Source organism: Streptococcus cuniculi (assembly GCF_001921845.1).
GTDB lineage: Bacteria > Bacillota > Bacilli > Lactobacillales > Streptococcaceae > Streptococcus > Streptococcus cuniculi.
Genome location: NZ_MSJM01000001.1, coordinates 115,344 through 340,436, shown reverse-complemented (window position 1 = coordinate 340,436; position 225,093 = coordinate 115,344). Strand labels below are relative to the sequence as shown.

Sequence of the window (225,093 nt, the reverse complement as noted above, 5' to 3'; positions counted from 1 at the left end):
ACTCAACATAGTTAAGTGACGATAGCCTAGGAGATACACCTGTACCCATGCCGAACACAGCAGTTAAGCCCTAGAACGCCGGAAGTAGTTGGGGGTTGCCCCCTGTGAGATATGGTAGTCGCTTAGCGAGAGAGGAGCTTCGTCTCCTCACCTATTGGGAGTTTAGCTCAGCTAAGGAGAACGTAAGTTCGCCTTTGTCGCAGATGACGTAGTCATTGCACGACAGGGGAATCCAGTGAGCTGAACTTCCGCCAAAGGGAGTTTAGCTCAGCTGGGAGAGCATCTGCCTTACAAGCAGAGGGTCAGCGGTTCGATCCCGTTAACTCCCATATAAGCGGGTGTAGTTTAGTGGTAAAACTACAGCCTTCCAAGCTGTTGTCGCGAGTTCGATTCTCGTCACCCGCTTTTGGATAGTATCCAAAAACCAAACACATGTTTGGGCGCGTAGCTCAGATGGTTAGAGCGCACGCCTGATAAGCGTGAGGTCGGTGGTTCGATTCCACTCGTGCCCATTATATCAATATGGTCCGTTGGTCAAGGGGTTAAGACACCGCCTTTTCACGGCGGTAACACGGGTTCGAATCCCGTACGGACTATGATAATAGGAGAGCAATAGCTCTTTTTTTGTGTCTGCAAACTAGGCTTTCATACTAACTGGCCTTATAAAGAGGTTTAGTTTTGACGAGCGCTATGTACATGCCTTTAAAAGTAGATTAAAGAGATTGAACAAAAGTCAATTTTTTGAAAGCTTTTATTCAATCTCTTTTTTGTTATTAAAAATGCAATTCATCGGGCAAAACAATAGTTTCCTGCCCTTTTTTATCAATGACAAGTAGCTTGCGGGGATACAGGGGATCAAAGGGAATCTGTAAATCTACGGAAAGAGCGTTTAGATAATGCTCTTGTGAAAAGATGACTGTGATGTTCCCTTCATTGTTCGTGAGCTGAAATCGGATAATGGATTTCAAGGGGATAACGTGTTTGAGGTAATTGTCAATGATATACCAGATGCTATCAATCACATTCCCAGGAAGGGAAGTGACGGTACTGAAGCTGGCATAGCGCCCAGTTGTATTTGTAAATGCCATAATGTTTTCCTTTTATTCGTAAGAAAAAAGCCTGAAAATCAGGTTTTTCTGTATGCAACTTTAACGATTTCGTAGTTCTAAATATCGTTTGTACCAAATGTTAACGTAGGCTTGAGAGAAGGGACCGCGTTTGTTGTTGATCCAGTCCACGAGGATTTTGACATTTTCTTTGAGAATAAAGTCAATATCTGTTGGATAATTCATCTGTTTACGGTGGCGTTCATATTCATCAACATCTAACAAGCGTTTTTCTCCATCCACAAAGACCTTCACATCAAGGTCATAGTCGATGTACTTGAGCGCTTCGTTGTCAAGAACGAAGGGGCTTGCTAGGTTACAATAATAGGAAACACCATTTTCACGAATCATAGCAATGATATTAAACCAATATTTCTTATGAAAATAGACAATTGCGGGTTCTCTGGTGACCCAACGTCTGCCGTCATTTTCGGTGACCAAGGTATGATTGTTGACACCGATGATGGCATTTTCTGTTGTTTTTAGTACCATGGTATCGCGCCAGGTGCGGTGCAATAGGCCATCATGTTTATAACTCTGAATTGTAATAAAGTCGCCTTCTTTTGGTAATTTCACTTGGTTACCAACTTTCTACAATTTAAGTTTAATCCTCCCTATTATACCATAACTTTTAAAGAATAGGAAAAATTTTTACTGTCTAGACTTTTTTGTTCGGAAATAGAAAGTTAGAGGTAGTCGCGTAGGCTGTTTTTTATTTGCTGATAATCATAGCCTTTACGCATGAGGGCTTGCGTTAGGCGTTGCTGCAATTCATAGCCGTCGTATTTTCGGCTATATTTGCGGTACTGTTTTTCCAGTTCTTTTTGCATGAGCTGGTCTTCTAACTCTGTATCTGCTTCTAGCTCGAGACCTTGGACAGCTGTCTGTGCTTGGCTATAAGTAAATCCCTTGTTGAGTAAGGACTGAAACAGTTTATCCTGCAAGGCATGATGCGGCAATTTGTGGGCATATGTTTTGGCAAGTTTTTGGGCAACACGCTCTGCAATTGGGGAAAAATCAATCTCTTGAAGTCCTTCTTCGATGAGTGAAAGAGGGATGCCTTTTTGAGAGAGTTTTTGTTTGAGGATTTGTGGCCCCTTGTCTCCAGATAATTGGTTTTGATAAAGGTAGGTTTCGACGTATTTTTGATCGTCAATCCACTTGTCAGCTTCAAGATTGTCAAGGATTTGGGGAATAATGTTTGCTTCAATCTCATATTTTTCAAGGTAGAGTTGAACTTCCTTGCGGGTCCGTTGTTTGAACGATAGGTGGTAGAGAGCGAGGTCTTTACCGTAAGATAGTTGGGCAAAGGTTTGGATTTCGGTCAATTCTTCGGGAGTAATTGTCTTGTCTTTGCTGAGCATGAAGCGGACAAGGGTATCCTCTGTGATATAGAGTTGTGTATCATGATCGAGTTCTAGGAGATAGAGGCGTTTTTTCTTTTCGAGTTTTGTGATTTTCATTCTTTCATTATACACGAAATTTCGGTAAAATAGTATTATGAGTATACAAGTAAAACAACGGATTGCCTTAAAAATTAAGCGAATGGGCATCAATGGTGAAGGGATTGGCTTTTATCAGAAGACCTTGGTCTTTGTACCTGGAGCGCTAAAGGGTGAAGAAGTCTATTGTCAGGTGACGGCTGTTAAGCGGAATTTTGTGGAGGCACGTTTGCTCAAGGTAAATCGCGCGTCCAAGTTTCGGGTGGTACCAGCTTGTGCTTTATATGAGGCATGTGGCGGTTGTCAAATCATGCACTTACGCTATGACCAGCAGTTGGATTTCAAGACCGACCTGCTCCGTCAGGCCTTGAAAAAATTTCAGCCAGCAGGTTTTGAAGACTATGAGATTCGCCCGACCATTGGAATGAAAGAGCCGAGATATTATCGTGCAAAATTGCAGTTTCAGACGCGACTCATCAAAGGGAAGGTTCAGGCGGGGCTTTATGCCGAGCATTCTCATCGCTTGATTGCCATTCAGGACTGTTTAGTACAAGATAAAATGACGCAGGCGGTCATCAATCAGGTCGCAGCCTTGCTCACGAAACACCGGATTCCGATTTATGATGAGCGCAGGAGTAGCGGTATTCGGACGGTCATGGTGCGACGGGCTCGGGAGACTGGGCAGATTCAGTTGATTTTTGTGACGTCTAGTCAGGTTAATCTGACTCGCTTAGTAGAAGAGCTAGTCGGGACATTTCCAGAGATTGTGACGGTAGCAGTCAATTGGCATAGCAAAAAGTCGAGTGAGATTTACGGGGAGAAGACGGAAATCATCTGGGGACAAGAGGCGATTGAGGAGTCTGTGTTGGGCTATGAGTTTGCCTTGTCACCGCGTGCATTTTACCAGTTGAATCCAGAGCAGACAGAAGTCTTATATGGTGAAGCCGTTAAGGCGCTAGATATTCGAGGGCATGAACAGCTGATTGATGCCTATTGTGGCGTGGGGACTATCGGCTTTGCCTTTGCAAAGAAAGTGAAATCGCTACGTGGTATGGATATTATTCCAGAAGCCATTGAGGATGCGAAACGAAACGCTAAGCGTATGGGCTTGACCAATACCCATTATGAGGCGGGATTGGCAGAAGAGATTATCCCGCGTTGGTACAAGGAAGGCTACATGGCAGATGCTGTGATTGTCGATCCGCCACGGACGGGGCTTGATGAGCAGCTGCTGGCAACCATTGTCCGCTACCAGCCTGAAAAGATGGTCTATGTGTCTTGTAATGTGTCGACCTTGGCTCGTGATTTGGTCCAACTGGCCAAAGTGTATCAAGTGGACTATATTCAGTCGGTGGATATGTTCCCCCATACTGCAAGGACAGAGTGTGTGGTGAAATTATCCAAACGGCAGGTTAACGAATTATTATAACAGATGAAACAGGGCTATCAGTGCTCTGTTTTTTTCAGTCTATCAACGAATGTTTCAAAGGATGCAAGGGGGGTGGAACATACAAACGTTTTCTTTTGCAAATGACTTACACGAAATGTTCATGGGCATGTCTTTTTATAGAGTGGTTGTTAGTCAGGTGCCATTTAGTCCTGCGACTTACGGACTTGCTTGGCTGGGCAATGCGGTTATAGCGCTGCTTTTAAATTTCTTTGTTGCAGGACCATTGGCTCGATTTTTCTTTGGTAAGTTATAGGACTGTAGCTGCTGTTAATACGTTACTCTGGCTATAGTTGCGGTATTCCATCAAAACGGAAAGATGATGTAAAAAACATTAGGTGGGGTATTTTTAAACTTGCATTTCGGCCGAAAATAGCCTATACTTATAGTGGTTATAACCGATAAAGGAGTAGATATTATGGCCGATATATCTAGCACAAAGCCTCTTTATCTACAATTAGTGGAGACGCTTGAAACAGAGATTCGAGAGAAAATGGAGGCAAATGAGAAATTACTCTCCGAAAGAGAATTGACCCAGGTGTATGGCGTCAGTCGGATTACTGTCCGTTTAGCCTTACAGGAATTAGAAAAAAGAGGACTAGTCTATAAGGTTCATGGTAAGGGGACCTTTGTATCAGAAGTTGGTCAACAGGCTGTTGATTTGTCCATGACCTATAGCTTTACCGAGCAAATGCGTCGGGTCGGTCGGGTACCGAAAACAGAGATTTTGTCCTTTGAGCGCATTCAGGCGACGGATTTTCTGGCGCAACGCTTGCAGGTTGCCATCGGTGAGCCTATCTTTGAATTGGAGCGCCTGCGCTTGGCCGATGGGATTCCCATGATGCTGGAGCGGACCTATGTACCAGCGCTGATATTTGATTCCTTATCTGAAACAGAGTTGCAGGTGCGGCCGCTTTATGAAATTTTTGCTGAGGACTACGATCAAGTCATTCGCCTAGCAGAAGAGGAATTTTATGCCAGCATCGCTCTTGAAAATGAAGCGAAGCTACTAGATATTCATAATGGGGATGCGGTTCTACACCTGATTCGTAAGACCTATAATGATAAGAATCGCATGATTGAGTACACCTTTAGTATTGCGCGTGCCGATCAATTTCGGTACAAGATTAGCCATACACGGGGAGAATAAGTCAGAATACATAAACGAGGTTGGGACAGATGTACCCAACCTCGTTTATTTTTGTAGTTCTAATCATTTTAATGTTTATTCGCAACGATTTCAAATTTGAAGAATTTCCAATGTTTGTAGGTTTCAATGTATTCCAACACTTCTTCACTACCTGTTCGCTTAGTGGTGCGAATTTGCAGGATACTTGGCTCATCTTTTGCCATCTGGAGATGTGTCGCCACTTCTGTTGGAGTAGGAAAGACCACTTCATTGGTCTCAGAATAGAGCTCCTCGGACATATGGAGGTTAAAATCCAGTTTAAAACGTTGGTAGATGGATTGGAAATGGGAGAGGGGAGCCTCAGGGTTTTTGATGTAGCGAGCAGGAATATAGGACTGCTGATAAATATAAGGAGCATCCTTTGCATAGCGCACGCGGATAATTTTATAGTAGTAGGACGTCTTATCCAGAGAAAGTTCTTCAAGGATACGGGGGTCATTACCCTTTTCGCAGGTCAAGACTTTGACACTTTCTTCTTCAAGTGAAAAGACTTCAATATCCGAAAATTCAACCAGTTTGCCCTTGCGAGAGCGGGAGACAAAGGTTCCTTTTCCTTGTTGGCGGACAAGGTAGCCGTCCTTCACTAATTCATTGACGGCGCGGATGACGGTGATCGAGCTGACATTGTAGAGTTTGGTCAATTCAGCTTCGGTATAAAATTTATCCCCATTTTCAAATTTTCCAGAAATGATTTGGTGCCGTAAGTCATTTTGTACTTGTTGGTATTTTGGTATTTTCATGGTGTTCCCTTTCTAACATTACGAATTTTCATACATCTTATGATACTTATTATACTAAATCTTGATAAAAAAAGAAAATTTTTTTAAAAACAACTGGACATAACCAGTAGTTTATGTTAATATATTGATAAAGAATAGAAAACGGTTACAAGGAGGACGTGGTGAATACTTTTCAGATTCGAGATGATTTTTATCTCAATGATCAGCCATTCAAAATCCTATCAGGGGCGATTCACTATTTTCGAGTGCATCCGGATGACTGGTATCATTCCTTGTATAATTTGAAGGCTCTGGGCTTTAATACCGTTGAAACCTATGTTCCTTGGAATTTACATGAGCCTCAAAAAGGGGTATTCACAACAGAAGGCATCTTAGACGTTGAGCGCTTTTTGACGATGGCGCAGGAACTTGGCTTGTATGCCATTGTTCGGCCGTCTCCCTATATCTGCGCAGAGTGGGAGTGGGGTGGTCTTCCGGCCTGGCTCTTGACCGAGCAGGTGCGCGTGCGTTCACGAGAGGAAGCCTATCTCCAACATGTGGAGGATTATTACGCCTTTCTCTTGCCTAAGCTAGCCAAGCATCAGTTGGCCCAAGGGGGCAATATCCTGATGTTCCAAGTAGAAAACGAGTACGGCTCTTACGGTGAAGATAAGGAATACTTGCGAGCAGTTGCAGCTTTGATGAGAAAATACGGGCTAAACGCCCCCCTATTTACATCAGATGGTTCATGGAGAGCCACCTTGCGGGCTGGAACCTTACTGGATGAGGATATCCTTGCTACCGCAAACTTCGGCTCCAACGCCAAAGGAAATTTCGAGCAGTTACAGGCCTTCTTTGATGAACACGATAAAAAATGGCCACTCATGTGTATGGAATTTTGGGATGGCTGGTTCAACCGCTGGGGAGAAGAGGTCATTCGCAGAGATCCAGACGAACTGGCTCAGGCTGTCATGGAAACCATTGAGCTAGGAAGTATCAATCTCTACATGTTCCACGGTGGAACAAATTTCGGCTTCATGAATGGCTGTTCAGCGCGGGGACAGATTGATTTACCGCAGATTACCTCCTATGACTATGATGCAATTTTAGATGAGGCGGGCAATCCAACCAAGAAATTCTATGCCCTACAAGCCTTGATGAAAGAACGCTATCCGCAGCTTGACTATGCGGAGCCCTTGGTCAAAGAAGCAGTAGCTTATCCGACCGTATCCTTGAATGATAAGGTGAGCTTATTTGCAACATTGAAAAATGTAAGCGATTGCCAGAAAGCCTTTTATCCGAAATCAATGGAAGAACTCGGTCAGACTGTCGGCTATACTTGTTACCAGACACGAATCGAACGGGATGCACAAGATGGTGAGCGCTTGCGTATCATCGATGCTAGAGATCGCCTTCAGGTATTTCTAGATGGTCAAAAACTAGCGACCCAGTACCAAGAAGAAATCGGTGAAGAAATACACTTCCAGCAAGCCAATCAAGAAGCAGAATTAACGATTTTAGTGGAAAATATGGGCCGTGTGAATTACGGTCATAAGTTAACGGCTCCGACCCAAGCCAAGGGGCTCGGTCGAGGAGTGATGGCAGACTTGCACTTTATCGGCCAGTGGGACATGTATCCGCTACCGCTTGATCGGCTAGATGGGCTTGCATTTACAAACGAATGGGAAGAAGACCAACCAGCTTTTTATCGTTACCATGTCACGATTGAGCATTGTCAAGACACCTATCTTGATATGACAGGATTTGGCAAGGGGGTTGTCTTTATCAACCAAGAAAATATAGGTCGTTTCTGGGAAAAAGGTCCGATCCTTTCCCTCTATATACCAAAAGGATACTTAAAGAAAGGAGAAAATGAGATTATTGTCTTTGAAACAGAAGGCAAATATAGAGAGAATCTTCGTTTTTCACAGGAACATGTCTATAAAGATTTATAAATAGTAAAAGGAGAATACTATGGCAATTATAGGAGTTCGGATCGATGGACGTTTGATCCATGGACAGGTGGCAAATCTTTGGACCACAAAATTAAACATTTCACGGATTATGGTCGTGGATAACGATGTCGTGAACAATGACATTGAAAAATCAGGCTTGAAACTAGCTTGCCCAGCAGGGGTGAAATTGTCTGTCTTACCAGTTGATAAGGCTGCAGCAAATATCTTAGCAGGAAAATATGATTCCCAACGCCTCTTTATCGTTGCGAAAAAACCAGCTCCACTCTTGGGCTTGGTAGAGCAAGGCGTATCTATTCCAGAATTGAATGTCGGCAATATGTCCCAATCACCTGAAACTCGCTCTGTGACCCGTTCTGTAAACGTGGTGGACGAGGATATCAAGGTCTTTGATGAATTGAATGCTAAAGGCGTGAAATTGATTCATCAAATGGTGCCAGGTGATACTGCAAAAGACTTCTTACCATTACTTGATAAGGTAAGATAAACACAATTTGGTTATCCTTGTCTGCCACTCATCGAGAGGAAGACATGAAACAATTATAAAAAATTTTTAGGAGGTTACATCATGATTCAATGGTGGCAAATTCTTTTACTTACCTTGTATTCAGCTTATCAAATCTGTGATGAGTTGACCATCGTATCATCTGCCGGGTCACCTGTATTTGCAGGATTCATTACTGGTCTTGTTATGGGAGATTTGAAGACTGGTTTGTTTATAGGTGGTTCTCTTCAATTGGTAGTGCTTGGTGTTGGTACCTTCGGTGGTGCATCTCGTATTGATGCGACATCTGGTGCGGTCTTGGCAACTGCTTTCTCAGTAGCAAAAGGGCTTGACCCTGAGCTAGCAATTTCTACAATTGCGGTACCAGTAGCAGGTCTCTTGACTTATGCGGATATCCTCGGTCGTTTCACAACTACTTACTTTGCTCACCGTGTGGACGCAGCAGTGGAACGCTTTGACTACAAAGGAATTGAGCGCAACTATCTTCTAGGTGCGATTCCTTGGGCAGCTTCTCGTGCAGTTCCAGTTCTTCTTGCCCTTGCCTTTGGTGGCGGTCTTGTTGAAACTATGGTTACAACTATTGAATTGCCACAATACAAATGGATTGCAGCAGGTTTGACCCTTGCAGCTCGTATGCTTCCAGGTCTTGGATTTGCAATCTTGCTTCACTATCTTCCACTTAAACGCAACCTCCACTACCTTGGTATGGGATTTGCGATTACTGCAATGATGACAATTGTATTTGGTGGTCTTTCAACTCTTAGTGGTGCTGTTGGCACACTTGCAGGTGCCTATGATGAATCAGCAGAAGCAGCAATCGGCTTCTCATCATCAGCATTCGATAAAGGTTTACCAATGGTTGCAATCGCCGTAATCGGTATCGGTCTTGCAGTTCTTCATTACAAGAATGGCCAAAATGTGACTGTCGTTGCAGCTCCGACTAATGCAGAAAGTGGGGAAATTGAAGATGATGAAATCTAATTACAAACTGACTAAAGAAGATTTTAATCAAATTAACAAACGTAGCATGTTCACCTACCAACTTGGTTGGAACTATGAACGGATGCAGGGTTCTGGTTATCTCTATATGCTCTTGCCACAGCTTCGTAAAATGTACGGAGATGGCACTCCTGAGCTGAAAGAAATGATGCAATTGCATACCCAATTTTTCAATACATCACCATTCTTCCATACGATCATTGCAGGGATTGACCTTGCCTTGGAAGAAAATGAAGGTGTTGCATCTAAAGATGCGGTGAATGGTGTGAAAACTGGTTTGATGGGGCCATTTGCACCTATTGGAGATTCCATCTTTGGTTCACTTGTGCCAGCGATTATGGGATCTATCGCAGCAACTCAAGCGAAAGCTGGCTCTGCCATCGGTATTGCGATGTGGGTTGCCGTAGCAGTTGTGTACGATATTTTCCGTTGGAAACAGTTGGAATTTGCTTATAAAGAAGGAACAACTCTCGTTACAACAATGCGTAGCAAATTGACTGCCCTTGTAGATGCAGCTTCTGTTCTTGGGGTCTTCATGCTCGGTGCGATGATTGCAACTATGATTAACGTTGAAGTGACTTGGACACCGCATATCGGTGACAAGGCAATCATGATTCAAGACATGATTAACCAAATCTTCCCACGCTTGGTACCAGCTGTGATTACAGGTGCAATCTTCTGGTTGCTTGGCCGTAAAGGTATGACGTCTACAAAAGCAATCTTGCTTATCATTATAGCAGCCGTTGCTCTATCAGCCCTAGGTCACTTCGCATTTGGAATGATGTAAGGTATCCTCTATGAGTAAACATTTAGTATTAGTAAGCCATGGACAATTCTGTGAGGGCTTGAAGCAAAGTACAGAGATGATTATGGGTCCACAAGACAATATTCATACAGTTGCCTTGCTTCCAGCAGAAGGTCCAGAAGAATTTCAGGCAAAATTTTTAGATACGATTGAAGGATTAGACGATTTCGTTGTCTTTGCGGATTTGCTAGGTGGTACACCTTGTAACGTTGTCAGCAAATTGATTCTGGAAGGGCGTGCGATTGAGCTCTATGCAGGAATGAATATGCCGATGGTGATTCGTTTTATCAATGATGCTCTTCTTGGAACAAGCTCGTATTACCATGAAAGCACATCAGAATACGTCCAATATGTCAACGATGTGTTGAACAGCATGTCGGACGATGAAGATGAATAGGCTTTAAGTATCCTCAGGAGTTGACAAATGTCAGCTCCTGTTTGTTGATGTTTAAAGAAATTCAGCTGTATCTGCGGGAATAGGAACCATAGAAAATAGTGTATAATGAAGATAAGATTATCAGTTGAAAAGGAGAAAATATGATAGAAGTTCGTCCATTTGGAAGTGAAAAAGCAAAACAATACTGTCTGGTCAACGAAGCTGGTATGCAGCTGACCTTGACCAATTTTGGGGCACGAATTGTAGAAATCTTGGTGCCTGTGGAGGAAAATGGTGGACTGCGCAATCTGACCATGTCTGCGTCCTCAGACGAGGAATATCAGGCAAAGGATGCTTATCCCGGTGCGACCATTGTACCAGTTGCAGGGCGCATCTCAGGTGCGCAGGCTGAGATTAAGGGGCAAACCTATCGCTTTACCGAAAATGAGCCAGGGCGCACCTTGCATGGCGGTGTAAACACAGCCAATGAACAATACTGGGATGTGGAGCTTGATGAGGCAACAAATAGCCTTACATTCTCCATCCAACTGGCAGATGGCTTTAATGGATTTCCAGGAAATGTGCGCGTGACCGCGCGCTATCGCTTGACACCAGACAATGCTGTAGAGATTACCTATACTGCTCAATCGGACAAGGATACGATTTTCAATCCGACCAACCATGTCTATTTCAATCTGACAGGAGATGTCACACAGGATGTGGCCGACCACCGTGTGCGAATTGCAGCCCAGACCTATGTTCCACTCGGTGAGGATAATTTGCCGCTTGGCATCTTGGAAGCCGTTGACGGTACACCTTTTGACTTCCGCACAGGGGCTACCTTTGCCCAAGGATTTAGCTTGGAACACCCGCAGAATGCCTTGGTCAAGGGCTATGATCATCCTTGGATCTTGGATCAGGTGGCTGAACCCGTCGAGGTCATTAGCCCAGACCAGAAGGTTCGATTGACAGTTGCGACCAACCAGCCAGCGGTGGTCATCTATACCTACAATTTTCCAAGCGAGGAGATGGCAACCTATCACGGAGCCTTTAGTCTAGAATGCCAAGGCCTCCCCAATGCCTGCAATGTCCCTGATTTTGGCTCCATTTTACTGGAGAAAGGGCAGATATTTGAACATAAAACACGTTATCAGTTTGCATGGTAAACGTTTAATGAAAAACACAGGAAAAAATCCTGTGTTTCAGATTGAAGAAATTATTTTGAAATCCTTTTCTGAGGTGGTGCGGACGGTAGCGACTTCCTGCGGAGTAAAATAATCCAGTGGATTATTTTAGCCCGAGCCCAGAAACAAAGGAGCGAGGATAATCGATTTCTACGAAATCACGATTGAGTCCCACTCCCTACTTTTACCACAGCGAAAAGGATTTGATGAGGCTCGCTCCGCTCGCGAAAATCGAAAAATCGAATGTTATGTTAGCAGAGCTTGTTGACTTGTCTAAATAGATTTTGGGTTGGTCTATGTCTGAAGAGGCTGGGATAAAAAGATTTTGATTTTTGAAATTCTTTCTCATCCATTCTTCAAGTTGATAAATAAGATATAAAAAGCGAACAAGACAGAATTCTGAGTGTCAGAAAACTAGTTTTGTTCGCTTTTTATATTTAGTGTTGGATTTTTGACCCAGCCTCTTTATAGTGGATTGAGAATGGATTAGGACAAGGCAAGGAATTGCAGATAGAACTGGCATTCATCAAAGCGACTGAACGATGTCCTAACCTTTATTATACTTTCTAAACTTATACTGACTATACCCGCCAAAGAGGATAATCCAGATGGTTGAACCGATGGCTCCCCAGAGGGTTGCTTCTTGGAGGAACAAGGTGGCAAAGACGAAGAGGAAAAAGCCGATGGTCAGCGGATTTAAGATACGGTAGGCGGGCATCAGGTAGCCGTCTGCCATGAAATCTGTTGATGTGCGGTAGTTGAGGTGGGCCAGCATGACCAAGACATAGATGGCGATATAGACTCCTGAAGAGGAGGCTGTAATCAGGGTAAAGGCATCGGATACCCCAGGTAAGACGCTGATGGCTGCAGCTAGCGCAATGACCACCGCAGAAGTGAGAATCGCATTTTGTGGAACATTTTGACGCGATAGGGTATCGACTTTAAATTTCTTCAGAAAGGCGTTTGGCGAATCGTGGGCAATCTGATAGAGGTGGCGTCCGGTAGAATAGAGGGTCGAATTGAGGGCTGATGCAGCAGAGGTTAAGACGACAAAGTTGATCAAGCCAGCAGCCCATTTGATACCTGCTAATTCAAAGACCGTTACAAAGGGAGAGCCAGCCGTTGCCAAATTCTTCCAAGGAATGATGGCCATAATGGCTAGCAAAGCACCCCCGTAGAAAAAGACGATACGGACAGGGATTTCCTTGATTGCTTTTGGAAGAACCTTGCGGGGATTTTCTGTTTCAGCGGTGGTTACACCGATAAATTCCATCATGAGATAGGCAAAAAAGACCATCTGAAAGGCAACGATGAAGTTTAGTGGACCATTTGGAAAGAGGCTAAATCCGTCGCTGATATTGGTGATACTTGCGATGCCAGTCGGTGTTTCAAATCCTGTCAAGACCATGAAAATGGCTGTGGCAATCAAGGCTAGAATGGCGATAATCTTAATCATGGCAAACCAAAATTCGACTTCGCCGAAGATACGAACAGCAATCAAGTTGACCAGACCTAATATCACTAAAACGACCAATTGAATGATCCAAGACGGCCAGGTTGGAAACCAGAATTGAACGTATTCTGCGACAGCGGTGAGTTCGGCCATTCCGATAAAGACGACCGATAGCCAGTAGGACCAGCCAGCAAAGTAACCCCAGCCCTTGCCCATGTAATAGGTGATAAAATTGATAAAGGTATGCTGGTCAGGATCGCGGTAGAGCATTTCGCCAATCGCCCGCATCATGAGGTACATGAAGCCGCCTGTCAGCATGTAAATAAAGATGATAGACGGCCCAGTCAGGCTAATCGAGCGTCCTGCACCCAGAAATAATCCTGTTCCGATGGTTCCAGCGATGGCCATGATTTGCACATGGCGATTTTGAAGGCTCCTTTCCATTTTATTCCTTGAATGATGCTGTTTCTCACTCATTGTATTTTTCTCCTTCAAGTAACTGTATGAATTTTCTAATTTTATCATAATTTGCGTCATTTGTAATCTTTTGAGCACTAAAAAATATAGTTTAATGCTGAAAAGACATTCATATCCAATCAACTGATGATGAGGAAAAGGCAGGCCTAATTGGAAGAGATGGGGTGAAAGAAAGCGTTTTTTACTTGAAAACTTCCCTTTTTTCTCTCCCCTTTCCTCCTAGAATATGCTATAATGGTGGAAAATAAAGGTAAAAGGTAGTAACATGAATACGATTGATCTTTCCATTCCCGTGGCACAGGTCATTGAAGAACATCCAGAAGTCTTGGATATCTTGGTCGAGCTTGGTTTTACGCCGCTTGCCAATCCCTTGATGCGACAGACGTTGGGAAAAACGGTCTCGCTCAAGCAAGGAGCTAAGATGAAGGGCATTGATGTGGGACGCATTCAGTCGACCTTGGAGTGGAATGGCTATGATGTCATTGGAGGAGAAAGATGACAGACCAACGCATTCAAATCTTAAAGGATATTTTATTGGATTTACACCGCGGTGCAAGTCCAGAAAGCGTACAGGAGCGGTTCAATCAGACCTTTGCAGGGGTATCGGCGATTGAGATTTCCCTCATGGAGCATGAACTGATGAATTCGGATTCGGGAGTGACCTTTGAAGATGTCATGGCTCTTTGCGATGTTCATGCGAATTTGTTTAAGCAGGCGGTTCAAAATGTGGAAGTGGCAGATGCGGATCAAGCAGGCCACCCTGTGCGGGTCTTTAAGGATGAGAATTTAGCCCTGCGGGCTGCTCTTATTCGGATTCGGCGTTTGCTGGAGAGTTATGAACAGGCCACAGAGGATACGGTTCAGACGGAATTGACCAAGGGTCTAGAGCGCCAGCTGGCCTTGCTCGGGCAGTTTGACAACCACTATCGCCGTAAGGAAGAACTCTTCTTTCCGCTCATGGAAAAATACGGTCATGATGCGCCGCCCAAGGTCATGTGGGGTGTGGATGATCAGATTCGGGACTTGTTTGCGATAGTCCAAAAGGATTGTCAGCAACTAGAACAGCAAGGGATTGCAGCTTTACAAGAGAGCTTTGAAGCATTTGCGGTCGAATTTGAAAGCATGATTTTTAAAGAAGAATCGATTTTGCTGATGATTCTGTTGGAATCCTTCACCCAAGATGATTGGCTGCAAATTGCAGGAGAAAGTGACACGTTTGGCTATGCCATTATCCGCCCGAGTGACATCTGGCAGCCCGAACGAAAAGACTTTACGCCAGCAACAAGCATCACAGAAGTAGCTGAACAGGAGCCTGCAAGTGCAGGCGAGGTCATTCATCACAGGATTGACACGCCAGAAGGAGAGCTGACCATTTCCTTTAAACCCAAACAGGCCTCACAGCAGGAAAGTCAAGTCTTTGGGAATGGCTACTTGTCTGTGGAGCAGGCCAACTTGATTTTGAATCACCTCCCGATGGAAATCACCTTCGTCAACAAAGACGATATTTTCCAGTATTATAATGATGCGGTGCCGAGCGAGGAAATGATTTTTAAACGAACTCCGAGCCAGATTGGTCGGCATGTAGAATTGTGCCACCCGCCGAAATTATTGCCTAAGGTCCGAGCGATTTTCACAGCTTTGCGTGAGGGGCGTAAGGACAAATTTGAAATGTGGTTCAAATCAGAATCGCGCGGTCAATTTGTCCATGTGACCTATAAGGCTGTCCGCGATGCGAATGGGGAATTCCAAGGGGTCTTGGAGTATGTCCAAGATATTGCCCCCTATCGGGCGATTGAGACAGATGTGTACAGGGGGATTGACGAATGACATATGAACAGGAATTTTTAAAAGAGTTTGAGGCTTGGGTCAATACCCAAGTGATGATCAATGAAATGGCGATGGAAGAAAGCCGTCGTGTCTTAGAAGAAGACAAGGACGAGCGGGCAGCAGATGCCTACATTCGCTATGAGAGCAAGGTAGATGCCTATCGCTTTATTCAGGGAAAGTTTGCCAACTACGCTGCTGGCAAGGGATTCCATGATTTACCAGATGAACTATTTGGCCAAAGACAGTATTAAAAATGAATCAAAAGGAGATATGAAAAATGGCAAAGAAAAAAGTAAACCGTAAAAAAGCATTGAAACGTGAATGGGCAAGGTTGAAAAAAGCAGGCCGTGAGCGCTTGGAGCAAGTCGTAGATGTAGCTGAAACAGTCGTTGATAAGGCGGTTGAGCAAGTCAAGGAAGTGGTCGCAGACCTCAAAGGTCAGGCAGCTGCAAGTCTAGAAGAGTTCCAAGCTCTACCAGAACTAGAGGGGATTCCAGCTAGCCGTCTGGAAACCTTCTACCAAGCAGGCATTAAGAGCGTTACTGACTTTGCGGCATGGACAGAAAAAGACTTGCTTGCCTTGAAAGGAATCGGAGCTGCGACCTTGAAACAATTGAAAGAAAAAGGCATTGCTTTGAAGGACTAAAAGCTGTTTAAGCGATAGTGAATTAAATAAAGGTTAGGACATCGTTCAGTCGCTTTGATGAAGACCAGTTTTATCTGTCGCTCTTTGCCTTGTCCTATTCCTTGCTCAATCTAGTATATAAAAACGAGGTGGACGATGAGTTTGATTGGAGAGTTGATTCTGGGGGTACTATTGGAGCTAGAAGCAGAGACATTCCGTTCTCGGAAGGGCTTGCTCATCTACGCTGTTTGCCGCAATCTTGTGGGGCTTGTCCTCATTGCTCTGTTTGCGACTATGGTATGGTGGAATCTTTACAAAGGTGGTCTAGTGCTTTATCTCTTCGCTCTTGTTTGTGGAGGCTTACTGGTGTTTCAGCTGGTATCCTTGTATTCTTGGAACCGTCAGGCTATCAAGCATTTTAGGAACTTGAACTCAGTTGATGCACCATAAGTGACATTTTGCTACTGAAGTTGATATAGAAGGAATGAGGAAAATCGATTTCTAGGAAATGATGATAGGCTCATTCTTTTTTCTTGAGCAGATTTTGCTTTTCTGCTGGTTTTATACTATAATGATGGGGAAGTATTATTGTGTGGTAGGGAGTAGCGATGGCCAAAAAACAGATTTCATTTCCGAGATACCAGCAGATAGCCGTTGAAATTGCAGAACGAATTGTCAGTGGCAAATATCCTGTTGGTTCAAAATTGCAGGCGAGATCGACCCTGGCCAGCAATTTTAGCGTGTCTTCTGAAACTGCTCGGAAGGCGATCAATGTCTTGGTCGATTTAGAGATTATGGAAGTTCGCCATGGCAGCGGAGCTTTTGTGGCATCGCCTGCGAAAGCCAAGGAATTTTTAGCCAATTATCAGGATGTTGCCTCGCTTCAGGATATGAAAAAAGAGCTCTTTCAAAGTATCGAAGCACAAAAAAAAGAATTTGACCACTTGACCTCTTTGATGGATCGCTTTTTGAACCGAACCAGACATGTCCAACAACAACTTCCCTTTGTACCGATGGAACTGACCCTGTCTGCTCCTTCTGAAAATTATGGCAAGTCCATCAGTGAGTTAAATATCTGGCATTCGACAGGGGCGACGATTGTCGCGATTAGCCATGAGGACCAGCTATTGGTCTCGCCAGGTCCCTATACCAAGGTTGAGCGCCATGATACCTTGTATTTTGTAGGAGATGAACTGTCCGAAAGTCGGATGAGAAATCTGTTTTCCTAACAGGCTTTTAGGATGGAATAAGGAATGATTGAACGTGCAATCCAGTAACAAACTACGTGTTTGTAGCTGGGTTGTTTTTTGTTTGGTGCCAATGAGTTGACAAAGTGACAACTTGATGTTATGATTAGATGGTCACAAAGTGACAATCTTTATTTTTAAATAAGTTGTCACATGGTGTTTTAGAAGAGGAGGAATAGGGATGAATACAAAGTTAGAAGTCAAAGGATTGACCAAAATATTTGGAAAACGGCAGAAGCAGGCCTTGGAGATGGTGAAGGCTGGACAATCAAAGCAAGCGATTTTGAAAGAAACAGGGGCAACTGTCGGTGTCTATGATGCTCATTTTTCGGTTAAAGCAGGAGAAATCTTTGTCATCATGGGCTTGTCCGGTTCTGGGAAGTCGACCCTTGTGCGCATGCTGAACCGCTTGATTGAGCCAACATCAGGAGAGATTTGGATTGATGGAGAAAATATTTCAGTGATGAATGAAGAAGCTCTCCGCCAAGTCCGCCGCGAAAAAATCAACATGGTTTTCCAAAGTTTTGGGCTTTTTCCCCACCGGACGATTTTAGAGAATACAGAGTTTGGCTTGGAAGTGCGCGGAATTCCGAAGGAAGAGCGGACTGCTCGAGCGGAACAGGCCTTGAAAAATTCGTCCTTATATGACTTTCGCCACCAATATCCTGATCAATTATCAGGAGGAATGCAGCAACGGGTTGGGCTGGCTAGAGCGCTGGCTAATAACCCTGATATCCTGCTCATGGACGAGGCTTTTTCAGCCCTTGACCCCTTGATTCGTCGAGAAATGCAGGATGAGCTCTTGGATTTACAATCAGAGCAAGAACGGACCATTATTTTTATCACCCATGATTTAAATGAGGCCTTACGGATTGGAGATCGAATTGCCATTATGGCAGATGGAAAAATCATGCAGATTGGGACAGGGGAAGAAATATTGACCCAGCCTGCTAACGATTTTGTCCGAGAATTTGTAGAGGATGTCGATCGCTCAAAAGTCTTGACAGCTCAAAATATTATGACCACGCCCTTTACAACCAATATTGACATTGACGGTCCTAACGTGGCTTTGAATCGCATGCGAAAAGAAGAAACATCTATGCTTTTAGCAGTAGATAAACGCAGGCGCTTGAAGGGATCAATCACAGCTGAAGCAGCGCGTGATGCGCGACAAGCTGGCCTTCCCTTATCCAGTGTTCTCGATCAGAATGTCAAGCGGGTGCATCCGGATACCTTGATTACAGATATTTTTGACTTGATTCATGATTCGCCTACTCCGCTTGCGGTAGTCGATGATAAGGAACGTCTGGTCGGTGTGATTATTCGTGGACGGGTGATTGAAGCACTGGCTTCCAGCAAGTAGAGCAGAAAGGAGATTATTGTGAATTTGAATGTTCAATTACCAGTTGCAGAGTGGGTTCAATCGTTTACAGATTGGCTGACGCAAACTTTTTCAGGTTTTTTCAGCCTGATTCAACATATCGGAAATGATCTGATGGGAGGAGTGACCGATACGCTCTTATTTATTCCACCGATGTTGATGATTGCCTTGCTGACCTTGGTCGCTTATCTAGCTAGTCAGAAAAAATGGCAACTGCCAGTTCTGACAGCACTCGGCTTGCTCTTTATTTGGAACCAAGGATTATGGGAGCATTTGATGAGTACGATTACCCTCGTCATTGTGTCAAGCGCCATTTCAATCGTGATTGGGGTTCCACTAGGAATCTGGATGGCAAAAAGTAGGAAAGTAGCAGCGGTGACAGGTCCGATATTGGACTTTATGCAGACCATGCCTTCCTTTGTCTATCTGATTCCAGCTGTCGCCTTCTTTGGAATTGGAATGGTTCCAGGGGTATTAGCCTCTGTTATCTTTGCCCTGCCCCCAACGGTGCGGATGACCCACCACGGGATTCGCCAGATTCCAAGCGAATTGATTGAGGCGTCAGATTCGTTTGGTGGCACAGCCCGTCAAAAATTAGTCAAGGTTGAATTGCCGCTTGCCAAACCGACCATTTTCACAGGGATTACCCAAACCATTATGTTGGCCCTTTCTATGGTGGTAACAGCTTCTATGATTGGAGCACCAGGTCTTGGTCGAGATGTCCTATCAGCCCTCCAGCATGCAGATATTGGTACAGGATTTGTCGCAGGTCTGTCTCTGGTTATCTTAGCCATGATGATAGACCGCATGACCCAGGCCCTCAATCAGCCAGTCTCTCGGAAAAGAGTTAAAACGGCAAAAGAGAAAAAGCGCCAGCGTTTGGCCTGGTGTGCAGCACTAGCAGGGCTTGTCCTCTTGATTGGGGCACGCATTGTGACTTCTTTTTCAACGGAAAAGAAAGAAACCATCACTCTAGGCTATGTTCAGTGGGACTCTGAGATTGCCTCCACCTATGTGATGGCTGCTGTTTTAGAGGATATGGGTTACCAAGTGGATAGGATTCCGCTTGACAATGCGGTGTTATGGCAGTCTGTTGCAAATGGCGAAGTGGACGCTTCCACTTCTGCTTGGTTGCCAACAACCCATGGGGCTTTGTATGAACAATACAAGGACAAAGTCACAGACCTTGGTCCCAATATGACGGGGGTCAAGACAGGCTTGGTCGTGCCAAGTTATATGTCAGTCGATTCGATTGCAGACTTAAGCAATCAAGCTGGTCAAAAAATCACAGGAATCGAGCCAGGAGCAGGTATCATGACTTCGACCGAAGAGACCTTGCAGGCGTATCGTAACTTATCAGACTGGGAGTTGGTGTCTGCCTCAACTGGAGCGATGACGACCGAATTAGAGCGGGCAATCAAGAACAAGGAAGAGATTGTCCTAACAGGCTGGTCGCCTCATTGGATGTTCTCAAAATATGATCTGAAATACTTAGAAGATCCAAAAGGCAGTATGGGACAGGAAGAAGAAATCCATACCCTTACTCGAAAAGATTTAGAGCAGGACATGAAAGAAGCCGTGCAAGTCTTGGACCGCTTTGCCTGGTCGCAAGAGGATATGGAGAGCGTTATGCTCGACATCAACCAAGGAATGGATGCTGAAGCAGCCGCTCAAAAATGGATCAAAGACCATGCCGACAAGGTCAAGGATTGGCAAGGGAAATCGTCGTAAGACAAGCCTAGGGTCTTTAATAGTATAAGCAGTTGCAATTTCCTAGAAAATCTGCTACAATAAAGCCAATCAGAGGGATAGTGAGTTTGTCTGTTACAGAAAGCGGTGGTGTTGAGAAATCCGCACAGATGTCAGTATTTGTTGCTGAGGATTGAGAATAGAAATAAGAACAAGAGCGGATTTCGGTCCGAATCTGGGTGGTACCGCGGAAATTAGTCTTAACTTTCGTCCCTGTCATACGGCAGGGGCGATTTTTTGTTGGAAAGAGGAAAGAATCTCTAGAAAGTGAGGAAACGATGCTGAACCTTTTAGAAGAGTATGATGGGAAATGCTTGCCCAAAGTGGAGACCGAGCGCTTGATATTGCGTCAGCGGACGGTAGAGGATGTCAAAGACCTGTTTGCCTATGCCAGCTTGCCTGAGGTGTGTCATCCCGCTGGTTTTCCACCGATAGCTACTCTTGAGGAAGAACGGGAGTATGTTGAGCACAAGTATTTCGAAAACCTCGCAAAAGAGAACTTACCATCTGGTTATGGAATTACTGTCAAAGGAAGCAATCGGATCATAGGTTCTTGTGATTTTAACCATCGCCGTTCGGATGATGTTTTTGAGATGGGCTACCTTCTTCATCCAGACTTTTGGGGCAAGGGCTATATGCCAGAAGCAGTTGCAGCGCTGATTGAAGTCGGCTTTACTGTGCTTCATCTTCATAAGGTCGAAATTAGATGTTACAGCTCCAACCAGCAGAGTAAGCGTGTCGCAGAAAAGCTAGGCTTCACCTTAGAAGCAAGGATTCGTGGCTACAAGGATTTTGAAGGAAATCATTGTGATGAGTTGGCTTATGGCTTGCTGCGGACAGAATGGGAGGCACAACATGAAAAAGGTCTTTGAAACGCAAAAACTTTATTATGGATTTCCTATATTTTTTCTAGGCTATAAGGATGAGAAGTGGGGCTACAATCTCACGACCTCCAGTTCTTCTTATACCTTGGGAGATATGCTGGTCATTGGTCTGTTTTCAGGTGGCAATGCTTGTCGGCAAATTCAGAAATATGGCAGTTTTAGTCTCAACCTTCCCTTAGAAACTCACATGCTTGAAATTGAGCAGGCAGGTTTCCATAGTGGTCGCGATAAATTTGGCTTGACAAATTTGACCTATCAAGAGGGCTTGACATTAGATGTCCCTTTGATAGATGACTGTCCGCTCGTTTTAGAATGTCAGGTGGAGGAAGTGGCTGAATTTGGAAACTATACGAATTTCATCGCCCGCATCATTCACCGCCATGTAGATGAAAAGCTGGTAGCAGACGGAAAGTTCCAAAGCAAGGCTTTCAATCCAATTCTCTATATGGGCGACGGTAAAGAACGGATTTATCGCTACTTAGAAGAAGAGCGCAGTGATAAAATGGGGTCTGTTCTTAAAGCAGCAAGAAAAAATCAGCGAAAGTCGAGAAAGTAGCATGCTCCACCATATCGAAATCAATGTGTCGAATCTCGCAAATAGTCGCCTCTTTTATGACAAGCTCTTTGCGGAATTGGGCTACGAATTGTATCAAGAGTGGGAAGAGGGCTTTTGTTACCGCTATCGGGCTACCTATCTCGTCTTTGTCCAGACCGAGGAGGACTACAGCGAACCGAGCTATCACAGAAAGCAAACAGGTCTCAATCACCTCGCCTTTTGCCTCCCAAGCAAGGCGCAGGTTGATGCTTTGCGTGAGCGCCTGCGCTCTGATGGCGTAACCCTACTTTATGATGACCGCTACCCACATGCCGGAGGCCCAGACCACTACGCCGTCTTTTTTGAAGACCCAGATCGGGTGAAGTTGGAAGTGGTGTGGGAGGAGAATGAATATGCGACCTTCTCTTAGAGAAATAGTAGTGCTTGTCCTTAAACATAAGATAACCATAAAATTACACTTTTCTCATCAAATTATTTCTAAGTCGTTTCCTCGAACAAAGGAAAAACTCCCTAGGATACTCTCTTATGTCTATCGCTATGTACCGGAATGTCGCTCTGGACTAATGATTATCGTAAACTCTGAGAAAGAAAAACTGTATATTCAATCTTTCTCAGAGTTTGAAGAATGTTTAACGAATCTCTATAAAAAGAAAGGACAAATCATGTCAAAAGAATTATCACCAAAATACAATCCAGCCGAGGTTGAGGCTGGTCGTTATGCGAAATGGCTAGAGGCAGATGTCTTTAAGCCATCTGAAGATGAGACGGCTAAGCCCTACTCAATCGTGATTCCACCGCCAAATGTGACGGGGAAATTGCACCTTGGTCACGCTTGGGACACGACGCTTCAAGACATTATCATCCGTCAAAAACGCATGCAGGGCTTTGATACCTTGTGGCTGCCAGGGATGGACCACGCAGGGATTGCCACTCAAGCCAAGGTTGAAGAGCGTCTCCGCGAGCAAGGTATTACTCGCTATGACTTGGGGCGTGAGAAATTCTTAGAGAAAGTCTGGGAATGGAAAGACGAATATGCAGCGACCATCAAGGAGCAGTGGGGCAAAATGGGCCTATCGCTTGATTACTCGCGCGAGCGTTTCACCCTTGATGAGGGCTTGTCAAAGGCCGTTCGTAAGGTCTTTGTTGATTTGTATAAAAAAGGCTGGATTTACCGTGGAGAATTTATCATCAACTGGGATCCAGCAGCTCGCACAGCGCTTTCGGATATCGAGGTGATTCACAAAGATGTCGAAGGTGCTTTCTACCACATGAACTACATGTTAGAAGACGGTTCGCGTGCGTTGCAAGTGGCGACAACACGACCAGAAACCATGTTCGGAGACGTTGCTGTTGCTGTAAACCCAGAAGATTCTCGGTACAAGGACTTGATTGGCCAAAACGTTATCTTGCCGATTGTCAATAAAGCTATTCCAATCGTGGCCGATGAACATGCAGATCCAGAATTTGGAACAGGGGTGGTAAAAATCACACCTGCCCACGATCCAAATGACTTCCTTGTTGGCCAACGCCACAATCTTCCGCAAGTCAATGTCATGAACGATGATGGGACTATGAATGACTTGGCGGGTGAATTTTCAGGAATGGATCGCTTTGAAGCTCGTAAGGCAGTCGTAGCTAAATTGGAAGAATTGGGTGCCCTTGTGGAAATCGAAAAACGCGTGCATTCTGTCGGACACTCTGAGCGTAGCGGTGCCGTTGTGGAACCACGTTTGTCCACGCAGTGGTTTGTAAAAATGGATCAATTGGCTAAGAATGCCATTGCTAACCAAGCCACAGAGGACAAGGTTGAGTTTTACCCACCACGTTTCAACGATACTTATCTGCAATGGATGGAAAATATTCACGACTGGGTTATCTCACGTCAGCTCTGGTGGGGTCACCAAATCCCTGCCTGGTACAACGAAGCAGGTGAGATTTACGTGGGCGAAGAGGCACCAGAAGGGGATGGCTGGACCCAGGACTCAGATGTGCTTGATACTTGGTTCAGCTCTGCCCTTTGGCCGTTTTCTACCATGGGCTGGCCAGATGAAGATAGCGCTGACTTCAAACGCTACTATCCAAATTCAACACTTGTAACTGGTTATGATATTATTCCTTTCTGGGTATCACGCATGATTTTCCAAGGAATTGAATTTACAGGAAAGAGTCCATTTAGAAATGCTCTTATCCATGGTCTGATTCGTGATGAAGAAGGACGTAAGATGTCTAAATCTCTTGGAAATGGTATTGATCCAATGGATGTTATTGAGAAATATGGTACCGACAGTCTTCGCTGGTTCCTGTCAAATGGTTCTGCGCCAGGACAAGACGTTCGTTTCTCATACGAAAAGATGGACGCATCGTGGAATTTCATTAACAAAATCTGGAATATTTCTCGCTACATTCTCATGAATAATGAGGGCTTGAACCTTGATGAGGCGCGTGAAAATGTCGCAAAAGTGGCTACAAGCGAAGCCGGAAATGTTACCGACCGTTGGATTCTCCACAACCTTAATGAAACCATTGCCAAGGTGACAGAAAACTTTGATAAGTTTGAGTTTGGCGTGGCAGGACATATTCTCTACAATTTCATCTGGGACGAATTTGCGGACTGGTATGTGGAGTTGACCAAGGAAGTGCTTTATAGCGATGATGAGGCAGAAAAAGTCATGACCCGTTCGGTTCTTCTCTATACCTTGGATCAAATCTTGCGCCTGCTTCACCCAATCATGCCATTTGTAACCGAGGAAATCTTTGGTCAGATTTCAACAGGCAGCATTGTGACTGCAAGCTACCCAGTGGTTCGTCCTGAGTTTGAAAATGAGGCAGCGGCAAATGGCGTAGAAGCGTTGAAAGATGTGATTCGTGCCGTGCGAAATGCTCGAAGCGAAGTCAACGTTGCCCCAAGTAAGCCGATTACGCTCTTGATTAAGCCAACGGATAGCCAGTTAGAAGATTTCTTTAAGGCAAATGTCAACTACATCAAACGCTTCACCAATCCAGAACATTTGGAAATTGATGCAAGCCTAACCGCACCAGAACTTGCCATGTCAAGCGTCATCACAGGAGCAGAAATCTATCTACCTCTTGCAGATCTGCTCAATGTCGAAGAAGAATTGGCTCGTCTTGAAAAAGAACTTGCCAAATGGCAGAAAGAACTCGACATGGTTGGCAAAAAACTCGCCAACGAAAAATTCGTTGCCAACGCCAAACCAGAAGTCGTTGAAAAAGAACGCACCAAACAAGCCGACTACCAAACCAAATACGACGCCACCGTCGCACGGATTGAAGAGATGAAGAAGTTGGTGGGATAGCTCCATAAATATGAAAACCCGGCCTAAAAAGGTTGGGGGTTGTAATATATTTAGAATGGAGAAAACAGTAGATGCTAAAAGTTATTAAGGATATTAATTTGAACAAATTAGCGGATAAATTAAAGAATTTAGGTAAGATCTTAGTAGTTATCATACCAATAATTTTTTCTTATGTTACATTTTTTTATACAAGAAATCAAAATACTCTTTTGACAGAGTTAGACAAATTAGACAAATTTTATGAGTCGGCCATAGCCTTTCCAAGTGAAATAGAGGACTATCCAATTTTATTAACGGCCAATCTGTATAATACAAAAGATGAGAATCATCAATTAGAAATAGAAACGCATAACAAGATAATAAAAGATAAAACAGTTATAGAAATAAATATAAACAAGAAAAATAATTATTATGATAGTTTTTATGAACAACTTGAAAAATACTGTTCTAAATCAGATATCATAGAAAAATATTCTGGAAGCAATTTAAGATACCTAGTTGAATTAGAAATGAATCAAGAAGTTGCGGGGCATACTTTTAACAAATCAGAAAATTTTTTTAATTTAGAAAAAGAAAGGTATAAATTGGAGAAAGAATTTAATGAAATAAAGCCCATACTGAAGATTATTACAGTTTTCTAAATAGGTACTATAATTGGGAAAAAGAGAATTTAAGAAATAAATATAGTAAATTATGGTGGTTTTCCTAAATTAGCCTAGTGATAAGAAAAGGCAATATTTGACTTTAGTGTTAATCTTGTATTCCGAGTTATTTATGCTGACGATGGAATAATTTGATGAGCTTCTCATTTTATAGTTATTCGTTTAACTTTCCTTAGATTAATAGAAATGAGATAAAATAGCCAGCCTAAAAAATTGCACTTATCAAAAATTAAGATAGGTGCAATTTTTCATGCGTTTGTCGTGGTCTTTCAGTGGATTCATCTGGAAAGGTGTTTTTTTGTGGTATAATGAAAGTAGTATAAGAATTACGAGGACGAGAATGAAATATATAGATTTATTTGCAGGATCAGGAGGTCTGTCGTTGGGATTGCATAATGCAGGTCTCAAAGGAGTCTTTGCAGTAGAGAAAAATCATCATGCTTTTGAGACGTTAAAATACAATTTGATTGATAAAAAGAATCATTTTGATTGGCCTAAATGGTTAGAGATGAAAAATTGGGATATAAATGAATTACTGAGTAAACATCATCAAGAACTAGCTTTGCTAAGAGGAAAAATAGATTTAGTTGTTGGTGGACCTCCTTGCCAAGGTTTTTCAATGGCAGGCAAAAGAGAAAATAGTGATGCACGAAATCAATTGATGCATTCTTACATCGAAATGATTCAATTGATTCAGCCTAGAATGTTGTTTTTTGAAAATGTTCAAGGTTTTACAGTAGACTTCAAAGTAAATGGAAAGAATCAAAATTATTCTACTATCTTGATTGAGATTCTTGAAAAATTAGATTATTTTGTTATTTATAAATTAGTATTAATGTCAGATTTTGGAGTACCTCAAAATAGAAAGAGATTTATCCTGTTTGCTTCAAAAGATGAAAATATTACAGAAGAATTTTTTGATAATTTGTATAATCATATTCCCGATTTTTTACACAGAAAGGACCTGGAGTTGCCTATCACTGTATCTCAAGCTATTGGAGATTTAACACAAGTTCAAGGACAAATTGATAGTATGGATACTAAGAATTTCAAAAATGGCTTATATGGTAAAATTGGTAGTAACTATCAGCGACTAATGAGAAAAAATTTAAAAGATGATATCCCAGATAGTCATCGTTTTGCAAAACATAAGGAATCTACAGTCCAACTTTTTGAACAATTAATGAATGTATCAGATAAGGCTATACGAATTACACCTTCGATGAATCTTGTTGAAGGCTTAAAAAAAAGAGGGGTGACTCCATTAAAATCAAATTCGGTATGCAATACAATAACGTCTATTCCAGATGATTACATTCATTATTCTGAGCCAAGAATAATGACTGTTAGAGAACACGCAAGAATTCAAAGTTTTCCAGATGACTATGAGTTCAAGGGACCGTATACGACAGGTGGAGAGCGTCGAAAAAAAGATGTACCTAGATATACTCAAGTTGCTAATGCGATTCCACCATTGTTTGCTGAGCAAGTAGGAATTACAATAGATAGTTTTAATAGGAGCTAATTATGGGAGAGTTTACTTTTAGGACGAATTCAAAATTAAAAACTCTAGTTGGTCAAGAATTAATTACAAATAATAATGTTGCAATATTTGAATTAATTAAAAATTCGTATGATGCTGGAGCTACAAGAGTCAATATTGAATTTCATAATTTCGAAGTTTCAAATAAGGGTTGGATTTCGTCTGATAATTCTATTATAAAGATAGTTGATAATGGAGTCGGTATGACAACAGAACAGATTGATAGATACTGGATGGAATTAGGGAGATCGTCAAAGGAGAATAATAAATTATTAAGAATAGATTCTCAGAAGATGAGTAAATTAATTAAGCGCTTTGCAAATGGTGAGAAAGGGATTGGTAGATTTGGAGTTGATAAGATAGGTAGTGGTCTTATTTTGGAATCAATCGGGATAGATTCGTCTCGAAAAACGATAGTTAACTTTGACTGGAATAAATATGACGATAGAAGTAAATTATTACAGGAAATAAAAAATGAATATACCGTTGAAAATATTTCCTCGGATTCACAAACCGGTCTCTCTCTAACGATAACTCATTTGAGAGATGAGTGGACACAAGTCGAAATTGATAGGTTAAAAAAAGATATCAGTAAATTTTTATCTCCAAATCCTGTAGAGAGCGGTGAATTTAAAATTTTTATTTCTTTTTATCAAGATCAGAAATTAATTGATAAAGAAGAGATAAAAAATGATTCATTCAATTATTTAAGGTGTAAGATTGAGACACAATTATATTCTGATGGTTACTGTTCTTTGAAAATATTTTCTGATGGTGAGCCAGAATATGGAGAAAGCTTTCGTATGTTTGATGGAGATTCTCCTATTGGAAAGTTATCTCTTGAAATATATTATTTAGACAGAGGAGATAAGAATTTATTCACGAGGAGGGTAGGGATTCGTCCACATGAGTATGGTAATATTAAGGTTTTTAGAGATAACTTTAGAATAGTACCATATGGAGAACCACATAACGATTGGTTAGAAATAGACAAAAAACATGCTCAAGGAATATTTAGAACTTTTGGTACTCGTGATCTTGTAGGGAATATTTTTCTTGATGGACAATCTTTATTAGAGCTTGGTGCTTTAAAAGAAGCTACCGATAGGGTTGGATTTATTGAAGATGCGGCGGAGTTTAAAATTTTAAAAGATTTCATTTGGAAAAATATCACAGTTTTGGAGAACTATGTATTCAATCAAATAAAAAAGGAAGCAAAAGAAGCATCGGAAGTTGTAAAAGAAGAAGCAAGAGAATTTAGAACTGAACTAAGTAACTCTTTAACCGGTTTTAAAGAGATAATTGAAAAATCTGATATTCTAAATTATCAAAAAGATGTTTTGCTTCAGCAATTTGAAGAGACGAGTAGCCAACTTACTGAACGGGCAGATGCTATTGATAGGGCGACAGTAGAAGTTGATAAAAAAATAAAAATTTATGCTCAATTAAGTAATAAAGAAGGGATTCTTTATGAAATGTTGCACTCTATTAAGAATAAGTTGGTTACAATTAACAATGAAATTGATTTACAAGTAGAGTTAGCTAAAAGACAAGGATTTGATCTTGATTTAACAGTATTAAAATCATCATATATGGATATTGAGAAATTAGTGAATGGATCTTTAGATAAAGTTAATTCAAGTAAATTAAGGAAATCAAATCATCAGTTAATTGATATGTTGAGTGATTTTAAAATTCAAAACGAAGCTACATTTAAAAAAGAAAAAATAGAATTTATTGAAAACTATCAAGATGGCATTGCAGATTTAAAAGTATTTTGTTCGGAACAAACAATGAAAACTATCTTTGATAACTTGTTAAATAATTCTGTAAAAGCATTAGATCGTTTTGATAATAAGTTAATTGAATTAAAGATTGAATATACTTCTACAGATATTCGAATTTATTTTTCGGACAATGGTTGTGGAATACCTAAGGAAAAGTCAAGTAGTATTTTTACTTTATGGAGTTCGAGTACTAATGGAACAGGGATTGGTCTAGCGTCTGTTAAAGAAAACCTGATAGATATTGGAGGGGAGATTCATTTGATTGATTTAGGAGATAAGCGATTATCTACAACATTTATGATTAATTTACCAAGGAGATAAAATTATGCCTAAGTATAGAGTTTTAGTTATTGATGACCATAGAGACATTGAAAGGAGTTTTCAATTGTATGCGTTGAGGTTAGAAGATAAAGGGTTTTTAGTGACTTTTGAAATTGCTTCAACTATCACGGAGTTTGTTCAAAAGAAAAATGAGAGATACGATATCTTGATGGTTGATTATAATCTTAGAAATGGATTTTTTGATGAGGACAGTAAGTCTTTGGGAACAGATTTTATTAGTGATTTTAGAAAAAATAATATGATTAGCAAAATTATTTTTTATTCCACAGAGTTCAGATATAATGTATCGGCTCAACCAAAAGATATACAGCTAAACATTTCTCCTAAAGAGTATTATGAGCTTATAAATAATTATAAAATAGATGCTATTGTACCTAAAAATAATACCCCTATGTTAGTTGATAGAATTGAAGATTGCATCAAAAATTTAGATCCTATATCAAAATTTTTGAGGAGTACAATGGATAAATTTTCAGAAGATGCGGACTTGCTGTATTATGAAGTTGATGGTCATGACTATACTATTACTCAAGTACTAGAAGAATATCAAAAAGCTACTGAGATTGGTAAAAAATTTGGAGAGAATTTTTTAGAAACTATAGCAACGGTGCTATTAGATTATAGGTATTGATATGGCTGTTGTATTTTTTAGAAATCAATTAGATGCAAACATGAAACGGTTTGGTAAGTTTTCCAAAAATATTGTACAGAGACTTTCTACGAGTCATAACGTTAGAATGGTATATAGCTCTAGGAAAATAGACTATATTTCTAGTCTTAATCCTAGAGATACTTTTGTAATAATTTCTCATGGTTCGTCAAAAGAAATTTATCATCGTTTTAAAAAATCTGGTGTTAGTCACCAAAATCTATTAGATACTGTAATTCCACCTCGAAGTGCTGGTAAAATTATTGCAGTTTCATGTGGAACAGCTCGGGATCTTGGGCCTAAATATGTTCAGAACGGTCTATGTAAAGCGTATTTAGGTTTTTCTACTAAATTGCATTTTGATAAAAAACAATCACAGTATAAATTTGTATCACCATATTATTCAAGGGAATTAAAAGAAATTTATAAATCAGTCTTTGAGAAAGTATTAACACAAGCTATTTTAAATAAGTGGACATTTGAAAAGACTGCTAGGGTTATGAAGTTTGAGTTGAGGAAATTAGCTATGCAAAGGCTTCAAAAAATTAAGCGAGAATATCCTCATTATTACCAAGTCAAGGAAATTAGTCAAATTCTAGTTGCAGTGGCAAGTGTTGCAAATGGAATAAAAGTACTAGGTAACTCAAATGAAACAGTTAGTTAATGTGCTTAACAAGTATTTTAGAAAGCAGGTGCTTACATGACAAATTTTGTAAGTTCTCCAACCAAAAGGAAGCACACGATTGGAGCATTCTTTTCTGGCGTGGGGGAATTGAGTTAGGTTTTGAACAGACTAACGATATGCCAATGAGTTTGATAAGTATGCTAGAATGACTTATCAGTTGAATTATCCAGACATTCATCTATATGGGTAGGTTGTTTACTTTGTTTCTTCTGCGGCAATCATCTCTGAATTTCCTTTTAATCATTCGAGAGTTAGATAATAAAAAAACAAGGAGAGCGTTTATGCAACCAACGTACAGTATTGATAATCCTAATTTACCTTACCAAACGAAGCTAGATCTTTGGGAGACTGGGTTTGGTTTGCAAAAAGTTGATGGTCTTGAACCCTCGGCCCACATGGTAGAATTGGCTCAAAGGCAGGCTAAGGGAGATTTGACCTATCAAGATGTTCATGAGGAGATTAGCCGCTATCATGCGGAAGTGAGTACCGAGACACAAGAAGCCGATTTGGTGGCTTTGAGAATAACAGAGCTTCTATCACGCAGGGGGTTTAGTTTTAGTCCAGGGGCGCTCCTGTCCATTCATAAGGAGCTTTTTCAAGACATTTTTCCTGATGAAATTCCAGTTGGTGCTTTTCGCAGGACTAATATTTCGAAAAAAGAATCTGTTTTAGATGGCGAGAGTGTAGTTTATGCAGACTATACGATGATTGAAGCGACTCTGGATTACGATTTTACTCAAGAGAAAAAATTTGCTTATCAAGGATTGAGCAAGGAGGAAATAGTAGCTCATATTCAGCAGTTTATCTCTGGGATTTGGCAGATCCACCCTTTCCGAGAAGGAAATACACGAACTATTACGGTTTTTTTGATTCAATATTTACGAGAATTTGGCTTTGATGTAGATAATGAACCTTTTCAAAAGCATGCCCGTTTCTTTCGAGATGCTTTGGTTTTAGACAACGCCAAAATGTTGCAAAAGGATAGTCAGCCTCTGACACAATTTTTTGAAAATCTGTTATTAAATGGTCAAAACAACTTGACTCTTAAATAGATGTTTGTAAATATACTAACATTGATAAACTAAACATGAAAATCAAGCTACTTTAAGCTTGGTTTCTTGGTATAATAAAGATAGTAAACAACAAAGTTGAAGAGGATGATGGGCTAGAAAGGAATCCCTATGAAAATTGTTAGATTGTTTGAAGATGAGATGTTGGCCTATGAGCAGGAGGTCATTCGGGAATTGGGGCTTGATGTGACGATTGAGGTCAGGGTGAGTCAGACGGAAGACGAGATTATTGCAAATGCCAAGGACGCAGATGTGGTGATTGCGGTTTATGAGCCCTTGACGCAACGGGTATTGGAAAGTCTGCCGAATCTGAAATTAGTCCTTTACCGTTCCATCGGCTTTAATAGTATCGATTTAGGCTACGCCACGAAGAAGAATTTGCCAGTGTCCCATCTGGCAAGCTACTGTACAGATGAGGTTGCCAACTATGTTCTGGCTGCGATTTTGATGCACAATCGTCGCCTGCATGATTTCAACCGCTCGATTAAGGTTGATCATAAATGGGATTACGAACTCTTTCCAGATATGCGGCGCCTGTCTTCTCTCACGGTCGGTCTCATCGGTTTTGGGAATATTCCAAGGCTGATTGCCCAGCGCTTGCAGGCTTTTGGCTGTCAGGTGATGGCCTACGATCCATTTGTAGCAGAAGAAGTATTTGCCCAAGCAGGAGTAGAGGCCGTAGCGCTTGAGACGATTTTTGCAGAAAGCGATTATATCTCAAGTCACCTACCGTTAAATGAACAGACCAAAGAATTGCTTGATAGGTCCTTGTTTGATCTCGCTCAAAAAGCTCCCGTGTTTATCAATTCTTCCCGCGGGGGTGTGGTAAAAGAGGCGGATTTGGTAGCGGCCTTAGAAGATGGAACGATTTCGTATGCCATTTTAGATGTCGTATCGAGTGAGGATCCTGATTTGACCACCTTACCGTTTATGTCTATGGATAATGTCCTCTTGACACCGCATATTGCCTTTTATTCTCAAGAAGCCTTTCTGCACGGTGTTCGAGAAAATATGGAACATATCCAAGCCTTTCTAGAAAAGGACTATGCCCATGCAGGGATCGTCAATCTGAAAGGGCTTGATTTGGACAAGTGAGAAATGAGAAGGCTTTCAAAATGTGAACGGTTGAGTTTCCCTGAAAACTCTGTTATACTGAAGATAAATAAATCGAAAAAAGTGCTGTTCAGTGCTTTTTTCTTGTTATGAGAAGGAGGAGAAATGAACTATATCTGGTCTTATTTGAAAAAATATCCCAAATGGTTGGTCTTGGACTTTATCGGTGCCATTTTTTTCGTGGTTGTTAACCTTGGTCTACCAACTGTTTTAGCCCGAATGATTGATGAGGGGGTCAATAGCCGAGATACGGAGCGTCTGTATTTCTGGGCGATGATGATGTTGGTCGTTATTGTCCTTGGGACCATGGGGCGGATTGTGCTATCGTATGCGGCGAGTAAATTGACCACTAGTATGGTGCGGGATATGCGTAATGACCTCTATGCCAAGTTGCAGGAGTATTCGCATCATGAATACGAGCAAATCGGTGTTTCATCCTTGGTGACACGGATGACCAGTGATGCCTTTGTCTTAATGCAGTTTGCGGAGCAGGTCTTGAAATTGGGTGTTATTACCCCCTTGATGATGGTCTCCAGCGTGATGATGATTTTCCTAACCAGCCCGTCAATGGCTTGGATTGTGGCTTTTGCCATGCCGTTTTTAGCAATAGTGGTCTGGTATGTAGCGGTGAAGACCCGTCCGCTGTCTGAGAAACAACAGAAAACCTTGGATAAAATCAATCAATACGCACGGGAAAACCTAACAGGTCTGCGAGTGATTCGCGCCTTTGCCCGAGAGGAATTTCAGGAAGAACGTTTTGCAGAGCAAAATGACATCTATGCGCAAAATTCCAATCGCTTGTTCAAGTTAACAGGCTTGACCGAGCCTTTGTTTGTGCAGATTATTATCGCGATGATTGTAGCCATTGTCTGGTTTGCCCTAGCGCCTCTTGGTCGTGGGGAGTTGCAGATTGGGGACTTGGTAGCCTTTATCGAGTATAGTTTCCATGCCCTCTTATCCTTCCTTCTCTTGTCCAATCTCTTTACCATGTATCCGCGGACGGCGGTGTCAAGCGAGCGTTTGAAGGAAGTCATGGACATGCCGATTTCCATCAATCCAAACGAGGATGGGGTTACAGAGACGGAGACCAAAGGCTATCTGGAATTTGATAACGTAACCTTTGCCTATCCAGGAGAGACTGAAAGTCCAGTCTTGCATAATATTTCCTTTAAGGCTAAGCCAGGAGAAACCATTGCCTTTATCGGCTCAACAGGTTCTGGGAAGTCTTCCTTGGTGCAGTTGATTCCGCGTTTTTACGATGTCACCTTGGGGAAAATCTTGGTCGATGGTGTGGATGTGCGTTCTTACAATCTTAAGGCCCTGCGCCAGAAGATTGGCTTTATTCCGCAAAAGGCGCTTCTCTTTACGGGAACGATTGCAGAAAATCTGCGTTATGGAAAAGAAGATGCCAGTCATGCAGAATTGCATCAGGCGGCCGATGTTGCGCAGGCGCGTGAATTCATTGAAAGCAAGGAAGAACAGTTTGAAACGCACTTGGCAGAAGGGGGAAGCAACCTTTCTGGCGGGCAAAAACAACGCCTGTCGATTGCTCGTGCGGTAGTCAAAGAGCCAGATATTTATATCTTTGATGATTCTTTTTCTGCCTTGGACTATAAGACAGATGCGATTTTACGCCGCCGATTGAAAGAAGTGACCCAAAATGCGACGGTTCTAATCGTGGCGCAGCGTGTAGGAACGATTATGGATGCGGATCAGATTATCGTTTTGGATAAGGGTGAGATCATCGGACGCGGTACGCATGAGGAGCTCATGGAAAGTAATGACATCTACCGCGAGATTGCCAATTCTCAGCTGAACAGCCAATCATTGACAGAAGAATAGGAGGAAGCATGAAAACATCATCTAGTTTTGCTCGTTTATGGAGCTATTTGAAAGTGTACAAACTGGCGCTTTTCGCCGCCGTTTTCCTCAAGATTTTGAGTGTCGTGATGAGTGTCTTGGAACCTTTTGTACTAGGACTTGCCATTACCGAATTGACCAAAAATCTCATGGATATGGCAAGAGGAGTGGCAGGTGCAGGGATTAACGCGACCTATATTTTCTGGATTTTACTGCTATATTTTGTCCGCGCCCTCTTTTATGAAATCGGAGCCTATTATTCCAATTATTTCATGACCAATGCGGTTCAGCAGACGGTGGCGGATTTGCGCAATGATTTGAGCCGAAAAATCAATCGCATTTCGGTATCGTATTTTGACAAGCAGCAGTTTGGAGATATCTTGGGGCGTTTCACGAGTGATGTGGAGACGGTGTCAAATGCCCTCCAGCAAAGTGTGCTTCAGTTGGTCAACGCTATCTTTACCATTACCCTCGTCGTTGCCATGATGCTCTTTTTAAATCTCAAATTGGCGCTGATTGTTATGGTCAGCATTCCTCTGACCTACTTCGGAGCGCAGCTTATTCTCAAGAAATCGCAGCCCTATTTCAAGGAGCAGGCCGCTATTTTGGGACGGCTCAATGGCTTTGTGCAGGAGAATTTATCAGGCTTTAATGTTCTGAAACTCTACGGTCGTGAGGAAGCGTCCACAGAGGATTTTCAAGACATTACAGCGATCTTGCAACAGGCTGGTTTTAAGGCGAGTTTTATCTCTGGACTAATGATGCCGATTCTTCATGCGGTGTCTGACCTGACCTATCTAATTGTTGCGGTGGTCGGTGGTTTGCAGGTCATTGCAGGGCGTTTGACAATCGGGAATATGCAAGCCTTTGTTCAATACGTTTGGCAGGTCAGCCAGCCTATTCAGACCCTGACCCAGTTGGCGGGTCCCTTGCAGAGTGCTAAATCATCGCTCGAACGGATTTTCCAAGTCTTGGATGAAGCCGATGAGCCGATGGATGTGACCGAGCATTTAGAGCATGATTTGACAGGTCAAGTCAGCTTCCAGCATGTCGATTTCCAATATGTGGAAAACAAGCCCTTGATTCGTGATTTTAACCTAGAAGTCGAGCCTGGCGAAATGGTCGCCATTGTCGGACCAACAGGGGCTGGAAAGACAACTCTCATCAATCTTCTGATGCGGTTCTATGATGTGACCAGCGGCTCGATTACAGTCGATGGGCATGATATTCGCCATCTTTCGCGTCAGGAATACCGCCAGCAGTTTGGGATGGTCTTGCAAGATGCTTGGCTTTATGAGGGGACAATCAAGGAAAATCTTCGCTTTGGGAACTTGCAGGCGACAGATGAGGAGATTATAGCTGCAGCCAAGGCTGCAAATGTTGATCACTTTATCCGAACCCTGCCAGGTGGTTACAACATGGAGATGAATCAGGAATCGAGCAATATTTCGCTCGGTCAAAAGCAGCTCTTGACCATTGCACGGGCGCTTCTAGCGGATCCAAAAATTCTGATTTTGGATGAGGCGACGAGTTCCGTTGATACACGCTTGGAACTCTTGATTCAAAAAGCCATGAAAAACTTGATGAAAGGTCGGACCAGCTTTGTCATCGCCCACCGTTTATCAACCATTCAAGAAGCTGATAAGATTTTGGTGCTAAAAGATGGACAAATCATCGAGCAAGGAAATCATCAGAGTCTTCTAGCTGATAGAGGCTTCTATTATGATCTCTATACTAGTCAATTCGCAAAAAAAGAAGAAAGTGCATAAAAAGAGTCAAAATTGGCTCTTTTTATCTATGTTTTATCTATGTTTCTGAAAATTGATGTTGAAAACGAAATGAAACTTTGCTAAAATAAGCTCTATAATAGAACAAGTAGCTGAAACCAAGCGTTTTCGCCACTTGCCATGAATGGATTTCCGATATGCAAGGAACTGGGCGAAGGTCCAGTCTCTTGCTTTTTCTATTTATTGAAAAGATGAGAAAGAAAGGGGAGGAATGAGTTCTCATAAAACATTTGGTCAAATTGTCAGAACCCTGCGTGAGGAAAAGGGGTTAAGCCGTGAAATGCTCTGTGGTGATGAGAAAGAATTGTCTGTCCGTCAGCTGGTTCGTCTGGAAAAAGGAGAATCAAAGCCAACCTTGACCAAAATCGAATATTTAGCAGATCGTTTAGCCGTGCCTATCTATCAACTGATGGAAGATTATGTAGAGTTGCCCAAACGCTACCTCGACTTAAAATACTTGGTGATGAGGACAGGCTTGTTTGGTCAATCGACACTTGTCGCCCAAAAAGAAGCCTATCTCCTTGAGATGTATGAGGAGTTTTACGATGATTTGCCAGAGGATGAACAGGTGGCGGTTGATGTCTTGCAATCATGGGTGGATGTTTTTGTAACCGGTCAGCCAACCTTTGGCAACCGCATGTTGGAGGAATATTTTGAGCAGGTCAAGCAAAGGTCTGTCTATCAGGTCAATGATCTGCTACTGTTAGAGTTGTATTTTTATTGTGTTTATTTGGACAATAGTCTGTTTAATCGCAGGTTGTATCGGCACTTTGTGAACGGTTTGTTGGCCCAAGACCAACATTTGCCTGTTGAGCAGCTCTTCCTCTTATCTACGGTTTATGTGACCTGTGTGGCAGTAGGGTTGAATAATGGCTATTGTGACGGGATTGGTCAGCTGGTGAAGCAGAGTAAGGAAATCATGAAGCAGATACAAGATTTTCAAAATCTACCGATTGTTCACTTGCAGGAATGCCAGATTTTATTTCTGAAAAACCGTCAGCTAGCAGAGAAAAAGGTAGAGGAGCTACTGAACTCAATTTCTACGATTGGCTATGAGGGAGCCTTGCGAAAGTTTGACGAGTGGAAAGAGCATTATTTGGAGCAGGGTTTGCCTACAGCATGACATTTTTGTCCTGTTTTTCTTCGGCGTGTTTATTTATAATAAATACATCTTGAAGGAAAGGAGGAGCCGTGTTGAAAGAATTTTGGTATCTATTATCGCAATTAAAATGGTGGACCTGCTGTTGATGCAGTGTCTACTATAGGAAAATAGGCCAAGGGAACAGAGCCTTCCCGCCTTTTTCTGTTGATAAATAGGTGTTGTTGGAGATGGAAAAGGAAAAGATGACTTTCGGAGAGTTTATTCGAACTTTACGCTTAGAACGGAGATGGACCAAGGAAGACTTATGTGGAGATGAGGCCTGCCTATCTGTCAGACAGTTAACGCGACTAGAATCTGGTCACTCAAAGCCGACCTTGGCCAAAATCGAATTTATTGCTTCGCGTTTAGCGATTCCAACCTATCAATTGATGAAATACTATGTTGCGCTGCCACAAGACTATCTGGATTTGAAATACCTTGCCCTACGTTTGTCTGCTTTTGGGCAGGAGGAAAAGTTGGATGAGATGGCGGCCTGTGTGGAGGAAATGGCAGAACGGTTCTATGACCAACTACCAGAAGACGAGCGCGTCATTATCTGGATTTTGCGCTGTCGCATACGGATGTGTCGAGGGATAAAGCCTGCCACACGAACGCAGATTTTTGATGATTACCTAGAGCAGGTTCAGCGCCGTAAAGTTTATGGTATCAACGATTTGCTGCTCATCCATGTTTATTTTTTAGCCTGTCAGTTAATAGAGGATTTACTTGAAGAACCCTTTTATAGGCAGATGGTTGATTGTCTGTTGGAACAGGACCAGCACTTAAAAATTGAAGAATGGTTTATCTTGCGTGATGTCTTGATTGCCTGTCTGACGGCAGGTTTACAATATGGACTTGCCTATAAACACAGGGAGATGCTTGCCTTACTAGAGCAGATGATGGAGCTGACACAGGATTATCAGAAAAAAGCCGTTGTCTATCTTTTAGAATGGAAATGCGCCATGATGTTCCGCCAAGATGTTGCTTTGGCACGAAAGTCCTATCAACAGGCTTTGGCATTTTCACATGTCCTGCGTGATACCTACCTTCGTCAACAACTGATGTCAGAGTGGGAGTCTGATTGGCAGGAGTATGGGAAATAGTAAGATGCGAGCATAGAAAAAGAGCCGGCTGGCTCTTTTTTCTCTGTGTTCATTTTGATTTTCATTGACTATGAGTACGGCAAGTCGAAAGTGACGATGTATCAAAGTTCATTCAAAAGACTATAGCATTTAAATATTAGAAAAAGAATGAACTAATCCAAGATAAAATGTTGAGTCCGATGATGACTGCATGCCACTTCCAGTACATGACAACAAGACCAACGCTTTCACGAATCCAAGCGCTCGGCAGGTAGTAAAGGGCCGTTTTCGAGCCGACACTACGGCCTTTGAGACCCAGTTTTCGCATGTAAATCCCTGCTCGCAAGGAGTGAAAACTATTGGTCACGACTAGAAAGCGAGGTGTCGTTTCTTGTTTTTCACCAATCAATTTCTGTGAAAAGGTCAGGTTTTCAAGGGTGGTGGTGGACTGCTGCTCGAGCAGAAGTTTGTTGGCAGGAAGCCCCTTATCTAGCAGATAGCGGGACATGGCCTTGGCTTCGGAGATGTTTTCATCACTGCCTTGACCGCCAGAAACGATGATGGTCGGCTGTTTGCCAAATTTTTCATAGTAGAAGAGTCCCTTGTCTAGACGCTGTGCAAGTAGGGGCGGAACCTTGTCACCTATTAGCCCAGAACCGAGGACAATGATGTAGTCAGGCTGGTAGGTGAGAGGAAAGAGATTGTAAAAAAGTCCGTAGATGACATAGGATAGGTAGAGAAAACTCCCATAGACGAGAAGATTATCGAGTAGCGCTGCCAATTTTGCAATGATAAAATAGTGAGATAGGAAGTGGAGAGCCAGAGTGAGGAGGATGCCTAGACCGTAAAAAAGCGAGAGGAGATTGGCCAGTCTACGTCCTTCAAAGGTCATCATCTGTTTTCCGTTAAAGAGGAGATAGACGGTTGATAGAACTACACTTAGTGGAATGAGCAGAAGCCCACCAATCAAGATGATAATAGCCGTTTGCCTATCCCAGAGACTTAGTTGTACGACAAAGAAGCCCGCGACAATGGCCGCAAAGAGAATGAGGGTAATGAAAAAAAGATAGGCATTGATCAGGCGCCTAGGTTCGATGAGAAAGAGGACGATAAATAAGAGGGCAGGGAGTAGCCAAATGAGGTGAAGAATCATAGATGTCAGCCTTTCCTTCCAATGAATATATTTAGCTAGTATACCATAAATCCTAGGAGTAGAAAAGGTTGAAAAATAGTGTTCTAAGAAATCGTTCTCATGAGAACGTTCTTCTTGACATCTGATAAGAAAGTGCTAAAATGGTTCTCATGATAACGAATTAGAGAGGAATAGAATATGACAACGGATCCACTTCAAGAATTTAAAAGATTAGCCCATAAAATGGGCTCTGTCGTCCACTCGGTGGCAAAAAATGCGGATATGGACTTGCTCGGAGGACCGCAGGGGCATGTGTTGCACTATTTAGCCCTTCATCAGGATAAAGAAATCTTTATTAAAGATATTGAGCACCATTTAAAGATTTCTAAATCCGTTGCGAGCAACCTCATCAAGCGGATGGAAAAAAATGGCTTTATCGTGGTAGAGCCGTCCAAGGTTGATAAACGCAAGAAAATTGTCCGTCTATCGGATAGCGCCAAGGAAAAAAGCAAAAAAATGAGTGACTTTTGGGGCGATTTGCGCCAGCAATTGGTGGCGGGTATTGCGCCAGAAGATTTAGCTGTCTTTTCAAAAGTCATCCAAGAACTTCATCAGAATCTAGAAAAAATTGAGCAGAAGGAGAAAGAATGAGTAAACTATTGAACCGTTTAAATGGCAAAGAGCGGTTGATGATTCTAGCCAGCATTGCCTTTGTCTGTTTGACTGTTTGGCTGGAATTAGAAGTGCCGACCTATATGTCCGAAATCACCAAGCTCTTGCAATTGCCAGACACGACTGCATCAGACCTTTGGTCGCCTGGCTTGAAAATGCTAGGCTTGTCTCTTGCTAGTTTTGTATCTTCTGTCATGGTTGGCTTTATGGCCTCGCGCTTGGCTGCGAGCTTTACGACCCGTTTGCGTAAGGATATTTTTCACCGTGTCCTTGATTATTCGGATGCGGAAATCAAACGTTTTAGCATTCCTAGTTTGTTGACACGGACGACCAATGATTTGACCCAGATTCAGCTTTTGTTTACCATGGGTTTGCAGGTAGCAACTCGTGGGCCGATTATGGCGATGTGGGCTTTGAGCAAAATCGTTGGAAAATCAGACCATTGGCTCTGGGCAGTTGTCGTTGCAGTCTTGATTAACCTGGTCATGATGACCATTTTGGTCACTTTGGCTTTTCCAAAGCAGACCATTGTCCAAAAATTGACCGACCGTCTCAACAGCGTGACCAGAGAAGGTCTATCTGGTATTCGTGTCGTTCGGGCCTACAATGCTGAAGACTATCAGGACGGCAAATTTGCACAGGCCAATGAGGAATTAACAGCTTTAAACCTCTTTGTCAGTCGCTTGATGGCCATTATGAATCCTGTCATGATGACGATTTCGAGCGGTTTGAGCCTAGCGATTTACTGGATTGGGGCTTACTTGATTAACGAGGCGGAGCTCACCGATAAATTACCGATTTTCAGCGATATGGTGGTCTTCATGTCCTATGCCATGCAGGTCGTGATGGGCTTTATGATGATGAGCGCCTTGTTTATCATTTTACCGCGCGTTTTGGTCTCAACCAAGCGGATTAACGAAGTCTTGGATTTGACCTCTTCGATCAAGTCGCCTGAAGCGTCTCAAACTGGAGCAGCAGGTGCTAATCAGATTGTCTTTGAGGATGTGACTTTCCGCTATTCTGATACATCTGAACCTGTGATTGAACAGATCAATTTTGCCGCAAAGGCAGGAGATACGGTGGCCTTTATCGGCTCGACTGGCTCTGGAAAATCCACTCTGGTCAACTTGATTCCGCGTTTTTACGATGTGAGTGAAGGGCGGATTTTGCTGGATGGTGTAGATGTGAGAGACTATAGCGCGGCTGATTTGCATGCCAAAGTCGGCTACATTCCGCAAAAAGCGGTGCTATTTTCAGGTGATATTCGCAGCAATATTGATTTTGGAGAAAGCAGGCAAAGCCCACTTACGGATGAAGCCATTTGGGAGGCCTTGGAGTTGGCGCAGGCGAGAGGCTTTGTTGAGGAAAAAGAAGACGGTTTGTCTTCCCATGTGGCCCAGTCTGGTAGTAACTTCTCTGGCGGTCAGCGCCAGCGCTTGGCGATTGCGCGTGCCCTTGCTCGTAAGCCAGAAATTCTGATTTTTGATGATTCATTCTCTGCGTTGGATTATCGGACAGACCGCACCTTGCGAGAGGAGCTTGCCACACAGACCGCAGGAATGACCAAGTTGATTGTTGCCCAGCGAATTTCAACTATCATGGATGCCGACCAAATTTTGGTGCTGGATAAGGGAAAAGTCGTTGGTCAAGGGACTCACAAGGAGTTACTAGCCAGCAACGAGGTCTATCAAGAAATTGCCTACTCACAATTATCGAAGGAGGAATTGGAAAATGGAAAATAAGAAAAACTCTTTATTTAGCCAGATGAAGCCTTATATCAAAGGTTTCCAAGTTCCCTTTGTCCTTGCGATGATAGGAGCCATTATCTCTAGCATCATCACGGTGATTGGGCCAGATAAGTTAAGTGAAATCACGGACTTGATTACCGAGGGCTTGATGACGGGTATTGATACGGGGCAGATATCTGAGATTGCCATGACTCTAGCCATTCTTTATGGAATTGGTGCGGTGGTCAACTATGGCCAAGCCTTTACCATTTCAACCATCGTACAGCATTTCTCAAAACGCTTGCGCACAGCCATTGCTGAAAAAATCAACAAACTACCCTTGGGCTATTTTGATAGCCATTCACAAGGTGATACTCTGTCGCGCGTGACCAATGACGTGGATACTGCCAGCCAGTCGCTCAACCAAAGTTTGGGAACGGTCCTGTCTGCTAGCATTCTCTTAGTCGCGGCCCTTATCATGATGTTTACGACCAATGTGACCTTGTCTTTTGTGACGATTGGCTCAGTCTTGTTTGGTTTTGTCTTTGTCGGCATCATCATGGGGCGTGCGAGAGGCTTTTTCAAGAGCCAGCAAGCCAATCTTGCCAAGGTCAATGGCTATGTCGAAGAAATGTACTCTGGCCACCAAGTTGTGACCAGCTATCATGCAGGTCGTGAGGTCAAAAAGCAGTTTGAAACGCTCAACCAAGCCCTTTATGGCAGCATGTGGAAGTCCCAATTCATTTCTGGGATTATGATGCCTATGATGATGTTTATTGGAAATTTTGGCTATGTCATGGTTGTAGTCACAGGTGCTACGCTTACCCTCAAGTGTCATGCGACCATGGGGACGATTGTCGCCTTTATGGTCTATGTCCGTATCTTCTCCCAACCCCTTTCACAGATTGCGCAGGGCTTAACAGTCTTACAATCGGCTAGTGCAGCGATGGGGCGTGTCTTTGAGTTTTTAGCGGAGCCTGAAATGGAAGATGAGCAGGATAAGCCGCAGCAGTTACAAGCTATTAAAGGGGATGTGACCTTTGAACATGTATCTTTTGGCTATTCGCCAGATAAGACCATTATCCATGATTTTTCTGCAACAGCTAAGGCTGGGCAGAAGATTGCCATTGTCGGGCCAACAGGTGCTGGAAAGACGACCATTGTCAATCTCTTGATGAAATTCTATGAGATCAACCAAGGACGGATTTTGATTGACGGGGTGGACACCAAAACCATGAAGCGCTCCGAGGTCCACGATGCCTTTAGTATGGTCTTGCAAGACACCTGGCTCTTTGAGGGAACGATTAAGGAAAATCTCATCTATAATCAACCTAATATTTCAGATGAGGCAGTCGTTCAGGCTGCCAAAGCGGTTGGAGTACATCACTTTATCATGACCTTGCCAAAAGGTTATGATACTATGTTGGATGACACCGTGACCTTGTCTGTAGGGCAAAAGCAATTACTCACCATTGCCCGTGCGCTTCTGAAGGACGCACCGCTCCTTATCCTTGATGAGGCAACCAGCTCTGTCGATACGCGGACAGAAGAGCTCATCCAAAAAGCCATGGACAAACTCATGGAAGGACGCACCTCCTTTGTCATTGCCCACCGCCTATCTACGATTCGCAATGCCGATCTCATCCTCGTCATGAAAGACGGCAATATCATCGAACAAGGCAACCACGACGCCCTCATGAACCAAAATGGCTTCTATGCGAATCTATACAACAGCCAGTTCAGCGATGAGTAGTAAAATGCTTCGGGGAAGCATTTTAGCCTTGCGCCTAGAAATAGGAAAGCGTAAGTAACTTGGTGGGGTGTTTTAGCCTCGAGCCTGAAAACAAGAGAGCGAGGGAGGTTCGGGGAAGCATTTTAGCTTCATATATAAAGTGCGCTTAGATAAAAGGCTTGAGTCGAGCAGTCTAACTGTTGGTCTCAAGCCTTTTATTTAGTGGTGTCGGATAGCTTTTTCGTGGTATAATAGAGAAAAAAGGAGGAAGTACCATGTACGAATTTCAAAATCCAACAGATGAGCAAGTGAAGAGCTATCTAGCCAATAGTAAGACCATTGCAGTAGTCGGCTTGTCAGACAAGGATGATGCAGTCAGCAAGCGCGTTTCTAAGTTTATGCAGGACAGGGGGTATCAGATTATTCCTGTCAATCCTCGCTTGGCTGGCGGTGAGATTTTAGGCGAGAAAGTCTATGCCAGCCTCTCTGATATTCCACTTGCGATTGATATCGTGAATGTCTATCGTAAGAGCGAGTTTTTAGCAGATGTGGCGCGTGAATTTGTGACCGTTGATGCGCAAGTCTTTTGGGCACAATTGGACCTTCAAAGTGAGGAAGCTGCTGCGATTTTAGAAGCTGCTGGTCGCACAGATGTCGTCATGAATCGCTGTATCAAGCGTGAATACGTGCGTCTTATGGAGGGGGGTGCAAGCTAATGGCTACTCTTGTGATTATCCGAGGAAATTCCGGATCGGGTAAGACCAGCTTGGCGCAGGCGCTACAAAATCACTATGGTCGCAAGACCTTGGTCATTTCCCAAGACAATGTCAGGAGGACTATGCTCAAAGAAAAGGTGGAGCCAGGTAATCTTTCGATTTCCTTGACCGAGACCATTGCGCGCTTTGGGTATGCGGAGGATTTGCTGGTCATTGTCGAAGGCTTTTACGAGACGGAGATTTACGGAGAGATGTTGGCAGATTTGCGCACACTCTTTGCGCCTCGGGTCTTTGCCTATTATTACGATTTGCCGTTTGAAGAGACGGTCAAGCGGCACGCCACTCGGGCGAAACAGGCTGACTTTACAGCCGCTGATATGAAGCGTTGGTGGATAGAAAAGGATTATCTCGGTTGGGAAGAAGAGGAATACTTCACAGTTGAGGTAAGTCTGGCAGAGGCTGTTCAGATGATTTGTCAAAAGATAGAGAGGACTTGATTGCCTCTCTTTTGATAAGCAGAAGGCTCTCAACTGACTCCCCATAAAAAGAGCCATTCTTTCCGTTGCCTCTAAATATTAAGAGTGTCTATATGATGTCATCGGTCAAAGTCGAAAACATAAAAGGCAGTTTAAGGTATAAACTTGTTACAGTAGATGAAATCGTTCGAACAATACATTATGAGGATTTGAGTAAAATTTATTTGAATATCAAGTTGGTTCAATAGGAGGTAGTTATGTTATTAAAATTTTCTACAATTTCATCTATGCCTAGTGATGTAATTGATAAATATTGTAATCGTATTCCGAGTGAATTATTGCAATTGTGGAAAAATCAAGGGTTAGGATATCTACTTAATGGTTATTTAAAAGTGATTAATCCTGATGATTATTTGGAGTTTGTTCGAAGGACATATTTCAGAGGTGAGCTGGCCATTCCAATTTTTATAACTGCTTTTGGTGATATTATTACTTTAGAAGAGCAGAAGTATTTGAGAATAGTGAGATATAAAGATGGTGACTTTATATCTGTTTTGGAGAATATGCACTATTTCTTAGAAGATTTGGAAGACGAAGAACTCTTAGAAGAGTACTTTGAAATTAAGCTATATGAAGAAGCTGTTCGCCACTTAGGCCCTTTAAGTTATGAACAGTGCTTTGGATTTGTTCCACTCTTAGCACTGGGAGGTCAGAAGAATGTATCCAATATTGATAAAGTTAGGACTCTAGAACATTTAAGTTTGATTACCCAAATAACAGGCGGAGTTGGATTCGACTAAATACAAGAAATCATCTAGAATTTTCTAGGTGATTTCGCAGTTTATACGATTGTAGATGTGGTATAGGGTGGTAAAGTTACTCTCGGTAGCATTATGATCAGTCTTGCGATTAATGCGGTATCTGAAGGAGTTTGAGCCCGCGGAGCTTAAGAGCGCAGCCTCTCATGCGGTTAATTGGGTCAGCAATAAGGTAAGCCAAGCAGCTAACTGGGTTGGTACTCAGGTTAACAAGGCTAGGAACTGGGCAGCTCAGCAGTGGAATAACTATCAACAACGAAGAGTAAGTTATCAAGCATCGGGACCACAAGCCTATTATCCAAGCGCTTCTTTCTATGCCTCCCAACAACAAGCGCAGGCTCAAGCTCAAGCAGTTCAGCGCCGTCAACAACATATTCGAGATGAATATACCCAAGCTACAGGTCTCAAGACAACACCTAAGACCCGCGAAGGGGGCAACCTCTTCCGTAATTGGGGGAAAGCACTCCAGAAGATGTACAAACATGTTTGTACGACTGCAAAGCGGATAGGTAAGCAGACAGCTAACTTCTTGAAGAAGGTAGATTGGAAGAAAGTATTGGTGACTGCAGGAGGGATTGGCGCTTCAGGCGCTATCCTCTCGGGCTATGATGCGTATAGTTCTGGAAAAGGCGGTTGGGCTTTAGCAGGAGCAATTGAAAGAGATATTATGAACAAAAAAAAAACAATTTATGCGATAACTTTATTAATATTGCTTACCGTGTTGCTGCCAGTCACTTTGCTTGCTTTGAGACCGAGGTATAGCAATATCTTTGAAGAAATTTATCATGATGAGTACCATCATGCGACAACTGCTTTTTTACGGACGAATTCTACTCTGGATAATTTACCAGATATAGAAGATAAGAAGACGGGAGGGCTACTTTATGGAGTGATAAGTGAGAAGTACAAAAAGGAAACGCTTCCTGAACATATAGTAAGTATAGTATATAATTTTTTATATCCTAATGATCAGTTGAAAAATGGAAATATTTCTATAATAATAAACTATAGACTTGAATCTTCAGATATTCTTCAAATGAGCTATTTGTATGAACATGATTCAAATTTATTGAAAAGAGAATTTCGTGTATTTTCAGAGTCATTTCAACAAGAATATGCCCTAAAGCAATATTTCCGAGAGAATAACTTAAATTGTAAGGATTATTTTGAAATAGGAGATAACTTGATAAAAGAAAGACTGATTCCAGACTGGCTCCGTGTCTATCCAAGTCGTTTTACAAAAGATAATTGGGGGCATGTCGTTCTGGTTGGTGAGGAAAGCATTCATCCGTAAGTCCAACCAAGGTCTTTTCGAGGGACTAGTTTTTAAAGTGTTTGTTGGTTGTTAAAAGAGGGGTTCCCTCTTTTTGTTTGTATTCAAAATTTACACAAAACATATATTTTTAAAATGTTTGGGAAATAGCTTCTTTCGTGTAAATAACTACAAATAATGTTCGGATAATATGAATAGTATCGGTTTTCTTTCTATTCTTTTTGAAAATATCTATGAAAGTGCTCTTGCTTGAATTTCATCTTGTTTATTTTCGGGGGTAGGCAATGTGAGAACGGTTGCAAAAATGCTAGTCTGGGGGTATAATGTATATAAGTGTTAGGAAAAAATAGAGAAGCTAGTTTTGTGTACATTCGTATGAAATCTAGCTTTTATCGCGTAAATAAGATGATGCGGAAATAGGTGGAGAAAGGGGACTGTATTTTATTAGTTAGAATACAACAGAAATCAGATAAGGGTGGGCATTGTCGTTTCGCTGACTAGAGTGAGGCGAGGATGTAGAATAACTACTTCACTTCATGTCAGATACAAGAAGTGAACAAGACTAGCTAGTACACTTTTCTCTCGGAATAGAAAGTGTAAAAAATAATATATAAGGATTGTGAACAAGATGAAAAAAATGTTGAAAAAGTTCCTATACCTTGGTGCAGCGCTAGGTTTGCTAGCCAGTACGATTACTAGTATGGGACAGGTAGTTGCAGTAGATACGGATGGTGGACAAAACCTCCCTCGTAAAGGTATTCAAATTGAAAAAGTAGATAGCAAAAATGAGAACCAAAAACTAGCAGGGGCGATTTTTAAGGTTTCCGATGCAAATGGCACAGAAGTAGCAACTGTTATCACGGATAGTAAGGGTATAGCGTCTGTTGCTCCATTACCTCTAGGGGTCTATAGAATTGAAGAAATAACGCCTCCTTCCGGTTATAAGTTACCTGAAAATCCTGTAGGAACCATTGATTTGACTCAGGGAAATGAGCCAACTGTTCATTACAAGGTAAAAAATAAGAAGAGGGTCACAGGGGTCATTGATTTTCGGAAACTGTCAGATGTTCCATGTCCTCCTGGGTTCAATCCGAGCGTAGTGATTCAAGTACCTAGCAATAATGGTGGCGTTGTTGTTAAGTCTGCTGGAGCAAGTGACGCGCCACAAGGTTGTTATGTCTCTTCTACAATTATCTATCAGCAACCACCTTCTAGGGGCGGTGTGGTCGTTAAGTCTCGGGCGGCAAATGAAAAGAGTTCTTCCACAGTATATGCTTTAGCAGGTGTCGTCTTTGCTTTAAGACAGGGAAATCAGGAACTATATACAGCAACGTCGGATGGGCATGGGATTGTACGGTTTGAGGATATTCCAGAAGGGACTTATACCCTTGTTGAAAAATCGACTGTGGATGGCTATGCCATTAATTTTGAACCAAGAGAAGTAACGATTGATGAAGACCATCAGTACATCTCCTTAGGCAACATTGAGAACAAGCAAATCAAGGGGAGTGTCAAGGTCACGAAAGTTGATGCGGACGACAAGTCTAAATTGTTGCCAGGCGTTGTCTTTGCCTTGAAACAAGGTGACAAGGAAATTGCCAGAGCAACAACAGATGCAAATGGTGTCGCTCTTTTTGAAGGCCTTACTAAGGGAACCTATACCTTAACTGAAGTTTCAACGGTTGATGGCTATGTCTTGAGTCAGGAAAGCCGCGAAATCGTGATTTCAGAATTGGATCAGGTAGTTGAAGTAGCCGATTTTGAAAATCGGCCAATTAAGGGGAGCGTTAAAGTAACCAAAGTTGATGCGGATGATAAAGCGAAAGTCTTGCCAGGCGTTGTCTTTGTCCTGAAACAGGGAGACAAGATTATTGCAGAAGCAAAGACAGACTCAAACGGAATTGCAACCTTTAAGGATATTGTTCATGGAACCTACACGCTTGCTGAAAAATCAACCATCGATGGCTATGCTTTGAGCAATGAGACTCGTGAAGTGACCATTTCAGAAGATGGTGCAGTAGTGGAGCTTGGTACATTTACCAACAAGAAAAAACCAACACCAACTCCGCCACCATCCTCAAGCACTCCAAGCACAAGCTCCTCTACGGAGCCAAGTAGTTCAACAAGCACAAGTTCCTCTACAGAACCAAGCAGCTCCACAAGCACCAGTAGCACATCGCTTCCACCAAGCTCAGGGTCAACCCCGCCACCAGTTGCTAAAGTACCGGGCAAACGACGCATGCTTCTTCCACGTACAGGTACAACTACTTCTATCTGGATGGGTGTCCTAGGATTTGCCTTACTTGTTCTAGCAGGATTTGTATACCGCACCAGAAAAGATTAATTTCGTCTAGCAGACGATAAAAGGGAGTGGAGGTTGGGATAAATATTTCCTGACTACTCAAAAACCCAGAAGTTCTATTGACGGAACTTCTGGGTTTTAGTTTTATGCTCTTCTTAGGTTATATTTGTCTCACTCCCCACCTCTTTTTTGAATGCCGCCTATTCTTCTTTAGTTGAGATTTTCGGCTTTTTCGTATGGATAGATGTCAATTCCTGTGCGAGTACACACAGGATAATCGTTGATTAGTATCATTCTAATCAACATTAAAATTGTCAGATAATTGCTTGAAAATGAGAGAAACTGTGCTATAATGGAGGTAGGTTTTTAAGAAAGGGAACGATAATGAAAAAACTTGGGATTATCCTACTATCATCTGCGGTTTTATTAACGGCCTGTGCGACAACAGCGCCGAAAACGGAGACAACACAAGAAAGCACGACCATGCAAGTCGATCAAACAGCATTGGACAAGGCGACATCTGATTACAAGACCTTTGTCGAAGAGCAAATCGGTCAGTTATTGACAGACACAGAAAACTTTGCCCAATTGCTCAAAGACGGCAAATTAGAAGAAGCCAAAGCAGTCTATCCTGTCATCCGCATGGCCTATGAGCGTTCAGAGCCGATTGCAGAAAGTTTTGGTGAGTCAGACGTGAAAATCGACTTCCGTCTAGTGGACTACATGGAAGAAAACAAGACCGAAGACGGTTGGTCAGGTTTCCACCGCATTGAAAAAATCCTCTGGGAGGACAATACGACAGCTGGAACGGAAGCATACGCCGACCAGTTGGTCAATGACATCAAGGAATTGAAGGCCAAGATTGCGACTGTTGAAGTCACACCAGACATCATGTTGACAGGGGCGGTTGATTTGCTCAACGAAGTAGCAACTAGCAAGATTACAGGGGAAGAAGAAGTCTATTCTCATACGGACTTGTATGACTTTAGAGCCAATATCGAAGGAGCAGAGAAGATTTTTGAGCTCTTCAAGCCAATGCTCGAAGCAAAAGACGCGAATCTGGTCAGCACCCTTGAAAAAGAATTCCAGAATGTCAATGGTCTGCTTGACAAGTACATGACAGATGATACACACTATAAACTCTACACAGATTTGAGTGCGGAAGACACCAAAACCTTGGCAGAAGCTGTGACCAAGCTAGGTGAGCCGCTGTCTCAAATGGGGATTATCTTGGACGGGAAGTAAACAATGACAAAAGACGAAAAATGGTTTGATAAGAAAATGGATCGTCGTGAATTTCTCAAAAAAGCAGGTATAGGAGGGGCTGGGCTTGCGCTCGGTGCCTCTGGTGCATCTGCTTTTTTCGCTAAAAAAGTGATGGGAGAAAGCGCGAAAGCTGACGGTGGAGAAGAGCTTGCCTTTTATGGTGAGCACCAGGCAGGGATCGTGACGCCGATGCAAAAAAATGTCTATTTTGTGGTGCTGGACTTGCATTCAACAGACAAGGCTGAAGTCATCCAGATGTTTAAGGACTGGACAGATTATAGCGAGAAATTGGTGAGCGGGCAGTTGGTCAAAGAAGACGGGGCTAATAGCTATCTTCCGCCATTTGATACAGGAGAAACCGTTGGTCTCAATCCGCATCGCCTGACCCTGACGTTTGGCATTTCACCTGCCTTTTTGACCAAGTTGGGCTTGGATAGTAAAAAGCCAAAAGAATTTCGGGATTTACCTGTATTTCCGCGCGATCAACTCAAGGAAACATATACAGGGGGAGACATCGTCATTCAGGCCTGTGCAGATGATGAGCAGGTAGCCTTTCATGCGGTCAGAAATCTGGTGAGAAAGGCCCGCCATGCGGTGACCATGAAGTGGAGTCAGGCAGGATTTGCGGCGCTCGGCAATCGCAAGGAAACCCCGAGAAACCTCTTTGGCTTTAAGGACGGAACGGCTAATGGCAAGACGGAAGAAGAGTTCAAGGAAGTCATCTGGTGTGATGGGGCCGATTGGATGCGGGGTGGTACCTATATGGCGGTGCGCAGGATTCAGATGTTCTTAGAAACGTGGGATAGGACTAGCCTGAAAGAGCAAGAAAATACCTTCGGTCGTTACAAGGAAAGTGGCGCAGCCTTTGGGCAAAAAGATGAGTTTGATGAAGTGGATCTCGATTTGAAAGACGATAAGGGCGAGCCAGTTGTGCCGGTGGATTCCCATGTCCGCCTTGCTAAGGAGACGGGTGTTGAAATCTATCGCAGGGCCTATTCTTATTCTGATGGGATTGATGAAAAAACAGGACAATTCGATTCAGGTTTGCTCTTTATTTCATTCCAAAAAGATCCAGAACAGTTTATCACCATTCAAAATAATCTCGGAAATGTAGACAAGTTAAATGAATACATCACGCATGTTGGAAGTGGCTTATTTGCCTGTTTTGCTGGGGTGAAAAAAGGAGAGTACATTGGTCAAGCCTTATTTGAATAGACTGGTGCTGGTTGCGGTATTGGTTCTTGCTTTATTTACCAGCCCGGTATTTGCAAAAGAGTCCTATAGTCATCTCTTTATCACGATTACAGATGCGACTACAGCCTTGAACAAAGGGGATAAGGAAAGAGCAGAGCAGCTGATTGCTCAACTGCAGGCAGATTTCACGCAGGTTGATAACCATGATTCTAAGGCGGGTCAGCGGGTAGAAAAACGCCTTGTGGAATTAGAAAAGACACCGTCAGAAGAAAATTTGGTTGCTGTTTCAAAAGCTCTCTTGGACTTTGATGCCGAGCAACACCCAGTTGATGTTGAAGCTGAAAAAGAGAAGTTGATGAATAAACTCGTACCTTATTACGAGCAGTTGCAGGTTGCTATTGACAGCAAGGACATCGTAGCAATCAAGGAGCAGTACAAAAAGTTAAATAGCACTTGGACGGTCAATGAGGGGATTGTCCGCGATACCAGTACAGGTCATTATGGAAAGATTGAGACGGCTATTTCGTTCTTGCGCAGTAGCATTGAGACAGAACCTGTGGACTATAGCAGTATTCAGGCCTCTTTTGACGACTTGCAAACTGCTATTCAAGAGTTTATTGATGGCAAGGAAGTGGTGACAGCTGCGACCAATTTGACCTTAAAAGACGGGCTTGACCTCTTAGTGCAGGCAAAGACCGCCTTTGAAGCTGATGACAAGACCAAGGGTGCTTCTCTGATGAAGGAATTTATCACCATTTGGCCGACCATTGAGGGCGATGTCAGCACGCGAAATCCTAGCCTGTATACCCGGGTGGAGAGTGAGTCGCCTGTTATCATGGTGCGAGGGGAAGAGCCTGCTTATCAGGAAAGATTAGCCCAGCTGATTGCGGATTTGTCTAGCATTGACACCTCGGCCAGCTACAATGTTTTTGATGCCATGTTGATTTTGTTGCGTGAGGGGGTTGAGGCCCTTCTCATCGTCATGGTCTTAGTCTCCACCTTAAAAGCTAGCAGGCAGAAAAAAGGTTTGACATGGGTCTATGGTGGGGCACTTGCGGGTCTGTTAGCTAGTGCCCTCCTGGCGCTTGCTTTGCAGCAATTTTTCCCTAGGCTCTCATCAGGTGCGAATCGTGAAATCATCGAAGGGGCAGTCGGGATTGTGGCGGTCATCATGATGATTGTGATTGGTATCTGGCTCCACAGTAAGTCTTCGGTCAAGAAGTGGAATGCTTATATGGAACAACAGATGCGCGTGGTCACCGCAAGCGGTAGTTTTGTTTCCATGTTTGCTCTTAGTTTTCTAGCGGTCTTTCGTGAGGGGGCAGAAACCATTCTCTTTTATGCAGGGATTCTGCCCAAAATCACCTTGCAGGATTTCCTACTGGGTATCGCTTTGGCCTTCCTAGTCTTGGTCATCCTAGCATTTGTCATGCTGAAAACGACGAGTAAAATCAAACCGCACAAGGTCTTTTTCTACCTAACATGGCTGATTTATGGTCTCGCCTTTAAGATGCTGGGAGTGAGCCTGCACGCCCTTCAATTGACCAATATATTGCCTAGTCATGTGGTCAAGGGTATTCCGACTCTTGATGTCATCGGTCTTTATCCAAGTATCGAAATTCTGCTACCACAAGCCCTGCTCCTAGGCTTGATTGGCTGGCTAACCTGGAAGAATCGAGAGCCGCATGAAGACTAAGCAAGAATTGACCATTGTGGAGCACTTGACTGAATTTCGGAGCCGATTTATCTGGACTGTTTCCTTTTTCTTCCTCAGTTTTTTGGTCAGTCTCTATTTTTCAAGTAGCATCTATCAGTTTTTAACGCAGGGATTTTCCCAAAAATTGATTGTCTTGGGGCCAAATGACATTCTGTGGATTTATATCAATTTGGCGAGCCTTGTGGCCTTTACCTTGACCCTGCCTTTTTTGACCTATCAAGTCTGGGCTTTTGTTGTACCAGCCCTTGAAAAGGCAGAAGCAAGAAGCGTATTTTGGTATATTCCCGCGGTTTTTCTCTGCTTTGTAGCGGGGCTGCTGTTTGGCTTTTATCTGGTCAGTCCAGCCCTTTTACAGGTGCTCTTGTCCTTTGGCGAAGGGCTCTTTGATACCCAGTTAACCGCGCAAAATTATCTGGCTTTCTTGCTGCATACGACCATCCCGATGGCTGTTGTCTTTGAAATTCCTGTCTTGGTTGCTTTTTTGACCTCCATCGGTATCCTTAGCCCGCGATTTTTGGTACAATATAGAAGACATGCCTACTTTAGTTTGCTGGTGATGGCCGTGGTCATTACTCCAGCTGATTTTACCAGTGATTTAGCCATGACGGTGCCGCTCATTCTCATCTATGAAGTGAGTGTGGCGCTTAGCAAGTGGCTCTACCGAAGAAAAGAAAAAAGGAGAACCTGATATGGGAATCTTACGCGATATTGGAGCACCAGGAATGATTATCTTAGTCTTGGGTGCCCTCTTGATTTTTGGACCAAAACGCCTGCCAGAGTTGGGCGAATCCATCGGCAAAATGATTTCATCTTTTAAAAAAGCCATGGATCAAGGAGAGCAAAAAGACAAGGATGACGTAGCGAACTAGTGCGGATTTAGAGAGAAATGAAAAGAGTGGGGAAGGTCGATGAATCGATTTCCACACTTTTTTTTAAACAGGGTAAAGGAGGAAGCAATGTTGTTTGAAGACTCGTTTTTCAAGGATAAAATCTGGCAGAAAGACCGCCTCTTGGCCTATGGTTTTGAGGAAGAAAATGGGGTTTGGCGCTTTTGTCAGCCCTTTATGGATGGCCATTTTGAAGCGCGGATTCGGGTAGAATTGCCAAATCAGGCCTCTGCCCAAATCTGGGACTTGGATATGGATGAAGAATACCATGCCTTTCGCATTCAGCGTGCGGTCGGGGCCTTTGTAGGAGAAGTACGAGAGCGTTATGCGGAGATTCTGCACCACTTGGTGCAGCATTGTACCGAAGAAGAAACCTTTCAATCCGCCCAAGGCAACCGCTTGGTTCGCTATGTAAAGGAACAGTTTCAAGAAGTTCCTGATTATCCCTTTACCAAGGCGCCAGACATCGCCACCCTGCGCCATGCTACCAATCAAAAATGGTACGGCTTGGTGACCCAAGTGCCGTGGACAGCCTTGGGAGTGGCAGACAAAGCAGGAATAGTCGAAATTATCAATGTCAAAGTAGAAGCTGGGCAGATGAAGAATTTGCTTTCAACAGCAGGCATTTATCCTGCCTACCACATGTCTAAGAAAACTTGGGTTTCGATTAGCCTGGACGGCAGTTTAGCAGATGAGGTCTTGTTTGCCCTCGTCAGTAAGAGCCGCGATTTGGTCGCTCCGAAAGCGACGCAACTTTCATCTGGTCCTTGTTGCTGGCTTATCCCAGCCAATCCCAAACTCTATGATATTGATACCGAATTACGGAGCAAGGGCGAGATTCTCTGGAGCCAAAAGCCCAAAATCAAGGCAGGCGATATGGTCTGTATTTATATGACCGCACCGATTCAGGCCATTCGCTATCTCTGTCGCGTGACCAAGGCTAATATTGCTGAAAGCGATAGACAATACATGCAGCTGGAGGTCTTGAAAGAGTTGGCAGATAGCGATTTTCCCCTGTCGCAGATGAAGCGTTTAGGAGTGAAAGCAGTGCGTGGTCCTCGGCTTGCCACACCAGAATGCCGCCAGGCTCTTGAAACCTTGCTGTAAGGCTAATGGCCTAGGAGTATAAAATTATCAGAAAATTTAATATTTCACTTTACATATCCACTAAAAAGGCTATAATAGGAATATAGTTTTGGAGGTTATGGAGTATGAAGAAGAGTTTTATCCACCAACAAGAAGAGATTTCCTTTGTCAAAAACACCTTTACCCAATATCTAAAGGACAAGTTGGAAATTGTCGAAGTACAGGGCCCGATTTTGAGCCGTGTCGGTGACGGGATGCAGGACAACCTATCAGGGGTTGAAAATGCGGTAACCGTCAATGTCAAATTGATTCCAGATGCGACCTATGAAGTCGTTCATTCCTTGGCCAAATGGAAGCGCCATACCTTGGCTCGCTTTGGCTTTAATGAAGGGGAAGGTCTATTTGTCCACATGAAGGCTCTTCGGCCAGATGAAGACTCGCTTGATCCCATTCACTCGGTCTACGTAGACCAGTGGGACTGGGAGAAAGTCATTCCAGACGGCAGACGCAACCTCGCTTATTTGAAAGAGACGGTGGAGTTGATTTATAAGGCCATTCGGCTGACAGAATTAGCTGTGGAAGCTCGCTATGATATTGACGCAGTCTTGCCTAAGCAAATTACCTTTATCCATTCGGAAGAATTGGCAGAGCGCTATCCAGGCTTGACACCAAAAGAGCGGGAAAATGCCATTGCAAAAGAATACGGAGCTGTTTTCCTGATTGGAATTGGTGGAGAGTTGCCAGATGGCAAACCACATGACGGCAGAGCACCTGACTACGATGACTGGACGACACCATCTGAAAATGGCTACAAGGGGCTAAATGGAGACATTCTGGTTTGGAATGAGCAGTTGCAATCTGCTTTTGAACTATCTTCTATGGGCATTCGGGTGGATGAAGAAGCGCTGAAGCGCCAAGTTGCGATTACAGGCGACGAAGACAGACTGGAATTTGAATGGCATAAAGCATTATTAAATGGTCTCTTTCCCCTCACTATCGGTGGCGGTATCGGGCAATCGCGTCTTGCCATGTTCTTGCTCCGCAAAAAACACATCGGCGAGGTCCAATCCAGCGTCTGGCCACAAGATGTCCGCGATACGTTTGAGAATATATTGTAAGACTAGTATAAAAGAGGTAGGGATGAAACAATCCTTTCCTCTTATTTTTTGTATAAGCTAAACAGTTTAGGTGTTGATATTCAGAGGAGTGCTTGTTGATTTCTGAAGGCAGAAACTGGTTTAGTTTTTGAAGAGAAAAACAAGAAAACCACCAGTTTATACTGATGGCTGTTAAGGTTTCTAGTCTTCCTTTATTTCAGATTATTTTGCTCAACCATTAATCTCACTCGCAGGCAACACCGTCTCCGTCTCGATCTAGATGGGGTCCATAACCGGGTTGACCTCTATAAATAGGTGCTTTGCCAGCGGCTCTGACTGCTGCACAATTTGGATAGTGAGACGCGTTTGCCCCTGTTCCTGCACTTGGTCGTTTTGGCGTTGGTGCTGGTGTAGCATATTGAGTTTGGATTGGTGCTCCTAAGGAATTGGCGTAGAACTTAACGCCTTCTTGTTGCCAGCCATGTCTCGGGAGGATAGAATACTCATTCGCATCAGTTGTCCAATGGTGTAGGCCTCTTAATTTAAAGTTGTAGACCCGGTAGATTGGCACAGAACCACCAGAGTAAAAGACGGGCTGACCATTATTATCAGCAGTCCAACCATGCTTACGGATTAGGGTCTGTACTTCATTGACATCTGAAGTATAGAGATGGTTTTGTAAACCAGCGTTGTAAAGGCGATAAACAGGAGTTCCAGCATCAGGAGCATTCCAGGCAATGCCTTCATATCCCCAACCATGTTGTTTAAATAAGACATCTTTCTCATTTGCAGATGTCGTATAGAGATGCTCCCCATTCGTACGGTTATAAAGACGATAGATAGGAGTATCTGCTTTTACATGAGTAAAACCAAAGAGTGCAAGGGTACTACAGGCTGCAACGAGCAATAAAGACAGTTTCTTTTTCATCAGGTTCTCCTCTTTTCTTTATTGATTTATGAGATTAGTATAGCATAAAAACAAACCGAATAAAAGCGTTTTCCAAACCGCGAAAGAAGACAGGAATGGATGTAATATTTTCAAATCCCTATCTGAAAACATTTACAATCAGCTTATCGGTGCTTTTTGTGGAGATATGTGATATACTTTTTTAGTTAAACTAAACAAAGTAGAGGCAGATATGACAAATTTAAGAAATGATATTCGTAATGTCGCGATCATCGCTCACGTTGACCACGGGAAAACAACCTTGGTCGACGAGTTGTTAAAACAATCTCAAACGCTTGATGAGCGTACACAGTTGGATGAGCGCGCGATGGATTCAAACGATATTGAAAAAGAGCGTGGAATTACCATTCTTGCAAAAAATACAGCAGTTGCTTATAACGGCACTCGGATTAACATCATGGATACGCCAGGGCACGCGGACTTCGGTGGAGAAGTCGAGCGGATTATGAAAATGGTTGATGGGGTTGTCCTTGTTGTCGACGCCTATGAAGGGACCATGCCGCAGACGCGCTTTGTATTGAAAAAAGCGCTGGAGCAAAACTTGACCCCAATCGTTGTGGTTAACAAAATCGACAAACCATCTGCTCGACCAGCAGAAGTGGTGGACGAGGTCTTGGAACTCTTTATCGAGTTAGGTGCAGATGATGACCAGTTAGAATTCCCAGTAGTCTACGCATCAGCCATTAACGGAACTTCTTCTCTTTCTGACAATCCAGCAGACCAAGAAGAAACCATGGCACCAATCTTTGACACCATTATCGAGCATATCCCGGCTCCAGTGGACAATTCAGACGAGCCCTTGCAATTCCAAGTGTCACTTTTAGACTACAATGATTTCGTCGGCCGTATCGGTATCGGACGCGTATTCCGTGGAACGGTGAAAGTTGGTGACCAAGTAACCCTTTCAAAATTAGACGGCACAACGAAAAACTTCCGCGTGACAAAACTCTTTGGTTTCTTTGGTCTTGAACGCAAGGAAATCCAAGAAGCAAAAGCAGGAGACTTGATCGCCGTTTCTGGTATGGAAGACATCTTCGTTGGAGAAACCGTTACGCCTACAGATGCGATTGAGCCACTACCAGTACTTCGTATTGACGAGCCAACCCTTCAAATGACCTTCCTTGTGAATAACTCACCATTTGCAGGTCGTGAAGGAAAATGGATTACCTCTCGTAAGGTCGAAGAGCGTCTTTTAGCAGAGTTGCAAACAGACGTATCGCTTCGGGTTGACGCAACAGACTCACCAGATAAATGGACGGTATCAGGCCGCGGTGAGTTGCACTTGTCTATCTTGATTGAAACCATGCGTCGTGAAGGCTATGAGCTTCAAGTATCACGTCCAGAAGTTATCATCAAGGAAGTGGACGGCGTGAAAATGGAGCCGTTTGAGCGCGTGCAAATCGACACTCCTGAAGAGTACCAAGGATCTGTTATCCAAAGTCTTTCTGAACGCAAGGGTGAAATGCTTGATATGCAGGCGACAGGAAATGGTCAAACTCGTTTGGTCTTCCTTGTGCCAGCTCGTGGTTTGATTGGCTATTCAACAGAGTTCCTTTCAATGACCCGCGGATATGGAATCATGAACCATACCTTTGACCAATACCTTCCAGTCGTTCCAGGTGAAATTGGTGGCCGTCACCGCGGTGCCTTGGTTTCGATTGATGCAGGAAAAGCAACGACTTACTCCATTATGCGGATTGAAGAACGTGGTACGATTTTTGTTAACCCAGGTACAGAAGTCTACGAAGGAATGATTATCGGGGAAAATTCTCGTGAAAATGACTTGACAGTTAATATCACGACAGCAAAAGCCATGACCAATGTCCGCTCGGCGACCAAGGACCAAACAGCTGTTATCAAAACACCGCGTATCTTGACCTTGGAAGAATCACTTGAATTCTTGAACGACGATGAGTACATGGAAGTCACACCAGAATCTATCCGTCTACGTAAACAAATTTTAAATAAAGCGGAACGTGACAAAGCCGCTAAGAAGAAAAAATTAGCAGCCGAAGAGGGCTAAGCCTATGTTTTATCTGATTGTTGCCATTATGTTGGTACTATTCTACATTTTCGCCGCACCGAGCAATATCAAGGGCACCATGAATGTGGTGGCGGCCGTCTTTATTGTGGTTGGGCTCTTGATTGCCTTGCTGCTGGGCCTTTTGAAAGTGTTGCAATCTCCGCCAGAGATGTGGCTCGTTATCGGAATGGTCGTGGTTGGACTATGGGCTATGCGCGATATCTATTTCTTGGATAAACCGAGAAAAACACTGCGTCCAAAGAGAAGACCCTATCGTTATCGGTGAATACATAATAGAGTAGAATCCATTTTGGTTCTACTCTATTTCTTTTCCGCTTTCGCTTGAAAAAGGAGCGCATTCAAGGTAAAATAGATAGGCTAGGAATAGAAAGTATGGTACCAAGATGAATCAGGTAAAACAATTTGAAAATACAAAAGTATTGGTTCTAGGGCTTGCCAAATCTGGTGAGGCTGCAGCGCGTCTGTTGGACAAATTAGGTGCAATTGTCACAGTCAATGACGGGAAACCGTTTGACGAAAATCCAACAGCCCAATCTCTCTTAGAAGCAGGAATTCGTGTGATATGCGGTAGTCATCCCTTGGAATTATTAGATGAAGACTTTGCCCTTCTAGTGAAAAATCCAGGAATTCGCTATGACAATCCTATGGTCGAAAAAGCACTTCAAAGAGGCATTCCTGTCTGGACAGAGGTGGAGTTGGCTTATCTTGTTTCTGAAGCGCCGATTATCGGGATTACGGGATCAAATGGGAAAACAACCACCACAACCATGATTGCAGAAGTCCTCAATCAAGGTCAAAAATCAGCTAAACTCTGTGGCAATATCGGTTTTCCTGCCTCATCTGTTGCCCAAGAAGCGACTAAAGAGGACGTCCTCGTCATGGAATTGTCCTCTTTCCAACTCATGGGAACAAAAGAGTTTCGTCCTCATATCGCAGTCATCACCAATCTGATGCCGACCCACATCGACTACCATGGCTCTTTTGAGGAATACGTGGCAGCCAAGTGGCGGATTCAAGAGCAGATGACAGCAGACGACATGGTTATTCTTAATATGAACCAGGAAATTGCAGCCTCATTGGCTAGCAAGACCAAGGCCCAAGTGATACCTGTTTCGACACAAGAAATAGTTGACGGAGCCTATCTTTTAGACGGTCAGCTCTACTTTAAGGGAGAGCGCATCATGGCAGCAAGCGACATCGGTGTACCAGGTAGCCACAATATTGAAAATGCGCTTGCGACGATTGCCGTTGCAAAGGTGATGGGCGTTGATAATCAAGCTATCCATGAAGCCCTGTCAACCTTTGGCGGAGTTAAGCACCGTCTGCAACATGCAGGACAAATCAATGGCGTGACCTTCTACAATGACAGCAAGTCAACCAATATCTTGGCGACCCAAAAAGCCCTGTCTGGTTTTGATAATAGCAAGGTCATCTTGATTGCAGGTGGACTTGATCGTGGCAATGAATTTGATGAGTTAGTGCCAGATTTAGTAGGCTTAAAACACATGGTTATTCTGGGCGAGTCTGCTCCTCGTGTGAAACGTGCAGCGGATAAGGCTGGAGTATCGTATACAGATGCCCAAGATGTAGCTGATGCAACGAAAAAAGCGTATCAATTAGCAGAGACAGGGGATACGGTCCTTCTCAGCCCTGCCAATGCCAGCTGGGATATGTATGTCAACTTTGAGGTACGCGGCGATAGCTTTCTCAAGACTATCGAGGAATTGAAGGGAAATAAGTAGTATATGAAAAAAATAGTCTTTACAGGGGGTGGGACAGTCGGTCATGTAACGCTGAACCTCCTGTTGATTCCACGATTTCTCAAGGACGGCTGGGAAGTGCACTATATCGGGGACCGCAAGGGAATTGAATACCAGCAACTCGTCCAGTCAGGGCTAGATGTTCAGTTTCACGGGATTGCAACGGGGAAATTGCGCCGTTATTTTTCCTGGCAAAATCTCCTAGATGTTTTTAAGGTAGTTTGGGGCATTGTCCAATCGATTGCTATTTTATTGTCTATCCGCCCACAAGCCCTCTTTTCAAAGGGTGGTTTTGTGTCAGTGCCACCTGTTATTGCCTCACGTGTATTGGGCATTCCTGTTTTTATCCATGAGTCAGACTTGTCCATGGGCTTGGCCAATAAAATCGCCTACAAATTTGCGACCACCATGTACAGCACCTTTGAGCAAAGTAGTGAGTTAGCAAAAGTCAAGCATGTGGGTGCCGTGACAAAAGTCGCAACAGCAAAAAATGTCACTCCGATTCAGCTACCAGAAATCATGAGCCAGTTGGATGAGCATCTGCCAACCCTGCTCTTTGTGGGTGGATCAGGTGGGGCTAAGGTCTTTAATGACCTGATTAGTCAGCATCAAACAGCATTGACGGAGCGGTTTAATATCATCAATCTAACAGGTGATAGTAGTCTCAATCACTTATCGCCGAGACTATACCGAGTAGATTACGTGACAGACTTGTATCAACCCTTGATGAATGAGGCCGATGTAGTCATCACTCGCGGTGGCTCCAATACAATTTTTGAGCTGGTCGCTATGCAAAAACTGCACCTGATTGTTCCTCTAGGTCGCAAGGCCAGCCGTGGCGATCAGTTGGAAAATGCCCGCTATTTTGAAGAAAAGGGCTATGCCAAGCAGTTAGATGAAGACGAGCTCACCTTTGATACTTTAGTGGCAACAGTAGAGCAGTTATTGGCAGAAAAAGAAGGCTATATCGAGAACATGGCGCATTCGACAGAGATTCAAACACTGGATCATTTTTATCAATTGCTGAAAGAAGATATAGAAAGAAAGGCGTAGAATGACGGAAAAGGACTCCTTGGAAGAAGTCACACAGGACCCGCAAGACCTACAAGAAGAAGCGGAAAGCCAAGTAGAAGAACAAGCACCTGAGACCGAGACGGAACCAGAAGCAGAAAGCGATTTTCTTGCTCAATGGAAGGAACGGCATCAGGCTTATTTGGCGAGCCAACAAGAGACAGAATCAGAACAAGAGGAAGCAAAGTCAGAAGAAAAAAAACCGGCTCGTTCCCCTAAGTTGAGTCAGAAAGTGAAAACCAAGAAGGTGAAGGATGCAAACAGCATCCAGTCTTCACAGGAGCTAGAAGTAAAGCCAGTAGTGACGCGCGCTCCGATTCCCCGCAAGGCCCTCTTACAAGCCAGTCCAATTATTGCAGTAGCCATCATGGGAATCTTGCTGGCGGTCTATTTCATCAGCCCTTTGAGTAAAGAAAAGAAAATTGAGGTTGTTGGAAATCAGCGTATCGATACGGAAACTGTCCTTCGTTACAGCAGAATTTCGAGCAAAGACTACGCCTTGACAACTTTACTTGAGACCAAAACTATTGAAGACAACATCAAAAACAGCAGCAACGTTGTCAAATCAGATAAGATGACCTTCCAATTTCCTAACCGTTTCACGATTCATGTCGAAGAATTCACGGAAGTTGGCTATCTAAAAGATAAGGATGGATACCGCTTGGTACTATCGAGTGGAAATATTTCTGAAACAGCCATGCCGCTAGAGGGATTGCCAGCGCAACACACCCTAATTAACTTAGCAAATAAAGATTTGGTTAAGGAACTTGCGCTACAATTAGCAACGATTGATGCCGGAATAGTCAGTAACATAGAGAGTATCGATTTGACCCCAAGCAAGGTAACCACGGACTTACTGACGATGACCATGCGCGATGGGAACGCCCTGCTCATCCCCCTCAGTGAAATTGACACAAAACTCCCCTACTACCCTAATATAGCCAAGCAGCTTTCTGTCCCTAGTGTCGTTGACATGGAGGTCGGTGCATTTAGCTATGCAAAATAGAAAAAAATAACAGAAAAAAGCTTTTCTATCACCATTTTTGAATATTGTATGGTATAATGAAGAGTGAATAATTATATTTAAAACATTGAACTAAAAATTCTTAAAAAGTTTGAGAAGTAAGAGAGGACTGATAGGATGGCTAGAAATGGCTTTTTTACGGGATTAGATATCGGTACAAGCTCCGTTAAAGTCTTGGTTGCAGAGTATGTAGAAGGCGAAATGAATGTGATTGGCGTGAGCAATGTCAAAAGCTCAGGCGTGAAAGATGGAATTATTGTCAATATTGACGTTGCAGCAAAAGCGATTAAAACAGCGATTGGACAAGCCGAAGAAAAAGCAGGTATTCGGATTGATAAGGTAAATGTTGGCTTGCCAGCAAACCTCCTTCAAATCGAGCCTACCCAAGGGATGATTCCAGTAACAACAGATTCACAAGAAATTACAGACGTAGATGTGCAAAATGTTGTGAAATCAGCTCTAACAAAGAGCATGACTCCAGAACGTGAAGTGATTTCCTTTATACCAGAAGAGTTTGTGGTAGATGGGTTCCAAGGCATCAAAGACCCTCGTGGTATGATGGGGATTCGTTTAGAGATGCGTGGCATGCTCTATACTGGTCCGCGTACAATCTTGCACAACTTGCGTAAGACCGTTGAACGCGCAGGCGTTCAAGTAGAAAACGTTGTGATTTCTCCGCTTTCATTGGCTCGTTCAGTTCTCAACGAAGGTGAAAAAGAATTTGGTGCCATTGTCATTGACCTTGGTGGTGGACAGACAACTGTTGCGGTAATGCGTGGTCAAGAATTGCAATATACCAACATCTATCAAGAAGGTGGCGATTACATCACCAAAGATATTTCCAAGGTATTGACAACTTCTCAAAGCATTGCTGAAAACTTGAAATTCAATTACGGAATTGCTTACCCACAAGAAGCTAGTGAAAAAGAAAAATTCATGGTCGAAGTGATTGGAGAATCAGCTCCAGTCGAAGTGACAGAGCGCTACTTGTCAGAAGTGATTTCTGCCCGTCTTCGTCAAATCTTCACCCGTGTGAAACAAGACTTAGAACGGACACGTGCCTTGGACTTGCCAGGTGGCATCGTCTTGGTCGGTGGTGTAGCAGTATTGCCTGGTATTACAGAACTTGCTCAAGAAATTTTTGGAGTGAATACCAAACTATACGTACCAAATCAGATTGGTATCCGAAACCCAGCCTTTGCCCATGTCATCAGCTTAGTGGAATACGTTGGCAGCCTAGATGAAGTTGAAATGATTGCGCAAGCAGCTGTGAACGGCGAAGCAACACTTCGACAAAAACCAATCGACATTCCATTGAGTGCACCGAAAGTTCGTCCAGCTATTCAGCCAGTTCAACCAGAAGCACCAACAGAAGTTGCTCCTGAACCTGTTGAAGAACGGCCTTATGTTCCTTACTCAGAGCCAGAAGAGGACGAGTCAAAAGTGAAAATCACAGATCGCATTCGTGGTTTGTTTGGAAGCATGTTTGAATAAGAAAAGAAAAAAGGTGATAAAACTATGACATTTTCATTTGAAGCAGCAGCAGCTCATGGCGCTGTCATTAAAGTTATTGGTGTTGGTGGTGGCGGCGGAAACGCTATTAACCGCATGATTGAAGAAGGCGTTTCTGGTGTTGAATTTATCGCAGCGAACACGGATGTTCAAGCGCTTAGCAGCTCAAAAGCGGAAACCGTTATTCAATTAGGTCCAAAATTGACACGTGGACTCGGTGCTGGAGGTCAACCTGAAGTTGGTCGTAAGGCAGCTGAAGAAAGCGAAGAAGCTCTTACCAATGTATTGACAGGCGCAGATATGGTCTTCATTACAGCTGGTATGGGTGGTGGATCTGGTACAGGTGCTGCACCAGTCATCGCACGTATCGCAAAAGGCTTGGGTGCCTTGACAGTTGCCGTTGTTACCCGTCCATTTGGATTTGAAGGAAACAAACGTGGTAACTTTGCGATTGAAGGAATCGAAGGTCTTCGTGAGCAGGTTGATACCTTGTTGATTATCTCAAACAACAACCTTCTTGAAATCGTCGATAAGAAAACTCCGCTCCTAGAAGCACTTAGCGAGGCAGACAACGTCCTTCGCCAAGGTGTTCAAGGGATTACAGACTTGATTACCAACCCTGGTTTGATTAACTTAGACTTCGCAGATGTGAAGACTGTTATGGAAAATAAAGGTAATGCCCTCATGGGAATCGGTATTGGGTCTGGTGAGGAGCGTGTCGTAGAAGCAGCTCGCAAGGCTATCTACTCACCCCTTCTTGAAACAACAATCGATGGTGCAAATGATGTCATTGTCAACGTAACAGGTGGTTACGACATGACCTTGACGGAAGCAGAAGAAGCATCTGAAATCGTTCATCAAGCAGCTGGTCAAGGTGTCAACATTTGGCTCGGAACTTCCATTGATGAAACGATGAAAGACGAAATCCGTGTGACTGTTGTCGCAACAGGTGTTCGTCAAGAAACAGGTGAAAAACCAGTACGTCAACGTGTAGACTATGCACCAATCGGTCGCCCTGTTTCACAAGCTGTAGCGCCAGCAGAAGCTCCAGCTTCAAAGGCGTCAGCCTTTGGTGAATGGGACTTGCGTCGCGAAAATATTCTTCGTCCGACTGAAAACACAAACCATTCAACTGTTTCAGTTGAGAAATTTGCGATGGATGAAGAAGAGGATGAATTAGATACTCCACCATTCTTTAGAAATCGTTAAGATGAATTTACAACAGAATAAAGATGCTGTATTTGCTGCTCTTGAGCAGGCGAAGAAAAATGCACATCGATCTCAAGATTTAGTCAATGTAATAGCTGTCACCAAGTATGTTGACAGCTCTATTACTAAAGATTTGGTTGCTACTGGAATTCAGCATATCGGTGAAAACCGGGTAGACAAATTTTTAGAGAAATACCAAGCCTTGTCAGACCAAGGACTCACCTGGCACTTAATTGGTAGTTTGCAAAGAAGAAAAGTAAAAGATGTCATCAACTATGTCGATTATTTTCACGCTTTGGATTCGGTCAAATTGGCACAGGAAATCCAAAAACGTGCTGACAAAACCGTGAGATGCTTCCTGCAAGTCAACATTTCTAAGGAAGAAAGCAAACATGGCTTTCTGGTTGATGAGTTAGACGAGGCTTTAGAACAGTTGTCGCTCCTTGATAAGGTTGAAGTTGTCGGCCTGATGACCATGGCACCTTTTGAAGCTAGTCATGCAGAACTCATGGCTATTTTCTCAGAAGCAAAGGCAATACAAGAGCAATTACAGGCCAGAAAACTACCCCATATGCCCTTTACTGAACTCAGTATGGGAATGAGTGGTGATTTTGCGGAGGCCATTTCTTGCGGAGCAACCTTTATCCGTATCGGGACAGCATTTTTTAAATAAGGAAGAAAAACGTGGCTTTTAAAGATACATTTAAAAATATAATTAATTACTTTGAAATAGACGACGACAGAGAGCAAGAAGCGTACGCATTAGAAAACGAGGGACCTAAGATGAGAGTAGCTCCTACGCCAACACATGAGGTGGCAACACCTGCGGAACCAGCTAAGTTTACGCGTTCTCAAGCAAGTGCAAGACCAGTTACCAGACAGCCAGAAGAACAATCCATTGTGAAGACGGCTACTGGCAACTCAACGATTGATATTAAGTACCCTAAAAAGTACGAAGACGCACCAGAAATTGTCCAATTGTTAATCGATGATGCTAGCATCTTAATCGACTTCCAGCACATGTCTGAAACGCAAGCTCGTCGCTGTCTCGATTATCTCGATGGAGCCCGTTCTGTCCTTTCAGGGAATTTGAAAAAGGTGTCAAATACTATGTGGCTCTTGACTCCAGCAAAAGTCACAGTCAATATGGAAGAGCTTCGCTCAAGTGCTCCTCATTATGCATCAGAGACAGCTTTTGACTTTGATATGAAACGGTAGGACTTATGACACTTGTTATTTTAATCCTATTGAAAGTATTAGAGATTTATTCCTATATCTTGGTTGCCTATGCCTTTCTTTCATGGGTTCCAAATGCTTATGACAGTTTCATAGGGCGCTTGATTACCAGCTTGGTGAGACCTATTTTAGCTCCTTTCCAACGATTTAAATTACAGTTTCTAGGCTTGGATTGGACCATCGTCCTCGTCTTGTTTTTGATTCATCTCTTATCGAGATTACTTGTTTATCTCTTGTATATCTAAGCTATGGATCAAGCATATCAACAATTAGTGCAACATTTTCCGAAAGAGGAGAAAGCCTTTATTGAGAAAGTCATTGACCTCTGTCAGCAGGTGGAGATGACCTACTCCTATCGTCTCACTTCTTTTTTGAATCCAAAGCAAGATGAAATGGCACAGTCGATTGCAGCCCATTTCCAGTTGAGCTATTGGAGCAGTCATAGTCTCGTTGCAACAGAATTTTCTCGTGGAATCATTGCGCCAGATTATTATCAGCTGGAGGAAGCTGACTTTGATATAGCAGTGGTTGAAGTGATTTATCCACGAAAATATCATCACTTGAGCCATTCACAGATTTTGGGAACTCTAGTCAATCGTCTGGGAGTGCAACGGCAGTATATTGGCGACATTCTGATAGAAGAAGAGCATACTTATGTCTTATTAGATAAGCGCTTTGTTCCTCTTCTGATGAACGAGGTTCAAAAGATTGGTCGCACGCCTGTCACGTGGAAAGAGTGTGATATACAAGCAATCACAGTTCATACATCCTCGGGCTATACAAGTGAACAGATTTTAGTATCGAGCTTACGGCTCGATAAAGTCGTCTCGGCAGTCTTTCGGATGGGGCGCTCGAAGGCCAGTCAATTGATTGAAGCAAAACAAATCAAGGTCGATTATTCTCCTGTCACACAAGTCGGAAAAAGCCTCAAAGCAGGACAATTAGTCAGTGTCAGAGGTTTTGGTAGAGTTCGTGTCAAAGAGATCGTCGGATACACCAAACACAGTAAAATAAAATTAGAAATAGAAGTTATTAGAAAGTAGGGAATTATGGTACTTACATCATTGGAGCTAAAAGATAAAACCTTTGGCACTAAATTTAGAGGGTATGATCCAGAAGAAGTAGATGAATTTTTGGACATTGTAACCGATGATTATGAAGAACTCGTTCGGAAAAATCATGAGCAAGAGATGGAAATCAAATCTTTGAGAGATCGTCTTGCTTACTTTGACGAATTGAAAGAATCACTCAGTCAGTCTGTTATTTTGGCACAAGATACAGCTGAAAAAGTGAAGGTTGCTGCGAAAGAACAAGCTGCTAACATTATCAAGCAGGCAGAATACGACAGCCAATCCTTGCTCAATGTGTCGAAAGACAAGGCCAATGAAATTCTACGTACTGCAACGGATAATGCCAAAAAAGTGGCCGTTGAGACAGAAGAGTTGAAGAACAAGACACGTGTCTTCCACCAGCGTCTCAAATCAACCATTGAGAGCCAGTTGGCCTTGGTTGATTCGCCTGAATGGGAAGAGATTTTACGTCCAACAGCTTCCTACTTGCAAACGAGTGATGAAGCTTTCCGTGAAGTTCTAGAGGAAGCCTTGGCTGAATCAGTTGATACACCTGAAGATGATTTGGATGTAACACGTCAAATGTCAGAAGAAGAAATGGCTGAATTAGCAAGACAGGCAGAAGCTCTTGAGCAAGAAGCAGCACAAGTTGAAGCTTATGAAGCAGGAACAACAGAAGAATAAAACAGATAATAGAAACACGAAAAGATAACGATATTTTCAGCGAGTAGGTGACGGTGGAAGACCTACATTCCCTAGCTATCTAATCATCATTCTATTTGATTTTTCCTGAAACCAGTAAGGAAAAACGGTTTGCTTTCCGTTAACGAGCAATTGAGGGATAGGCAAAGTCTGCCTGTCTGAACTAAGGTGGTACCACGAACTTTCGTCCTTTCTGACGGAGGTTTTTTATTGTTGTACTCTATAAAAATCAAAGTCTGATTAGGCAACGAAGTCGCAGGTAGAACTGACGTTCAGCAAGGCAAGTTAACGACATCAGAGTTTGATTTTTGACGAGTATTAGAGTGATATGATAAAACTACAACTAGTAGATGAGACAACATTTGATGCGGTCATTGGGCTGTCTGTCGCCCAAAAAGACGAGCGCCGTCTAGCTTCCAATCTCTACTCGCTCGCACAAGCCTGGCTCTATCGTGAAAAGGACGAACTTGAGCCCTTGGCGATTCTGGCAGGAGAGCAGGTAGTGGGCTTTCTGCTCTTGATGAAACAGCAAGAGGAGGAAAGTTATCTGATTTGGCGCTTGATGATTGACCAAACCTATCAAAATCGTGGTTATGGTACAGAAGCCCTGAAGTGGGTCCTTCGCTATGCCAAGAATGATCCTACTTGCAAGCGTCTAGTCACCAGCTATGTGGTCGGAAATCACAAGATGCGTGGGATTTTAGACAGTCTGGGCTTCCAGTCGACAGGCCTAGCCACCAATGAAATCGTAATGACATTAGAACTTTAAAAAGGAGAAGTTATGAAACTAAAAGAAACTCTTAATCTTGGAAAAACAGCCTTTCCAATGCGCGCTGGCTTGCCAACCAAAGAACCTGTTTGGCAAAAGGAATGGGAAGAGGCGAATCTCTACCAAAAACGTCAGGAATTAAACGAGGGCAAACCGCATTTTGTTTTGCATGATGGCCCTCCATACGCAAACGGGAATATCCACGTTGGACATGCCATGAACAAGATTTCAAAAGACATCATTGTCCGTTCAAAATCCATGTCTGGCTTTTATGCACCCTACGTTCCAGGTTGGGATACACACGGGCTACCAATCGAGCAAGTTCTAGCCAAACAAGGTGTCAAACGCAAGGAAATGGACTTGGTGGAATACCTCAAGATGTGTCGTGACTATGCTCTTAGCCAAGTGGACAAACAACGTGAGGACTTCAAACGCCTCGGTGTGTCTGGAGATTGGGAACATCCTTATGTGACCTTGACACCAGACTATGAAGCAGCGCAAATCCGTGTCTTTGGTGAAATGGCGAAAAAAGGCTACATCTATCGTGGTGCCAAGCCAGTCTATTGGTCATGGTCATCAGAGTCAGCGCTTGCAGAAGCAGAAATCGAATACCATGACTTAGTCTCAACCTCTCTTTACTATGCCAACCGTGTTAAAGACGGTAAAGGAATCTTAGATACCAATACCTATATCGTAGTTTGGACGACAACACCATTTACCATTACAGCTTCTCGTGGCTTGACCATGGGACCTGACTTTGAGTATGTGGTTGTGAAACCTGAAAATGACGAGCGTCAATTTGTCGTGGCAAGTGAGTTGTTGAACAGCCTCGCAGAGCGTTTCGGCTGGGAGAATCCACAGGTGGTTGCTAGCTATAAAGGTCAAGAATTGGACCGTATCGTGACTGCCCATCCATGGGATGCAGAGCAGGATGAATTGGTCATGAATGGTGACCACGTTACCCTTGACTCTGGTACAGGAATCGTCCATACCGCACCTGGATTTGGTGAGGACGACTACAATGTCGGTGTCAAATATGGCTTGGAAGTAGCCGTTACTGTCAACGAACGCGGTATCATGACAGAAAATGCAGGACCTGATTTTGAAGGGCAATTCTATGAAAAAGTAGTCCCAACGGTTATCGAAAAATTAGGCGACCTTCTCCTTGCCCAAGAAGAAATCTCTCACTCCTACCCATTTGACTGGCGGACCAAAAAGCCAATCATTTGGCGTGCTGTGCCACAATGGTTTGCATCGGTCTCAAAATTCCGTCAGGATATCCTCGATGAAATTGAAAAAGTCAAATTCCATACTGAATGGGGGAAAGTTCGTCTTTACAACATGATTCGTGACCGTGGTGACTGGGTCATCTCTCGTCAGCGTGCGTGGGGTGTGCCACTTCCAATCTTCTATGCCGAAGACGGAACACCAATCATGACGGAAGAAACGATTGAGCATGTCGCAGAACTCTTTGCAGAGCACGGCTCCATCATCTGGTGGGAACGAGATGCCAAGGATCTCTTGCCAGCAGGTTTTACCCATCCAGGATCTCCAAATGGTGCATTTACCAAGGAAACAGACATCATGGACGTATGGTTTGACTCAGGTTCATCATGGAACGGGGTTTTAAATACCCGCCCAGAATTGAGCTATCCAGCGGACCTCTACTTGGAGGGTTCAGACCAGTACCGCGGTTGGTTCAACTCTTCTCTTATCACCTCTGTTGCCTCAAACGGAGTGGCTCCTTACAAGCAAATTCTTTCGCAAGGCTTTACCTTGGACGGAAAAGGGGAGAAGATGTCCAAGTCTCTTGGAAATACCATCTTGCCAAGCGATGTTGAAAAGCAGTTCGGTGCAGAAATCTTGCGTCTCTGGGTAACCAGCGTTGATTCAAGTAATGACGTGCGGATTTCGATGGATATTTTGAGCCAAGTGTCTGAAACCTATCGGAAAATTAGAAATACTCTTCGTTTCTTGATTGCCAATACCTCTGACTTTGTCCCAGCAGCAGATAGCGTAGCCTATGAGGACTTGCGTCCTGTGGACCAGTACATGACCATCCGTTTCAATCAAGTGGTAGCAAGCATTCGTGAGGCCTATGCGGACTTCAAGTTCTTGGATATCTACAAGACCATTGTCAACTTTGTAACGGTTGATTTATCAGCCTTTTACTTGGATTTTGCCAAAGACGTTGTCTATATCGAAGGGGCGAAATCGCTTGAGCGCCGTCAAATGCAGACTGTCTTCTATGACATGTTGGTTAAATTGACCAAGCTCTTGACCCCAATCTTGCCACATACAGCAGAGGAAATCTGGTCTTACTTGGAGCATGAAGCAGAGGAATTTGTTCAATTAGCGGAATTGCCAGAGGCAGAAACCTTTGCTAACCAAGAAGAAACCTTGGGTACTTGGGCAGCCTTCATGGACTTCCGTGCCAAAGCGCAAAAAGCCTTGGAAGAAGCACGGGCAGAAAAAGTCATCGGAAAATCCCTTGAAGCCCATTTGACCGTCTATCCAGGTGAGGAGACAAGAGCCTTGCTAGATGCTGTCAAGAGTGATGTTGCTCAACTCCTCATCGTGTCACACTTGACCATCGCAGACGGAGAAGCACCAGAGGGTAGTGTTGTCTTTGAAGATGTAGCCTTCACCGTTGAGCGGGCAGCAGGAGAGGTCTGCGAGCGTTGCCGTCGCCTTGATACAAGTGTCGGCACCAACAGCAATCCGCATCTTGCAACTGTCTGTGACCACTGTGCAGCGGTTCTTGAAGCCAACTTCCCAGAAGCAGTCGCTGAAGGATTTGAAGAAAAATAGAGAATCAATGTGTTTACCTTTTCTAGGTCGTGTCCGACTAACGGAAAACGAAAAACGAGAAAGCAAAAAACCGAGATTTCTCGGTTTTTTGCTTTCTCGTTTCTAATTCTGCTAGTTTTTCATTGAGACTAATCTCCCTAGGTTCTAATTCTGCCATTTTGCATTGAAAATTTGCTTCCTAATTTTTAAGTTTGCCATTTTTTGAAGGACGTTACGAATAGATAAAGCGAACCATAAAAAAATATAAAGGAGAGTTTTATGATCTATACGTATGGTATTAAACATTTGGCAGTAAGAGGGTTAGATAGTGCTAGCTTTCTTCAATTGATGACAGAGAGTAGAGATGCGATTTCAAGATTTATCAAAGAGCATAAGGTAGAAGCTGTTTATTCGAAAAAGCTAGAGGAATTTTCGACTGCACTTGACGCCTTTCAAGAAGTGTTCCTCACCAATAGTAGCAGTAAAACGATTCAGTCTTTGGAGGGGGCAGATAGGGCACGAGATGCTGCAGTCTTAACCCTGTCGAACTTGGTTCGGGCCTTTTCTCGCGTCACAGAACCCGCAACCAAGGCTGCATATGACACCTTATCTACTATCTTCAAAGAGCACAAGGTGAGCGTTACAGATAGCTATGAAAAAGAAAGTGCCAAGATTAACCAACTGCTCGGGGCTTTAGCCCATGATGACTGTCAACAAGCCTTAGCAAGCCTCTATTTAACCACTTATCTGGACCAGTTGGTTGCGGCACAAGCGACATTTGACCATATCTATAAACTGCGTTTGGAAGAACAAAAAGGGCAAGTCCCTAGTCAGGCTAAGATATTGCGGGCGCAACTATTTGAGCTCTACAACTTCTTTGTCGACTTTACAGCGGTCATGACTTCTGCCTATCCCGATAGGCGAGAGCTCAACAACCTCCTCAAGCAACTCAATGTCATCCGCCAACGTTACAAAAAATGCAAGTCTCTAAAGGTGGATGAGGAGGAAAAAGTCCCCGCACTAGATGCCTAGTCGATAACAAGAAAAAGCCGAGATGTCTCGGCTTTTTCTTATTTGCAAAACGTTGATAAATCAACATTCTATCAAAAGAAGCTAGCGAAGGTTTCTTCGCTAGCCCTGTTTTCAACCTTTCACAATTGGAATGGACATCTCAATCAAACGGTCAGTATGAATGGTTTGGATGGCTGCTTGATTGATGATGGTCGTGTCAATTTTACGCTTGAGGAAGAAATCACGAATCTGCTCAAGTTCTGATAGTTGAACAGCACGGTATTTGTTGCTGATCAAGAGTTCATAGTGAAGCGGTGCTTGGGTAAAAATTACATCAGTATTTCCAGCCGAATAGGTCTCCACCAGAAAAGCGTCTGTATTGGCTAATTGATTCTGCACGAGCTGTGCTTGACTGTTTGTCGTGTTGATAATCTTCATACTTGACCTCCAATCATCCTTTGCATTTATTATAGCACTCTTGGGGGGATTTGACTAGCTTTTATTTTCTTTTTGAGCTAATTTCCATTGTTCAATGCCCCACTTGTGGCTGCCACGCTTGAGCTTGTCAATAGCAGTATCAATATCAAACCAAGCCAAGTTGTTAAAATCTTCTAGCGGTTGCCCCATTTCTTGATAGCTAATCACTTCATAGATGTAGGCAGGATTGTAGTAGTGGGTATCACGGTGGCGAGAGTAGAAGTATTCATCAGCCTGACCGTAATATTCACCAATTTCTGCTGTAAAGCCCAGTTCTTCTATCAATTCACGCTTGAGAGCAGTCAAATGATTTTCCCCAGCTTCAATTTCTCCTCCTGGGAGAAACCAAGCGCCGTTCGGGGCTTGCACGAGAATAATCTGCTCTTTTTTCGCATCGGGAATGACAGCGTAGACGCCGTAGCGATTCTGATAGGTTACCCCTGCTTCTTTTTTGCCAAATGTTGCCTGTGTCATTGGTCTTCCTCAACTATGATTTTTTTCAATTATAGCATAAATATAGGAAAAAGAAAGCCTATTTTGCTTTGATGGCAATTGCCCCCTTGCTGGTCAAGACGGCGCGAAGGTTCTTTTCTTCTGGGTGTTCTAAATAGAAGTCGGTCAATGGGTCTTCGATGTATTCTTGAATGGTTCTGCGAAGCGGACGAGCGCCCATTTTCGGATCATAGCCTACATCGACCAATTTTTCCTTGACCTTGTCGGTCACATGGAGAGTAAGTCCTGTTGTTTCCAAGCGTTTGTTAACATCAAGGAGCATAAGATCCACGATGTGAAGGAGATTTTCCTTGTTGAGGGCGTGGAATTCGATAATCCCGTCAAAGCGGTTCATAAATTCTGGGCTGAAGAAGTTGCTGAGCTGACCGAGGACAGAATGGGTCCGTCCTTCCAAGGCTGCACCGAAGCCGACACTAGCTTCCACTTTACCTGTTCCAGCATTGGAGGTCATAATGATAATGGTGTCTTTGAAGCTGACGGTCCGTCCTTGTCCGTCTGTCAAGCGACCGTCATCCAGAACTTGGAGGAACATATGCATGACATCTGGGTGGGCTTTTTCAATCTCATCGAGCAGGATAAGAGAGTATGGGTTGCGGCGGACTTTTTCTGTTAATTGTCCCGCCTCCTCGTAGCCCACATAACCTGGAGGTGCTCCGACCAATTTTGCGACCGCGTGTTTTTCCATGTATTCGGACATATCAAAGCGAATCATGCTGTCCGCGGAGCCAAAGAGCTCGATGGCTAGTTGTTTTGAAAGCTCGGTTTTTCCGACCCCTGTTGGTCCAACGAAGAGGAAACTTCCGATTGGACGGTTCGGTGCTCCGAGACCAACCCGATTGCGGCGAATGGCCTTGGCAATCTTATCAACGGCATCATCTTGGCCGATGACATGGGCTTTGAGGTCACTTGCCAGATTGATGAGTTGGGATTGCTCTTTTTCCTTCAAATCACCGACAGGAATATTGGTTTTTTGCTCGATAATGGCTTCAATTTCTTTTTCCGTAATGACGGGGATATCTTCTTCGCTAATCGTTGCTTTTTGCATTTCCTTGTATTTAGCGATTTGGTCGCGGTAGTAGGCTGCTTTTTCAAAGTCCTCATCACGAGTGGCTTGGGCCTTACGATTTTCAGCGTCAATCAAGCGTTGGTCAATCTCTTTTGGATCGACAAAGTTCAAGGTCAAGTTCATCTTAGAACCCGCTTCGTCCAGCAAATCAATGGCCTTGTCTGGCAAGAAGCGGTCTTGAATGTAGCGGTTGGATAAAATCGCAGCCGCTTCGATGGCCTCATCGGTGTATTTGACATGGTGGTAGTCTTGGTACTTGCTTTGGATGCCTTTGAGAATGGTAATGGTTTCATCGACACTTGGCTCATCGACCTTGACAGGCTGCATGCGGCGCTCCAATGCGGCATCTTTTTCAATAATGCGGTATTCGTTGAGCGTAGTAGCACCGACCAGCTGCATTTCACCCCGAGCAAGGGCAGGTTTCAAAATATTTCCTGCATCCATATTGCCGTCACCAGCAGAGCCAGCGCCCACAATCTCATGAATTTCATCAATAAAGAGAATGATTTCCTTGCGATTGCGGATTTCTTCCATGAGTTTTTGCATGCGCTCTTCAAATTGGCCACGGATACCAGTACCTTGAACGAGGCTGACCACATCAAGGCGGATGACTTCACGTCCTTGGAGTTTTTGAGGGACGTCCCCATCGACAATTTTTTGGGCTAGGCCTTCGACAACGGCTGTTTTTCCGACCCCAGGCTCTCCGATAAGGACAGGGTTGTTCTTGGTTCTGCGGTTGAGGATTTCGATGACACGCTTGATTTCCTCATCGCGTCCGATGACAGGGTCGATGTCCCCACGACGGGCAATTTCTGTCACGTTGATGCCAAATTCATCTAGCAAGCCTTTTGGTTGTTGTGGTGGAGGAGTTTGTCCTCCGTTGTTGCCACGGTTGCCTCCTCCTGCTTGGGTTGGGGGAGTTTGGTTGCGCGGTTTTCCGGCAGGAGTGTGCCCTGGAATGCCTCCGATATTATTGAAGAACTCGCTGAATGGATCCATATTATTTGGATTGGCAAGGTCTCCTAATCCTTTTAAAATAGCATTGTTTGGGTCTGTCTTCATGATTTGGTAGCAGTTGTGGCAGAGGTCCACTTGTTGCTGTTTTCCATTAAGATTGGTATAGAGATGAATGGTTGCATCATTGATATTACAGTTATGACAAAGCATGGGCAATCCCTCTTTTCTATAGAATGGCTCACCTTTTGATCAAATAGTCAATAAAGGTCAGATATAAGTTTATTATAACAAGATTTAGCTAAATTGCAAGAATCTGCTACCTAAATTGACCTGAATTTACAGGAAAGTGGGGAGAACAATAGGTAAAGCAAGACTTTTTACTGGAAATATGGTAAAATACTCCTGTAATTAAGATACTTAGAAATAGGAGAAGTGATATGGAATCACATTTAGTGCGAATTATTAACCGTTTGGAAGCGATGGCGACTGACGGTGGAACCTTAAAACGTAATTTTGAGCGTGACGGTGTTGTCGTTGCAGAAGTGGCTTACAGCTTTGATGAGGAAAATGGTGCAGTATTTACGCTTCGCGATGTTCAAGCGCGTGAAACCTATACATTTGACAGCATTGACTTGATTGCAATGGAAATTTATGAATTATTGTACTAATTCGGTTGAAGAATGAAAAAGCACCTCGGTGCTTTTTTATGAAATGAATATTTAATCAAAATTATTGTATTTTTATTCAACAAATGATATAATACTGAACATACAGTTTGGAAAGAGGTAAACAAATGGATTTTTCATTTCTCCCGAAATATTGGGATTATTTTAACTATGGAGCGATTGTAACCCTGATGATTGCAGCCTTGGTGGTCTTCTTTGGTAGTATTCTGGGGCTCATTTTGGCTTTTGCCCAACGCAGCAAGTTCCGTCCCTTGGCTTGGTTGGCCAATCTCTATGTCTGGATTTTCCGCGGAACACCGATGGTAGTGCAAATCATGATTGCTTTTGCGGTGATGCACATCACGGCACCGACCTTTGAGTTAGGGATTTTAACGGTTGATTTGTCGCGCTTGCTGCCAGGGATTATTGTGATTTCGATGAATAGTGGTGCCTATGTGTCAGAGACAGTGCGGGCTGGAATTAACGCTGTACCAAAAGGACAGCTAGAAGCAGCATATTCTCTCGGGATTCGTCCTTTTGAAGCCATGAAATCCGTCATCATGCCACAGGCTGTGAAAAATATCTTGCCAGCCTTGGGAAATGAGTTTGTGACCATTTTGAAAGATAGTTCACTCTTATCTACCATTGGTGTCATTGAGCTTTGGAACAGTGCAACGACCGTTGCGTCAACGACTTACTTGACCTTGACGCCTCTCTTGTTTGCAGCGGCTTACTATTTGGTCATGACTAGTGTCTTGACCCTCGCCATTCAGGCATTTGAGAAACGGTTGAACAAAGGAGGACAGACACATGCATGAGGCAATTATTTCGATTAAAAATCTTCATAAATCATTCGGTAAAAATGAGGTCCTAAAAGGAATTGATCTCGAGATTGAAAAGGGGCAGGTGGTTGTGATTATCGGACCGTCTGGTAGCGGAAAGTCAACCTTCTTGCGCACCATGAACTTGCTTGAAGTGCCGACCAAGGGTACGGTGACCTTTGAGGGTGTCGATATTACCGACAAGTCAAATGATATTTTCAAAATGCGGGAAAAAATGGGCATGGTCTTTCAGCAATTCAATCTTTTCCCCAACATGTCGGTCTTAGACAATATCACCTTGTCACCGATTAAAACTAAGGGATTGGCAAAGAGTGAGGCAGAGAAAATCGCCTATGACCTGCTTGAGAAAGTGGGCTTGCCAGACAAGGCACATGCTTATCCGCAGAGCTTATCAGGTGGGCAGCAGCAACGGATTGCCATTGCACGTGGTCTTGCCATGGATCCAGATGTATTGCTCTTTGATGAGCCGACCTCTGCCCTTGACCCAGAAATGGTTGGTGAGGTGCTAGGAGTCATGCAAGATTTGGCTAAGTCTGGAATGACCATGGTCATTGTGACACATGAAATGGGCTTTGCGCGGGAGGTAGCTGACCGCGTCATCTTTATGGACGGCGGCGTTGTCGTAGAAGATGGCACACCGCAGCAGGTCTTTGAAGAGACCCAAGAAGAACGGACCAAGAATTTCTTGTCGAAGGTATTATAAGAATAACCGCTGGATTTGTTCAGCGGTTTTGTTGTTTATAATAACGAACGATTGGAGTCGGAAAGAAAAAATTTCTAGGAGCAGGGCTGAGATTTTGGTATAATGGAAAAAACGTAAAGGAGATAAGCATGACACGAATGGATGGAAAAGCCTTGGCAGAAAAAATGCAGGGACAGTTGGCGGAAAAAACAGCAGTCCTAAAAGAAAAGACCGGTGTGGAGCCGGGGCTTGTGGTGATTTTAGTTGGGGATAATCCTGCTAGTCAGGTCTATGTCCGCAACAAGGAGCGTTCAGCTCTAGCCGCAGGTTTTCGCAGTGAAGTGATTCGCTTGCCTGAAACAACAACGCAAGAAGAGCTGCTCGCGGTGATTGAGCGCTACAATCAGGATATGGCTTGGCACGGCATTTTAGTTCAGCTTCCCTTACCCGTGCATATCGATGAAGAAGCAATCCTACTTGCAATCGATCCTGATAAGGATGTAGATGGCTTTCATCCTATGAATATGGGGAAATTCTGGAGTGGACATCCTGTCATGATTCCTTCGACCCCAGCAGGAATTATGGAGCTTTTACGTGAATATGATATCAATCCAGAAGGTAAAAAAGCTGTTGTGATTGGTCGTAGTAATATTGTTGGAAAGCCCATGGCTCAATTGTTGCTGGATGCCAATGCGACGGTGACCATTGCTCATTCGCGGACAGAGAACCTACCAGCTCTTGCTCGAGAAGCGGATATTTTAGTGGTGGCTATCGGGCGTGGACATTTTGTGACCAAGGAGTTTGTCAAAGAAGGTGCTGTAGTCATAGATGTTGGCATGAACCGAGATGAGAATGGTAAGTTGATTGGCGATGTGGCCTTTGATGAAGTAAACGAAATCGCCAGCCATATCACACCTGTTCCCGGAGGTGTAGGCCCAATGACCATTACCATGCTCATGGAGCAAACCTATCACGCCTGCAAAAGATTTCTTGGTACGCAAGCAAATCAGCCCTAAGACCGATGTCGGAAAGCTAAGAATAGGATATACTATTATCAATCCTAAATATTTTTCATAATCTCCAAAAACCCAACCAGCTTTTCCAAAAGCTGGTTGGGTTTTTCTATGATGAGTGAAATAGCACAACTCTAAAACAGAAAGCTCAGCATCATACCTTGAACGACGTTTTGGAACCAGTTGAAACAGCACAGCTCTAAAACTGGTAAACTGTAACATGCTAGAAACCGTAGGTTTTGGAACCAGTTGAAACAGCACAGCTCTAAAACAATACATTTAAAATACCAAATCTGTTAAAAGTTTTGGAATCAGTTGAAACAGCACAGCTCTAAAACTATTCTTTTAAGGTAACAATAGCGTCCTTTGTTTTGGAATCAGTTGAAACAGCACAGCTCTAAAACTGCTTGGCTTGATGGTTATGAGGTTGAGCAGTTTTGGAATCAGTTGAAACAGCACAGCTCTAAAACTTTCTGTTCGGATTCGGTATCTCAACCGTGGTTTTGGAATCAGTTGAAACAGCACAGCTCTAAAACGCCCATTGTGTATTGGTTAAGATAGTCTGAGTTTTGGAATCAGTTGAAACAGCACAGCTCTAAAACCTCGCAGGATTTTTTCTACAAGATTTCGTAATCGCGCCATTCGTCTCAGCTAGACTCTCGCTCCAACTGATTCCTTTTTTTCTTAACTTATTATATCATATTTTAGTAGTGAAGAAACAATGTATGTGGGAAAATTGTATCATTTTCGAGGTTCTAAAATACAGTTCTTCTAGGAGTGTACTTTCTATAGATATTGGAAATAGTTCAGTATAAGTCTTTCGAACCTTTTGTAGATATGGTATACTGAAAGCGGAAACAAAAAAAGCACCGAATCGGTGCCACCTCTTGCGAAGTTGAATACGGACAAAGCCTTATTTTAACACGCTGTGCTGTTTCAGCTAATTCCAATGACTATAGTATACAAGATTTTCTCAATTTTTGCAAGCGTTTTATCGTAGAATTGTTAAAAATTTCCTATTTTAAACCATCACAGCTCTAAAACTTATTGAAAGTCTTAGAGAAGCGTTTGCCGGTTTTGGAATCAGTTGAAACAGCACAGCTCTAAAACACAACACAATCTACCTATCATTCTATCAAATTTGTAAAAAAATATCACTCTTTTTATATTTCTATATTCATCAAGCGATATGTATGATATAATATATATAAAACAATTGTGTTGTAGGTGTCTTATAAATAGAATATGAGGAATTCCTATTTTTTAAAATTAATCATTTCGTTTATATTTTAACAGTTCATCTCATACATAAAGGAGGAAAAATAGATGAGTAAGAAGCCATATTCGATCGGTTTAGATATTGGGACCAATAGTGTTGGTTGGGCAGTGATCACAGATGATTATAAGGTTCCTGCTAAAAAGATGAAAGTGTTGGGAAACACTGACAAGCAGTCAACCAAGAAAAACCTGCTCGGGGTCTTGTTGTTTGATAATGGAGAAACGGCTGAAGCGACACGTCTTAAAAGGACTGCCAGACGGCGCTATACTCGTCGAAAAAATCGCCTTCGTTACTTGCAGGAAATTTTCTTTGAGGAAATGAATCGACTGGATAGTGCGTTTTTTCATCGATTAGAAGAGTCATTCTTAGTGCCTGAAGATAAGGAAGCAGATAGTCATCCAATTTTTGGAAATATAGCAGATGAAGTGAACTATCACCAGACTTATCCAACCATCTATCATTTACGAAAGCATTTAGCTGATTCGACTGAGAAAGCGGACTTGCGCTTGGTTTATCTGGCCTTGGCGCATATGATGAAGTTTCGTGGGCATTTCTTGTTCGAAGGTGATTTAGGGATAGAAAATATCAATATTCAGAGTTTGTATGCAGCCTTTGTCGCAGAATATGATAGAACTTTTGATGAAAGTCGGTTATCAGAGATTGTCATTGATGCCAAGGAGCTGTTAACAGAAAAAGTGAGTAAGTCTCGTCGTTTGGAAAATATAGTGGAGCATTATCCGACAGAGAAGAAAAATACTCTTTTTGGAAACCTGATTGCCCTAGCCCTTGGTTTACAGCCGAATTTCAAATCTAACTTCCAATTGTCTGAAGATGCTAAGTTGCAGTTTTCAAAAGATACTTACGAAGAGGATTTGGAAGAGTTATTAGGTAAAATTGGTGATGAGTACGCTGATTTATTTACAGCTGCCAAGAGTCTATATGACGCTATTTTATTATCAGGAATTTTAACTGTAAATGATCTCTCCACCAAGGCTCCTTTATCAGCTTCTATGGTCAAACGGTATGAAGAACACCAGGAAGACTTGGCTCAGTTGAAGAAATTTATCAAGAATCATGTACCAGATAGCTATTCAGACATATTCAAAAATACTAGTAAACATGGCTATGCAGGTTATATCGAAAATGGTGTGAAGCAGGAAGATTTCTATCGTTACCTCAAGGGCATCTTGTCCAAAATCAAAGGTAGTGAGTATTTTATCGATAAGATTGACCGTGAGGATTTTTTGCGAAAACAGCGGACCTTTGATAATGGCTCTATTCCTCACCAAATTCATTTACGAGAAATGCAGGCGATTTTACGCCGTCAAGGTGCGCACTATCCATTTTTAAAGACCCATCAGGAGAAAATTGAGGCAATCCTAACCTTTAGAATTCCTTATTATGTAGGTCCCTTGGCCCGCAAGGGAAGTCGCTTTGCCTGGGCTTCCTACCATTCGGATGATGCGATCACTCCGTGGAATTTTGATGATGTGATTGATAAGGAAGGTTCGGCAGAGCAGTTTATCACGCGGATGACGTCAAACGATTTTTACTTACCAGCTGAAAAAGTGCTTCCAAAGCATAGTCTGGTCTATGAAACTTTTGCAGTTTACAACGAGTTGATCAAGGTCCAATATGTAAATGAGCAAGGTACAGAAGAGTTTTTTGATCCAGATATGAGACAAAAGATTTTTAATCATGTTTTCAAAAAATACCGGAAGGTAAGCAAGCAACATCTATTAAATTATTTACAACAAGAATCTGTTGACTGTAGAATTGTTGACTTAACAGGCTTAGACAAGGAGAAAAATGCCTTTAATGCCTCTTTAGGAACCTATCATGACTTGAAGAAAATTCTAGATCAATCCTTCTTAGATGATGAAGCTAACCAAGATATGATTGAAGATATTCTCCATACCTTGACCTTGTTTGAAGATAGGGAGATGATTCGCAAACGTCTTGATAAGTATCGTGCTATGTTTACGCAAGATCAGTTGAATAAACTAGAGCGTAGGCATTATACAGGTTGGGGGAAATTGTCGTATAAGTTAATCAATGGTATTCGCCATAAAGCGACGGGTGATACTATTTTGGATTATCTAAAATATGATGCTGGTAATCGAAATTTCATGCAATTGATTCATGACGATTATTTGGATTTCAAAGAAATCATTGAAAAGGCACAAGTGATTGGCGAAGAAGACAGTTTAGCTCATACCGTGCGTGGATTAGCAGGTAGTCCAGCCATTAAAAAAGGCATTCTCCAAAGTGTGAAGCTTGTGGACGAATTGGTTCGGGTAATGGGCAACCAGCCACCAGAACAGATTATCATTGAAATGGCACGGGAGAATCAGACAACGAGCAGAGGCAGGGGCAATTCACAACCACGCTTGAAACGGCTCCAGACTGGTATGGAAAAATTGCAAGGGAGTACTGTTCGTATTAAAGACTTAGATAATCAAAGCCTTCAAAATGATCGCTTATTCCTCTACTATCTTCAAAATGGTCAGGATATGTACACGGGCGATCCGCTTGATATTGATAAACTCCACGAATATGATATCGATCATATCATTCCACGCAGTTTTATCAAGGATGATTCTTTAGATAATAGGGTTTTGACAAGTTCTGCTGAGAATCGCGGAAAGTCAGATAATGTTCCAAGTATAGAAGTTGTCCGTGCTAGGAAATCTTTATGGATAAAACTGCAGAAAGCTGGTTTAATCTCTGAACGCAAATATCAGAATCTGACCAGAGCAGAACGCGGTGGACTGACTGAGCGCGATAAGGCTGGTTTTATCAAACGCCAACTAGTAGAAACACGACAAATTACCAAACACGTTGCCCAAATCTTAGACAGTCGTTGGAATAAGGAAAAAGATGAGGCGGGTAAGGTTATTCGAACGACTAAAATCGTCACCTTGAAATCCGAACTCGTATCGCAATTCCGCAGAGACTTTCAGCTTTATAAAGTGCGGGAAATCAATGATTATCACCATGCTCACGATGCCTATCTAAATGCTGTTGTTGGTACAGCTCTCTTGAAAAAATATCCAAAGTTAGCGCCAGAATTTGTCTATGGTGAATATAAAAAGTACAATCTTCGGAAATTAGTTGCAAAAACGAATAATCAGTCTGAGCTTGGAAAAGCAACCGCCAAGAAATTCTTTTACTCAAATCTACTGAATTTCTTTAAAACGAAGATTAAGTTAGCAGATGGTAGTGAGATTGAGCAACCAACTGTTGAAGTTAATTCCGAAACCGGTGAGATTGTCTGGGATAAGAACAAAGATTTTGCAACTGTTCGGAAGGTTCTCTCCTATCCGCAAGTTAATGTGGTGAAAAAGGTGGAGGTTCAAACGGGAGGCTTCTCTAATGAATCCATTCAATCAAAAAGAGATTCTGCTAAGCTCATTGCTAGAAAAACTAAGCACATTTTCCTTGATCCGAAGAAATATGGCGGATTTGATCATCCGACGGTTGCCTATTCTGTCTTTGTAGTTGCAGATATTGAAAAGGGGAAGGCCAAGAAATTAAAAACCGTCAAAGAATTAGTTGGGATTACCATTATGGAGCGACCAGCGTTTGAAAAAGATCCAGTTGCATTTCTGGAAAAGAAAGGCTATCACAATATCCAAACAGATACCATTTTGAAACTGCCGAAGTTTAGCTTATTTGAATTTGAGAATGGTCGCAGACGTTTATTAGCTAGTGCAAAAGAACTGCAAAAAGGCAATCAAATGGTATTACCAGCTGATTTAGTTGCTTTACTCTATCATGCCCAGAGAATCGAAAGACAAGATGACCAAGAAGATCATCTCGCACATGTAACAAAGAACATCTCCCAGTTTAAAGAATTGCTTGATTACATAGGTGATTTTGCAGAGAAATACGTTTTAGCAGAAGATAAATGGAGACAAATCCAGGCCTTATATGACCAAGCTGATGAACAAGACCTCAAGACAGTTGCTTCTTCTTTTAGCAATCTGTTAACCTTTACAGCTTTTGGAGCACCGGCTGCCTTTAAGTTTTTTGAGAAGCCAGTTGATAGAAAGCGGTACACTTCTACCAAGGAGTGCTTAGATGCGACTCTCATTCATCAGTCCATTACAGGACTTTATGAAACCCGTATTGATTTGAGCAAGTTGGGAGGAGACTAATGGGCTGGCGCACCGTAGTAGTCAATACACACTCTAAACTATCTTATAAGAATAATCACTTGATTTTTAAAGATGCCTCTCGGACGGAGTTGATTCATCTGTCCGAGATTGACATCTTGCTACTTGAGACGACGGATATCTTGCTTTCGACGATGCTGATGAAGCGTTTGGTGGATGAGAATATCTTAGTGATTTTTTGCGATGATAAACGCTTGCCAAAATCCATGCTCATGCCTTACTATGGTCGGCATGATTCGAGTCTGCAATTGGCAAAACAGGTTGCTTGGTTAGAAGAAATGAAGGCCAGCGTGTGGACAGATATTATCTCTCAAAAAATTCTAAATCAGAGTTATGTTTTAGGAGAATATGGTTTCTATGAGAAGTCAGAGTCACTCATGCGTTTGCATAGGGAGTTGGAAGTTTTTGATCCGACTAACCGAGAAGGGCATGCGGCGAGAATTTACTTTAATCGCTTGTTTGGAAATGGCTTTTCTAGGGAAGAGGATAACGATATCAATGCAGCACTTGATTACGGCTATACCTTATTGTTGAGTTTGTTTGCGCGTGAGGTGGTTGTAGCAGGTTGTATGACCCAGTTTGGTCTAAAACACGTCAATCAATTTAACCAATTCAATTTTGCTAGCGATATCATGGAGCCCTTTCGACCAATTATTGATCGAATAGTTTATACGAATCGGACATCTTCATTTGTAAAAATAAAGCGGGAGCTATTTTCTATCTTTTCAGAGACCTATGCCTATATGGGAAAAGAAATGTATCTCTCCAATATTGTCAGTGATTATACGAAGAAAGTTGTAAAAGCATTGAATAATGAAGGGAAAGGAGTTCCTGAATTTAGGATATGAGTTATCGATATATGCGGATGATATTAATGTTTGATATGCCAACAGATACAGCCGACGAGCGAAAAGCCTATCGTAAATTTCGAAAATTTTTGCTGAGTGAGGGCTTTCTCATGCATCAATTTTCAGTTTATAGCAAACTTCTCTTGAACGGAACAGCGAACCAGGCGATGCTGGGGCGTTTGAGAGAAAATAATCCACAAAAGGGACATATTACTTTATTGACAGTAACAGAAAAACAGTTTGCGAGGATGATTTACCTGCATGGTGAAAAGGATACAAGTATTGCAAATACCGAGGATCGAATTGTTTTTCTAGGGGAGGACTATCATGGTGAAGATTAATCTACCTATTTTTGATGATGCTCTTTCTATTGAAAGTCCGACTATTCTAGCTGTTGAGGATACAGCGCTTTATGCGGCAATCACTAGAAATTTTTACCAGTATCCTGAAAATCATGATTTGAAGATTTTTGATGAGAGAAACAAGGCATTATCAGGAAATGAACTGATGCTTGTGACAGATATTCTAGGCTATGATATCAATTCTCCAGCTCTACTGAAATTAATCCATGCAACAATAGAAAATCAGTTAAATGAAAAGCCTGAAGTGAAATCCATGATTGAAAAGTTGGCATCGACGATCACAGATTTAATTGCATTTGAATGTTTGGAAAATGAATTAGATTTAGAATATGATGAGATTACCATTTTAGAGCTAATCAAGGCTTTGGGGGTTCAGATTGAGACAAGAAGCGATACTATTTTTGAAAAATGTTTTGAAATTTTACAAATCTACAACTATCTACAGAAAAAACGTCTGCTTGTCTTTTTCAATAGTGGCGCCTATTTAACAAGGAAGGAACTGACGCGATTGGTAGAATATATTAGCTTATCGAATCAGACCGTCTTGTTTTTAGAACCACGAAAATTATACGATTTTCCCCAATACATCCTCGACCAAGATTACTTTTTAACTGCCGAGCATATGGTGTAATCAGATACGAACATAAGGAATCAGCTGAGACGAATGGCGCAATTACGAAATGTAACAGAAAAATTTTTTTCTACGTTTTAGAGCCGTGCTGATTCAACTGATTCCAAAATCCTTGTTCTCAACTCTGGTATCAGCCCTGTGTTTTAGAGCTATGCTGATTCAACTGCTTCCAAAACATTCCGCATCATACCCCAGCTCATCCAACGTTTTAGAGTTGTGTAGTTTGAGTTGCTTCTGAAATTTTATGATATGAAAACGGACCAAGCACTTGGCTTGGTCCGTTTTCATATGCTCGGTCATGATAGATTCGACTTATAAACTTTTCCAGAGATGCCTGGTTGTGTCATATGGATGGGATTTAGGATGATTGCGAGTTCTTCTTGAGAGATGAGCTGATGATGTAAAGCTAGTTCCTCAATAGTTTTTCCTGAAGTCATTGCTTCTTTGACGAGAGAAGCAGCTTGGCCATAACCGATATAAGGGCATAGAGCTGTCACGATACCGACGCTTGAAGTGACGAGCTGATTGCAACGCTTGGCATTGGCTGTGATTCCACGAATACAATTATCTGTAAAGGTTTTAATGCCATTTGTTAATGTTTCAATTGATTCTAGCAATTTATAGAAAATAATGGGTTCAAAGGCATTAAGTTCCAGTTGGCCAGCTTCTGCTGCTAGTCCAATGGTCACATCGTTTCCGATAATGTTAAAGGCAATCTGATTGATGACTTCTGGAACGACAGGATTGACTTTTCCAGGCATAATAGATGATCCATTTTGCTTGGCAGGTAGGGTAATTTCTCCAAATCCTGTCTTGGGGCCAGATGAAAGGAGGCGTAGGTCGCTTGCAATTTTAGAGAGAGTCACGGCGCAAGTCTTTACTGCATTTGAAGCCATGACAAAGACATCGACATGTTGAGTACCGTCCACTAAATCTTCAGCTTGCTGTAGGGGTAAATGCGTAATGCGGGATAGGTTGGGGACAATGTGGTGGAAGTAGTAGAGATCTGCGTTTAAGCCTGTTCCAATGGCGGTGCCTCCTAAATTGACCGTATACAATTCTTGAAGAATGCTGTCCAACCGATTGGTGCAGCGTTCTACGGCAATGGCATAGGCATGAAATTCTTGACCGAGGCGGATGGGAACGGCATCTTGTAGCTGGGTCCTGCCCATTTTCAAGATAGGATAAAATTCAGTCGCCTTGTCTTCTAACGCCAGAATAAGGGTGTGCAAGGTCTGTTTGAGTTGTTGCATTAATTGGATGGTGGCTATTTTTCCTGCGGTAGGAATTACATCGTTGGTCGATTGACCAGCATTGATATGATCGTTGGGGTGGAGAATGTGATATTCTCCTTTTTTATTGCCTAATAGCTCAAGTGCACGGTTGCAGATGACCTCGTTGGCATTCATATTCATGGAAGTTCCTGCTCCTCCTTGAATAGGATCTACGATAAATTGATCGTGGAATAAGCCGTCTAAAATATCTTGACTTGCCTGAACAATCGCATCTTTGACTGTTCCCTCCAAGAGACCAGCCTCATAGTTTGTAATTGCAGCTGCTTGTTTGATGACAGCTAAACTGTTGATGAGCTGGGAGTGGATTGCTTGTTTTGTAATAGGAAAATTCTCCGCTGCACGTAGGCTATGAATACCATAGTAAGAAGAGTGGGCGATTTCTTTTGTTCCAATCGAATCGTGTTCGATCCGCAGTTTGTTCATACGATGTGCCTCCGATGTGGGATGATGGGATAAGGCTGGGACAAAAGTCACTTGCCTCGTTACGTTTCATAGTTTTAACAGGTTGACGTATATATTAACAGTCCAGTGGACTGTTGATACCCGAGCCCAGAAACTAGAGAGCGAGGACAGTCAGGGGAGTGACTGTTGATATCCGAGCTTAGAAACTAGAGAGCGAGGACTACAAAATCGATTTCTTCGAAATCATGATTGAGTCCTACTCCCATATCTCCTTGTCTTTATTATAGAAATATGCTATTGTATAAGCAAATATCTATATTCATATATTAACTATAAGGTTTTGCTTATAAGGAGGTTTTGATGTTTTCAGGAATGCATTATGTCTATCAGGTGTACAAGGCCAGAAGTTTTTCAAAGGCGGCGCAGCAATTGTTTATTTCGCAGCCAGCCCTTAGTGCTTCGGTGAAGAAAATAGAAGAACGAATTGGCTATCCAATTTTTGATCGTAGTTCTAAGCCTTTATCTATAACGGAATGTGGCGCAAAATACATCGCGGCGATTGAGGAGATAATGGCGGTTGAACAAGAGTTTACGGATTATTTAAACGAGTGGCAAGAGGCTCATGTGGGGAGTTTGACGATTGGCGGGACGAGTTTATTCTCCGCCTTGGTTCTTCCGCCTATCATGGCTCGTTTTTCGGCTCTGTACCCTAATATTTGCCTCACCCTAGAAGAAGCTAGTACGGGAAAATTAGAAGAAAAACTGCAGAAAGGAGAGATTGATGTACTGATTGATAATGATGAGCTGGACGATAGGGTAGTAGAACGTCAGTTATTCTTTCAAGAGTATCTCTTGTTAGCTGTTCCAGAGCATTATCCTATCAATCAAGAATTGGTGGAGTATCAACTCTCGCTTAATCAAATTCGAAGTCGATTTGAGGTGGAGGAAGCACCGATTATCCCGTTAGAACTTTTCCAGCAAGAGGCCTTTATTTTACAAAAAGCGGATAATGATACAGGCAGACGGGCACGAAAAATCTGCCGGCAAGCGGCATTTGAGCCCAAGGTTCTGCTAGAAGTCGACCAACAGTTAACAGCCTATATGATTACAGCTTCTGGGATGGGCATTTCCTTTGTTGGGAATCTCTTGATTTTGGGTTTACCAACTTCTCATTCTGTCATCTACTATAAAGTGGGGACTGATTATGCAAGGAGGAATGTCTATGCTTATTGGAAGAGAGGGCGCTATGTCAGCAGGGCCATGGCAGAATTTTTAAGCATGATGAAGCCTGCACGTTAGAGGAAAAGGGAGCATGATTTCCTAACACTTAGGAAAGACAATTCTCTAGTATTGGAAAAATGATTTGCTATAATAAGAATATAGTAAGGAGTGGGAGAAAGCGCATGAAACAAAGATATTATCGAATTCTCACTATCTTATACCAAAAGTATCCAAGCAAATGGGTAAAAGGGAGTGAGTTATCTAAACGTTTAATGATTTCGAGTCGTACCTTGCGAACAGATATTGGCGAAATGAATGCGATTGTTCCAGGGGTCATTCAATCCCATACGCATAGGGGATACTGGCTGGATAGGGAAAAATATTATGTGTTTCAGAAGCAGATGCCTCAAGAGTATATGAATGTCATTCCCGAAAAGCCAGAAGAAAGAATCGGCTGGTTATTGCGACAATTGCTCTTGAATCCAGCAGGGATTCGCTTAAGCAAGTTAGAAGAACAGCTGTTTATTAGTTCTTACACCTTGGATTTGGACATTCTGCAACTGAGGAAAATGATCAAAGGCTATAAGGGTCTGTCCTTAAAAAAAGAAGAAGGACACCTTATTGCTAGAGGGGCTGGAGTATCCGAAACGGAAATTGTACCGTGACTTATTGACCAGTGAAATTCAAGGAGAATTTATCAATCTGAATCGCCTAGCGACCCTCTACCCCAACTTTAACATGTTGGAAATATCCAAGCTATTTGATGCGACCTTAGCGCGCTTAGATTATCCGGTCAGGCAGACCTTAATTCCTGTCTTACTGGTCCATATTGGAATCTCGATCGACCGTATGCTGGTGGGACAAATCGTGCATTATGATACAAAAGACGACACAATCGAAAGCAGCAAAGAGTGGCAGGTAGCCCAGCAGTTTTTAGAGGAAGTGTCCCAGCTCCTTGGTATTACCATTCCGCCCTGTGAAGTAAAGATGATGGCAAGGCTCTTAATTGGCTATCGGGAAAGAGATGTCTATCAGGCCAGTTCGCAACAAAAACAACTGGAACTCTTTGTCAAAGAAACCTTGGAAGCCATAAAGGACAGCCTGGGCATTGACTTTGGTGAAGATCTTGAATTTGTTCATGGTTTATGTATCCATTTACAGGGGGTACTAGAGCGTTTGGAGAATCAGATTCACGTTCCGAATTTGCTACTGAAAAATATCAAGTCCCAGTATCCGCTGGTATTTGACATGGCAGTTTGTATTGCCAATCGTTTATCTCAAATGATTGGGATGAGCTTATCGGAAGAAGAAGTGGGTTTTATCGCTCTTCATTTGGGAGCTAGTTATGCTAAAGACTCCCATGCCAAAAAGCAAAAAGCCATTTTGGTTGGTGCACTGAATCCCCATCTGAAAAAATTGGTGGTTGAAAAAATCACCGATCGGTTTCAAAATCGTATTGAGATTGTGAGTAGCTTACCTTATTTTGAAGAATCGGTTGTGCTGGAGAAAAATGCTGATTTGATTGTCAGTTGTGTGCCCTTAAAGCATCGACTTCCAGTTGAGACCCTTGTTATCACCCCTTTCTTCAATGCTCAGGATGAGTTGAGTCTCTTTAAATTATTAAATGAGTTAGAAAAGCGTCAGGCCAATATTGAATTTAACATGATGATTGGGCGATTTATTGACGAAACCTTCTTTTATCCGCAATTAAAGGTTGAGACAGCTACAGAAGCAATCACCGTGATGGTGGATAAATTAAAGCGGTACTCGATTGTGGATGATTCTTTTTTAGAGTCGTGTTTGCAAAGGGAAGCCTGCTCGGCCACTTCTTTTGACTATTCTCTGGCGATTCCTCATCCTCTGGTATTAAATAGTCGGCAATCCGTTATTTCAATCGCACATTTGGATCATCCAATAGAATGGGGTGGTAGTAGGGTAGAAATGGTGATGTTGTTAGCCTTGAATGAAGCAGATCGGGAATTTATGACCATCTTTTTTGACTGGTTAGCTCGGATTATTTCAGATCAGGACAGTATTCGTACCTTGGTATCCATCGATAATCGGGATCAGTTTATTCAGTATATTGTACAACATTGACAAGGCATAAGAGGGGCATGAGACAAAGGAGAAGATAATGCAAGAGTTGGAAATGATTTGTTTTAAGATGATTAGTAACTTAGGAGCTGCACGTTCCTTATTTATGGAAGCGATTCAGGCAGCCAAGCGGTACGAATTTGAAACAGCGCGGCAGTTGATTGAAGAGGGAGAAGAATACCGCTTAAAGGGGCACGATGTCCACTTTGACTTGCTTAGCAAGGAAAGCTCGGGGGAAGGAGAAAATATCACCTCTTACTGATGCATGCAGAGGATCAACTGATGAGTTCAGAAGTGATTAAAGTGCTTGCAGAAGAAACGATTGGAGTCTATGAGAAATTTCATCAAATTGAAAAATAAGGATTAAGGAGGTCAAAGTGATGAAAAAGATTTATTTGTTTTGCAACGCTGGCATGTCTACTAGCCTTGTCGCTAGTAAGATGCAAGATGTTGCGAACCAGCATCAGTTGCCAATCGAAGTGAAAGCATTTTCGGATGCAAAACTCGCTTCGACGGTTGAAGAACATCATCCAGATGTGATTTTATTAGGACCGCAGGTCAAATTCAAATATGAAGAGACCAAGAAAAAGTACGAACCCCAAGGGATTCCAGTTGCGGTCATCGATCTGGAAGATTATGGAAATGTTAATGGTGAGCGGATTTTAAAACGGGCCATTAAACTGCTCAAGGAAAAAGGAGGAAAGTAGCATGTTGGATAAAATAGAGCGTATTTTAGCTCCTCTCGCTGTCAAACTAGGAAACAACAGGGAGTTAATTGCTATTCGTGATGGTTTCTTAGTCAGCACTCCCTTGTTGATTGTGGCCTCAATCTTTTTGGTTGTTGCGAATTTCCCAATTCCAGGATATTCAGAATTTGTAGCGCAACTATTTGGACAAGGATGGGAAAGCTCTTTAGACCCCATTATCAATGCCACCTTTAGTTGTGTAGGCCTACTTGGTGCGGTAGGGATTGGATATTCTTACGGTAAACAGTTAAACACGGATGCGATTGCAGCAGGAGCGGTTTCCCTGGTTTCCTTCTTGATTTTAGCGCCGCAAGTTCATCCAACCTTTATGGATGATGCAGACAAGGTGTTCAAGGGATTTGCCTTTGGAAACTTAGGATCTGCTGGTCTCTTTATCGCCATGATTTCAGCCTTATTAGCGGTGCGGATTTTTACCTTTGTCAAGGAAAAAGGATGGGTGATTAAACTACCAGACGGAGTTCCACCAGCAGTTACTGCTTCTTTTGCGGCTTTGATTCCAAGTATGTTTGTTATGTTCTTTTTCTTGCTTGTCAATATTCTCTTTTCATTGACAAGTTATGGATATGCGCATAACTTTATCTATCAGATTCTACAAGCGCCGTTAATGGGCTTTGGTCAAAGTGTTGTTTTTGAGCCAATCTATCAATTCCTATCAACCTTGTTCTGGTTCTTTGGTATCAACGGCCCAGCGGTTACCAATACTATTTTCAGCCCAATTCATTTGGCATTGACAACTGAAAACTTGGAAGCCTTCCATGCAGGACTTCCGTTGCCAAATATCTTTACAGGACCGTTCGGTGACTTCTTTGGAAACTTCGGTGGTGGCGGTAGTACCCTATCACTCGTCCTCTTAATGGTCTTTGCTGGTAAGAGCGAACGGATGAAAAAATTAGGCCGTCTCTCCATCTTACCTGGTATTTTCGGAATCAACGAAATGGTCATCTTTGGTCTTCCGGTTGTCTTGAACCCTGTTATTTTAGTGCCGTTCTTATTTGTCCCATTGATGAATACAGTTTTAGCGACATTGGCAACTATGGCAGGCATTATTCCTTATACAACAGGAGCAGCACTTCCATGGACCACACCTTTATTCTTCTCAGGTTGGTTATCAACTGGAAGCATCGTTGCAGGCTTGTTCCAAATTTTCTTGGTTGCACTAGGTTGCGCGGTTTACTATCCATTCTTTAAGGTATTGGATAAGCAATATCTACAAGATGAGACAAGTGGGGTAGCTGCAGAAGAAGATGATTTAGATGATATATCTCTAGATGATCTTTCATTTGATTAAGCAATTGTAATCGAAATAATAGAAGAGAGGTAACTGCAACGGATGTCAGAAGAATAGACGATTGCGGTTATCTCTCCTCTTTCCATTGAGAATGGTTATTTGAATGCGAGCTAAAATCTCGGAAAATAGAGGAGCCCTCCTAGAAATCGGATTTCTTCGTCCGTCTCCCTAATTTTCTGTCGATTTCTTAACGCTCTTATATCATGTTATTCGAATGCGAGCTAAAATCTCGGAAAATAGAGGAGCCCTCCTAGAAATCCAATTTCTTCGTCCGTCTCCCTAATTTTCTATCGATTTTTAAACGCTCTTATATCATGTTATTTGAATGCGAGCTAAATCTCGGAAAATAGAGGAGCCCTCCTAGAAATCCGATTTCTTCGTCCGTCTCCCTAATTTTCTATCGATTTTTAAACGCTCTTATATCATGGTTTTAAAACAAACAAGGAAAGGATGAAGGATGAGAGTTGTATTATTTTTTGATCAAATTCAGGCAGGAGCAGGTGGAAAAGAGCAGACAGCGGTCCCATTAGCCGTTGAAAAAGGTGGGATTGGTGCCTACCTGACCTTTCAACAGTATCTGGATCCGTCTTTGACGGTGATTGCCACCACTTATTCCGGTATTGGGTATTTTCAAGACAACAAGGCAGAAGTCATGAAAAAAATGCTTGGTCTACTGAAGAAAGTAAGGGCTGATTTGCTCCTATGCGGTCCTTGTTATAATTACGAACCCTATGCTGAAATGGCGGCTCAATTAGCCGCTACCGTCAATGAACAGTTGCCAGAATGTCGAGCGATTGTCATGTGCTCCCAGGAAAATGAAGAGATTATCGAAGCGTTTAAGCAGCAAGTGGTCATGGTCAAGATGCCGAAAAAGGGTGGTGTTGGGCTTAGTGAGTCCTTCCGACACTTATCGGAGGTCATGGTAAAAGTTGGACATCATCAATCCTTAGATGATGTTGCTTCCTATGTGTATGAGTAGGTGATAGTGATGACAGCAGTTGACCGATTGTATCAGTTACCAGCAGTATCTGGGGACGAAAAGGACGTTCGTGATTATCTAAGAGAGCAATACCAACATCTAGGCATGGCTATTGTTCAAGATAGGCTCGGCTCCATCTTTGCAAAGAAAGCAGGCCAGCATCCTTATACGGTGATGATTAGTTCGAGTCTAGATGAGTCTGGGGGAATAGTGTCGAACCTCCGAGAAGATGGAACCTTGGAATTTGTTCCCGTGGGGACCTTGCCGAAAGAGGCTTTCCGTTATCAGGATGTTGTGGTCTTGGACAGGCGACACAAACCTTTTCCAGGGATAGTGATTGCAGTAGATGAGGCCCTACGGGTGGATATCGGAGCCTATAGCAAAAGCGAGGTCGAAGCCCTTGGAGTGACTATTGGGGATACGATTGTCCTTGAACACCGGACCAAATACCTTCAACCTCATCTAGTTATGAGTAACAATCTTCAAAATAAGATTGGTCTGGCACTTGGATTAGAACTACTAAATGAGTTGAAAGATGAGGAGCTTCCTTATCACCTATGTATCGGTGGTATCGCGCATTCGGTGACAGGGCAAAGAGGTGCAATTACAGCAACGACCACCATTCGGCCAGATTTGGCTCTTGTCATTGAAGCTAGTCCCGTGCCACACTACCAAGAAGAAGCCTGTTATATCCGCTATTTTGATAAGACCTTGTTGCCTAATCGACAGCTAATAGAACACCTTGAAGCAGTTGCGGCCAAAAACGGGATTCGTCTGATTCATGAGGTACAAGAAACAGGAACGGATGGGGCTTTTATTCATAAAAGTCTAGCTGGCACGCCGACAGTTGTATTGGACATTCCCTTGAAGCAAAAAACGCCCTTCTCCAATATCGTCAATATGAAAGATGTGGCATGTTTGAAGCAGTTGCTCCGTCTGTATTTGCAAGAATTGACCATAGAAGATATGAGGCGCTATCACTTTGAAAGGTTGGTGGAGGATGATGAATCCATTTGATTGGACGGTCGTAGAGACGCTATCAAATCTCTGCGGTATCTCTGGTCAAGAAGAGAGAGTGCTAGCCTATCTTATGAGCCAGTTGAACACGGAGTTTGTCGGGACTGATCGTCTAGGATCTGGCTTGTTTCAAGTAGGGACAAAGACGGAGACAGGGGTTCACATAATGATTGCAACCCATATGGATGAAGTCGGTTTTCTTGTATCAGACATCGATGAACACGGGTATCTGAAGCTCCAATCCGTTGGCAATATGTGGCCGCATGTCTTGCTGAATCACCGTGTCCGTATTTTTACCAAGCAAGGTCAGGACTATATCGGCATCATTGGCAGTCCATCTGTACATGCTTTGTCTCCTGAAAAGCGTCAGCAGGTCTTATCGCTCGAACAACTCTATATCGACTTGGGAGTGGCGAGTAAAGACGAAGTGCTCGCACTTGGCATTCAGATTGGAGATATGGTGTGTCCAGCTACCGAGATGCTTAGTCTGGCAAATCCCAACTTTTTAGTTGGAAAGGCCTTTGATAATCGAATAAGCGTCGCCGTTGGCATGCAGGTGTTGCAGCAGCTGGCAACGAGCGAGCTGAAAAATTGCATCACCCTAGCGACTACTGTTCAGGAGGAAGTTGGCTTACGAGGAGCTCGGACAGTTGCTGCTACAATGGCTCCTGATATTGCCTTTGCGGTTGATACTACTCTTGCAGGAGATACTCCTTTGGATCAAAACAATGTCAAGCTAGGGCAGGGAGTGACCATTAACGTGATTGATTCGATGACCGTTACGAACAGGGGCTTGTTGATTTACCTAGAAGACCTATGCCGCAAGGAACAGATTCCGTATCAGTTGAGCTGTTTTACAGCTGGTGGGACAGATGCGGGAAATATCCATAAGACAGGGCAGGGGATTGTAGCCACCACGCTTTCGATTCCAATGCGCTATATGCACACTCATGAAGGCATTATCCACAAGGAGGATGTCCTAGCGACCTATCGGTTATTACAGGCAGTCGCACAGGATATGACACGAGAAAAATTGGACTTGATACTGGAGCAAGATTATCGATACGGGATAGAGAATGAAACCATTACAAGAAAGGATAAGGAGGAGAGACAATGTGGGGAATGATTGCCACATGGCGAATGGCCTTAGAAGGTGTAGAACAATCGCGCACCTTGTTGGCCAATCATCAATCGGCAGGAGATGCAATAGAAGAAGCCATTAAAGCAGTAGAAGATTTTCCTTATTACAAATCCGTAGGCTACGGTGGTTTACCAAATGAAGAAATGGAAGTAGAGTTGGATGCTGCTTATATGGATGGGACAAGTTTTGATTTTGGAGCGGTCTGCGCCCTAAAAGATGTTGCCAATCCCATTTCAGTGGCCAGAAAGCTAAGTAAGCAAGCAGTCAACAATGTTCTAGTGGACCAAGGGGCCAAGGCCTATGCCCAAAAGGAAGGATTTGAACAAAAGGAAATGCTGACAGATCGTGCCAAAATCCACTACCATAATCGCTTGGTGGATATGAAGCAGGAACAATTGGTCCCTTATGCAGGTCATGATACGGTTGGGATGGTTGCGCTCGATGCTCATGGGCAAATGGTTGCAGGAACCTCAACCAGTGGTCTCTTTATGAAGAAAAAAGGCCGCGTTGGCGATTCTCCCTTTATAGGCTCAGGCTTGTATGTGGATAGTCAAATCGGCGGAGCGAGTGCGACTGGCTTGGGCGAGGATATCATGAAGGGAATCCTTTCGTATGAAATTGTGCGCCTAATGAAAGAAGGAAAGCACCCGCAAGAAGCCTGTGAAATCGCAACATTTTCTCTGGAACAAGAATTGATTGCGCGCAGAGGGCAGGCAGGGGATATATCTGTTGTAGCGATGGATCATCAAGGACGTTGGGGGAGTGCTTCAACGATTGATAATTTCTCCTTTGTGGTGACGACTGAAACAGAAGGGACGGTTGTTTATCGGACAAAGAGAGACGGGCAGCGCATGGAGCATAGCGTAGCAGACCAGGAATGGTTGGACCGCTACTTGGCTGACCGCATGCAGCCCCTTGTTGTTAGAAAAGAGGGAGAAGATGAATGAGACCATACTCATCAAGCATTTAGAAGACATTCAGCCACAGTTACAGGCAGCTATTCAACGCCTTGTCGCTATTTATAGTGTAGAGGGAGAAGCAAGCCAAGAGGCGCCATTTGGGCCAGGTCCCAAAGCAGCCTTACTCGAAGCCCTAACCATTGCTGAAGAATTAGGATTTACCACTAAAAATATTGATCACAAGGTGGGCTATGCCCAGTACGGAGAAGATCATCCAGACGGCTACATTGGGATTTTTGGACATGTAGATGTCGTTGCGCCGGGAGAGGGTTGGCAGCACGATCCTCTAGCTTGTGAGATTGAGGACAATCGCATGTATGGCAGAGGTGTCTTGGATAATAAGGGTCCCATTTTGACCAACCTGTTTGCCTTATACGTTTTAAAAGAGTTGGGGGTACGCTTTCCTTATCCCGTTCGCATTGTGTTTGGGACAAATGAAGAAACAGGTTTCAAGTGTGTGACCCATTACCTGACCAAGGAAAACCCTCCCCTATTTGGCTGGACACCGGATTGCAAATGGCCAGTTGTGTACGGGGAGAGAGGACGTGTACGCCTCCGCTTATCGAGCCAAGACGAGCATGTGGCTGACCTGTATCAATTTGTCAATGACTTTATCCTCTCTTCAACCAATGACGGTAGAAAATTAGGCATTCATTTTTCAGATGACGATTTTGGCACTGTCGTGATGAGAGGCTATCAGTTACGCAAGGAGGCAGGGCATTCGTTTGAGTTTTCAATCAGCTACCCAGCAGCTTGCACGAAAAAACAATTGGTCGCACAGATCACAAGGCATCTCTCGCCGACCATCCGTATCGATGTATTGAGTAACTGGGATCCGGTACTCTATGATAAGTCGTCCAGCTATGTGCAAACCCTGCAACAAGCCTACAATGATTGTACAGGAAAGGATGCGACTCCTGTGACAACGACAGGAGGAACCTTTGCGAAAATTGTCCCCAATATTATTGCTTATGGTCCTAGTTTTCCGGGTCAAACCGATATTGCCCATCTGCCAGATGAGTGGATTGACTTAGATGATTTGAAAATGAACACCCGTATTTACGGTCTAGCCTTAGCTCGGCTAAAGACGGTGTTGGAACAAGAAATAGACATGAAGAAAGAGGAAAATTGATGGTAAAACGAATATTAGATTGTACATCGAGTGATTTTTTATCCTACGATAGAAAACAATTAAAACAAGCGATTCAAGCTGGTGAAGGACGGACGATTTGTTCAGAAATGGTTGCTCCAAGACCAACGTGTGGTGGTAATCTGACCAATGCTGAAATTGCGCGTGCCTTTGGTGCAGATTTGATGCTCTTAAACGGATTTGATTGCTTCCACCCTGTTGTCTACGGTATCGAGGGAGAATCAAAAGAGGTTATCAGCAAGCTCAAAGAATTGGTAGGACGTCCTATCGGTGCCAATCTTGAACCGATTGATGCAGATGTGGCCATGTTAGAGGGGCGCATCAGCTTGGAGGAAGGCCGTATCTGTTCTGTTGAGACCTTACAAGCCGCCAATGAACTAGGCCTAGACTTTATTTGTCTGACAGGAAATCCTGGTACAGGCGTTTCCAATAAGCAGATTGCCCATTATATTCGGGTAGCCAGAGAGCACTTTGATGGGCTCATTATTGCTGGGAAAATGCATGGGGCAGGTGCCAATGAACCTGTTTCCAATCTGGACATTATGAAAGAATTTATCGATGCAGGAGCAGATGTGGTACTGGTACCTGCTGTCGGAACAGTTCCTGGTTTCACAGATGAAGAATTGGTCAAGATTGTACAATTTGCTCATGCGCATGGAGCGCTTGTCATGTCAGCGATTGGAACCAGTCAAGAAAGTGCCACAGAGCGCGTGATTGAAGATTTGGCAATTCGCAACAAAGTCGCAGGGGTAGACATTCAGCATATCGGCGATGCAGGTTACGGCGGACTAGCCAATGTGGAAAATATCTTTGCGATGTCAGTAGCTGTTCGTGGACGTCGTCATACCATTAACAGGGTAGCGACCTCCGTGAACCGATAGTCATTTTCTTCAATAAATTTTCAGAGGCTGGCTTAAGTCCAGCCTTTCTTATCATCATTAGTATAGTCAAATGAATGAACTTTCAGATAAGGAACCGAAAGACGCGGACAATACTTGATATTCTTCAAAAATCCAAAGCAGATGTTGTTGCCTTGATTTGATGAACTTTAGTTCTATCTGCATCGGTGTCGCCTAGTTTGCTGTTGATGTTCATTGAGTATGAGTACGGCAAGTCGAAAGTGACGATGTATCAAAGTTCATTCAAAAGACTATAAAAACAGATGGACCCAGTGGTTGGTACATTCGAGTTCTTTTCTACTTCCTGTTTTGTGAGAGGGGTAGGATGTAAGGATTGTCTACTGACTATTGCATTATCTTTCAAGTTTTGCTACACTCTTTTTATGGCGAGACTTTATGATGTACAGCAATTGCTGAAACGTTTTGGAATTATTGTGTATATGGGCAATCGACTCTATGATATTGAATTGATGCAGATTGAATTGCATGGTCTTTATCAAGCAGGTGTCATCGATCGATTGGAGTACATGGAAGCAGAGATGGTTTTAAGACGAGAACATCGTTTGGAGTCAGAGTATCAAAAGAAAAAGGAGAGTTAAATGTCAACCTTATATGTATTACTGGCATTTGTTGTATTAGTAGGAGCTTGGATCGCATTCAATTATTGGCGTTTGCGTCAAGCAGCAAAAGTAGTTGAAAATCATGAATTTGCTCAAAAAATTCACGACGGGCAACTGATTGATTTGCGTGAGCCAACAGAATATCGGAAGAAACATATTATGGGGGCGCGTAATATTCCTTATCAACAATTGAAACAGAGCCTTGCAGCCCTTCGCAAGGATAAGCCTGTCTTGCTTTATGAAAACGATCGTGGGCAATTGGTCACTCAAGCAGCCCTCTATTTGAAAAAGCAAGGGTTTACCGACATCTACATTCTTAGCTATGGTCTAAATGCCTGGGATGGCAAAGTGAAGGTGAACTAAAGTTCATGTAGGAAAAGAGCAAGTTTGCTCTTTTTCTGTATCTTTAATAGATAGGGATAGATATTTTTTTACAGGTCATATTGGCGACGGGTATGCTATAATAAGAACTATGAGAATTATTTCTGGAAATTACGGTGGCAGACCGCTCAAAACCTTAGCAGGAAAGACGACGCGTCCGACATCTGACAAGGTTCGCGGTGCCATGTTTAATATGATTGGCCCTTATTTTGATGGGGGGCGTGTCTTAGATTTATTTGCAGGAAGTGGTGGCTTGTCCATTGAGGCCATCTCACGTGGCATGGAGCAGGCAGTTATGGTGGAGCGTGACCGACCAGCGCAGGCAATCATTAAAGAAAACATTGCTATGACCAAGGAAGCTAGTAAGTTTCAGCTCTTGCAGATGGAGGCACAGCATGCGCTAGAGGTGGTAAAGGGTCCTTTTGACCTCGTCTTTTTAGACCCACCTTACGCCAAGGAAACGATTGTAGAGACGGTCACGGCCTTGTGTCAGAAAAAGTTGCTGGCAGAAGATGTCATGGTGGTCTGTGAGACGGATAAGCAGGTTCAGCTTCCAGAAGAAATCGCGGACCTGGGCATTTGGAAAGAAAAAATCTATGGAATTAGCAAGGTGACGGTTTATGTCAGGTAAAATTGGACTTTTTACAGGGTCATTTGACCCTCTTACAAATGGGCATTTGGACTTGATTAGGCGTGCCAGTCAGCTCTTTGATGTACTCTACGTAGGTATCTTTGTCAATCCGCACAAGCAAGGGCTGTTGACAAGCGAGAAACGTAAACGATTGATTGAAGAGGTAGTGGCCGAGATGCCTACGGTCAAGGTCTTGGTCGCCCAAGATGAGCTGGTTGTGGATGTGGCGAAAAAAATCGGTGCCAGTTACTTGGTGCGCGGTCTGCGCAACGGGATTGACTTGGAATACGAATCCAGTTTTGATTTTTACAATCGCAGGTTGGCGCCAGAACTTGAGACCATTTATCTAGTAGCAAGCCCCGAATATAAGTTTGTCTCTTCCAGTCAAGTGCGGGAACTCCTGCATTTCCAGCAAGACATCAGCCCTTATGTACCTAAAGTCATTAGCAAGGAACTCATGAAGCATGAAAAAAAATAAAAAACTAGTCCTGATTCTATCGATTGTCCTCTCAACCATCTTGTTGTGGGTTGCCTTTTTATTCCCACTTCCCTACTATATCGAAAGCCCAGGGGGTGCAGCCGATATTCGTACGGTCTTAACCGTTGGTGGAAAAGAGGATGAACAGTCAGGCTCCTATAATTTTGTCTATGTGCAAGTCAAGCCAGCTACGGCTATTCAGCTCCTCTTTGCGGCCCTTGATTCGCACTCTGATATTATTTCCAAGGAAGAGTTGGCAGGTGGCGCAAATAGTGAAGAATTCTACCGTATCAATCAATTCTATATGGAAACTTCCCAGAATATCGCCAAATATCAGGGATTGACCTTGGCGAAGAAAGAAACATCTTTGGAATTTTTCGGGGTCTATGTCCTCAATGTGACTGAGGATTCCACCTTTAAGCATATTTTGAATATTGCCGATACTGTCGTCAGCGTCAATGGTAAAACCTTCAAGAGTTCGCCAGAGTTGATTGAATATGTCAGCAGTTTGAAGCTGGGGAGCGATGTCACAGTAGGTTATGTGAGCGCTGGTCAGGAATTGACCGCAGATGGAAAAATCATCAAGCTAGAAAATGGGAAAAATGGGATTGGAATCGGCCTTGTAGACCATACCGAAGTCAAAAGTAGTGAGCAGATTGATTTCCAAACGGGAAGCATTGGTGGTCCAAGTGCAGGCTTGATGTTCACGCTAGCCATTTACACCCAATTAGCAGATCCTGATTTACGGGACGGTCGCATGATTGCGGGGACTGGAACGATTGGAGAAGATGGTTCCGTTGGCGACATTGGTGGTGCCGACAAGAAAGTCCTCTCTGCGGCCAAAGCAGGAGCAAGTGTGTTCTTTGTTCCCAACAATCCCGTCGATAAAGAGATTTTGAAACAACATCCAGATGCCAAAACCAATTATGAAGAAGCAATGGAAGCTGTCAAAAAGGATAAGCTAGACATCGAAGTCGTCCCCGTGACCCATGTCAAGGAAGCCATTGACTATCTGAAGAAAACCAAGAGCCAATAAGGCTTTCAGATTGCAGAAAACATTCTTTTGTGATACTTTTCTTAGGTGGCTCGGCCGGTAGCGACTTCCTGCGGCATTCCATACCTAAATGTTGAGCCTAGGGTCTCAACATTTCCGAGTAGCGTCACTACTAATGGTGACGCTACTTTTACCACAGCGAAAAGTATCTGATGAGGCTCGCTCCGCTCGTGAAAATCGGCAAAACGAATGCTAAGTGAGCAGAGCTTTGCAACTTGTTTAAATAGAAAATCGGGTTTATCTTCATTCTAAGAGCCAATAAGGGCTCTTTTTTGATACTTTGAAGATTGTAGGAGGTTGCTTGCATCCGCACTACCTAAGAAATAATCAAAAAATGTTTCTGCATGGATTGAGATGAGAATATTCTGAAATTTCTATTCTATAGCCTTGCTCTATCAAATTGATGCTGAATCGTGTTATAATAATAAGGTTAGATAGAAAAAAGAAAAGGAGGAGTTATGAAAAAGGAAATCGCACCTGAATTGTACAATTATAATAAATTTCCTGGTCCCAGTTTTGCCCGAGTCGGGGACAAGGTTGTCGCAGAAAATATTGAATTAGATCTCTTGGAAGACTACCGTCAAGCCTTTGATCAGACGGCTTTTGGCCAACGTTTTTCTCCCCTCATGCTAAAGTTTGATTACATTGTGGGAGACTGGGGCAACGAGCAGCTCCGTTTGAAAGGCTTTTACAGGGACGAGAAGGCAGTGAAGTCCGACTTGAAAATCAGCCGTTTGGACGATTACTTGACAGAGTTTTGTAATTTTGGCTGCGCCTATTTTGTCTTGGAAAATCCAAATCCGCAGGAACTACCAGTAGAAGTGGAAGAACGCCCAACCCGCAGACGCCGTAGCAGAAACAATCGCAAACCTCAACGTTCATTTACCGTAAAAGAAAAAAGCGATAAACAAAATCAACGTTCACAAAAGCAGACGAAACCAGAACGTAGCAAGAAACAACACAAGAAAAAGAACCAGCGTGAACCACAGGAAGCCAAGCGTGGCTTTGTGATTCGCCAGAAGTAGGAGACCTATGAAACCATCGATTTATAGCCTTAGCCGCACGGATTTGACGGACTGGGTATTGGCACAGGATGAGAAGAAATTTCGCGCCACGCAGATTTGGGAGTGGCTCTATCGGAAGCGTGTCCAGACCTTTGACGAGATGACCAATCTTTCAAAAGACTTGATTGCAAAACTAAACGACCACTTTGTCGTCAACCCCCTCAAGCAGCGCGTCGTACAGGAATCAAAAGACGGGACGGTCAAGTACCTCTTTGAATTGCCTGATGGAATGCTGATTGAGACAGTTTTGATGCGCCAGCATTACGGCTTGTCTGTCTGTGTGACGACCCAGGTCGGCTGCAATATCGGCTGTACCTTCTGTGCCTCTGGCTTGATTCGTAAGCAACGAGACTTAAATAGTGGAGAAATCATGGCGCAGATTATGCTGGTCCAGAAGTATTTTGATGACCGCAATCAAGGGGAGCGCGTCAGCCATATCGTGGTCATGGGGATTGGGGAACCCTTTGATAATTACGACAATGTCCTCAATTTCTTGCGGATTGTCAATGATGATAAAGGAATGGCCATCGGGGCTCGGCACATCACCGTTTCCACCTCTGGCTTGGCACCGAAAATCCGTGAATTTGCACGAGAAGGTGTGCAGGTTAATCTAGCAGTCTCTCTCCACGCTCCAAATAATGACATTCGCTCCAGCATCATGCGCATCAACCGCAAGTTCCCAATCGAAGTCTTGTTTGAAGCCATTGAAGACTATATTGACACGACCAATCGCCGGGTGACCTTCGAGTATATCATGCTCAATGAAGTCAATGACGGAGTGGAACAAGCCCAAGAATTGGCTGATTTGACCAAGAATATTCGCAAGCTGTCCTACGTTAACTTGATTCCTTATAACCCTGTGAGCGAACATGACCAATATAGCCGTTCCACACCAGAACGGGTGGCAGCTTTCTATGACCGCCTCAAGAAAAATGGGGTTAACTGCGTTGTCCGTCAGGAACATGGTACCGATATTGATGCAGCTTGTGGCCAGTTGCGTTCCAACACCATGAAAAAAGACCGCGAATCAGCGCGTGCCCGCATTGCAGCAGCCAAGGCCAAAGCAGGTATCAAGGCATGAGCAATCTATTTCGAGCAGACGGAGAATTGACCACGGTCGGACGAAAAGTCGCCCTATTTTTGGCGCGGCTCTACGCTCTTGCAATCTGTTGCCTGTGCTTTCTGCCGCAGAACATCTACCCCCAGTATAAGACCTTTTCCACGCCAGGGATTGTTCAAATCGGCAGGCTCTATCTCTTGCCTGTGCCCTTTAATAGTTTCGTCAATGCTGATCAGCTCGATAGCCTAGCTGACTGGTGGCTGGTCCTGCTTCAGAACCTCACCAACATTTTCCTGCTCTACCCCCTTGTCTTGGCCCTTGTGTTTCTTTTTAGAAAATGGCAGAGCCTTCGAGCAGTTGCCATCTATAGCTTTTTGATGAGCTTGTTCATCGAGTGTACCCAGCTCTTGCTGGACTTTCTCTTTGATGCAGGCCGTGTCTTTGAAGTCGATGACCTCTGGACCAATACACTGGGCGGACTACTTGCCTATCTGACCTATCGCCTGTGGAAGAAAGCCTTTACAAAAAATTAGCATTTTTTAAAAAAAGAGCTTGACAAAGTAAAAAATAAGCCCTATAATGTTTACTAATCAGAAGAAGTAGTAGACGAGAAGTTTTCAGGGAGCTTGTGGGTATTGCGAACAAGTAGCGGACGTTTATGAAATGGGCTGATGTTCTATAGTGAATTCAAAACAATGAGAATTCGGTTGGCACCCCTTACCGTGCAACTCCTTGCTAGAGGAGAATGAGAGATGGGACGATTCTAGACAAGTTCCATAAGTGAGGTGGCACCGTGTCATTGACGCCCTCGCATACAGTTGTTGTATGCGGGGGCTTTTTCTATAGTGTTATCACAACATAGCACTATATCAGGAGGGATTGTATCATGAAAAAACGATGGCGTTTAAATCGTTTATAAAAATAGTAGTTGATGAGTTACTTGTAAATAAACAGATGGCTTATAAAAAGAAAGAGGTATAAGATGGCAGAAAAAGGATATTTTGGACAATTTGGTGGTAGCTTTGTACCAGAAGCGATTCAGGCATTGCTCGATGAATTAGAAACGACATTTGAAACCTATCGTGAGGATCCCGCATTTTTGGCGGAATACCAAGCCTATTTAAAGGACTATTCAGGGCGGGAGACTCCACTTTATTTCGCTGAATCATTGACCAAGAGCCTAGGTGGCGCAAAGATTTACTTGAAACGAGAAGACTTGAATCACCTCGGTTCCCACAAATTAAACAATGTGCTAGGACAGATTTTATTAGCGAAACGCATGGGCAAGACCCGAGTGATTGCAGAAACAGGGGCAGGTCAACATGGGGTCGCGACAGCTGCAGTCGCTGCTCGTTTTGGAATGGGCTGTGATATTTACATGGGGGCAGAAGATGTCAAACGCCAACGCCTCAATGTTTTCCGGATGGAGATGATGGGCGCTCGGGTACACGCAGTAACCGCAGGTACACAAACGTTGAAAGAAGCGGTAGACGCAGCTTTTGGGGCATGGATGGCAGATTTGGAAGCCTTCTATGTCTTGGGTTCAGCAGTAGGACCACATCCTTATCCGACCATTGTGCATGAGTTCCAAAAGGTTATCAGCCTCGAATCTCGCCGCCAAATCTTAGAAAAAGAAGGACGTCTGCCTGATTATGTCATGGCTTGTGTCGGCGGAGGATCCAATGCTATCGGTGCCTTCTCCCAATATGTGGCAGATGAAAGCGTCGGTCTGGTTGGGGTCGAGGCTGCTGGAAAAGGAGTTGATACCAGCCTTCATGCGGCAACCATGACCAAGGGAACCGTTGGGATTGTAGACGGGATGAAGACGATTGCTCTCTTTGATGACGCAGGTAGTGTAGCGCCAGTTTATTCGATTTCAGCAGGGCTGGATTATCCAGGAGTAGGTCCAGAGCATGCTTTCTTTAAAGAAAGCGGTCGTGTAGAGTATGTGGCGGCAACAGATGATGAAGCTGTCAATGCCCTCTTGACCCTCAGTCGGACAGAAGGAATTTTACCAGCCATTGAAAGCTCGCATGCCTTGGCAGAAGCGATTAAGCGGGCTCCACAATTGGATAAGGACCAAATCATCATCGTCAATCTCTCTGGTCGAGGAGACAAGGACGTAGCCGCGATTGCGGATTATTTGGAGGAACGAAACTAGTCCTCAAGACTGGTGCTTTCTTAGTCACCGTGAAGGATGAAAAATGAAAACCATTCCCCTAGTTGTCTTAGGGGAATGGTTTTATGTTGGAGTAGAAACCATAGAGGGCAGTCTTTATTTGAGTAAGTTGGTCAAGTCTTTTGTTGTTTCAAAAATAGTCTTCAATTGAGACACATCTTCTTGAATCATGGCTAAATATAACAAGTCTGTCAGAAACATAGAGTTGTTCCGTGAATCGATAGCTCCGACCCGCAACTCTTGTTCGTGTCTAGGAATGCGGAATACAAAATCACAGATGTTGACAATAGGACTTGTTCCAACACCAGTAATCGCGATGGTTTTTAAAGCATGAGAAGCCGCAAATCGTAAAGGGACGAGCACTTCCTTTGTTGTTCCGCTATAGCTGATACCAATCGCAATATCATCTGGGGATGCCGATACGATACTAGCTGTTTGGATATGGGAATCTTGAGTGTAGATGCAGTTTTTTCCCAATCGGTTTAATTTATAATAAAAATCGCTACAAACGGTTCCCGATGTCCCCACTCCAAATAGATAGATCGTATTGGCATTTCTGACTAATTCGACCACATATTTTAATTCCTCGATATTGAGGAGACTGAGCGTTTCTTGAATGGAGGTCATGTTGGAGTTTGCCAGTTTGAGAACTAGATGTTCTACACTATCGGCCGAGGTAATTTGCGCGTCGTATAGTTCATCGTATTTGGTGTTTAACAGTTCTAATTTAAATTTATGAAAATTGGAGAACCCGAGTTTTTTCGCCAAGCGACTGACAGTAGCTGTCGAGGTATTGCATTGAGTTGCTAGATACTGAATGGTCATCGTCTCAACGCTGATATGGTTATCTTGGATAAATTGGAGAATCCGTTGTTCAGACTTTGTAAGACCATTGATATTAGGAGAAAAAATTGTCATACTACTTCTTCCTTTGACGAGTTTGTATATCTTTATTGTACACTATTTCCCTCGTTTTAGGAGAGATAATCCATTATTTTTTGTAAATAAATTACACAAAAAACAAAATATCTTGAAAAATAATTTCAATAGTGTATAATAAAAGAAAGTAAACGTTTACAAATGCAAAGGAGGAGGAGGATGCCTATGGACATTCATGAGTTGCATACAGAGCAAGTCAACCCCGCATCTGCAACAATCGAAGAGATGAGTATTGCAGAATTAACGGCTTATATCAATCAGGAGGATCAAAAAGTTGCCCATGCCGTGGCTCAGGTCCTCCCTCAAGTAAATAGGCTCATTGAACAAACTGTCGACTGTGTTCGAAAGCAGGGACGAATATTGTACATTGGGGCAGGAACGTCAGGCCGACTAGGAATTTTAGATGCTTCTGAATGCCCGCCGACCTACGGTGTTAGCCCTGAATTGGTACAGGGAATTATCGCAGGGGGGCCAAAAGCCATTCTGTCGGCTCAAGAAGGAGCTGAGGATGCCCAGCTTGCTGCGATGGAGGATTTGCAGGATCACCAGGTCTGTGACAAGGACATGGTCATTGGCTTAGCCGCATCAGGGCGCACGCCTTATGTCCTTTCTGCTCTTAGTTATGCCAAGAAGGTCGGTGCCAAGACTGCTTCCATTTCCTGCGTAGAAGGAGCAGAGCTGTCAGCAGTTGCAGATATTGCCATCGAAGTGTTAGTCGGCCCAGAAGTGGTGGCTGGCTCCAGCCGTATGAAAGCAGGAACAGCTCAAAAGTTGATTTTAAATATGATTTCAACTGCGACTATGATTCAGCTTGGAAAAGTGTATAAGGGCTACATGGTGGATGTTCAGCCAACAAATGCAAAATTAGTCAAGCGCGCCAAGCAGATTATCCAAAAGACAACAGCTTGTAGTGAGGCAGAAGCAGAACACGTCTTTTCCCAATCCAAACAGCAGGTGAAAAAAGCCATTCTCATGCAGCTGGGTGGAGTAAGTCTCGACGAATCAGAAGCCCTGCTAGAAAAGCATCAAGACAATATCGTTCATGCGATTGGGGAGTTCATGAAAAACGAGGAGTAAACAATGGAAACAAAAACAACGGTTCAACAATTATTAGCGAGTATAGGAGGCGTCGCAAATGTTTCTGGAAATGCTATTTGCATGACACGATTGCGACTACAATTAAAAAATCGACAAGCAGTCCAGTTTGAAGCATTAAAACAAATCGAGGGTGTCTTAGGAGTAGTCGATGCGGACACCTTACAAATCGTCTTTGGCCCTGGTCGCGTTACAACAGTAGGACAAGAATTTGCAGCAGCGACAGGCATTCCTTTAGGAAGCGTTACGGAAGAAATGACAGCAGAAGAGTTAGCGACTGTCAACAAGCAAGAAAATAAAGCAAAGCACGATAAGCCACTTCAACGATTTTTACAGAAAATCGCCAACATCTTTGTCCCCATCTTGCCAGGAATTATTGCAGCAGGGATGATCAATGGCCTTACCAATATCATCAACGTGAGTACGAACAATGCCTTTGCGATGGTGTGGTGGTACCAGTGTATTCGGACGATGAGCTGGGGTCTCTTTACCTTTTTGCCGATTTATGTAGGAATGAATGCAGCAAAAGAATTTAAAGGAAGTCCGATTTTGGGAGCTATTGCTGGTGCCATGTTTGTGTCTGTGCCTTCCATGCCTCTCTTGACAGTGGTCAATGGGGAAGCAATCATCCTTCCCTTGGTCAACAAAGCCTATTCTCCAGGGGTTGGAGGTTTATTAGCAGCCCTATTTGCCGGAATATTCTTTGCCCACTTAGAAAAAGTCATTCGGAAATATATGCCGAGTTTTTTAGATACCTTCTTAACCCCTCTGTTAACGGTGATATTAGGCGGTTTACTGACAGTTATTGTGATTCAACCCTTGGGGAATGCCTTGACAGCTGGTATCTACAATACTTTAACCTTTATCTATGAACAGCTGGGTGTGGTTGGTGGCTATCTGTTATCGGCAGGTTTCCTACCATTGGTATCGGTCGGACTCCATCAAGCCCTAACACCTATTCATGTGTTATTGAATAATCCTGATGGGCCAACCGGTGGAATCAACTATCTTCTACCAATTCTGATGACAGCTGGGGGCGGTCAGGTTGGTGCAGGTTTAGCCCTCTACTTCAAAACGAAAAATAAGAAATTAAAACAATTAACCCGTGACTCCTTGCCTGTTGGAGTATTGGGGATTGGAGAGCCAATGATGTACGCAGTCACTCTCCCATTAGGAAAACCTTTTATCACAGCTTGTTTAGGTTCAGGGATTGGTGGTATGCTAGCGGTTCTCTTTCATTTAGGAACAGTTACTCAAGGAGTATCAGGTTTGTTCGGCCTACTAATCATGGTACCAGGAACCCAGCTTCAGTATGTTCTAGCCATGTTGGCTGCCTATGTCTGTGGTTTTGTCCTCACATGGTTCTTTGGCATTGATGAGGAACGGATTGATGAAGTCTATGGAAAATAAAGCATTTTTAAGTTCCTTGGGTTTTTCCATCTATGCCTCGCAGTCTGTGCAAACAAATCAAGATATTATCTTAGAGTATAAACAGTCCGGTTTTTCCTTTGCCTTTACATCGCTAAATATTTCCGAAGAGAAAGGACAGCAGCAAGAGCTTAAAAGCACGGTTGATTTTTGTCAGAAAGAGGGGATTGCTCTTTTTGTGGATATTAATGCAGAGAGCTATCAGCGACTCGGTATCAGTGGGCTAAAAGAACTAGGCTGCACAGCAGTCCGGATTGATGATGGACTATCAGAGGAAGAAATCCTTCAATTGTCTCATGACTTTCAGCTCGTCTTTAATGCTTCAACCTTGACAGATGAATTCTTAGAAGCACTAGAGAAAAAAGGCTTGGATTTGAGTAAGATAATGGCCTGCCATAATTATTACCCCAAACCTTATACTGGTTTAAGTATAGAGCGTCTACGGATGATTAATGAGCGGCTCCATCACTACTTTATTCCTGTGATTGCGTTTGTACCTGGCGAGGAGCGTCGCTTCCCCTTGTTTGAGGGCTTACCAACGGTGGAAGAACACCGATTTTTGACACCGTTACAAGCTAGCCTGGATTGCCTGATGAAGGGTCAGTGTGACTATATTTGTGTAGGAGACACCCGTTTATCGTCAGCTTCTCTCTTTGAGATGTCTTATGTATCAAAAGGTATGATTCCTTTGGTAGCCGATGTACCAGAAGAATGGAGAGGGATGGTATTTGAAAATAGGATTGATAAGAGTGATTATGTCATTCGGGCTGCGCATTCAAGAAGCCAATTAGCTGATACTGTAGTGAAAGGACGATGCGTAGAGCGGCATCGAGGAGATATTGTTTTAGCCAATGCCCAGTTTTTACGTTATGAACATGAATTGGAAATCTGCTTGGTAGACTTACCAGCAGATAGTCGACAAGAAGTGATAGGATCAGTAGCTCCTCAAAGTAGACCCTTATTAGATTACATTGAAGCCCCATTTTCATTTGTATTTATATGACCTAAAAAAGAGTGAGAACAATCGATTTCTAGGAAATCACGATTGTAGCTCACTCTCTTTTTGTTTACTATATCATTTATTTACTGGCCAAAGCTCCCATTGGATCCCATGGTGCGAGAACTGTTGGTTCGGCGTTGTAGGCTGCCAGCTCTGCTTCGGTGAGGAATTCTTTGCGCACAACGATTTGGTAGGTGTACTCATCCATCCAGCTATCGTTTGCGACAAAGTAGCCCTTGCTTCCGACCTTATCTCCCCAAGAATTTTCAACCTTCCATTTGACAGACTGGCCATTTTCATCAAGGTCAACGCCTGTTAAGACCATGGCGTGGGTCATGAGGCTCTCGCTATAATCAAGCCGTCCTGCCTTGTCTTGGTGGAGGTCAATGTTCATGCTAGAGATGAAGTCGTACATGCCATTTGCCATGACACCTGTTTTGCGGTTGCTCGATTGGCCGACATCAGAGCCAAACCAGACTGTTTCTCCTGCCTGCATTTGGGCAATAGCTAATTCCTTCAAGCGATCCATTTCCACATTAAGGTAGCGGACAGGTCGGCTGCCTACGACATTTCCTAGCATTTCTACGGTGTAAGACTTACCGTAAGGCTTATCCGCAGTTGGGGCATTGATGATGGACACATAGTCGTCTAGTTGAATGTCGACATATTTTTTGTAAAATGCCTGCGGTGTCAAATCCTTCTCGCTGTGGTAGTTGTCGTCCTTGTCGCGGTAGGCAAAGTCAAAAGTGCGCGGCGGCAAACCAAGAGACATGGCAAGGAAGTTGAAGATTTCTTGCAAGAGTTCTTCTTTTTTTGACTGAATGTTTTCTTGTGACTGACCCGCTGCTACCAAATCACGTAAGATTTGCGCATCTTGGCGGAGCAATTTATTCAAAACGGCATTGAGTTCACGGCTATTGCTAGAAGAGATGGACTCTGGATAGACCGATTTTGGTACAACGCCATATTTTTCAAAGAGGGAGACGACCATATCCCATTGACCGCCGTCTTGTTGAGGCACATCCAAGAGGAATTTCACCTTGCGGCTGGTCAATTCTTGGTCAGCAGTCGCCAGGATTTGCTCCAAGAACCAGTTGGATTTTTCGTATTTGTCCCAGAAGAAGGTGTGGGCTTGCGACAGTTCAAAGTTTTCCAATTGGAAACCAGCGATCATCTTGTGGCGGAAGGTATTCAAGGCTGCAAACATCCAGCAACGGCCAGAGGCTTTCTGGTTGCTGACCTTGTCCTTGGTCAAATCGATGGAAAAGACTGGCTCGTTTTCCACGCTGCTACTACGCTTCTCAAGAGACGCATAGATACCATTGTGGGTCACCGCATTTTCCATGGCAGCAAATTGCTGATTTGCCTCATATTCGGCAAAAAATGTATCAGTTAATGATTGGTTTAATGAGTTCATAAGACTCTCCTTTTCTATAAGAATTTGTATTGACTATCTATTGTTTGAATGGTCCTTTTCCCTTTACGCAGTATTTCTTCAAAAACCCTCCGTGCTTGATGGCAAATTGGCTCATTCAATTTTTCACTTACTCGGGAACATAGTATATAAGACCTATTATAGACCTTTTTGGAAAATCTTCAAGCGCGGACTGGAAAAATAGAAAAAAGCTGGGATTTCCCCAGCCTTCTCTATGGTATCGAGTATTATTTCCAAAAATTATCAAAGATGCTGATTGGTAGATGACGTTTGTGTTCAGTTTTCTTCCACCAATTCTCGATAATGGTTTGTGCTTGTGGGTCAATAGTCTTGCCCTCTAGGTAGTCATCGATGTTTTCATAGGTCACACCGAGCGCCACCTCATCTGCGAGTCCAGGCTTGTCTTCTTCTAAGTCGGCTGTCGGAATCTTCTCATAGAGCGCCTTGTCTGCTCCGAGTTGAGCCAAAAGAGCCTTTCCTTGGCGTTTATTGAGGCGGAAAAGTGGTAGGATGTCTGCGCCACCATCCCCAAACTTGGTGAAGAAGCCCGTGATATTTTCAGCCGCATGGTCAGTTCCAATGACCGCACCTTGGTAGCTTCCTGCAAGGGCGTACTGGGCAATCATGCGGCTTCTAGCCTTGATATTTCCCTTGTTAAAATCAGAAACGCTAGCCCCTGTCGCTTCCACAGCCTTGGTCATGGCATCCACGCTCTCCTTGATATTGACGACTAGACTGACGTCAGGTTGGATAAAGGCAAGAGCTGCTTGGGCATCGTCTTCATCTGCCTGAATACCGTAAGGCAAGCGAACTGCGATGAATTGGTAGGCTTCGTCGTCTGTTTCAGCCCGCATTTCTTCAATTGCTAGTTGCGCCAAACGGCCTGCCAAGGTTGAATCTTGACCGCCAGAAATGCCTAGAACGTAGCTTTTCAAAAAGGGATGTTTTTTGAGGTACTCTTTCAAGAAATCAATCGATTTGCGGATTTCTTCATGAGGATTGATACTTGGTTTAACACCTAATTGCTGGATAATCGTTTCTTGTAGGCTCATTTATTCTCCTTTTGGCTCAACTGAGTTTGGTTGCGCACTTGCTGAATCAGATTCATCTTGTGATCCCAGACATCTTGCGCCAAATCAACTGGATAATCTTGTGGATTGAGCATGCGTTTGTATTCGTCCCAGAGTTGGTCAAATTGCGTATTGGCATAGGCTTGAATATCTGGCAGACTTGGCAATTCGTAGACGAGTTTACCTTTGTCAAAAATATCCACCAAGAGAGGAACTGCTTCAAAATCAGTCACCGTTTTATTAATATAGGTATAGGTCGGGTGGAACATGTGAATCGACTGCATTTCAGTCACATCGGCATCCGCAAAGGTGATGTAGTCACCTTCGGTCTTTCCTTTTTCACGACTCGTAATCCGCCAGACTTGTTTTTTCCCTGGTGTTGATACTTTTTCTACGTTGGAAGAGAGTTTGATGGTATCGCGCATATTTCCATTCTCATCTTCAATGGAGACAATCTTGTAAACTGCGCCTAAAGCTGGTTGATCATAAGCGGTGATGAGCTTAGTACCAACACCCCAGACATCGATTTTTGCCTTTTGCATTTTCAGGTTCAAAATGGTATTTTCATCAAGATCGTTGGAGGCATAGATTTTAGCATCTGTATAGCCGGCATCATCCAGCTGTTGGCGAACTTTTTTAGAGATGTAAGCCATGTCGCCTGAGTCAATACGAACACCGAGGAAGTTAATCTTATCCCCAAATTCCTTAGCAACCCGAATAGCAGCAGGAACACCGAGACGCAAGGTATCATAGGTGTCAACCAAGAAGACACAATTTTTATGGGTAGATGCGTAGGCTTTGAAAGAATCGTAATCGTTACCGTAGGTTTGTACCAAGGCATGGGCATGCGTACCGGCTACTGGAATACCGAAGATTTTCCCAGCGCGGACATTTGATGTCGCACCAGCGCCACCGATAAAGGCTGCGCGTGTTCCCCAGATTGCGGCATCCATTTCTTGAGCCCGGCGTGTACCAAATTCAAGAAGTGGTTCATCTTCCAAAATCGCCTTGATTCGTCTTGCCTTGGTCGCAATCAAGGTTTGGTAGTTGACGATATTTAAAATCGCTGTTTCAACCAACTGACATTGGGCAAGCGGTCCTTCGATTTGCATGATAGGCTCATTGGCAAAGACCAAGTCCCCTTCTTTAGCAGAACGAACGGTCAGAGAAAAACGTAATTGATCTAAATACGTTAGAAACTCTTCTGGATAGCCTTGATCACGCAGGTAGTCAAGGTCAGTCTGGGTAAAAGAAAGGTTTGACAGATAATGGACAACGCGCTCCAAGCCCGCAAACACAGCGTACCCATTATGGAAAGGAAGTTTCCGAAAATACACTTCAAACACCGCGTTTTTTTCATGAATCCCTTGTTCAAAATACACCTGAGCCATATTGATTTGATATAGATCGGTGTGTAGCGTTAAACTATCATCAGAATAAATGTTCATCTTATTCTCCTCCTGTTAGTTATAGTATAGCATAAAAAAACAATCCAGTGGATTGTTTTTTCACGCGCCTAGAAACTCAAAAGCGCGTCAAGTAGGCGGACTGTTTTTTCCCGAGCCAAGAAATAGGAAAGCGAGGTCAGCCCAGTGGGCTGTTTTTTCACGAGCTTGTCAATAAAAGAGCGAGTAAGGTTTAGGTGGACTGTTTTTTCACGAGCTTGTCAAGAAAAGAGCGAGTAAGGTTTTAGGTGGATTGTTTTTTCACGCGCCTAGAAACTCAAAAGCGCGTCAAGTAGGCGGATTGTTTTTTCCCGAGCCTTAAAACAAGAAAGCGAGGTCAATCCAGTGGGCTGTTTTTTCACGAGCTTGTCAATAAAAGAGCGAGTAAGGTTTAGGTGGATTGTTTTTTCCCGAGCCAAGAAATAAGAAAGCGAGGTCAATCCAGTGGGCTGTTTTTTCACGAGCTTGTCAAGAAAAGAGCGAGTAAGGTTTTAGGTGGACTGTTTTTTCACGCGCCTAGAAACTCGAAAGCGCGTCAAGTAGGCGGACTGTTTTTTCCCGAGCCAAGAAATAAGAAAGCGAGGTCAATTAAATAGAAGCGACTAGCTTAACATCAATTATATAAGAAAACCTAGTTTGCCTCACTTGGCAAGCTGGGTTTTTAAGTTTCTACAGGCATAACATCTCCGATAATTTTTCCAAGAAAAGAGGTAGGCAGAGCAACTATTTTGAAACTAGGATACGGAACTCCTAAACCAACTGCACAATCAAGCTGGCCAGAAATAGACAAGGAACATAGGAAAGAGATTTTGGTTCAAATAGTTTGAAAATGAGTAGTCCCAATACGCTAGCCAGTTGGATAATCCAGAGGATGTCAGCTAGAGAGAAGAGGAGCGACAGGCTGGCGAGGTATAAAAAGTCGCCTGATCCGATATTGAGATTGTATCGTTCAGCGAGCAGGGCAAGGGCAATGAAACCACAAAATACCCAGTTGATGCTCGATAGTAGAAGGGCAAGGGAAGTAAAGAGCAGCCAGACCCAAAGAGGATATTCTTGGTGTTTAACATCATAGATGCTTAGAACCAAACCTGCAAAAAGAAGGGTGCATTGGAGTATGGAAATCAGATTATGAGCCAGTAAGAGCATCAGCCCAGCGGAAATCAGCTCTAGTCCGATATACCAGTAGGGAATCTTCGCCTTGCAATAGCGACATTTGAAGCGCAGCATGAGCTGGGAAATAATCGGAATCATATCCCAACATTTGAGAGGCTCTTTGCAGTGATTGCAGTGGCTACTAGGAAAGACAATAGATGTATCAGGAAAACGGTCGATGACCAGACCTAAGAATGAGCCAATGGAAGCTCCTAAAAAAATCAATAATGCTATCTTCATACCTATCTATTCGCAAATGATTTGAAAAAGTCGCAAGAAAAATGATTTTTCAAATTTTTTCGGTACTCCAAGGCTTGAAATGTGGTAGAATAGGAGAATGAAATCTTACAATGCCTTGAATGATTATTATCGGAAATTATTTGGAGAAAAGACCTTTAAAGTGCCGATTGATGCGGGATTTGACTGTCCCAATCGCGACGGTACTGTGGCTAAGGGTGGCTGTACATTTTGTACGGTGTCAGGCTCTGGAGATGCCATTGTAGCGCCTGATGCGCCCATTCGGGAGCAATTTTACAAGGAAATTGACTTTATGCACCGCAAGTGGCCGGAGGTTAGAAAATACTTGGTGTATTTCCAAAATTTCACCAATACTCACGATAAGGTTGAGGTCATTCGAGAGCGCTACGAGCAGGCCATTAACGAGCCAGGAGTCGTTGGAATCAATATCGGTACTCGTCCAGACTGCCTACCAGATGAGACGATTGCCTACTTAGCGGAACTGTCTGAGCGGATGCATGTCACGGTAGAGTTGGGCTTGCAGACGACCTTTGAAGAAACGTCAGACTTGATTAACCGTGCCCATTCTTATGAGTTGTATGTCGAAACGGTGAAACGCCTGCGGAAATTTCCCAAGATTGAAATTGTGTCGCATTTGATTAACGGATTGCCCGGTGAGACGCATGAGATGATGCTAGAAAATGTCCGCCGCTGCGTGACGGATAATGATATTCAAGGTATTAAATTGCACTTGCTACATCTGATGACTAATACGCGTATGCAGCGGGATTACCATGAAGGACGTTTGCAGCTACTCAGTCAAGAAGAGTATGTCAACATCATTTGTGACCAGCTGGAGATTATCCCCAAACACATCGTCATTCATCGGATTACAGGAGATGCTCCTCGTGATATGTTGATTGGACCTATGTGGAGCCTCAATAAGTGGGAAGTGCTGAATGCGATTGAAGATGAAATGCGCCGCCGCGGGAGTGTGCAAGGCTGTAAGGCAAAGGAGCAGAAATTTACATGTTAAGACCTTTAGAAATGGCCCATCAGTTTTTGGCAGAAGTGGTGACGAAAGAAGATATCGTGGTGGATGCCACCATGGGAAATGGGTATGATACCCTTTTTCTTGCGGAGCGGGCTAAAAAAGTGGTGGCTTTTGACATTCAGGAGCAGGCGCTTCAAAAGACTGCGGAGCGATTGGCTACCGCCGGTTTGACCAATGTTGAGTTAGTCTTGGCAGGGCATGAGCAAGTAGACGCCTATGTCGATACAATTAAGGCAGGGATTTTTAACCTCGGCTATCTTCCGAGTGCGGACAAGTCAGTCATTACCCAGCCTAGCACGACCCTCCTTGCCCTTGAAAAATTATGCCAGCGCTTGGTAGTAGGTGGTCGGATTGCGGTCATGATTTACTATGGCCACGAGGGGGGCGATGTGGAGCGTGATGCGGTCTTGGATTTTGTGGCCAAGCTCCCTCAGCAGGAATTTACGGCAGCGATTTACCGCACTCTCAATCAAGTCAATCACCCGCCCTTTTTAGTAATGCTTGAAAAAGTAAAGGAATACAACCATGGATAAAAAATACTTACAGGAAAAATTAGCAGGTCTTCGCAGCAAATACGTTGATTCCAACGCAGGTGAGCAGCTGGCTAAGAAATTTGACGATGCGCATTTGAGTAAAAAAATGGCCAAAATCAAACAAAAGTTGGTCAGCTTAGAAATGGAACGCTGTCAGAAGCAGATTGAGCATCGGGATTTGTCTAAAATCGATGAAAAAATTTCTGAGCAACGGCTCTTGTTTGAGAAGTGCTGCAATGAAAAATAAGGAGGTAGTGGATGACAGTTCTCCTTTATCTGATTATCTTTTTACTCGTTCTGATTGCCTCAAATGCAGCTAATAAATTATTTCCAAGGCTGCCCTTGCCCCTCTTACAGATTGTTTCAGGGGTTTTATTGGGATTGTGTCTGCCACAGGGGCAATTTCATCTGGATACAGAAGCCTTTCTAGCCTTGGTCATCGGGCCACTCTTGTTTCGGGAAGCAGAAGAAAGTGATGTGACCAGCATTTTACGTTACTGGCAGATTATTTTGTATCTGATTTTCCCTGTAATCTTTATTTCGACCTTGAGTATCGGCTATATGGCGCATGTCTTGTGGGCGACGCTTCCGCTAGCGGCCTGCTTGGCGGCAGGAGCTGCCCTTGGGCCAACCGATTTGGTGGCCTTTGCTTCCTTGTCGGAACGCTTTACCTTTGCCAAACGTGTGGAAAGCATCTTAAAGGGTGAGGGCCTGCTCAATGATGCGAGTGGCTTGGTGGCCTTTCAGGTAGCTGTTGCTGCCTGGGTAACGGGAAGTTTTTCCTTGGAAAAAGCAGGCATCTCCTTGCTCTTTTCGGTTATCGGAGGGTTTGCGATTGGGGCTTTTACAGCCTTTCTCAACCAGACTTTGCATCGCCTGCTCTTAAGTGTACGGGCTTCTGATATTGCGGGTCAATTATTGCTGGAATTGAGCCTGCCCTTGTTAACCTTCTTTCTAGCAGAAGAAATCCATGTGTCGGGCATTATCGCCGTGGTCGTGGCAGGGATTTTTAAGGCTAGTCGGTTTAAAAATATTACCCTCTTAGAGGCGCAGGTGGATACGGTGACAGATACGGTCTGGCATACGGTGACCTTTATGCTCAATGGCTCGGTCTTTATCATCTTGGGAATGGAGCTCCAGATGATTTTGGAGCCAATTCTGCGCAATCCGATTTACGATAATCTCTTCTTATTGATTACCGTTGTGGTCTTGACCCTCTTGATGTTCAGCCTTCGCTTTGTCATGATTTATGGTTTTTATGGCTTTCGGATGTTGCGCTTAAAGAAAAAAATGTCTTACGCCTTAAAAGACAGTCTTTTGCTGACCTTTTCAGGGGTGAAAGGAACAGTGTCCATTGCGACTATTCTCTTGATTCCCGCGACCCTAGAACGGGAATATCCGCTCTTGCTCTTCATCGTGGCAGGCGTGACCCTGCTTAGCTTCTTGTCTGGCTTGGTGGCGCTACCGCATTTGTCTGACAGTAAGGAAGAAACCAAGGATTATCTGATGCACATTGCTATTTTAAACGATGTCGTCATGGAACTAGAAGCGGATTTGACCCATACCAAGGTCAAGGGACCTCTCTATGCGGCCATTGATAATTACCACGGGCGGATTGAAAATCTCATTTTGGAGCAGGAGGACAAGTCAGTTCGGAAAGATTTGGCCAGTCTTCAGCTCTTGATTCTCAGTATTGAAAATGATGGTTTGGAGCAGGCCTATGAAGAGGGCAAGATTGATGATCGGTCTTACCACCTCTATCAGCGCTATCTTTTAGCGATGGAACAGCGAATTAACCGCAATCTGGCCTCACGTTTGACCTATTTTTGGATTGTCTTTTGGCGGGTTTCCCGTTTCATTCTCCATGAAATTGTGACCTTGGGGTCTAAACTCCGTTCTTGGCGCACAAAAGAAAAACGGCATTTGACCAAGGACGAGATTGAAAGTATTGCTGAACTCTATCTAGCCAATACCGAGGTCATCGTGGAGAGTTTGGAGCACTTGAAAGGGATTTATAAAAATTCCCTCGTGAACTTCTTGCAGGATGCTCGCTTGCGCGAGACCGCCATTATCGGTAGTGGAGCCTTTATCGAACGGGTTATCACGCGGATGAAGCCCAACAATATCAATGAAATGATGCGGGGTTACTATCTGGAACGTAAGATTATCTTTGAATACGAAGATCAGGGCTTGATTTCTGCTAGCTATGCCAAGTATTTGCGGCAGAATGTGAACAATCTGGAAAATTATTCCCTCAAGGAAACGGTCAATACCCTTCCCTATGACGTGATGAATTATGCCCGAAAAGGGTAAACAAGAAAACGTATCAATCGCTTGATTGGTACGTTTTTTCGTTTTGACTGCTGACACCCCTCACTCGTCTTGCCTCGTGCCACATCAAAGCGAACCATACCTATAGGTGAAGCCTAGTGAACACAGCTGAAAACCCAGACGGGCTCGTCTGGGGGAGTCGTTATACAATCGGTTTGATAAAGACCCTCTCTTCTCCCAGCGGAATCAACTCGACCTGTTGGTCGTAGAATTGGCAGAGAATGTCAGGGGTGAGAATGTCTGCTTTTGGTCCCTTTGCGAGAATTTTCCCGTCTTTTAAAAGAAGAACGTGGGTGAAAGATTGGGTAATTTCTTCTGCGTGGTGGGTGACAGAGATAACAGCGGGTGCCTTGGGGAGCTTGCAGATTTGCTCGATATGTTTGAGCAGGCGCTCACGGGCTAGCAGATCGAGCCCAACAGTTGCCTCATCTAAAATCAATAGCTCTGGCTCTTCCATGAGACTGCGGGCAATGAGGAGCAATTGGCGTTCCCCTTGAGAAAGACCTGCGTAGGTTCGCCCGATGAGATGACCTGCGTCTATGTGACGCAACATGTCCCTAGCTTGCTCTAACTCGGTTTCCCCGTATTCGCGGTAGAGAATGGAGGACTTGTATTTGCCAGTGAGGACGATTTGTTCGGCATAGAGGTCAGTCGGAAAGCGTTCGGCTAGGAAAGAGCCGACAATCCCGATTTTTGTCCGTAAGGTAGGAATATCGCCCTTGCCAAACTCGACCCCTAGAACGCTTAATTCTCCAGAACTCTTCCAAAATTCAGCGGTTAGAATCCGCAACAAGGTGGACTTGCCTGCCCCGTTGAGTCCTAGAATGGCCCATTGTTCGCCAGCCTTGTATTCCCAAGATAGACCATCTAAAATCGTCTTGCCCTGTCTGCGGTAGGAAAGTTCCTGCATTGAAAGAATCATAGCGTACCTCTTTTTACTTTATTTCTACCATTATATCATAGAAATAAGAAACAAGGCTTACTGGTGTTTAGCGATAAATGCTCGAATCGTTTTATCAAATAAGAGGCCGAAAGAGGTCGGGTTTTCAGTATCATCAGTTGAAGCATTAGCGATACCAATCAATTCGCCGTCCTTGTTAAAGAGGGGAGATCCTGAAGATCCGCTAGCAATCAGTGCATCATAGGTCAGGAAATTGCCGTCAATCTCTTTAATCGTACCATGGCTGTCCCATAAGGTGCCGCGTTCCTTATCTCCTGGATAACCAACGGCGCGAACGAAGTCTGCCACCTTGGTCTTGTTTACCGTTTCAAGGCTGGCAATCTTTTGAATCTTGATGTGGTTGAGCGCCTTATTTTCTGTAATCGGAGTTTTGAGCTTGATGATACCAACATCCATGCTGTCATCTTCTGGAGCAATCAGTTCTTTGACAGGAAGATCAATTGGTTTTCCGTCCGTACCCATGACTTGGACAGCAGCCTCGTCGGCGTTCTTGAAGGGGACGACCACATGGCGATTGGTCAGAAGTGTATCGGGTGTGATGAAGACCGCTGTCCCAAAGCCTGGTTTATCCGTTGTTGTTTTAACCAAGGCGACACCGTTGTAGCTGCTTGCCGCAATATCCGTAATCTGCTTGCGACGGCTTTCAGCAGTCTCCGTGGTCTCTTTCGATGTTGCCTGTTGCGTGCTTTTAGGAGCGGGTGTTGTAGTTTTGGAGGTGGCACAACCTGTTAGGGCACATCCGCCTGCTGATAGGAGAGCTCCAAGCACGAGGATCTGCGATAGTCGATTTTGTTTCATAATCGTTCTCCTTTCGAGATAGTAAATAATGATACATTTATCGTATCAAATGCATCTCACGAATACCTATCCCCCATCTGAACTTTGTCTGTTTTTTAGTCAACGGTAGGCCACTAAAGTAAATTTGCAGTCTTTCGTCACATTAAGTGACAAACTTTCTCAAAACATGGTATAATGGTTCTATTATATATTTTTATAGGAGACAAACACATCATGGAAGACCCTGGTAGTCAGACCATTCATTTACAACTTTTATTATTGCTCTTGTTGACCTTGTTCAATGCCTTTTTCTCAGCCTCTGAGATGGCCTTGGTCTCTCTCAACCGTTCCCGTGTGGAACAAAAAGCGGCCGAGGGAGAAAAGAAATTTATTCGCTTATTAAACGTACTTGAAAATCCCAACCATTTCCTATCCACCATTCAGGTCGGTATCACCTTCATCAGTATCTTGTCAGGGGCAAGCCTAGCTGGTGATTTAGGAGCAATCTTTGCTGGCTGGATGGGAAACTCTGCGACGGCACAGACCGCTGGCTACTGGCTTGCGCTGGCCTTGTTGACCTTTATTTCCATCGTCCTTGGTGAGTTGTATCCCAAGCGCATTGCCATGAACATGAAAGAAAATCTGGCGGTTATCTCTGCGCCCATTATCATCTTTTTGGGCAAGATTGTCAGCCCCTTTGTCTGGCTCTTGTCTGCTGCGACCAATCTTATCAGTCGGATTACACCGATGCAGTTTGATGATGCCGATGAGAAGATGACCCGCGATGAGATTGAGTACATTTTGACCACCCAGAGTGAGGAAACCCTAGACGCTGATGAAATTGAAATGTTGCAGGGGATTTTCTCGCTGGATGAAATGGTGGCGCGTGAGGTCATGGTGCCGCGTACCGATGCCTTTATGGTCGATATTGAAGAGGATATGGCTACGATTATGGCCGAGATTCTCAAGCAGAATTTCTCACGAATTCCGGTCTACGATGGCGACAAGGACAATATTATCGGTTTGATTCATACCAAGCGGATTTTGGCAGAAGGGTTTGCAAATGGGTTTGAAAATATGAATATTCGCCGTATTTTGCAAGAGCCTCTCTTTGTGCCTGAAACGATTTTTGTAGATGATTTGCTGAAAGCTCTTCGCAATACCCAAAATCAAATGGCGATTCTGCTCGATGAATACGGTGGTGTGGCAGGGCTTGTCACCTTAGAAGATTTGCTGGAAGAAATTGTCGGGGAGATTGACGATGAGACGGATAAGACCGAAATCTTCGTCCGTGAAATTGCAGAGCACACCTATATCGTGCAAGGAAGTATGACCCTGAATGATTTCAATGAGCATTTTGGAACAGAGCTAGAAAGTGACGATGTAGACACGATTGCAGGATTTTATCTGACAGGGCTTGGAACCATTCCAAGTCAGGAAGAAAAAGAGGCCTACGAGGTGGATAACCACGGTTATCATCTGGTCATGATCAATGACAAGGTCAAAAATGGCCGTGTGACCAAGCTCAAAATCCTCATCACACCGCTTGAAGTCGAAGAAGACGTAAAAGATAAAAAAGAAAAGAAAGACTAAGCCGTGGCTTAGTTTCAGAACGTAGACAAAACCAAAATCTATTTAAACAAATTAAAAAGTTCTGCTCACTTAACATGATTTTTCGATTTTCGCGAGCGGAGCGAGCCTCATCAGATACTTTTCGCTGTGGTAAAAGTAGCGTCACGACCTGTCATGACGCTACTCGGAAATTTTGAGACCTCAGGCTCAAAATTTAGGTATGGAATTCCGGTAGGAAGTCGCTACCGTCCGCACCACCTAAGAAAAGTGTCACAAAAAAATTTTTTCTTCAATCTGAGACTAAGCCGTGGCTTAGTCTTTTGCTATCATTTGGAGGAGAGTAAGCGAAATGTTGATTAACCTTTGCGTCTTCTTTCTAGTGCACTATCTACTAGAAACGGCTGAACTGTCTGTTCAGCCCTTTCATTTTCACCTTATAGCATGCAAGTTGTGACTTTGAAACCTTTATACAAACGCTTTCCTAAATTTGTGATATAATAACAGTATCAAGAAGTGAGGAAGAGAAGATGGAAGTAGTAGATTACAAAAATGTAACAGGGCTGGTGCATTCAACGGAAAGTTTTGGGGCGGTAGACGGTCCAGGCATCCGTTTTGTGGTGTTCATGCAGGGCTGTCACATGCGTTGCCAGTATTGCCACAATCCTGACACTTGGGACTTGGTCAATCCTGCAGCAACCGAGCGGACGGCAGAAGATGTGCTCAATGAAGCCATTCGCTACAAGGGATTCTGGGGAAAAGAAGGTGGTATTACCGTATCAGGTGGAGAAGCGACCATTCAGATTGACTTTTTGATTGCCTTGTTTACGCTGGCAAAAGAAAAGGGGATTCACACGACCCTTGATACTTGTGCCCTTACCTTCCGCAATACTCCCAAGTATTTAGAAAAATACGCTAAGCTCATGGAAGTGACCGATTTGGTCTTGCTGGACATCAAGGAAATGAATCCTGACCAGCACCGCTTTGTCACAGGTCACAGCAATAAAACCATTCTAGAATGCGCCCGCTACCTCTCCGATATTGGTAAGCCTGTCTGGATTCGCCACGTCTTGGTGCCTGATTTGACAGACCGCGATGAAGACTTGGTGGAACTGGGTAAATTCGTCAAAACCTTGGACAACGTTGAGCGGTTTGAAGTTCTTCCTTACCATAATTTGGGTGAATTTAAATGGCGGGAATTGGGTCGACCATACCCGTTAGAAGGAACCAAGCCACCTACCAAGGCCCGCGTAGAAAATGCCAAAAACCTCATGGACACAGAAAGCTATCAAGACTACCTGAACCGTGTGCGGGGGAATTGAGGGCTTGCAACTCAGTTTGAATTGAAACGATAAAAATCCTTTCAGAATAATTTCTGAAAGGATTTTTGGTGTCTATATGTTAGAAACTCGCATCATCCACGTTGTCCAACCAGTCGCTGGCTGCTTTTGTGGTCGCCGCAAGGGCACCTTCTTTGAATGGAGATTCAAGGTTGGCTGCTGCAACGACTTGGAGGAAGGATTTTGTCCCACCGAGGTCACAGATACGAAGGTAGTCTTCCCAAGCTGTTTCGTCGTTGTCCACCTGCGTGCGTTTCCAGAATTGAAGGGCGCAGACTTGAGCAAGGGTATAGTCAATGTAGTAGAATGGGCTAGCAAAAATATGTCCTTGACGGTACCAGAAGATACCACGGCTAAGGGCTTCTGATTCAGAGAAATCACGGTCAGGAAGGTAGAGTTCTTCCAAACGTTTCCAAGTTGCCTTGCGTTCTGCTGGTGTCATGGTTGGATTTTCGTAAATTTCATGTTGGAAATGATCCACAAGAACACCGTATGGCAAGAAGAGAAGGGTACCTGCTAGGTGAGTAAATTTGTATTTGTCTACTTGGTCTTTAAAGAAGCGGTCCATCCAAGGCCAGGTCATAAATTCCATGGACATAGAGTGGATTTCACAGGTTTCGTAGGTTGGCCAGATGACTTCAGGGCTTGCAATCCAGCGTGAGCGATAGACTTGGAAGGCATGTCCAGCTTCGTGGGTCAAGACATCGATGTCACCGCTTGTACCGTTGAAGTTAGAGAAGATAAATGGGCTCTTGTAATCAGGAATATAGGTACAGTAACCACCGCTATCTTTGCCTGTTTTTGCGACCAAATCAAGCAGACCGTGTTCGATCATGAAATCGAAAAATTCTCCTGTTTCTGGGGACAATTCACGGTACATTTTCTGTGCTTCACCAACGATAAAGTCAGGGTCACCCTGTGGCGTTGGATTACCATCTAGGAATTCTAAGGCCAAATCATAGTGCTTGAGGCTTGGAACCTGAATCCGTTTTGCTTGGCGTTCGCGTAGTTTTTGCACGATTGGCACGACATGCTTGAGGATTTCTTCACGGTAGACTTTGACCATATCGCGGTTGTAGTCAAAGCGGTTCATTGCGACATAGCCGTATTCCACATAGTCTTTAAAGCCGAGGGTGTGGGCAATCTCTGTCCGTACCTTGACCAACTCATCATAGACACGGTCAAATTCTGCTTCCTTGCTCGCAAAGTAGGCGGTTGAAGCGTCAGATGCGGCCTTACGAACCTTGCGGTCAGTCGATTGGGCAAATGGCACCATTTGAGAAAGATTGTAGGTCTGACCTTGGAATTCGATTTGTGCGCCAGCAATCAAGCTGTTGTAGTGGTCAACGAGGTCATTTTCTTTTTGGAAAAGCGGAATGGCTTCAGATGAAAAGATTTTCTGCTTGTTTTCAGCTAGCATGAAGAAGGTTTCTGGTAAAAATTCGCTCAATTCTGCACGGAATGGACACGCAAGCACAGCTTGGTAATAGGCTGTTGTCAACTCTTCAAAGAGGGGTAGATGCTCATTCCAGAACTTGGTTTCTTCGTTGTAAAATTCATCATTCATATCGATAGAGTGACGAATACTCCAAAGATTCATTTGTGTGTCAATGGTTGCATTGATTTTCGTAATGTTTTTTACGATGTCAAGCGCTTCGTTTGCAGCGGTCGCTTGCTGTAGCTGTTGTGTCAAGTCAGTCAATTGCTCTTTTACAAGGGCATAATCAGGACGGGTATAGGTATAGTCTGTAAATTTCATAGGGTGTTCCTTTCCATTGTTCTACCTACTATCTTACCCTTTTTGAAAACGTTTTGCAAATCAGGAGTGAAGAATGATTTGCAAGTGTCTGAAAATATGCTAAAATAGAATGAATAATGCTTAAAGAGGTAAAAGATACATGTCAAAATTTTTAGTTTTTGGTCACCAAAATCCGGATACAGATGCGATTGCATCTTCTTATGGTTGGGCGTATTTGGAGCGCGAAGCCTTCGGCCGTGATGCAGAAAACGTAGCCTTGGGAACGCCGAATGAAGAAACAGCCTTTGCTTTGGACTACTTTGGTGTCACAGCACCACGCGTGGTAGAGTCCGCAAAAGCAGAAGGCGTGGAGCAGGTCATCTTGACAGACCACAATGAGTTCCAACAGTCTATCTCTGACATCAAGGAAGTAGAAGTGGCTGCGGTTATCGACCACCACCGTGTGGCAAACTTTGAGACAGCAAACCCTCTTTACATGCGCTTAGAGCCAGTTGGATCAGCTTCATCAATCGTTTACCGTGCCTTCAAAGAAAATGGTCTCACACCTCCAAAAGAAGTGGCAGGAATGCTCTTGTCTGGCTTGATTTCAGATACGCTTCTTCTTAAATCACCAACGACTCATGCGAGCGATCCGCAAGTGGCTGCAGAATTGGCAGAAATTGCAGGGGTCAACTTGGAAGAATACGGTCTAGCGATGCTCAAAGCAGGTACAAACCTTGCTAGCAAGACAGCTGATGAATTGATTGATATTGATGCCAAAACCTTTGAACTAAATGGTAATGCCGTTCGCGTAGCGCAGGTCAACACGGTTGATATTGCAGAAGTTTTGGAGCGCCAAGCAGAAATCGAAGCAGCCATTGAAAAGGCAAGCAGCGAAAATGGCTATTCAGACTTTGTCTTGATGATTACAGATATCGTCAACTCAAACTCGGAAATCTTAGCAATCGGACAAAACATGGACAAGGTTGAAGCAGCCTTTAACTTCGTCCTTGAAAACAACCATGCCTTCCTTGCTGGAGCCGTATCTCGTAAAAAACAAGTGGTTCCACAATTGACAGAAAGTTTTGGGAAATAAGCTGGGAAAATAACGAAGTAGGTAAACCCAAGATCTATTTAAACAAGTTATAGTCTTTTGAATTAACTTTGATACATCGTCACTTTCGACTTGCCGTACTCAAGTACTGTCCGCGCCTCAGTTCCTTGTCTGAAAGTTAATTCATTTGACTATAAAAAGCTCTGCCAACTGAATATTCGATTTGCCGATTTTCGCGAGCGAAGCGAGCTTTATCAAATACTTTTCGCTGTGGTAAAAGTCGCGTCATGACTAGTCATGACGCGACTCGGAAATGTTGAGACCTTAGGCTCAACATTTAGGTATGGAATGCCGCAGGAAGTCGCTACAGTCCGCACCGCCTAAGAAAAGTATCATAAAAGAACTTTTTCTTCAATCTGAAGTCCTATTCGGTTTACCAAATAGGGCTTTTTATGTGGTATAATAAAATTAGATAAAATAGCAAAACCGAAGAGTTAACCCTTCCATTATTATATTCATCATAATGGAAACATTGAATTTATTTTCTTTGATGCTAGTAAGGTGAAAATAGAAAGATAATTCAGAGTTATACTAAAAAAGTAGATAAATTTAATTTTTAGGAGGTAAGACATCATGAGAAAATATCTAAAAAGTTTTTTATCAACAGCTCTTATTTTGTCCATCATATTTTTAGTTGCTTGTAGTAATCAAATCACTAAAGATGAGGACGTTAGAACTAAGTATATCGGAGACAATTCAAAAGTAAGTCAGATTGCATCTAGTTTACCATACCCAGAAGATATAAAATATGTTTCTATTGAAATACAGTCTAAAACAGAGCCATATGAACTCAAAGTATTTGTAAAAAATGACAATAAAAGTTCAACAGATTTAAAAAAGTGTGCAAATCAGGCTTTTGAGAGAATAGAGAATATGGGAATAATCAGTTTTTATGATAAGGACGATAATAAACTGATTGAGTCGTTTGAAAGAGATAAACAGTAGAAGTAAATCTAATTTTATAAATCCCAGTTTTTCGGCCTAAATAAAACAGAGTATACAATATTAAGGACGGTACTCAACACCGTCTTTTTTCATGCCCAAAACCTATAGTTTCAGAATACGACTAAGGTGTCGGAGTGAAAAACTTACAGTGTCATTGTATCAAAGACAGTAGGAAACTAAAATGAAAATCACGGCTTCTTCCGTGATTTTCGTAGTATACGCTTGCATTGAGTTGGACTACTATCCGACCTGTGGTATAATAATCTCATGATTAAAGTGTATCATCCTAGTAAGTTAACCCGCTCACGTTTTTTTCAAGACTTGATTCAGTATTTGGACCAGCATAGCGATGTGACCCTGCGGCAGATAAAAAAAGAATTTGCTACAGTCTCAACTGTCGACCGGAGCTTGGACCGCTTTATTCAAGCAGGTTATATTCGTAGGCAGGATCGCCGCTATACAAATGCCTTTTCTTGCTTGACTAGCCTAGAGGACTTGATCCTAGACCAAGAAATCTTTGTTGAGACGACAAGTCCTGTTTTTGAGGAATTAAGCCGTGCGACCTTTAGGGTTGCAACAAGCAATTCCACCAACAAGGTCATCATCGAGGAAGAAGTCGATGCGCTTCGGGAACGCTTGACGTTGTCATCTTATTTTTACAAGTTGTCAAAACAGTTGCCCCTGTCAGAGGAGCAGGAAGTCTTGTATCAGCTCTTGGGCGATGTCAATCAGGACTATGCCATGAAGTATATGACCACTTTTTTGTTAAAATTTGCGCGGAAAGAAAGGGTCATCCAACGGCGAACAGACATTTTTGTCCAAGCCTTAGAAATCCTAGGCTTTATCAAAGAAATTGATGCCCAGACCTATTGTCTGACGATGGACTTGGATAAGGAAAATCTACTATTTGCTAAGTGGTAAAATAAAAATGCTCCCATTTGTCTTTCTAAAAAATTGTTCTTTTTCGGAATATAAAACTTAAATAGCAAAGAATCCCTTGGTAGTACTGATTTTTAGCATTTTAGATGTAATTTAAATTATAGCTATAAATGGGATGAGAAATACAAAATAGTATTTTATTCACTTTATACAGTTAAAAAACGACAATTCATCGAATACAGAATTGTCGTTGTGGTTTATACTTTTTTGTAAAAGCTATATAAACAGTGAATAAAAGTTAGTATTATATTAGTTACCATACAGATGAATGGTAGAGGACTGGATTTTACAACATTTAAGTCACTAGCAAACCCAATTAAAATTTGATTTAGTACAGAAATAGATAAAATACTGAATAAAACTATTGGAATTAAGGAATTATTTATCTTTCCTATTATGATGATAATAGTTATAAAAAGACAGAGTAATTGAATTAAATTAAAATAAATTTCCATATGAATAATGACCTTTCTAACCTGAATGCGCTTTCTGAAAAAATAATAACATCTTTTGCCGGTGTAATCAACGAATTCGAGAATTTCCACCATTTTTTGTTAAAATTTGCGCGGAAAGAAAGGGTCATCCAACGGCGGACAGATATTTTTGTCCAAGCATTAGAAATCCTAGGCTTTGTCACAGAAATCGATGCGCAGACCTATGCCTTGACCATGGACTTGGATAAGGGAAATCTCGTCTTTCGAGCGATAAAATAAGAAGTTGAGCAGGGCTCGACTTCTTTTTCTAATTTATTCTTCTTTATCTTTATGTGTCAGACTTTGAAACCACTGGTTGACCTTGTCGTAAGGCGTTGTTAGAGCTTCTTTCCAGATTTGATAGCGGGTGTCAATTAGGCGGCGAAAGAGCCTGTCTAGCATGTCTTTTTCTGCGTCGGTCAAGTTTTGTTGCTGCCGCATGAGGAGGCTGATTTTTTTCGGTGTGTCAATGGTAAAATCGTTGAGTCGCTCAATGCCTGCATCGATGAACATGCCAAAGAGGAGATCAAAGAAGCGCTTGAGTTCTTCGTCATTGAGGCTAGCTGTCCATGTTTTTAAGGTTTCGTCCACCTGAATGCTATTTTCTGTCAGGGCAGGCGCAAGTTTGAAATCATGTCCTTCTACTTCCCAAGAAAAGCTGATATGCTGGAGTAGGCCAAAGGCCTTGCTTTCGACAATTTCTGCATTGTCAGGCGTTTCAAGGAGCATGCCGACAATGGAATTTTGCGGGATAATGGGCTGAATGCGGTCTTTGATGGCTTGGTAGCCACTCGATGCGATGACAGACGGATGGACACCCGGTGAATCATAGGCGATAATCTGGGCAATCCGCTTTTGGTCTGCTGTCGTCATCTGGCTGCTGGCATAAATCGCCAGATTGCCACCCTTGGAATGGCCAGCCACGTAGACCGTCTGCGTAGACATGTCCATAATCTGTTGGAGGTATGCAGTTGCCGATTGTTGGGCGGGAATTTCTGCCATATAGGTCATGTGGAAATCCTCTTTCCAGCCGATAATGGTGTCATCTGTTCCCCTGAAAATGGTGACCAACTTGTCTTGACCGACTTTGTAGGTCAGGGCCGCAAATTGTTTTTCTTCTCCCTTGTCATAGTCGTCAATAAAGGCAAAGACCTTGATTGCTTTGAAGCGTTTTGCGTCTTTAAGGAGTTGGAGCAGCTGGATTCGTTCAGGGGTAATCGTGACCGAAAGATTGGGTGTATCTCCGTGATAGAGTGCTTCAAATTGCGTAGCGACATGATCTAGTCGAGTGGCTTTTTCGGTGGTAAAGTCAGGTGCCACCAAGTCATTAAAGGGCAGGTAGGCAATTTCTGTCAAGGCTAGAATATCCAAGCGGTTGAGCGGTAAATCATAAAAATCCTGATAAGCTACTTCTTCAATATAATTCAGTAAGTTTGGCATAGGCACTCCTATAGGTTTATTGGCATTATTATATCGCAAGGGCAGAAAAAGCACAACTGCTATGGTAGGAAAGGAAGGGCAAGAGGTGGTGAATATGACAAAAATGTTAGAAAGAAATCGCAGGTTGTAGCTCTTTTTAGCGGTAAAATAGCGTATAATGGAGAATATAGAAAGAAAGGAAGTGGGGACATGAAGCAGAAAATCTTGATTGTCGAAGATGACGTGGTGATTCGTCAACTGGTCGCTAAACATCTTCGGAATTGGAATTATGAAGTAGCTGAAAGTGAGGATTTTCAGCGGATTTTGGAGCAGGTAGAGGATTTTCAACCGCATCTGATTCTAATGGATATTGGGCTTCCGTTCTTTAATGGCTATTATTGGTGCCAAGAGATTCGCAAGGTTTCAAGCGTTCCGATTCTCTTTCTTTCCTCGCGGGACCAGCCCATGGATATTGTCATGGCGATTAATCTAGGCGGTGATGATTATGTGACCAAGCCCTTTGATATGACGGTGCTACTGGCCAAGGTCCAAAGTTTGTTACGGAGAACCTATGATTTCTTGGGGGAACAGACGGTACTGACATTTGGAGCGATTCGCTTGGATTTAAAAAGTATGCAGGTCAGCTATGACGGGCTGACCGAGGAGCTGACCAAAAATGAATTTCAGATTTTAAGGATTTTATTTGAGAGGTCACAGGCTATTGTCAGCCGGGAAGAATTGATGAAAGAATTGTGGAACAGCGATTTATTTATCGATGATAATACCTTGACAGTCAATGTCGGGCGTCTGCGGCGCAAATTAGCAGATATGGGTTTGCAGAACTTGATTGTGACCAAAAAAGGAATTGGCTATGGATTGGTGAGGCATGATGACTAAAAGACAGGTTGGCTTTTTTATCAGACAGTGGCTTCTAACGCGCGGGCCCTTTCTAGTGGGAGGGCTAGGCTTTCTAGGCTTGATTGGCGGTATGAGCGTCCTCTTTCGTGTGGAAATGGCCTTGGTTGCCTATACCAGCCTCCTACTCATAGGGATTGGCATCGTCATTTTCGCTATTGATGTGACGAAGGAATGGGCGAACTATAGGCGGGTAGAGCGAAGAGAAGGGCTTGTGAGCGGAACGGCAGCAGAGCTCATCTTGCAAGAGCGGATAGAAGAGCTAGAAGAAACCTTGAAAGCAAGGCGGGATCAGGAGCGAACACAGCAGAGCGAATTTCAGGACTACTATACCTTGTGGGCGCATCAGATGAAAATTCCCATTGCAGCTAGTCAACTCTTGGTTGGCGACTTGCCAACCAGCAAGGAAAAACAGGCCTTGGAGCGGGAATTGTTTAAGATTGAGCAGTATACAGGTTTGGTCTTGAATTACCTGCGGCTGCAATCCTTTCATGAGGACTTGGTCGTAGAGCGTCAATCGTTGGATGCCCTCGTGCGGCAAGTGGTCAAGAAATTTTCGATTTTCTTTATTCAACAAAAGACAGAATTGCGCTTGGAAGAGTTGAATCTTACGATTGCAACGGACAAGAAATGGTTTAGCTTGTTGCTGGAGCAATTCATCTCAAATGCTATCAAGTACACAGCAGGTGGACAGATTTGGATTTACCTAGACGGTGATGAGCTGGTCATTCAAGATACGGGTATCGGCATTGCCAAAAGTGATGTGGAACGAATCTTTGCTCGTGGTTTTTCAGGCTATAATGGCCGCATTTCCCAGCAATCCTCCGGACTTGGGCTTTATTTGGCGCAAGGCATTAGCGAAAAACTGGGCATGACCTTTTCTCTGACATCGGAAGTAGGAACAGGGACCCAAGTCCGCATTTCCCTAAAAGAAGAAAGGATCGTGATTGACTAGCCAATCTTACAAGAATGTAAGGTAAATGTGAGGTAAAGCTAAGGTAGGCGGATGTGAAATAGGGTATGATAGTGATTGTAAAGAAGGCGATGTGCCTTTTAGAAAATGATTCGTCTGCTTGGAGAAAGTCAACATCAGCGGAAGAGGCTAATGTTTGACGAGTATCAAGGAGCACAAGGAGGTTTATTATGGTATTACTCGACGTTCAACACGTGCAGAAAGTCTATCAGACACGCTTTTTGGCCAATCAGGTGGAGGCGCTAAAGGACATTCATTTCACCGTGGAAAAGGGTGAATATGTAGCTATCATGGGCGAATCAGGGTCAGGAAAATCAACCCTGCTCAACATTTTGGCCATGCTGGACAAGCCGACCCAAGGCAAGGTTTTCTTGAATGGGGTGGATACCCAAATGATTAAAAATAAGGACGCTTCCGCCTTTCGCAGGGAGAAACTCGGCTTTGTCTTTCAGGATTTTAACCTACTCGACACCTTATCGGTCAAGGACAATGTCTTGTTGCCCTTGGTACTCTCCCGCGTTCCGATTCACGAGATGAATAAGCGCCAGCTTGAGGTGCTAAACAGCCTAGGCATTGCGACCTTAAAGGACAAGATGCCCTATGAAATCTCGGGTGGTCAGCAGCAGCGGGTAGCGGTGGCGCGCGCGATTATCACACAGCCAGAAATTCTGCTGGCAGATGAGCCAACAGGAGCGCTTGATTCCAAGTCTTCTGCAACCTTACTGGATATTTTTGACCAAATCAACGAAATGGGGCAGACCCTGCTCATGGTGACCCATTCGACCACAGCAGCCAGCCGTGCCAAACGTGTCCTCTTTATCAAGGACGGCATGCTCTACAATCAGATTTTCCGAGGAGACAGAACCTCACAGGAGATGTTCCAGCTTATTTCAGACACACTGACATTGATGGCGAATCGAGGTGAGTAGTATGTGGAAATTAGCCTACAAATTAGCAGGAACCAACCTGCTCAAAAACCGAAAATTATACTATCCTTTTGCCTTGGTGACGGTGTTTTCAGCAGCCATTGCCTATCTGTTTACATCGCTTAGTACCAATCCCCACTTGGTAGAAGTCAGAGGTGCAAGAGGTGTGACTTCTGTTTTGAAAATGGGGCAGATAGTGGTCATGATTGCCGTTGCCATGCTGCTCCTTTATGCTAATAGTTTCGTCATGAAAAATCGCTCCAAGGAGCTGGGCATTTACACGGTACTCGGCTTAGAAAAGCGCCACTTGCTCCTCATGACCCTCTTTGAGACCATTCTCTTTTCAACGATGACGGTCAGTCTAGGCTTGGTTCTAGGAGTGCTCTTAGACAAGCTGATGTATGCGATTTTGCTCAAAGCCATGCATTTCAAGGTGGTTCTGGCCTCGGTCTTTCAATGGGAAAATGTCCTGACGATACTGGTCTATTTTGCCCTGATTTTCCTTTTGCTAGCGATGTTAAATGCTGGAAAATTAAGCCTGTCATCCTCTTTGAATCTCGTCAAGGGGCGCAAACGCGGAGAGGGTAAGGGACGATTTTTACTCCTGCAAACCTTGCTGGGGCTAGCCGTCTTAGGTGGAGCTTATTATCTAGCTCAGACCGTGAGCAGTCCAGTCAAGACCCTGCCAACCTTTTTCACAGCAGTTTTAATGGTCATCTTTGCGACCTATCTCCTCTTTAATGCAGGAATTATCAGCCTCTTGAAATGGCTCCAGAAACGGCAAGGTTACTACTATCAGCCAGCCAACTTTATCTCGGTGTCCAATCTCGTCTTTCGGATGCGAAAAAATGCCATGGGATTAGCAACCATTGCCATCTTATCGACCATGTTCATTGTGACCATGATTGGTGGGATTAACATCTATGTTGGTGGAAACGATAGAATTAATCTGCTCCAGCCAAATGATTTCACCTTTACCTATTTTTTCCATAAACGGGGAGATGTAGAAAATTCTTCAACCACGGATAAGTTGGAGTTAGTGACAGAATTGACTTCGAAGATGATGGCCGATAATGCGGTTCCTGTCACAAAGATGGTTGGCTATAGCTATATTGAAGAAGTGGTTGGAAAAATTGAGGATAATCGAATCAAGATAGGAGATGACCCTATAACTCCTTCTGGTTTTTCCGATGTTAGTGTCGTACATGTGTTTGATGAAACATCTTATGAACAAATGACGGGAGAAACCTTAGGCTTATCGGGCAATCAAGTGGCCGTTTATGCAAAAGATATTGACCTAAATCGTCAAAAACCCTTGATGTTTGGGGAACAAGCCTTTACTATTGAGAAAGTATTGCCAAGCAATTTTACAGCTTATCACTCACCAAGCAACATGACGGAGGTTGTACCAAGCATCATTATGGTAGTGCAGGACTTAAGCGAGGTGTCTGTCGATGTAAATCAGAAGACCTATATCGGGGTGGATACGAGTTTGAGCGAAGAAGAGCAGGCAGAACGCTGGGAAAATTTCCGTTCCGCCATTCTCGAAGATGATACGCTAGAGTCACGGGGCATATCAGGAATGGGGCAAGGAAGCCGAGCGATGGAGCGCATGAGTACCTTTGCTTTTTCAGGCTCTCTCTTCTTTATCGGGGTATTCCTATCCTTGGTCTTTTTAATGGCAACCATTCTGGTCATCTACTACAAGCAGATTTCAGAGGCCTACGAGGATCGAGAACGCTTTGTCATCATGCAAAAAGTAGGACTGGATCACGTCCAGACCAAGCAAAGTATTCGCAAGCAGATGGTGACAGTCTTCTTTCTCCCACTCATCTTTGCCTTTACCCATCTCATCTTTGCCTACAAGATGTTGATGAATATTCTGCGTCTCATCGGCGTCTTAAATGGCAGTTTGGTCATGCAGGTAGCCTTCATCAGTTGCCTTGGCTACCTCGTCCTTTACGTCGTGGTCTATCTCCTCACCTCTCGTTCTTACCGAAAAATCATCAGTGCTCACTAATGATTTTAAAATCAGTCTTAAGACGGATGTCAGAGGAGACCAGATGCGCTATACTATAGTCAATCCTAAATATTTTTCATAATCTCCTTAAAACATCAGCCAGTCGGCTGGTGTTTTTGTGGTATAATGGAAAAAAGAAACTGCGAGATTGTAAGGGATTGTTACTATTCGAAAATTTACAGACGCATGTGCAAAACGCTATTGATGTGTTGGAAAGGAAGTCTATGTCCTATAAACCAGATTACCTAGATGATATTCTTGTCCGTATGGCCTATCACTCTAGTGCTATTGAGGGGAATACTATTTCATTACCCGAAACAGTCAGGTTATCATGGCTTGCGGATTAATTCTGGTATCGCACGAGAAGGAGCACACGAATGTTACCGAAGACTTGGCTGTGAAGAAAAAGCAGACCAAAAACGCTTTTTCTTAGACTGGGAGAAATGATATGAAGATTGAACAACTTACTCAAGAGCATGCTTTGGAGATGGTGAACCACTGGGCTATGAGGTGGACAGAATGAACTAGTTTTAATTGACAATTGCATAAAATAGCGCTATAATGGACATAGAAAAAGGGAACTGCGCTAACAGTTCCCAGGTAACACCGTTTAAGACGGTAGCCGTTGCCAATTTTTGTTTATTTTATAAACCGTCCATGGCTAGCTAAAGTGTGGGACGGTTTTTTATTTATCCTTGCGGTTCATAATGGCTACCATCAGACCACCAAAGGCAATCATCAAGGATAGCGCTTCATAAACTGACAAGTCCTGCCGTCTCCTTTCTCTTGGATTTCGTGACTTACATACATAAGCACCACCTCCAGACTAGGCAACGGCAACCGTCTCAACTTTGTTACCAATATAGTATACCATAGAAAAAAAGCATTTTTCAAGTCTTTTATGCCATTCCTTCATTTGACTATCTGAACGAAGAAAACAGACAAGCCCAAGGATTATTAGAAGTTGGAGTGCGTATCCTATCCGTGGTATTTGTTGCGTCTACAAAATGTGAATGCAGTTATACTTTAGAAATGATAGATTGACTGAACACTTATTTCATTAATAGTTACAACATAAAGGAGAAAAATCATGACATTTGAAGAAATTTTACCGGGGCTAAAAGCCAAGAAAAAATACGTTCGTACAGGTTGGGGTGGGGCTGAAAATTATGTCCAACTCTTTGACAGCATTGAGCAAAACGGTGTGGCGCTGGAAGTGACGCCTTACTTTTTAATCAATGTGTCAGGCGAGGGCGAAGGCTTTTCGATGTGGAGCCCGACACCGTGCGATGTCCTAGCGACAGACTGGGTGGAAGTCCATGACTAGGACAGTCCTTGTGACAGGTGTCTCCTCGGGCATTGGGCGCGCTCAAGCGCAGCTCTTTTTGGAAAATGGCTATGAGGTGTACGGCATTGACAAGGGAGAAAATCCTTCCTTGGCGGGAGCCTTTCATTTTCTACAATTGGACATTCGTGGTAGTCTAGCCCCGCTCTTTGACTGGCTCCCAGAAGTAGAGATTCTCTGCAATACCGCTGGGAAATTGGACGATTACAAGCCCTTGTTAGATACTAGTGAGGAAGAAATCGGGGATATCCTAGCAGTCAATCTGCTCGCAACCATGCGGATTACCCGCTTTTATCTAGCAAAAATGCTGGAAAAAAGGGCTGGCATCATCATCAATATGTGCTCAATAGCGAGTTTCTTAGCTGGCGGTGGCGGTGCTGCCTATACCACCAGTAAGCATGCTCTTGCAGGTTTTACCAAGCAATTGGCCTTGGACTACGCTGACAAGGGGATTCAGGTTTTCGGTCTAGCACCAGGTGCTGTGAAGACAGCTATGACGGCGAGCGATTTTGAAGAAGGTGGTCTTGCCGATTGGGTTGCAGCAGAAACTCCTATCAAACGTTGGCTGGAGCCAGAAGAAATCGCAGATGTCAGCCTTTTTTTGGCGAGCGGAAAAGCAAGTGCCATGCAAGGAGAAATCCTCAAAATTGACGGTGGTTGGAGTTTGAAATAGGTCTTGTTCAGGGCTTAATCAAGCAGTTTGAGAATGCAGAGAGGTGAGTGCTATGAAAGAAATAGCCGTAAGGTCAATAAGGGCGTTTGAGCATTGGCAGAAAAATATGGTCCGCCATGGACTAGCGTCAGGGTTGGGGAGACTGTTTTCGGATGATAGCGAACGGAGCTTTCTCTATGATTTGGGAAATTTCCTCTTTCTAGCAGGTGAGGGGCAAAAGGAGTTTTTGCAATGTTACACTGAACATCATGGTTTGGAGCATAAGATTCTCATCTCTGAAGAGGCGAGTTGGCAGGAGTTACTCAATCAAGATGCTAGCTTGAAGCGCTTTACCCGCTATGCTTTTGAGAATCAAGCTGATTTTGAGATTGAACATCTAGCCCAACTTGTCCAATCTCTCCCGCAATATGCAGAGATACAGCCGATTGATGCAGAAATTTATCAGCAGCTGCAAAGCGAGACTTGGTCTGTGGACTTAAAAGGCGCTTGGCAGACATTTTCAGACTTTGAGACCGCAGGAGGCTATGGTTTTGTGGTCGTATCTCAAGGACGTATCTGCGCGGGCATTTCGACTGGCTTGGTCTATAAGAGAGCGATTGAAATTGAGATTGCAACAGACCCTGCCTATCAACGACAGGGCTTGGCTCGTAGCTTAGCGGCCAAGATGATTCTGGCTTCCTGTGAGAGAAGAATGTTTCCCTTGTGGGATGCGCATAATGAAGCCTCGAAAAATTTAGCAGAACAGCTTGGTTATCGCTTGATTACTGCCTACCCCGCCTATGAAGAAAGAGAGGAATAAGGATGACAGCAGAAGAAATGTGGGCAGCCTACCGCAAAATCAATCCCCAGATTGGAGACGAGATGGACGCTTGGCAGTTCGGTGCTGAACCAGACTTGCTTGCGGATTTGGTTTTGCGAGGGGAAAAGACAGCAACGGCATCAAGCTATGATGAATACCTCTTTGCAGGCGAGGCATTGCCAGAAGTTGGGGAACGCAGTGTGATACTGAATAGTGCTGGAAAAGCCGTCTGTATCATTGAGACCAAGAAGGTAGCGGTACAGCCTTTTCATCAAGTATCAGCAGAGCATGCCTTTAAAGAAGGAGAGGGCGATAAGTCCCTTGCCTATTGGCGCAAGGTTCATGAGGACTTATTTAGCAAATGGCTGGGAGAAATCGGCCTTGTCTTTTCACGAGAAAGTCCAGTAGTGTTAGAGGAATTTGAAGTGGTCTATCCCGTATCAGTTTGATGAAATCCTTTTCTTAACGAGAAAGGGATTTTTTATGGGGTCTGAAGAGCGCAAGGACGGTCATGGCTTTATTGACACTCGAAAATATGCTATAATAGGAGCGAAAATACTAGATTGGAACAAGCAATATGACAAATTATGCAATTATTTTAGCAGCAGGTAAGGGAACTCGGATGAAATCAGACCTTCCCAAGGTTTTACACAAGGTGGCAGGGATTTCCATGTTGGAACACGTGTTTCGCAGTGTGTCTGCCATTTCTCCTGAAAAAATCGTGACAGTTGTCGGTCATAAGGCAGAGCTGGTCGAAGCAGTATTGGCAGAGCAAACCGAGTTTGTCACCCAGTCAGAACAGCTAGGGACAGGGCATGCGGTCATGATGGCAGAGCCACTATTGGAACATTGCACAGGGCAAACCCTTGTCATCGCTGGTGATACGCCTTTGATTACAGGAGATAGCCTGCGGGACTTGGTTGACTTTCATATCAACCACAAAAACGTGGCTACCATTCTGACTGCTGAGACGGACAATCCTTTTGGCTACGGTCGCATCGTGCGCAACCAGCATGCAGAGGTGACCAAGATTGTCGAAGAAAAAGATGCTTCTGACTTTGAAAAGCAAATCAAGGAAATCAATACAGGAACCTACATCTTTGACAATGTACGCTTGTTTGAAGCACTGAAAAATATCAATACCAACAATGCCCAAGGAGAATACTATATTACCGATGTGATTAGCATTTTCCGAGAAGCAGGTGAAAAAGTCGGCGCTTATGTCCTCCGTGATTTTGATGAAAGCCTCGGGGTCAATGACCGTGTGGCACTCGCAAAAGCCGAAGAAGTCATGCGAGAGCGTATCAACAAGGCGCACATGGTCAACGGGGTCAGCTTTACAAACCCAGCAGCGACCTATATTGACATCGATGTAGCGATTGCGCCAGACGTACAGATTGAAGCTAACGTGACTTTGAAAGGCAAGACCTCCATTGGCGCTGAAAGCATCCTGACCAATGGAACCTATATCGTGGATTCGGAGATTGGTACGCGCGTGGTCGTGACCAATTCCGTGATTGAGGAATCCCGTATCGCAGAAGGGGTAACGGTTGGTCCATACGCTCATATCCGTCCGGAATCTCAGCTTGCAAAAGATGTGCATATTGGAAACTTTGTCGAGGTCAAGGGCTCTAGTATCGGTGAAAATACCAAGGCTGGTCATTTGACCTATATTGGCAATGCCGAGGTGGGGCGCGATGTCAACTTTGGCGCAGGAACGATTACGGTCAACTATGACGGCCAGAAGAAATATACGACCAAGATTGGCAGCCATGTCTTTATTGGCTCAAATTCTACCTTGATTGCCCCGCTTGAGATTGGCGACAATGCACTGACAGCGGCTGGCTCAACCATTACCAAAAACGTGCCACAAGATGCGGTCGCCATTGGGCGCAGCCGTCAGGAAACCAAGGAAGACTATGCCAAACGCTTGCCGCACTATCCGAAGAAGGGCTAGGACTTGCTATGAAATTTGAAGAAAAGACCATCAATCGGAGAGAGATTTTCAAGGGGCACATTTTTGATGTGGTCGTGGACGATGTAGCGCTTCCTATGGGCGGAGAAGCCAAGCGGGAATTGATTTTCCATAAGGGGGCGGTCTGTGTCCTTGCTGTTACGCCTGATGACAAGCTGATTTTGGTCAAGCAGTACCGCAAGGCGATTGAAGCTATCAGCTATGAGATTCCAGCTGGGAAGTTGGAAGTGGGGGAAAATACCGCCCCCAAGGCAGCTGCCCTACGCGAGTTGGAAGAAGAAACAGGCTATACAGGCGAATTGGAACTCTTGTATGATTTTTATTCAGCCATTGGCTTTTGCAATGAGCGCTTGCGCCTGTATGTAGCGAAGAATCTGGTCAAGGTTGAAAATCCCCGTCCAATGGACGATGACGAAGTGATTGAAGTCTATCATGTGAGTTTAGACGAAGCGCTTGATTTGATTGCGACAGGTGAGATTTGTGATGCCAAGACCATCATTGCCATTCAGCAATTACAATTGATGAGAAAGTAGGACCAACCATGAGGAAGCCCTTGTTGACAGATGAGCAAGACGAATTCGTAGATGAGATGAGATGGGAAAGAAACCGACGTTTTGGTTACTATGACCCTGATGATGAGCCTGATGATGCAGATGTATTTTTCTTCGAAGAGGAGTGGGAGGATGACTATTCAGGTTACCGCGAGGGCTATACCCACCGCATTCCAGTCGAGTCTTCCATTGTCAAGAGCCGGCGGATTGAAACCGTCAAGCGGGAGGAATTTCGCAGCAAGGTCAATAAGATTCTGTTTTGGGTCGTGCTATTGGTCATTCTGTTTCTCATTGCAGTCTTTTTTTGGTAAGGAGTTTAGATGAAATTTGGAGTTATTGCTGCCATGCCTGAAGAGTTGAAGGTTTTGGTAGAAGCCCTTGAGAATGGGGTTGAAGAGGTCGCATTAGGACGGACCTACTATAGAGGACAATTAGGGCAACATGAAGTCGTCTTGGTCCAATCAGGTGTCGGCAAGGTCATGTCAGCCATGTCTGTCGCCATTCTAGCCCAGCAGTTTCAGGTTGATGTCATTGTCAATACTGGGTCTGCTGGCGCGGTCGCAGATGGGATTGAGATTGGTGATGTGGTCATCGCCCGTCAATTAGCCTATCACGATGTCGACTTGACAGCCTTTGGCTACGAATATGGTCAGATGTCAGCTCAGCCCTTGTATTTTGAAGCGGATCAAGACTTGGTTGCTCAAATGACGGATGTCCTTACCCAGCAACAGGTGACAGCGCACCTTGGCTTGATTGCAACAGGTGACAGCTTTATCGCAGGGCAGGACAAGATTGCGGCGATTAAAGGACATTTTCCAGAGGTCTTAGCCGTGGAAATGGAAGGAGCAGCCATTGCCCAAGCAGCGCAAAGTATCGGCTTGCCATTTCTGGTCATTCGTGCCATGAGTGATACCGCTCAAGGTGATGCGAATATTACCTTTGATGAATTTATCATCGAAGCAGGAAAGCGCTCGGCGCAGGCTTTGATCAGTTTATTAAGAAAGACCAAATAAGACAGGAATGTTTGTCCCTGTCTTATTTTTTACCCTCTACATCTTTCAAAATCTCAATCGTTTCAATTGTGATGTCTGTTTTGGGTTTGTCTTTTTCGTCTGTTTCGCTGGCAGCGATTTTATCTACAATATCCATTCCTTCAAGGACTTGACCAAAGACGGTATAGCCACCATCTAGGCTTGGATTCCCGCCATTTTTATAGGCTTCCTTGATTTTGGCAGGGTACTTGCTAGAATCAAGAGCTCCAGAAGCGTCCTTAGTGTTTTGGTTGATGAAGAACTGGCTACCATTGGTGTTGGGCCCTGCATTTGCCATGGATAGAGCGCCACGGATATTGTAAAGGAAGGCAGAAATTTCGTTGTTAAAGCCATTTCCCTTGTCAATCGACTCATCTTTTCCAGCCCAAATGGATTCACCGCCTGTACCTGTTCCTTTTGGATCTCCACCTTGGATCATGAAACCATTGATGACACGGTGGAAGATGACCCCATTATAGTAACCTTCTTTGGCATGGGTCAAAAAATTTTCAACAGCCAGGGGAGCTTGCTCTGGAAAGAGTTTTAACTTGATGTCGCCTTGACTCGTCTTGATGAGGACAGCTGCTTCATTGTCTGCAATTTCAGTAGATAATTGCGGAAAGCTAGCGTCGGGATTGTTGATGGCATAGGCCAAATCCTTGGCATACTGGCTAGATGCTGTCGTGTCTGTGCTAGATGCAGGCACTGATGTGCTGGTTGAAGAAGTAGTCGTTGTGGAGTTTGAAGCACAGGCCGTCAGAACAAGGCTAACAGCTAGGGCAAGTAATAGTCGTTTTTTCATAAGTTTCCTTTCTTGTTCATGGATTAGTCCTATTGTAGCACGAATTACTTCATTTTTCAAAAGTCTTAAAGGGCTGTTGTTTTTTAGAATATTTGATATAATAATAGATAGAATAATGAAAGGCGGACATGGATATGGGAATGGAAATGGAAATGGAAATGTTTTTTTGGGTTCCTATTTGGTTTTGGATACCCTTTACGATGATTGTGGGAATTATCCTATGGCGACTTGGTCGATCGCTCTTTGAAGCCCTGAGAAATAATGCTGCTCCCAAGGAAGTTGTTGCGGCCAAACTAATTGGCAAGCGAACACATGTGAATGGAAATGAGCGTGCCTATACCACCTATTATGTGACCTTTGAGTGTGAGAATGGGGAGCGCAGAGAATTTCGGGTGAAAAGTGATGTTTATGCCTTATCCGCCGAAGGCGACAAGGGAGAATTGACCTTCCAAGGCACGCGGTTCCTTGATTTTCAGCGCCAGTAAGCTCTTTTCTAGGTCGGGAACCTCTGATAGTGTATAATAAGGCTACCAGCTTGATGACTAGATGATACCCTATCTCTAGTAAGATAGATGTGAAATGAATGAAAATGAGGATATAGCATGATTAAAGCACTAGAAATTTACTTGGTGACAGATGGAAATGGGAAAGAAGCGGTGGAATTTTACAAAGAGGCTCTTAATGCTGAAGTGATTTCTTCTCTGACATGGGGAGAGCAGATTCCAGACTGTCCAGCAGAACGCGCACATTTATTGATGAATGCCCAGTTGAAGGTCGGGGAGCAACGCTTGATGATTTCGGATGAAAATCCAGACTTTGATTACAAACATGGCTACAATATGACTGCTGCGATTATCGTGGATAGTGTCATGTCTGCTCAGGAAATTTACAGCAAATTGAGTCAAGATGCTCGCAAGATTCACTTGGAGTTGCAGGAAACTTTTTGGAGCCCAGCTTATGCCAACTTGGAAGATAAGTTCGGTATGATGTGGCAGATTTCAACGGAGGTAGGATAAGGTGACGACAGTACAGGAGCAAGTAAGAGAGCTTTATAAAGACCATGCCCGCATGCCCTACATTGCACCAGATCGGGATCTAGCAGCGTGGCTACTTGATGCCAAGCCCGTTCCCAAGCGCAATATGGAGCCACTCGCAGACGGACTCTTGGCAGGGGATATTATTCTCTTGTGGCGGATTCAGTTTGATACCTTTACAACGGAGTCTGTTTTTCCCAAGTATTTTGAATACACCTACGGGATTGATGCACCCAAGCACTTGGAAAATTTGGTTGAAAATGGCTATGCCTATCTGGAGTCTGCCTTTGATTCGCTAGACCATCTCAATGCGACCATGAAGAAAAACATTCTTAAAGCAAAGGGTGTTGCAGGCCTGTCGAAAATGAAAGCAGCAGACCTGAATGTCGCTTTACAGGAACATTTTTCGGAAAGAGAGTTGGCTCAAACCTTTGCTGTCCGTGGTTATAAATTGACAGCTAAAGGAGAAGCCGCATTAGCAGCAAATCCCGAGGTCATTGACCGTCACCCTAAAAAGAAATTCTAAAACTGACCAAAGTGGTCAGTTTTTTTGAGATATGATATAATGAAAGAAAAGGAGAACAAAGCGATGCAAAAACGATTGATGCGGGATATGAAAGATGTTAAAATCGCTGGCGTATGTTCAGGGATTGCCAAGTATTTTGAGGTTGACCCAACGCTGGTTCGTGTAATTTGGGGGATTTTAGCCTTTGCCTACGGATTTGGGATTATCCCTTACTTAATCTGCTGGTGGGTGATGCCGATTGATGATGGGCGAGATGATGATCAGGAGATCATTTTTTAAGAAAAAGTTGGTGTAATGTTTATGTTACAATAAGATGACAGAAAACACAGATAGATGACAAGTATTTCTGTTTGTAACAGTCAAAATACAGTTTCGTGAAAAAGGCTTAAAAAGCCTTTTTTGTTTTCAAAATTGTGGTAAGATGTCTCTATCACAAAGAAAAGGAAGAAATTATGTCTTTAACATTAACTAAAAAAACACTTTTATTTTCAACTCTAGCTCTTTCGCTTTTTACAGCGACAGCCCAAGCAGATGAATTGGCTCCAATATGGACAGCGCGTTCTGTGGAAGAAATCAAGGCTGATATGATGGCGCATGACGATAAACAGACCTATGTTATCAAGTATGGGGATACGCTCAGCGTTATTGCTCAGGCCTTGAACGTTGACATGACAGTCTTAGCCCAAGTCAATCAAATCGCCAATATCAATCTTATCTTCCCAGATACGACCTTAACAGTGACGACTAATTCTCAAGAAGAAGTCACTTCGATTGAAATTCAAGCTCCTCAAAGCGAAGAAACAGAGGATACAGCATCAGCAACTGTAGACTTAGATAAACAGCAAGTAGTTGTTGACGATCAGGTGATTCCAATTGAAGATGGGACAGCGCAAATAGAGGCACCTTCAACAGATGCTACGCCATCAGATTCAGGAGAAGCAACAACTCCTTCGAATCCAGCACCAGCGGCTGAACCAACTGATCAACCAGTGGCTGAACCAGCACCAGCTACAGAAGCACCTGTCGCACCAGCACCAAGTGCAGAAATACCGCAGACAGTCGCTCCAACGCCAGCTGCTCCAGCAAACAATGCGTCAGACTTTGCCAGCATTGCAGCTGCAAATCCAGTCAATGCTGGACTTCAACCACAGACAGCAGCCTTCAAAGAAGAAGTAGCAAGCATCTATGGAATTACTTCGTTTAGCCTCTATCGTCCAGGTGACAGTGGAGACCACGGTAAAGGTCTCGCAGTGGACTTTATGGTGGGAGCTAATGCAGAACTAGGAGACCAAGTTGCCAACTACGCGATTCAGCAAATGGGCAACAAAAACATTTCCTACATCATTTGGAAACAACGCTTTTATGCACCGTACCCAAATATCTACGGACCAGCCAACACCTGGAATCTAATGCCAGACCGCGGTAGCATTACAGAAAACCACTATGACCATGTTCATGTATCGATGAATCCTTAAAGTTATAAAGCAAACAGCCCCAATGAGCCTCGCTTGTTGGGGTGTTTTTGCGATTTGTAGAAGACTAGACCTACTCGCAAAGTATGGTATAATAGAGACATGGCAAAACAAAAAACGACAAAAAAGGGGCGTGCAACTAGACGTCCGACAAAGGCTGAATTGGCCCAACAAGAAAAAATAAAATCCCTCTTATTCCGCTTTTTGGTGGTTATTTTTCTCCTTTTTGCAGCAAGCAAGCTAGGAGTATTTGGTGTGACTGCCTATAATCTCTTCCGTCTATTGGTCGGAAGTGCGGCCTACGTGTTTATTGGAGCTCTGCTCATTTATACAATATTTTCGAAAATAATAACGCAACGTGAAGGGATGATTTCTGGATTCTGGCTTGTATTTGCTGGGATTTTACTGGAATATCAAGCATATTTTGATTTGAGCTACAAGGGAAAAGACTTGCTCAACCACACTTTTAAACTAGCCTTATCTGACCTTTCAGCGTTTCGGGTGAAAGAATTTTTGGGAGGGGGTCTTATTGGAGGTGCTCTCTATCTCCCTGTTTCTTTTTTATTCGCAGCAATTGGCACCTTCTTTATCGGGGCTCTGCTCATTCTCTTTGGGCTATTTTTCATGAGTCCTTGGTCTGTCTATGATGTAGCAGACGGGCTTGCCCTTTTACGAGAAAAATCTCAAGAACGCGCAGCCATTCGTGCAGAAAAACGGGCGGAAAAAGCAGCAGAAAAAGAAAGACTCAAGGCCGAGGAAGAAGCGAGACGTTTGGAAGAAGTCGCTCAAGAACTTGAAGACGAGCAAGAAGAAGCAATAGCTCTTGCTCAAGTAGAGTATCCGACGGTTGATTTGGAAACGGGAGAAATACTGGACGAGGAAGAGCATGAAATCCCGATTCTAACAGAAGAGCGTGAACCTTTCTTTGAGGAGGAAGAATTTCCTGTGTTACTGGCTGAAGACGAGGTAGAAGAGCAGGAAGTAGCAGACGAGGTGACAGAGGACATTGCCCTGGACTTTAAACCGAAAGCTAAGCTGGCCTACAAGTTGCCATCAATTGACCTCTTTGCTCCAATCAAGGTCAAAAGTCAGGCAAATGAGAAGAAAATTGTCCGTCAAAATATCAAAGTCTTAGAAGATACCTTTGCCAGCTTTGGCATCAAGGTCGTGGTTGAGCGGGCTGAAATTGGGCCGTCTGTGACCAAGTATGAGGTCAAGCCAGCCGTCGGTGTGCGGGTCAATCGGATTTCCAATCTAGCAGATGACTTGGCCCTTGCCCTTGCTGCCAAAGATGTGCGGATTGAAGCCCCGATTCCAGGCAAATCTCTGGTCGGAATTGAAGTGCCTAACTCCGAGGTGGCCATGGTTCCTTTCAGAGAATTGTGGGAACAAGCCAAGACCTCGCCGACAAAACTGCTCGATATTCCGCTTGGAAAAGCCGTCAATGGCTCTGTCCGTTCCTTTGACCTCGCCCGCATGCCCCATTTATTGGTGGCAGGTTCAACTGGTTCGGGGAAATCTGTTGCAGTTAATGGTATCATTGCCTCTATTTTGATGAAGGCTGGGCCAGACCAAGTTAAATTTATGATGATTGACCCTAAAATGGTCGAATTGTCTGTCTATAATGATATTCCCCATCTCTTGATTCCTGTGGTGACCAATCCTCGTAAAGCAGCGCGAGCTCTGCAAAAAGTCGTGGACGAGATGGAAAAACGCTACGAACTCTTTAGTCACTTGGGGGTGCGTAATCTCGAAGGTTACAATACAAAGGTGGCAGAATTTAACCGCAACTCCGAAGAGAAACAAATTCCTCTGCCTTTGATTGTTGTGATTGTTGATGAGTTGGCAGACTTGATGATGGTCGCAAGCAAAGAAGTGGAGGATGCCATTATTCGTCTAGGACAAAAGGCACGGGCGGCAGGGATTCACATGATTCTTGCGACCCAACGGCCGTCCGTTGATGTTATCTCTGGCTTGATTAAGGCCAATGTCCCGTCTCGGATTGCTTTTGCAGTTTCAAGCGGAACAGATAGTCGAACGATTTTAGATGAAAATGGGGCGGAGAAACTACTGGGACGAGGCGATATGCTCTTTAAACCCATTGATGAAAATCACCCTGTCCGTCTGCAAGGTTCCTTTATTTCGGACGATGATGTTGAAGCGATTGTCAGCTTTATTAAGAATCAGGCAGAAGCAGAATATGACGAATCCTTTGACCCTGGTGAAGTGACAGAAGGTGACTTTGAAAGTGGGTCAGGTGATAGCAATGGAGATCCGCTTTTTGAGGAAGCGCGAGCCCTTGTCATTGAAACGCAAAAAGCCAGCGCTTCGATGATTCAGCGCCGTTTGTCGGTCGGATTTAACCGTGCAACTCGTCTAATGGAAGAATTGGAAGCTGCAGGCGTCATTGGTCCTGCGGAAGGAACAAAACCAAGGAAAGTATTAGAAAGTCAATGATGAATTTAGATACTGTGCATCACCTTGCTATTATTGGCAGTGATTATCAGAAAACCAAGGAGTTTTATGTCGACAAGCTCGGATTTGAGCAGTTGGATGAGCATGTTCGTCCAGAAAAGAGAGATATTCTTTTTAACGTCCGTAAGGGAAATCTGGTTCTGGAAATTTTTATCAAACCAGATGCACCTCTAAGACCTGCTATGCCGAATCCTGAACATACAGGCTTGCGCCACCTTGCGTTTAAAGTGGCAGATGTGGAAAGCTGCTTGCAGGAGTTTGACAGACTAGACATTCTCCACGAAGCCCTCCGCTATGACGACTTTGACGGACGCAAAATGGCCTTCTTCTTTGACCCAGACGGCCTTCCGTTGGAAATACATGAATGAGAAAAAAACAGTCCAGTGGACTGTTTTTTCACGTGCCAAGAAATCCGAAAGCGCGTCAAGTCCAGTGGACTGTTTTTCACGATTCTCAACATACGAAAATAAGGCGAATGTAGTGGGTTGGGTTTCAGAATAAACTATTTCATAAAAATATAAAAGAAAACGCTTGACAAATTCGGGGGGGGGGGTATACTTTGATAGGTAGAATAACTATCTTAAATGTAAAAGGAGGAAAAATGAAAAGAAAATTAACGAAACTATTTTTACTGATAGCCTTACTATGTCTGTGCGTAGGAGGTTTTGGATATACTCTTGTTAGCGCTGCTAGTAAATATGACTTCAGTGCTTACTACGAGTATGTAAGAAAGGTTCAACATAACGGAAATGAAATGTTTCCATATGCCTATATCACCGATACCTTGGAAGGTATCGGGACTGGAGTTGGTGAAGAAGAAGAGCCAGATTTTCTATCTTTTCAAAAGGGAATATTTGTGGATAATACTACTTTTAACTGGCCTCTAGAAGACGGAACATTAGTTGTCAAAGTTCCAATCACTTCTGCAGAAGGACAACAGGGTTATTGGTGGTTTGCTGTTGCCAATGTGGACAAGGAGGGCTTAACTGATCCAACAACGCTTGAAGAAGTTAAAGCAGGGTTCCGTAGCCAAATTGAGCAAATCAAGGGTGTATCAGCAGATGATGTTGTCGATTTTGAAGTCATTGGGACCCTAGACCTAACAGATCCTGAGCAAGTAGCACGCTTGAGACAACGATATGGTGCAATCACATATACAAGTGAGGGTCCAGATGGTACTGAAGAACGTAATTATATTGATGAAATCGTTGAGTATTTTAGCGATTCTAATGAATTTTTAGTTCGAGTGGATCGTTGGGTCGTACGAGGCGATCTTCCAGCAGAAAATGATGATACAGACGATGGTAATGGGTGCTGGATATCAGAATCTGGTGAAGTATCTCCGCCGGGCTGTGATTCTGGATCAGGTGGAGATACTACATCCGATGGTGACACTACGCCAAGTGGCAGTACAGAACCAAGTAGCAGTACAGAACCAAGTAGCAGTACAGAACCAAGTAGCAGTACAGAACCAAGCAGCAGCACTGCGCCAAGTAGCAGTACAGCCCCAAGCAGCAGTACAGCCCCAAGCAGCAGTACAGAACCAAGTAGCAGTACAGAACCAAGTAGCAGCACTGCGCCAAGCAGCAGTACAGAACCAAGTAGTAGCACTGCGCCAAGTAGCAGCACTGCCCCAAGTAGCAGCACTGCGCCAAGTAGTAGTACAGCCCCAAGCAGCAGCACTGTAGCAAGCAATAGTACAGAACCAAGTGTATCAGATAAGGCAGATACTCCACAGGCATCTGTGTTACCAAGGACTGGTGAAGAAGCTTCTATCATGACGATTGCAGGTATCCTGTTACTAGGAATTGTTGCATTGGGAATGAAAGTTGTTGTCAAAAATAAGTAGTATATTTGAATAGTGATGTTATTTTACCTCTATATAGCAAACGATCCAGTTTGCTTTAGATGATTGCTAGTAGTGAAAACTATTGCAATAGGTCCAATAAAGAGGGAACTCTTTATTGGACTTTTTAATTATAGTAAACCTTTTCAGGTATCCTATACTTTTTTAATGGCTGAAGAGATTTTTTAAATTCACAATCCTTTTCTCTTCAGTCACTAAAAGAGTTGAAAGTAGCCATTTAAAAAGAGAATAAAGTCATTTACTATTTTAATGGCAAAAAATAAAGCAACAGCACGTCAGACTTTTTAAATTGAATCTTGATAAAAACGCAAAGAATAGTGGTTTTAGGCATGAAGAAAGAATTAAATCATAAATTTTACCAAAGAAGAAAGTTTATCTGTAAGAGGTGTGGACAGGTAGTGACTACAGTAGAAGGTGTCTTTGATAAAAGAACTCAGTTTTGTGGTATTGTCTGTAGACGTCGTTATTGGCGACATCCGATTAAAAGAGGGCCTCAATGACGTGTTATTAGATAAAGAAAGTGTGATAAAGCCCCTTATAATAAAAAAGACAAACAAATCTTAAACGATTTGCCTTTTTTATTTGTTTGATACCCCCAACTGCGGAGTTGAAAAGAACATCAAGTTCAACCTATTTATAGGATAAGAAAAAGCGCTCTACAAGAGCGCTACAGACCGTAGACAAACTTAAATAAGGTAAAAGCGCTGCTAACTTACCATTCGATTTCCGACTAAGAAAAGTCTCACTAACCCTTTATCGTGAAAATGGCAATAATGAGGGCCAGATACAGGAAGAAGGTCAGAATAAAGCCTGCTCGCCAGAAGAATTTAAAGAAGCGGCGGTAGGAAAATTTCCGCTTTTTAAATAGAAGAAAACAAACGATAGCCAGCACCAAAATGGAGAAAGCCAAGATGAGCTGGGGCAAAAAGCTATGGTAGTAGACCTTGTCTGAAATCAGATAAAATTCAAATGCCAGAATAGGAAAGGCAATATCTGCAAAGTTCCAGCCTTTTTTTTGCAAATGAAATACTTTCACAGCGGTGATAGAAACAATGAGCGAAAGTATAAGAAATAAAATAGAAGCAATTTTCAAGAATATCATAGCTTTATTCTATAAAAAAAGTGAGAAAAAGTAAACATAAAACTTGATTTTTTGCGAGAATACTGTATAATGAGAAGGTATGTGAAAAATCACATACTTGTGGGAGGTAAAAATCTTTAATTACCGCAAAAACCACAATAGGAGGATTTTAAAGATGGCTAAAAAAGTCGAAAAACTTGTAAAACTTCAAATTCCTGCAGGTAAAGCTACTCCAGCTCCACCAGTCGGACCAGCACTTGGTCAAGCAGGGATCAATATCATGGGATTCACTAAGGAATTCAACGCTCGTACAGCTGACCAAGCTGGTATGATCATCCCAGTTGTAATCTCAGTATACGAAGATAAATCATTTGATTTCATCTGTAAGACACCACCAGCTGCTGTTCTTTTGAAAAAAGCTGCAGGTGTTGAAAAAGGTTCAGGCACACCAAACAAAACAAAAGTTGCAACAGTTACTCGTGCACAAGTACAAGAAATTGCTGAAACTAAAATGCCAGATTTGAACGCTGCAAACCTTGAGTCTGCAATGCGTATGATCGAAGGTACTGCTCGTTCTATGGGATTCACTGTTGTTGACTAATCAATAACACCCCACAACCCGCAAGACTTCATCATTTCTGATGAGTGACGTGGGAGATGAAAATCGATATGACCACATTACAAGGAGAATAAAAATGGCTAAAAAAAGCAAACAAATGCGTGCTGCACTTGAAAAAATCGACAGCACAAAAGCATACAGCGTAGAAGAAGCTGTAGCTCTTGCACAAGAAACTAACTTTGCAAAATTTGACGCAACTGTAGAAGTTGCTTACAACTTGAACATTGACGTTCGTAAAGCAGATCAACAAATCCGTGGCGCAATGGTATTGCCAAACGGAACTGGTAAAACTTCACGCGTATTGGTGTTTGCACGTGGTGCAAAAGCTGAAGAAGCAAAAGCTGCTGGTGCAGACTTTGTTGGTGAAGATGACCTCGTTGCAAAAATCAACGGTGGTTGGTTAGATTTCGACGTTGTAATCGCAACACCTGATATGATGGCGCTTGTTGGACGTCTTGGACGTGTCCTTGGACCACGTAACTTGATGCCAAACCCTAAAACTGGTACTGTAACAATGGATGTTGCAAAAGCAGTTGAAGAATCTAAAGGTGGTAAAATCACTTACCGTGCTGACAAAGCAGGTATCGTACAAGCTATCATCGGTAAAGTATCATTCAACGCTGAGCAATTGGTTGGAAACTTCAAGGCTTTCCACGATACAATTGTTAAAGCAAAACCAGCTACAGCAAAAGGTACTTACATCACAAGTTTGACAATCACCACTACTCAAGGTGTTGGTATCAAGGTTGATCCAAATTCATTGTAATAAATAAAAAAAGTCTTATCGCTTGATAAGGCTTTTTGCATGTAAATATTATTTTATTTCAAATATAGTGGATTGAGAAAGGAATAGATAAGGCAAGGAGCTGCAGATAGAACTGGCCTTCATTGGCCTTCATCAAAACGACTGGACGATGTCCTAACCTTTATTCAATTCACTGTAATTGACATTTTTCCTGAAATTTTATAAGGTTAATAGGAAAAGAAATGAAAGGAAGCATGAAAAGATGACAGAATATGTAAAACCTCAAGTATGGTCGTGGGAAGATAAAAATGATAACCGAAGTGGCAACCGTCCGACAGCTGGCAGTCGCTTTGAACAGGTTTTGCCACGAGGGGAAAATCCTTTGCAAGTCTACTCGCTCGGTACTCCAAATGGGATAAAAGTAGCGATTATGCTAGAAGAATTAAAGGAACTGGGCGTGACAGATGCAGGGTATGACCTCTTTCTCATCAATATTGGGCAAGGTGATCAGTTTGGGTCAGGCTTTGTGGACATCAATCCCAACTCGAAAATCCCTGCCTTGGTGGATCAATCAGGTGAGGAAGATGTCAAGGTCTTTGAATCGGCTCATATTTTGCTCTATTTGGCGGAGAAATATGGCAAACTCCTCCCGAAAGATGTGCTTACCAAGACAGAAATGATGAATTGGCTCTTCTGGCAAACAGGGGCCGCGCCATTTGTCGGAGGCGGTTTTGGGCATTTCTTCCATTATGCACCGAGTGCGCAAGAGTATCCGATTAACCGCTACACCATGGAAACCAAACGCCAGCTGGATGTCTTGGATCAATTGCTAGCAACGCGTCCTTATATCGCAGGTGACGAATACAGCATTGCAGATATTGCTATCTGGTCTTGGTATGGCCGTCTGGTTGAAGGCAAGCTCTATCCAGGTTCAGCAGAATTTTTAGATGTTGCTTCTTACAAACATCTAAACGAATGGACCGAAAAAATTGCAGCCCGCCCAGCAGTGCAAAGGGGACTGGCAGTTGAGTATAAGAGTATTGGAAAATAGTCCTAACCGTGGCCTTGCAAGTCCTCGTTATTAGGTATTGGAATAGTAAAAAGAAAGTTGGGTTTCTCCAACTTTTTTGTTGGAACACTTGGTGTAGTCATGGATGGACTATGGGGGAGTGATACTCGTCAAAAATCAAAGTCTGACGTCGTTAACTCACCTTGCTGAACTTCAGTTCTAGCTACGATTTCGTTGCCTAGTCAGATTTTGATTTTTATAGAGTATGAGTTCTGATTTTACAAGTTGGGTGTAAAAGGTTATAATTAGACATTGGACAGATAGAAAGGGACGAGAGGACGAATATGGCGGAACATAAAACAACAGAGCAGACCCAACAGCAGGAAAGCATGGCTAAGGGGTTAGCTTGGCTAACAGCTGGAAATTTTATCAGCCGTTTGCTTGGTATTGCCTATATTATTCCTTGGTATATGTGGATGGGGAGCCACCGGGCAGAAGCCAATACTCTTTTTGGTATGGGCTATCAAGTGTATGGGAACTTCCTGCTGATTTCAACAATTGGGCTACCTCCTGCGGTGGCCAAGCAGATTGCCAAGTACAACGTGCAAGGGCGACAGGATATTTCCTACTACATAGTCAGAGAGTTTTTAAAACTTATGCTGATTTTAGGGGCGGTCTTTGCAGGGATTATGTTCATCAGTTCTCCAGCCTTGGCTGAATGGTCAGGAGCAAAAGAACAGTTAACGCCAGTCATGTATAGTCTGGTTCCACCACTCTTTATTTTCCCTGCTATGAGCATCATGCGTGGTTTTTTCCAGGGGCATCAAGATATGAAGCCCTATGCCATTAGCCAAATTGTGGAGCAGATTGTCCGTGTGATTTGGATTCTAGGAGCGACCTTCTACATCATGAAATTGGGGTCAGGTGATTACCTTTCAGCGGTGATCCAGTCGACCTTCGCTGCTTTTATTGGAATGATTGCTAGTGCTGGAGTATTGATTTATACGCTTTATAAAGAAGGTTTCATTGAAAAAATCATGAAGGCCAAGCCTGCAGGCGATACAATTCACTTAAAACCGCTGATTCTAGAGACGATGAAAGAAGCGATTCCGCTCATTATTTTAGGTTGTGCCATTCAGATTTTCCAGATGGTGGACCAGCTCACCTTTGTCAATACCCTTCTTCGGATTACCGATTACACAAGAGAAGAATTATTGGTGTTTTCAGCCTATATGACCTCTAATCCAAGTAAGATTACCATGTTGATTATTGGGATTTCTGTCTCAATTGCTGCTGTGGCGATTCCGATGGTGACAGAGCGTTTTGTACAAAAGGATATGAAAGGGACTGCGGATTTAATCGTCGACAATATCCAGCTCTTTTTCCTCTTGATTATTCCTGCTATTGTTGGTTCGGTAATCATCGCGCGTCCTCTCTACAGTGTTTTTTATGGTCCTGCGGAGGATCAAGCGATTTATCTCTTTATCATCAATCTTCTCTTAATTTTCATTCAAGGCTTGTATTCATTGGTGGGAGTACTGATTCAGGCGATTTTCCAGAACCGGAAAGCGATTTGGTATTTCTTCATCGGTTTAGGGGTAAAACTGGTTCTTCAACTCCCAGCCCTATATGTATTCCAGGTTTACGGTCCTCTAGTGTCGACTGCGGTTGGCTTGACCGTTTCGGTGATTTTATTTGACCGTCGAATCAATCAAGTCCTTCCGATTTCGCAAAGGCGCTTATGGAAAGATATTCGCAAGGTTCTGGTGATTTCCCTTATTATGGGAATGGGTGTTTGGCTGGTGGAAACAGGTCTTAGCTTGATTATTCCTGTAACAGGTTACGTGTCAAGTGCGATTCATGTGGGAATTTCAGGTCTTGTCGGCATTCTGATTTTTGGAATCTTGACCTTGAAGACCCGCCAATTGGACAAATTGATTGGCAGTCGAGCAGTTCTCTTGCGTAAAACATTACACATTTCATAGAAAAGTCTCCTTCTGGAGATTTTTCTTTTTTATCTGCTCATCAGACTACATAAAATAAAAATTTTATGATAAAATAGTAAAGATAGAATAGAGGAGTAAGATGATGAAACCAAAATATGAACGTATTCTTATAAAATTATCTGGAGAAGCCTTGGCTGGTGAACGCGGTGTTGGGATTGATATTCCAACGGTTCAAAAAATGGCGCAAGAAATTCAAGAAGTGGCTGCTTCAGGTGTTCAGATTGCTTTGGTAATCGGTGGTGGAAATCTTTGGCGTGGAGAGCCAGCAGCAGAAGCGGGTATGGATCGTGTGCAGGCAGATTACACAGGTATGCTTGGTACGGTGATGAATGCCTTGGTCATGGCAGACGCCCTTCAACAGTTTGGTGTGGATACGCGTGTGCAGACAGCCATTGCCATGCAATCCGTCGCAGAGCCTTACATTCGTGGCCGTGCCTTGCGCCACTTGGAAAAAGGCAGAATCGTGATTTTTGGTGCAGGAATTGGTTCCCCTTACTTTTCAACGGATACAACAGCAGCCCTTCGTGCAGCTGAAATTGAGGCAGATGCCATTTTAATGGCTAAAAATGGGGTGGACGGTGTCTACAATGCCGATCCTAAGAAAGATGCCAACGCTGTCAAATTTAACGAACTCACCCACCGTGAAGTCATCAGCCGCGGCTTGAAAATCATGGATGCAACGGCTTCTACCCTATCAATGGACAATGATATTGACCTTGTTGTCTTTAACATGAACGAGCCTGGCAATATCAAACGTGTTGTATTTGGAGAGCAAATCGGAACAACGGTTTCAAATAACAAAGAAGTAAAATAAAGGAGATCTTATGACAAAAGAAATTATTTCAAAAGCGCAAGAGCGCATGGCGCAGTCGCACCAAAGTTTGGCGCGTGAATTTAGCCACATCCGTGCAGGTCGTGCCAATGCAAGCTTGCTCGACCGCATTTCAGTTGAATACTACGGAGCAGATACACCGCTCAACCAATTGGCAGGGATTACGGTTCCAGAAGCGCGTGTCTTGTTGATTACCCCATTTGACAAGTCTATCTTAAAGGATATTGAACGTGCGCTTAACGCTTCTGACCTTGGTTTGACCCCACAATCTGACGGTACAGTCATTCGCTTGGTCATTCCAGCCTTGACCGAAGAAACTCGTAAAAACTTGGCTAAAGATGTGAAGAAGGTCGGGGAAAATTCTAAGGTAGCTATCCGTAATATCCGCCGCGATGCAATGGACGAAGCTAAGAAAGCTGAAAAAGCCAAGGAAATTACCGAAGACGATTTGAAATCACTTGAGAAAGAGATTCAAAAAGTGACAGATGATGCCATTAAGAAAATCGACCAAATGACGGCCGAGAAAGAAAAAGAACTCTTAGAGGTCTAAGAAAAATCTATGGGTGGGGAAAAATCCCTCGGCCCTTTTGGCGTTATAGGGCCATTGATGAAATAGCTGGAGAAATGATTTATAGTGGATTGAAAAAGAATAGGACAAGGCAAGGAGCTGCAGATAGAACTGGCGTTCATCAAAGCGACTTAACGATGTCCTAACCTTTATTCAATTCACTATACAAGATGAAACCCAAAGCTCATCTTGTTTGTGGTGTCTGCCAGTAAAAATAGAAAGAACGATATGAATCAATTATTAGCAACCTTTATCACGGGTCTCGTGACAGACGAGAATAAGGAATTTTACTTTGTCCAAAAAGAGGGTTTGACCTTTGCTCTGGCAAAAGAAGAGGGGGAGCATCAGCTAGGTGAGTCTGTCAAAGGCTTTGCCTATACGGATATGAAGCAGAAACTCCGTGTGACGACCAAAGAAGTAGCAGCTACCCGCACTAGTTTTGGCTGGGGAGAGGTGACAGAAGTGCGCCGGGACCTCGGTGTCTTTGTCGATACGGGCTTGCCTGATAAACAGGTGGTGGTGTCTCTTGATGTCCTGCCTGACATCAAAGAGTTGTGGCCAAAGAAAGGTGACAAGCTCTATGTCCGCTACGATGTAGATAAAAAAGACCGCATTTGGGCCTTGCCTGCCTTCCAAGAGGATTTTCAGCGTTTGGCTGGACCTGCCTATGACAATATGCAAAATCAAAATTTGCGGGCCATTGTCTATCGCCTGAAATTGAGTGGAACCTTCGTCTATCTACCAGATAACAATATGTTAGGCTTCATTCACCCAAGTGAGCGATTTACAGAGCCACGGCTCGGTGAGGAGTTGCAGGCGCGTGTCATTGGTTACCGCCCAGTGGATCGGACCTTGAATTTGTCTGTCAAACCGCGTTCTTTTGAGATGTTGGAAAATGATGCGCAGATGGTATTGACCTATCTGGAGAGCAATGGGGGCTTTATGACCTTAAATGATAAATCATCTCCAGAAGACATCAAGGCTACCTTTGGTATTTCAAAAGGTCAGTTTAAAAAAGCGCTGGGTGGCTTGATGAAGGCTGGAAAAATTAAGCAGGATGAACTGGGGACGGAATTGGTCTAGGTAGACCTTTTTTGTCTGCCGTTCGTTATAGAAAATAGTAAAGAAAGATAGGAGATCGAGAGTGAAGAAACTTGTAGCGTGGTGTTTGGTGCTAATCGTATCCACGGTGTCAGTCCCTGTTTGGGCAGATGAATTGATGGATATTACGAGAGCAGCAGGGTATGATGTCAAAGAAATCAACCGTCCTAAGTCATCGATTATCATTGATGGAAATACCGGGGATGTTGTTTGGCAAGATAACCCTGATGAGCTGCGAGATCCGGCTAGTATGAGTAAGGTCATGACCCTGTATCTGGTCTATGAGGCCATGAGTCAAGGGAAATTTAACGAAGATACGGTGATTACAGCGACAGCAAATGACCAAGCAATTGCAGGAATCTATGAAATCTCCAATAACAATATTGTGGCAGGTGTGGACTATACCGTTGGCGAATTGATTACTATGACCGCTGTTCCGTCTTCCAATGCGACCACGGTGATGTTGGCCAATTATGTTTCAAATAATGATCCAGATGCCTTTTTGGATATGATGAATGCCAAGTCACAGGAGTTGGGGATGACCAACACCTATTGGTCGAATGCTAGTGGAGCATCTGCGGCTTCCTTTAAGGGCTACTATAATCCAACCCGTTATGATCACAATGCTTCCAACCAAACAACAGCAAGGGATTTGTCCATTCTCGTTTATCATTTTTTGAAAAATTACCCAGGGATTTTGGAGCATACTAAGGATCCTGTTGTGACAGTAAAAGCAGGAACGCCTTACGAAGAAACCTTTGAAACCTACAATTATTCACTGCCTGGTGCAAAATACGGGATTAAAGGTGTGGATGGTTTGAAGACGGGTTCTAGTCCGCTTGCTGCTTTTAACTATATTGCAACCATTAAACGAGGGGAGCAACGTCTCATCAGTCTGATTATGGGAGTTGGTGATTGGTCTGACCAAGACGGGGAATACTATCGTCATCCATTTGGCAATGCCTTGATTGAAAAAGCCTATAAGGATTACGACTACAAAAAAGTATTGAGCGCAGGTAAGCAGACTATCAATGGTCAAACCTACAATCTACCGTCAGATTTTTATGCGACGGTGCGTCGTGGAGAAGAGCCAACCTACACAGTTGAAAATAATCAACTGCGGGTCAACAATGGACTAGAGTCCGTTAGTCCTTTGATTTCAGACAGCATGACAGTTGAGCAGGCAGAAGCAGAGACAGATTTAACAACTACAAGTAGCACTGAAGCTGGCTTGAATAAGTTGAACTCGATTGATTGGAAGGGACTGGCACGTACTTACTGGTATGTTGTCGTCATTCCTCTAGTGCTGATTGGCTTAGCTTTACCACTGATATTGGCAAAACGTAAGAGTAAGAAACGCCGTGAGCAAATGGAAGAAGGACGGACTGTTTCTCGGTCACGTCGCCGTAGAAGATAAGTGAGGCTGTTGTGCGAAAGAGTTTTTATAGCTGGCTCATGACCCAGCGCAATCCCAAAAGTCATGAACCGGTCGCTATCCTAGCTGACTTGGCCTTTGAAGAATCCGATTTTCCCAAGCAGTCAGATGAGTTTGATGAAGTGAGTCGTTTTCTGGAAGAACGGGCAAGTTTCAGTTTTTCTATGGCAGAGTTTGACCGTATTTGGGAAGAATATGTGGCTCATTGAGTTTTTGAAAGATAATCTATTACGTCGTTCACTCTTTTTGGAAGTGGGATAGAAATCGGTAACTCATAAGAGTTCGATTTCGTTGTCCCAGCCTCCTGCGACTCGTTTGCGAGTAACTACATAAAACTAAGAGATGATAACAAGTAAAAATAGCCCTGCGAGGCTATTTTTTTGATATAATAGAAAAAAGACCGATAAAGGAGCAAGCTATTGCAAGAACATTCAATTGATATTCACCTTTCTCACCCAGATGATATGCTGAGCTTATTTGGATCCAATGAACGTCATCTGCGGCTGATGGAGCAGGAGCTGGATGTGGTGATTCATGCCCGTACAGAAGTGGTACAAGTCATTGGGGAGCCAGCCGATGTTGAGCTGGCGCGCCTCGTCATCCAATCCTTACTCGTCTTAATCAACCGTGGTTTAACCATTCAGTTGCCCGATGTGGTGACGGCTATTTCCATGGCCAAAAACGATGAAATTGAGAAATTTGTGGCTCTCTATGAAGAAGAAATCATCAAGGATCATTATGGCAAGCCCATTCGTGTCAAGACCTTGGGGCAAAAATTGTATGTGGACAGTATCAAGGACCATGACATTGTCTTTGGGATTGGACCAGCTGGGACGGGGAAAACCTTCCTTGCAGTGACGCTTGCCGTTACAGCTCTTAAGCGTGGTCAAGTCAAGCGCATTATCTTGACCCGTCCTGCGGTAGAGGCAGGAGAGAGCCTTGGATTTTTACCGGGCGATTTGAAAGAAAAGGTCGATCCCTATCTTCGTCCTGTTTATGATGCCCTCTATCAGATTTTAGGAAAAGACCAGACGACGCGGCTGATGGAGCGTGAGATTATCGAGATTGCGCCACTTGCCTATATGCGTGGTCGGACCTTGGAAGATGCCTTTGTTATCTTGGATGAGGCGCAAAATACGACCATTATGCAGATGAAGATGTTTTTGACCCGACTTGGTTTTCACTCCAAGATGATTGTCAATGGCGATAGCAGCCAGATTGACCTGCCGCGCAATGTCAAGTCTGGTTTGATTGATGCGACTGAGAAATTGAAAAAAATCCCGCAGATTGACTTCGTGCATTTTTCTGCCAAGGACGTTGTCCGCCACCCTGTTGTTGCCGAGATTATCAGGGCTTATGAGCCAGAAGATGAAAAGTAAAAAGAACTGTTGCCAGTTCTTTTTAGATTGAAGAAAACGTTCTTTTATGATACTTTTCTTAGGTGGTACGGGCGGTAGCGACTTCCTGCGGAGTAAAATAATCCAGTGGATTATTTTAGCCCGAGCCCAGAAACAAAGGAGCGAGGATAATCGATTTCTACGAAATCACGATTTTTATCCCACTCCCTACATTTACCACGGCAAAAAGTATCTGATGAGGCTCGCTCCGCTCGCGAAAATCGGGAATCGAATGTTCAGTTAGCAGAGCTTTTTATAGTCAAATGAATGAACTTTCAAACAAGGAACTGAGATGCGGACAGTATTGGAGTACGGTAAGTCGAAAGTGACGATGTATCAAAGTTTATTCAAAAGACTATAACTTGTTTAAATAGATTTTGGGCTGGTCTATGTTTTAAAAGAACTGTTGCCAGTTCTTTTTTTATACCAATTCATCAATGCTTGTGTAGTCTTGGTTTAGACCAGCAGCGACAGCAGCGTTGGTGATGAGGCCTTGATAGGTCGTCACACCTTGGCGGAAACCGGCATCGTCTAAAATGGCTTGCTTGAAGCCTTTATTGGCTAGTTTGACAATGTACGGCAAGGTCACGTTGGTTAGTGCAATGGTAGAAGTACGGGCAACGGCTCCAGGGATATTGGCAACAGCATAGTGGAGGACTCCGTGTTTTTCATAGACGGGCTCATCGTGGGTTGTGACGCGATTTGCTGTTTCAACGACCCCGCCTTGGTCAACAGCTACGTCTACAATGACAGAACCTTGACGCATTTGTTTGACCATGTTTTCAGTAACTAATTTCGGTGCTTTTGCGCCAGGAAGCAAGACTGCTCCAATCACCACGTCCGCCTCCTTGACGCTTGCTGCAATGTTGAATGAATTGGACATGAGGGTTTGAATCTGATTGCCGAAGACTTCTTCTAAGACAGACAGGCGCTTAGCGCTGATGTCCAAAATAGTCACCTGTGCTCCTAGTCCTAGGGCAATACGGGCGGCATGTGTCCCTACGACCCCACCACCGATGATGGTCACTTTTCCTTTAGGAACGCCAGGTACCCCGCCCAGAAGAACACCAGAGCCACCTTCTTGCTTAGTCAGGAAATGCGCGCCAATTTGAACGGCCATTCGACCAGCCACCTCACTCATGGGGGTTAGAAGTGGCAGTTGACCATTGTCTGTTACGGTTTCATAGGCGATTCCTGTGGTCTTGCTAGTCAGCATGGCGTCTGCCAATTCGGGAGCTGCAGCCATGTGGAGATAGGTGAAGAGAAGAAGGTCTTCACGGAGAAAGCCATATTCTTCTGCGAGAGGCTCTTTGACTTTCACGACCAATTCGCTCGCCCAAACTTCAGCAGCGGAAGCAAGAATGGTTGCTCCTTGCGCTTCATAGTCCTTGTCCGCAAAGCCAGAACCCAGTCCAGCACCTGTTTCAACCACGACTTGATGGCCATGGGCAACCAGACTTTGCACACCAGCAGGTGTCAGAGCCACCCGATTTTCATTGTTTTTAATTTCTTTTGGAATTCCAATTAGCATAGTTGACCTCCTTTTTTCTATGTCCTTAGTGTATATAAAAACGCTTAGAAAATCAAGTGAAATTTGGAGATGCCAGATGCTTCGAGGAATGATGAGGGTGAGGCTATAAGGTTTCCCATGAGGCTAACGATAATCAGTTAGAGCTGAATTGGCTTCCTTTTCCCCAAGATGATAAATATTTTGCAAAAAAATACTCATTGTGAAAAGTAATTGCGAATAAATAGAAAGACAGGATATGGATTCCCAGAGTGATTATCTGACTCATTCTTCGTCATTAAAATATGGAAATAGTTATCAAGTGCTTGTATCACGAGTTTTCTTGGTTTCACTTTTCAATGGAGAGTAGCATTTCCTCATGGACCTAAAACGATTTGTGTTCTTTGAAAACTGAATACTAACCACTATCCCGATTAGCGTGCCTATGGATAAAAGAGAAATAGGGGTGGTGTAGTAGCTAGAAAAGGATATCTAGCCCAGGCACATAACGCAAAAGCATGACACAACGTCATAAGCTGAAGGAGTTTGCAGTACCTAGACTATAAACTGTGTGTAAGAAATACCGATGAGAAGATACGTCTTCTCACAGCACGGCGTAAATCGCCTTTGATTCGCTAGGAGGAAAAAACATGAATCAAATGAAAAAGGATACTGAAGTCACATTAGCTGACTTACGCAAACTAGGTCAACGAGGCGGAGTAACCGCCCGTCTCGTGGACGGACGCACCGTGAAATTACATCCTCGATTTGGAACGATTTCACAAAAAGGTTATATTGCTGGCACAGTTGAAACGGTCGAGGCTATTTATGACTATGCACATTTACATCCACAGATTCGCACGATTATGTCGCAAAATGTCCTTGTCGCTCGACGAGAAGGTAACGGAAATAAAAGCGTTTTACGGCTTACAGGAAAAGGCTATTGCAAACAAGGTTAATACAAAAGACAAGTCGTGCGCTTGTCTTTTTTGATGCTCAAAGGAGATATAATGATTTCAACCCGCTCTCCCTCAAGGAGATCAGAAGAATAAACTGGCAGCGCAAAGGCTGCTTTTTACTTCACAACAAGAAAAGGAGACACTATGAACAATTCTCAAACACCTTCTTACCGCAATCGAAAAAAGAATGGTAAGAAGCGATTGAAACGCACCCTTGCTCTTCTTAGCACAGGGGTGGCTCTTACAGGAGCGGGAGTTTCAACACTCGTCCCGCAAGTACCATGGAATCAAAGCATTGTCCAAGCGGCTGAAATCCAGCACGGACAACAGATTGGCTCACTCAATGGCGTACCCGTTGTTAAGGCCAACACAGGAGACATGTCTTCGCCAGAGTTTCAAGCTCTAGTAGATTCCCTTGTCGCAGACAAAGACCTAGGTCATGTCAAGTATGTCGCAGACCAAATCCAATGGAATGCTCATTCTGAAGTCAAAGGCATCAATGGTGTAGCGACAGGCCGGCTCGATACTATTTTCGGAACAAATATCCTGCATCCTCTCAAACGAGACGGCTTTGTAAAAGAGGATATTGGAGGGTATCTGAACCCAGGACAATCCCTTTCCGTGACCAATGTCGGGACCGTCACAGATATTGAAACAGGCGAGAAGATTCCCGTTGATTTAATGATTACTCATATCGATGTAAAGCACGGTCGTGATAGATGGAAAAATAAGGATGTGGCTATGGCCATCAAGAACCAGGGTTCTGTCATCACCGTTGGAGTGGTTGTCCCGACGGGTGGAGCGATTTCATCTGGTTCAGGTGGGAGATCCGAAGATGGTGTGGCAGGAAGAGGGCTCCCTCTTGGGACGGGTCGTCCTGCAGGCTATATTGAACGCACGACCTATACTGCCACCTTAGTTCGCCAAGATACGAAACAACCAATTCCTAACGAACAAGTCTTGATGGCGATGAAGGTCTCCGACATCGATGCCAGTCAACGAGCATCACTTGATAAGCAAGGAGCGTTAGCCTATATCGTCGGACCTGATACAGATCTTTCGATTTCAGGTGGCGGTTTAGTGACAGGATTGTCAAGAGCCACCAATGCGGATTCCACCAAGCTCTTACCAACAGCTTATGTCGCTTTAAAGCAGTTCAACTCAAATGCGGTATCCTACGAATACACGGACGGTCGTGGAGACCACTTTGATATTGTGACAGGGTTGTTTGGAAATACGGGCTTCAAGGTCAATGCGGACTCAAAAGGCTCTGTCACCATTCAAAAGACAGGGACAGCTTCTGGTACATCTATGTGGAACAACCTCTATACCTTGAAAGGCAATGTTTTCCGCCTCACCGATAAGAAGACAGGCAAGATTTTTGAAGGAACAACTGATGCCAAAGGAGTCGTGACGTTAACCGATATTCCGTTTGGCACCTACACGGTGGAAGAAATCAAGGCTTCCCCAGGATTCCAAAAGACTTTTAAAACTCAAGAAATTACCCTCGATGCCAAAACACCGAAAGTAGGTGTTAATGGCAAGGATAATCAGCTCGTGACGGTGAGTGGCACTAATGATGAGATCACGGGTAAGATTAAAATCGTCAAAAAAGGAACAGAATCTCAACTGGCCATGTGGAACCAATACTACACACTTCTTGGAAACAAGTTCAAGTTAACCAACAAGCAGAGTGGTAAGGTTTATGAGATTACTACTGACATCAAGGGGGAAGCCTTGGTTGAAAACATGCAGCTGGGGGATTATACCGTGGAAGAAATCTCTGCATCCGCTGGTTTTGCGAAAACCTTTAAAGCACAATCTGCGACCTTGAAACAAGATGGCACACTTGAACTCACTATATCAGGCACGAATGATGAAATCAAGGGAGAAAATACCCTTGAAAAACGAGACAAGGACACCGATACGGAAGCTCAAGGTCAAGCTATCCTTAAAAATGCGGAGTATACGCTTTATTATGCAGAAGATACAACAGGAGCTGCTAGCCATAAGAAAGATACTCCAGTCAAGTGGACAGATATTCCAAATGCGAAACTCTTAAAAGGGGAGAAAGTCAAGACCTCTATTATCAACGGTCAAGAAGTGGATAACGGGGATAATCTTGTTTTAAATGTCGATGACAAGGACTTGACAGTCGCTGTTGGAAACCTTGCCCTAGGTAAATACTACTGGAAGGAAACCAACGCTCCTGAAGGCTATGCTTTAGATGGAAAAATCCACGAGTTCACCATCACAAAGAAAGATGATGCGACCAAAAACATTGTCACTCCAAACACCAAATCCCTTGAGCAAATCATCAAGGCAAAAATCTCCATCCAAAAAATCGTTCAAAGCAAGGGAGATAGCAGCCATTCAGGAATCAACGATGTGACCTTCAAGGCAAGCCCAATCAATGATACCAAGGCAGAGGCTGTCGAGTTCACAACGACTATCAAAGAGGATGAAGACGGTTTTGCGACGACAGAGCTGCTTTACGGGGACTGGAAGATTGAAGAGGTAGAAGCTCCCGCAGGTTATGAGAAGATTGCCCCAATCTACATTCACATGACCTACGATGAGAAGACGGATCTCTATACGATTACGGCTTCTAAGAATGCAGACGGGTCGAAGCCATTCTCTACCCGCACCTTCAGTCAATCGGATGACAAGAAGGAAAAGAATGGAAATGCCAAAGGAACGCTTGCAGGTACACTCACCTCAAGCAACGCTTTGATTAGTCTCTCTCGTATGACTTTTAAAGACAATCCAATTCCAGATGTTACACCTGAAAAACCAGATTTCCAACCAGAGAAGTTTGACTTATCTGAAGGTAAATTTGACATCACAGGAGACAAATTGATGGATGACGATGATGAGGTCAAAGACGAGTACACAGACACCAACAAAGACCCATACGTGGACAAGGTGGACAACAATGAACCGCAGAACTTGAATACCAAGGTCGTGAAACGTGGGGATAAACTTTTCTATCAGCTATGGCTCGATACGAATCACTTTACACCAGAACAGCTGATTCAAGCAACAGGCTTGACGGATAGCTATGATGCGAAGCACTTAACCTTAGATGTCAAGAACATCAAGGGTTATGATGGCAAGACTGGTGAAGAGGTAACGAAACTCTTTGATGTCAAAGACCAGGACGGGAAACTTACCATTCAAACCAAGAAGGACTTAATCAAAGACAATGTACTCGATACCGAGCGCTTTTCCTTTGGTCGCTATTACAAGTTTGATATTCCAGTCACCGTCAAAGACGATGTGGCGGCAGGCGTTGATATTGAAAACACCGCTCGTCAGTTTGTGACAACGGTCAATCCAGAGACAGGAAAACCAAATGATCCGACTGAGAAACCGACTCAAAAACGGGTCAACAAGGTGAAGAAAAACAAGCCAGAACCTCACAAGTTTGTCCTTGATAAAGCAAATGTGGACATCAAAGGCACGAAATTGTTGGATGACGATAGTGAGTTGAAAGACCGCTATCAAGACACCAACAAAGACCCGTATGCGGACAAAGTGGACAACAACGAGCCTGAAAATATCAATACCGCTATCATCAAAGCTGGCACAACCATCCATTATCAAGTCTGGGTGGATACGACACCGTTTGATAAAGAAAGTCTACTTCAGACAATCGGTGCAGAAGATGACTATGATGAGCGTTATGTGACCATCGACACAAAAGCGATTAAGGTCTATAACAAGTCTACAGGTAAGGATGTGACAAGCCAATTTGATATTGAGAATAAAGATGGCAGGCTTACCGTTCTACCAAATGATTCTGTGAAGAAGACGCTTGGTCAAATCAAGGTACTCGACACTTCTAAATTTGAACTAGGGGTCTATTATCAAGTAGAGATTCCAGCTACTGTGAAGAAAGATGTTCCAGCTGGCACAGATATCGAAAACACCGCTAAACAGTTTATCGTCGATAAGGACGGTAAACGAGAGGAGCTGATGACCGAAAAACGGGTGAACAAGACTCCTAAGGAGGATAAACCAACAGGATGGCTTCCTCGGACAGGTGAGAAAGCAGGACTTATCTACACACTACTTGGCTCTCTTCTTCTTGCATTCCTTGCGGAATGGAAAACACGTTTGTTTAGTAAGCAGATGAAAAAAGTCTTGAAGCACGTGTCAAAATAGGATAGAAAGCCTTGCCTCAATCACGATGATACAGTATACTGAAGTTTGGTGACTGTAAGCCATAATCTCTCTAAGTGTACTCATAACTTACAGTCCTTTTCTTCGCATACTGCCACAGGAGTCTGGACCAAAAAGTGTCCGGGCTTATTTCTTTTATAGTTTGAACAGTTTGACGCATATATTAACAGTCCAGTGGACTGTTAATACTTGAGCTTGGAAACTCGAGAGCGAGGATAAGCAAGTGGATTATTTTAGCCCGAACCTAGAAATAAAGGAGTGAGGATAGTCGATTTCATCGAAATCACGACTTCTGCCTCATTCCCTTTTTTCTGTTTGTAAAGGAGTAAAACAGTTAAGACAATTGATTCCGCCAATCACTTTACGTTCCAGGTTATCAAGCGAGTTGCTGTCTTGTCGACCGTCTCGAAAGGCTGGACAAAGGTATTTCCTACAATGAGAAACCTGCCGTTTGGGATATTCGCAAATGGAGTCCAAATGCAAAATGAATCGAGGGATTACTCTCAAAATCGATGAACTAACGGCTTTGAAAGAAGCCTTACAAACACTAGAAATTGAAAAAGGAGAAACTACACATGGATATGGCAATTAAAATTGTGACACTAATTGGAGGTTTGATGTCTATCTCAGGCCTTTTTTGGATGTTATTTGGAGTGTACGAAGTATTTGCAGGACGTAAGAATAAACGGCCTGAACAACGTGATCAGGGACAAGAAGGGATTATCAATGGTTTTGCCCTATCCGCCTTTTCTGCGACCATTACAGCTGCGATTGTAGCAGCGATTCGAGCAATCAAATTTTAAACAAGGAGGGCTGATATGAAACTAAATGTTTCAGACCTCATTAAGACACTTGCAGAGTACAATCCTACTGTCAATCAATCAGCTATTGCGATGAACAAGGCGCTCCTTGTTCTAGGCAATATCCTCTTGTCTATCTTTTTGCTAATGGAAATGATGAGGTGGTACGAGTTGATAGGAAGTACGGGGAAAAAGCTACCGCAAAAACTATGGCTTGAAATTGCTTTTAAGTATCTAGCCTGCTGGTTGCTCATTCAATACTCTGCGAGTATCTTAGATGGGCTGATGTGGCTCCTCGATAGCGGTGCCCACCTGATTTCTAAGGTTGTAAAAATAAAAGATTATAGCTACGCATTTGATATAGGGCACACAAAAGGAGTCGCAAAGATTATTTTAAACTTGATTGGCGGAACAGTATCGCTCATTGCAAATGGAATTGTAGGATTGTTGAATTTTATGCGCTATATCGAACTCTATTTCTTAAAGGCTCTAGCGCCTGTCTTATTGGCCTGCTTGATTAATGAAACCGTTCGTCCGATTGCCATTACCTTTTTGAAATATTTTTCATCCTATGTCCTCATCGCCTTGGGACTAAGTATTATCTCGGTCATCTATGCAGCTATATCTCCCGCAAACTTCCTTGCGGCGATTGTAGAGGTGGAAGAAATCCCTTACGGAGCAGCGCTCGCTTCCATTTTCCAAGGGGGTATTTATATCGTTACGATTGTCAGTGTCGGACGAAGAATGAGACAGTTATTGGGGGTATAAGATGAATAAATTAGGATCAATCTTTTTAGACGACTTTATCAAAGAAGAAAAGCCGATTCTTTTCCAATTAACAGGAAGAGGCTTATTGTTGGTATTCGGAGGTACTTTGACTCTTGGTGTGACAACCTTATTATTTTTCTTTGATTATCCAGATTGGCTGGTTTTTGTTGTTGCGGCAAGTCTATTCAGTCCAACGATGATTATTGGATTGAGTATTGACAAACGTTTCTCTTTTTCGGAGCGTTTTTATTTTTTTCTGTTGACGAAACGTAGAATTTATCAAATAGAACATCGAGATAGAAAGGAGTATCGTTCTAGTGACTTTATTCAAGCGAAAAATGTCAGAGAAACTGACCAAATCTGAATTGGAAAGAGTAGAGTATTTGAAACGCCAACTCAAGCCAACTACTCAAAACACCTTGGCTTATACGAGCCTGTTTCAAGGAGGGCTCATGCACATTGTGGACGACAGCTATTCAATCACTTTCCGTCTAGGAGATGCCTCATATCTTGCGGCTGAATATGAACAACAATTGACCATTGGAGAGGCACATGCCAAGGCTTTTAATGCCATTGATGCAGGTTCTAGTTTACAGCTTCTCATTCTCAATAAAAGAGTGAAAGAAGATATGTTGCGCCAAGTCCTCTATGAAAAAAACAATGATAGAAATGATGGCTATCGTGCCGAACTAAATGCTCAAATACAAGAACGCTTTGATATTACAAGCAATAATTTTGAAATTCGGAAATACATGACAATTTCTCAAAATGCAATTGGCAAAAAACAAGCCCAGTTGGCGTTACAAGATGTAGGCGTGACACTTGAAAATATCTATAAGACGATTGATGTATCGTTTCAGCCACTGACAGAGATGGAACGCCTCTCAATATTTTCGGAGATTCTAAATGGAGTAGAGACCTTGCCTTACACCTATCATGATTTGCGGATTTCAGGTCTCACTAGTAAGGATTTCATCGCACCAGATGTGATTGAGTTCGATCGAAAAGATGTCAAAATCAATGAGATGGTTTCAAAGACCTTATATATCAAATACTATCCGAAATCAATGGAAGACGATTTGATTAAGGAATTAACCTCTGTAGGGATTGAACTAGCCATCTTGATTCATGCGACCGCTTATGATACCGAAGAGATTATTGAGGATATTGAAGAGGCGCAAGCTGAGGCCAATGTGGAACAGATTCGGTCTGCGAAACGTGCTGCAACTTCCTATATTCCAACGGAACTAGTGCTAGGTTCTCAAGCTTCAGATGATTTTGAGGAAGCTGGAAACTGGCGCAAAGAAGTGAAAGATCGAGACCAGAAGATTTTTAGAGGCTTGATTCTAGTTCACTTTAAAGCCAATAGCTATGAAGAATTAGCCTTGCATCAAAGTAAGATTGAACGAGCAGGTCGTAAGGTGGGAGTACGTTTTGGGGAAATCTATTACCACCAAGAAGAAGCCCTCAATACGGTTCTTCCAATCGGGAAAAACTATCTTGACCTTCATCAGAATGTTCGCATCAAGAAGGTGTTTCCCAGAAGCATGACGACCGCCAACCTTGCCACTCAAATTCCTTTTTCATCTATCGATTTTATCTCAAAAAGTCCTAATGCTCGCTATTATGGTCAAAATCAAGCTTCTCACAATATCATTTCAATAGACCGAAAGAATGACCTCCTTTCTGCAAGTGGTGTGATTATGGGAGCGTCAGGTTCAGGGAAATCGGTAGTAGCCAAAAATGAAATCATCTCTACCCTTTTAAAATACAAGAGGGATAAGGTGATTGTCATCGATCCCGAGACAGAATATTTAGATATTGGTCGAGAGTTTGGGGCTGAAATCATTGATATAGCGGTCGGAACAGACACCTCTTTTAACCTGATGGATATTCCTGATAAGGAGAAGTTGCTAGAGGACGATAAAGACCCTGAAGGCGCAAAATCCAACTTCCTTGTTACCTTGTTTACTAGTCTCCTATCGGATTTTGGAGATGAGACGATTTCTCTCATTGACCGAGTGACCAAACTCACCTATAAACGGTTTGAACAGCCGACTCTCAAAGAGTGGCATAGGGTACTTAGTGAACAGGAAGAGCTTGAGGCAAAACGGCTAGCTTTGAAGTTAGAAATCTATACGCTGGGAAGCTATGACATCTTCTCAAAACAGACCTCGGTGAATTTAGACAATCGTTTCATTATCTTTAATTTGCAGCGCTTATCAGGTCAGCTCAAGCATTTTGCTTTGCTGGTCATTCAAGATTTCATCTGGAATCAGGTTGTCGAAGCACGAGCAAAAGGGGAGAAAGTCTGGTTCTATTTTGATGAACTACAGCTTTACTTTGAAGAGGACTATCAGGCTACTTATTTCAATCATTTGTGGTCTCGAATCCGTAAATACGGCTGTATCCCAACAGGTATTACCCAGATGCCCGAAACTCTAACAGGTTCACCACAAGGACGTAAACTCTTAGGAAATAGTCACTTTAAGATATTGCTTAAATTAGAGGGCTTAGCCCTCAAAGAGGTAAAGAAAGTGGTTAAACTAACGGAACAACAAGTTCGCTATATCGAGCGGCCAAAGGCTAAGGGAACAGGTTTGATTGTGGCAGGTGACATCGTAGTGCCCTTTGAAAATCCTATTCCAAAGGATTCCAAGCTATACCGCCTCATTGCGACTGATGCCTGATGAATAGAGAGGAGAGGGGATGGACGAGAAAAAAACGATTGAACTTGAAATAGCTAAATCTCAACTCACTAGTTCGTCATCAGAGCACAAAAAGACCTATTTATCTCATCAGAATTGGAAGAGGATGGGGACAACTACGAATGCCTCTCTTGTGAAAAAGGTATCGGTAGATGATGTAAAGAGAGCAGTGGAGCGACTTCGGAAGAAAAAAGGAAACCCCATGCCCGCTTATCAGAAGTCAAAGCAAATGTCTTCCAAGGCTCTCCCTAAGACAGAAATGATTGCAGGTGATGTAGAGCTAAGGGATGAAGTAAAGAAGCCTTCCCCTGTTAAACAAACAGGGCTGTTTAAATCGACTTTGGCGCAACGATTGAGATTGGAATCGAGTCGTGCAAGAGATGACCTATTGGTTCAGGATGATGATTTACAAGAGATTGTCGAGCTGAAGCGGCAGATACAAGAAGGAAGAGTGGGGCTACACCGTGTCCAAAACAGTCTAGCTTATGTCAAATCAAGGCTGTCTACTGTCGCCAAATCACAGTTCTTATCAAGCTCCAGTAGAACAAATAAACTCTCAAAGAAAAGGCCTGTCTCTCCCTCGAAACAGCAGAAACCACGAAAATATGCCCAATATGCCCGAAAACCATGGATGAGCTCTGTTAAGAGTGTTCTATCCACTAGTGTGGGGAAATGGAGCTTATTTGCGGGCGGAGGAGTCCTATTATTGCTTCTAGTGATGATAGGGGTATTTAGTCAAGTGTTTCCCATCCAGAGCGAGTATGACTTGAATGAGACCTATCTCTATATGACCCAACTAGATCGGCAGAAGTCAAATGATACAGTCGAATATTATACGAATTGGGAAGACCCGCTCCTCTACATTCACTTTCACTATGACACTATTCATGAAGACCCAAGGTTAGATGCCCATTATCACTTCATGAATCAATATGCAGGTCGCACCTATGTCGAGGATTTGTGGAAGGGATTGAATAGTGAGCCTACAACTTTAAAGACCATCAAAGACCTCTACACAAAAAAGAAGACAAAGTTCAGTCTCTCTAAAGACGAACAAGAAGAGTTTGAGGAGTTGATGGAACAGTCGAAGGAGATTGGCAAATTTGCGAGTATCTTAGAACTTGAGAACCCCTTTTACCCCGATGACAAACCGGAAGCAGATGAACCGCTTACGATTAAGAAGCGATTTGGCTATGTCAAAAAAGACAAGCGCTCAGATACCACAACGCTTGACATCAAAGGTCATCATCCTCTATACGCTCCCTTATCAGGAAAAGTGAAGGTCAAAGACAGCACAATCACCATTGAAACACTTGACGCCAAATTCACTTTTTATGAAGTCTCTGAAATCAGGGTAAAAGACGGGCAAGAGGTGGATGTGGGCAGTCAAATTGGGAAGACCAATGGGGCAGGAGGACAAACCATTGCGTATCAGAAGAAATTAAGCTATACGCCTAAGTCCACCCTTACGAACTGGAATCCTGAATCACGAGAGGACTGGTTCTATGTCAACCCAGGCTTCTATTTCAAATCAGTCAAGTATTCAGAAGAGACCTACCTCAAGTCCATCGATGTCGATAGTGATAAGGCAAAGAAAGTCCATTTTATTAGGAATTACTTGAGTAAAGAACTTCAGAAAGAAGGAAAGAAACTGTCTATCAAGGGCTTGGCGTCCATGTTGGGGAACTTTGATGTGGAAAGTAGTATCAATCCGAAACGGGCAGAAGGAGACTATCTGAATCCCCCTATAGGGGCAAGCGCTGATTCGTGGGACGATCCCGCTTGGTTATCCATGAATGGACCGACTATCTACAATGGCCAATATCCTAATATCATCCACCGTGGAATCGGTCTTGGTCAATGGACGGATACAGGCGATGGCTCTGTCCGACATACGATGTTGCTTGATTATGCCAAAACAAAAAACAAGAAGTGGTATGACTTAGAATTACAGCTGGATTTCATGCTTCATGGGGATACAGCTTACCACAAAGCGGTTGTTCGGAATATCTTAACGAGTGATGCCTCTACAGATGACTTGACCCTTGCCTTTCTTGTGAAATGGGAAGGCAACCCAGGAAACAAACTAGAAGCTAGAAGACAGTCCGCAAGACAATGGGAAGCCTATTTGAGAGGTGGAACAGACACGAGTACAGGAACATCAAGCAAGACAGTTCCAGCAGAATACAAGGATAAGCTTCCTTACGGTTTACCAAGTGATCAAGCAGTCACACAAGGCCAAGGATACCCAGGAAATGCCTACGCTTTAGGCAATTGTACCTGGTACGTGTATAACCGCTTCTATCAGATTGGCAAGCATATTGATCCGTATTTAGGAAATGCGACCAATTGGGCAACTTCTGGCCAGCTCCATGGCTACGAAATTTCAACGGAGCCTAAGGTAGGCTCTGCGGTAGTTTTTAGTGCAGGAGTGCTGGGAAGCCATGTTGTCTACGGTCACGTTGCCTTTTGTGAATATCTCAATGACGATGGTTCATTCCTCGTGAGTGAGATGAATGGGATGGGGACAACCTATGAGTTGGCATGGCGAGTCTTACGACCACAAGCAGGAATCTATTTCATGACACCAAAATAAGAAAGGAAATAAGAAGAAATCATGTATAATGAACGATTAGTGAAACTCCTGAAGATAGGTGTGGCCATACTTTTGGCTGCTCTCATCTTCTCACTAGGCTATGGAACAGCTTCTATCCAGTCGAGAATGAACAAGAAAGAAGCGCAAGCATCCCAAACGGTTAAAAAGAAAGAGGCAGAACCTCATGAACTCAAGCGAAAAGGAGTTGAAGACTTCTTGATTGCCTATTATACCAGGAAGGACTTGGGAGAAAATCGCAAGCGCTACAAGCCTTTTATGACAGAAAGCCTCTACAACGCAACCGTTTCTGACGAGGATACACCGCTTCAAAAGACCTACAAAGGCTATGTGGTGGACCGCATCTACCAAAACGCCACCATCTACATCGATAGTGAAAACAAGGAAGTCATTGCACAAGTCCGTTATTCTCAAACAATTTTAGAAGAAAAGGACAATCGTGATGGGAAGTCCTACAACGAGCAAGGAACAGCGACTCTTCGTTTGAACTATAGTGAGACGGAGAACAAGTTCCTCGTAAACAATATAGAAGCGGTTGTTCTTTCAGATGGGTCAGAGTTATCTGTAGGCGAAACCGCAAAAGCGGTCATTGGCAAAACGAGAGGAAAGGAGAAACGATGAGCAAAAATTCAAACAAATGGAGCAAGGCCTATCAAAGAAGAAGCAGGAATATGAGAAAGTAGGAGCTAGATTAACTGTTTCAGAATGATAACCAACAAAATAATAAGGCTTCCTCCAGTAAGCTAAGAAAAGTGGATTGTTTAGCCCTATTTTGCACTCGTTTAGGAAACTTTAATGGTTTTCAAAAGATAAAAATAAATTTACGAGAACATTTGACAAATGATTGATTTCTTGGTATACTGTTAAAGTATTGCTGGTTTAGCTCAGTCGGTAGAGCGCATCCATGGTAAGGATGAGGTCGCCGGTTCAATCCCGGCAACTAGCATACTAGTATAGAAAGTCTGCGACAGCAGGCTTTTTTATGTTGCTTTATGTGGTCTTGCTCTGTTAGCTATGTGACACATAGCTAGCTGCTATGCAGATAATCGATCTTCATTTATACAAAAAATTCTATGTTCTTTAAAAACTCGTCTTGTGCGAGTTTTTTTGATAGGTTTTGCGAATAGATAAAGTGGAGGTCAGAATATGCTTGAAAAGTGGATACACGTTTTGCGTGATTATAAGTGGTTTATTGTGGCAGGAGTAGGGCTTAGTGGCATTCTTGCGCTTGTCTTTGTATTGGGGCAAACGGGGCAGACAGAAGAAGCGACTAGCCTGACAGACTTTGCAACTAGTAGCGAGCAGGTAGTGGAAAAAACTGCAAGTTCACAGTCAGAAACGAGCCTCGTTGTCGATGTCAAGGGTGCTGTTAAGAAACCTGGAATTTACCATTTGCCAGCAGGAAGTCGTATCCATGATGCGGTAGAAGCAGCGGGTGGTTTGACAGAAGCTGCTGATTCTAAGTCCGTCAATTTAGCTCAGAAGTTGAGTGATGAGGGCGTTGTTTATGTCGCGACCAAGGAGGAGGCTGTCTCGATTATTCCTTCCGCGAGTCCAGCGCAAGCAAGTGGCGATAAGGGAGCAACGACAGGTCTTGTCAATCTCAATACGGCTACAGAAGCAGAATTGCAGACTATTTCAGGAATCGGTGCCAAGCGGGCAGCAGATATTGTTGCCTACCGTGAGAGTAATGGCCGTTTTCAATCGGTTGATGATTTGAAGAATGTACCTGGAATTGGTGGCAAGAGTTTGGAGAATATTCGTCCTTATGTCACAGTTGATTAAAAAGATTCCTCTTGCTCCTATTCATCTAGTTGTTTTACTACTAACCCTCTATTTTGTCATGTATCGCCTATCTGTCTTATCAGGTCTGATTTTGGTGGGCTTATTGGCTCTGCTCTGGGTTCATCAAGGGAAAAAAGTCTGCTGTCAGATTTTATCGATTTTAGCTTGTTTTTTCCTTTTCTTTGGCTTCCAATGTGTGAAGGCTACTCTGGATGAGGCGGCTGCTCCGACGGAGGTCAGTTCGTTGGCTGTCAAGCCAGATAGCATCCAAGTCAATGGTGATAGTCTTTCCTTTCGGGCGATATCATCAGGACACTTGTACATTGTTTTTTACCAATTGAAAAGTCAGGAAGAGCAGGTCTATTTTAAAAACTTATCCAGTCTAATCAGATTGGAGGTGGAAGCAACGGTGTCTGAACCAGAAGGTCTGCGGAATTTCAATGGTTTTGATTATCGGGATTACTTGAGGACGCAGGGGATTTACCGCACGGTCAAGGTTCAACAAATCAGGAAGATTCGACAGCACTTTTCTTGGAATCCCTTGGACTGGCTTTCTCTCGTTCGACGCAAGGCCTTGGTCTACATCAAGGAGCATTTTCCAAGTCCGATGCGGTATTATATGATAGGGCTCTTATTTGGAGACTTGGACAAGGAATTTGACCAGATGAGCGACCTTTACTCTAGCTTAGGAATTATCCATCTATTTGCGCTGTCGGGTATGCAGGTGGGGTTCTTTGTCGATAAATTCCGCTACCTGTTCCTGAGTTTGGGGATGCAAAAGGAGCATGTAGACTGGTTACAAGTTCCATTTTCCTTTATCTATGCAGGTCTGACAGGATTTTCAGTATCGGTGAATCGCTCTCTCTTGCAAAAGATGTTTGCCAATATGGGCATCACTAAGCTGGATAATATAGCTTGTACGATTGTCCTTTCCTTTCTAGTCATGCCTCATTTTCTGCTCACTGCAGGTGGAGTGTTGAGTTTTGCTTATGCCTTTCTCCTGACCGTTTTTGATTTTGAAGACTTGGGACATTATAAGCAAATACTGGTAGAAAGTTTAGCGATTTCAGTTGGGATTTTACCTCTCTTAATTTACTATTTTTACAGTTTTCAACCCTTGTCGATTCTCTTGACCGTTTTCTTTTCCTTTCTTTTTGATGTGGTCTTGTTGCCAGGCTTAAGCCTTGTTTTTCTTGTTTCGCCACTTGCCAAACTCACGCAGGTTAATTTTCTTTTTGTCTGGCTGGAATCCTGTATTCAGTGGTTGGCAGGTTTAGGTTTGAAGCCCTGGATTTTTGGCAAGCCGTCAGCTGTTTGCCTACTGGTCTTATTAGTCGTCTTGCTTTTGCTACATGATCTATATCAGAAGCCAAAATGGTGCATAGCTCTCATCAGCTTGGCAGCTCTGCTATTTTTCATCATTAAACATCCTGTGGAAAATGAGGTGACAGTAGTGGATGTTGGGCAAGGAGACAGTATCTTTTTGCGAGACATGCGCGGGCGAACGGTCTTGATTGATGTCGGTGGCAGGTTGAGGGTGACTCCGAAAGAAAAATGGCAAGAAAAAGAGAGTCAGAGCAATGCGGAGCGAACCCTGATTCCCTATCTGCATAGTCGAGGAGTGAGCAAGATTGATGTTCTAGTTTTAACGCATGCCCATGCGGATCATATGGGGGATTTGTTGGAAGTGGCAAGAGAAATAGATATCGGTAGTATCTACATTTCTGAAGGGAGCACGATTAGTAAGGAGCTGATGGAGATGTTACAGACAATAAAGACGCCTCCTCATCTGGTAAAAGTAGGTGACACTATTCCAATATGTGATGGTTTTTTGAGGGTTCTCTATCCTTATGGGAAAGGAGATGGTGGTAACAATGATTCGGTTGTCTTATACGGTGAGTTATTGCAGACCAGGTTTCTATTTACAGGGGATTTGGAAGACGGTGAATTGGAGTTGATTAAGCGGTATCCTCGCTTGTCTGTTGACGTTTTAAAGGCAGGACATCATGGTTCAAGAGGCTCTTCCTATCCAGAATTTTTAGATGTTATTTCTCCAAGGATAGCCTTGATTTCAGCGGGGAAACACAATCGCTACCAGCATCCGCATCAGGAAGCCCTTCAACGTTTTCAAGAGCGGCAGATACAGGTCTTTCGGACGGATGAACAAGGTGCTATTCGTTTCCGGGGCTGGAAGAAATGGAAAATTGAGACGGTGAAATAGGGGGAAAGGGATATGCTGTTCTCATTTGTGAAAGAGATTTCAACGTGGTATAATGGTGATAATTATGTTTTGTTTTTCACAAACTTAGAAAGGTTAGGAATGAAAGATGATTTCCTATCAACCATTAAATTTATACCGTCAATTTCAGCAAGCAGCAGAGCGTTTTCCAGAAGTCGCTATCGTATTTGATAAGACCTATCAGGCTTTCCCTGAATTGGGGCTTGAAAATACCTATGCTCAGGTCTTTGCGGCTATCCAACAAAGGGCCTATCAGTTAGCGGCTGCGGGAATTTCGCATGGCGATAAGGTCATGTTTTATAAAAGTCCAGCATTTGATACCTATTTGTTAGCAGTTGCTGCGACAGCCCTGGGTGCAGTTCCGGTAATGCCTTCTTATCACCTGCCAGCTAGTACACTAGATGTCTTTGCAGAGCGTTTGGAGCGCGCCTTTATCGTCTTTGATGAGGAAACGGCAGAACGAGTTGCAGCGATGGAACGTAGGGATTTGGTGACAACTCTTGCAGTCGCAGATTTGTTGACTTTTCCTGCTCATCTTGTTGCTGAAAATCTGCTTCCTGAAGATGTGATTCAGTATATGACTCACACCTCTGGAACGACCGGGATTCCCAAGCTCATCTGCCACACGGCGCAGACCATGGGTTGGCGCGTGGCTTGGCAGCAGACAATTTTTGAAAAAATGACCGAGCGTAATTTGTTAGCCTTTCACATTTCTCCTGTTCATTCACGTTATAACATTGGGGTTTCTTCTGCCATTGGGCTTGGCTTTCCCTTGCTTCCTTTGTCGTCTGCTAAGACTCAAGATGTTGCAGAGACGTTGAAACGCTATCGACCAATGGCGCTTGAAACGCACCCGAATAATTTTGTGCAATGGGCGCAGCTTGCTAAGAATAATTCGTCTGTTTTTTCAAGCATCCGTTACTATCATTCGACCTTTGATGCTATCAATATTGGGACTTTACGAGCCTTTTTAGAGGCATCTAAGGAAAATGCTCCAGTCTTTATGCAGGTCTATGGTCAGAGTGAATGCGGACCGATGATTCTACGCTATCATCGCTTGGAAACTCTTGGTAGCACAAGTGGTCGGGATATGGGTGTGGGGCTTTCTGGCTATACAGAGGCGCGGATTACCGATGAAAATGGCCAGCCTCTACCAGTTGGTCAAAACGGTCATATTCAACTCCTATCCCGTGGGCGTGCGGTGACCTACTATAAGGAAGATGCTCGTTTCCAGGAAAATGTCTACGGAGACTGGTGGGATAGTGGTGATTATGGTTGTATGACAGAAGAGGGGACGCTACTCTTGAAAGATCGTCAGGTGGATGTGATTGAGTCTATTGACAGCAATCTCGCCTTGGAAGATTTCCTGTTGGATCAGCTGGACTTTTTATCAGAGGTTGTCATTATTCGTGATGCAAATGGCGCTCCGCAACCAATTATTGCTCTTGCAGAAGGTGCGGTGATGGATTGGGATGCGTGGTGGCATCAAGTGGTAGACCTTCCCCTACTCAAAGAGCCCATTTTAATGGCCTATGAGGATATTCCACGGACCGCAACCATGAAAGTGCAGCGCTTGAAGATGGAAGCGGAGATGAAAATGAAGAATCTCTAATGAATGGATTTCTCATCGAAAAACTGTCTTGTGGCAGTTTTTTTGATATAATGAAAGAGAAGAAATGCGAGGAAACTATGACCATTATTGATGAGATTCAGAAATTAACAAAGGACAAATTGGGGCTGCTGACGGTGCTAGCTGGTGAGGATGTCGGGCAGTTTCAATTGGCCAAAGAAGCGCTGCTGAAGCAGATTGGGTTTGACAGCAGTGATTTAACCTATGCCTATTTTGATATGTCAGAGACGGACTATCAACAGGTGGAGCTTGACTTGGTATCCTTGCCCTTTTTCTCGGATGAAAAAATTGTCATCTTGGATTACTTTGCTGATGTGACGACAGCTAAGAAACGCTACCTGAGCGATGAAGAGCTGAAGAAATTTGAGGATTATCTGAATCAACCTGTTGAAACGACGAGGCTGATTGTCATTGCAGGTGGAAAATTGGATAGCAAGCGCCGTCTGGTCAAGCTCTTGAAACGGGACGGGCTGGTGTTAGAAGCAAATAGCCTCAAAGAAGCGGAATTGCGACAATTTTTCAAGCAAGAAATAGGGAAAATGGGGCTGAACGTGGACAATACGGTCATGGATTATCTCTTGGTTAAGTCGAATTTTGATTTTGCTGAAATCCATAAAAATCTGGCTTTTTTGCAGTCCTATAGAGGCAGTAGCCAGATTAGCAGGGAAGATATTGAACAAGCCATTCCCAAAACCTTACAGGATAATCTTTTTGATATGAGCCAGCTTCTCTTACAGGGCAAGATTGATCAGGCTAGAAGTTTGGTTCGTGACCTGCGTTTGCAAGGAGAAGATGAGATTAAGCTGATTGCGATTTTACTCAATCAATTCCGCCTGTTTTTACAGGTGCAAATCTTGCAAAAAGACGGGCTGAGTGAACAGCAGATGGTGGCAGAATTATCAGACATCATGGGTCGTAAAATTAATCCCTTTCAGGTCAAGTTTGCCTTGCGGGATTCGCGTTCTCTATCCCTTTCTTTCCTCAAGAAGGTGGTGCAGGTCTTGATCGAGACGGACTATCAAATCAAACAGGGGCAGTTTGACAAGGACTATCTTTTTGACATTGCATTATTAAAAATTGCCAGCACATGATTTCAGACAAAAAAATTGAAAAGGCTCTCACATTGCGGTAAAATAGATGATATAGAAGATTAAAGGAGGCCGAATATGGCAATTATTTTACCAGATTTACCATACGCTTACGATGCACTTGAGCCACATATTGATGCTGAAACAATGACGCTACATCATGACAAGCATCATGCAACTTATGTTGCCAATGCAAATGCGGCGCTTGAAAAACACCCAGAAATTGGTGAAGACTTGGTGGCTTTGCTTTCAGATGTGGAACAAATCCCAGCGGATATTCGCCAAGCCTTGATTAACAACGGTGGTGGTCACTTGAACCATGCTTTGTTCTGGGAATTGTTGTCACCAGAAAAAACAGAAGTTCCAGCAGAATTGGCAGCAGATATTGCAGCGACATTCGGTTCATTTGAAGACTTCCAAGCAGCCTTCACAACAGCAGCGACCACTCGTTTTGGTTCAGGTTGGGCTTTCTTGGTAGTGAATAAAGAAGGCAAGTTGGAAATCGTGTCAACCGCAAACCAAGACACACCAATCATGAATGGTTTAACACCAATCTTGGCGCTTGATGTGTGGGAGCATGCCTACTACTTGAACTACCGCAATGTTCGTCCAAACTACATCAAAGCATTCTTTGAAATTATCAACTGGAACAAAGTAAACGAATTGTACCAAGCAGCTAAATAAGAATAGCAAATGAAAAACAGTCCACTGGACTTAACTCGCTTTCTTGTTTTCAAGCTCGAGAAAAAACAGTCCACCGGACGTAACTCGCTTTCTTGTTTTCAGGCTCGAGAAAAAACAGTCCAGTGGACTGTTTTTTTTATCCGCTTTACTGCATAAATATGATACACTAGAGGGATAAAGATAGGTCTGATAGGAGAGTGCTATGGAAATTGCAGCATTTGGTGTGGAAGAGTGGTTGAATGAATGGGAAAAGGAAGCCATTTATGATATTGCAGGAAGTTCGATTGATTCGCTGACCTTGAGAGACATTCTAGAGATAGGCGGGGCTTCACAGGCAGCATTTTTAGAGGATTTGTGGGCCAAGAAGATGAATTATGGCTGGATTGAGGGCTCACCTGCTTTTAAGGAAGAGGTACGAAAACTCTATCAGAATGTAGAAGTCAGTCAGATTCTCCAGACCAATGGGGCAACAGGAGCCAATCACTTGGCGCTCTATGCCCTGATTGAAAAAGGCGACCATGTTATCTCGCTCTACCCGAGCTATCAGCAGTTGTACGATATTCCACGCTCTTTAGGAGCAGAAGTCTCGCTTTGGCAGATTCGTGAGGAAGATGCTTGGTTACCGTCTTTAGATGATTTGCGGGCCATGATTCGTCCCAATACCAAGATGATCTGCATTAACAATGCCAATAATCCAACAGGTGCTGTGATGGAGCGTCCTTTCTTGGAGGAGCTGGTGGCGATTGCGAGAGAAGTTGGGGCTTATATTTTATCTGATGAAGTGTATAAGCCTCTAGATACTCGCTTTGATGTGCCAGCCATAGTGGATTTGTACGAAAAAGGCATTTCGGTCAATAGTATGTCAAAGACTTACTCGGTTGCTGGTGTGCGAGTTGGCTGGGTTGTGGCCAATGATGAGCTGTCCAATCTCTTTCGGAAATACCGTGATTACACGATGATTTGTGCTGGGGTGGTGGATGATGCCCTTGCGACTTATGTTTTGCAGCATAAGGAAGCGGTTTTGGAGCGAAATCGATCAATCGTTGCTGAAAATCTGAATGTAGTCAAAGATTGGGTAAAACACGAGCCACGGGTGTCCTTGATTGATCCAAGTGCGGTCCCTGTTTCCTTTATCAAATTGGACATCCCCGAAGAGACAGAGACGTTTTGCCTACGTTTATTACAGGAAAAAGGAGTCTTGCTGGTACCGGGCAATCGCTTTGACCGTCCAGGATATGCTCGTTTGGGTTATTGTACACAGACTGAGACCTTGAAAAAGGGCTTGACTTTGCTATCAGAATGCTTGAGGCAATATGATTGAGTGATAAAATGAACCTCCCTTGCAGGCTTGCGAGGGAGGTTATTGGTTATTTGATGAACATGGCATCGCCAAAGCTAAAGAAGCGGTATTCTTCTTCAATGGCATGTTGGTAGGCTTCAAGGACAAAGTCGCGTCCTGCAAAGGCGGCTACTAGCATGACCAAGGTTGATTTTGGCAGGTGGAAATTGGTTGAAAAAGCATCAACTACCTTAAATTGATAGCCCGGTTTAATGAAGATATTGGTCCAACCAGTATCTGCCTGAATATCTCCCTCAAATTTATTGCCGATGGTCTCCAAGGTGCGGATAGAAGTGGTGCCGACTGCAATGATACGGTGGCCCGAAGCCTTTACCTCTCGTAGGGTGGCAGCTGCCTCTTCTGATAGACTGTAAAATTCAGAGTGCATTTCGTGCTCATCTACATTGTCAACGGATACGGGGCGGAAGGTTCCAAGGCCAACGTGGAGGGTCAGATAGACCAGTTTAACCCCTTTTGCTTCGATTTTTTTTAGCAAGTCTTGGGTAAAATGAAGGCCCGCTGTCGGTGCAGCGGCAGAGCCATTTTCCTTAGCATAAACAGTCTGGTAGCGTTCGCGGTCATCGAGTTTTTCATGGATATAAGGCGGTAAGGGCATTTCTCCAAGACTTTCTAAGACTTCGAGAAAAATGCCGTTGTAGGCAAATTCTACAATCCGACCACCATGTTCTAATTCTTGAATGATGGTGGCGGTCAAACGACCATCACCAAAGGAAATCTGACTGCCTACCTTGAGGCGCTTGGCTGGTTTGGCGAGAACTTCCCATTGATCACCTTGAGTATTTTTGAGGAGGAGCAATTCCACATGTCCACCGGTCTCAGGCTTTTCCCCGTAGAGACGGGCTGGTAGGACACGGGTATTGTTCATGACGAGAGCGTCTCCAGGCTCTAATTCGTCGATAATTTGGTCGAAATGGCCATCCACCATGGTCTGTTTTTCACGGTCGAGGATTAAGAGGCGCGAAGCGTCACGTTGCTCAAGCGGGACTTGGGCAATCAGGTGTTCTGGTAAGTGAAAATCAAAATCAGCAGTATTCATAGGTCTCCTTAGTTCATTGACGGTAGGGTTAGGAAATAAATTAGTATGAGTAGAGGAAGGGCAACGAGCAGACTTCCAAGCACAAATAAAGGAATCCAAAACCAGGTCCTTTCCTTAATCAGGTAGGCAAGGACATCGAGGAGAATTCCAACGATAAACAGGATAAATAACAGAAGGGTCATACAATCTCGCTCCTCTGAAGATATTTCCACTTATTATACCATAAATCGACAGTGAGGTCTTGACAAAAATTGGTCTATACAATATAATAAAGACAAAGTGGTCTATACCAAAAATAAAAATAGAGAAAAGGAGATCCACATGAAAGTTATTCGTGTTAAAGATCAAATTGAAGGCGGTCTTGCTGCCTTTGAATTACTAAAAGAAGAGTTGAAAGCAGGGGCTAAGGTTTTAGGACTTGCGACAGGTTCGACTCCGATTGAATTTTACAAGCAAGTCGTTGCAAGTGATCTTGATTTTTCAGACCTCGTGTCGGTCAATTTGGACGAGTACGTGGGTCTCGGTAGTGAGAGTGACCAGTCCTATATCTACTTTATGAATGAGCATTTATTTGACAAAAAGCCATTCAAGGTATCTTATTTGCCAAATGGATTGGCAGAGGATTTGGATGCGGAGGTAGAGCGCTACAATGCCCTCTTGGCGGAACATCCAGTTGATTTCCAAATTTTAGGAATTGGGCGCAACGGCCATATCGGTTTCAATGAGCCTGGTTCACCGTTTGATGGTTTGACACGTGTGGTTGATTTGACGCCGTCTACTATTGAAGCAAATAGCCGTTTCTTTGAAAAAGAAGAAGATGTGCCAACGCAAGCCATTTCGATGGGAATTGCTTCTATCATGGCATCAAAGACCTTGGTGCTTATGGCTTATGGTGAAGAAAAAGCAGATGCTGTCTATGGCATGGTCAATGGTCCAGTGACGGAAGATGTACCAGCAAGTGTCTTACAAGATCATCCAAATGTCTACGTGATTGTCGATGAGGCTGCGGGACAAAAATTATGATGTAAGAGCGTTAAAAAATCGACAGAAAATTAGGGAGGCAGCCGAAGAAATCGTATTTCTAGGGAGGCACGTCTATTTTCCGAGATTTCAGCTCGCATTCAAATACCATGATATAAGAGCGTTAAAAAATCGACAGAAAATTAGGGAGGCAGCCGAAGAAATCGTATTTCTAGGGAGGCACGTCTATTTTCCGAGATTTTAGCTCGCATTCAAATACCATGATATAAGAGCGTTAAAAAATCGACAGAAAATTAGGGAGGCAACCGAAGAAATCGTATTTCTAGGGAGGTTCGTCTATTTTCCGAGATTTTAGCTCGCATTCAAATACCATGATATAAGAGCGTTAAAAAATCGACAGAAAATTAGGGAGACTACCGAAGAAAGCGTATTTCTAGGAAGTCTCGTCTATTTTCCGAGATTTTAGCTCGCATTCAAATAATTATAGTCAAATGAATTAACTTTCAGACAAGGAACGGAAGACGCAGACAGTACTTGATACTCTTCGAAAATCCAAAGCAGACGTTGTTGACTTGATTTGATGAACTTCAGTTCTATCTGCATCGGCGTCGCCTAGTCTGCTGTTGATTTTCATTGATTATGAGTATGGCAAGTCGAAAGTGACGATGTATCAAAGTTCATTCAAAAGACTATATAATCAAAAAAGACTAACTATCGGTGTGGATAGTTAGTCTTTGTGTTACAATAGCTCTATGCGATTAGATAAGTGTTTGGAAAAGGCGGGTGTTGGCTCGCGGAATCAAGTGAAGAAATTGTTGAAGAGTCAGCAGGTGACGGTGGACGGGAGACTTGTAAGGTCTGGTAGTCAGATTGCGGACCCTGGTCTACAGGTGATTGAAGTCTGTGGCAAACAGGTGATGCTTGAAGCCCCTGTCTACTACCTGCTCAATAAGCCAGCGGGTGTGGTGTCTGCGGTATCAGATGTTCAGCACCAGACGGTGATTGATTTGATTGCAGAGAAGGACAGGCGTGCGGGGCTATACCCCATCGGGCGTCTCGACAGGGATACAGAAGGGCTCTTGCTGATTACCAATAATGGTCCCTTGGGCTTTCGGATGCTTCACCCCAAGTATCATGTCGACAAGGTCTATGATGTGGAGGTCAATGGCTTTTTGGCTGAGGATGCAGTTGCTTTTTTCCGTGAAGGAGTTCGTTTTTTAGATGGAACCAAGTGCCAGCCTGCGGTTTTGGAGATTGTATCGGCAGAAGAAACCTTCAGTCGGGCGAGAATTCGGATTTCAGAAGGGAAATTTCATCAGGTCAAGAAGATGTTTTTGGCTTACGGGGTCAAGGTGACCTATCTCAAGCGGATTGCCTTTGGCGACTTTGTCTTAGAAGATGATTTGCCAGTAGGTAGCTATCGTACATTAACGAGTACGGAAAAGAAAATCTTGAAGCAGTATTTGGATTAGAAAGTATATGAAAAGACTGGTTTTCCAGTCTTTTCATATTGTATGAGTCAGCAAGATGAGTGAAATTTTATAGCTCTAAATGGAGTTGCTATAAATAGCGTTTGGCAATGGTTAAGTCGCCTGCATAGGGGACTTTTGTGTCGTTGATGATTTGGTATTGGTCAGCGCCTTTTCCTGCGATGATGACGGCATCTTGTGCGGTCTTGGTCATGGAGAGGGCTGCCTGGATAGCTGTTTCGCGGTCTACGATAATCTGGCTTGGGCCTTTCATGTAGGACTGGATTTCTGCTGCGATAGCCGCAGGATCTTCACGATTTGGATCGTCTGCGGTCAGAATCACATGGAGGTCAGGATAGCGGTTAAGCAGAAGTCCGAAATCCTTGCGACGGCTTTCTCCCTTATTTCCTGTGGCACCGAGGATTAGGATGACCTGCCCTGTCTGATGTGTGAGGACAACATCAATGAGCTTACCAACGCTATCGCCGTTGTGGGCATAGTCGACAAAGACCTTGGCTCCGTTTGTTTGGGTGAGAACCTCCATGCGGCCAGGGACGCTGGTTGCGGCGATTCCTGCCTGAATATCTGCGGGGCTTGCTCCTAGACGCAAGCAGGCAAGACCTGCTGCAAGGGCATTTTCTTGGTTGAAATGACCGATCAGTTGAATATCGTAATGGCCTGCGAGAATGCCGCCTGCTTCAAAGTGAAAGGCTTGGGAATGGATGATGCGGTTGTCAGAATGCGGGCCGTAGATATCATGCGGAGTAGTTGACACTTGGTCTTTTACAACTTGAAAATGGTCCATTCCGCTATTTAGGATAACTGCTCTGCTATTTTCCATTAACAGCCGCTTGTGGTAAAAATAGTCCTCAAAGCTCGGGTGCTCAATCGGGCCGATATGGTCAGGGCTGATGTTGAGGAAAACGCCGACATCAAAGGTCAGTCCGTAGACCCGCTTGACCAGATAGGCTTGACTAGACACTTCCATAATCAAGTGAGTACGACCATTTGCGACGGCTTCTGCCATCATGGCAAAGAGGTCGATGCTTTCGGGTGTGGTCAGTGCAGACTTGAAAAAGGTTTGTCCGTCCAAGGTGGTGTTCATGGTAGAGAGCATTGCTGGCTTGTGGCTCTGCTCTAAAATGGTGTAGGCAAAGTAGGCAGCAGTGGTCTTACCCTTGGTACCTGTAAAGGCAAGGAGCTTTAGCTTTTCCTGCGGTTGACCGTAAAATTCCATGGCAATCAGGCTCATGGCTTGCTTGATGTCTGTTACGATGATGGCTGGAATGCCAACTTCATAATCTTTTTCAGCGATGTAAAAGCGAAGCCCAGCCGCAATGGCAGCCATGAGAAACTCTGTTTTGAAATTGGCTCCCTTGACGAAAAAGAGGGTCTTGTTGTCGACCTTGCGGCTGTCATAGCTAATCTGGCTAAAGAATGCTTCGTCCGGCCAGTTGTAGCTGTAATTTCCGTTATCTACAATTTCACGGAAATTATGGTCGTTTTTTAAAATTGTTAATACAGTGTCTAATCTAATCATACTTCTATTGTAAACTGATTGGCAGAGATTGACAAGTAAAAGAAAAGAATAGGGTATAGTGAAAAACTATATCTTGTTTTAATAAAAGACTATGGAATTTTTGTATCTTTTCATGAAAATTCTGACAATAAATGCTAAAATAGCTATAAGTCTCATAAAGGAGGATTGTATGGCAGATTATAAAGTTGATACCTTATTAGCACACGCTGGGATTAAGGCAGATGAAAAAACAGGGGCCTTGGTGTCGCCGATTCATCTATCCACGACCTATCAGCACCCAGAATTTGGTCAATCGACAGGTTTTGATTATACACGGACCAAGAATCCGACCCGTTTGAATCTGGAGGCGACCTTGGCTGCGATTGAGCAGGCAGAGTATGCCTTGGTGACGAGTTCTGGAATGGCAGCCTTGGTTTTGCTTTTTAGTGGCTTTCCGGTTGGCAGTCGAATTGTTGCTGCGCGTGATTTGTACGGCGGTAGTTTTCGCTGGTTCAATGAGCAGGAAGAGCAGGGACGTTTTCGCTTCACCTATGCCAATTCAGAAGTAGAATTGCTCGCTCAGATTACGGCTGAAACAGACTATGTTTTTATCGAAACGCCGACTAATCCTTTAATGGTGGAGTTTGATATTGCAAGAGTAGCGCAAGTCGCTCATGCTCATGGTGCTAAGGTCATCGTGGACAACACCTTTTACAGTCCCATTTATCAAAATCCGCTTCCCTTAGGTGCTGATGTAGTGCTCCACTCTGCGACTAAGTACCTATCGGGGCATAACGATGTCCTAGCGGGTGTCTTGATGACCAATGACAAGGATTTGTATGACAAACTCTTTTATGACCAAAATACGACAGGCCCAACCTTGTCTCCTTTTGACGCTTACTTGCTGATGCGGGGCTTGAAAACTCTTGCTCTACGCATGGAACGCTCTACCAAAAATGCCCAGAAAGTGGTGGACTTTTTACGCCAATCAAGTGCGGTGCGAGAAGTTTACTATACTGGAAAAGGTGGTATGGTGTCTGTAAAAGTAGTTGATGAGAAGAAGATACCAAGCATTTTAAACCAACTCAAAGTCTTTACGTTTGCGGAAAGTCTTGGTGGTGTGGAGAGCTTGATTACCTATCCTGCGACCCAAACGCATGCGGACATTCCTGCAGACGTTCGTCATTCCTATGGTTTGACGGATGATTTGCTGCGCTTGTCTATTGGCATTGAGGATGCAGATGACTTGATTGCAGACTTGAAGCAGGCATTGGAGGGTTAGTATGGGATACTTTGATTTTACAACACGGCCCAATCGCTTAGCGCAGCATTCTGAAAAATGGAAGACGAGTGAGAGTGAACCTGATTTGCTCCAGATGTGGGTGGCGGATATGGACTTTCTTCCGTTTGAAGAGATACGGGATGCGATCAAGCGCTATGCGAATGACTATATCTTTGGCTACACCTATGCCAGCGATGAGCTCTATCAGAGCATCATTGATTGGGAAAAATCGGAGCATGACTATGTCGTCACTCGAGAAGATATTGTCTTGATTGAAGGTGTTGTGCCTGCGATTTCGATTGCGGTTCAAGCATTGACTAACGAAGGAGATGCGGTGCTGATCAATACGCCAGTCTATCCTCCTTTTGCACGCACAGTCAAGCTCAATCAGCGCAAATTGGTCACCAATTCCCTCGTCAAGAAAAATGGTCGTTTTGAGTTGGATCTTGAGCAGTTGGAAAAGGTCTTGGTCGAACAGGATGTGAAATTGTATATTCTTTGCAGTCCCCACAATCCTGGTGGTCGTGTCTGGAGCAGGGATGAATTGGAAGCGATTGGCCGCTTGTGTCAAAAGTACGGTGTCCTCTTGGTATCAGATGAGATTCATCAGGACTTGGCCTTGTTTGGTCACAAGCACCATAGTTTTAATACCTTGCAGCCAGATTTTAAGGATTTCACCATTATCTTGTCGTCAGCTACAAAAACTTTTAATATTGCAGGAACAAAAAACAGTTTTGCCATTATTGAAAATAAGGACCTAAAGAAGCGTTTTACGAGACGACAGTTGGCCAATAATCACCATGAAGTTTCAACGGTTGGTCTATTAGCCACTGAAGCTGCCTTTTCGTATGGCAAGCCCTGGTTGGAGGAGTTGAAAGTTGTTTTAGAGCAAAACATTGACTATGTCGTAGACTATCTTAGTGCGCATACCAAGATTGACGTGATGAAGCCGGAAGGCACTTATCTCGTCTGGCTTGATTTTTCAGCTTACGGACTGAGCCATGAGGAAGTCCATGAGAAATTGCGCAAAGAAGCTCGTGTCGTTTTAAATGACGGTGTGACCTTTGGAGGAGAGGGGATTTGTCATGCTCGTTTTAATGCGGCAACACCTTTTGAGACAGTTCAAGAAGCCTGTGAGCGGATTGCGCGTGTCTTTGAGAAGGATTAGTATTTAGGATAAGGAGATATGGATATGAATTGGAAAAAGAAAGGACTGGCAACGGTTTTGGGAGTGGGAGTTCTCCTACTTGCCTTTCTTAATACGTCGCTTGGTTGGCACTTGTTTGGCTTGTCTAGCCAGACCTTTGCCGCTCTTGCGACCTTGGTCGGGAGTTTGATATTATGGCTTTTTGTGGCAACAGATTGGCCGAGTTTATTGACTTTGGTGAGTCTGGGCTTGATTCCAGAGATGACCTATGGTCAGGTTTCTCAGTGGTCCTTTGGGAATACGACTTTTGTGTTCTTGTTGTTTACCTTCGTCATGACCTATGCTTTGAATCAAACTTCATTTTTGAAACGGGTGACATCAAAAGTGGTTCATAGCCGCTTTGCCATGAGTCGACCGTCCCGCTTTATTACGGCTTTTCTAGGAGTGGTTCTCATCTTGAGTAGTGTGATTTCGCCAACTGTGATTTTCATGTTCTTGCTACCATTGTTTGAGGAAATCTGTTTGCAATTTGGTTGGAAAAAAGGCGATAAGTCGGCTTCACATCTCTTGATTGCTATGTTTATCACGATTGCGATTGGAACGGCCATGACCCCGATTAACCACGTCTTTGCCATTACCGCTATGGGGCTGTATGCAGCCATGTCTAAAGTGGTAATCAGTAACTTGCAGTACATGCAATTTGCTGTACCAGCAGGTCTAGCCCTCTTTCTTGTCTTGCTCTTTTCTGTTCGTCTTTTGTTCAAAATTGATACCAAGGACATTCAAATCAAAGAATTAGATAGTTTGACGGACTTGGCGCCAGTTGATAAGCGGGAAAAATGGATTGTTGGAATCTTTTTAGGCATGGTGGCTATGTGGCTGGTGCCTGAAATTTTAGCAGGTACCCTCCCAGCTTTTGCAGCTTTCTTTAAACAGGCTGGAATCATGTTTCCACCGCTTCTGATGACAGCTGTTCTTGCCTTGCTGCATGTAGAAGGTAAGCCGCTGTTGAATATTTCAGAAGCTATTTCCAAAGGTGTACACTGGCCTAGCATGCTGTTGGTGGGATCGACCTTGGCTTTGGGGACGGTCTTATCCAATGAAAAAGTCGGAGTTGTTACCCTCTTGAATGAGCAGTTGTCCCCATTTGTGGTGGGGCTTAGTCCAGTATTAATGGTGGTCTTCTTCGTGGTTTGGGCGGGCATTCAGACCAACTTCACCTCGAATCTGGTGACGGTTTCTGTCGTGACCACCATGGCCTTGACCATTTACCAGTCCGCTGGTACTCAATTTTCAGCCAATATCGCGGTGATTTGCTGCGCGATTGGCTACATGGCTTCACTTGCCTTTGTAACAGCGCCAGCTATGCCTTACGTTGCGATTTCAATCGGTTCAGAGTGGACCAATAGTCGCGATACATTTCTATTTGGTTGTTGGATGTTGCTGTGGAGTATCCTGTCAGCCATCGCTATTTTCTACCCGCTTGGGGTACTTGTTTTACAATAGGAGGAATATCATATGTTATCAAAACAAAGAGAAACCATTGACCGGATTGATAGAGAAATCGTACGCTTGTTTGAGGAGCGGATGCAGACGGCTTTAGAGGTTGTTGCGATTAAAAAAGAGCATGGTCTACCAGTTCTTGATAGTAGTCGTGAAGCGCAGGTAGTCGAAAAGGTCTGCAGCTACCTCAAAGATGCGGAACTGCGCGAGCCGTTGAAAGAATTATATACTGAAATGATGCGCTTATCTCGTGCCCACCAGCAGAAACAACTAGACTAAAGGTTGAGAGCAAGGGGAGTTTTGATTCTTTGGGCTGTCTTGTTTTGAAAAATCAAAAAAGCTTACCACTTTGGCAAGCTTTTTTTGATATTTTTTGGTAAAATAGAAAAAACAAATAGAAGAGGTTACATCATGGAGAAATTCCAAGTTATTGCACATCCACTTATTCAGCATAAATTGTCTATCTTGCGCCGTACAGATACGCCTACTAAGGCTTTCCGCGAGTTGGTGGATGAAATCGCTATGCTAATGGGGTATGAAGTGCTACGTGACTTACCGCTAGAAGATGTTGAAATCGAAACACCGATTACTAAAACGGTTCAAAAACAAATCGCTGGTAAAAAATTGGCCATTGTTCCAATCTTGCGTGCCGGAATCGGTATGGTGGACGGTCTATTGAGCCTTGTGCCAGCTGCCAAAGTTGGTCACATCGGTATGTACCGCGATGAAGAAACCTTGCAACCAGTTGAATACTTGGTCAAATTACCAGAAGACATTGACCAACGTCAGATTTTTGTTGTTGACCCAATGCTTGCGACAGGTGGTTCTGCGATTTTGGCCATTGATTCACTGAAAAAACGTGGCGCAACCAATATCAAATTTGTCTGCCTTGTAGCAGCACCAGAAGGCGTTAAAGCCCTTCAAGCTGCTCATCCAGATGTGGATATCTTCACCGCAGCCCTAGATGAAAAACTAAACGAAAAAGGCTACATCGTTCCAGGATTGGGAGATGCAGGAGACCGCTTGTTCGGTACAAAATAAGCCATTATGAAGGGGAGTGGGACAGAAATCGATAACTCGTAAGAGTTCGATTTCGTTGTCCCACCCCCGCAAGGTTGACTAGGTTTGTAGAATGTTGATTTATCAACGTTTTACAAACCAGACAACTACTGCGTCAACCTGTTAAACCTATGAAACGTAACGAGGCAAGGGACTTTTGTCCCAGCCTCTTTTTTGTGAATAATGTTGGAATTTGATTTCTAATGAGACAATCTCTCTCCGTCTCAAGTTTTTTATTTGACCTTTTTTGACTATTTAAGTATAATAATCTCAAAATCGAAAAGGAGAATACTATGATTCCTGTAGTTATTGAACAAACCAGCCGTGGGGAACGCTCGTATGATATTTACTCACGTCTCTTAAAAGATCGTATTATCATGTTGACAGGTCCAGTTGAGGACAATATGGCCAACTCTGTTATTGCCCAGTTGCTTTTCCTCGATGCCCAAGACCCAACCAAGGATATTTACCTCTATGTCAATACTCCTGGAGGTTCTGTGTCAGCAGGTCTTGCCATTGTGGACACCATGAACTTTATCAAGGCAGATGTCCAAACCATCGTTATGGGAATGGCTGCCAGCATGGGAACGATTATCGCTTCAAGCGGTGCTAAGGGCAAACGTTTCATGTTGCCACACGCAGAATACATGATTCACCAGCCAATGGGCGGTACTGGTGGTGGTACGCAACAAACTGATATGGCCATCGCAGCCGAGCATTTGCTCAAAACTCGTAACACTCTTGAGAAAATCCTTGCGGATAATTCAGGAAAAAGTGTTAAACAAGTCCACAAAGATGCAGAGCGCGACTACTGGATGAGTGCCAAAGAAACGCTTGACTACGGCTTTATTGACCAAATCATGGAAAACAATCAATTGAAGTAAGAGTGAGACATTCTCACATTGAAAAAGACAAATTAGCTGTTCTAATTTGTCTTTTTTGCTTTATTCAAGGACGCAAGCAAGTCTTGAAAGGTACTGAGAAAGACTTGAGCCGCCTGCGAAAGGGGTTGCTGTTTGCTCCAAATGAGTTTCATCGGAGACGTAATCTGGGGCATAATAGGACGAAAAACCAGCCCACTATTGGCATCGGTAGAGACTAAGTGATCAAAAGTGAGGGCATAGCCTAGGCCTTCTCGGACAAAAAGCGAGGCATTATAAATCAAATCATAGGTTGCCACAATCTGCAAGCGCTCTTCTTGTTTCTTGATGGGATTGGGCATTTCATCGGTGAACCCTTGCCTAGACACAATCAAGGGGAGGTCGAGTAAATCGGCAATATCAAGGGTTTCTTTTTTGGCTAAGGGAGCATGTGCAGGCATGAGCAAGCCCCAAGTATCCTGATAAGGAATTGGCAGCATTTGGTAGGAAGAGGTGTCCATTTCTTGAACGATAAGGGCAAAATCAAGCAAACCCTTATTTAGGCGGTCGGTGACGCGTTCAAAGTTACCGCTGTAGAGATGAAAAATCATGTTAGGGTAATCTTGGCGTAGGTGCTTGGCTGCCTTTGCAATCAGATGTATACCTTCTGATTCTGCGCAGCCGATACAGATTTCCCCTCCTTGAAAGCCCTGCATGGCCTCAAACTCCGCAATGGTTCGATCCACCATTCCAACAATCGCAAGCGCTCGTTGGTAGAAGATTTCCCCTTCAGAAGTGAGAGAAACAGAGTGATTACTTCTATGAAATAGGGGGTGGCCGAGTTCTTCTTCAAGGTCCTTGATTTGTCTGGAGAGGGTAGGTTGGGTGACATGGAGCTGTGCAGCTGCCTTACTCATATTTTGCATTCTAGCAGCTTCTAAAAAATACCGTAATACCCTAATTTCCATTGGAACTCCTTTTCTTGTTTTTCTAGTATTATAGCATAGATATGCTTAAAAAGCATATCAAAGGATAAATAATAGGTATTTGCTATTTCTGATAACAAAAAGTATACTGATGAAAAAAGGAGGACGATATGGATATTCAAACATTTCTTGAAAAGATGAAAACAGGGCAGGAGGTTCTTGCAGGTTCAGCGGAGCATGAAGTCATGCATGCCTTGTCCCAGAGAGCTTTGAAAATCACAATGGCTTTAAACAACAGTTACCATAGCCCAGAGGAAGTGGTAGCCTTGATGCAGGAATTGACAGGGCAACAAATTGGGGAGAATTTTACCCTATTTCCACCCTTTTCTACAGATTGCGGACGCAACATTGTCATTGGCAACGATGTTTTTATCAATGCAGGTTGCAAATTTCAGGATCAAGGGGGTATCACGATTGGGGATTGGACTTTGATTGGCCATAATGTCGTGATTGCGACCCTCAACCATTCTTTTGAGGTAGCAAAACGTGGCAACTTACTGCCAGCTGCTGTGACGATTGGTCAGGATGTCTGGATTGGAGCGAATGCGACCATTTGCCCAGGAGTGACAATTGGTGACGGAGCAGTGATTGCTGCGGGTGCAGTTGTGACCAAGGATGTACCAGCTAAGACCCTAGTCGGTGGTATTCCAGCTAAAGTCCTCAAAGAGATTGGTGAGTAGACCAATGATGAGGAAAAAATAGGGAGTCAGAGGAGAGAAGGATGGCAGAGCAGACGATAAGCAAAATCACCATTCAGATTGGAAGGGAGCAATTTCGTGTTTCCTTGGAAGACAATCAAGCAACTCGAGAACTGGTAGCCTTGTTGAAAGAGGCTACGGTGACGGTTGATGTTTCTGATTATGATGGCTTTGAAAAAGTAGGAAGTCTTGGCAGCCCTCTGACCAGTAGTGACCAAAAAATGGCAACTCAAAACGGGGATATTGTCCTCTATAACAGCAGGCAACTCGTCTTGTTTTACGGCAGCAATACATGGTCATATACCAAAATCGGTAGCGTCACGGATAAAGAAGGCTGGAAGCAGGCTTTAGAGAGGGCTGGTGATTCGCTAACCGTATCGCTGATTCTTTAAAATTTAAGTAAGTATCATCTGAGAGCTTTTTCAAATTTTCTGATATAATAAGAAATAGAAGAAATGAAAGAGGAACAGTATGACATTTGAAAAACAAGAACGAGTGAGTTTAGCAGTTTATCTACATTACAACCGCGATGCGAGAAAGTTAAATCAATACGGGGATATCATTTATCATTCCCGAAGATTGCGCTATTTGCTATTATATGTCAATCAGGAAAATGTAGATAATCTGATGACCAGTTTGAAAAAAGAGAAGTTTGTTAAAAAGGTGATTCCGTCTCATTTGAAGGAATTAGATACCAATTTTGTGGGAAGTTTATGGCGTCAAGAAGAAGAGAAAAATAGTATTTAAAATTATTTTTCTTTTTTTGTTGACAATTTTCTGATAATTCAGTATATTAGATACATCGCAAAAATTATGAAAGTTTTAAGGAGTTTTTATGAAAACAAATACATTCAAATTAGCCTTGGTTAGTTTTGCTTCTGCAGCGCTTCTTGCAGCTTGTGGCAACGTATCAAGCACAAATTCATCTGCTGCTGGGACCGAATTAGGCGATACAGTCAAAATCGGTTACAACTTGGAATTGTCAGGTGCTGTTTCTTCTTATGGTCAAACTGAGAAAAATGGTGCAGACCTTGCGGTGAAAGAAATCAACGCAGCAGGTGGTGTTGACGGTAAGAAAATCGAAGTGGTTGCTAAAGACAACAAATCAGAAACAGCTGAAGCAGCGACTGTTGCAACCAGCCTTGCAAGCGAAGGCGTAAACGTCATCATCGGTCCTGCAACGTCAGGTGCATCAGGTGCGTCTATCGCAAACGTTACATCAGCAGGTGTACCAATGATTACTCCTTCAGGAACGCAAACAGACCTTGTTGTCAACAGTGAAGGGAAAGTGCAAGATTTCTTCTTCCGTACAACATTTACAGACGGATACCAAGGTGAAATCATGGCCGAATATGCAACCAACACCTTGAATGCTAAGAAAGTTGTGCTTTACTATGACAACTCTTCAGACTACGGTAAAGGTGTTGCAGAATCCTTCCAAAATGCTTACAAGGGTGAGATTGTGTCAACTATTACATTTGCTTCAGGAGATAAAGATTTCCAAGCAGCCCTTACAAAATTAAAAGGACTTGACTTTGATGCCATCATCATGCCAGGTTACTACAATGAAACAGGAACAATCGTAAAACAAGCGCGTGGTCTTGGTATCGACAAACCAATCCTTGGTTCAGACGGATTTGACTCACCATTGTTTGCAGAATTGGCAACTGCTTCAGCAGCCAACAATGTTTACTACCTATCTGCCTTTGTACCATCAGCAAGCGATCGTGCAAAAGCCTTCCACGATGCCTATACAAAAGAATACGGTGAAGAGCCTTCAATGTTCTCAGCCCTTGCTTACGACTCTGTTTACATGGCGGCAGAAGCATCAAAAGGTTCTAAAAACTCTGTAGAACTCAAAGATAAATTAGCTGCTTTAAAAGATTTTGACGGTGTGACTGGTAAGATGTCTATCGATAAAGACCACAATGTTGTCAAATCAGTATACGTGGTTAGCTTGAAAGACGGTAAGGCAGATTCTGTTGACACAGTATCTATTACTGACAAATAATCCATTCTTTTAAAAGAATGTTTGTATAATGCGATATCTATAACAGCAAGGAGTCTAGGACTTGGGTCCCAGACTCCGTTGCCGTGTATGGACAAGCAAAAATTTAGTCTGATATTCGTACTTTATAATACAGAAAAGACTAGAATCAATTTTTTAGAAAGATCGGTGAACGCATGCTTCAGCAGCTTGTCAATGGTTTGATTTTGGGATCTGTTTATGCCTTGCTAGCCCTAGGCTACACAATGGTATACGGAATTATCAAACTGATTAACTTTGCCCACGGAGACCTCTACATGATGGGAGCCTTCATGGGATATTACCTTTTAAATCGATTAACCTTTATTGCAGACGGTGGTCTACGCCTCTTTGTGACCTTAATTTTGACCATGATTGGGACCGCTATTTTAGGGGTTGTGATTGAATTTTTGGCCTATCGACCTCTTCGAAATTCGACCCGTATTGCAGCCTTGATTACGGCAATCGGTGTTTCCTTCTTCCTTGAATACATCATGGTTTATTTCTTTACGGCAGATGTCAAACCCTTCCCTCAAGTTTTAAACGCTGCAAAATTTACCTTGGGTCCTGTTACAGTTGACAGTATTCAATTGATTATCTTAGGAGTGTCTCTCTTTCTCATGGTGGCCTTGCAGCTGATTGTTAAGAAAACCAAAATGGGGAAAGCCATGCGCGCGGTGTCTGTTGATAGCGATGCTGCACAACTAATGGGAATTAATGTCAATCGTACGATTAGCTTTACTTTTGCCCTTGGATCAGCCTTGGCAGGTGCAGCTGGTGTCTTACTGGGCTTATACTACAACCAAATCGAGCCACTCATGGGGATGACACCAGGGCTTAAGGCCTTTGTTGCGGCGGTTCTAGGTGGAATCGGAATCATTCCAGGTGCGGCGCTTGGTGGCTTTGTCATTGGGGTTATCGAAACCTTTACCTATGTGATTGGTTTTGATACCTTCCGCGATGCGATTGTGTACATTGTCTTGATTATCATTTTATTGGTAAGACCAAGTGGTATTCTTGGTAAAAACGTGAAAGAGAAGGTCTAGTCATGGCAAGAAATCTAAAAGTAAATGCAATCTGGCTCCTTGTCTTATTAGCAGGTTTTGGAGTGATTCAAGGACTTGTTGCAGCAGGTGTCTTGAATTTCTACTATATTCAGATTGTTCAACAAATCGGTATTAACATTATCATGGCTGTCGGCTTGAACTTGATTGTCGGTTTTTCGGGTCAATTCTCGCTCGGCCATGCAGGATTTATGGCCATTGGTGCCTATTCTGTCGGCGTCCTTGGAAAAATGATGCCAAGCTATGGCGGATTTGCAGTGTCGCTTCTTGTGGGAATGTTGCTCGCAGGTGGAGTTGCCCTCTTGGTCGGTCTGCCAACGCTCCGTTTAAAAGGAGACTATCTCGCCATTGCAACGCTTGGTGTGGCTGAAATCATCCGTATCTTCATTATCAATGGTGGCAAATTAACCAACGGCGCAGCAGGTATTATGGGGATTCCTCTTTTTACCAACTGGCAATTGGTCTATGCTTTTGTGGTGATTACAACGATTTTCACCGTGAATTTCCTACGTAGTCCTATGGGACGGACGGTGATTTCTGTCCGTGAAGACGAAATTGCAGCAGAATCTGTTGGGGTTAATCCAACCAAGATGAAAGTGATTGCCTTTGTCTTTGGTGCGATGACCGCAGCGATTGCAGGTGGACTTCATGCAGGCTATGTTGGAACGATTGTGCCGAAAGACTTTGCCTTCATGACCTCTGTGAACATTTTGATTATCATCGTATTGGGTGGGCTTGGCTCAATCACAGGTACCTTTGTAGCAGCGATTGTCCTAGGTGTCTTGAATGTCTACCTCAAGAGCTATGCAAGTGTTAGCATGATTATCTACTCATTGGCCCTTATCTTGCTCATGATTTTCCGTCCAGGTGGTCTTTTAGGAACCAAGGAATTATCCTTTGCTCGATTCTTCAAGAAGAAGGAGGATGCGAACTAATGGCACTTCTTGATGTAAAAAAATTAACCAAAAACTTCGGTGGTCTGACTGCCGTTGGTGATGTGACCATGGAGTTGCACGAAGGTGAATTGGTCGGCTTGATTGGACCAAATGGTGCAGGAAAGACAACCCTCTTTAATCTCTTGACCGGTGTCTATGAGCCAAGTGAGGGAACCATTACCTTGGCGGGAACTCTTTTAAACGGTAAGGCTCCGTCTAAAATTGCCGCTCTCGGATTGGGGCGGACCTTCCAAAATATCCGTTTGTTCAAAGATATGACCGTCTTGGAAAATGTCTTGATTGGTTTGAGCAACCACGGGAAAAATCATGTTTTTGCAAGTTTCTTCCGCCTGCCAGCCTTTTACAAGAACGAGATTGCGTTGCGTGAAAAAGCGATTGACCTCTTGAAAATCTTTGATTTGGACAAGGATGCAGAAACGTTGGCTAAAAATCTTCCCTACGGACAACAACGCCGTTTGGAAATCGTGCGTGCCTTAGCGACGGAGCCAAAGATTCTCTTTCTTGATGAGCCGGCTGCGGGGATGAACCCACAGGAAACAGCGGAATTGACGCAGTTGATCCGCAAAATTAAAAATGAATTCAATATTACGATTATGCTGATTGAGCATGATATGAGTCTGGTCATGGAAGTCACAGAGCGTATCTATGTTTTGGAATACGGTCGCCTGATTGCCCATGGGACACCTGAGGAAATCAAGATCAACAAACGCGTAATTGAAGCATATCTTGGAGGTGAGGCCTAATGTCAATGTTAAAAGTAGAAGACTTATCCGTCCATTACGGTGTCATCGAAGCGGTGAAAAATGTATCCTTTGAAGTCAATGAAGGAGAAGTTGTCACCTTGATTGGGGCAAATGGTGCAGGAAAAACTTCTATCTTGCGGACCATTTCAGGCTTGGTACGTCCCTCTTCTGGGAAAATCAGCTTCTTAGGGAACGAAATCCAGCGTGTTCCAGCCCGTAAAATCGTGGCAGACGGCTTATCTCAAGTACCAGAAGGTCGCCATGTTTTTGCAGGTTTGACTGTTATGGAAAACTTGGAAATGGGTGCATTCTTGCGCAACAATCGTGAGGAAAATCAAGCGAATCTGAAAAAGATTTTTGCTCGTTTCCCACGTTTGGAAGAACGGAAAAACCAAGATGCCGCAACCCTTTCAGGTGGTGAGCAGCAGATGCTTGCCATGGGACGGGCGCTCATGAGCCAACCTAAATTGCTACTCCTTGATGAACCGTCTATGGGACTAGCACCAATCTTTATCCAAGAAATTTTTGATATCATTCAAGATATCCAAAAACAAGGCACAACCGTTCTCTTAATCGAACAAAATGCTAACAAAGCCCTCTCCATCGCAGACAGAGGCTACGTCCTTGAAACAGGAAAAATCGTCCTCTCAGGAACAGGAAAAGAACTCCTCACCTCAGAAGAAGTCAAAAAAGCATATCTAGGTGGTTAAAAAGGTCCAGTGGACCTTTTTAAGTTGGAAATAGGAACCGCTGGTAAGCGGTTTTCATCTTGTCTGGAGTAGGGTTGTTTTAGGTTGGAAAAGAGAACTAGCGCAAGCTAGTTCTCTTTGTTTGGTCCAGTGGACCTTTTTAAGTTGGAAATAAGAACCGCAGGTAAGCGGTTTTCATCTTGTCTGGCGTAGGGTTGTTTTAGGCTGGAAATGAGAACTAGCGTAAGCTAGTTTTCTTTGTTTGGTCCAGTGGACCTTTTTAAGTTGGAAATAGGAACCGCAGGTAAGCGGTTTTCATCTTGTCTAGAGTAGGGTTGTTTTAGGTCGGAAATGGGAGTGGGACAGAAATCGGTAACTCGTAAGAGTTCGATTTCGTTGTCCCACCCCCGCAAGGTTGACTAGGTTTGTAGAATGTTGATTTATCAACGTTTTACAAACCAGACAAGCCTCGCTTTCTCATTTCTAGGCTCAGGTATCAATAGTCACTCCCCTGACTATTGATATACGTCAAACTGTTAAAACCATAAAACGTAAGGAGATAAGGGACTTTTGTCCCAGCCTCTTCTTATCTGGCGTAGGGTTGTTTTAGGCTGGAAATAAGAACTAGCGTAAGCTAGTTTCAGAACCTAGATAAAACCAAGATTTATTGAAACAAGTGAAAAAGCTCTGCTGACTGAACATAATTTTCCGATTTTTGCGAGCGGAGCGAGCCTTAGTCAGATACTTTTCGCTACCGTCCGTACCACTTAAGAAAAGTATCGCAAAAGAACGTTTTCTTCAATCTAGAACTGGCTCAGGCTAGTTTTTTTGTTGCGGAGGGGTACCCCCATATTTCCTTAGAAATTTTTTATATATTTTTGCAAAAAGCAGTTTTTTTACGAATAGAATAGTATAGGAGAAAAGCAAGGATACGACTACCCTTTGTTTTACTGAAAATAGCTGGGAATATGGTATAATAAGAAAGACAGACAAAAAGGAGCAATTATGCAACGATTACAAAAGAAATTGGCTGCTGAGTTTGGGATTGATTTTTCCGATTTGGCCTTACTTGAGACAGCTTTTACTCACACATCTTATGCCAATGAGCACCGCCTTCTAAAAATTTCACATAATGAGCGATTGGAATTTTTAGGAGACGCTGTTCTGCAACTGATTATTTCCCGCTATTTGTATCAGAAGTATCCTCAGTTTCCCGAAGGAGAAATGTCCAAGATGCGCTCAACCTTCGTGCGAGAGGAGAGTTTGGCAGGGTTTACGCGTACTTGTGGCTTTGAGGCTTTTCTTCGTCTCGGTAAGGGGGAAGAAAAATCTGGCGGGCGCAATCGTGATACAATCTTAGGGGATTTATTTGAGGCCTTTTTAGGCGCGCTCCTGCTAGACAAGGGAGTAGAAGCAGTAGAAGCCTTTCTCTATCAAGTGATGATTCCCCAGCTGGAAGTTGGGAATTTTGAGCGCGTGACCGATTATAAGACCAGTTTGCAGGAACTACTGCAGGTGAATGGTGAAGTGATGATTCAATATCAGGTAGTATCAGAAATAGGGCCAGCACATGATAAGCTATTTGAAGTTGAAGTATTGGTGAATGGTCAAGCCATGGGAAGAGGACAAGGGCGCTCCAAAAAGCAAGCTGAACAAGCTGCTGCAAAAAATGCAGTGGAGGCAAGAGGGTAGGTATGTATCTCAAATCAATTGAAATGCAGGGCTTCAAGTCCTTTGCAGATAAAACAAAGGTTGTCTTTGACCGAGGAGTGACGGCAGTCGTTGGTCCAAATGGTTCAGGAAAATCCAATATCACAGAAAGTCTCCGTTGGGCCTTGGGGGAATCATCTGCCAAAAGTCTCCGTGGTGGGAAAATGCCAGACGTCATTTTTGCTGGAACTGAAAGCCGCAAGGCGCTCAATTATGCTTCTGTTATCGTTACCTTGGACAATAGTACAGGTTTCATTGCAGGTCGTCAGAAAGAAATCAAGGTCGAGCGCCATATTTATCGTTCAGGAGACAGCGAGTATCTAATTGACGGTCAGAAAGTTCGCTTACGGGATATTCATGATTTGTTTATGGATACAGGTCTCGGTCGGGATTCCTTTTCGATTATTTCCCAAGGTCGAGTAGAGGCCATCTTTAACTCCAAGCCGGAGGAACGCCGTGCGATTTTTGAAGAGGCCGCAGGTGTCCTCAAATACAAAACTCGTAAGAAAGAAACAGAAAGCAAATTATCACAGGCTCAGGACAATCTGGATCGTCTGGAAGATATTATTTATGAATTAGACAACCAAGTCAAACCGCTTGAAAAACAAGCCCAAGTCGCTCGGAAATACTTGACCTTAGATGAAGAACGAAAAGACTTATATCTGAATGTCTTAGTGGCTCAGATTACCAGAGGACACAAGAGCATTCAGCAAAAAGAGGCAGATTTAAGTCAGGTGAAGGCTGACTTAGCTCAGTATTATGAGCAACGTGATCAGTTTGAACTTGAAAATCAAGATTTGAAACAGCAGCGTCAGCAATTGAATGCTAAGTTGGAGCATGAGCAGGCAGTTTTGCTGGATGTGACCAAGTTAATCAGCGATTTGGAACGAAAGATTGAAGTACATCAATTAGAGTCCAGCCAGAATGAAAGTAGCCGCCAAGAAGCGCAGGCTCGGTTGCTCGATTTGGATGAAAAACGTGCGAAAACACGAGAACTACTGGCTGAGAAAACCGCTCATCTGGCCCAGCTGCAGGAAGAATTAGCAACAATTAAAACGGCTATTACCGAAAAAGAGCAGGAATTGAGCTACTTTTCAGAAAATCCAGATCAGGTATTGGACCACCTCAGAGAGCAGTATGTCAAATTGCTACAAGATGAGGCAGAAGTGTCCAACAGCCTTGCCAAAGTAGAGCAAGACATTGCTAACCAACATCGCCTAACAGAAAGCCAGTCAGAAGAATTGGCCCGTCTGCAAGCTGAACTCAAGACCAGTCAGGCAGAATTAGTCCAGATTGAGAAAGATTTAGCTAGAGCAGAGGCCCGCTTACAGGAATTGCTACAGGATTATCAGGACAAGCAAAAAGTCCTAGTTGACTTGGACAAGGACTATCAGGCTAGTCAATCCAAAATGTTTGATCTTTTGGATCAAGTCAAGACTAAAAAAGCGCGTCAGGCTAGTTTAGAAGCAATTTTACAGAATCATTCAAATTTCTATGCTGGTGTCAAGGCTGTCTTACAACAGGCTGATCGAATCGGTGGGATTGTAGGAGCCGTCAGCGCAAATGTCACATTTGATATGCAGTATCAGACCGCTCTAGAGATTGCGCTCGGCGGGGCTAGCCAGCATATTATTGTGGAAGATGAAGCAACTGCTAAAGCAGTTATTGCCTTCTTGAAACAACAGCGTCAGGGACGGGCTACCTTTTTGCCCCTTACGACGATTAAACCGCGTCATTTGGCTGGTCATCAGTTGAGTCAATTGCAGGCTGCGACTGGTTTCCTAGGCCTAGCAAGTGATTTGGTGACCTTTGACGCCCGCTTGGAATCGATTTTCCAAAATCTACTAGGAACGATTGCTGTTTTTGATACGGTAGAGCATGCCAATCAGGCGGCACGAGCAACCAAATTCCAAGTACGTCTAGTAACCTTAGACGGCACTGAAATTCGCCCAGGTGGAGCTTTTGCAGGAGGAAGCAATCGTACCAACCATACGACCTTTGTTAAGCCAGAATTAGACCTGCTAGCAGAAGAAATAGCAGTTTTAAGCAAGGAATTGCAGGAACAAGAACATCTAGTAGCTAGGAAAAAAGAAGAGGCAGAGGTCATTCGTCAATCTCTGGAAGAAATCAAAGAATCTGGTGAGGAGGCGCGCCTTGTTGAGCAACGGATTCGCTTCTCTTATGAACAGCTAGCCGATAAGCTTGCAGAATTACAGACCCTGTATGATGTGCAAGTGGGGCAGTCAGGTAAGAGCATCTTATCTGATTTGCAGGATTTGGCTGGTAAGTATCAGGCACAGTTAGCTGATTTTAGTGAGAAAAAGGTTAAGTTAACAGGCCAGATTGAGGAGATGAAGACCAATCGCTATGCTATTCAAGAGCAGGTGCAGACCTTGCAAGAAAGTCTATCAAGCCTGAAAGTCACTCAAAGTGAGCGGACCAGTGAAGTACGCTTTGAGCAGACAGACATCACTCGATTGCAAGAAGAAGAAGCAAGTATTATGCATGAAATGGAGCTTTTGCAGACTGTTATTGACCAGAAAGCAGAAGCCCAAGATGATACGAGTTTAGAGGTTTTAGAAGAGCAGTTGCAGGCAGCTAAAAACAAGCAGATTGCGACTGATCAATTTCTCATTCGTCTCAAGTTAGAACTTGAAGATATCGAGGGGCAATTCGAGGATATTCAGTCACGGTTAGAGCAAATGCGCTTGAAAAATGACGAGTTGATTCGCAAGCAAGCCAAGCTCGAGGCAGACTATGAGCAAGAAGCTGGTCGTCTCAAGACCTTGCTGGCTAATCTGACAGAGCATTATAAAATGAGTTTTGAAGAAGCGCAGACGAAGGCTGAAGTCCTAGAAGATTTGACTCGTGCAGAGCAGACCCTCAAAGACTTGGAACGTGCGATTCGTGCCCTAGGTCCTGTCAACCTAGAAGCTATTGATCAGTATGAAGAAGTCCATCAGCGCTTGACCTTCTTAAATGAACAGCGTGAGGATATTTTATCAGCTCGCAATCTCCTGCTCGATACCATTCATGAAATGGATGACGAGGTCAAAGAACGCTTTAAACAGACCTTTGAAGCGATTCGCGAGAGCTTTAAGCGGACCTTTAAGCAAATGTTTGGTGGCGGATCAGCAGATTTAATCTTGACTAGCCCGGATATTCTGACAGCAGGTGTAGAGATTTCTGTTCAGCCACCTGGCAAGAAAATCCAGTCTCTGAATCTGATGTCTGGTGGAGAAAAAGCCTTGTCAGCCCTTGCCCTTCTCTTTTCGATTATCCGCGTGAAAACCATTCCTTTTGTCATCTTGGATGAGGTTGAAGCTGCGCTTGATGAGGCCAATGTCAAACGTTTTGGGGACTATCTCAATCGATTTGATAAGTCCAGCCAATTTATTGTTGTTACCCACCGTAAGGGGACAATGGCAGCAGCAGATGCCATGTATGGGGTGACCATGCAAGAATCAGGTGTATCAAAGATTGTCTCTGTGAAGTTGAAAGATATAGAAAGTGAGTAGGTGGATAGATGATAAAGAAGATAATTGCAACCGATATGGATGGTACATTTCTCAGAGAAGACCATCAGTTCAACCGAGAACGTTTTCGCAAGATTCTGAATCAATTTCATGAAAAAGGCTATCTATTTGCAGCAGCGAGTGGGCGCTCTCTCTTGAGTTTGCAAGATGTTTTTCAGGGCTTTGAAGACGAGATGGCTTTTATCGCTGAAAATGGATCCTTTGTATCCTATAAGGGAGACGTCATTTTTGAAGATCAGCCGATTGATCCTCAGGTCTATATGGATATTGTCCATAGGCTAGAAGAAGGCCCCTACGGTAGTAGCGCTTTTGTTGTGTTATCAGGGAGAAATGCCGCCTATTTATTGACCAGTGCGGAGCAATCCTATGTTGATATGATTTCTCAATTCTACTTGAAAACAACTCTAGTTTCAGATTTTTCTGAAGTGACAGAGGATATTGTTAAGATCGTGGCTACTTTTCCAGATGGGAAATTAGAAGCTGGTCAGGAGTGGTTGAATGAGCGATTTGATAGTGTGACTGCTGTGACGACCGGATTTGAATCAGTAGATATCATCTTGTCAGACAGCCATAAGGCAGTAGGTTTGTATCACTTGTGTGAGCATTTTGGCGTGGATGCTGAGAATGTTGTCGCCTTTGGCGACAATCAAAATGACTTGGAAATGCTTGATTTTGCAGGGACTTCCCTTGCGACAAGCAATGCTAAACCAGAAGTGAAAAAGGTAGCAGATACAGTCATCGGTCACTGTAATGATGAGGCTGTTTTGACATATATGGAGGAATTACTACATGAGTATTAAATTGATTGCCCTTGATTTGGACGGGACTTTGCTGACATCTGATAAGCGGATTTCAGCGGAAAACAAAAAAGCCCTGCAAGCAGCGCGCGATAAGGGAGTGTATGTCGTCTTGACTACTGGACGTCCTTTAAAAGCGATTGAACAGTTCTTAGAAGAGCTGGACTTGCTTGGCGAAGGACAATATGCAATCACCTTTAATGGAGGCTTGGTGCAAGAAAATACAGGTCGTGTCTTAGAGCAAACAGGCTTTTCTGTAGAAGATGTGCGTGCCATTCGCGAAGTGACCAACCAGCTTGAATTGCCACTTGATGCCATTCATGAGGGAGATGTCTATTCCTTGGATGCCGCTCATGCTTCGCTTTATTCAAGCTGCAATCCGCTGTTACACATTATTCCAACGACAGATGCTAGTCTACCAGAGGAATTGACCTACAATAAAGCAGTGACAGCTGTGGATGCAGCATTTTTGGATCAACAGATTGCTAAATTGCCTGCTTCTCTATATGATCGCTTTGAAATTTTTAAATCGCGCGATATTCTCTTAGAGTGGAGCCCTAAGGGTGTTCACAAGGCCAATGGGCTTGCTAAATTGATTGAGCATTTAGGAATTGAACAATCAGAAGTCATGGCCTGTGGCGATGAAGAAAATGATTTGAGCATGGTTGAATGGGCTGGTCTCGGAATTGCCATGGCAAATGCGAGTTCAACATTAAAAGAAGTTGCCAAGGTGGTATTGCCATTGACCAATGATGAACATGGTATTGCCTGGGCGATTGAACAATATGTAGTAAGTGAGGAATAGTATGGGGCTATTTGATCGATTATTTGGACGCAAAGACAAGGAAGAAGCGCCTGTTCTTTCAGAAGAACATAAAGCGCAGCATGCAGAAAGCCAGATGCAGCCTGAAGATGTGACCGCAGAAGCAGAGCAGGTGATGGAAGACCAAGTTGAGCTAGAAGAAGTTTCCGTTCCGACAGAGGAGCGCCTTGACGCGCATGAAGAAAGCGGAGATTTAGCTGAAAGGGTAGCAGAGGATATCACTGAAGTTGCTGAAGAGGCAGTGGTTGAAGAAGAGGTTCCTGTTGAGACCGCAGAAGAAGTTGTAGCTGAAGAAGAGGATTCTACTGAAGTTGTAGAAGTAGATTTGGATGCGCAGAAACAGCGAACCTTGGACTTCATGGAGGACTACTATGCAGCTAAGGAAGCGGCTGCCGCGCGTGTGAAAGAAGCAAAAGAGAACGAAGAAGCTCTTCAGACCAAACAGGAGCAAGCAGAAGAGGTGCTAGCACCGCAGCCAGCACCTGAAAGTGAGGAAGAAAAATACCAGCGCACCTTGAAAAAAACGCGGACTGGTTTTGGTGCCAAGCTCAATGAATTCTTTGCCAATTTCCGCTCGGTGGATGAAGATTTCTTTGAAGAATTAGAAGAATTACTCATCACAAGCGACGTAGGGGTGCAGGTTGCGTCTAACTTGACGGAAGAGCTTCGCTATGAAGCACGCTTGGAAAATGCCAAAAAGCCCGAAGCCTTGCGCCGTTTGATTATTGAAAAACTGGTGGAAATTTACGAAAAAGACGGGCAGTTCAGCGAGCAGATAGCCTTTCAAGAGGGCCTGACGGTCATGCTTTTTGTCGGTGTCAATGGGGTTGGGAAAACAACGTCTATTGGTAAATTGGCCTATCGTTACAAGCAGGCAGGAAAGAAAGTGATGTTAGTTGCAGCAGACACCTTCCGCGCAGGTGCAGTAGCCCAGCTGGTTGAGTGGGGACGGCGCGTGGATGTGCCTGTGGTGACAGGACCAGAGAAGTCTGACCCTGCTAGTGTGGTCTTTGACGGTATGGAAAAAGCCATGGCAGAGCAGGTGGACATTCTCATGATTGATACAGCTGGTCGCCTGCAAAACAAGGATAACCTCATGGCTGAATTAGAAAAGATTGGCCGGATTATCAAGCGGAGTTTACCAGATGCACCGCATGAAACCTTGCTAGCGCTAGACGCGTCAACGGGTCAGAATGCCCTCGTACAGGCCAAAGAATTTTCAAAAATTACACCGCTGACAGGACTGGTCTTGACCAAACTAGACGGGACCGCGCGTGGTGGTGTCGTACTTGCCATTCGTCAAGAATTGGATATTCCGGTGAAACTCATCGGATTTGGGGAAAAGATTGACGACATCGGTGAATTTCATTCCGAATCCTTTATGAGAGGCTTGTTAGAAGGTTTAGTATAAAAAAGAGTAGGACCTAGCGTGATATTGACATCACGAGTTGATCCTACTCTTTTTTTCTATTTCTTTCTTTTTAGGAGAGCTTCAATCCAGTCAGGAGCGTAGGCAGATGTACAGCCTTTAGGGACTTTCATATCAGCATAGACCGCTAATGTGCGTCCAATGGTCAGTCCCTGCTCCAAATAGTCAGGATAGGCGACCGCAATTTCAACCAGACATTGGTTCATGGTCCATTGGATAGGTTCTGCGACTGTCTGTAAATGAGTCTCTATAGTAGAAAGTGTCTCTTCAATTTCTTTGGAGCTGGCCTTTTTACTCGCAAAATAGCTTCCTTTTAGAGCCCAGCCGAGGCGTTGAAAGACAGGGCCGTCCGATTGCAGAAGCCAATCTTCCCATTTTCTGGCATCTGAACGTTTATTGAGAATGAGGTTGGCAAATTTATCAAGGACATTTTGTGAAACAGTATCGTCTAGGCAGCTTTGAATGGTCTCTTCAGTTAGCTGATTTGCTCTTCCTTTGGCGATTTGAATGGCTAAATACTGCGCCTCTAGTATCTTTGTTTCCCATAAAGGATAGACGAGTTCTAGCTGATGGATGTAAGGTTTGGCAATACGGGAAATAGCACCCATAGGCACGCCATAGTAAGGCTTAGTTTCTTGGATTTTTTCATAGCGTTTGAGGGTGCCAGCATGGCTTTCTGCTTCAAGTGCTGCCAGAATAGATGGAATAGTTATCATCATGATATCTCCTATGATTTGTGGTGTTGAGAAGATATAGTCTTTGTCTCAGTTTCTTGTCTGAAAGTTCATTCATTTGAATATAAAAAAGAGGAGGGGAGCAAGTGTTTGAACTTCTCCTAAATCCCTCCTGTGTTGCTTTTATAGTAATCCCCGCTCGCGGTACCAGACATCGGGTGTCCAGATCCATTTGCTGCCGTAGCTTTCTAATAAGTCAAAGGCAGCTTGCGGTCCCATGCTTCCTGCGGGGTAAGTATGGAGCGGTACTTGGTTGTCCTGCCAGATACGGACCACTTGGTCGATAAACTGCCAGCTGGCCTTGACCTCTTCCCAGTGACTGAAGTTGGTGGAGTCCCCATGCAAGACATCAAAGAAGAGCTTTTCATAGGCTTCTGGTGAGTTGCCAAGGGCGGTCGCATTGTGGCGGAAATCGAGCTTGGCTGGGGTCAGCGCAAAGTGAGAACCGACTTCTTTTCCGTTGATAGACAGAGAAAATCCCTCGGTCGGCTGAATGTAAATGGTCAAGACATTCTTTTCAGCGTGTTGGCCAAAAATATCCTGTGCTTGTTTGAAGACGATGGTAATACGTGTTCCTTTTTCCGTCAAGCGTTTACCGGTACGGAAGAAGAAAGGCACATCACGAAAGGCATCGGTGTCAACAAAGAAAACTCCGCTAGCAAAGGTTTCGGTCTGCGAACCTTCTGCGATATTTGGCTCTTCCAAATACCCTACATAGTCTTTACCATCAATGTGTCCAGCGGTGTATTGACCTCGGATGAAATTGCGTTTGATTTCCTCGTCGGTCTGCTGTTTCAGATGTTGGAAAACCTTGATTTTTTCTGCCCGTACATCTGCTTCATTGAAACTTTTTGGCTTGTCCATAGCTAGAATCGAGAGAACCTGCAGGGCATGGTTTTGAATCATGTCTTTCAAGGCCCCAGAATGGTCGTAGTAGCCTCCGCGGTCTTCGACCCCGATGGATTCTGCAAAGTTGATTTGAACGGATTCAATGTAATCGCGATTCCAGATATGTTCAAAAATGATGTTGGCAAACCGAACGGCAAAGATATTTTGCACCATTTCTTTTCCAAGATAATGGTCGATACGGTAAATCTGCTCTTCTTCAAAGGTTTCTGCGAGCTCTTGGTTGAGCTTTTCGGCTGTCTCGAGGCTTGTTCCAAATGGTTTTTCAATGATTAACCGCTCAAACCCTTTTCCATCAACGATTTGCTCCGATTTCAAGTGCTTGGCAATGGTTCCAAAAAATTCAGGTGCCATCGACAAGAAGAAGACCTTGTTGTGCTCGGTCTGGTATTGTTTGCCCAATTCTTCCTGCAATTGTTTCAAAGCAATGTAGTGCTCGGTGTCGTTAACATCGTGGCTTTGATAGTAAAAATGGCTGGCAAATTCATGTGCTTGACGCGTATTGTCTGGCAGGTCTCCGAGCGACTCAATCACGACTTGCTCAAAATATTCCTTGGTCCAAGGACGGCGTGCAGTACCAATCACGGCAAAGTGCTGTCCGATATGCCCAGCTTTATATAATCGAAAAAGTGAGGGATAGAGTTTGCGTTTGGCAAGATCCCCACTCGCTCCAAAAATAGTAAATAATACGTGTGATGACATAAATGGTTTCCAATCTGTAGAATTTAGTATTAGTATATCATAAATTGTCTGAAAATTCACCTGCTACTCGTCAAAAACACGACAAACGCATGAAAAATTGCACCTATCCTAATTTTTGATAAGTGCAATTTTTTGAAACCATTTCATCACCTTTTTGGAAGAAATAGTAATTTTTTCTCGTTAATAGCTTAATGATACTGCAATTTTTTTAAATGCTAACACGAACAATTGAAAACATGATTTCTGAAAACTAAATTTTCTTCATGCGTTTGTCGTAGGTCAAAAATCATCTTCGGACCTTTGTTCACTCAACGTGCAGTTGCGGATGCAGAATACGATGTTTAGAGAGTAGCGATTGCGAGAGATATTTTTTTGATTAAAAGACACGGTAGACATAGGGATTTTTGGGTTGTTCAATCTTGGTGTATTCCGTCAGCTCAAGTGTTGGAAGAGCCTGCTGGAGGGAGTTGTGATAGGAGAGTTTGATTGTTCCCTTGGCCTGAACCCAAGTATTGTCTGGGAAATCCGTCTCCTGTCCTGTGGACAGGAGGCCGTAGACACCAGAATCAGCGATACAGTGGATAATTCCAAAGCGGAAGAGAAATTGCTGTTTTGGATTATCAGGGTCGTTGTAGACAAAGCCTACCATTTCAAGGTGTTTGCCGACAAATTCATTGGGATAGTCATAGATGGCCTCCATCACTTCCATGTAATTTTCGCTGGTGACGCTGATAATCTCTTGGTCTAAATAGCGCTCGGCAACCTTACGCATTTCGCTTTGATAGCTGGATTTGGTGAAGTAGGCAGAGGTATCGGGTTTCAAGTATTGGACAGTGGTGCCTTCTTGCTCTTGAATTTCTGTATCCGTTCCTGCTGCGAGTGGGAAATGGTAGCCCTTAGCCGCAACGGTCGTTGAGTCCAGATGGACCGTTGGAAAGCCCCAAGCGACAATCAAGGGAATGAGCAGGAGGGCAATACTGGTCAGTTTGGCTATTTTCGTTGATAAATGGCTATGCGTTTCCAGTTGCTTAACCCAGATATAGAGCTGGACGAGGGCTAGTAGGAAGGTTAAGACCATGGAGAGATAGGCTAGATAAGAGTAATGCAGGTTGATGTACTGGTCGAGTTTTCCAGAAACGTAGAGATAGAGGGTCATTTCAAAATACCCTGCTAATAGTAAGAATCGAATCATTTTAGAGACCTCCTATTGCAAGACAGTACAGGGCGATGACAACAGAGATGATTCCGATAAATTGCAGAATAAAAGATGTCTTAAAGGAATGCTTCATCATGATGAGGTTTTTAATGTCAATCATAGGACCGATAACGAGAAAGGCCATAATTGGTGCAAAGCCAAAGCTCGAAAGTAGGGACGCCCCGATAAAGGCATCAGCTTCGGAACAGAGAGACAGCAAAAAAGCAAGCAGCATCATCAAGAGAATGGCTGTAAAGGGATTGTGACCAATCCGGGTCAAGATACTGGTCGGAATGTAGACTTGGACGAGGCTGGCAAAGAGGCAACCAAACACCAAGTAGCGCCCCGTATCAAAAAATTCATCGATACTTTGTATCAAGGCTTGTCCGACCTTTTTCCAGCCGCTCAAATGGGAAAAATCATGCGTATGCAAGGGAGAAGCCTGCTCTTTTAAAATAGAGCCTGTCTGGAAAAATCCCAGAAAAATCCCTAAGACTAGAGCGACCAGAATCGAACCAAGTGCGCGGTAGAATGCGAATTTGACTGAATTACCAAAAGCGGTAAAGGTCGCAAATAGGACAATCGGATTGATGACAGGGGCCGTTGCTAGAAAAGGAATTGCCGTATAAGTCGGCACTTTTTTCTCCAACAATCGGTTGACAATCGGTACAATCCCACATTCGCAGGAGGGAAAAATAAAGCCGATAAAGGTTCCAAAGAGGATTCTCAAAAAACGATTGTTAGGTAAGGCTCGATGGACACGGTCTGGTGTGACATACACCTCGATAAAGCCTGAAATCAGGGAACCGATGAGGACAAAGGGCAGGGCCTCAATGATAATGGAAAGAAAAATCGCTCCTGCTTGTAAGACAGAAGCTGGCAAGTTTTGGAATCCCAACATGGCCGAACCTACTTTTCAGAGGCTTCCTTGGCAGGAGTTTCTTTTTTTACCTTGGAATCAGGAAATTCCACCTGCTCAAGCGCATCAAAAGAAGCAAATTCTTCCAACATTTTTTCTAAATCATCTTTTCGTTTGTATGTGACAGCCATAAGGCACCTCCAAATAGTATGTTTTGTTTCGTTTCATAATCGATAATTCTATTATACTCTTTCTTCTTAAAAAAAGCAGAAATCAACCATTTTCAGTCAGAGAAAAAGCAGACTTTCTATCTTCTTTCTTGCTAAAATCATGATATAATAAAACTATGAAAGATAGAATGAATCAACTAGTAGAACAGCTCAATCAGTATGCAGACGCTTATTACCGCTTGGACCGTCCCGTGGTTTCAGATGCGGAATATGACAAGCTGTATCGTGAATTGGTGGAGCTTGAGACAGCGCATCCTGATTTGGTTTTGCCAAATAGTCCCAGCCATCGGGTGGGTGGAAAGATTTTAGATGGATTTAGCAAATACCAGCATCAATACCCCTTGTATAGCTTGCAGGACGCTTTTTCTTTTGAGGAATTAGAAGCCTTTAATCGCCGTGTTCGCAAGGAATTTCCCCATGCGACCTATATTTGCGAATTAAAGATTGATGGGCTATCCATTTCGCTGACCTATGAAGCAGGACGCTTGGTTGTCGGAGCCACTCGTGGAGATGGTAGCATCGGTGAAAATATCACAGAAAATCTCAAACGGGTGCAGGATATTCCGCTCACCCTACCAGAGGCGCTTGATATCACTGTTCGGGGGGAGTGCTATATGCCGAAAGCCTCCTTTGATCGGGTCAATCAGATTCGTCAGGAAGCAGGCGAGGTGGAATTTGCCAATCCGCGCAATGCGGCAGCAGGAACCCTGCGCCAATTGGACACACGAATCGTTGCCAAACGCGGTCTAGCAACCTTCTTATATCAAGAGGCCAGTCCGACAGAAGCAGACAGCCAGTCCCATGTCTTGGACAAACTGACGCGTCTAGGCTTTGTGACCAATCAAGACTATCATTTGGCAGACAGCATTGAAGAGGTCTGGCAGTTTATTGAAGACTTGGCTGGTCGCAGAGAAGCCCTGCCCTATGAGATTGACGGTGTGGTGATTAAGGTCAATAACTTAGCAATCCAAGAAGAATTGGGCTTTACGGTCAAGGCGCCACGCTGGGCCATCGCCTATAAATTCCCCGCTGAAGAAAAAGAGGCTGAGATTGTATCGGTCGATTGGACAGTAGGTAGGACGGGAGTTGTGACCCCTACAGCCAATCTGACCCCTGTTCAGTTGGCAGGAACGACGGTGAGCCGTGCGACCTTGCACAATGTGGACTACATTGCTGAAAAAGACATCCGTCTGCATGATACAGTTATCGTTTATAAGGCAGGCGATATTATTCCAGCAGTCCTATCGGTGGTGGCAGCAAAACGCAAGCAACAAGAGCCCATGGACATTCCGACAGCCTGTCCAAGTTGTGGTAGTTCCTTGCTTCATTATGAAGATGAGGTTGCCCTGCGTTGTATCAATCCCCTGTGTCCTGCTCAACTCAAGAGTAAATTGGAGCATTTTGCCAGCCGAGATGCCATGAATATTGCGGGGTTAGGAAGTTCGATTGTTGAAAAACTCTTTTCAGCCAATCTGGTGCAAGATGTGGCAGATATTTATCGCCTGTCAGTTGAGGATTTACTAACTTTGGAAGGCTTCAAGGAAAAATCGGCTACTAAACTGTATCAGGCCATTCAAGCCTCAAAAGAAAATTCAGCAGAGCGGCTTTTGTTTGGCTTGGGAATCCGCCATGTCGGTAGCAAGGCCAGCAAGATTCTCCTTGAGACATTTAGGACCATTCCAAGACTGGCTGAGGCTAGCCTTGAGGAGATTGCAGCCTTAGATGGTGTGGGGACGGTGATTGCCCAATCGCTAACGACTTATTTTAGTAGCGAGGGAGCTAAGACCCTGGTGGCAGAATTGGAAGCCTCGGGCGTTACCCTGGCCTATCTCGGTCAGGTAGCAGCAGCCGATGCCCTCTTAGCTGGTATGACCATTGTTTTAACTGGGAAATTGGAGCGCCTCAAGCGAAGTGAAGCCAAGGCAAAACTAGAGAGCTTGGGAGCCAATGTAGCAGGTTCAGTTTCCAAAAAAACAGACCTCGTGGTAGCAGGTAGTGATGCAGGAAGTAAGTTGGCCAAGGCTCAAGAATTAGGCATTGAAGTACGAGATGAAGCCTGGCTAGAAAGTCTATAGGTACACATATGGAACAAAGAAAACGCGCACGATTGATTTATAATCCTGTTTCTGGGCAGGAAATCATGAAGAAAAATGTAGCAGAAGTCTTGCATATTTTAGAAGGTTTTGGGTATGAAACCTCTGCCTTTCAAACAAGTCCTGAAAAAGACTCCGCTAAAAATGAAGCAACAAGGGCTGCACAAGCAGGCTTTGACTTAATTATCGCGGCGGGCGGAGATGGGACCATTAACGAAGTGGTCAATGGCCTTTCCTTTCCCCCTAAGCGGCCACAGATGGCGATTATTCCAACAGGAACGACCAATGATTATGCCCGTGCCTTGAAAATTCCAAGGGGCAATCCGATTGAGGCGGCCAAGGTGATTGGCAAAGGGCAGACTATTCTCATGGACATCGGACTTGCAAAAAATGAATCAGTCGGAGAGAATTATTTTATCAATATTGCAGCAGCTGGAACCCTGACAGAATTGACCTACAGTGTTCCAAGCCAGCTCAAGACGATTTTTGGCTATCTGGCCTATGTCGTAAAAGGGGCAGAATTACTGCCTCGGGTTCAATTCACCCCCGTTCGTGTGAGCCATGATGAAGGAGTGTTTGAAGGGAAAATCTCAATGATTTTCGTGGCCCTGACCAATTCCATCGGTGGTTTTGAGCAGATTGTTCCAGATGCTAAGTTAGACGATGGCATGTTTACGCTCATCATGGTCAAGACGGGGAATCTCTTTGAAATTCTGCACTTGATTCGCCTGGTTATCGATGGTGGTAAGCATGTCGATAGCGACAAGATTGAATACATCAAAACGCGTCAACTAACCGTTGAATCCTTGGATAGTAGCAATCGCATGATGCTGAACCTTGACGGTGAGTACGGAGGAGATGCTCCTGTCGAGTTGATTAACCTTGCCAACCATATCGAATTTTTCGCAGACACGGACAAGGTGGCAGATGAAGCCATCACCCTTGATACGGACGATATGAGCCGAGAAGATATGGCCAAACGCTTTATCGAAGAAGCGGACCATTTGGAAGGAACAATATAAATAGGAAGAAAAGATATTCAGTCTTTTCTTTTTTCTAGACACTCCTGTCAAAAAACGCTTCCAAATACTGTCTTTTCTTGACAAAAGCATTTTTTAGGAGTATGCTATCATGGTATAAAAATTTTAAAGGAGAATTAAAAAATGGATGTATCTGCATTAGCTTTAGGTATTGCCTGTTTGGGTGTTAGTGTTGGTGAGGGACTCTTGGTTGCCAGCTATCTTAGCTCAACAGCACGTCAACCTGAATTACAAAGCAAACTAATGACAGGGGTATTCATGGGCGTTGCCTTTATCGAGGGTACTTTCTTCGTAACCCTTGCGATGACATTGTTCTTGCGTGGATAAGGAGTGCCTTAGAATCATTAGAAAGGGGGAGTAATCGTGGAAGGAACCGCAGCTCCAACTATTACTCTAGGTCCTGTAACCTTTGATGTCACCATGGTCATTGTGACGATGGTGACGATAACCATCATATTTTTACTTGTATTTTGGGCAAGTCGCAGTATGACATTGAAGCCAAAAGGAAAGCAAAATGTCTTGGAATATGTCTATGAGCTGACGATCAACTTTACCAAGGGAAATTTGGGTGATGCAGAGTCAAGAAGATATTCTCTTTATTTCTTTGTTCTCTTCCTATTCCTCTTGGTGGCCAATAACCTCGGCTTGATGACCAAACTAGAGTCATCAGAGGGGGTTAACTTTTGGACATCTCCAACTTCTAATATGGCCTATGACTTTGGTCTAGCCATCATGGCGGTTGTCTTCTGTCACGTAGAAGGCATTCGTCGCCGAGGATTTAAAAATTATTTGAAAGCATTTGTGACCCCTTGGGCAATGGCTCCGATGAATATTTTGGAAGAAGTGACGAACGTGGCCTCTCTCGCACTTCGTTTGTACGGAAATATCTTTGCCGGTGAGATTCTCGTGACCCTCTTGGTACAGATGTCACAAAAAAGTGCATTTGCTTATCCCATCGCCTTCCTACTAAATGTCATCTGGACTGGTTTTTCAGTCTTTATTTCCTGCTTGCAAGCCTATGTGTTTGTCATGCTGGTTTCGATGTATTTGAATAAGAAAATTCAAGGTGAAGGTGAATAGGAAAGGATTAGATATTCATGATGACAGGACTAAGTATAAACAGTACCATGCTTGGTAATTTTATTTTAGTAACGGCTTCGTTTGCTGTATTGATTGTGGCAATTCGCCTCTTTGCTTGGGATAAAATTACAGGTATTTTTGAAGAACGTGCTGCTAAAATTTCAGGTGACATTGATGCTGCTGAAGAAAAATTGGCAGAAGCCTCAGGCCTTGTTGAGCAAAGGGAACAAGAGTTGGCACAAGGTCGCGTAGAAGGGCAAAAGATTGTTCAAGATGCGGTTGATCGGGCAAAATTAGAGAAAAAACGCATTTTAGAACAAGCTGAAATTGAAATTGAAGCCTTGAAAAAGAAAGCAGATTTGGAAATTGAAGCTGAGAAACGTGAAGCTCAAGAGAAATTGCATATTCAAGTGGCAGACTTGGCCGTTGATTTGGCCAGCAAAATTATCTTGGAGGACTTGGATCAGCAGGCGCATAGCGAGTTGATTAACCGCTATATTGATAGGCTAGGAGAAGAATAATGAATGCTAGAGAAACTGCCTTAGTGCAAAAATATGCTCAATCATTCGTTGATAAGGTATACGATCGCGAGGATGTCTGGACGATTTATGACCAAATTTCAGCTATTCTCACGGTAATTCATGATAGTAAATTAAATCGAATTCTCTTATCTGCAACGGTTTCTCAAGCTGAAAAGGCAGATTTTATCCATGCCATTCGTCAATCAACCTATCGCGAAGTCAATGATTTGATTGAAGCTATAGCGCGCGATGGTCATGCTGATTTGCTCGTTGAAACGCTCGAAGCAGCCTTACGCTTGATTAGTAAGAGCAAGCAAGAGTTTGATGCGCACATTGTCTCTGTTTATCCATTGACAGAAGAACAAAAAGAAAGAGTGCGTCGTCTAGTTGAGAGCCGTTTTTCATTGAAAGTTCGCAATATCGTACAAGAAATTGACAGAGACGTACTCGGTGGTTTTATCGTTACGGTCAACCACAAGGTCATTGATGCCAGCGTGCGGACGCAATTGAAAGAAATTCGAAATAGACTTTAGAAAATAGAAAGTGGTGTTCTTTTGGTGATTAATGCACAAGAAATTAGCGCTTTACTAAAACAACAAATTGAAGGGTTTCAGCCTGATTTTGACTATACAGAGACAGGGGTCGTGACCTATATCGGTGACGGAATCGCTCGTGCCCATGGTCTTGATAATGCCATGAGTGGAGAACTCCTCATCTTTGAAAATGGCACGATTGGAATGGCTCAGAACTTGGAAACGGTTGACGTGGGGATTATCATCTTGGGTCCCTTTACGGACATTCGTGAGGGTTCTGTCGTTCGCCGTACAGGAAAAATCATGGAAGTTCCAGTTGGTCAAGGCTTGATTGGCCGCGTGGTCAATCCTCTTGGACAGCCTGTTGATGGACTCGGTGACATTCGGACCAGTAAAACGAGACCAATCGAGTATCCTGCTCCGGGGGTCATGCAACGGAAATCCGTGAACGAGCCTCTGCAAACAGGCTTGAAAGCGATCGATGCCCTCGTGCCAATCGGTCGTGGTCAGCGGGAATTGATTATCGGAGACCGTCAGACAGGGAAAACATCGATTGCGATTGATACAATCTTGAACCAGAAGGATCAGGACATGATTTGTATCTATGTGGCAATCGGACAGAAAGAATCAACTGTGCGTACGCAGGTTGAAACGCTTCGTCAGTACGGTGCGCTTGATTATACCATCGTCGTGACAGCTTCGGCTTCACAACCATCGCCCTTGCTCTTTTTAGCACCGTATGCAGGTGTTGCAATGGCAGAAGAGTTCATGTATGAAGGCAAGCATGTCTTGATTGTCTATGATGATTTGTCCAAACAAGCGGTCGCTTACCGTGAGCTGTCCCTGTTGCTTCGTCGTCCACCAGGTCGTGAGGCTTATCCAGGGGATGTCTTTTATCTACACAGCCGCTTACTAGAGCGTTCTGCAAAAGTGTCAGAAGAATTGGGTGGTGGCTCGATTACAGCTCTGCCATTCATCGAAACGCAGGCAGGAGATATTTCAGCCTATATCGCAACCAACGTGATTTCGATTACAGATGGTCAGATTTTCCTGAAAGATGACTTGTTCAACTCTGGTATTCGTCCAGCCATTGATGCGGGTTCTTCTGTATCTCGTGTCGGTGGTTCAGCGCAAATCAAGGCCATGAAAAAAGTCGCAGGAACGCTTCGGATTGACCTAGCTTCCTATCGTGAATTAGAGGCCTTTACCCAATTTGGTTCGGATCTTGATGCGGCTACTCAAGCCAAGTTAAACCGCGGTCGTCGGACGGTTGAAGTCTTGAAACAACCGCTTCACAAGCCATTGCCAGTTGAGAAACAGGTCTTGATTCTCTACGCTTTGACAAATGGTTTCTTGGACTCTGTGCCAATCGATGATATTTTAACCTTTGAAGAAGAACTCTATGCCTACTTTGACTTGCACCATGACGGTCTTTTGGATACGATTCGCAGGACAAAAGACTTGCCAGATACAGATGAATTGAATGCTGCTATTCAGGAATTCAAAGATCAGTCTGTCTTTAAGTAAAGGAGAAGTGTTATGGCAGGTTCTCTAAATGAAATCAAAACCAAAATTGCCTCTACAAAGAAAACCAGTCAAATCACAGGTGCTATGCAGATGGTATCGGCTGCCAAACTAGCCAAGTCAGAGCAGTTGGCCAAATCTTTCCAGATTTACGCTAGCAAGGTTCGGAAAATTACGACCGACTTGCTCCGCGGGGAATTGATGGAAGGCTCAACCAATCCGATGTTGATTCGTCGTCCGATTCAAAAATCGGGCTACATCGTGATTACCTCTGACAGCGGCCTAAAAGGTAGCTACAATGCAATGATTTTAAAAGCAGTGATGGAAATGATTGAACAGGACCATGCGAGCAAGGATGAGTATGAAATCATTGCGATTGGTGGAATGGGTGCAGATTTCTTTCGAGCGCGTGGGATTCAGCCCATCTTTGAATTGCGTGGCTTAGCCGATAATCCAAGTTTCGATGATGTTCAGAAAATCATTTCAAAATCAGTTGAGATGTACAAGAATGAAATCTTTGACGAACTGTATGTCTGCTACAATCACCATATCAATAGTTTGAGCCGTCAAGTCCGTGTGCAGCAGATGTTGCCAGTAGAAGACTTGGACCACAATGAGGCAGATGGCTATACTGCAACCTTTGAACTAGAGCCAAGTCGGGAGGCGATTTTGGGGCAACTCTTGACCCAGTACGCAGAATCAACGATTTACGGTGCGATTTTGGATGCAAAAACCGCTGAAAATGCAGCAGGTATGATTGCCATGCAGACAGCGACAGACAATGCCAAGGCCGTGATTGATGACTTGACTATTCGCTATAATCGCGCCCGTCAGGCAGCCATTACGCAGGAAATTACGGAAATCGTTGCAGGAGCAAGCGCTCTAGAATAGACTATATCGGGCTAAGCACAGTATCAAAAAGAGACGCTCCTGTTCCAACTTTAGTTGGTTACAGTAGAAAATCACTTTAGAAATTAGGCTGAAAACCTCCACTGGAGCTTTTCACTCGTCAGATTTCCTATTTTTCCGTAGCTGTTACGAGCTTGCTCGTTTTACAGATACGGATGCCCTAGGGGTATACTGTGTGCTTTATACGCCCTCATATCTTGTGTAATTGAATTCGGGCTAAAAGCTCGGAAAATAGAGACACATTCCTAGAAGCTCTGCTTCTTCGTCATGTTTCCTAATTTTCATTCGCTTTTTTCACGCCCTCATATCTTAGTAAATTGAACACGGACTAAGAGCTGTGTAAAAAAGATAGATTTCCTTGTGTTCATCGAACACATCGTCAATCTCCTATTTTTACTTTGCTCTTGACGTCCTTTGTATCTTGTGTAAAGGAGAAAAAATGAGTTCAGGCAAAATTACTCAGGTTGTTGGGCCGGTTGTCGATGTGGCATTTTCGGCTGATGACAAACTTCCTGAGATTAACAA

Annotated in this window: 209 protein-coding genes, 5 tRNA genes, 1 rRNA gene, 4 pseudogenes, 1 CRISPR repeat array and 1 other annotated feature (1 of these 221 cut by a window edge); of the genes and pseudogenes, 186 read left to right on the top strand and 33 right to left on the bottom strand. The window is 43.5% G+C overall.

The genetic code is table 11. From position 1 onward, the window contains the following. Positions 1-11: 11 nt before the first annotated feature. The 5 genes from rrf (at position 12) to BU202_RS01640 (ending at position 596) form a co-directional block, all read left to right on the top strand. Positions 12-127, top strand: a 5S ribosomal RNA gene (gene rrf, locus BU202_RS01660). 129 nt (positions 128-256) lie between these two features. Then, positions 257-329: transfer RNA gene (locus BU202_RS01655), tRNA-Val, on the top strand. 5 nt (positions 330-334) lie between these two features. Then, positions 335-405: transfer RNA gene (locus BU202_RS01650), tRNA-Gly, on the top strand. Positions 406-438: 33 nt separating this feature from the next. Continuing rightward, positions 439-512 (top strand) — tRNA-Ile (locus BU202_RS01645). Positions 513-524: 12 nt separating this feature from the next. Then, positions 525-596: transfer RNA gene (locus tag BU202_RS01640), tRNA-Glu, on the top strand. A gap of 177 nt (positions 597-773) precedes the next feature. Here the strand turns inward: BU202_RS01640 and BU202_RS01635 are convergent. The 3 genes from BU202_RS01635 to recX form a co-directional block, all read right to left on the bottom strand. After that, on the bottom strand, positions 774-1,088 hold the full coding sequence (locus BU202_RS01635; RefSeq protein WP_075104055.1) for a DUF960 domain-containing protein: 315 nt from the start codon (positions 1,086-1,088) through the stop codon (positions 774-776). 60 nt (positions 1,089-1,148) lie between these two features. After that, entirely contained in the window at positions 1,149-1,682 is a 534-nt protein-coding gene (gene ntdP, locus BU202_RS01630; protein ID WP_075104054.1) for a nucleoside tri-diphosphate phosphatase, read from the bottom strand. Between the two features lie 110 nt (positions 1,683-1,792). Then, positions 1,793-2,569, bottom strand: a complete 777-nt coding sequence (gene recX / locus BU202_RS01625; protein WP_075104053.1) for a recombination regulator RecX — start codon at positions 2,567-2,569, stop codon at positions 1,793-1,795. A gap of 37 nt (positions 2,570-2,606) precedes the next feature. Between recX and rlmD the strand changes: the two genes are divergently transcribed. Beyond that, positions 2,607-3,977 carry a 23S rRNA (uracil(1939)-C(5))-methyltransferase RlmD gene (rlmD, locus tag BU202_RS01620; RefSeq protein ID WP_075104052.1) on the top strand — a complete coding sequence of 457 codons (1,371 nt, stop codon included), beginning with the start codon at positions 2,607-2,609 and terminating at the stop codon, positions 3,975-3,977. Between the two features lie 436 nt (positions 3,978-4,413). Then, positions 4,414-5,145 carry a GntR family transcriptional regulator gene (locus BU202_RS01615; RefSeq protein ID WP_075104051.1) on the top strand — a complete coding sequence of 244 codons (732 nt, stop codon included), beginning with the start codon at positions 4,414-4,416 and terminating at the stop codon, positions 5,143-5,145. A gap of 68 nt (positions 5,146-5,213) precedes the next feature. Here the strand turns inward: BU202_RS01615 and BU202_RS01610 are convergent, their stop codons facing one another. Next, positions 5,214-5,924 (bottom strand): GntR family transcriptional regulator, encoded by a 711-nt coding sequence (locus BU202_RS01610; protein WP_075104050.1) that lies wholly within the window; start codon positions 5,922-5,924, stop codon positions 5,214-5,216. A gap of 161 nt (positions 5,925-6,085) precedes the next feature. Here BU202_RS01610 and BU202_RS01605 point away from each other — a divergent pair, with 161 nt between their 5' ends. The 6 genes from BU202_RS01605 to BU202_RS01580 all read left to right on the top strand — a co-directional run bounded on the left by BU202_RS01605 (position 6,086) and on the right by BU202_RS01580 (position 11,727). Continuing rightward, on the top strand, positions 6,086-7,858 hold the full coding sequence (locus tag BU202_RS01605) for a glycoside hydrolase family 35 protein (RefSeq protein WP_075104049.1): 1,773 nt from the start codon (positions 6,086-6,088) through the stop codon (positions 7,856-7,858). Between the two features lie 19 nt (positions 7,859-7,877). Next, positions 7,878-8,363, top strand: a complete 486-nt coding sequence (locus BU202_RS01600; RefSeq protein ID WP_075104048.1) for a PTS sugar transporter subunit IIB — start codon at positions 7,878-7,880, stop codon at positions 8,361-8,363. Positions 8,364-8,444: 81 nt separating this feature from the next. Then, positions 8,445-9,362 carry a PTS mannose/fructose/sorbose/N-acetylgalactosamine transporter subunit IIC gene (locus BU202_RS01595; RefSeq protein WP_075104047.1) on the top strand — a complete coding sequence of 306 codons (918 nt, stop codon included), beginning with the start codon at positions 8,445-8,447 and terminating at the stop codon, positions 9,360-9,362. Beyond that, positions 9,349-10,167: a PTS system mannose/fructose/sorbose family transporter subunit IID gene (locus tag BU202_RS01590; protein WP_075104046.1), complete on the top strand. Its 819-nt coding sequence runs from the start codon at positions 9,349-9,351 to the stop codon at positions 10,165-10,167. Before BU202_RS01595 ends, BU202_RS01590 begins: the two co-directional genes overlap by 14 nt. Before the next feature lie 10 nt (positions 10,168-10,177). Then, complete coding sequence (locus BU202_RS01585; RefSeq protein WP_075104045.1) at positions 10,178-10,582, top strand: PTS sugar transporter subunit IIA; 405 nt, start codon at positions 10,178-10,180, stop codon at positions 10,580-10,582. Positions 10,583-10,722: 140 nt separating this feature from the next. Beyond that, positions 10,723-11,727 carry an aldose epimerase family protein gene (locus tag BU202_RS01580; RefSeq protein WP_075104044.1) on the top strand — a complete coding sequence of 335 codons (1,005 nt, stop codon included), beginning with the start codon at positions 10,723-10,725 and terminating at the stop codon, positions 11,725-11,727. 565 nt (positions 11,728-12,292) lie between these two features. Here BU202_RS01580 and BU202_RS01575 read toward each other — a convergent pair. Next, positions 12,293-13,675, bottom strand: coding sequence for an amino acid permease (locus tag BU202_RS01575; RefSeq protein WP_075104043.1), 1,383 nt, complete (start codon positions 13,673-13,675; stop codon positions 12,293-12,295). Between the two features lie 265 nt (positions 13,676-13,940). Between BU202_RS01575 and BU202_RS01570 the strand changes: the two genes are divergently transcribed. From BU202_RS01570 to BU202_RS01450, 24 genes and pseudogenes are all read left to right on the top strand, one after another. After that, positions 13,941-14,174: a DUF1858 domain-containing protein gene (locus tag BU202_RS01570; protein WP_075104042.1), complete on the top strand. Its 234-nt coding sequence runs from the start codon at positions 13,941-13,943 to the stop codon at positions 14,172-14,174. Beyond that, positions 14,171-15,502: a DUF438 domain-containing protein gene (locus BU202_RS01565; protein ID WP_075104041.1), complete on the top strand. Its 1,332-nt coding sequence runs from the start codon at positions 14,171-14,173 to the stop codon at positions 15,500-15,502. Before BU202_RS01570 ends, BU202_RS01565 begins: the two co-directional genes overlap by 4 nt. After that, positions 15,499-15,753 carry a DUF1912 family protein gene (locus BU202_RS01560; protein WP_075104040.1) on the top strand — a complete coding sequence of 85 codons (255 nt, stop codon included), beginning with the start codon at positions 15,499-15,501 and terminating at the stop codon, positions 15,751-15,753. The genes BU202_RS01565 and BU202_RS01560 overlap by 4 nt, the downstream gene beginning before the upstream one ends. A gap of 26 nt (positions 15,754-15,779) precedes the next feature. Then, positions 15,780-16,148 carry a helix-hairpin-helix domain-containing protein gene (locus BU202_RS01555; protein WP_075104039.1) on the top strand — a complete coding sequence of 123 codons (369 nt, stop codon included), beginning with the start codon at positions 15,780-15,782 and terminating at the stop codon, positions 16,146-16,148. 135 nt (positions 16,149-16,283) lie between these two features. Continuing rightward, positions 16,284-16,577, top strand: a complete 294-nt coding sequence (locus tag BU202_RS01550) for a hypothetical protein (protein ID WP_075104038.1) — start codon at positions 16,284-16,286, stop codon at positions 16,575-16,577. Positions 16,578-16,735: 158 nt separating this feature from the next. Beyond that, positions 16,736-17,356, top strand: coding sequence for a GntR family transcriptional regulator (locus tag BU202_RS01545; RefSeq protein WP_075104037.1), 621 nt, complete (start codon positions 16,736-16,738; stop codon positions 17,354-17,356). 199 nt (positions 17,357-17,555) lie between these two features. After that, positions 17,556-18,737, top strand: coding sequence for a quaternary amine ABC transporter ATP-binding protein (locus BU202_RS01540; protein WP_075104036.1), 1,182 nt, complete (start codon positions 17,556-17,558; stop codon positions 18,735-18,737). A gap of 18 nt (positions 18,738-18,755) precedes the next feature. After that, entirely contained in the window at positions 18,756-20,486 is a 1,731-nt protein-coding gene (locus tag BU202_RS01535) for an ABC transporter permease/substrate binding protein (RefSeq protein ID WP_083605727.1), read from the top strand. Positions 20,487-20,785: 299 nt separating this feature from the next. Beyond that, a complete protein-coding gene (locus BU202_RS01525) occupies positions 20,786-21,376 on the top strand; it encodes a GNAT family N-acetyltransferase (protein WP_075104076.1) in 591 nt (196 codons plus the stop codon). Beyond that, positions 21,360-21,944 (top strand): flavin reductase family protein, encoded by a 585-nt coding sequence (locus BU202_RS01520; protein ID WP_075104033.1) that lies wholly within the window; start codon positions 21,360-21,362, stop codon positions 21,942-21,944. The genes BU202_RS01525 and BU202_RS01520 overlap by 17 nt, the downstream gene beginning before the upstream one ends. Before the next feature lies 1 nt (position 21,945). Beyond that, positions 21,946-22,353, top strand: coding sequence for a VOC family protein (locus BU202_RS01515; RefSeq protein WP_075104032.1), 408 nt, complete (start codon positions 21,946-21,948; stop codon positions 22,351-22,353). A 253-nt stretch (positions 22,354-22,606) separates the two neighbouring features. Beyond that, positions 22,607-25,258, top strand: coding sequence for a valine--tRNA ligase (locus BU202_RS01510; RefSeq protein WP_075104031.1), 2,652 nt, complete (start codon positions 22,607-22,609; stop codon positions 25,256-25,258). A gap of 71 nt (positions 25,259-25,329) precedes the next feature. Beyond that, positions 25,330-25,899 (top strand): hypothetical protein, encoded by a 570-nt coding sequence (locus BU202_RS01505; protein ID WP_075104030.1) that lies wholly within the window; start codon positions 25,330-25,332, stop codon positions 25,897-25,899. Positions 25,900-26,260: 361 nt separating this feature from the next. Next, positions 26,261-27,445 carry a DNA cytosine methyltransferase gene (locus BU202_RS01500; protein WP_075104075.1) on the top strand — a complete coding sequence of 395 codons (1,185 nt, stop codon included), beginning with the start codon at positions 26,261-26,263 and terminating at the stop codon, positions 27,443-27,445. Positions 27,446-27,447: 2 nt separating this feature from the next. Next, a complete protein-coding gene (locus tag BU202_RS01495; protein ID WP_075104029.1) occupies positions 27,448-29,571 on the top strand; it encodes a sensor histidine kinase in 2,124 nt (707 codons plus the stop codon). 4 nt (positions 29,572-29,575) lie between these two features. Further along, positions 29,576-30,223 carry a response regulator gene (locus tag BU202_RS01490; RefSeq protein ID WP_075104028.1) on the top strand — a complete coding sequence of 216 codons (648 nt, stop codon included), beginning with the start codon at positions 29,576-29,578 and terminating at the stop codon, positions 30,221-30,223. Between the two features lies 1 nt (position 30,224). Further along, complete coding sequence (locus tag BU202_RS01485; RefSeq protein WP_075104027.1) at positions 30,225-30,905, top strand: hypothetical protein; 681 nt, start codon at positions 30,225-30,227, stop codon at positions 30,903-30,905. 36 nt (positions 30,906-30,941) lie between these two features. Further along, a pseudogene (locus tag BU202_RS10630) lies at positions 30,942-31,113 on the top strand (DNA cytosine methyltransferase); the annotation flags it as partial. A gap of 94 nt (positions 31,114-31,207) precedes the next feature. Then, on the top strand, positions 31,208-31,978 hold the full coding sequence (locus BU202_RS01475) for a Fic family protein (RefSeq protein WP_075104026.1): 771 nt from the start codon (positions 31,208-31,210) through the stop codon (positions 31,976-31,978). 129 nt (positions 31,979-32,107) lie between these two features. After that, complete coding sequence (locus BU202_RS01470) at positions 32,108-33,091, top strand: C-terminal binding protein (protein WP_075104025.1); 984 nt, start codon at positions 32,108-32,110, stop codon at positions 33,089-33,091. 123 nt (positions 33,092-33,214) lie between these two features. Then, positions 33,215-34,951 (top strand): ABC transporter ATP-binding protein, encoded by a 1,737-nt coding sequence (locus tag BU202_RS01465; protein WP_075104024.1) that lies wholly within the window; start codon positions 33,215-33,217, stop codon positions 34,949-34,951. An 8-nt stretch (positions 34,952-34,959) separates the two neighbouring features. Further along, positions 34,960-36,738: an ABC transporter ATP-binding protein gene (locus tag BU202_RS01460; protein ID WP_075104023.1), complete on the top strand. Its 1,779-nt coding sequence runs from the start codon at positions 34,960-34,962 to the stop codon at positions 36,736-36,738. Between the two features lie 229 nt (positions 36,739-36,967). Continuing rightward, complete coding sequence (locus BU202_RS01455; RefSeq protein ID WP_075104022.1) at positions 36,968-37,879, top strand: helix-turn-helix domain-containing protein; 912 nt, start codon at positions 36,968-36,970, stop codon at positions 37,877-37,879. 206 nt (positions 37,880-38,085) lie between these two features. Then, positions 38,086-39,000, top strand: coding sequence for a helix-turn-helix domain-containing protein (locus tag BU202_RS01450; RefSeq protein ID WP_075104021.1), 915 nt, complete (start codon positions 38,086-38,088; stop codon positions 38,998-39,000). A 136-nt stretch (positions 39,001-39,136) separates the two neighbouring features. On the opposite strand, the gene BU202_RS01445 is transcribed toward BU202_RS01450, so the two are convergent. Further along, positions 39,137-40,132: a YdcF family protein gene (locus tag BU202_RS01445; protein WP_075104020.1), complete on the bottom strand. Its 996-nt coding sequence runs from the start codon at positions 40,130-40,132 to the stop codon at positions 39,137-39,139. Between the two features lie 177 nt (positions 40,133-40,309). Between BU202_RS01445 and BU202_RS01440 the strand changes: the two genes are divergently transcribed. The 15 genes from BU202_RS01440 to asnA all read left to right on the top strand — a co-directional run bounded on the left by BU202_RS01440 (position 40,310) and on the right by asnA (position 57,095). Further along, positions 40,310-40,762 (top strand): MarR family winged helix-turn-helix transcriptional regulator, encoded by a 453-nt coding sequence (locus BU202_RS01440; RefSeq protein WP_075104019.1) that lies wholly within the window; start codon positions 40,310-40,312, stop codon positions 40,760-40,762. Next, positions 40,759-42,525, top strand: coding sequence for an ABC transporter ATP-binding protein (locus BU202_RS01435; protein ID WP_075104018.1), 1,767 nt, complete (start codon positions 40,759-40,761; stop codon positions 42,523-42,525). Before BU202_RS01440 ends, BU202_RS01435 begins: the two co-directional genes overlap by 4 nt. Further along, positions 42,515-44,263 carry an ABC transporter ATP-binding protein gene (locus BU202_RS01430; protein WP_075104017.1) on the top strand — a complete coding sequence of 583 codons (1,749 nt, stop codon included), beginning with the start codon at positions 42,515-42,517 and terminating at the stop codon, positions 44,261-44,263. The genes BU202_RS01435 and BU202_RS01430 overlap by 11 nt, the downstream gene beginning before the upstream one ends. Positions 44,264-44,517: 254 nt before the next feature. Beyond that, positions 44,518-44,958: a CoA-binding protein gene (locus BU202_RS01425; protein ID WP_075104016.1), complete on the top strand. Its 441-nt coding sequence runs from the start codon at positions 44,518-44,520 to the stop codon at positions 44,956-44,958. After that, entirely contained in the window at positions 44,958-45,455 is a 498-nt protein-coding gene (locus BU202_RS01420) for a kinase (RefSeq protein ID WP_075104015.1), read from the top strand. The genes BU202_RS01425 and BU202_RS01420 overlap by 1 nt, the downstream gene beginning before the upstream one ends. Positions 45,456-45,691: 236 nt before the next feature. Next, entirely contained in the window at positions 45,692-46,234 is a 543-nt protein-coding gene (locus BU202_RS01415) for a T6SS immunity protein Tdi1 domain-containing protein (RefSeq protein WP_075104014.1), read from the top strand. A 112-nt stretch (positions 46,235-46,346) separates the two neighbouring features. Next, positions 46,347-47,546: a TipC family immunity protein gene (locus BU202_RS01410; RefSeq protein ID WP_075104013.1), complete on the top strand. Its 1,200-nt coding sequence runs from the start codon at positions 46,347-46,349 to the stop codon at positions 47,544-47,546. 607 nt (positions 47,547-48,153) lie between these two features. Then, positions 48,154-49,869, top strand: coding sequence for an LPXTG cell wall anchor domain-containing protein (locus tag BU202_RS01405; protein WP_075104012.1), 1,716 nt, complete (start codon positions 48,154-48,156; stop codon positions 49,867-49,869). 342 nt (positions 49,870-50,211) lie between these two features. Further along, positions 50,212-51,072, top strand: coding sequence for an iron uptake system protein EfeO (gene efeO / locus BU202_RS01400; protein WP_075104011.1), 861 nt, complete (start codon positions 50,212-50,214; stop codon positions 51,070-51,072). A 3-nt stretch (positions 51,073-51,075) separates the two neighbouring features. Beyond that, the gene (gene efeB / locus BU202_RS01395; protein ID WP_075104010.1) at positions 51,076-52,308 is read left to right on the top strand and encodes an iron uptake transporter deferrochelatase/peroxidase subunit; all 1,233 of its coding nucleotides are present in this window, start codon (positions 51,076-51,078) and stop codon (positions 52,306-52,308) included. Beyond that, positions 52,286-53,983 (top strand): FTR1 family iron permease, encoded by a 1,698-nt coding sequence (locus BU202_RS01390; RefSeq protein WP_075104009.1) that lies wholly within the window; start codon positions 52,286-52,288, stop codon positions 53,981-53,983. The genes efeB and BU202_RS01390 overlap by 23 nt, the downstream gene beginning before the upstream one ends. Continuing rightward, entirely contained in the window at positions 53,973-54,692 is a 720-nt protein-coding gene (tatC, locus tag BU202_RS01385; protein ID WP_075104008.1) for a twin-arginine translocase subunit TatC, read from the top strand. Before BU202_RS01390 ends, tatC begins: the two co-directional genes overlap by 11 nt. A gap of 1 nt (position 54,693) precedes the next feature. Then, a complete protein-coding gene (locus tag BU202_RS01380) occupies positions 54,694-54,873 on the top strand; it encodes a twin-arginine translocase TatA/TatE family subunit (protein WP_075104007.1) in 180 nt (59 codons plus the stop codon). Positions 54,874-54,960: 87 nt separating this feature from the next. After that, positions 54,961-55,998: an MmcQ/YjbR family DNA-binding protein gene (locus BU202_RS01375; protein ID WP_075104006.1), complete on the top strand. Its 1,038-nt coding sequence runs from the start codon at positions 54,961-54,963 to the stop codon at positions 55,996-55,998. Between the two features lie 104 nt (positions 55,999-56,102). Then, positions 56,103-57,095 (top strand): aspartate--ammonia ligase, encoded by a 993-nt coding sequence (asnA, locus tag BU202_RS01370; RefSeq protein WP_075104005.1) that lies wholly within the window; start codon positions 56,103-56,105, stop codon positions 57,093-57,095. A gap of 223 nt (positions 57,096-57,318) precedes the next feature. On the opposite strand, the gene BU202_RS01365 is transcribed toward asnA, so the two are convergent. After that, positions 57,319-58,002 (bottom strand): excalibur calcium-binding domain-containing protein, encoded by a 684-nt coding sequence (locus BU202_RS01365; RefSeq protein WP_083605725.1) that lies wholly within the window; start codon positions 58,000-58,002, stop codon positions 57,319-57,321. A gap of 211 nt (positions 58,003-58,213) precedes the next feature. On the opposite strand from BU202_RS01365, the gene typA reads away from it, so the two are divergent. The 15 genes from typA (at position 58,214) to BU202_RS01290 (ending at position 74,260) form a co-directional block, all read left to right on the top strand. Beyond that, positions 58,214-60,064, top strand: coding sequence for a translational GTPase TypA (typA, locus tag BU202_RS01360; protein ID WP_075104004.1), 1,851 nt, complete (start codon positions 58,214-58,216; stop codon positions 60,062-60,064). A gap of 4 nt (positions 60,065-60,068) precedes the next feature. Then, complete coding sequence (locus BU202_RS01355; protein WP_075104003.1) at positions 60,069-60,350, top strand: DUF3165 family protein; 282 nt, start codon at positions 60,069-60,071, stop codon at positions 60,348-60,350. A 118-nt stretch (positions 60,351-60,468) separates the two neighbouring features. Next, the gene (gene murD / locus BU202_RS01350) at positions 60,469-61,827 is read left to right on the top strand and encodes a UDP-N-acetylmuramoyl-L-alanine--D-glutamate ligase (RefSeq protein ID WP_075104002.1); all 1,359 of its coding nucleotides are present in this window, start codon (positions 60,469-60,471) and stop codon (positions 61,825-61,827) included. Between the two features lie 3 nt (positions 61,828-61,830). Beyond that, positions 61,831-62,898, top strand: coding sequence for a UDP-N-acetylglucosamine--N-acetylmuramyl-(pentapeptide) pyrophosphoryl-undecaprenol N-acetylglucosamine transferase (locus tag BU202_RS01345; RefSeq protein ID WP_075104001.1), 1,068 nt, complete (start codon positions 61,831-61,833; stop codon positions 62,896-62,898). A 1-nt stretch (position 62,899) separates the two neighbouring features. Further along, a complete protein-coding gene (locus BU202_RS01340) occupies positions 62,900-63,922 on the top strand; it encodes a cell division protein FtsQ/DivIB (RefSeq protein ID WP_075104000.1) in 1,023 nt (340 codons plus the stop codon). Between the two features lie 135 nt (positions 63,923-64,057). After that, positions 64,058-65,434 carry a cell division protein FtsA gene (ftsA, locus tag BU202_RS01335; RefSeq protein WP_075103999.1) on the top strand — a complete coding sequence of 459 codons (1,377 nt, stop codon included), beginning with the start codon at positions 64,058-64,060 and terminating at the stop codon, positions 65,432-65,434. Positions 65,435-65,458: 24 nt separating this feature from the next. Continuing rightward, positions 65,459-66,661 carry a cell division protein FtsZ gene (ftsZ, locus tag BU202_RS01330; protein ID WP_075103998.1) on the top strand — a complete coding sequence of 401 codons (1,203 nt, stop codon included), beginning with the start codon at positions 65,459-65,461 and terminating at the stop codon, positions 66,659-66,661. Position 66,662: 1 nt separating this feature from the next. Beyond that, the gene (locus BU202_RS01325; RefSeq protein WP_075103997.1) at positions 66,663-67,334 is read left to right on the top strand and encodes a YggS family pyridoxal phosphate-dependent enzyme; all 672 of its coding nucleotides are present in this window, start codon (positions 66,663-66,665) and stop codon (positions 67,332-67,334) included. A gap of 110 nt (positions 67,335-67,444) precedes the next feature. After that, positions 67,445-67,879: a cell division protein SepF gene (locus BU202_RS01320; RefSeq protein ID WP_089503427.1), complete on the top strand. Its 435-nt coding sequence runs from the start codon at positions 67,445-67,447 to the stop codon at positions 67,877-67,879. Between the two features lie 5 nt (positions 67,880-67,884). After that, positions 67,885-68,142, top strand: a complete 258-nt coding sequence (locus BU202_RS01315; RefSeq protein ID WP_075103995.1) for a YggT family protein — start codon at positions 67,885-67,887, stop codon at positions 68,140-68,142. Between the two features lie 3 nt (positions 68,143-68,145). Beyond that, a complete protein-coding gene (locus BU202_RS01310) occupies positions 68,146-68,940 on the top strand; it encodes a YlmH family RNA-binding protein (RefSeq protein ID WP_075103994.1) in 795 nt (264 codons plus the stop codon). A 6-nt stretch (positions 68,941-68,946) separates the two neighbouring features. Next, complete coding sequence (locus tag BU202_RS01305; RefSeq protein WP_075103993.1) at positions 68,947-69,651, top strand: DivIVA domain-containing protein; 705 nt, start codon at positions 68,947-68,949, stop codon at positions 69,649-69,651. Next, positions 69,648-69,864 (top strand) — a binding site (T-box leader). It overlaps the preceding gene by 4 nt. 133 nt (positions 69,865-69,997) lie before the next feature. Beyond that, positions 69,998-70,438, top strand: coding sequence for a GNAT family N-acetyltransferase (locus BU202_RS01300; RefSeq protein ID WP_075103992.1), 441 nt, complete (start codon positions 69,998-70,000; stop codon positions 70,436-70,438). A gap of 12 nt (positions 70,439-70,450) precedes the next feature. Continuing rightward, on the top strand, positions 70,451-73,249 hold the full coding sequence (gene ileS / locus BU202_RS01295) for an isoleucine--tRNA ligase (RefSeq protein ID WP_075103991.1): 2,799 nt from the start codon (positions 70,451-70,453) through the stop codon (positions 73,247-73,249). A 258-nt stretch (positions 73,250-73,507) separates the two neighbouring features. After that, positions 73,508-74,260, top strand: coding sequence for a DUF6261 family protein (locus tag BU202_RS01290; RefSeq protein WP_075103990.1), 753 nt, complete (start codon positions 73,508-73,510; stop codon positions 74,258-74,260). A gap of 111 nt (positions 74,261-74,371) precedes the next feature. Here BU202_RS01290 and BU202_RS01285 read toward each other — a convergent pair whose 3' ends face one another. From BU202_RS01285 to BU202_RS01275, 3 genes are read right to left on the bottom strand one after another with little or no spacing between them, the layout of a single operon-like run. Further along, positions 74,372-74,677, bottom strand: a complete 306-nt coding sequence (locus BU202_RS01285) for a DUF1827 family protein (RefSeq protein ID WP_075103989.1) — start codon at positions 74,675-74,677, stop codon at positions 74,372-74,374. A gap of 54 nt (positions 74,678-74,731) precedes the next feature. Continuing rightward, a complete protein-coding gene (locus BU202_RS01280; protein ID WP_075103988.1) occupies positions 74,732-75,190 on the bottom strand; it encodes an NUDIX hydrolase in 459 nt (152 codons plus the stop codon). 58 nt (positions 75,191-75,248) lie between these two features. After that, positions 75,249-77,462: an ATP-dependent Clp protease ATP-binding subunit gene (locus BU202_RS01275; RefSeq protein ID WP_075103987.1), complete on the bottom strand. Its 2,214-nt coding sequence runs from the start codon at positions 77,460-77,462 to the stop codon at positions 75,249-75,251. A 227-nt stretch (positions 77,463-77,689) separates the two neighbouring features. On the opposite strand from BU202_RS01275, the gene BU202_RS01270 reads away from it, so the two are divergent. The 8 genes from BU202_RS01270 (at position 77,690) to csn2 (ending at position 87,752) form a co-directional block, all read left to right on the top strand. Then, complete coding sequence (locus BU202_RS01270; protein ID WP_075103986.1) at positions 77,690-77,920, top strand: DUF1797 family protein; 231 nt, start codon at positions 77,690-77,692, stop codon at positions 77,918-77,920. Positions 77,921-78,045: 125 nt separating this feature from the next. Continuing rightward, positions 78,046-78,735 (top strand): amino acid ABC transporter permease, encoded by a 690-nt coding sequence (locus BU202_RS01265; protein WP_075103985.1) that lies wholly within the window; start codon positions 78,046-78,048, stop codon positions 78,733-78,735. Beyond that, positions 78,728-79,462 carry an amino acid ABC transporter ATP-binding protein gene (locus tag BU202_RS01260; protein WP_075103984.1) on the top strand — a complete coding sequence of 245 codons (735 nt, stop codon included), beginning with the start codon at positions 78,728-78,730 and terminating at the stop codon, positions 79,460-79,462. The genes BU202_RS01265 and BU202_RS01260 overlap by 8 nt, the downstream gene beginning before the upstream one ends. 128 nt (positions 79,463-79,590) lie before the next feature. Further along, positions 79,591-80,457, top strand: a complete 867-nt coding sequence (locus tag BU202_RS01255) for a bifunctional methylenetetrahydrofolate dehydrogenase/methenyltetrahydrofolate cyclohydrolase (RefSeq protein WP_075103983.1) — start codon at positions 79,591-79,593, stop codon at positions 80,455-80,457. A gap of 167 nt (positions 80,458-80,624) precedes the next feature. Beyond that, a CRISPR array of direct repeats spans positions 80,625-81,056; the repeat unit is 36 nt; unit sequence GTTTTGGAATCAGTTGAAACAGCACAGCTCTAAAAC. Positions 81,057-81,780: 724 nt separating this feature from the next. Beyond that, positions 81,781-85,893 (top strand): type II CRISPR RNA-guided endonuclease Cas9, encoded by a 4,113-nt coding sequence (cas9, locus tag BU202_RS01250; protein WP_075103982.1) that lies wholly within the window; start codon positions 81,781-81,783, stop codon positions 85,891-85,893. Beyond that, positions 85,893-86,759, top strand: a complete 867-nt coding sequence (gene cas1, locus BU202_RS01245; protein WP_075103981.1) for a type II CRISPR-associated endonuclease Cas1 — start codon at positions 85,893-85,895, stop codon at positions 86,757-86,759. Before cas9 ends, cas1 begins: the two co-directional genes overlap by 1 nt. Further along, a complete protein-coding gene (gene cas2 / locus BU202_RS01240; protein WP_075103980.1) occupies positions 86,756-87,100 on the top strand; it encodes a CRISPR-associated endonuclease Cas2 in 345 nt (114 codons plus the stop codon). Before cas1 ends, cas2 begins: the two co-directional genes overlap by 4 nt. Then, positions 87,087-87,752 (top strand): type II-A CRISPR-associated protein Csn2, encoded by a 666-nt coding sequence (csn2, locus tag BU202_RS01235; RefSeq protein WP_075103979.1) that lies wholly within the window; start codon positions 87,087-87,089, stop codon positions 87,750-87,752. Before cas2 ends, csn2 begins: the two co-directional genes overlap by 14 nt. Positions 87,753-88,048: 296 nt before the next feature. Here csn2 and BU202_RS01230 read toward each other — a convergent pair whose 3' ends face one another. Further along, positions 88,049-89,470 (bottom strand): aspartate ammonia-lyase, encoded by a 1,422-nt coding sequence (locus tag BU202_RS01230; RefSeq protein ID WP_075103978.1) that lies wholly within the window; start codon positions 89,468-89,470, stop codon positions 88,049-88,051. A 339-nt stretch (positions 89,471-89,809) separates the two neighbouring features. Here BU202_RS01230 and BU202_RS01225 point away from each other — a divergent pair, with 339 nt between their 5' ends. The 21 genes and pseudogenes from BU202_RS01225 to trpB all read left to right on the top strand — a co-directional run bounded on the left by BU202_RS01225 (position 89,810) and on the right by trpB (position 108,413). After that, positions 89,810-90,748: a LysR family transcriptional regulator gene (locus BU202_RS01225; protein ID WP_075103977.1), complete on the top strand. Its 939-nt coding sequence runs from the start codon at positions 89,810-89,812 to the stop codon at positions 90,746-90,748. Positions 90,749-90,852: 104 nt separating this feature from the next. Next, a complete protein-coding gene (locus BU202_RS01220; RefSeq protein ID WP_075103976.1) occupies positions 90,853-91,335 on the top strand; it encodes a helix-turn-helix domain-containing protein in 483 nt (160 codons plus the stop codon). Then, complete coding sequence (locus BU202_RS01215; RefSeq protein WP_142354755.1) at positions 91,292-92,767, top strand: BglG family transcription antiterminator; 1,476 nt, start codon at positions 91,292-91,294, stop codon at positions 92,765-92,767. The genes BU202_RS01220 and BU202_RS01215 overlap by 44 nt, the downstream gene beginning before the upstream one ends. 37 nt (positions 92,768-92,804) lie before the next feature. After that, positions 92,805-93,124 (top strand): annotated as a pseudogene (locus BU202_RS01210) (PTS sugar transporter subunit IIA). 20 nt (positions 93,125-93,144) lie between these two features. Continuing rightward, positions 93,145-93,471, top strand: coding sequence for a PTS sugar transporter subunit IIB (locus BU202_RS01205; protein WP_075103974.1), 327 nt, complete (start codon positions 93,145-93,147; stop codon positions 93,469-93,471). 1 nt (position 93,472) lies between these two features. Further along, on the top strand, positions 93,473-94,819 hold the full coding sequence (locus BU202_RS01200; protein ID WP_075103973.1) for a PTS sugar transporter subunit IIC: 1,347 nt from the start codon (positions 93,473-93,475) through the stop codon (positions 94,817-94,819). Positions 94,820-95,276: 457 nt separating this feature from the next. Continuing rightward, positions 95,277-95,798, top strand: coding sequence for a GrdB-related putative oxidoreductase (locus BU202_RS01195; RefSeq protein WP_075103972.1), 522 nt, complete (start codon positions 95,277-95,279; stop codon positions 95,796-95,798). 9 nt (positions 95,799-95,807) lie between these two features. After that, complete coding sequence (locus BU202_RS01190) at positions 95,808-96,815, top strand: hypothetical protein (protein ID WP_075103971.1); 1,008 nt, start codon at positions 95,808-95,810, stop codon at positions 96,813-96,815. Then, positions 96,799-97,941, top strand: coding sequence for a M42 family metallopeptidase (locus BU202_RS01185; RefSeq protein ID WP_075103970.1), 1,143 nt, complete (start codon positions 96,799-96,801; stop codon positions 97,939-97,941). The genes BU202_RS01190 and BU202_RS01185 overlap by 17 nt, the downstream gene beginning before the upstream one ends. Beyond that, on the top strand, positions 97,929-98,903 hold the full coding sequence (locus tag BU202_RS01180) for a glycosylasparaginase (RefSeq protein WP_075103969.1): 975 nt from the start codon (positions 97,929-97,931) through the stop codon (positions 98,901-98,903). Before BU202_RS01185 ends, BU202_RS01180 begins: the two co-directional genes overlap by 13 nt. Beyond that, complete coding sequence (locus tag BU202_RS01175) at positions 98,896-100,047, top strand: Sapep family Mn(2+)-dependent dipeptidase (protein ID WP_075103968.1); 1,152 nt, start codon at positions 98,896-98,898, stop codon at positions 100,045-100,047. Before BU202_RS01180 ends, BU202_RS01175 begins: the two co-directional genes overlap by 8 nt. After that, positions 100,047-100,946, top strand: a complete 900-nt coding sequence (locus BU202_RS01170; protein WP_075103967.1) for a DUF7916 family protein — start codon at positions 100,047-100,049, stop codon at positions 100,944-100,946. The genes BU202_RS01175 and BU202_RS01170 overlap by 1 nt, the downstream gene beginning before the upstream one ends. A 401-nt stretch (positions 100,947-101,347) precedes the next feature. Next, positions 101,348-101,563, top strand: coding sequence for a YqgQ family protein (locus BU202_RS01165; protein WP_075104073.1), 216 nt, complete (start codon positions 101,348-101,350; stop codon positions 101,561-101,563). Continuing rightward, the gene (locus BU202_RS01160; protein WP_075103966.1) at positions 101,564-101,947 is read left to right on the top strand and encodes a rhodanese-like domain-containing protein; all 384 of its coding nucleotides are present in this window, start codon (positions 101,564-101,566) and stop codon (positions 101,945-101,947) included. A 109-nt stretch (positions 101,948-102,056) separates the two neighbouring features. Continuing rightward, a complete protein-coding gene (gene rsmD, locus BU202_RS01155; RefSeq protein ID WP_075103965.1) occupies positions 102,057-102,596 on the top strand; it encodes a 16S rRNA (guanine(966)-N(2))-methyltransferase RsmD in 540 nt (179 codons plus the stop codon). Next, positions 102,586-103,074 carry a pantetheine-phosphate adenylyltransferase gene (gene coaD, locus BU202_RS01150; protein ID WP_075103964.1) on the top strand — a complete coding sequence of 163 codons (489 nt, stop codon included), beginning with the start codon at positions 102,586-102,588 and terminating at the stop codon, positions 103,072-103,074. Before rsmD ends, coaD begins: the two co-directional genes overlap by 11 nt. Then, positions 103,061-104,110, top strand: coding sequence for a SepM family pheromone-processing serine protease (locus BU202_RS01145; protein WP_075103963.1), 1,050 nt, complete (start codon positions 103,061-103,063; stop codon positions 104,108-104,110). Before coaD ends, BU202_RS01145 begins: the two co-directional genes overlap by 14 nt. Before the next feature lie 476 nt (positions 104,111-104,586). Beyond that, on the top strand, positions 104,587-105,153 hold the full coding sequence (locus BU202_RS01140) for a YutD family protein (protein WP_075103962.1): 567 nt from the start codon (positions 104,587-104,589) through the stop codon (positions 105,151-105,153). Positions 105,154-105,160: 7 nt separating this feature from the next. After that, positions 105,161-106,273, top strand: coding sequence for a dual-specificity RNA methyltransferase RlmN (rlmN, locus tag BU202_RS01135; RefSeq protein WP_075103961.1), 1,113 nt, complete (start codon positions 105,161-105,163; stop codon positions 106,271-106,273). Beyond that, positions 106,270-106,785, top strand: coding sequence for a VanZ family protein (locus BU202_RS01130; RefSeq protein WP_075103960.1), 516 nt, complete (start codon positions 106,270-106,272; stop codon positions 106,783-106,785). Before rlmN ends, BU202_RS01130 begins: the two co-directional genes overlap by 4 nt. A 449-nt stretch (positions 106,786-107,234) precedes the next feature. After that, complete coding sequence (trpB, locus tag BU202_RS01125; RefSeq protein ID WP_075103959.1) at positions 107,235-108,413, top strand: tryptophan synthase subunit beta; 1,179 nt, start codon at positions 107,235-107,237, stop codon at positions 108,411-108,413. 114 nt (positions 108,414-108,527) lie between these two features. Here the strand turns inward: trpB and BU202_RS01120 are convergent, their stop codons facing one another. After that, a complete protein-coding gene (locus BU202_RS01120) occupies positions 108,528-109,349 on the bottom strand; it encodes a MurR/RpiR family transcriptional regulator (RefSeq protein ID WP_075103958.1) in 822 nt (273 codons plus the stop codon). A 186-nt stretch (positions 109,350-109,535) separates the two neighbouring features. On the opposite strand from BU202_RS01120, the gene murQ reads away from it, so the two are divergent. The 3 genes from murQ to BU202_RS01105 are packed head-to-tail and all read left to right on the top strand — an operon-like array spanning position 109,536 to position 112,896. After that, entirely contained in the window at positions 109,536-110,447 is a 912-nt protein-coding gene (gene murQ / locus BU202_RS01115; protein WP_075104072.1) for an N-acetylmuramic acid 6-phosphate etherase, read from the top strand. A 3-nt stretch (positions 110,448-110,450) separates the two neighbouring features. Then, positions 110,451-111,875, top strand: a complete 1,425-nt coding sequence (locus tag BU202_RS01110) for a PTS transporter subunit EIIC (protein ID WP_075103957.1) — start codon at positions 110,451-110,453, stop codon at positions 111,873-111,875. Next, entirely contained in the window at positions 111,865-112,896 is a 1,032-nt protein-coding gene (locus tag BU202_RS01105; RefSeq protein WP_244148993.1) for a MupG family TIM beta-alpha barrel fold protein, read from the top strand. The genes BU202_RS01110 and BU202_RS01105 overlap by 11 nt, the downstream gene beginning before the upstream one ends. Before the next feature lie 76 nt (positions 112,897-112,972). Here the strand turns inward: BU202_RS01105 and pepC are convergent, their stop codons facing one another. From pepC to BU202_RS01085, 4 genes are all read right to left on the bottom strand, one after another. Next, on the bottom strand, positions 112,973-114,310 hold the full coding sequence (pepC, locus tag BU202_RS01100) for an aminopeptidase C (protein ID WP_075103955.1): 1,338 nt from the start codon (positions 114,308-114,310) through the stop codon (positions 112,973-112,975). A gap of 245 nt (positions 114,311-114,555) precedes the next feature. After that, on the bottom strand, positions 114,556-115,380 hold the full coding sequence (gene nadE, locus BU202_RS01095; protein WP_075103954.1) for an ammonia-dependent NAD(+) synthetase: 825 nt from the start codon (positions 115,378-115,380) through the stop codon (positions 114,556-114,558). Continuing rightward, on the bottom strand, positions 115,377-116,840 hold the full coding sequence (locus tag BU202_RS01090; protein ID WP_075104071.1) for a nicotinate phosphoribosyltransferase: 1,464 nt from the start codon (positions 116,838-116,840) through the stop codon (positions 115,377-115,379). Before BU202_RS01090 ends, nadE begins: the two co-directional genes overlap by 4 nt. Before the next feature lie 753 nt (positions 116,841-117,593). Further along, a complete protein-coding gene (locus BU202_RS01085; protein ID WP_075103953.1) occupies positions 117,594-118,235 on the bottom strand; it encodes a prepilin peptidase in 642 nt (213 codons plus the stop codon). 97 nt (positions 118,236-118,332) lie between these two features. Between BU202_RS01085 and mnmL the strand changes: the two genes are divergently transcribed. The 4 genes from mnmL to BU202_RS01065 are packed head-to-tail and all read left to right on the top strand — an operon-like array spanning position 118,333 to position 122,132. After that, the gene (mnmL, locus tag BU202_RS01080; protein WP_075103952.1) at positions 118,333-119,268 is read left to right on the top strand and encodes a tRNA modification radical SAM protein MnmL/YtqA; all 936 of its coding nucleotides are present in this window, start codon (positions 118,333-118,335) and stop codon (positions 119,266-119,268) included. Continuing rightward, entirely contained in the window at positions 119,262-119,819 is a 558-nt protein-coding gene (gene mnmM, locus BU202_RS01075; protein WP_075103951.1) for a tRNA 5-(aminomethyl)-2-thiouridylate-methyltransferase MnmM, read from the top strand. The genes mnmL and mnmM overlap by 7 nt, the downstream gene beginning before the upstream one ends. Further along, positions 119,812-120,066 carry a hypothetical protein gene (locus BU202_RS01070; RefSeq protein ID WP_075103950.1) on the top strand — a complete coding sequence of 85 codons (255 nt, stop codon included), beginning with the start codon at positions 119,812-119,814 and terminating at the stop codon, positions 120,064-120,066. Before mnmM ends, BU202_RS01070 begins: the two co-directional genes overlap by 8 nt. Positions 120,067-120,077: 11 nt before the next feature. Further along, positions 120,078-122,132, top strand: coding sequence for a cation:proton antiporter (locus BU202_RS01065; RefSeq protein ID WP_075103949.1), 2,055 nt, complete (start codon positions 120,078-120,080; stop codon positions 122,130-122,132). Positions 122,133-122,292: 160 nt separating this feature from the next. Here the strand turns inward: BU202_RS01065 and BU202_RS01060 are convergent, their stop codons facing one another. Both BU202_RS01060 and BU202_RS01055 read right to left on the bottom strand, forming a co-directional pair. After that, positions 122,293-123,072 (bottom strand): ABC transporter ATP-binding protein, encoded by a 780-nt coding sequence (locus BU202_RS01060; RefSeq protein ID WP_075103948.1) that lies wholly within the window; start codon positions 123,070-123,072, stop codon positions 122,293-122,295. Between the two features lie 57 nt (positions 123,073-123,129). Continuing rightward, positions 123,130-123,909: a trypsin-like serine peptidase gene (locus tag BU202_RS01055; RefSeq protein ID WP_075103947.1), complete on the bottom strand. Its 780-nt coding sequence runs from the start codon at positions 123,907-123,909 to the stop codon at positions 123,130-123,132. 213 nt (positions 123,910-124,122) lie between these two features. On the opposite strand from BU202_RS01055, the gene BU202_RS01050 reads away from it, so the two are divergent. Together BU202_RS01050 and pflA are read left to right on the top strand one after the other, a co-directional pair. Further along, positions 124,123-125,481, top strand: coding sequence for a hemolysin family protein (locus BU202_RS01050; RefSeq protein ID WP_075103946.1), 1,359 nt, complete (start codon positions 124,123-124,125; stop codon positions 125,479-125,481). A 506-nt stretch (positions 125,482-125,987) separates the two neighbouring features. After that, positions 125,988-126,779, top strand: a complete 792-nt coding sequence (pflA, locus tag BU202_RS01045) for a pyruvate formate-lyase-activating protein (RefSeq protein ID WP_075103945.1) — start codon at positions 125,988-125,990, stop codon at positions 126,777-126,779. A 79-nt stretch (positions 126,780-126,858) separates the two neighbouring features. Here the strand turns inward: pflA and BU202_RS01040 are convergent, their stop codons facing one another. After that, positions 126,859-128,556, bottom strand: a complete 1,698-nt coding sequence (locus tag BU202_RS01040; RefSeq protein ID WP_075103944.1) for a M3 family oligoendopeptidase — start codon at positions 128,554-128,556, stop codon at positions 126,859-126,861. Between the two features lie 139 nt (positions 128,557-128,695). Here BU202_RS01040 and BU202_RS01035 point away from each other — a divergent pair, with 139 nt between their 5' ends. The 4 genes from BU202_RS01035 to BU202_RS10515 all read left to right on the top strand — a co-directional run bounded on the left by BU202_RS01035 (position 128,696) and on the right by BU202_RS10515 (position 132,246). Continuing rightward, on the top strand, positions 128,696-129,631 hold the full coding sequence (locus BU202_RS01035; protein ID WP_075103943.1) for a manganese-dependent inorganic pyrophosphatase: 936 nt from the start codon (positions 128,696-128,698) through the stop codon (positions 129,629-129,631). A 591-nt stretch (positions 129,632-130,222) separates the two neighbouring features. Then, the gene (locus BU202_RS01030) at positions 130,223-130,594 is read left to right on the top strand and encodes a DUF4825 domain-containing protein (RefSeq protein WP_075103942.1); all 372 of its coding nucleotides are present in this window, start codon (positions 130,223-130,225) and stop codon (positions 130,592-130,594) included. Between the two features lie 267 nt (positions 130,595-130,861). Continuing rightward, complete coding sequence (locus tag BU202_RS01025) at positions 130,862-131,515, top strand: DUF1803 domain-containing protein (RefSeq protein WP_075103941.1); 654 nt, start codon at positions 130,862-130,864, stop codon at positions 131,513-131,515. A 569-nt stretch (positions 131,516-132,084) separates the two neighbouring features. Then, positions 132,085-132,246 (top strand): hypothetical protein, encoded by a 162-nt coding sequence (locus tag BU202_RS10515; protein ID WP_167364729.1) that lies wholly within the window; start codon positions 132,085-132,087, stop codon positions 132,244-132,246. A gap of 33 nt (positions 132,247-132,279) precedes the next feature. Here BU202_RS10515 and BU202_RS01015 read toward each other — a convergent pair whose 3' ends face one another. After that, the gene (locus BU202_RS01015) at positions 132,280-133,446 is read right to left on the bottom strand and encodes a DUF2974 domain-containing protein (protein WP_075103939.1); all 1,167 of its coding nucleotides are present in this window, start codon (positions 133,444-133,446) and stop codon (positions 132,280-132,282) included. Positions 133,447-133,635: 189 nt separating this feature from the next. Between BU202_RS01015 and BU202_RS01010 the strand changes: the two genes are divergently transcribed. The 6 genes and pseudogenes from BU202_RS01010 to BU202_RS10620 all read left to right on the top strand — a co-directional run. Continuing rightward, complete coding sequence (locus BU202_RS01010; RefSeq protein ID WP_075103938.1) at positions 133,636-134,322, top strand: response regulator transcription factor; 687 nt, start codon at positions 133,636-133,638, stop codon at positions 134,320-134,322. Beyond that, positions 134,312-135,295, top strand: coding sequence for a sensor histidine kinase (locus tag BU202_RS01005; RefSeq protein ID WP_083605723.1), 984 nt, complete (start codon positions 134,312-134,314; stop codon positions 135,293-135,295). The genes BU202_RS01010 and BU202_RS01005 overlap by 11 nt, the downstream gene beginning before the upstream one ends. A 188-nt stretch (positions 135,296-135,483) precedes the next feature. Continuing rightward, positions 135,484-136,242, top strand: coding sequence for an ABC transporter ATP-binding protein (locus BU202_RS01000; protein ID WP_075103937.1), 759 nt, complete (start codon positions 135,484-135,486; stop codon positions 136,240-136,242). A gap of 1 nt (position 136,243) precedes the next feature. Then, complete coding sequence (locus BU202_RS00995) at positions 136,244-138,259, top strand: ABC transporter permease (protein WP_075103936.1); 2,016 nt, start codon at positions 136,244-136,246, stop codon at positions 138,257-138,259. Positions 138,260-138,483: 224 nt separating this feature from the next. Next, positions 138,484-138,588 (top strand): annotated as a pseudogene (locus BU202_RS10430) (Fic family protein); the annotation flags it as partial. Further along, positions 138,581-138,706, top strand: a pseudogene (locus BU202_RS10620) (GNAT family N-acetyltransferase); the annotation flags it as partial. The pseudogenes BU202_RS10430 and BU202_RS10620, both read left to right, overlap by 8 nt. A gap of 238 nt (positions 138,707-138,944) precedes the next feature. Here BU202_RS10620 and BU202_RS10615 read toward each other — a convergent pair. Beyond that, the gene (locus BU202_RS10615; protein ID WP_279626010.1) at positions 138,945-139,025 is read right to left on the bottom strand and encodes a putative holin-like toxin; all 81 of its coding nucleotides are present in this window, start codon (positions 139,023-139,025) and stop codon (positions 138,945-138,947) included. A gap of 324 nt (positions 139,026-139,349) precedes the next feature. On the opposite strand from BU202_RS10615, the gene BU202_RS00975 reads away from it, so the two are divergent. The 8 genes from BU202_RS00975 (at position 139,350) to BU202_RS00940 (ending at position 144,615) form a co-directional block, all read left to right on the top strand. Continuing rightward, entirely contained in the window at positions 139,350-139,586 is a 237-nt protein-coding gene (locus BU202_RS00975; protein ID WP_075103934.1) for a DUF2829 domain-containing protein, read from the top strand. Then, the gene (locus BU202_RS00970) at positions 139,579-140,277 is read left to right on the top strand and encodes a 3-oxoacyl-ACP reductase (RefSeq protein WP_075103933.1); all 699 of its coding nucleotides are present in this window, start codon (positions 139,579-139,581) and stop codon (positions 140,275-140,277) included. The genes BU202_RS00975 and BU202_RS00970 overlap by 8 nt, the downstream gene beginning before the upstream one ends. Before the next feature lie 52 nt (positions 140,278-140,329). Beyond that, positions 140,330-141,076: a GNAT family N-acetyltransferase gene (locus BU202_RS00965; protein ID WP_075103932.1), complete on the top strand. Its 747-nt coding sequence runs from the start codon at positions 140,330-140,332 to the stop codon at positions 141,074-141,076. Between the two features lie 2 nt (positions 141,077-141,078). Further along, on the top strand, positions 141,079-141,525 hold the full coding sequence (locus tag BU202_RS00960) for an ASCH domain-containing protein (protein ID WP_075103931.1): 447 nt from the start codon (positions 141,079-141,081) through the stop codon (positions 141,523-141,525). A gap of 128 nt (positions 141,526-141,653) precedes the next feature. Then, positions 141,654-143,033 carry a bifunctional UDP-N-acetylglucosamine diphosphorylase/glucosamine-1-phosphate N-acetyltransferase GlmU gene (glmU, locus tag BU202_RS00955; protein ID WP_075103930.1) on the top strand — a complete coding sequence of 460 codons (1,380 nt, stop codon included), beginning with the start codon at positions 141,654-141,656 and terminating at the stop codon, positions 143,031-143,033. Between the two features lie 8 nt (positions 143,034-143,041). After that, positions 143,042-143,584: an NUDIX hydrolase gene (locus BU202_RS00950; protein WP_075103929.1), complete on the top strand. Its 543-nt coding sequence runs from the start codon at positions 143,042-143,044 to the stop codon at positions 143,582-143,584. Positions 143,585-143,592: 8 nt separating this feature from the next. Beyond that, positions 143,593-143,913, top strand: coding sequence for a cell wall synthase accessory phosphoprotein MacP (gene macP, locus BU202_RS00945; RefSeq protein WP_075103928.1), 321 nt, complete (start codon positions 143,593-143,595; stop codon positions 143,911-143,913). Positions 143,914-143,922: 9 nt separating this feature from the next. After that, positions 143,923-144,615: a 5'-methylthioadenosine/adenosylhomocysteine nucleosidase gene (locus BU202_RS00940; protein ID WP_075103927.1), complete on the top strand. Its 693-nt coding sequence runs from the start codon at positions 143,923-143,925 to the stop codon at positions 144,613-144,615. Positions 144,616-144,637: 22 nt separating this feature from the next. On the opposite strand, the gene BU202_RS00935 is transcribed toward BU202_RS00940, so the two are convergent. After that, positions 144,638-145,435 carry a peptidylprolyl isomerase gene (locus tag BU202_RS00935; RefSeq protein WP_075103926.1) on the bottom strand — a complete coding sequence of 266 codons (798 nt, stop codon included), beginning with the start codon at positions 145,433-145,435 and terminating at the stop codon, positions 144,638-144,640. Positions 145,436-145,587: 152 nt separating this feature from the next. Between BU202_RS00935 and BU202_RS00930 the strand changes: the two genes are divergently transcribed. The 8 genes from BU202_RS00930 (at position 145,588) to BU202_RS00895 (ending at position 152,791) form a co-directional block, all read left to right on the top strand. After that, entirely contained in the window at positions 145,588-145,920 is a 333-nt protein-coding gene (locus tag BU202_RS00930; protein ID WP_244148992.1) for a DUF2500 domain-containing protein, read from the top strand. A 117-nt stretch (positions 145,921-146,037) separates the two neighbouring features. Continuing rightward, entirely contained in the window at positions 146,038-146,451 is a 414-nt protein-coding gene (locus BU202_RS00925) for a VOC family protein (RefSeq protein ID WP_075103925.1), read from the top strand. A 52-nt stretch (positions 146,452-146,503) separates the two neighbouring features. After that, positions 146,504-146,995, top strand: a complete 492-nt coding sequence (locus BU202_RS00920; RefSeq protein WP_075104068.1) for a hypothetical protein — start codon at positions 146,504-146,506, stop codon at positions 146,993-146,995. A gap of 63 nt (positions 146,996-147,058) precedes the next feature. Further along, positions 147,059-147,274: a PspC domain-containing protein gene (locus BU202_RS00915; protein WP_075103924.1), complete on the top strand. Its 216-nt coding sequence runs from the start codon at positions 147,059-147,061 to the stop codon at positions 147,272-147,274. 173 nt (positions 147,275-147,447) lie between these two features. Next, complete coding sequence (locus tag BU202_RS00910; protein WP_075103923.1) at positions 147,448-148,470, top strand: LysM peptidoglycan-binding domain-containing protein; 1,023 nt, start codon at positions 147,448-147,450, stop codon at positions 148,468-148,470. A gap of 99 nt (positions 148,471-148,569) precedes the next feature. Continuing rightward, entirely contained in the window at positions 148,570-150,924 is a 2,355-nt protein-coding gene (locus BU202_RS00905) for a DNA translocase FtsK (protein ID WP_075103922.1), read from the top strand. Next, a complete protein-coding gene (gloA2, locus tag BU202_RS00900) occupies positions 150,924-151,310 on the top strand; it encodes an SMU1112c/YaeR family gloxylase I-like metalloprotein (RefSeq protein WP_075104067.1) in 387 nt (128 codons plus the stop codon). The genes BU202_RS00905 and gloA2 overlap by 1 nt, the downstream gene beginning before the upstream one ends. Positions 151,311-151,543: 233 nt before the next feature. Continuing rightward, the gene (locus BU202_RS00895; RefSeq protein WP_142354754.1) at positions 151,544-152,791 is read left to right on the top strand and encodes an LPXTG cell wall anchor domain-containing protein; all 1,248 of its coding nucleotides are present in this window, start codon (positions 151,544-151,546) and stop codon (positions 152,789-152,791) included. A 763-nt stretch (positions 152,792-153,554) separates the two neighbouring features. Here BU202_RS00895 and BU202_RS00890 read toward each other — a convergent pair. Further along, positions 153,555-153,911 carry a DUF3397 domain-containing protein gene (locus BU202_RS00890; protein ID WP_075103920.1) on the bottom strand — a complete coding sequence of 119 codons (357 nt, stop codon included), beginning with the start codon at positions 153,909-153,911 and terminating at the stop codon, positions 153,555-153,557. Positions 153,912-154,065: 154 nt separating this feature from the next. On the opposite strand from BU202_RS00890, the gene rplK reads away from it, so the two are divergent. The 10 genes from rplK to BU202_RS00840 all read left to right on the top strand — a co-directional run bounded on the left by rplK (position 154,066) and on the right by BU202_RS00840 (position 163,584). Next, positions 154,066-154,491, top strand: a complete 426-nt coding sequence (gene rplK / locus BU202_RS00885) for a 50S ribosomal protein L11 (protein ID WP_075103919.1) — start codon at positions 154,066-154,068, stop codon at positions 154,489-154,491. A gap of 94 nt (positions 154,492-154,585) precedes the next feature. Next, positions 154,586-155,275, top strand: coding sequence for a 50S ribosomal protein L1 (rplA, locus tag BU202_RS00880; protein WP_075103918.1), 690 nt, complete (start codon positions 154,586-154,588; stop codon positions 155,273-155,275). Positions 155,276-155,516: 241 nt separating this feature from the next. Next, on the top strand, positions 155,517-156,305 hold the full coding sequence (gene yghU, locus BU202_RS00875) for a glutathione-dependent disulfide-bond oxidoreductase (RefSeq protein ID WP_075103917.1): 789 nt from the start codon (positions 155,517-155,519) through the stop codon (positions 156,303-156,305). 302 nt (positions 156,306-156,607) lie between these two features. Next, positions 156,608-158,248: a putative polysaccharide biosynthesis protein gene (locus BU202_RS00870; protein ID WP_075103916.1), complete on the top strand. Its 1,641-nt coding sequence runs from the start codon at positions 156,608-156,610 to the stop codon at positions 158,246-158,248. Positions 158,249-158,348: 100 nt separating this feature from the next. Then, positions 158,349-159,083 carry a UMP kinase gene (gene pyrH / locus BU202_RS00865; RefSeq protein ID WP_075103915.1) on the top strand — a complete coding sequence of 245 codons (735 nt, stop codon included), beginning with the start codon at positions 158,349-158,351 and terminating at the stop codon, positions 159,081-159,083. Positions 159,084-159,093: 10 nt separating this feature from the next. Then, on the top strand, positions 159,094-159,651 hold the full coding sequence (gene frr / locus BU202_RS00860) for a ribosome recycling factor (protein ID WP_075103914.1): 558 nt from the start codon (positions 159,094-159,096) through the stop codon (positions 159,649-159,651). 246 nt (positions 159,652-159,897) lie between these two features. Further along, a complete protein-coding gene (cvfB, locus tag BU202_RS00855) occupies positions 159,898-160,752 on the top strand; it encodes an RNA-binding virulence regulatory protein CvfB (RefSeq protein WP_075103913.1) in 855 nt (284 codons plus the stop codon). 61 nt (positions 160,753-160,813) lie between these two features. Continuing rightward, complete coding sequence (locus tag BU202_RS00850; RefSeq protein ID WP_075103912.1) at positions 160,814-162,187, top strand: D-alanyl-D-alanine carboxypeptidase; 1,374 nt, start codon at positions 160,814-160,816, stop codon at positions 162,185-162,187. Between the two features lie 11 nt (positions 162,188-162,198). Next, a complete protein-coding gene (locus BU202_RS00845) occupies positions 162,199-162,414 on the top strand; it encodes a YozE family protein (RefSeq protein WP_075103911.1) in 216 nt (71 codons plus the stop codon). A 210-nt stretch (positions 162,415-162,624) separates the two neighbouring features. Then, on the top strand, positions 162,625-163,584 hold the full coding sequence (locus BU202_RS00840; RefSeq protein WP_075103910.1) for a PhoH family protein: 960 nt from the start codon (positions 162,625-162,627) through the stop codon (positions 163,582-163,584). Positions 163,585-164,023: 439 nt separating this feature from the next. Here BU202_RS00840 and ald read toward each other — a convergent pair whose 3' ends face one another. After that, on the bottom strand, positions 164,024-165,133 hold the full coding sequence (gene ald, locus BU202_RS00830; RefSeq protein ID WP_075103908.1) for an alanine dehydrogenase: 1,110 nt from the start codon (positions 165,131-165,133) through the stop codon (positions 164,024-164,026). 626 nt (positions 165,134-165,759) lie between these two features. Here ald and BU202_RS00825 point away from each other — a divergent pair. The 15 genes from BU202_RS00825 to BU202_RS00755 all read left to right on the top strand — a co-directional run bounded on the left by BU202_RS00825 (position 165,760) and on the right by BU202_RS00755 (position 185,890). Continuing rightward, positions 165,760-166,068: a hypothetical protein gene (locus BU202_RS00825; RefSeq protein ID WP_083605721.1), complete on the top strand. Its 309-nt coding sequence runs from the start codon at positions 165,760-165,762 to the stop codon at positions 166,066-166,068. Positions 166,069-166,212: 144 nt separating this feature from the next. Continuing rightward, on the top strand, positions 166,213-170,235 hold the full coding sequence (locus BU202_RS00820; RefSeq protein ID WP_075103907.1) for a SpaA isopeptide-forming pilin-related protein: 4,023 nt from the start codon (positions 166,213-166,215) through the stop codon (positions 170,233-170,235). A gap of 599 nt (positions 170,236-170,834) precedes the next feature. Then, complete coding sequence (locus tag BU202_RS00815) at positions 170,835-171,056, top strand: hypothetical protein (RefSeq protein WP_167364728.1); 222 nt, start codon at positions 170,835-170,837, stop codon at positions 171,054-171,056. A gap of 15 nt (positions 171,057-171,071) precedes the next feature. Beyond that, positions 171,072-171,821, top strand: a complete 750-nt coding sequence (locus tag BU202_RS00810) for a hypothetical protein (protein WP_075103905.1) — start codon at positions 171,072-171,074, stop codon at positions 171,819-171,821. Between the two features lies 1 nt (position 171,822). Next, on the top strand, positions 171,823-172,185 hold the full coding sequence (locus BU202_RS00805) for a hypothetical protein (RefSeq protein ID WP_075103904.1): 363 nt from the start codon (positions 171,823-171,825) through the stop codon (positions 172,183-172,185). Continuing rightward, positions 172,160-174,511 (top strand): VirB4-like conjugal transfer ATPase, CD1110 family, encoded by a 2,352-nt coding sequence (locus BU202_RS00800; RefSeq protein WP_075103903.1) that lies wholly within the window; start codon positions 172,160-172,162, stop codon positions 174,509-174,511. The genes BU202_RS00805 and BU202_RS00800 overlap by 26 nt, the downstream gene beginning before the upstream one ends. 19 nt (positions 174,512-174,530) lie before the next feature. Further along, a complete protein-coding gene (locus tag BU202_RS00795) occupies positions 174,531-177,125 on the top strand; it encodes a phage tail tip lysozyme (RefSeq protein ID WP_075103902.1) in 2,595 nt (864 codons plus the stop codon). A 21-nt stretch (positions 177,126-177,146) separates the two neighbouring features. Continuing rightward, a complete protein-coding gene (locus BU202_RS00790; RefSeq protein ID WP_075103901.1) occupies positions 177,147-177,764 on the top strand; it encodes a hypothetical protein in 618 nt (205 codons plus the stop codon). A gap of 252 nt (positions 177,765-178,016) precedes the next feature. After that, positions 178,017-178,089 (top strand) — tRNA-Thr (locus tag BU202_RS00785). 200 nt (positions 178,090-178,289) lie between these two features. Beyond that, positions 178,290-178,928, top strand: coding sequence for a helix-hairpin-helix domain-containing protein (locus BU202_RS00780; RefSeq protein ID WP_075103900.1), 639 nt, complete (start codon positions 178,290-178,292; stop codon positions 178,926-178,928). Continuing rightward, complete coding sequence (locus BU202_RS00775) at positions 178,912-181,149, top strand: DNA internalization-related competence protein ComEC/Rec2 (RefSeq protein WP_075103899.1); 2,238 nt, start codon at positions 178,912-178,914, stop codon at positions 181,147-181,149. Before BU202_RS00780 ends, BU202_RS00775 begins: the two co-directional genes overlap by 17 nt. Positions 181,150-181,255: 106 nt before the next feature. Further along, entirely contained in the window at positions 181,256-182,779 is a 1,524-nt protein-coding gene (locus BU202_RS00770) for a class I adenylate-forming enzyme family protein (RefSeq protein WP_075103898.1), read from the top strand. 77 nt (positions 182,780-182,856) lie between these two features. Then, positions 182,857-183,888: a DNA polymerase III subunit delta gene (gene holA, locus BU202_RS00765; RefSeq protein WP_075104065.1), complete on the top strand. Its 1,032-nt coding sequence runs from the start codon at positions 182,857-182,859 to the stop codon at positions 183,886-183,888. A gap of 75 nt (positions 183,889-183,963) precedes the next feature. Further along, entirely contained in the window at positions 183,964-184,569 is a 606-nt protein-coding gene (gene sodA, locus BU202_RS00760; RefSeq protein WP_075103897.1) for a superoxide dismutase SodA, read from the top strand. 202 nt (positions 184,570-184,771) lie between these two features. After that, complete coding sequence (locus tag BU202_RS00755; RefSeq protein ID WP_075103896.1) at positions 184,772-185,890, top strand: aminotransferase; 1,119 nt, start codon at positions 184,772-184,774, stop codon at positions 185,888-185,890. A gap of 46 nt (positions 185,891-185,936) precedes the next feature. Here BU202_RS00755 and queA read toward each other — a convergent pair whose 3' ends face one another. Together queA and BU202_RS10510 are read right to left on the bottom strand one after the other, a co-directional pair. Next, the gene (queA, locus tag BU202_RS00750; protein ID WP_075103895.1) at positions 185,937-186,965 is read right to left on the bottom strand and encodes a tRNA preQ1(34) S-adenosylmethionine ribosyltransferase-isomerase QueA; all 1,029 of its coding nucleotides are present in this window, start codon (positions 186,963-186,965) and stop codon (positions 185,937-185,939) included. Between the two features lie 8 nt (positions 186,966-186,973). Then, positions 186,974-187,147, bottom strand: coding sequence for a hypothetical protein (locus tag BU202_RS10510; protein WP_167364727.1), 174 nt, complete (start codon positions 187,145-187,147; stop codon positions 186,974-186,976). A gap of 139 nt (positions 187,148-187,286) precedes the next feature. On the opposite strand from BU202_RS10510, the gene BU202_RS00745 reads away from it, so the two are divergent. After that, positions 187,287-187,988, top strand: a complete 702-nt coding sequence (locus BU202_RS00745; RefSeq protein ID WP_075103894.1) for a glucosamine-6-phosphate deaminase — start codon at positions 187,287-187,289, stop codon at positions 187,986-187,988. A gap of 710 nt (positions 187,989-188,698) precedes the next feature. Next, the gene (locus tag BU202_RS00740) at positions 188,699-189,418 is read left to right on the top strand and encodes a pseudouridine synthase (RefSeq protein WP_075103893.1); all 720 of its coding nucleotides are present in this window, start codon (positions 188,699-188,701) and stop codon (positions 189,416-189,418) included. Positions 189,419-189,506: 88 nt separating this feature from the next. Here BU202_RS00740 and BU202_RS00735 read toward each other — a convergent pair whose 3' ends face one another. Beyond that, complete coding sequence (locus BU202_RS00735; RefSeq protein WP_075103892.1) at positions 189,507-190,955, bottom strand: UDP-N-acetylmuramoyl-L-alanyl-D-glutamate--L-lysine ligase; 1,449 nt, start codon at positions 190,953-190,955, stop codon at positions 189,507-189,509. 169 nt (positions 190,956-191,124) lie between these two features. On the opposite strand from BU202_RS00735, the gene BU202_RS00730 reads away from it, so the two are divergent. The 6 genes from BU202_RS00730 to BU202_RS00700 all read left to right on the top strand — a co-directional run bounded on the left by BU202_RS00730 (position 191,125) and on the right by BU202_RS00700 (position 196,809). After that, positions 191,125-192,216, top strand: coding sequence for a cystathionine gamma-synthase (locus tag BU202_RS00730; RefSeq protein ID WP_075103891.1), 1,092 nt, complete (start codon positions 191,125-191,127; stop codon positions 192,214-192,216). A 1-nt stretch (position 192,217) separates the two neighbouring features. Continuing rightward, positions 192,218-193,384: a MalY/PatB family protein gene (locus BU202_RS00725; RefSeq protein WP_075103890.1), complete on the top strand. Its 1,167-nt coding sequence runs from the start codon at positions 192,218-192,220 to the stop codon at positions 193,382-193,384. 24 nt (positions 193,385-193,408) lie between these two features. Further along, positions 193,409-194,869, top strand: coding sequence for an SLC13 family permease (locus BU202_RS00720; protein WP_083605718.1), 1,461 nt, complete (start codon positions 193,409-193,411; stop codon positions 194,867-194,869). 12 nt (positions 194,870-194,881) lie between these two features. Further along, on the top strand, positions 194,882-195,145 hold the full coding sequence (locus BU202_RS00715; RefSeq protein ID WP_075103888.1) for a chorismate mutase: 264 nt from the start codon (positions 194,882-194,884) through the stop codon (positions 195,143-195,145). A gap of 132 nt (positions 195,146-195,277) precedes the next feature. Next, entirely contained in the window at positions 195,278-195,907 is a 630-nt protein-coding gene (upp, locus tag BU202_RS00710; protein ID WP_075098859.1) for a uracil phosphoribosyltransferase, read from the top strand. A gap of 293 nt (positions 195,908-196,200) precedes the next feature. Further along, on the top strand, positions 196,201-196,809 hold the full coding sequence (locus tag BU202_RS00700) for an ATP-dependent Clp protease proteolytic subunit (protein ID WP_075103887.1): 609 nt from the start codon (positions 196,201-196,203) through the stop codon (positions 196,807-196,809). A gap of 41 nt (positions 196,810-196,850) precedes the next feature. Here BU202_RS00700 and BU202_RS00695 read toward each other — a convergent pair whose 3' ends face one another. After that, positions 196,851-197,753 (bottom strand): LysR family transcriptional regulator, encoded by a 903-nt coding sequence (locus BU202_RS00695; RefSeq protein WP_075103886.1) that lies wholly within the window; start codon positions 197,751-197,753, stop codon positions 196,851-196,853. Positions 197,754-197,881: 128 nt separating this feature from the next. On the opposite strand from BU202_RS00695, the gene BU202_RS00690 reads away from it, so the two are divergent. The 13 genes from BU202_RS00690 (at position 197,882) to ftsY (ending at position 212,224) form a co-directional block, all read left to right on the top strand. Then, entirely contained in the window at positions 197,882-198,451 is a 570-nt protein-coding gene (locus tag BU202_RS00690; RefSeq protein WP_075103885.1) for a sugar O-acetyltransferase, read from the top strand. Positions 198,452-198,492: 41 nt separating this feature from the next. After that, positions 198,493-198,861 (top strand): cyclophilin-like fold protein, encoded by a 369-nt coding sequence (locus tag BU202_RS00685; RefSeq protein ID WP_075103884.1) that lies wholly within the window; start codon positions 198,493-198,495, stop codon positions 198,859-198,861. A 79-nt stretch (positions 198,862-198,940) separates the two neighbouring features. Continuing rightward, on the top strand, positions 198,941-199,216 hold the full coding sequence (locus BU202_RS00680) for a YlbG family protein (RefSeq protein ID WP_075103883.1): 276 nt from the start codon (positions 198,941-198,943) through the stop codon (positions 199,214-199,216). Between the two features lie 88 nt (positions 199,217-199,304). Beyond that, positions 199,305-200,480: an ABC transporter substrate-binding protein gene (locus tag BU202_RS00675; RefSeq protein ID WP_075103882.1), complete on the top strand. Its 1,176-nt coding sequence runs from the start codon at positions 199,305-199,307 to the stop codon at positions 200,478-200,480. Between the two features lie 173 nt (positions 200,481-200,653). Continuing rightward, entirely contained in the window at positions 200,654-201,541 is an 888-nt protein-coding gene (locus BU202_RS00670; RefSeq protein ID WP_075103881.1) for a branched-chain amino acid ABC transporter permease, read from the top strand. Between the two features lie 2 nt (positions 201,542-201,543). Continuing rightward, positions 201,544-202,494, top strand: coding sequence for a branched-chain amino acid ABC transporter permease (locus tag BU202_RS00665; protein WP_075103880.1), 951 nt, complete (start codon positions 201,544-201,546; stop codon positions 202,492-202,494). Beyond that, complete coding sequence (locus tag BU202_RS00660; protein ID WP_075103879.1) at positions 202,494-203,258, top strand: ABC transporter ATP-binding protein; 765 nt, start codon at positions 202,494-202,496, stop codon at positions 203,256-203,258. The genes BU202_RS00665 and BU202_RS00660 overlap by 1 nt, the downstream gene beginning before the upstream one ends. Continuing rightward, positions 203,258-203,968 carry an ABC transporter ATP-binding protein gene (locus tag BU202_RS00655; protein ID WP_075103878.1) on the top strand — a complete coding sequence of 237 codons (711 nt, stop codon included), beginning with the start codon at positions 203,258-203,260 and terminating at the stop codon, positions 203,966-203,968. The genes BU202_RS00660 and BU202_RS00655 overlap by 1 nt, the downstream gene beginning before the upstream one ends. Positions 203,969-204,952: 984 nt before the next feature. After that, positions 204,953-205,639 (top strand): ribonuclease III, encoded by a 687-nt coding sequence (gene rnc / locus BU202_RS00650; RefSeq protein WP_075103877.1) that lies wholly within the window; start codon positions 204,953-204,955, stop codon positions 205,637-205,639. 2 nt (positions 205,640-205,641) lie between these two features. Further along, positions 205,642-209,175 (top strand): chromosome segregation protein SMC, encoded by a 3,534-nt coding sequence (gene smc / locus BU202_RS00645; protein ID WP_075103876.1) that lies wholly within the window; start codon positions 205,642-205,644, stop codon positions 209,173-209,175. A gap of 8 nt (positions 209,176-209,183) precedes the next feature. Next, positions 209,184-209,993: a Cof-type HAD-IIB family hydrolase gene (locus BU202_RS00640; protein WP_083605717.1), complete on the top strand. Its 810-nt coding sequence runs from the start codon at positions 209,184-209,186 to the stop codon at positions 209,991-209,993. After that, a complete protein-coding gene (locus BU202_RS00635) occupies positions 209,983-210,795 on the top strand; it encodes a Cof-type HAD-IIB family hydrolase (RefSeq protein WP_075103875.1) in 813 nt (270 codons plus the stop codon). Before BU202_RS00640 ends, BU202_RS00635 begins: the two co-directional genes overlap by 11 nt. 94 nt (positions 210,796-210,889) lie before the next feature. Next, positions 210,890-212,224 carry a signal recognition particle-docking protein FtsY gene (gene ftsY / locus BU202_RS00630; RefSeq protein ID WP_425274619.1) on the top strand — a complete coding sequence of 445 codons (1,335 nt, stop codon included), beginning with the start codon at positions 210,890-210,892 and terminating at the stop codon, positions 212,222-212,224. Between the two features lie 56 nt (positions 212,225-212,280). Here the strand turns inward: ftsY and BU202_RS00625 are convergent, their stop codons facing one another. From BU202_RS00625 to BU202_RS10505, 5 genes are all read right to left on the bottom strand, one after another. Then, positions 212,281-212,961 (bottom strand): DNA alkylation repair protein, encoded by a 681-nt coding sequence (locus BU202_RS00625; RefSeq protein WP_244148990.1) that lies wholly within the window; start codon positions 212,959-212,961, stop codon positions 212,281-212,283. Between the two features lie 138 nt (positions 212,962-213,099). Next, on the bottom strand, positions 213,100-214,584 hold the full coding sequence (gene zwf, locus BU202_RS00620) for a glucose-6-phosphate dehydrogenase (RefSeq protein ID WP_075103873.1): 1,485 nt from the start codon (positions 214,582-214,584) through the stop codon (positions 213,100-213,102). A gap of 376 nt (positions 214,585-214,960) precedes the next feature. After that, entirely contained in the window at positions 214,961-215,776 is an 816-nt protein-coding gene (locus BU202_RS00615) for a TIGR03943 family putative permease subunit (protein ID WP_075103872.1), read from the bottom strand. A gap of 1 nt (position 215,777) precedes the next feature. Continuing rightward, positions 215,778-216,680 (bottom strand): permease, encoded by a 903-nt coding sequence (locus BU202_RS00610; protein WP_075103871.1) that lies wholly within the window; start codon positions 216,678-216,680, stop codon positions 215,778-215,780. A gap of 8 nt (positions 216,681-216,688) precedes the next feature. Next, a complete protein-coding gene (locus BU202_RS10505; protein ID WP_167364726.1) occupies positions 216,689-216,829 on the bottom strand; it encodes an SPJ_0845 family protein in 141 nt (46 codons plus the stop codon). Positions 216,830-216,984: 155 nt separating this feature from the next. Between BU202_RS10505 and ligA the strand changes: the two genes are divergently transcribed. From ligA to atpD, 9 genes are all read left to right on the top strand, one after another. Beyond that, positions 216,985-218,943 carry an NAD-dependent DNA ligase LigA gene (gene ligA / locus BU202_RS00605; RefSeq protein ID WP_075103870.1) on the top strand — a complete coding sequence of 653 codons (1,959 nt, stop codon included), beginning with the start codon at positions 216,985-216,987 and terminating at the stop codon, positions 218,941-218,943. 8 nt (positions 218,944-218,951) lie between these two features. Continuing rightward, positions 218,952-219,983, top strand: coding sequence for a diacylglycerol kinase family lipid kinase (locus BU202_RS00600; protein ID WP_075103869.1), 1,032 nt, complete (start codon positions 218,952-218,954; stop codon positions 219,981-219,983). 141 nt (positions 219,984-220,124) lie between these two features. Beyond that, entirely contained in the window at positions 220,125-220,328 is a 204-nt protein-coding gene (locus tag BU202_RS00595; protein ID WP_075098920.1) for a F0F1 ATP synthase subunit C, read from the top strand. Between the two features lie 36 nt (positions 220,329-220,364). After that, positions 220,365-221,081: a F0F1 ATP synthase subunit A gene (atpB, locus tag BU202_RS00590; RefSeq protein WP_075103868.1), complete on the top strand. Its 717-nt coding sequence runs from the start codon at positions 220,365-220,367 to the stop codon at positions 221,079-221,081. 17 nt (positions 221,082-221,098) lie between these two features. Continuing rightward, a complete protein-coding gene (gene atpF / locus BU202_RS00585) occupies positions 221,099-221,602 on the top strand; it encodes a F0F1 ATP synthase subunit B (protein ID WP_075103867.1) in 504 nt (167 codons plus the stop codon). Beyond that, positions 221,602-222,135: a F0F1 ATP synthase subunit delta gene (locus tag BU202_RS00580; protein ID WP_075103866.1), complete on the top strand. Its 534-nt coding sequence runs from the start codon at positions 221,602-221,604 to the stop codon at positions 222,133-222,135. The genes atpF and BU202_RS00580 overlap by 1 nt, the downstream gene beginning before the upstream one ends. Before the next feature lie 21 nt (positions 222,136-222,156). Further along, positions 222,157-223,662, top strand: a complete 1,506-nt coding sequence (gene atpA, locus BU202_RS00575; RefSeq protein WP_075103865.1) for a F0F1 ATP synthase subunit alpha — start codon at positions 222,157-222,159, stop codon at positions 223,660-223,662. A gap of 12 nt (positions 223,663-223,674) precedes the next feature. Next, positions 223,675-224,550, top strand: coding sequence for a F0F1 ATP synthase subunit gamma (locus BU202_RS00570; RefSeq protein WP_075103864.1), 876 nt, complete (start codon positions 223,675-223,677; stop codon positions 224,548-224,550). 457 nt (positions 224,551-225,007) lie between these two features. Beyond that, positions 225,008-225,093, top strand: partial view of a F0F1 ATP synthase subunit beta gene (gene atpD, locus BU202_RS00565; protein ID WP_075103863.1) — the start only. 1,321 nt of this gene lie beyond the right edge of the window; only the first 86 of its 1,407 coding nucleotides appear in the window; its start codon is at positions 225,008-225,010; its stop codon lies beyond the right edge, outside the window.

Bases quoted from the DNA above. Each gene is read 5' to 3' on its own strand.
- BU202_RS00660 (WP_075103879.1), top strand. From the start codon at position 202,494: ATGGCACTTCTTGATGTAAAAAAATTAACCAAAAACTTCGGTGGTCTG.
- frr (WP_075103914.1), top strand. From the start codon at position 159,094: ATGACAAAAGAAATTATTTCAAAAGCGCAAGAGCGCATGGCGCAGTCG.
- BU202_RS01545 (WP_075104037.1), top strand. From the start codon at position 16,736: ATGGCCAAAAAACAGATTTCATTTCCGAGATACCAGCAGATAGCCGTT.
- BU202_RS01005 (WP_083605723.1), top strand. From the start codon at position 134,312: ATGATGACTAAAAGACAGGTTGGCTTTTTTATCAGACAGTGGCTTCTA.
- BU202_RS00595 (WP_075098920.1), top strand. From the start codon at position 220,125: ATGGATGTATCTGCATTAGCTTTAGGTATTGCCTGTTTGGGTGTTAGT.
- BU202_RS01580 (WP_075104044.1), top strand. From the start codon at position 10,723: ATGATAGAAGTTCGTCCATTTGGAAGTGAAAAAGCAAAACAATACTGT.
- ftsA (WP_075103999.1), top strand. From the start codon at position 64,058: ATGGCTAGAAATGGCTTTTTTACGGGATTAGATATCGGTACAAGCTCC.
- zwf (WP_075103873.1), bottom strand. From the start codon at position 214,584: ATGTCATCACACGTATTATTTACTATTTTTGGAGCGAGTGGGGATCTT.
- BU202_RS00925 (WP_075103925.1), top strand. From the start codon at position 146,038: ATGATTAAAGCACTAGAAATTTACTTGGTGACAGATGGAAATGGGAAA.
- efeO (WP_075104011.1), top strand. From the start codon at position 50,212: ATGAAAAAACTTGGGATTATCCTACTATCATCTGCGGTTTTATTAACG.
- cas2 (WP_075103980.1), top strand. From the start codon at position 86,756: ATGAGTTATCGATATATGCGGATGATATTAATGTTTGATATGCCAACA.
- BU202_RS01050 (WP_075103946.1), top strand. From the start codon at position 124,123: ATGGAAGACCCTGGTAGTCAGACCATTCATTTACAACTTTTATTATTG.
- efeB (WP_075104010.1), top strand. From the start codon at position 51,076: ATGACAAAAGACGAAAAATGGTTTGATAAGAAAATGGATCGTCGTGAA.
- BU202_RS01165 (WP_075104073.1), top strand. From the start codon at position 101,348: ATGGCGAGACTTTATGATGTACAGCAATTGCTGAAACGTTTTGGAATT.
- BU202_RS00915 (WP_075103924.1), top strand. From the start codon at position 147,059: ATGCAAAAACGATTGATGCGGGATATGAAAGATGTTAAAATCGCTGGC.
- BU202_RS01510 (WP_075104031.1), top strand. From the start codon at position 22,607: ATGTCAAAAGAATTATCACCAAAATACAATCCAGCCGAGGTTGAGGCT.
- BU202_RS00570 (WP_075103864.1), top strand. From the start codon at position 223,675: ATGGCAGGTTCTCTAAATGAAATCAAAACCAAAATTGCCTCTACAAAG.
- BU202_RS01000 (WP_075103937.1), top strand. From the start codon at position 135,484: ATGGTATTACTCGACGTTCAACACGTGCAGAAAGTCTATCAGACACGC.
- BU202_RS01570 (WP_075104042.1), top strand. From the start codon at position 13,941: ATGAATACGATTGATCTTTCCATTCCCGTGGCACAGGTCATTGAAGAA.
- sodA (WP_075103897.1), top strand. From the start codon at position 183,964: ATGGCAATTATTTTACCAGATTTACCATACGCTTACGATGCACTTGAG.
- BU202_RS01445 (WP_075104020.1), bottom strand. From the start codon at position 40,132: ATGATTCTTCACCTCATTTGGCTACTCCCTGCCCTCTTATTTATCGTC.
- BU202_RS01560 (WP_075104040.1), top strand. From the start codon at position 15,499: ATGACATATGAACAGGAATTTTTAAAAGAGTTTGAGGCTTGGGTCAAT.
- BU202_RS01485 (WP_075104027.1), top strand. From the start codon at position 30,225: ATGGCTGTTGTATTTTTTAGAAATCAATTAGATGCAAACATGAAACGG.
- BU202_RS00950 (WP_075103929.1), top strand. From the start codon at position 143,042: ATGAAATTTGAAGAAAAGACCATCAATCGGAGAGAGATTTTCAAGGGG.
- BU202_RS01595 (WP_075104047.1), top strand. From the start codon at position 8,445: ATGATTCAATGGTGGCAAATTCTTTTACTTACCTTGTATTCAGCTTAT.
- BU202_RS01255 (WP_075103983.1), top strand. From the start codon at position 79,591: ATGACACGAATGGATGGAAAAGCCTTGGCAGAAAAAATGCAGGGACAG.
- cas1 (WP_075103981.1), top strand. From the start codon at position 85,893: ATGGGCTGGCGCACCGTAGTAGTCAATACACACTCTAAACTATCTTAT.
- BU202_RS01505 (WP_075104030.1), top strand. From the start codon at position 25,330: ATGCTAAAAGTTATTAAGGATATTAATTTGAACAAATTAGCGGATAAA.
- BU202_RS00815 (WP_167364728.1), top strand. From the start codon at position 170,835: ATGGCAATTAAAATTGTGACACTAATTGGAGGTTTGATGTCTATCTCA.
- BU202_RS01615 (WP_075104051.1), top strand. From the start codon at position 4,414: ATGGCCGATATATCTAGCACAAAGCCTCTTTATCTACAATTAGTGGAG.
- BU202_RS01190 (WP_075103971.1), top strand. From the start codon at position 95,808: ATGACAGCAGTTGACCGATTGTATCAGTTACCAGCAGTATCTGGGGAC.
- BU202_RS00635 (WP_075103875.1), top strand. From the start codon at position 209,983: ATGAGTATTAAATTGATTGCCCTTGATTTGGACGGGACTTTGCTGACA.
- BU202_RS01290 (WP_075103990.1), top strand. From the start codon at position 73,508: ATGATCTATACGTATGGTATTAAACATTTGGCAGTAAGAGGGTTAGAT.
- BU202_RS01300 (WP_075103992.1), top strand. From the start codon at position 69,998: ATGATAAAACTACAACTAGTAGATGAGACAACATTTGATGCGGTCATT.
- BU202_RS00995 (WP_075103936.1), top strand. From the start codon at position 136,244: ATGTGGAAATTAGCCTACAAATTAGCAGGAACCAACCTGCTCAAAAAC.
- BU202_RS00910 (WP_075103923.1), top strand. From the start codon at position 147,448: ATGTCTTTAACATTAACTAAAAAAACACTTTTATTTTCAACTCTAGCT.
- BU202_RS01185 (WP_075103970.1), top strand. From the start codon at position 96,799: ATGATGAATCCATTTGATTGGACGGTCGTAGAGACGCTATCAAATCTC.
- BU202_RS01355 (WP_075104003.1), top strand. From the start codon at position 60,069: ATGTTTTATCTGATTGTTGCCATTATGTTGGTACTATTCTACATTTTC.
- BU202_RS01070 (WP_075103950.1), top strand. From the start codon at position 119,812: ATGGATAAAAAATACTTACAGGAAAAATTAGCAGGTCTTCGCAGCAAA.
- BU202_RS01455 (WP_075104022.1), top strand. From the start codon at position 36,968: ATGAGTTCTCATAAAACATTTGGTCAAATTGTCAGAACCCTGCGTGAG.
- BU202_RS01060 (WP_075103948.1), bottom strand. From the start codon at position 123,072: ATGATTCTTTCAATGCAGGAACTTTCCTACCGCAGACAGGGCAAGACG.
- murQ (WP_075104072.1), top strand. From the start codon at position 109,536: ATGGACATTCATGAGTTGCATACAGAGCAAGTCAACCCCGCATCTGCA.
- BU202_RS00965 (WP_075103932.1), top strand. From the start codon at position 140,330: ATGAAAGAAATAGCCGTAAGGTCAATAAGGGCGTTTGAGCATTGGCAG.
- BU202_RS01520 (WP_075104033.1), top strand. From the start codon at position 21,360: ATGAAAAAGGTCTTTGAAACGCAAAAACTTTATTATGGATTTCCTATA.
- BU202_RS01405 (WP_075104012.1), top strand. From the start codon at position 48,154: ATGAAAAAAATGTTGAAAAAGTTCCTATACCTTGGTGCAGCGCTAGGT.
- BU202_RS01540 (WP_075104036.1), top strand. From the start codon at position 17,556: ATGAATACAAAGTTAGAAGTCAAAGGATTGACCAAAATATTTGGAAAA.
- BU202_RS01575 (WP_075104043.1), bottom strand. From the start codon at position 13,675: ATGAGTGAGAAACAGCATCATTCAAGGAATAAAATGGAAAGGAGCCTT.
- BU202_RS01635 (WP_075104055.1), bottom strand. From the start codon at position 1,088: ATGGCATTTACAAATACAACTGGGCGCTATGCCAGCTTCAGTACCGTC.
- BU202_RS00780 (WP_075103900.1), top strand. From the start codon at position 178,290: ATGCTTGAAAAGTGGATACACGTTTTGCGTGATTATAAGTGGTTTATT.
- rsmD (WP_075103965.1), top strand. From the start codon at position 102,057: ATGAGAATTATTTCTGGAAATTACGGTGGCAGACCGCTCAAAACCTTA.
- BU202_RS00895 (WP_142354754.1), top strand. From the start codon at position 151,544: ATGAAAAGAAAATTAACGAAACTATTTTTACTGATAGCCTTACTATGT.
- BU202_RS00970 (WP_075103933.1), top strand. From the start codon at position 139,579: ATGACTAGGACAGTCCTTGTGACAGGTGTCTCCTCGGGCATTGGGCGC.
- BU202_RS01550 (WP_075104038.1), top strand. From the start codon at position 16,284: ATGAGTTTGATTGGAGAGTTGATTCTGGGGGTACTATTGGAGCTAGAA.
- glmU (WP_075103930.1), top strand. From the start codon at position 141,654: ATGACAAATTATGCAATTATTTTAGCAGCAGGTAAGGGAACTCGGATG.
- rplK (WP_075103919.1), top strand. From the start codon at position 154,066: ATGGCTAAAAAAGTCGAAAAACTTGTAAAACTTCAAATTCCTGCAGGT.
- holA (WP_075104065.1), top strand. From the start codon at position 182,857: ATGACCATTATTGATGAGATTCAGAAATTAACAAAGGACAAATTGGGG.
- BU202_RS01415 (WP_075104014.1), top strand. From the start codon at position 45,692: ATGTTATTAAAATTTTCTACAATTTCATCTATGCCTAGTGATGTAATT.
- macP (WP_075103928.1), top strand. From the start codon at position 143,593: ATGAGGAAGCCCTTGTTGACAGATGAGCAAGACGAATTCGTAGATGAG.
- rlmD (WP_075104052.1), top strand. From the start codon at position 2,607: ATGAGTATACAAGTAAAACAACGGATTGCCTTAAAAATTAAGCGAATG.
- BU202_RS01265 (WP_075103985.1), top strand. From the start codon at position 78,046: ATGGATTTTTCATTTCTCCCGAAATATTGGGATTATTTTAACTATGGA.
- BU202_RS00725 (WP_075103890.1), top strand. From the start codon at position 192,218: ATGGGATACTTTGATTTTACAACACGGCCCAATCGCTTAGCGCAGCAT.
- BU202_RS00790 (WP_075103901.1), top strand. From the start codon at position 177,147: ATGTATAATGAACGATTAGTGAAACTCCTGAAGATAGGTGTGGCCATA.
- BU202_RS00935 (WP_075103926.1), bottom strand. From the start codon at position 145,435: ATGAAAAAACGACTATTACTTGCCCTAGCTGTTAGCCTTGTTCTGACG.
- cvfB (WP_075103913.1), top strand. From the start codon at position 159,898: ATGAATCAATTATTAGCAACCTTTATCACGGGTCTCGTGACAGACGAG.
- BU202_RS01160 (WP_075103966.1), top strand. From the start codon at position 101,564: ATGTCAACCTTATATGTATTACTGGCATTTGTTGTATTAGTAGGAGCT.
- BU202_RS00775 (WP_075103899.1), top strand. From the start codon at position 178,912: ATGTCACAGTTGATTAAAAAGATTCCTCTTGCTCCTATTCATCTAGTT.
- BU202_RS01180 (WP_075103969.1), top strand. From the start codon at position 97,929: ATGTGGGGAATGATTGCCACATGGCGAATGGCCTTAGAAGGTGTAGAA.
- BU202_RS01140 (WP_075103962.1), top strand. From the start codon at position 104,587: ATGAAAAAGGAAATCGCACCTGAATTGTACAATTATAATAAATTTCCT.
- BU202_RS00770 (WP_075103898.1), top strand. From the start codon at position 181,256: ATGATTTCCTATCAACCATTAAATTTATACCGTCAATTTCAGCAAGCA.
- BU202_RS00695 (WP_075103886.1), bottom strand. From the start codon at position 197,753: ATGGAAATTAGGGTATTACGGTATTTTTTAGAAGCTGCTAGAATGCAA.
- pepC (WP_075103955.1), bottom strand. From the start codon at position 114,310: ATGAACTCATTAAACCAATCATTAACTGATACATTTTTTGCCGAATAT.
- BU202_RS01425 (WP_075104016.1), top strand. From the start codon at position 44,518: ATGTACGAATTTCAAAATCCAACAGATGAGCAAGTGAAGAGCTATCTA.
- BU202_RS01380 (WP_075104007.1), top strand. From the start codon at position 54,694: ATGGGAATCTTACGCGATATTGGAGCACCAGGAATGATTATCTTAGTC.
- BU202_RS00820 (WP_075103907.1), top strand. From the start codon at position 166,213: ATGAACAATTCTCAAACACCTTCTTACCGCAATCGAAAAAAGAATGGT.
- BU202_RS01085 (WP_075103953.1), bottom strand. From the start codon at position 118,235: ATGAAGATAGCATTATTGATTTTTTTAGGAGCTTCCATTGGCTCATTC.
- rlmN (WP_075103961.1), top strand. From the start codon at position 105,161: ATGAAACCATCGATTTATAGCCTTAGCCGCACGGATTTGACGGACTGG.
- BU202_RS01105 (WP_244148993.1), top strand. From the start codon at position 111,865: ATGGAAAATAAAGCATTTTTAAGTTCCTTGGGTTTTTCCATCTATGCC.
- BU202_RS00735 (WP_075103892.1), bottom strand. From the start codon at position 190,955: ATGATTAGATTAGACACTGTATTAACAATTTTAAAAAACGACCATAAT.
- BU202_RS00715 (WP_075103888.1), top strand. From the start codon at position 194,882: ATGTTATCAAAACAAAGAGAAACCATTGACCGGATTGATAGAGAAATC.
- BU202_RS00580 (WP_075103866.1), top strand. From the start codon at position 221,602: ATGAATGCTAGAGAAACTGCCTTAGTGCAAAAATATGCTCAATCATTC.
- smc (WP_075103876.1), top strand. From the start codon at position 205,642: ATGTATCTCAAATCAATTGAAATGCAGGGCTTCAAGTCCTTTGCAGAT.
- BU202_RS00670 (WP_075103881.1), top strand. From the start codon at position 200,654: ATGCTTCAGCAGCTTGTCAATGGTTTGATTTTGGGATCTGTTTATGCC.
- BU202_RS01015 (WP_075103939.1), bottom strand. From the start codon at position 133,446: ATGCCAAACTTACTGAATTATATTGAAGAAGTAGCTTATCAGGATTTT.
- BU202_RS00905 (WP_075103922.1), top strand. From the start codon at position 148,570: ATGGCAAAACAAAAAACGACAAAAAAGGGGCGTGCAACTAGACGTCCG.
- BU202_RS00810 (WP_075103905.1), top strand. From the start codon at position 171,072: ATGAAACTAAATGTTTCAGACCTCATTAAGACACTTGCAGAGTACAAT.
- BU202_RS01345 (WP_075104001.1), top strand. From the start codon at position 61,831: ATGAAAAAAATAGTCTTTACAGGGGGTGGGACAGTCGGTCATGTAACG.
- BU202_RS01435 (WP_075104018.1), top strand. From the start codon at position 40,759: ATGAGTAAACTATTGAACCGTTTAAATGGCAAAGAGCGGTTGATGATT.
- BU202_RS01460 (WP_075104023.1), top strand. From the start codon at position 34,960: ATGAAAACATCATCTAGTTTTGCTCGTTTATGGAGCTATTTGAAAGTG.
- BU202_RS01430 (WP_075104017.1), top strand. From the start codon at position 42,515: ATGGAAAATAAGAAAAACTCTTTATTTAGCCAGATGAAGCCTTATATC.
- BU202_RS01365 (WP_083605725.1), bottom strand. From the start codon at position 58,002: ATGAAAAAGAAACTGTCTTTATTGCTCGTTGCAGCCTGTAGTACCCTT.
- nadE (WP_075103954.1), bottom strand. From the start codon at position 115,380: ATGAGCCTACAAGAAACGATTATCCAGCAATTAGGTGTTAAACCAAGT.
- gloA2 (WP_075104067.1), top strand. From the start codon at position 150,924: ATGAATTTAGATACTGTGCATCACCTTGCTATTATTGGCAGTGATTAT.
- BU202_RS00685 (WP_075103884.1), top strand. From the start codon at position 198,493: ATGGCAGAGCAGACGATAAGCAAAATCACCATTCAGATTGGAAGGGAG.
- mnmM (WP_075103951.1), top strand. From the start codon at position 119,262: ATGTTAAGACCTTTAGAAATGGCCCATCAGTTTTTGGCAGAAGTGGTG.
- pyrH (WP_075103915.1), top strand. From the start codon at position 158,349: ATGATGAAACCAAAATATGAACGTATTCTTATAAAATTATCTGGAGAA.
- BU202_RS01025 (WP_075103941.1), top strand. From the start codon at position 130,862: ATGATTAAAGTGTATCATCCTAGTAAGTTAACCCGCTCACGTTTTTTT.
- BU202_RS01555 (WP_075104039.1), top strand. From the start codon at position 15,780: ATGGCAAAGAAAAAAGTAAACCGTAAAAAAGCATTGAAACGTGAATGG.
- ileS (WP_075103991.1), top strand. From the start codon at position 70,451: ATGAAACTAAAAGAAACTCTTAATCTTGGAAAAACAGCCTTTCCAATG.
- upp (WP_075098859.1), top strand. From the start codon at position 195,278: ATGGAGAAATTCCAAGTTATTGCACATCCACTTATTCAGCATAAATTG.
- BU202_RS01565 (WP_075104041.1), top strand. From the start codon at position 14,171: ATGACAGACCAACGCATTCAAATCTTAAAGGATATTTTATTGGATTTA.
- BU202_RS00610 (WP_075103871.1), bottom strand. From the start codon at position 216,680: ATGTTGGGATTCCAAAACTTGCCAGCTTCTGTCTTACAAGCAGGAGCG.
- BU202_RS01175 (WP_075103968.1), top strand. From the start codon at position 98,896: ATGAATGAGACCATACTCATCAAGCATTTAGAAGACATTCAGCCACAG.
- BU202_RS01495 (WP_075104029.1), top strand. From the start codon at position 27,448: ATGGGAGAGTTTACTTTTAGGACGAATTCAAAATTAAAAACTCTAGTT.
- BU202_RS01410 (WP_075104013.1), top strand. From the start codon at position 46,347: ATGCGGTATCTGAAGGAGTTTGAGCCCGCGGAGCTTAAGAGCGCAGCC.
- BU202_RS01170 (WP_075103967.1), top strand. From the start codon at position 100,047: ATGGTAAAACGAATATTAGATTGTACATCGAGTGATTTTTTATCCTAC.
- pflA (WP_075103945.1), top strand. From the start codon at position 125,988: ATGGAAGTAGTAGATTACAAAAATGTAACAGGGCTGGTGCATTCAACG.
- recX (WP_075104053.1), bottom strand. From the start codon at position 2,569: ATGAAAATCACAAAACTCGAAAAGAAAAAACGCCTCTATCTCCTAGAA.
- BU202_RS00690 (WP_075103885.1), top strand. From the start codon at position 197,882: ATGGATATTCAAACATTTCTTGAAAAGATGAAAACAGGGCAGGAGGTT.
- BU202_RS01490 (WP_075104028.1), top strand. From the start codon at position 29,576: ATGCCTAAGTATAGAGTTTTAGTTATTGATGACCATAGAGACATTGAA.
- BU202_RS00890 (WP_075103920.1), bottom strand. From the start codon at position 153,911: ATGATATTCTTGAAAATTGCTTCTATTTTATTTCTTATACTTTCGCTC.
- BU202_RS00625 (WP_244148990.1), bottom strand. From the start codon at position 212,961: ATGATGATAACTATTCCATCTATTCTGGCAGCACTTGAAGCAGAAAGC.
- BU202_RS00740 (WP_075103893.1), top strand. From the start codon at position 188,699: ATGCGATTAGATAAGTGTTTGGAAAAGGCGGGTGTTGGCTCGCGGAAT.
- BU202_RS10505 (WP_167364726.1), bottom strand. From the start codon at position 216,829: ATGGCTGTCACATACAAACGAAAAGATGATTTAGAAAAAATGTTGGAA.
- BU202_RS00680 (WP_075103883.1), top strand. From the start codon at position 198,941: ATGACATTTGAAAAACAAGAACGAGTGAGTTTAGCAGTTTATCTACAT.
- typA (WP_075104004.1), top strand. From the start codon at position 58,214: ATGACAAATTTAAGAAATGATATTCGTAATGTCGCGATCATCGCTCAC.
- BU202_RS00730 (WP_075103891.1), top strand. From the start codon at position 191,125: ATGGCAGATTATAAAGTTGATACCTTATTAGCACACGCTGGGATTAAG.
- BU202_RS01280 (WP_075103988.1), bottom strand. From the start codon at position 75,190: ATGACACAGGCAACATTTGGCAAAAAAGAAGCAGGGGTAACCTATCAG.
- BU202_RS01470 (WP_075104025.1), top strand. From the start codon at position 32,108: ATGAAAATTGTTAGATTGTTTGAAGATGAGATGTTGGCCTATGAGCAG.
- asnA (WP_075104005.1), top strand. From the start codon at position 56,103: ATGAAGAAGAGTTTTATCCACCAACAAGAAGAGATTTCCTTTGTCAAA.
- BU202_RS01065 (WP_075103949.1), top strand. From the start codon at position 120,078: ATGACAGTTCTCCTTTATCTGATTATCTTTTTACTCGTTCTGATTGCC.
- BU202_RS01420 (WP_075104015.1), top strand. From the start codon at position 44,958: ATGGCTACTCTTGTGATTATCCGAGGAAATTCCGGATCGGGTAAGACC.
- BU202_RS01585 (WP_075104045.1), top strand. From the start codon at position 10,178: ATGAGTAAACATTTAGTATTAGTAAGCCATGGACAATTCTGTGAGGGC.
- BU202_RS01320 (WP_089503427.1), top strand. From the start codon at position 67,445: ATGAGAGTAGCTCCTACGCCAACACATGAGGTGGCAACACCTGCGGAA.
- BU202_RS01035 (WP_075103943.1), top strand. From the start codon at position 128,696: ATGTCAAAATTTTTAGTTTTTGGTCACCAAAATCCGGATACAGATGCG.
- atpF (WP_075103867.1), top strand. From the start codon at position 221,099: ATGATGACAGGACTAAGTATAAACAGTACCATGCTTGGTAATTTTATT.
- BU202_RS01315 (WP_075103995.1), top strand. From the start codon at position 67,885: ATGACACTTGTTATTTTAATCCTATTGAAAGTATTAGAGATTTATTCC.
- ligA (WP_075103870.1), top strand. From the start codon at position 216,985: ATGAAAGATAGAATGAATCAACTAGTAGAACAGCTCAATCAGTATGCA.
- BU202_RS01500 (WP_075104075.1), top strand. From the start codon at position 26,261: ATGAAATATATAGATTTATTTGCAGGATCAGGAGGTCTGTCGTTGGGA.
- BU202_RS01515 (WP_075104032.1), top strand. From the start codon at position 21,946: ATGCTCCACCATATCGAAATCAATGTGTCGAATCTCGCAAATAGTCGC.
- BU202_RS01475 (WP_075104026.1), top strand. From the start codon at position 31,208: ATGCAACCAACGTACAGTATTGATAATCCTAATTTACCTTACCAAACG.
- BU202_RS01130 (WP_075103960.1), top strand. From the start codon at position 106,270: ATGAGCAATCTATTTCGAGCAGACGGAGAATTGACCACGGTCGGACGA.
- csn2 (WP_075103979.1), top strand. From the start codon at position 87,087: ATGGTGAAGATTAATCTACCTATTTTTGATGATGCTCTTTCTATTGAA.
- BU202_RS01600 (WP_075104048.1), top strand. From the start codon at position 7,878: ATGGCAATTATAGGAGTTCGGATCGATGGACGTTTGATCCATGGACAG.
- BU202_RS00825 (WP_083605721.1), top strand. From the start codon at position 165,760: ATGAATCAAATGAAAAAGGATACTGAAGTCACATTAGCTGACTTACGC.
- BU202_RS01040 (WP_075103944.1), bottom strand. From the start codon at position 128,556: ATGAAATTTACAGACTATACCTATACCCGTCCTGATTATGCCCTTGTA.
- BU202_RS00795 (WP_075103902.1), top strand. From the start codon at position 174,531: ATGGACGAGAAAAAAACGATTGAACTTGAAATAGCTAAATCTCAACTC.
- cas9 (WP_075103982.1), top strand. From the start codon at position 81,781: ATGAGTAAGAAGCCATATTCGATCGGTTTAGATATTGGGACCAATAGT.
- BU202_RS01260 (WP_075103984.1), top strand. From the start codon at position 78,728: ATGCATGAGGCAATTATTTCGATTAAAAATCTTCATAAATCATTCGGT.
- BU202_RS00755 (WP_075103896.1), top strand. From the start codon at position 184,772: ATGGAAATTGCAGCATTTGGTGTGGAAGAGTGGTTGAATGAATGGGAA.
- BU202_RS01010 (WP_075103938.1), top strand. From the start codon at position 133,636: ATGAAGCAGAAAATCTTGATTGTCGAAGATGACGTGGTGATTCGTCAA.
- BU202_RS01310 (WP_075103994.1), top strand. From the start codon at position 68,146: ATGGATCAAGCATATCAACAATTAGTGCAACATTTTCCGAAAGAGGAG.
- BU202_RS01440 (WP_075104019.1), top strand. From the start codon at position 40,310: ATGACAACGGATCCACTTCAAGAATTTAAAAGATTAGCCCATAAAATG.
- trpB (WP_075103959.1), top strand. From the start codon at position 107,235: ATGGCAGAAAAAGGATATTTTGGACAATTTGGTGGTAGCTTTGTACCA.
- queA (WP_075103895.1), bottom strand. From the start codon at position 186,965: ATGAATACTGCTGATTTTGATTTTCACTTACCAGAACACCTGATTGCC.
- BU202_RS01275 (WP_075103987.1), bottom strand. From the start codon at position 77,462: ATGCTTTGTCATAACTGTAATATCAATGATGCAACCATTCATCTCTAT.
- ftsZ (WP_075103998.1), top strand. From the start codon at position 65,459: ATGACATTTTCATTTGAAGCAGCAGCAGCTCATGGCGCTGTCATTAAA.
- BU202_RS01270 (WP_075103986.1), top strand. From the start codon at position 77,690: ATGGAATCACATTTAGTGCGAATTATTAACCGTTTGGAAGCGATGGCG.
- BU202_RS00805 (WP_075103904.1), top strand. From the start codon at position 171,823: ATGAATAAATTAGGATCAATCTTTTTAGACGACTTTATCAAAGAAGAA.
- BU202_RS00615 (WP_075103872.1), bottom strand. From the start codon at position 215,776: ATGATTCGATTCTTACTATTAGCAGGGTATTTTGAAATGACCCTCTAT.
- BU202_RS01120 (WP_075103958.1), bottom strand. From the start codon at position 109,349: ATGACAATTTTTTCTCCTAATATCAATGGTCTTACAAAGTCTGAACAA.
- BU202_RS01200 (WP_075103973.1), top strand. From the start codon at position 93,473: ATGTTGGATAAAATAGAGCGTATTTTAGCTCCTCTCGCTGTCAAACTA.
- ftsY (WP_425274619.1), top strand. From the start codon at position 210,890: ATGCAGCCTGAAGATGTGACCGCAGAAGCAGAGCAGGTGATGGAAGAC.
- BU202_RS01325 (WP_075103997.1), top strand. From the start codon at position 66,663: ATGAATTTACAACAGAATAAAGATGCTGTATTTGCTGCTCTTGAGCAG.
- BU202_RS01305 (WP_075103993.1), top strand. From the start codon at position 68,947: ATGGTACTTACATCATTGGAGCTAAAAGATAAAACCTTTGGCACTAAA.
- BU202_RS01610 (WP_075104050.1), bottom strand. From the start codon at position 5,924: ATGAAAATACCAAAATACCAACAAGTACAAAATGACTTACGGCACCAA.
- BU202_RS01590 (WP_075104046.1), top strand. From the start codon at position 9,349: ATGATGAAATCTAATTACAAACTGACTAAAGAAGATTTTAATCAAATT.
- BU202_RS01375 (WP_075104006.1), top strand. From the start codon at position 54,961: ATGTTGTTTGAAGACTCGTTTTTCAAGGATAAAATCTGGCAGAAAGAC.
- BU202_RS00675 (WP_075103882.1), top strand. From the start codon at position 199,305: ATGAAAACAAATACATTCAAATTAGCCTTGGTTAGTTTTGCTTCTGCA.
- BU202_RS00975 (WP_075103934.1), top strand. From the start codon at position 139,350: ATGACATTTGAAGAAATTTTACCGGGGCTAAAAGCCAAGAAAAAATAC.
- BU202_RS10510 (WP_167364727.1), bottom strand. From the start codon at position 187,147: ATGACCCTTCTGTTATTTATCCTGTTTATCGTTGGAATTCTCCTCGAT.
- BU202_RS00870 (WP_075103916.1), top strand. From the start codon at position 156,608: ATGGCGGAACATAAAACAACAGAGCAGACCCAACAGCAGGAAAGCATG.
- BU202_RS00720 (WP_083605718.1), top strand. From the start codon at position 193,409: ATGAATTGGAAAAAGAAAGGACTGGCAACGGTTTTGGGAGTGGGAGTT.
- BU202_RS00665 (WP_075103880.1), top strand. From the start codon at position 201,544: ATGGCAAGAAATCTAAAAGTAAATGCAATCTGGCTCCTTGTCTTATTA.
- BU202_RS01230 (WP_075103978.1), bottom strand. From the start codon at position 89,470: ATGAACAAACTGCGGATCGAACACGATTCGATTGGAACAAAAGAAATC.
- BU202_RS01030 (WP_075103942.1), top strand. From the start codon at position 130,223: ATGAGAAAATATCTAAAAAGTTTTTTATCAACAGCTCTTATTTTGTCC.
- BU202_RS01195 (WP_075103972.1), top strand. From the start codon at position 95,277: ATGAGAGTTGTATTATTTTTTGATCAAATTCAGGCAGGAGCAGGTGGA.
- yghU (WP_075103917.1), top strand. From the start codon at position 155,517: ATGACAGAATATGTAAAACCTCAAGTATGGTCGTGGGAAGATAAAAAT.
- BU202_RS01220 (WP_075103976.1), top strand. From the start codon at position 90,853: ATGAAACAAAGATATTATCGAATTCTCACTATCTTATACCAAAAGTAT.
- rnc (WP_075103877.1), top strand. From the start codon at position 204,953: ATGCAACGATTACAAAAGAAATTGGCTGCTGAGTTTGGGATTGATTTT.
- BU202_RS00940 (WP_075103927.1), top strand. From the start codon at position 143,923: ATGAAATTTGGAGTTATTGCTGCCATGCCTGAAGAGTTGAAGGTTTTG.
- coaD (WP_075103964.1), top strand. From the start codon at position 102,586: ATGTCAGGTAAAATTGGACTTTTTACAGGGTCATTTGACCCTCTTACA.
- BU202_RS00745 (WP_075103894.1), top strand. From the start codon at position 187,287: ATGAAAGTTATTCGTGTTAAAGATCAAATTGAAGGCGGTCTTGCTGCC.
- BU202_RS00930 (WP_244148992.1), top strand. From the start codon at position 145,588: ATGGAAATGTTTTTTTGGGTTCCTATTTGGTTTTGGATACCCTTTACG.
- BU202_RS01225 (WP_075103977.1), top strand. From the start codon at position 89,810: ATGTTTTCAGGAATGCATTATGTCTATCAGGTGTACAAGGCCAGAAGT.
- BU202_RS01450 (WP_075104021.1), top strand. From the start codon at position 38,086: ATGGAAAAGGAAAAGATGACTTTCGGAGAGTTTATTCGAACTTTACGC.
- BU202_RS00640 (WP_083605717.1), top strand. From the start codon at position 209,184: ATGATAAAGAAGATAATTGCAACCGATATGGATGGTACATTTCTCAGA.
- tatC (WP_075104008.1), top strand. From the start codon at position 53,973: ATGAAGACTAAGCAAGAATTGACCATTGTGGAGCACTTGACTGAATTT.
- BU202_RS00920 (WP_075104068.1), top strand. From the start codon at position 146,504: ATGCCCTACATTGCACCAGATCGGGATCTAGCAGCGTGGCTACTTGAT.
- BU202_RS00600 (WP_075103869.1), top strand. From the start codon at position 218,952: ATGGAACAAAGAAAACGCGCACGATTGATTTATAATCCTGTTTCTGGG.
- rplA (WP_075103918.1), top strand. From the start codon at position 154,586: ATGGCTAAAAAAAGCAAACAAATGCGTGCTGCACTTGAAAAAATCGAC.
- BU202_RS00960 (WP_075103931.1), top strand. From the start codon at position 141,079: ATGACAGCAGAAGAAATGTGGGCAGCCTACCGCAAAATCAATCCCCAG.
- mnmL (WP_075103952.1), top strand. From the start codon at position 118,333: ATGAAATCTTACAATGCCTTGAATGATTATTATCGGAAATTATTTGGA.
- BU202_RS01110 (WP_075103957.1), top strand. From the start codon at position 110,451: ATGGAAACAAAAACAACGGTTCAACAATTATTAGCGAGTATAGGAGGC.
- BU202_RS00655 (WP_075103878.1), top strand. From the start codon at position 203,258: ATGTCAATGTTAAAAGTAGAAGACTTATCCGTCCATTACGGTGTCATC.
- BU202_RS01205 (WP_075103974.1), top strand. From the start codon at position 93,145: ATGAAAAAGATTTATTTGTTTTGCAACGCTGGCATGTCTACTAGCCTT.
- murD (WP_075104002.1), top strand. From the start codon at position 60,469: ATGAATCAGGTAAAACAATTTGAAAATACAAAAGTATTGGTTCTAGGG.
- BU202_RS01340 (WP_075104000.1), top strand. From the start codon at position 62,900: ATGACGGAAAAGGACTCCTTGGAAGAAGTCACACAGGACCCGCAAGAC.
- BU202_RS00800 (WP_075103903.1), top strand. From the start codon at position 172,160: ATGTCAGAGAAACTGACCAAATCTGAATTGGAAAGAGTAGAGTATTTG.
- ald (WP_075103908.1), bottom strand. From the start codon at position 165,133: ATGCTAATTGGAATTCCAAAAGAAATTAAAAACAATGAAAATCGGGTG.
- BU202_RS01465 (WP_075104024.1), top strand. From the start codon at position 33,215: ATGAACTATATCTGGTCTTATTTGAAAAAATATCCCAAATGGTTGGTC.
- BU202_RS01285 (WP_075103989.1), bottom strand. From the start codon at position 74,677: ATGAAGATTATCAACACGACAAACAGTCAAGCACAGCTCGTGCAGAAT.
- BU202_RS01055 (WP_075103947.1), bottom strand. From the start codon at position 123,909: ATGAAACAAAATCGACTATCGCAGATCCTCGTGCTTGGAGCTCTCCTA.
- BU202_RS01145 (WP_075103963.1), top strand. From the start codon at position 103,061: ATGAAAAAAAATAAAAAACTAGTCCTGATTCTATCGATTGTCCTCTCA.